A 198,498-nucleotide genomic window follows, 5' to 3' on the forward strand; every position below is an offset into this window, starting at 1 on the left:
TCTGGTAATGCAGGTGGGGATGACCTCAAGGGTGAGGATGGCAACGACGTTCTCAATGGTGGTAGTGACAACGATGAGCTTTACGGTGGTAACGGTAATGACTCCTTAATTGGAGTCGATATCGCTAACGTTAGCTCAAGTACAAGAGACTATCTCAATGGAGGAAGTGGAAGCGATCGCTTTATACTTGGTGATGCAACTTGGATTGGTTACGATGACGGCAATAGCACAACTAACGGTAACAGTGACTATGCTGACATTGCTGACTTTAACCCCACTGAAGGTGATGTTATTCAACTTCAAGGAACAAGCAGTAATTACCTTCTGACTATTTCCGGTGCAGACACTCAAATATTAATAAATAAACCAGGAACAGAACCAGATGAACTCATTGGAATAGTCCGAAATCAAACAGGCTTGAGTCTGACTGCTAATTACTTTGTCTACAATCAAAACCAACCACTGCCTAACATCACCCTAGCTGTATCTCCTGCCAGCGTCACCGAAGACGGAACAGGCAATCTAGTTTACACCTTCACCCGCACAGGTAGTACAACAAATGCCTTAACCGTTAACTACAGCATAGCTGGCACAGCAGTGAGTACCGACTATACTGGTGCAACACCTGGAACAGGAAAAACCATCACCTTTGCAGCTGGAAGTAGCACAGCAACCTTAACAATAGACCCCACCGCAGATACCACAGTTGAAGCTAATGAAACTGTGGCTTTAACTTTAGCCACAGGTACAGGTTACACCATTGGTACAACTACAGCGGTAACGGGAACTATTACTAATGATGATTTTCCCATCATTACTGTTGTTGCTACAGATGCCAGTGCAACCGAAACCGCAACAGGTGTAACAGCTAATCCGGGAGTATTTACCCTCACTAGAACAGGTGTCACAACTAATGCCCTGACTGTAACCTACACCACCGCAGGAACAGCCATCAAAGGTACAGACTACAGCAACCTAACTGGAACAGTTACTTTTGCCGCAGGTAGTAGCACTGCAACTGTGACAGTTAACCCTATTGACGACACCATCGTTGAAGGTACAGAAACAGCTATCCTCACCTTAGCCACTGGTACAGGATACACCCTTGGTACAGCTAAGACTGCCACTGTCAATATCGCTGATAATGACTCTTCAGGCATCACTATTAACCTTAGTGCTGACCAGACGATAGTTGAAGGTAACACAAACCCGCAAAACGCTACTTATACCGTTACTCTTTCCAACACCAGCACCCAAACCATTACCGTGAACTATGCAACTACTAACGGTACAGCGATAGCAGGTTCAGACTATACCAACACTACAGGAACATTAACCTTTAACCCAGGGGTAAAAACTCAATCCATCATTATCCCCATTGTTAATAATTCCATCAATGAAGCCAATGAAACCTTTACTCTAACGCTGACTTCTCCTACCAATGCTAGTTTGGGTACGAAAACCAGCGCCATTACAACCATAACCGATACCCTCGTTACCTCTGTTACCACTACCCTACCAACCAACGTAGAAAACCTGACTTTAACAGGAACAACGGCTATCAACGGTACAGGTAATGCCGGAGATAACGTCTTTAAGGGCAATAGTGCCAATAATACCCTGACAGGTCTGAATGGTAATGACACCTATGCTTTTGTCGCTAATACCGCTTTAGGAACTGACACCATTACCGAAACAGCAACGGGAGGAATTGATACTATTGACTTTGGTGGTACTACTGCCTCTGTGAAGGTGAATCTGGGTGTGATCACATCACAGACTGTTAATAGTAATCTTAAACTCATTCTTTCTGCTAATAACGTTATCGAAAATGCCACGGGTGGTACAGGAAATGACCGTCTCACGGGTAATGCACTGAATAATATCCTGAGTGGTGGTGATGGAAATGACCAACTGCAAGGGTTGGCGGGAAATGATACCCTCCAAGGAGGAGCAGGTAATGATATTCTCAACGGTGGAACCGGTAATGATAGCCTCTGGGGAGGACTCGGTGATGATATCCTCACGGGAGGAGTTGGTAATGATAAATATCTGTTCCAAGGGAGTGGAGTATTTAGTCCTAGCTTAGGTGTTGATTACATTAGCGAGTTTGAAGCGGGACTAGACCAGATTGTATTAAGTAAAACCACTTTCAACGCCATTACTAATACTGTGGGACAAGCGTTAACTGATTTTGCGGTTGTCACTGATGATCAATTTGTGGACGCTAGTAATGCTCGTGTTGTCTTTAGTCAAAGCAGTGGTAGTTTGTTCTATAACCAAAATGGCAATGTTTTGGCTGCAACCGCAGTGTTTGAATTTGCTTATTTAGGTAATTCTGATATCACTCTCAGTAGTAGTAATTTCAGTTTGGTTGCTTAGTAATCGTAGGGGTTTAGCATTGCGCTTTACCCTTACTAATCGTTGCTGATTCAAAATATGAATTTAAGCTCACGCAGAGGTGCAGAGAGGAAAAGTTTATTCTCGTTCCCAAGAGTCAGAGCCTCTACGATAGCATTCCCAGTCGGAGACTGGGAACGAGATAATTTATTCCCTGGATTCTGGATTCTGGATTCTGGATTCTGGATTCTGGATTCTATCTGCGGACGTAAATACCTCATTTTGAGGACGCAAGATACTTTATCAAAGCCAATAACCTGTACTATAGAAAAGCTAATAATTCTGTATATTTTGTTTCAAAATAGGAAATAAGCAGTGCTACCAAATAAGCCGCCGACTAGCAACCAAACTCAACGTTGGACAATTTCTCAACTTTTTGGCTTAACAAAGCGTCATCCTTTGATGATTTATCGCTGGGTTCTCTGCTGGGTTGCTGTAGGGACTGTAAGTGGTTTATTTGCTGGTTTGTATTGGAATATTCTCGAATTGATTACTCATCAACTGCGAAATTTTCAAGGTTTGAGTCTACTGTTCATTATGCCGCTGAGTGGTTTATTAATTGGCTTAGTGATTCATCTTCTGGGAAATCCAGGTGAAATCGCTGTAATTGTTGATAATATTCACTTTCGTGGTGGTAGGCTAGATACTCGAAAAAATCCGGCAATGATTCTCACTTCTCTTGCTAGTATCTCAGCAGGTGGTAGTGCAGGGCCAGAAGCACCATTAGTACAAGTAACTGGTTCTTTTGGTACTTGGGTAGGCGATCGCTTAAAACTCCAAGGAGAAGACCTCAGATCTATCAGTTTAGCAGCGATGGCGGCTGGCTTCACTGCTTTGTTTGGCTCACCACTGGGAGGTGCAATGTTCGCCCTAGAAATTTTGCATCATCAGCATATTGTGGAATATTACGAAGCACTAATGCCTGCAATTGTCGCTAGTTGTGCTAGTTATTTGGTGTTTGCAGCCATTACCCATTTAGGAATTGCGCCAACTTGGACTTTTCCCCAATACAACTTAAATAATATTGATGATTTTGCTGTAGCGATCGCCTTTGGTCTTTTAGGGACAGTAGCAGGCTGGATTTTTATGGCGATTTTTCGCAATTGCGATCGTCTATTTAACATTATCCCCGGCCCTATTTATATACGTACCACAATCGCCGGCTTAGGAATTGGCACTTTAGCATTTATTATGCCACTTACCCGTTATTTTGGGCATGAAGAACTAGAAACTGTCGTTAATAGCAACTTTCCAGCTATTTTCTTATTACTCCTAGCTTTGGGTAAAATGGCTGCCATTAGCATGACTGTTACAGGAGGCTGGCGTGGTGGATTTATTATTCCTCTATTTTTTACTGGTGCTTGTATAGGTAAAGCAGTAGCAATCTTAATTCCGGGAGTTAATCCAGCACTAGCGATGATTTGTACAATGGCGGCGATTAATGCAGCAGTAACCCGCACACCAATTAGCACCACTTTGCTGCTATCGAAATTAACTAACTTTAGTCCGTTCACACCCATACTCTTTGCTAGTTTGATGGGATTTTTTCTCGCGCCGAAAGTTCCCTTAATTGCATCTCAACTCAAGAACCAAACAGAGGTAGTTCATTAGCTTTAAGAAAACGGACTACCCTCCTAACCCACCCTACGATTTTTGGGTAATTTATTTTTTGGTGTTCCCTAAAAACTCTCCCAAACTCGGCACATTTACCCAACTTCCTAAATCATTTGATTGATGAGATAAATCCATTAATAATTGCGAATAAACTCCTTCTCGCAAAGATGGTGTAATTTCCTGCTGAGTTTCAATTCCTTTTACCCATTCATCTACGACACGAAGAAATGCACAAATCCGACCATCATTATAATGTTGGGGAAATAGTAATTGTTTAGGAATTTCTATTTCTGTTAAAGGTTCACCAGGTTGAAAACTCCAAACTCGGAAACCGTGAATATAATCTTTTTGATTATCATTACCTAAAATTATTGTACCTTTATCTCCATACACTTCTACTCGATGAGTTCTTTCTGCATGAACAACTGCACTAATAGCAACTTGACAAGGTGTACCATTTGCTAATTCCAGAGATAACATACAAGTATCATCTGTATTTACTGCTTTTAATTCTCCATTGGCTGGGTCAATTCTTTCGGTAATTGCTGTACTTAAATGGGCGTTTAATTTGTGAACTGTTCCAAATAGCCAATTAATATAATCAAAAGCATGGGAACCTAAAGATCCTAATGCACCACCACCTTGATCTTTTGCAGAATACCAATTCCAAGGACGGGAAACATCAGCGCGGGAAGCACCCAACCAATCAATTTTAATTAAGCGGATATTTCCTACATAATTTGAGGAAAGAAGTTGTGCAAAAAATTGCCATGCGGGGATAAAGCGAAATTCAAAATCTACAGTTGCAATTACACCTTTATTTTTTGCTAACTGATATAATTCTTTGGCTTCAGTTGCATTTAAAGTAACGGGTTTTTCTAGTAAGAGATGTTTACCAGCTTCTAAAACTTTTTTAGCCATTTCATAATGTAAAAATGGCGGTGTGGAAATGCTGACTGCGTGAACTTCTGATAAGGCGAGAATTTCTGTTAAGCTATCACTAGCATAGGGAATATTATTCGCTGTAGCAATAGATTGAGCTTTATTTATATCTCGATGATAAACAGCGACTATTTCAGTTTTGTGATGTGCTTGAAATGCGGGAATATGTACTTTTTGACCAAATCCAGTCCCGACAATTGCGACCCCAATCATAAGCAGTTAAAATTTTCAGTAAGAGTTCAAAAGATATATACAGCAGATTGCAGATGAATGAGGTACAGAATCTAAATTGAAACCTAGACACATTTGCCAGTTTTACTCCTGACTCCTGAATTCTGCTGTAATTAAAACCTGAGAATTTCCCGGTCATAGTTTTCTGGTAAGGGTTCAATTTCCCAAACTATACCTTCTCCTGGTTCTAATGCTACATCTACAAATATTGATTGTACCGCAGTTGTGGCTACAGCTTCATTATCAGGGAAAGGTTGTAAATCTTCGGTGAGAAGTCGGAGTTTAAAACCACCGGGTATGGTTGCAGCGATAGTGAGGTTACGCAATTCAAAGCGCCAAGTTTCTTCTGTTTGGGGTATGACTAGTAATTCGTATAGTTGTCCGGCAATTTCTAATTGTCGAAATAGGGTTTGCTGTGGTTGAGTTTCTGTTACACTTCTAGCACTAGCTGCACCCATTTCTAAATTCAATTTTCCCCAACCTATATTTTCCGCAATTTCAGATATACCAGTTTCTAACCATTGTAAAATAGACCATTGTTCTGGTAGTCCTAAACGCTTTTGATATAGGCTTTTTCGCCAACCACCATTTTCAATTAATGCACCCCATAAAGGAAAAGGAATTGCTAACCGAGGGGTGATTATTTCTGGATTTGCTAACCGAGTAATTAGGTTTTGAGCTTGTGTTTGTGGTAGATGTGGTAGTGGAGTAATAGCGGTGTGTGTGGTTTCATTTGGACAAAGCTGTAATGTTAATGTTAACACATTGATATCTGGGATAATATCACTTGCATCTAGGGAATAAGTGCGTTCACCTGCATCATAACTACCTTTTGTTTTAAGCTGTGCATGGGTACAATAACCCCAAATTTTCACATAACCATCTTCTGGTTCTACTTGTACAGCTAAATAATAATCTCCTACCCAGTTTGGTATATCCACCCATTCTTGAGGTACGCGGAATTCACTCAAATCAATTGTGTCTTGAGGAACCAAAATCAATTTTTTGGAGTCTACTATAACCGCAGTTCCATTTACAAATTCCCAAAAACTGGATAATGCTGTGGTATTTGGCCATATCTTTGCTTGTGGTGTCAAATCTTCTTGCAACCATTGCAAGACAGCACTCAGACAAAGTTCATTTATATAAGCTTGATAGCGTGAATATGAGTTAGAAAAAGATTTATTGGGAAGTATCGCTTGTTGTCGGGTGGTGTTAGGAATTTCTAAAATTAAATCTGTCGGGTTCGCAAAGGTTAGCATAGTTGTTGATTGGTGATTGGTGATTGGTGATTGGTGATTGGTGATTGGTAATTGGTAATTGGTAATTTTCCCCGCGTCCCCGCGTCCCCGTTTCCCCGCGTCTCCCTATTCCCTGCTGTAATAATTTTGTAGCCATTCTTCCATTACTATACTCATATTTTTGAGTAGGTCTGAAGTGATGGAAATATGCAGTGTGTCTCGACTCCAGTTCGCTAAGGATTTTAATAAACATTCTTGGGCTTTTTTCAGTCGTCGAGAGACGGTATATTGCTGCATTTCTAAGTGTTTGGCAATTTTGTCTTGGGTTAGCTGCTGACGGTAATATAATTGCAATATTTGCTGTAATTGTGGTTCTATTTCGGATATTGTTGTTATTAAGACTAGATTGATTTCGCTTTGCTGGCTATTTCTGGTTGCTGCTTCTTCTTGGGCGATAATTTCGTTAACTAAAGACTCTTGTTGTAAGCCGGGAAGATTATCTAACCACTCTAAAGAATCATCTCCACCTTTGGGAGTGTTGAGAGAATTGTGTGTGGGATAAAGATATTTGCGGATAGCTTTAGCAGTATTTAGCAGCCATTTTTCCAGGGTTTGGGGATTTACCTGTTGATTGCTTTGAGAATTATAACTTAAGAAGATCGCATTCCAAGTTGCTAAATCTGGGGGAGGAAGTTGACGAGACGTACCTGTGGGAGAGGGAACATAGCACGTTTTCAAGCATTCCCAAGCCAGTACATAAGCTGACACCTCACTGGGAGATAAACCAGCAGTTTCTAAAGACTCTAGCAACCGCTTTTTCGTAATTTTCCGCAATAATCCCCAATCTGTGCAGATATCAACTTCATGACGTTGACGCAAAGTCTCTCGAATAGAATTACTAAAAATCGTAGTTGCGTAATTTTTGAGAGTAAAGCTGTGATTTGGGTTAAAACCTTGGAAAATTTTCTCAACTTGGGAAATAGCAATTTGAAAGCAGTCGGAAAGTTGATACTGCGTACTAGCAAAACTTGTAACTGTTTTTTGGGATACCCAATAACAAGATTCCTGTAAGTAAGCGGTGAGATGTTCTTCCGCTAAAGGCTGAGTTTCTGTAACCTGCCAAAACTTATACCAATATAATGCCCAGAACGATTCCGAATCAACACTTTCTTGGGGTGTGCGGTTGAGACAATTTTGCATACTGCGCCTTAGTTTAGAGTCTATCGCCCAATTGCCAAAGCGATCGCTAGTAAATTGCACAAAAGTTGAAAAAATTTCAATGATGTCTTTTCGAGATTGCATAAAAAATAATTACTCTACCTATATAACCAGTGAAGGCGTTGATAAAGCTTTCACAAACAAACTTTACTACAACAAAAGATAACTATGTTTCGCCAAACAATAAAATCTTTAACAATTGGGATTATAACTGCCCTCACTGCTACAACTAGCACCTTAGCACAAGTACCAACATTGCAAAATTTGCACCTAGTTCAAAAATCCAGCTTTACCTGTGAACCTCATCTTCGTACTTACATTGTCAAACCATTAGATAACCGTCAAGGTTTTGGTATTCGCTGCGTTAAATTTAGTGGAGGTAAACCAAGTAACACTATTCCCCGATTAGCATGGTACGGAGAAGGTAATTGGGGTGGTGCAAAATATCGTCATCTCGGACAAGCAATTTACAGAGGTTCTAACCTTGTTGGTTTTGCCTCAGATATTCATGGTAATGGCGAAGATATCAACAATAATTTTCCCGGAAATCTCCAAATTCAAGTCCTAAGTTCATCGACAATTCGTGTTACTGGTGCATGGAATGAAGAATGGCAATTAGTCAAATCTACCAACTACAAACCCTTACCAAGGCCAAGAACTTGTGGTGGATATTTAGATGAATACAAAGTTTCTGACTTGAATGGAAATCGTCAAGGTGAAGGATTGCGTTGTGTTCTCCGCTTCGGACAAAAAAACACAACCTGGTTTGGTAATGGTAATTGGGGAGGAACAACTTATTCCCACATAGGAACCCGTTCATTGAATGGTTACGGTGCAAGTGATATTTGTGCTACTGGTTTTGGTCCAATTTGCAACACTTTTGGTTATGGTTCTTTGAAATTAACTCCTGTAAATGGTGGTTTTAATGTTACAGGTGCTTGGAGTGAAAAGTGGCGTTAATTAATTCATCCAATTTTGGATTGTGAAAAATTTACTGTTAATGGCTTTAGTCTTTTCATTTTTTCGCTGTAGATAAACACAAATAATCGAGAGTTACTAAAATGTTAAAACGTTCTTTCAATATTACGGCTGCTAGTTTAGCTTTAGCTACTGCTTTAGTTAATCCTGCTATTGCTGCACCAGGAGATTTTGTCGGTACTTGGGTAAACAAAGATGCCAATACTCGCGGCATTACTCGCTTAGTAATTACTTCTGCTGGTAACAATACATTAAATATTCAAGTATTCGGTCAATGTCATCCTACAGACTGTGACTGGGGAACTAAAAAATTAGTCACCTATGGACTCAATATCCAAGACACTAATCATACCTACGCAACAGCAAATTATAATCAAAGTTTTGCCAACTCGCTATTAACATTAGATCTTGCTGGTAAACAAATCATGTTGCAAGGTTACACCCAATTTTTAGATAATAGCGGACGGCAAAATTATTACTCACGCGATTACTTTCAAAGGCAAACTAAAGTAAAATTTCCTGTTGATATTCGCACATTTCCTATTAAGTAGGTCAATTTAATTAAACATCAAATATCTGTAGGGTGGGTTACGCTATCGCTAACCCACAATTATCCTAATTTTAAGGTACAAGTCTATATTCTTCTACATCACCCTTAAAAACAAACCAAGTTGAAATAGAATCACCACCCTCTTGAGGTTTCAACTTATCCTTAAAAGTAACTTTCCAATGATCACCGCCATAATAATTAGCACTTTTAGGATCACTAGAACCTCTATCAACAGTTGTGGCAAAATATGTCTGACCGGCTCGTGCTAAGAATGTAGGATCACTTTTTTTCAGGTCTTTAAATTGTTGTGTGCTTTGCTTAAAAGTAGTAGTACCAATATTATCCTTGATTCTTAAAATGCTAGGCATTGATGCATCTCCTACAATTGTTGGTTAAAGCTGGCATACTTTAGTAATTGATTTTTACAATCAACTAACTATATTATATAATACCAATAGTCAGATTACTTAAAAATTCCCTGACATTAAAAATGTTAATATGACAATTTTTTATCGCAATGGTAAAATTGATATATATTCATCTTCTGGTTTATATTCTGGAAATATCATTGTCTAACATTGCTCTTTAAAATTATTTTTCTTATCTGGTGAAAATCTTTGAATTGCTTCTATTAACTCTTGACTAGACTTTTGCCCATTAACCATTAATCTAGGAATTTTATAATTGTCTTTTAAACAACTATAGTTGAGTAATCTATCATTATATAGATATGCAGATAAATAATACTTATTCACATATCGAAGCACCTGCTTATTATAAGCACCATAGGGATAGGCAAGATGAGATGCTACTTTTTGTTCAGGATCTAAATCTTCTGTACATTTTCTTAATTTAATTCTAGCTAGTAATAGTTCTTTTACTATTTCCTGCTGAGAAATATCTGTCAAATTCTTATGATTATCGCCATGAGATTGAATATCAAAAAAACCTTTTTGCAAACCCGCTCTTAAATCTTCACATCCTAAGTGAGTTGAACTCATATTATCCTCATTTGCTAATGTACCTGGATTCACAAATAAAACTACCTTAACTTTTTTGCCATATTTCTTTTCCAGTTTAGATAAAATTGGTAATAAATTTGTGTATACTGTTTTATAGCTATCATCAAATGTCAGCATAATAGCATTCTTGTTACGATACTCATAGGGTACTTCTCTAGATTTAGTGAGAAAAAAATCATATAAATCTTGGCTAGTTAAAAACCAATAATCTTGAACTACTAAATACTCTAATAATTTTTCTAGCTCTTTTTGTTTATAGTCCATATCTAATTTTTTGAATTGACGAATATCGGTTTGAGAAACTATGCGATGAAAACCCAAAATAGGTATTGTCGGTGGATTATAACCGGGATTCAGTAAAGGAAACATCATGACTATGAGTAGGAACAAACCGATAGGAAAAGAGTTATTTTTTGGAGAAGTACTGTTTTGATCATGATTATCTTCAGTCATTTTAAAATTGTTACCTATTTGTAAAAATGTGTGGTAATTTTGAAACCAAAATATTACCATATATAATACAATATTAAACTTAAAAGTAAACTTCTATGTAGTAGGTTGGGTTGACGCAAGGAAACCCAACAGTATCAAGATTTTGTTGGGTGGCGCTGTCGCTTAACCCAACCTACAATTTTTATAAAATCCAAATTTAATATGTGTCCACGCGGTGTTGCTACCAGTCAATTAAATCAAGTTCAAAAAACAATCACTGCTAAACTGTGGTTGTTACTAGTGGGAGTGAACCAATATCAAGATCAACAACTTCCTTCTTTACGTTATTCTGCTGTTGATTGTCAGGGACTAGCTGAAGCTTTGACTAGTGCAACACAGCAGCAATTTTCCCAAACCGAAATGGTAATTTTACATGATTTTACTCAACAATTACCACTTTTAGCAACTGTTACCGCTATTCTACAAAAAATTACTACTACTGCTCAACCACTAGATACAATTCTCTGTTATTTTTCTGGTCATGGAATCATAAATCCTGAGACACAGGAAGCATTTTTATGTTTAGCAGATACCCAAAAAGACAACATTCAAAATACAGGTTTAGCCGTTAAAGAACTGTTACAAATATTAGGCAATAGCAAAGCACAAAATCAGTTAATTTGGCTTGATGCTTGTCATAGCGGTGGAATGACGCTGAGAGGAATAAATCCGACACCGCAATTAGTGGAAATATTACAACAACTTGCATCCAAAAGTAAAGGTTTTTATGCCTTACTTTCTTGTGATACCAATCAGCAATCTTGGGAATTTAGTGAACTAGGACATGGAGTATTTACTTATTATTTAATAGAAGCTTTAAAAGGCAAGTCTGCAAATGCACAAGGGCTGATTTCTGCTGATGGAATTTACAATTATGTTTTTCACAAAACCTTACAATATATAGATAAAATTAACCAGCAATTACGGTTAATTAATCAGCAAAAAAGAGGCAAAGGAGAAACTCAGCTTTTTAGTGAATATCCATTGCAAACGCCAAAGCGAATTGTGGAAAGTGTGGGAGAATTAATTCTAGGAAAAATTCCCGAAATTCCTGCTTCTTATCCTTCCAGAACTGCGTTAGTAATTGAGGGAAGTAGTAACTCACAAACTACATTAGATTTTAGTAAAATATTGGCTAGTGCTGGTAATTTTGATTTACAGTATTTACCGCTGACAGAAACTACAACATCCCAAGATGTACAAACAGAAATTCAAGAATTTTTAAATTCAACCAGTGAACAGCAGCGCACAGCTTTGTTATATTTGCGGGGACGATTAGAGGAAACTTCCACAGGTGAAGCAGCATTAATTTTATTAGAAGAAATATGCTTGAGTCGTTCTTGGTTACGTCAACAGTTACGTCATTCTCAAGTTACTCAACAAATCATTATTTTAGATTGTCCAGAAACTGCTATTTCTGCTATTCAAGAATGGGTAGAAGATTTGCAAATCGGCACTGCAAAAGGACAATGTATCATCGCTGCAAACTCTCCTAAAAATAATTCTGAACAATTTACCGAAGCGCTAATTACTACTTTAAAATCAGCATCTCAAGCAACTGGTTTATCGGTAGCTGGTTGGATTACTCAATTACAAGTATATCTGGCTGGTTTCTTAAATTTGCAAATTTGGCTTTCAGGTACACAGGGAGTAATAGAAATAATTCCTGGAATTAGTGGTACAAGCACTTACAAAGCAGGATTGGATTTAAAAATTTGTCCTTATCGAGGTTTACGCGCTTTTGGTGAAGAAGACGCACAATTTTTTTATGGTAGAAAATCCTTAACTCAACAATTAATTAATGAATTAGCACATAAATCATTTTTAGCAGTAGTTGGTGCTTCTGGTAGCGGTAAATCTTCTGTAGTTCAAGCAGGATTAATTGCTAAATTACGCTTGGGAAAACAACTACCAGGAACTGATACTTGGTTAATAAAAAGTTTGCGTCCTGGTTCACGTCCATTACAAACCTTATCCCAAAAAATTGCCAAGGTGGGGACTACAGAAAATGAAAGTTTTAATTCTTCTCATCTTTTATTAGAAGGAGTTTTATATCAAGGTGTAGAAGGGTTTGTTTATTGGTTACGCAATCGCATAGAATCAATTATAGTTTTAGTAATTGACCAATTTGAAGAATTATTTACTCTCGCACCAACGGAAGATAGAAACAAATTTTTAGAATTGATTTTAGGAGCGTTAAAATATGCCCCGGATAGATTTAAATTAGTAATTACCTTACGTGCTGATTTTATCGCCCCTTGTTTGGAAGTTCCAGAACTAGCTAATTTATTACAAAATTCTAGTGTTTTAGTCCCACCAAAATTGAGTGATGATGATTATCGTCGTGTGATTGTTAATCCAGCAGAACAAGTGGGTTTAAAAGTAGAAACGGGACTGGTAGAAATTCTGTTACAAGAGTTAAATCATTCAGCGGGAGATTTACCGTTATTAGAATTTGTTTTAGAACAGTTGTGGGAATTTCGCCAAGCAGGTGAGTTAACTTTAAATGCTTATCAGCAACAAGTAGGAGGAATTAAAGGTGCGTTGGAGAGGAAAGCACAAGCAGTTTATGAAGGTTTAGATAAGCAATCGCAAGAGTGTAGTCGGTGGATTTTTCTGTCATTAACGCAATTAGGAGAAGGGACAGAAGATACTAGACGCAGGGTTTTTAAGTCTGAGTTGGTAGTGAAAAAATATCCTCAAGCTTTGGTGGAAAAAACTCTGCAAGTTTTAATTGCAGCGAAATTAATCGTGGTGAATGTAGACGAAGAGACAGGAAATGGAAAAGGTGAGGAAATACAACCACTTTCCCCAACTGGTTTAGTGACAATAGAGGTAGCACATGAAATTTTGATTCGTCATTGGTCAACTTTACGCTGGTGGCTGGAGGAAAATCGTAGTAGACTGCGATCGCAACGTCAAATTGAACAAGCAGCTAGTTTATGGAAACATCACCACGAACAGGCTGATTTTTTGTTACAAGGTATCCGTTTAGCAGAAGCTGAAGAAATTTATGTGCAGTACACAGATGAATTATCTTTGGATGTGCAGAATTTCATTGCTGCTTGTTTAGATGCACGAAAGCAAGACCAACTCGAACAGAAAAAGCGCCTCAGACAAGCACAAACTGCGGTGGCTGTAATTAGTATTCTGGGCATTTCTGCCAGCATTTTAGGCGGTTTTGCCTATTTCCAAAAACAAGCAGCACAGTTGCGAGAAATTGCCGCTTTAAATTCTTCATCAGCAGCATTATTATTATCTAATCAACAATTAGAGTCTGTAATTGCTAGTGTGAAAGCTGGAAGAGAAGTTAAACAAGTTTTTGCCCCAAATCAAGATATTCAAATAGCAACTGTAGCAACTTTGCAACAAGCTATTCAACAAACTCAAGAAGTCAATCGTTTACAAGGTCACAATCAACAAGTCAATGCAATTAAGTTTAGTCCCAATGGTAAAATCTTGGCTTCTGCAAGTGATGATCAAACAGTAAAACTTTGGACTCCTGAAGGTAATTTAATTACAACTATTACAGGATTTGAAAACAGAATTACAGCTATTGATTTTCGTCCTGATGGTAAATTGCTGGCTGTTAGTACAGGTAAGAATATCAAAATCTACACGCTGGATAGCAATTTTAACTATAAATTAATTACTGATTTAGTTGGACACAATGATATTATTACTGATATTAACTTTAGTCATGATGGTAAATTAATTGTTTCTAGCAGTTTAGATAAAACGATCAAATTATGGCGAGTTGATGGTACTTTAATCAAGACATGGAATGCTGATAATGGCTGGGTAAATACCGTTAGCTTTAGACCTGATGATCAGATAATTGCTTCTGGTGGTGAAGATAATTTAGTAAAACTTTGGCAAACTAATGATGGTAAATTAATTAAAATATTAGCAGGACATCAATCACGTATTACTAAAGTTAAATTTAGCAATAATGGTAAATTTATTGCTTCTGCTAGTGGTGATAAAACTATTAAAATATGGAATACAGAAGGAAAATTATTACAAACTTTAGAAGGACACAGCGAACAAATCAACAGTATTAATTTTAGTCCGGATAATCAAATCATAGCTTCTGCATCTGCTGATAATAATATCAAACTTTGGCGTTTAGATGGTAGTTTGTTAAATACCTTCAAAGGTCATGGTGAACAAGTTAGAGATGTAAGTTTTAGCCCAGACGGTAAATTTGTCGCTTCTGTAAGTGCAGATAAAACTATTAGATTATGGCAAGTAACAGTTAATCAACCACAATTAGATGATATTAATAGCGTGAGTTTTAGTAAAGATAAAATATTTGCTGCTGGTTGGGATGGAAAAGTTAGCATTTTGCAAAAAAATCACCTTACTACATTTCAAGCACATAAAGATATTATCAATGCTGTAGCTTTTAGTCCCGATCATAAAATATTAGTAACAGCAAGTGCTGATAAAACTATTAAAATTTGGAATTCCCAAAATTATCAACTCCTGAAAACAATCACAGGACATCAAAACCGAGTTACAAATATTAGCATCAGTCCAGATAATCAAATGCTTGCTTCTGGTAGTGCTGATAAAACCATTAAACTTTGGCGTTTAACAGATGGTAAATTATTAAAAACTTTCACAGGACATACTGATGAAGTGACAAGTGTTGATTTTAGTCCTGAAAGTCAAATCATAGCTTCTGGAAGTTCCGATAATACAGTAAAACTTTGGCGAATAAATGGTACTTTAATTAGAAATATTACAGGACATGGTTTAGCTATTTCATCCGTAAAATTTAGTCCTGATGGAAAAATTCTTGCTTCTGCTAGTTGGGATAATAATATCAAAGTTTGGAATGTAAATACAGGGAAATTAATTCATACTCTCACAGGACATAATGACGGGGTAACTAGTCTCAGTTTCACTACTGACGGACAAATTTTAGCTTCTGGAAGTGCTGACAATACTATCAAATTATGGAATGTGGAAACGGGTACTTTAATCAACACATTATTAGGATATCCAAATCAAGTTAACAGCGTTAGTTTTAGCCCTTACAGCAAAATATTGATAAGTGGTGGTAAAAATGCTGGGGTGATGCTGTGGAATTTAGATTTAGATAATTTGTTGCAAAAAGGATGTACTAAAATATCAAACTATCTTCAAAATAATCCAAATGTGAGAGAAGATGAACGTCATATTTGCAATTAATTGTTCCGGTTAATTAATTCTGTAGCTGCGCTTTAGCTCCCCTCCCCGCTCTTTCGTGGAGGGGTTCTTTGATTATGGGTAATTTGGCGGACATGATATAACCCGGTTTTTTTATTGGAGAAATGAAAATATTACAGCAGTTTTCATGCTTGTTTCTCTATTTCTTTCTTTGCGCCTCTGCGTCTCTGCGTGAGATAAAAAAATGTAGTTTATTTACCTAAAAATGGCTGTAATGTTAAGCAATAAAATTCTAAAAATTAAAAGTTGTCCTCAACACACCGACGAAAATATCGTTATTTCTAGAAATATGTCCAGGGTCAGTAACAATAAAAAATCCAGGAGTAATTGCTATATTATCGTTAACTAAATAACGATAAAAAACCTCATAATGTGTAGAATTACCACTATCAACATTAGCAATTAAATAACCATTATTCAACTTCAACGGTTGACCATATATCAAACCCAATAAATCACCTTTTCTGCCAAAAGGATCATATAAACCTACAGCAGCTTGGTAAGTACTGCTAAGAGCAACTGCATCTGATTTAACGGAATCAGTAACTACTGCACCCCCCCATAAACTCAAAACCACATTATCACTTACTTGCCATTTCATACTTGCGTTGAGAGCATGAATTTGAGCAGGTTCATTTAATCCCCCAGAGGTATCTGCATTACCGCTACCTGTGCCAGTATCTAATTGACCGTCACTAGCATAAGCATTTACATAAGCTAAACCAGTAATTAAAGAAGCACTGGGTTTATATAAAAGTTGCACTCCTAAAGCACTATGATTTGCACCAAATACACCTTCGTTAGTGTTGTTGCTATTTCTGGTTCCGTAAGCAAATTGCAACCGCATTTTATCAGACATCAACCAATCAAAACCTACCCCAGCATCAAGACTACCAATTCTGAATAAAGAAGTTGAACCAGCGAAGGAAGAAATAGCACCTTGACCTGCATTAGCGTAGGGAGAATTAACGCTGAGAACACTACTTAAACTAAAACCCACAGGTTTAAAAGTGAAAACTACTTTATCCCCCAATCCTGCTATCCTATATTCTAAAGAATCTAATTTTACCTGATTATCATAATCTGCTTGCCAAGCCAACCTGGCCATATTCGTATTAAAAGCTTGAGGATTGCCAAAGCTATCACCAGTACTATTTCCTGAAGTTAACCCAATCCGAAAAACATCTTTACCATTAAAAGAAGAAACTAATTGTAATTGAGTTAATTGTGTGAAAATTGTGTTAGCTTCGCCCTTACCAGGAGGCGCACCACCAGCACCTGTGGCTAGTCCGAATACAACTTGTCCTGCTAATTTAGCAGTAGTAGAAAACTGTTGTGCTTCTATATTAGCATTTCGTGCTTCTAAACTATCAATTCTCTCTCTTAAAACAGATAATTCTCCAGCAAATTCTGCTCCTAATTTCTGGATTTTTTCTAAGTCTTCTTTCGTCACACCATTTGATAAACCCCCAGCAGATAATTCATCAATTTTCTGCATGACAGCTTGTAAACCTGCGGCAAATTCATAACGAGTTAGAGAACCATTACCTTTAAATGTGCCATCAGGATAACCAGCAATTACGCCATAACGCTCAACTAAAGATTTCAATGCTGTAAATGCCCAATCACTTGGTTGAACATCAGATAATTGTGAAACTGATGTTAAACGATTGCTACTCTCAGATGCTGCTGGTGTTTGAGATATATCGAAATTTTCAGGTTCTTCTATAAAAATTAATTGTGAGCTTTGTGAATTATTCGGCTGTTCAATATTATCTGCAAAAGCTGGTAAATTTAAAGAAATTAATACCACTCCAGATAGAAGCAATAAATTTTTTGCACCCATCATTACTCCTCACATCTATATATAAAAAGAGAAAATTAGCGATCGCGTGCTACCCCAGTTGTCAAACTTCCACTATAGGGAATTCCGTTTTGAGGTTCTTCACCATTCACCCCAAAAACATCAATTTGAGTTATTTGTCCATTAGAATTGATCACAGAACCACTAGCATTGTTACCACTTAAACCAGCCTGATTACTTACTCCTCTGTTCCCGTCAATATCAACAGTTCCTTTATCAAAATCTACAGTAATTTGCTTAACATCATTACGATTATTCTCAGGAATAAAAATCGCATTATTTCCTTCTGTACGGTAGAAAGTTCCTCTAGTTACTTGTGGGTTACTAATCCTCACCGAACCTCGAAACCGAGGATTTAAATCTCCTTCTGTCCCACCCAAAGCATCACTGAGAAAACTGCTAGTAAATCCTTGAATTCTTTTAGTTTGATTTCTCAAAGCTGCTAAAGTTTGAGTTCTCACAGCATTGATAGTTTCTTGAACTTTAGGCGCTTCTTGGGCAACTAAATTTTCTTGTCCTGGAGCCAAACCACTACTCAAGTTAGTTGATTTATAAAATCCCTGTAAATCAAATTCCTGTACTTTTCCCACCAACCCATTTCTTACAGCTACAGTTTGACCACCTTTGAGAGCAACCGTTTTTTTATCTTGTTGGTCAGATATTGTAATATCTCCATCTGTGAGCGCAAAAACTTGTGTGTGATTATTTTGAGCATCATGAATCACCATCACTGCACTAGGTTTAATAGCTGGTGAAAATAGAGATGTTGGAGATAAAGATGGTGTGCTATTTGGAGAATTTAGAGGATTTATTGCCAAAATACTAACTTTACTTTCTGGCGTTTCTACTTCTGTCCCCACGCTACCCGGTGGACTCAAAATTAAAGCTGTACCATTTTCCAGCTTGAAAATCATTTCATTCAAAGCAATTCGATTTGGCAATTGAAAACGGCGTACACCAGGTTCAAATCGAAAAATACTCCGTTGATCTACACGAATTAAAGATTTATCATTAAAGAATAATTGCGCCTCAGAACTAACGCCTGTTTTCACAGCATCACGGGGAACCATCACATCATTTAGTTCGGCTTTCCGTGGAGTTTTATTCTGTAGTAAAAGTTCAACTGTTTTAATCAATTTATAAAGTTCTGCACGGGTTAGCGGTTGGTCTTGGGTCGCCAGTACCGGAGTCATCCAAGACACTGCTAATAGACTGCTAACAACTAACTTCTGAGTTACTGATAACACCTTATTGCCCATTTGCCTCCACCTGTTATCACTAAACATAACAATAGAGTATTTATGGACAGTATTTGTTCCGTAATTAAGTATTGGCTAAATAACCCCAAAAGATGGAATTTGACGACTTGAATAAATCGCCAAATTTGAAACCCCTTCACACTACAACTAAGTCAGCTTGTGCATCTTCCTCTGGTTCATAACCAGCTGCCAGTTTTTCCATTGCTCTATCAATTAAATCCAAACCTTGCTGCACAGTTTCTACTAAACTTAACTGTCCGCGCAACTCTGCTGCACCCATAAAACCTTTCGCATACCAAGTCATATGTTTACGGGCTTGACGCACACCTCTGTCGCCCTTATATTCCCATAAAGCATATAAATGTTCTCTGGCACATTCCAACCGTTGAATTGCATTTGGTGCCGGTAATAATTCCCCAGTTTTCAGGAAATGATCAACTTCACCTACCAAAAACGGATAGCCTAAAGTTCCACGAGAACACATTACCCCATCTGCACCAGTTTCTTCTAAGCATCTCACTGCTGCTTCTACAGAGAAAATATCTCCATTACCAATTACTGGAATTGAAAGTACTTCCTTCACCCGTGCAATCCATTCCCAACGAGCATTACCATTGTAACCTTGGGCGCGGGTACGTCCATGCACCGTAATCATTTTTGCGCCTGCATCTTCCATTCTTTTCGCAAAATCCAGAATGGTAATTTCTTGATCATTCCAACCAATTCGGGTTTTGACAGTAACGGGAACATCAACAGCTTTCACAACTTCTCGCACAATTGCTTCTGCTATTTCTGGTTGTCGCAATAAAGAAGAACCACCACCATTTTTAGTAATTTTATTAACTGGACAACCCATATTAATATCAACAGTATCCGCACCTTCAGCAACGGCTTTTATTGCTGCTTCGGCGAGGAAATCTGGACGACAATCAAACAACTGAATGCTAATGGGGCGTTCGTTGGGGTCTACCTCCATAATTATGGGTAACTCCTTGACGTAATGCAATCCTGTTGCATTCACCATTTCGGTGTACATCATCGATTCTGGCGCATAACGACGCACTAAGCGACGAAATACCAAATCTGTCACCCCCGATAACGGCGATTGCAACACACGGCTTTTAACCTCAAATGAGCCAATTTTTAGAGGTTGGGATAGTCTAGCTTGGAGAGTGGGAGACAAGGAAAGCATAGCAATAAATTAAAATACGAAATTTATGGTAATCGAAGATAGTAGGAAGATTTGTTAATCTACCTTTGAAGCTGTGCAGCTTGTTTTACCTGTTCAATTGTTAAATCCAGCGCCAGTGAGATTTGTTCCACTGTCAAACCTAACCCTAGTAATCTAGGTACAGCTTCTAATTTTGCTTCCAAGCTACCTTCTTCTCTCCCTTCTTCTCTCCCTTCCTGATAAACCTTTGTTTGTTTCAAATCACTTAAACTAAACATACTTTCAATCTCCTTTCGACTCATTGTGGGAAACTTATAAACCAAAATAGTCTCTACTAATTCTAATAACTGTCGCTGTTGTAATTCACTACTGATTTCTTGCTGAGTTCTATTGATTAACTCCCTAGCAGTGATAATTGCCTTGTCTTCATCTTCGATGATTAATTTTATAGTAGCAATACCAATGGGCAGTGATGCAGTTTCACCTAATTCATCCAGATAAATACGGCTGATACGCTGACTAGTGAAAAATTCGCTGTAATTTTTAATATCTGCCGTATCTAAACTGCGAGTAGGATAAATGACTATTCCCCGCCAAGTATTTTTAGGTTGATTTTGCCTCAAGTATAAAAAGATTTCCGAAACTAGGCGGGAATAAATTTCTGTGTCAGGTTGAAACTGGACTTCAACAAAATAAATCGGGTTTTGTTCATCTTGTGTCGGCAAAAACACACCATCTATACGAAATGCAGTTTGCTTAATTTCGATAGAGGAGAATTGATAAATCTCTGCGGTTTGGGGTGGGTTGCCAATTAATTCAAAAAAGACACCTGGAAACTCTTGAAAAAGACGATAAAATATGCTGTCAGTTTTCACTCTGGATGGATTGCTGAGATTAGCTTTGTAGCTATATTACCGCGTTGCTGTTTACCCCGGTGATTTGGGTTCTCGAAAACGCTAGTTTACTAGGTTTGCAAGCAGATACACTGTGCCATTAGCTTGGTCATAACCTCGATTTGACGGCAAATACGACTTTGAGATTACGGTTCACCCCAATTCCTGAACGTATTAATTCTCCTACATTAGTCAGAGTGACAGCAAATTGATCCATGAACCAACTAAAAACAAACTTTAAAATTAACCGTCCTGTTCAAGGTTCGGGAAACCACCCTTCATGGACTGGCTACACAAGTTCAGTATATATATCAGCATAACTTGCGGTTTCAAGCTCAGAAAAGCTAAACCATGCTGAACGGACTGCTTTTTTGAATCAGTTAGTTCACAATTTAGTCCTTTATAATCCCATTCATTTGTAGTTATACGGAGTCAAAAAAATAAAATGGCAAAAGTAGTTGGAATTGACTTAGGTACGACAAACTCCTGCGTAGCAGTAATGGAAGGTGGTAAACCCACTGTAATCGCCAATGCAGAAGGCTTTCGGACAACACCATCAGTAGTGGCATTTGCCAAAAATGGCGATCGCTTGGTTGGTCAAATCGCTAAACGTCAAGCGGTGATGAACCCCGAAAATACCTTCTATTCGGTTAAACGTTTCATCGGTCGTCGTTATGACGAAGTTACCAAGGAAACTACAGAAGTATCTTACAAAGTCCTCAGCAGTGGCGGTAACGTTAAACTAGACTCTCCAGGCGCTGGCAAACAATTTTCTCCCGAAGAAATTTCCGCACAAGTCCTCCGCAAACTAGTAGAAGACGCTAGTAAATATCTGGGTGAAACCGTTACCCAAGCAGTAATCACCGTTCCTGCATATTTCAACGACTCCCAACGCCAAGCCACCAAAGACGCTGGTAAAATTGCCGGGATTGAAGTTCTGCGGATTATCAACGAACCCACAGCCGCTTCCTTGGCTTATGGCTTTGATAAAAAGAGCAACGAAACCATCCTCGTATTTGACCTTGGTGGTGGTACATTCGACGTATCTGTACTAGAAGTAGGTGATGGCGTATTTGAAGTACTAGCTACATCTGGAGATACTCACCTTGGTGGTGACGACTTCGATAAAAAAATAGTTGACTTCTTAGCTGAACAATTTAGAAAAGCTGAAGGTATTGACCTCAGAAAAGACAAACAAGCGTTACAACGTCTGACTGAAGCCGCAGAAAAAGCCAAAATAGAACTTTCTAGCGTTACCCAAGCAGAAATCAACCTACCATTTATCACCGCTACCCAGGACGGTCCCAAGCACTTAGACACAACTCTAACTCGCGCCACATTTGAAGAACTTTGCTCCGACTTAATTGACCGTTGCCGCATCCCCGTAGAAAATGCTCTTAGAGATGCCAAGTTAAACAAGAGCAATATTGATGAAGTTGTCTTAGTTGGTGGTTCCACCCGTATTCCCGCAGTCCAAGATGTAGTTAAGCGGGTTCTAGGTAAAGAACCAAACCAAACTGTTAACCCTGATGAAGTAGTAGCAGTTGGTGCCGCTATTCAAGCAGGTGTGTTGGCTGGTGACGTTACAGGTATCTTGCTGTTAGACGTATCACCTCTATCCTTGGGTGTAGAAACCTTGGGTGGTGTGATGACCAAGATTATTCCTCGCAACACCACAATTCCTACCAAAAAATCAGAAGTCTTCTCGACTGCTGTAGACGGTCAAACTAACGTAGAAATTCACGTCCTCCAAGGGGAACGGGAATTTTCCAACGATAACAAGAGTTTGGGAACCTTCCGTTTAGATGGTATTCCCCCCGCACCTCGTGGCGTACCTCAAATTGAAGTTACCTTTGATATTGACGCAAACGGTATCCTCAACGTCACCGCTAAGGATAAAGGCACTGGTAAAGAACAATCTATCAGCATTACTGGCGCTTCCACCTTGGATAAAAATGATGTTGACCGCATGGTGCGCGAAGCCGAACAAAACGCTTCTAGCGACAAAGAACGCCGTGAGAAAATTGAACGCAAGAACCAAGCCGATTCTCTAGCATACCAAGCTGAAAAACAGTTGCAAGAATTGGGTGATAAAGTTCCCGAAGCTGATAAAACCAAAATCGAAGGTTTGGTAAAAGAACTGCGGGAAGCAGTGGCTAAGGAAGATGATGAGCTAATTAAGAAGCTGACACCAGAATTGCAACAAGCACTATTTGCTGTTGGTAGTAACATCTATCAACAAGCTGGTGCTGGTGCTGGTGATGCTGCTGGTGCTGAACCTCCCTCCGGCGGTTCTACTCCTCCTTCTGGCAGTGGTGATGATGTGATTGATGCGGATTTCACTGAAAGCAAATAATTCAATTCTTGGGGGGTTTAATTGCTCCCTTTTTTATTACCCATTCAGATCTTTTTCTGGGTGGGTATTTTTTATAAGTAGTCATACAAAATAAATTTCACATTGATCAGAGGGAACAGGGAACAGGGAACAGGGAACAGATAAGAAATTCAGAGATTTCTGTTTTCCCCAAAAATATGCAATTAATTTTGCTCAGGTACTTATCAATTCACTTAATTAAAACCACAAATGAATCTCCGCGTCACCGCGTCCCCGTGTCTCCCTATCTCCCCATCTCCCCATCTCCCCATCTTTGCGTCTCCTAAGTCCCCAACATCTGCAAGTTATGCAATGTGGCGTAAAGTCCTCCTTGTTCTATCAATTGTTCATGGCTTCCCTGCTCGATTAATTCCCCACGCTTCAAAACAAAAATCCGGTCTACATTGCGAATTGTTGACAAACGGTGAGCAATAATAATCGCCGTCCGTTTTGTTAAAAGCTGATTTAATGCCTGTTGAACTAAGGCTTCTGTTCCTACATCTAAACTGGCTGTAGCTTCATCTAATACTAAAATTTGTGGGTTACGAATTGCCGCACGAGCAAAGGCTAAAAGTTGTTTTTGTCCACTAGAAATATTTGTCCCTCGTTCTCTTAATTGAGTATCATAGCCGTGAGGTAATTGATCAATAAATTCAGCAACATTAGTTTTTTCGGCAGCTTGTTGAATCTCGTCCAATGTGTAGCTATCTCCTAAAGTAATGTTACTTTTAACATCACCAGCAAACAAAAAGGCTTCTTGCAAAATCACTGCCATATAACGCCGCAGTTCGGCTTGGGGTATGTCACGGATATCTACGCCATCAATGAGAATGCGTCCTTGTGTGGGTTCATAAAGACGACACAAAAGCCGGATAATAGAACTTTTACCTGCACCTGTGGGACCGACTAAAGCTATTTTTTCCCCTGGATGAATGATAAAGTCTAAGTCTTTAATTACATAATCATCGTCTTTGTATGCAAACCAGACGTGTTCAAAACGAATTTCTCCAAGTTCATCTTTGGGAGTAAAGTTTTGAGATTCCAGACTATTAATTATTTCATCTATATAGCCGAGATTAACATTCAAAATTGAAGACTGAGGATGGAGAATATCGCTTATTTCTATGCGTTCATCTAAAATATCACTCACTCTTTCAACAGCAGTAAAACCAGATTGAATGACAGTGAATTTTTCGGCGAAATTCCGCAAAGGATCGAATAATTGTTGGGCATATAAAATAAATGCTGACAAAATGCCAAAAGTGATATTTTTATCCAATAGCAATAAACCACCAATCCACAATACCCCAGCAATGGCAATCAGACTAATCCATTCTAAGGTTGCTGAAACAGCAGAATCATACCAAATTGTATAATCCAATTCCTTGACATATTGATTATTCGTGGCACGAAACAATTCTGCATTAAATTTTTCCCTGCGGAATAACTGGACTACATTAATTCCCACAATGTTTTCTTGCAATTGGGAATTTAATTTTGACAGTTCTTCGCGGGCTTTGTAATTTGCTTTGCGATATTGCTGCTGAAAGTAAATAATTACCCAGGTGATTGGTAAGAGAATTAACAGCAGCAACCCAGCAAGTTGCCACTGGAGAGAAAACATCAAACCAATAATCACCAGCATAGAAAACAAATCGGAGACGATACCAATGGCTCCGGTAGCAAATACATCTCCTAAACTTTCTACATCGCTAGTAAGTCTAGTAATTAGTTTACCTACAGGTGTGCGATCAAAGAAGCGCACTGCCAGAGATGTTACATGATGAAATAAATCCTCACGGATTGCAGCAGTGATTTTTTGTCCTAGTTTCTGTACCAGATAACCTTGAATGCCTGTGAGTGACAATCTGATGATCATTGCTCCCAAAAAAAATCCTTGGAGGATTGCTAAACCTTGCCCTAGAGAGCGATTTTTGAGGAATTCATAGGTGCTGGGTTCTTGACGAATCAGAGATATTGCCTGTCCAATCAATAATGGTTGAATGGCGTTAGCTAAGGCAATGGGAATCAGCAGAGACATTGAAAGCGTCAGTAGTAGCCCACTGCGTCGGGCATAGGGTACTAGACGCAAAAACAACCGCCAGTCATTTTCACGCCGTCGGTATTGTTTGTTAGATTTTTGCGGGGATGGATAAATGCTCATAGTAAGAGCATTATATTAATTTTTTTACATAATTCCATGCCCCATTGACGTAGTTTTGATTTTATCTCATGGTGACAAATTCTTCGGCTGAACTGGGATGGATACCGACTGTAGCATCAAAGTTAGCTTTAGTTGCACCCATCTTCAGAGCGATCGCTATCCCTTGAATAATTTCTGCGGCATTTGTTCCCACCATGTGCGCTCCCAGTACCTTATCGGTATTTCCATCTACCACCAACTTCATCATCGTTTTTTCGTCTTTACCTGCTAAGGTGTAGTACATCGGGCGGAAGCGACTGCGATAAATTTTCACTGCTTCCCCATATTGTTCCCTCGCTTCTGCTTCAGTCAAACCCACAGTTGCCGCTTCTGGTGTGGTAAATATGGCTGTAGGTATATTTTCATAACTCATGGTGCGAGACTTGCCACCAAATACAGTATCAGCTAAAGCTCGTCCTTCATTAATCGCCACTGGAGTCAGGTTGATTTTGTTGCTACAATCGCCGACTGCATAGATATTTTCTTCATCTGTGCAACTGTATTTATCAACAATAATTGATCCATCATCATTCAATTGAACTTTGGTATTTTCCAAACCCAAATTTTGGGTGTTTGGTTTGCGACCGGTTGCAGCTAAACTGACAGCATCAGCAATTATCGTCTCCTCTGAACCCTCAGCCCCGCTCACAGTGACTTTAACGCCTTCTGCACTTTTCTCAATTGCTATATTTTGGAATTTAGTAATAAATTTAATTCCGTGGTTACTCATTCCTTGCTGAATTTCAGTCCGCAAATCTTCATCAAAACCACGCAAAATGTTTTCACCACGAATTATCTGGGTGACTTCGGTTCCGAGTCCATTGAGGATACAAGCAAATTCTGTTCCAATATAACCCCCACCCAAAATTACAATCCGCTTTGGCTGTTCTTTCAGGTTAAAAATATCATCGGAAGTAATAGCGTATTCGATGCCCTCAATGTCTGGCTTCACCGGATATCCACCCACAGCAATGAGAATTTTATCGGCGGTGATTTGCCGTTCTCCCACCATCACTGTGTGAGCATCAACCAACTTACCATGTCCCTGCAAAACTTCAATTTTGGACTTATCTAGCATTCCTTGATAAATCCCATTGAGGCGAATCACTTCATTATTGACTGCCGTAATCATCTTTTCCCAATTTACAGAACTCTCAACAGCACTCCAGCCGTATCCTTGAGCATCTGTAAACAACTCAGAAAAATGAGAAGCATAAACCATGAGTTTTTTGGGGACACAACCACGATTAACGCAAGTACCACCTAGTCTGTCAAACTCGGCAATTCCTACTTTAGCGCCATATTCGGCTGCACGTCTGGCTGTGGCAATTCCACCTGAACCAGCACCAATCACAAATAAGTCAAAATCGTAGGTCATATCAATTTTAGATTTTAGGTTTTGGATGAAAAATAATAATTTGTAATTCGTAATTAATAATTTCGCAATGCTTGCAGGTTTTAATAGCAATCCTAAATGATTGGGGAAAATCTATTTTTTATTGAACAGAATTCAGGAGTCAGAATTCAGAATTAATTCTGTGCGAGTGGCGGATGAATGACCGGGTTTAAGACCCCCACCAAATCTACGATTTGGTGGTCTTTAATTCAGTTGTGGGTAACCAATCACCGACTGATTGATTCTGACTCCTGGCTACTGGCTCCTGACTCCTTCTTCAATGGTAATGCCTACCTCAAAAATTTTCACGAATCAAATAGGATTACTATAGCCATAACCTATTAATTACGAATTAGCAATTACGAATTAAGCCGCCCCTTTTAGGTAAGCCAACATGGTATCTGCATCGGAAACTTCAAAGGGATCGGTGGGACAGTTATCATCAAAACCTGGTTCAATGAAAATCTTTTCAATTTTACCGTCATTCACCACCATTGAATAACGCCAAGAGCGTAATCCAAAGCCTAGATTAGACTTATCGACTAACATCCCCATTTTCCGGGTAAATTCGCCATTACCATCAGGAAGCAAAAATACATTTTCAGCGCCTTGTTGTTTGCCCCATTGGTACATCACAAAGGCATCATTGACAGATATACAAATTACTTGATCAACTCCTAAAGCTTTGAAGTCTTTGAAGAGTTCTTCATAACGGGGCAGGTGTGAGGTGGAACAGGTGGGAGTAAAAGCCCCAGGTAATGAAAACACAACTACGCGCTTACCAGCGAAAAGTTCTTGCGTGGTACGATCTTGCCAACGGAAAGGGTTTGGTCCACCAATGGACTCGTCACGGACACGGGTTTTGAATACAACGTTGGGAACTTTTTCAATAACAGCCATGTTGACCTCTTAATTATGTTGATGTGTGAATTTGCTTTTCGCTGACATATCTCAGAATAATTCTTATTTAGTAAAAATTCAATAGTTATAAATACTTAATTAACTTAAAAATACAAATTTGATATTGATTCAATAATGTGCTAGACTCTAATGTAGAAGTAATCCAACGCAGCTATAAGTATGCAGCAACAAGCAAACGCAATTATTCAAACCTTGAAGTCCAAGGGTTTGAGGGTAACTCCTCAGCGGTTTGCGGTATATGCAAATTTACTATCTCGCACCGATCACCCAACAGTTGAGCAAATCCTCACCCATTTGAATAAGGATTCTCCAGTCTCCTCTCAGGCGACGATTTATAGTTCTCTGCAAGCACTAAGAGAAGTGGGTTTGGTGCGGGAAGTACTGCTGGAAGAGGGGGTTTCTCGCTATGATGCTAATGTTCAACCCCATCATCATTTCTGCTGTCATCAATGTGGGGCAATTGAAGATATTGCCTGGGAAGCTTTTCAGTGTATAGAGATGAAGAGCCTACGTCCTGGGCTGCGTGGTGAAACCTATGAAGTGACAGTGCAGGGTTTGTGTGACGGCTGTAATGATATGATTTCTGACTAATAATGATTTCTGCATCTGTGCAATAATCTGCAACATGATTAACAAAGGGTGTATTTTCACTTAGGTGTGTGATTCGTATCACTAAATCATCCCTCGTGCTATCACCATGACAACTGATAATTCTCACAATTAATAGATTTCACAATCACTCCGTTGGTAGAGATTTCGGGGGATATTAAAGTTGTAGAGTTTAAAGCCATCCGCCATGTCTAACATTAGGCTCCTTCCAGGTGCTGTTTCGGAAATCATTGCTGCTTCTGCTGACACTGGAGTTCTGACCAAAGCAGATCGCTACGGATTAATGGCAGCTATTCTAGATGAGCGCCTAGAAGAAGAAGAAGAGGAAGCGCTGAATAGACTTTTGCGTCGCGTTATTAGAGGCCGTATCCAGGTGGTAGACAAAATCTCAAGCGATCGCTAATTCTTTGCTATTGTTGATTTGAAAAATCCACAAAAACCTGATTGACAAAATAACATATTCTCCTGATCTTCTCCTGGATTGAAGATGGCTCTACAGTTAACAGTTATACTAATTTTTTGTGCGTTTGCCTAGAATACTTAAGTTAAAAATCCTTATATAGAAAGAGTTTTAAGCCTAGTTATTCTATCCATCTTCACAGAAAGTTAGTATAACTGATTACTTTTAAACTCCCTCTCTTAGCTGTTCTACCAATTGGTGCAAATTACCCATATTCAGCCGATAACTGAGAGGATGAGCAATTAACCTGGCTGTACTTTCATACAAAGTCGCAATCTCCACCAAACCATTTTCGTTCAAAGTCCGTCCTGTAGAAACTATATCTACAATCGCCTCAGACATCCCCGTAATCGGACCTAGTTCAACTGAACCATATAAAGGAACTATTTCCACAGGTAAATCCAGACTTTGAAAATATTCCCGCGCACAATTCACATATTTAGAAGCAACTCGACCGTGAGCAGGTAAATCTACAGGTAATTTGTAAGGACTAGAGGCTTTTACCGCTACTGACATCCGACAATAACCAAATTGCAAATCTACTAATTGTGCAACTTGCGGCTTTTTTTCACTCAGTACATCATAACCCACAATACCCAGCTGTGCCTGACCATATTCTACATAGACAGGCACATCTTGCGCCCTTACTAGCAGAGCCTTCGCTTGTCCACTAGCATCAGGAATTTGCAGTTGACGGGTTCCGGAATCTAAAAAAGCACTAAAGTCTAATCCCACAGATTGCAGCAGGCGGATGCTATTTTTAAGTAATTCCCCTTTTGGTAGTGCAACAGTCAGCATTCTTTTTTTTGGTGTCTTTGTCTTTGCGGTTCATTATATGCTTAGTACAAGCAGCATGAGAATTTTATTAGTCGATGATGAAGTTGAATTAACTGATCCCTTGAGTCGCGTCTTAGCTCGTGAGGGTTATATTGTCGATGCTGCTTATGATGGAATAAACGGCAGACAACTTGCACAAGCAGGCAGTTATGATTTACTAATTTTAGATTGGATGTTACCTGGAAAAACAGGCTTAGAAATTTGTCAGGAATTACGAAACCAAGCTAAAACTACTCCGGTGCTGTTTCTCACTGCTAAAGATACTCTAGATGACCGTGTGCAAGGTTTAGATGCTGGTGCAGATGATTATTTAGTCAAACCCTTTGAATTGCGGGAGTTATTAGCAAGAGTCCGTGCTTTGTTGCGTCGTTCTGGTCTGGAGTCATACAGCACGACCACAGGACGTTTAGTAGTAGCTGATTTAGAACTTGATATAGAAAATCAAGTCGCTTATCGTCAAGGGCGAATTATTGAACTATCTCAAAAAGAAAGCCAACTGCTACAATATTTAATGGAAAATGTAGGACAATTATTGACTCATGCACAAATAATGCAACATTTGTGGCAAGATGAAGAGCAACCTGGTAGCAATGTTATCGCTGCATTAATTCGCCTATTGCGTCGCAAAGTTGAAGTAGATAATGAATCTACGCTGATCCATACAGTTTACGGTAAAGGCTATCGTTTCGGCTCTACAGTAGTTGAATAATATCAATCTCAATTAACAATTTTTACTTTTTGAAAAATCACAGCTTTTAAATATGCAGGTTTTTTAAATAGGGGAATTAGCAAACTATGGATGGAACATCTAAAGCTATGCTGAATAATGTGCTTGATGCCATCGCCTTGAACGAATTAAAAGATACTATTTGCAATAATATCGTCGAAGAATTTATTCAAATAATTGATTCTTATTTGGAAGATACACCTCAACGTTTGCGATCTCTTAGTAACGCGATTATTCAAGGGAATACAAAAACACTCCAATTAGAAGCTCATTCTCTTAAGTCCAGCAGTGCGATTGTGGGGGCAAAAAACTTATCTTTACTTTGTAAGCAATTAGAAAAATTGGGACGTGATGGCAATATAAATGATGCGGTGTTATTGGTATCTCAAGCTATGGCAGAATACGTGCAAGTAGAGGCAGCACTGCAATGGGAATGCAAGGTACAGCATTCGTAATTCGTAATTCGTAATTCGTAATAGTGCCTACAGTCCCGCTAGGGATACGTAATTAAGTTTTGTAAGAGAAACCTCGCCTAACATACTTGCTACTTATAGAAGCTCTTTACTTAAACCCCCTGAATAAGTTAAATTTCTCTATTCTGCACGCTGGGACGAAGGCTGATTAAATCGTCAATATTGAGTTTCATGGTGCGGCAAATCATATCTAGTGGCAAGTCATTAGCATCGTATCCAAAGGGATTTTCAATTTCTAAACCAATAGCTTCAATACCTAATAGAGTAAAGCTAACTACAGCAGAAATTAACCCAGTCCACCAAGTCAGACTTTGTACTATTTGAAAGGGTAGTAGTAAGCAATACAGCAATAATAATTGCTTAAGATGAATAGAATAAGCCAGAGGAATTGGTGTTTTTAAGATACGTTCACTAGCCCCTAAATTATCCACCAAAATGTTTAATAATTCTTGCATAGCTGCTAACTGGTAGCTATTGATGCAATTACGGTTATATTGCTGTTGTAAATAATCTCCAATCCAGAAAGCCACCTCTATGGGAGGATTATTCATAGTCTTTAATTTAATAAACTTATAATGTGCTATTAATTCTTCTAATTCACTATCTATGGTTTCTCCTCGTAAATGCAGTTTTGTCGCTACAGAAAAAGCAACAAGTAAATTTAAAGCATCAATTTTATGATCTTTATCTCCGGGTTCTATTTCATCAACAGATACCCAAATTTGTCTGGCTAAATTTCGGGTAGTATTTACTAGAGAACCCCAAATTTTTCTACCTTCCCAAAACCGTTCATAAGCTGTGTTTGTACGAAATACTAGTAATAAGCCTAATACGATACTGGGGATAATACTTCCTAAAATAGGTTGGGAAACCGGCCATTTAAAATAATAAAGTATCGAGACTGCTACACCAAAAGCTCCACACCAGAGAACATCTTTATAAATTGTGCCGATGACTGAGCCTTTAACCTGTAATGCTATTTGAAATCCTTGCAGCTTCTTAGTTTTCATGCTGTCACTCTCAACAATAACCCTAAATAATATATTTGGTGAATGGACGTAATTTACGTCCCAAACCCTAAATTCTGCACTAATTCAGTCAAAGTAATACCATGTAAAAGCGCTAAATTTGCCAAATATTCTAATCGGTGTGCTTGTAATTTATCTATCTGTTCACTGAGGTGTAATAATTCTCTATATTCCTCATCTGTAAGTCTTTCTTCTTCTCTTTTAGCTATTAATTTATTGTGATAATTTAGAAAGGTAGAAGGAATATCTAGATGAGTTTGGATCAACAATTCTCCTTCATTTTTTAGCAGGTTATCAGCTTTTTTGTGAGCGTGTAAAATAATAATTTGAGATACAAATTTCTCTAAATCTGGCTGTTTCAACTGCTCAACAGCCTTGAGCAAGTGTTGTAAAGATAATTGAACTTCAAGTTTCACTGTTGACATTTTTTACATCTCGTCAGCTAATTGGTAAATTTTCTATACACATAGACTGATGAAAATCAGTATACAGGATGATGCAAAATTAAAAATTAAAAATTAAAAACAGTTGGAGTAAGGGACTTAAACCCCCTGAATCAGTTCAAATGTGCCGCATCTAAAAAAATACTGATTAAATTAATTATATTCTTACTAAGAAATATTAAGTTCTTATCCCATGTCCGGCTAATCACTTATCAAAAAACATTCTCCGCGTCAGCCTAAATGATAAGTATATCTCTGACGAGACGCTACGCGAACAACCGGACATGATATTACCCCAAAGTAGCCATCATACACTGTTTACAGCAAGAAGCATGAAAATATTTCTCCATGTCTAATATGAAGTTAGATTAAATTCAACAGAACTGTAGAGACGTTGTAGATAACGTCTCTACACTGTGGTTTAATTAACCGAAACTTGGTGTGAGAAAATGTCAATACTTAACAAGTTATCCGCTGAGTGCTGACGATTCTTGTTAGAGGATGTCTGAGAAGTATCAGAATTGATCAAGATCCCCCCTCACCCCCCTTTCCAAGGGGGGATAAATTACTCAAAGTCCTCCTTTTTAAGGAGGATTTAGGAGGATCTACAAGTGTTAGATACCACACGAAAAAGTTTTCAGATATCCTCTTAGAGGTATTAACCAAACCAGTGAGAAGGTTGAGAACCGAGTTGAACAGTTTCACACAGTTGATGACTAATCGAATCTCCTTTTTCTTGGATAATCGAGAAAATGCCTTGGTGAATCAAATTTTGGAGGTGTAATTGTTGTTCTAAAGGATTACGAGATAACTTGTTATTTAAACAGCTATCTTTTTTATCATCAGCTAGGGTAGTTTGACTATCAGAAGTTTCGCTGTAAAATCCAGGAAGCCGATTGATAACAAAGGAAATTAGCTCTTGGCGTAAATCCGGTATGGCAAAAACTTGTTGATAGGGTTGGTATGGATATGTGTCTAAAACACTTTCAATTTCGCCAATGACTGATTTGTGTGTTAACTTGACTGCTGTTGTCATAATTTATGATCTCCTTTTTAATCGAGTCAATGATTGGTGCTACAAAAAAGTTATCTGAATGTAGATTTTGTAATGATAAGCAGTTAGAGGCAGTTTGGGGATCAGACTCCACACCCCTAATCAACTATTTGATCCTGACGAAATATGAGATTGTTAATCTTTGCTGAATTTTAGTTTTAATTTATACTAAAATGAGAGTATAAAATATCTAAAAAAACTCAAGAGACTAATCAATTGGTGACATTCTGTAGCTTTAAAACTAATTATTCCCAATTTACAATAATTTGGCAAAAATCTACATAAAACGCAGCATAAGCTATTGGGGATCAATTATTGATGTCAAATGCGGTTGATTAGTTATACTTGCGGAAGTGGATATTGGGTGACGACACGATTTGGTGATTTATCGATGAGCGTTATCAGTTATAGCAGGAGACGCTTCGCAGACCTTTGGTTCAGAATGCTTATGAAATGGAGAATAGAGAGAAGTGAGATTTTATTAAAATCATCAAAGTTGACTAAAAAAGCCTTTATTCTCCTGACTTGGACTATTCTCTATCCTGAATACTTACTAAAAAATTGACCAAAAACCATAGGATACAAGCCCCGCCCTTGCAGGGCGGCTTTACTTGTGTTAGTATAAATGCCGTAGAAGTTTTCCACGTCAATGATAGTTTTAGAGTTTAAAGTCAAAGGGAAAACAACTCAATATGCAGCCATAAAGAATCACCTTGCTTCTAGCGCGGTGAGTGTCAAATTCTCTAGGAGTAGATGATCTAGTTGATGATCAATTTCACCAGCAGCTGCAAGTCCAGAGAGCATTGCTCCTGCTACTAGATTCCCTCCACACCAATCACCACAGCAAACTAAAGGTGGGGAAGTATTGGCAGATAAACAAGTTACATCTAAAGGAAGACGAGGAAAGGCATAACGCCAGCGATGTATTTGTATCCATTCAGGATTTTTCAGCCAGGGAAGCCCTAAAGATTCAGCAGCTTTCTCTAACATATATTGTCCTACTGGTTGTAAATCTGGGGTTTCTAGATGAGTTTGGGCAAGTTTGGCACTACTTTGCAGTACAAAATGAGGTTGTTCTGATTGGAGACGCTTGCTACTATCGAATCCAATCCATCCTAAATCTGCATGATCAACAAAAGTTAAAGCTTTCCAGTTGGGAAGAGGTTGGGAATGGGCAGGATAACCCATCATCACACTAATAGAAGGGTCAAATTGGATAGAACCTAGGCGATCTAAAAATTCAACATCTAATATAGTTTTTTCTAAGGGTGCTAATAGATCCCAAGCTTGGGGTGAGGGGATAGCGACTACTACGGCTTTGGCGGTTAATTCGGCTTGGTTGGATTCTAGGGTGATACGCCATGTATTTTCCGGGGTGATGTTGAGAGCGATCGCACGCTGATGGAGTAAAATTTCTAAATCTGGAGTCAGCGCTTTCGCTATCGCACTCATTCCCGCTGGTGCAACATAATATAATCCAGCTTTTTGTGTCCTGACTCCTGAGTCTACGTGGAATTTATCAACAGTATCTGTCCAAAGTTCGATAATATGGCGATCGCGCAATATCTCCACAAACCTGCTGAACAATTCACCTTGAGGCTGAATATAACAAGCACCATGATCAGCACAAGTTCCCTGTAAACGTCGTGTAGCAACTCTTCCTCCCACACCACGAGACTTTTCGACAACTACCACGGAATAACCAGCTTGACGTAACTGCTGGGCGCAGACTAAACCGGATATCCCAGCACCAATTATGGCAATATCAGTCATACTATTTTTGGATTTTAGATTTTGAATGGGAAAGGCTAGATCATCCTGATTTTATGACTGCCGAAAGCTGATAGTAGAATAAAGTACAGACAATCTGCACAAAAAGGAGGATCAGAAATTGGATGAACTGAGGCCAGTACTAGAGTTAGCCACAGAAGAGGAACTACAGGACTTAACAGCTATTCTGTTTAGTCGTAAGTTCAATCCCCTCGATTATGTTCACACACCAGAACCCATCGTAGTGCAAAGTCAAAACCACGAAGCTTGGTTAGACACCATAGAAAACCGCTTTCGTTTTTTAGCAGCTGATGGGATGACGGTATTACGGGGACGTAGTTACCAAGTCACTTACCGACAAACATTAATTCAAGTCTGTAAGTATCTGAAAATAGCCTATTATCAAAATTTAACAACAGTCGATTTAGAAGCAGAAATATTTTTGCATCTGCTAGGAAAAGTTTGGAAAAAGTTACCAGAACAAGAACAGCAAAAATTAACCGCACAAGTGCAGCAACAGCTTTTAACATCAGAACTTAAAAAACCATTACCACTGTCATTACAAAAAGATCCTTTAGGATTAATTTTTAAAGGTGGTAGCGCCTTAGCTGTAACTTCTGTCATCCAACCATTTGTACTCAAACAAATTGCCAAACAATTTGCTCTCCATTTTGCTACTTATCAAGCGGCTAAACAAGCAGCAATTACAGGAACAGGAGTAGCCAGCAAACAGTTTCAAGGCTATGTAACGGCACAAATGGCGCGACGAAGTATGACTTTAAGTGCGGCTCGTTATGGTGCAGTTCGCAGCATTTTTGCGATTGTGGGGCCAATGATGTGGACTTGGTTTTTGGCTGATTTGGGGTGGAGAGCGATCGCAACTAACTACGGTCGAATTATCCCTACTATCTTTACCCTAGCGCAAATTCGTCTTACCCGTGCAGAATGTTGGGAGCCAGCTTGAACAAGGCTTTTTATCATCCCAACCCCCGTTTACAAATCCCTTGGAATTTTCTACAATTTGGACTACTATCTTTCCCAATTAGTCCATTTTTGGGCGGTATCTCTATAGTTGTGGCATCATTGCTCACTTGGCGCAAACAATACCATATCATTAGCGATCGCCCAATTCACAAGGGATTTGCTTTTTTGAGTATATTACTACTCATTACCACCGGATTTGCCTCTCACAAACTAGAGGCTTTTTTGGGTTTATTCAATTTAGTACCCTTCTTTTTGTTTTTTACGGGACTAACTCCCCTCATTCAAACACCTGCCCAATTACGACAAATCTCTTGGATCATGGTGTTTGGTTCTGTCCCGGTTTTAATACTAGGCTTTGGGCAATTATTTTTCAGTTGGAATTTCCAAGTTCAGTTTTTATGGATTGTTTTAGATTGGACAGTTGCACCAGGGGGATTACCACCAGGACGCATGGCTGCTAACTTCATGCACGCTAATACTTTAGCCGCATATTTAGTAACTATTTTCATTTTGGGTTTAGGTTTATGGCTAGAAAACTATCACCAACTTAAGCAAAAAAATCGTCGGATTATCTTCTTAACAATTACAGTATTAGCTAATTTTATCGCCTTAATTTTAACTAATTCTCGCAACGGCTGGGTTATCGCTATTAGTGCTTGTTTAGCCTATGCTTTATATAAAGGTTGGCGATTAATTGTTGCTACTGTTGTCAGTATTGCCAGTAGTTTTTTATTAGCAGCTTTTGCACCAGCACCGATTTCTCAATTTTTCCGTAGCTTCGTTCCCTACGTGATTTGGGCGCGGTTAAATGATGATATGTATCCTGATAGACCAGTAGCATTAATGCGAAAAACTCAATGGCAATTTGCTCTTAATTTAACTCAACAACATCCTTTAACTGGTTCAGGTTTACGCAGTTTTAGCGGACTCTATAAAGCAGCGATGCAAATTGATGTAAATCATCCCCACAATTTATTTTTAATGCTGTCTGCGGAAACTGGTTTGATTACTACTTTGCTATTTTGTGGTTTACTAGTTTGGATATTAATTGCCGCTAGTCAACTTTTGTGGAAATCTAAATCTATAGAACCAGAAAATAGATTAATCTTCTTTAGTTATTTGATCACCTTTATCGGCTGGATATTATTTAATACTGTTGATGTCACCACTTTTGATATTCGCTTGAATACTCTCTCTTGGGTATTTGTCGCTGCATTGTGCGGAGTTATTTATCAATATCAATCACGTCATAAATTGATAGATAATTAAAATTACAATCCTCGCACTATTCCCACTTTTTCAGTCAGCCCTAAATATAGAAATAGTATTTGAATTTTGAAAAAATCTAAGTATTTGTAGGGTGCGTTACGGCTTTGCCTAACGCACCTTAAACTTGATTAATGGTGCGTTACGCTACGTATCTTTTGAGGATTGTAAGAGTGTGGGGTGTAGGGGAGGGAAGCCCTTACCCTTAGTCTTCAGAAATTTAAACTAAGTGTAAATTATGAATAAATTTATCATCTGGCAGATAATGTGGACAATTATTTGCTTCTTTTGCATGAAATCTTTGTTTAAAAAATTGACAGTATATAGGTATATCTTTCTCTTTATGAACAATTATTCTATGATGGCGACAGAAAAAACAATTTTTATATAAAAATAATAGTAGAGAAGCATTATTGTCAATATTTTTATGAGAGTTTACTTTGCTTTTTAACTTATGAATACATATGCCATGACAGAAATCTTTTGTTTGTTCCCTTCTAAAATTCCAGAAGTCTATCTTATCATTTTCTGACAAAAGCCGATCATTAATAAGCTTAATATCATGTTCATTATTGATGTTTATTTCAATAATACGCTGTTCTGATTGCCTTTTTTCTAGCGTAGACTTATGGGTTACTGCTATTTCTACAAAAATTTTCTCTCCCTTTTCATTACTAAGTAGCAAGTCAGGAATAAACGAACCATCTTTGGGTTCTAACTTAATGTCTTTAAAGTATTGAGTTAAATCAAATTTATGTTTACCCTTACTGAAAATGCAGGGAACTAGAAATTCTTCCTCGTAAAAGCTACAGTATTTAGTAAAGCTGATTTCTATCCAAAAAGGTTGATGTTCTTGCAAACAAGTATTATAAATTTCGTAAAATTTGAGCTTTGCCAATTTGTGCAAGTAAGTTTCAGGAGAACATTCAATATCTGCCTTATGGCGAAAATGCTTTCTCCTTTTTTCTCCCAAGACAGGAACTAGGAGATTATCGCATGATATACACTTGAATTGTTCACGTCTGACTTCTGAACTAGCAATTAAGTTATCAACATTTATAGTTCTACCAGTTGAGTTGATAGCGTATTGGTATTTTACAGTTTCCATATCAACCAATAAGATTTATACCATCAATCCCAGTATACTAAAATTGGCTCAATAACCATAAAAGTAATTATTGCTTCCATTACTGAAATTATGCTCCTGATAGTTATTTTTTTCAATTTTCAATTTTTAATTTTTCATTCCCCTCCTGCGGTACTGGTGTAAACAGTAGGTAAAATGGGTATGTCCGTAATTAAAACCTTATGCCTAGTACAGCTGATTTTCTGCAATACACCCAATGGTCAGGTATTGCGACGATAGTATTCGCAGTCCTGACAATCTTGGCTTTCCTTCTCAAATGGGGCTTTCGCTTTCGACTGGTGGGAACAACAGGCTTTATGCTGGTACTAACAGCGGGGTTATTTTCACTTTCCCTCGTTCCTCTGAGTCGCACAGTTATTCCGGGTGCTGTGAAATACACCCTAGTTTATGACAACGGTTCTAACCAAACGGTAATTACAACCGCACCGGAAATTACCCCCACGCAATTAGAAGCAACTTTACGTCAAGCAGCTAGTAATCTCTATTCTCCTGGTCGTTTAGGTAGCGGCAATAACAAGCAACTGACAGTCCGCGCTCGCACCATTATCCACTCAGAACCAGGGTTGTCTGTACCCGTGTACTTGGGTCAAGTAAACCGCGCTTTAACCAGCCGTGAAGACCCAGAAATGGCAGTAGAAGTTTATTTAGACAAGTTTGCTTCATTACCAAAACCTACGGCTTCATAGGGAATAGGGAATAGGTGACAGGTGACAGGGAATAGGGAATAGGGAATAGGGAATCGGTGATAGGAAACAGTGAATCGGCAAGAGTTAGAAGGTTATTCTCCCCATCTCCCCATCTCCCTATCTCCCCATCTCCCCATCTCCCCATCTCCCCATCTCCCCATCTCCCTATCTCCCCATCTCCCCATCTCCCCATCTCCCTATCTCCCCATCTCCCCATCTCCGCGTCCCCTGCACCCTGCCTTCTGTTGTATATTTTTTCCTATTCCTTATTACACAATTTTTTTGTCACCTATAATACAATAAAGATTATTTTAAAATTTGATTAAGAAGTATCAATACTTTTGGCAAAATAGTGACCATGCCTAATCAACATTCTACTGAAACTTTGTCTACTCAAACCTCTAGTTCATTTTTGAGCCTGACTGTTTCCCCTGGGAAAGTAATTCGCGGTGCGGGTGTGTTGTCCACAGTTGCGTCTGAAGTCGCTCGTTTGGGAACTCGTCCGTTTATTGTGTCAGGAAACCATACTCTCCATATTAGCCAAGAGAGTTTACAACCTATTTTTCAATCCCAAGAATTACATACTGTCTCAGTTTCTTATGGTGTTGATTGTTGTGAAGCGAGTCTGAAAGCTTTACGCAAAGCCGCCAAGGAACATAAGGCTGATATCATTGTCGGTGTTGGCGGTGGTAAAGCTTTAGATACGGCTAAATTAGTTGCCCATCAATTGAAGTTACCAGTTGTGACAATTCCCACCTCTGCGGCTACCTGTGCGGCGTGGACTGCCCTTTCTAATGTATATTCGGCAACGGGGGCATTTTTGTATGATGTGGCTTTATCTCGCTGTCCAGATTTGCTGATTTTGGATTATGATTTGATTCAGACTGCACCCCAAAGAACTTTAGTGGCAGGAATTGGGGATGCGATCGCTAAATGGTATGAAGCATCAGTTAGTAGTGGACATTTACAAGAAACTCTAATTATTGCCGCAGTCCAGCAAGCACGGGTTTTACGAGATATTTTGTTCCAAAAATCCGCCGTTGCTTTACAATCGACCGGGAGCGAAGTTTGGCAAGAAGTGGTAGACGCAACAGTTTTACTCGCTGGTGTAATTGGTGGACTTGGTGGCGCACAATGTCGCACAGTTGCCGCCCATGCCGTCCATAATGGCTTAACTCACATTGCTGGACATGGTAGCATTCACGGGGAAAAAGTCGCCTATGGCATCTTGGTGCAATTGCGGTTAGAAGAAATGATCCAGGGAAATCAATTAGCAGCATCAGCAAGACAACAATTGTTGAAGTTCTATGCAGAGATTGGACTACCCCAAAAATTAGCAGATTTGGGATTAGGTAATATCACTCTGGGCGAATTACAAACAGCAGCAGAAACTAGTTTAGAACCGAATTCTGATATCCACCGTTTACCATTTAATGTGGCGTTAGAACAATTAATGGCCGCAATGGTTTCTACCACTGCACCAAACCAATTAAAAATTAAAAATTAAAAATTAAAAATTAAAAATGGGTAATAGGTAATTGGTAATTGGGGATTGGTGATAAGTGATTAAGTTATTCTTAATTTTCTCCGCGTCCCCGCGTCCCCGTGTCTCCCCTATTCCCTGCCCCCTGCCTCTTCCCTGTTCCCTATTTCTATTTCGAGGTGAATGAATGAATTTGAGTTGGATTACTCCCGCAGAACGGATACAAAAATTGCCACCTTATGTATTTGCCCGTTTGGACGAATTAAAGGCTAAGGCTAGAGAACAAGGGTTAGACTTGATTGATTTGGGTATGGGAAACCCGGATGGACCCACACCCCAACCTGTAATAGAAGCCGCAATGGCAGCTTTGCAAAATCCTGCTAATCACGGTTATCCACCGTTTGAAGGGACTGCGAGTTTCCGCAAGGCAATTACTAAATGGTACAATCGCCGTTATGGTGTGGTACTTGATCCTGATAGTGAGGCTTTACCACTGCTGGGTTCTAAGGAAGGGTTGGGACATTTAGCGATCGCTTACATCAACCCCGGTGATACTGTTTTAGTACCTTCACCATCCTATCCTGTTCACTTTCGTGGCCCCATCATTGCTGGGGGAGTTATCCACAATTTAATTCTTAAAGAAGAAAATAACTGGTTAATTGATTTAGCTGCTATTCCTGAGGAAGTTGCCAGAAAAGCCAAAATCCTCTATTTCAACTATCCCAGTAATCCTACCGCCGCCACCGCCCCTCGTGAATTCTTTGAAGAAATTGTTGCTTTTGCGCGGAAGTATGAAATCCTCTTAGTTCATGATTTATGTTATGCAGAATTAGCTTTTGATGGTTATCAACCCACTAGCTTGTTAGAAATTCCCGGTGCGAAAGATATCGGTGTCGAGTTTCACACCCTCTCTAAAACTTATAATATGGCAGGTTGGCGCGTTGGTTTTGTCGTCGGCAATCGTCATGTGATCCAAGGTTTACGGACTTTAAAAACCAATTTGGATTATGGCATTTTTTCCGCTTTACAAACAGCAGCAGAAACAGCTTTACAACTTCCTGATTCTTATTTACATGAAGTCCAACAACGTTACCGCACCCGTCGAGATTTTCTCATTGATGGTTTAGGAAAATTGGGTTGGAATATTCCCAAAACCGAAGCCACAATGTATCTATGGGTAAAATGTCCTGTAGGCATGAATTCCACAGACTTTGCTTTAAATATTTTGCAGCAAACTGGTGTGGTTGTCACTCCTGGTAATGCTTTTGGTGTTGGTGGTGAAGGCTATGTGAGAATTAGTTTAATTGCCGATTGCGATCGCTTGGGTGAAGCTTTACAAAGATTTAAAGAAGCTGGAATTCGCTATCAACCAGAAGCAGCGGTTTCTGCTTCATAAATTTGAATACAAGGGGTTAAAATTGAGTTAGAACTAAAATTTGAATGGGATGAAGATAAAGCTAAATTAAATCAGAAAAAACATGGTGTTTCTTTTGACGAAGCAGTTTCGATATTTAATGATCCTTTATCTATCAGCTTTGACGATCCTGAACATTCATTAGGAGAGAATCGCTATATTATAATAGGATTATCCAATCAAGGTAGATATTTATTTGTTTCCTATGCAGATCGTAATGATAAAATCCGGTTAATTAGTGCAAGATTAGTTACACCTAAAGAAAGGAAATATTATGAACGAGAAAATACAATATGAATTAGACGATGACTTAAAAGAAGAATATGATTTAAGTCAACTAAAAAATCCTATTCGGGGTAAATATTATCAACAGTATCAAGAAGGATATAGTGTTACTATTCACCATGAAGATAGGACAACAACAGTAGAAAATTTCCCTAAACAAAATGATATAATTGTTCTTGATCCTGACGTGAAACAATACTTTCCTGATTCAGAATCAGTTAATTCTACTTTAAGGAGTTTAATTAAATTAATTCCTAAGAGATAGTAAATTGCTACACCAATTTCAATCCACTTATTGCTGATAGCTTGGGTGAAGCTTTGCAAAGATTTAAAGAAGCAGGAATTTGTTATCAATCAGAAGCAGTAGTTTCTGCGTCATAATTGAGGAAACACGGGGACGCGGAGAAAATTAAGAATAACTTAATTACCAATCACCAATCACCAATTACCAATCACCAATCACCAATCACCAATCACCAATTACCAATCACCAATCACCAATCACCAATCACCAATCACCCAATTTTTAATTTTTAATTTCAAATAATGCCAATTGCTACTCACAATTCAATTTTAGCTGGTTTTCATGCCCTCTCTGACCCGATTAGAATCAGCGTCCTAGAATTGCTGCGTCAGCGTGAACTTTGTGTATGTGATTTATGTGATGCTTTAGAGATAAGTCAATCAAAACTGTCTTTTCATCTCAAAACACTCAAAGAAGCTGGCTTAGTTAATGCCCGTCATGAAGGACGCTGGATTTATTACAGTTTAAATTTGCCCCAATTTCAGGTTTTAGAACAACATTTAGCAGATTTTCGCCTCAACCATATCATGTCCACACCTCGTTCTTGCTGTGATTAACAAGCTGGATAATATCAAGACGGTGAGTCTCCTATCCAATACATCAAGTTTTTTTGATTAATTTTTATATATAATGCTATCCTTGTGCTTGACATATCAATTTTTTTTGAAATGATAGAGAAATACTGTTAGGATCAGCAATACAGGTCAGGTCAGTGAAAACAACAGCGACTAAATTGGCTTTAACGGTTGGGATGTTTACATTTGTGACTAGCTGTGCCAGTACATCCAACTCATCAATTCAAACTCAACAAGCAACACAAGTGACTGATTCAGCAAAGGTCACAATCATCAAAATAGATGGTTCTAGTACAGTTTATCCGATTACCCAAGCGATCGCTAAAGAGTTTCAAGCCGACTCCAAAAATAACGCCCAAGTAAAAGTCAGCATTTCCGGGACTAGCGGAGGTTTTGAAAAATTCTGCACTGGAAAAACAGACATCAGTAACGCCTCTCGGCCGATTACCGAGACAGAGATGGCAGCTTGTAAAAAAAATGGCGTTCCCTATATAGAATTACCCATTGCCTTTGATGCCCTAACCGTAGCTGTTAACCCCCAAAACAACTGGGCAAAAGACATTACAGTAGCCGAACTAAAAAAGATATGGGAACCAGAAGCTGAAGGAAAAATTACCCGTTGGAACCAAGTACGCGCTTCTTGGCCAGACCGCCCAATTAAATTATACGGTGCTGGCGATAAATCCGGAACCTTTGACTATTTTACCGAAGCAGTTGTTGGTAAAGCCAAAGTCAGCCGCAAAGATTACACAGCCAGCGAAGATGATGAAGTGTTAGTTGCAGGTATTAATAAAGACCCTGATGCATTGGGTTACTTTGGCTATGCTTACTACGAAGAAAACAAAGATAAATTAAAAGTCGTAGCAGTTAATAACGGCAAAGGGGCTGTTTTACCATCACGAGAAACAGTAGAAAAAGCCAAGTATCAACCACTTTCTCGACCCTTATTTATATATGTCAATCTTTGGTCTAGCAAAAACAAAAGTGTAGTCTACAAGTTTGCAGACTTCTACATTAAAAAAGCAGCAACTACAGCTATTTCTGTCGGCTATGTTCCTTTAGCAGAGGAAGCTTACAAACTTGATTACGTTCACTTATACAAAGGCAAAATAGGAACAGTATTTGCTGGAAAGTCGCAATTTGACTTGACACTGGGAGAATTATTGCGTAAACAAAAGGATTTTTAACATGGCAATTCGTGTAGGAATCAATGGATTTGGTCGCATAGGAAGGCTTAATCTCCGGGCTGCTTGGGGTTGGAAAGAACTAGAATTTGTACATATTAATGAAACTAAAGGTGGTGCAGAAGCAGCAGCGCACTTGCTCAAATTTGATTCTGTACATGGACGCTGGAAACCGGAAGTTGAAGCTGTAGAAAACCAAGTTTTGATTGATGGTAAATCCCTGAGTTTTAGTGAATATTCTCTACCAGGTGAAGTTCCTTGGGAAGACTTTGGTGTTGATATAGTTTTGGAATGTTCTGGTAAGTTTAGAACACCCGCTTCCCTAGAACATTATTTTAAAAGAGGTGTGCAGAAAGTCATTGTTGCTGCACCAGTAAAAGAAGAAGCTTTAAATATTGTCATCGGTGTAAATGATCACCTTTATCAACCTGAACAACATCATTTATTAACTGCTGCTTCTTGCACTACAAACTGTTTAGCCCCAGTGGTAAAAGTAATTCATGAAGGCTTAGGAATTAAGCATGGAATAATTACCACAATTCATGACAATACTAATACTCAAACTATAGTCGATGCACCTCATAAAGATTTGCGTCGCGCTAGGGCTACAAGTATGTCATTAATTCCTACTAGCACAGGTTCAGCTACAGCTATCGGGTTAATTTATCCAGAATTAAATGGTAAATTGAATGGTTTAGCAGTGCGTGTACCTTTGTTAAATGCTTCTTTAACAGATTGTGTATTTGAAGTTGTTCGCCAGACAACTGTAGCAGAAATTAATGGTTTGTTGAAAACAGCTTCTGAACAAGAACCATTAAAAGGAATTTTGGGTTATGAAGAACGTCCTTTAGTGTCAATTGATTATAAAGATGATCCTCGTTCTTCAATTATTGATGCCCTTTCCACAATGGTTGTAGATGAAACTCAAGTGAAAATTCTGGCTTGGTATGACAATGAATGGGGTTATGCTAATCGCATGGTGGAATTAGCACGAAAAGTGGCTTTAAGTTTGCAGAAATAATGGTTTGGAAGGGGTGGAATTTTGTTTCTACCCCACAAAGATTTTTTTTCACGCAGAGACGCGGAGAGTAAGAGTTTAAGATTTGGCATTGTAAATTTTTTAGTGAATTTTTAATCATGGCTTCTACTACCAGTTCTAGTGCTAATTTAAAGAACTACGCTTTAGTTACTTTAGCTTATTGGGGTTTCACTATTACTGATGGTGCTTTGCGAATGTTGGTGTTGCTTTATTTTAATAAAATTGGTTATACACCTCTGCAAATTGCCTCTCTGTTTCTGTTTTATGAAGTTTTTGGTATTGTTACAAATTTTTTAGGCGGTTGGATTGGTTCGCAATTTGGATTGAAAGTTACTCTTTACACAGGTATTGGTTTACAAATTTTCTCTTTGGTGATGTTGTCTTGGTTAAATCCTAATTGGGTACAGTGGGTTGCAGTTCTTTATGTGATGGTTGCACAGGCTTTTTCAGGAATTGCGAAAGACTTAACTAAGATGAGTACTAAAAGTGCTATTCGTTTGGTAGTTCCTCAAGATGCTCAATCTTCTTTGTTTAAATGGGTAGCAGTTTTAACGGGTTCTAAAAATGCTTTGAAGGGGGTTGGATTTTTTGTTGGTAGTGCAATTTTAGCTTTATTTGGGTTTGTGAATGCCCTGTTAATAATGGCTGGTGGACTATTTTTAATTATGTTCACTGGGTTGATGTTGCCAAAGGGAATGGGCAAAATCAAGAAGAAGGTTAAGTTTAGTCAACTGTTTTCTAAAAGCAAAGAAATTAATATTTTGTCTGCGGCTAGATTCTTTCTTTTTGGTTCGAGAGATGTGTGGTTTGTGGTGGCTTTACCGGTGTTTTTGCGTGAGAGTTTGGGTTGGTCTTTTTATCAGGTGGGAGGGTTTTTGGCTTGTTGGGTAATCGGTTACGGAATTATTCAATTTTTAGCACCAACTTTGATACAACGGTTTGGTTCCGGCCGTCCACCACAATCTCAGACTATTCAATTTTGGACTTTTACTTTAACTGCTGTTCCCTGTGCGATCGCACTTGCTCTCCAAATCGGTTTACCTGCTAATCTAGTAATTATTGGTGGACTCCTCATATTTGGCGTGGTATTTGCTTTCAATTCCGCAGTTCATTCCTATCTAGTATTAGCATTTACCGATGATGACAAGGTAGCCTTAAATGTTGGTTTTTATTATATGGCTAACTCTGGTGGTCGTCTCGCAGGTACAGTATTATCCGGTTTAGTTTATCAGTTCTCAGGTTTAGTCGGTTGTCTGTGGACATCAGCATTTTTTGTTTTAGCAGCAGCTTTAGTTTCTCTGAAATTACCAAATCCCAAACCGAGTCAAAATATTGCGTGGAAAGCCGGCGACGGTGATTAAAATAATTCGTAATGCCTCTTTCAGAGGAGCTATGCCTACGGCACGCTACGCGAACGCTAACGTAATTCGTAATTCATATGATAATCCAAATCCCATCTTCTTTAATTTCTCATAACCGCCTAATACCCATTTCCAAACCCTTACATACACCTGTTAAAAAATCTAAATCCAAAGTCGCAATAGTGTCACTCGGTTTGTGATAATGAGGATTCCGCATGAAAGCAGTATCCGTCACCATCATCGCTGGATAACCTCCGTCCCAAAAAGGTGCATGATCACTAAGTCGAGTTTGGGGAACCATTAAACCCCGGTTTGGTGTCGGTAGCCACTGACTAGATACTCCCACTTGACGAATACTCCTACTTAGACTGATTAAATCAGCCAAAGTCCGAAAATTGCCAATTAAAGCAATAAAATCACCAGAATTTGGATAAAAAAGTTCTAGAGGCGATGGGTATTTTTGAGAACCAGCAGTAAAGTCTCGATATCCCAACATTTCCAAAGATATCATCAGGCGTATACGTTGCTTTTGCTCGCGTAACAAAGCTGCATAATCAGCACTACCCAGTAAGCCATATTCTTCCATATCAAAAGCAACTAGTCGCAAAGGATATCTGGCTGGTTGCCCAGCAAAACTTCTGGCAAATTCTAATAAAACTGCCACACCTGTAGCGTTATCATCAGCTGCTACTGTACCAGGTACGCCATCATAGTGAGCGCCAATTAAAATAGGTGGTAAATCTGTCTTTTGCTTTTCGGCGGCAGCGGGTAAATTTAAAATCAAGTTTTCACACCTCTTACTTCCTACTTGAAAGGTGTGGATTTCCACACTTCCCCATTGTGCAAATTGTTGGCGAATGTATTCTTGAACAAAGAAATGACCCGCAGTCGCCATATATGGATCGCGTTCTCTCGCTATGTGCTGAAGGTGATTTTGTAACCGCAGTTTTAAATTCAAAGTAGTGATTAGTGATTAATAAAATTCTTACCTGTTAAGAGTTCCCTGTTCTCTCTCTTCAAATGCTATCCTAGTGCAAGCAAGTAGCGCCTCAAGCTAAAATTTATTTAATTCCTGATTGAATGATGATAATTATACCATTGGGCGGTTTTCATCATTTAGCACCAAGCTAGAGGTAGTCCAGCCATATAATAATAAATTTATAAAAGACGCTTAGGAGAAGAGTAACGCATGGGCAAGGTAGTCGGCATCGACTTGGGTACAACCAACTCAGTAGTCGCCGTGATGGAGGGTGGCAAGCCGGTGGTGATTGCCAATGCGGAAGGAATGCGAACCACCCCCTCCGTGGTTGGTTTTAGTAAAGAAGGTGAAAGGGTCGTTGGGCAAATGGCAAGACGACAAACCGTCCTCAATCCCCAAAATACCTTTTTTGCAGTTAAACGCTTTATTGGGCGCAAGTATGGCGAATTAAACCCAGATTCTAAGCGTGTACCCTATACCATCCGCAAAGATGAAATGGGCAGTATTAAAGTTGCCTGTCCTCGTCTGAATAAGGAATTTGCCCCAGAAGAAATTTCGGCGATGATCCTCAAGAAATTGGCAGATGATGCTAGTCGCTATTTGGGGGAACCTGTGACTGGGGCTGTGATTACTGTTCCTGCTTATTTTAATGATTCCCAGCGGCAAGCAACCCGTGATGCGGGCAGAATTGCTGGTTTAGAGGTACTGCGAATTCTCAATGAACCCACGGCGGCATCTTTGGCTTACGGATTAGATCGGGGTGACACAGAAACTATCCTAGTCTTTGACTTGGGTGGTGGTACTTTTGATGTATCGATTCTGGAAGTAGGTGACGGCATATTTGAAGTTAAATCCACTAGTGGAGATACTCAGCTAGGTGGTAATGATTTTGACAAAAAAATAGTTGATTGGTTAGCAGATGAGTTTTTAGAAGCAGAAGGTTTAGACTTAAGACGCGATCGCCAAGCCTTGCAACGTTTGATGGAAGCAGCAGAAAAAGCCAAAATAGAACTTTCTGCCGTCAGCGTCACCGATATTAACTTACCCTTCATCACCGCCACAGAGGACGGTCCCAAGCACCTAGAAACTCGCATGACGCGATCGCAATTTGAAGGCTTGTGCGGTGACTTAATCAGTCGAGTGCGAACCCCTGTAAAAAGGGCGCTCAAAGATGCCGGACTCTCTCCTGTAGATATTGAAGAAGTTGTACTAGTAGGCGGTTCCACAAGGATACCAATGGTGAAACAGCTAGTACGTGATTTAATTGGGACTGAACCCAACGAAAACGTTAACCCTGATGAAGTGGTGGCGGTGGGTGCAGCTATTCAGGCAGGGATTCTCGCAGGTGAACTCAAGGATGTACTGCTTTTAGATGTCACGCCTCTATCTATGGGCTTAGAAACCATCGGCGGTGTGATGAAAAAACTTATTCCCCGCAACACAACTATACCAGTACGGCGCTCTGACATTTTTTCCACTTCTGAAAATAACCAAAATAGCGTCGAAATCCACGTTGTCCAGGGTGAGCGGGAAATGGCAGCAAATAACAAGTCTTTAGGACGGTTCAAGCTGTATGGTATTCCGCCAGCACCAAGAGGTATCCCCCAAGTTCAAGTATCATTTGATATTGATGCTAACGGTATTTTACAGGTGACAGCCTTAGATCGCACCACTGGACGCGAACAGAGTATTACCATCCAAGGCGCTTCTACCTTGAGTGAGTCAGAAGTGAATCGCATGATTCAAGATGCTCAAAAATACTCCGAAGTTGACCGGGAACGCAAAGAACGGGTAGAAAAACGCACTCGTTCTGAAGCATTGATTTTACAAGCCGAACGGCAATTGCGAGAAGTAGCCTTAGAAATGGGGATGCAATTTGCCCGTAACCGTCGTCAACGCATTGATAATATTTCTCGTGAACTGCGGGAAAGTTTAAAAGAAAATGACGATCGCGGAATTGACCAAGCTTACGCAGATCTGCAAGATGCTCTGTATGAGCTAAATCGAGAAGTCCGTCAGTATTATGCTGAGGATGAAGACGAAGACTTGTTTGGTGCAATCCGTGACATTTTCACTGGTGACAAAGAACGAGAACGGGATTCTTCTAGAGAAACCTATCGAGAACGTGATTCTTATAGCCGGGACTATGGTAGGGATAATGGCAGAGACTATGGTAGGGACAATCGTTCTTCCTCCTATGATAGCCGTCCAGCACCCAAGAAGCGTCCCAGCTACCAGGATAACTGGGATGATGAGGATGACTGGCTGTAATTCAATTTTGGATTTTAGATTTTGCGGAAAGTTGCGTGGGCGGCTATGCCGACTTGAGCAAACTTTCCAAGACGGATTTTGGACTTCGCTAAAATCTAAAATCAACTATTGACCAACGCTACTGTTGAGGAAATAGGTGACAGGTAACAGACTGACAACTAAATAACTAATAACTAATAACTGATAACTGATTAACTGACTTATGCAAAATTTGCAGAATTTTCGAGATTATTACGAAATTTTGGGAGTAGATAAAGATGCCTCTAGCGAAGAAATTAAAAAGGTATATCGCAGGTTAGCAAGGCAATATCACCCTGATCTTAATCCCGGTAACAAGGAAGCAGAAGAAAAATTTAAGATTATCGGTGAGGCTTATGAAATCCTTTCCGACCCCAGCAGGCGATCGCAATACGACCAGTTTAGCCGCTACTGGAAACAAAAAGGCTTTGCTGGTGGTAAACAAACACCAAAACCAAAAGGCTGGGGAGATCGTTCTAACAGCCGCAGCAGCAATCAGGAAGTAGACCCCAGTGAATTTTCAGATTTTGAAAGTTTTATTAATCAAGTAATTGGTGTCAGCAGTCGCCAAGATACCAGAAATGGCTCAGGTTCTAGCACCTCTAGCACACCGAACGACCCGTTTCGGACTCCCAGAACCAAAGTCGCATACACAGTCAACACCCCACCCCGCACCACTCGCAGGGATATAGAAGCCCGCTTGACTTTACCCCTAGAAAAAGCTTATCAAGGTGGTAATGAACGTATTCGCTTAGAAGATGGGCGATCGCTCGAAGTAACTATGCCCCCAGGTATGGTAACAGGCCAAACCATCCGTCTGCGAAATCAAGGCATTGGTGGCGGCGATTTATACTTAAAAATTACCGTTGACCCCCATCCGTTATTTAAAATAGAAGGCTCTAATATATTCTGTCAAGTTCCCGTGACTCCCAGTGAAGCAGTTTTAGGTGGACAAGTGGAAGCACCCACTTTAGATGGTCCTGTAAAAATGACCATTCCCCCCGCAGTCAGATCCGGTCAAAGATTTAGATTAGCAAATAAAGGTTATCCCGCAGAAGGTGGTAAACGCGGTGATCAATTAGTAGAAATTCAAATAGTCACACCGAAAAATATTACAGATGAAGAAAGACAACTTTATGAAAAATTGCGGGAAATAGAAACCTTTAAACCTCGCGCTGATTTAATTTAATTGTCAGAATCAGGATGTCCAGGATTTAAGGAAGAACAGGATTAAGGGGTATTCTGTGTAATTAAAGGTTGTCCATTGTTCATCTAAAGTGTGCGTTTTTAGTTGTTTAATGGCGCGACTCAGAAAGAATTTGTCTTCCTCAATACTCTTATGACTTTTGCGCTACCTGAACAAATTAACAATATTTCGCATCTTATACAATCCGAGTTTGAGTTAGAAATTTCTCCTAGACTTCTTGAGGGTGTAAATAAATAATTGTGATGTAGATAAAATATAAACTACAGGAATTACGCAACTGGCACAGTGATCGCTGAAATTAAGTTCACTTTGGGAACAAAGAACCTCACAAGAAAGCAGGACTTACGCAACTGGCACAAGCGATCGCCTCTTATAATCTAGAGAAATTTTTGTATTATTTGTATGATAATGCAAATTGAAATGTAGTTCATTTACCTGAAAATATCTATACTTTTAGCCACCCTAACTAGATTTAGAAAAAATGTGTACACTATTATCTGTTACAGATAATTCTACCTTTGTACCTACTGCTAAGACTTGATTAGTCATGAGTCGTGCATGAATCTCTTTTCCAGAAAGGGTTTTTAAACAGTATTGATATTCCCGTCCTAAAAACCGCCGGGTAGTAATAACAACAGAAGCATCCGAAGCTGGTTTTAAAATTAAGTCTTCTTGACGGATCATAATTTCGCCAGAATCACAATTATGATCAGCTGGTATGGTAAAATTACCAACTTCGGTTTCCCATAAATTACCTTGACGACGAGCAGGAATAAAGTTAGCTTGAGTGACAAATTCGGCCACAAATCGGGATGATGGATGGGTATAAATTTCTTCTGGTGTGCCTAATTGTTCTAAATTTCCTTGCTGCATGACTCCAACTATATCCGATATAGCCAGTGCTTCTTCTTGATCATGGGTGACGAAAATAGCTGAAGTCCCTGCTAATTTGAGAATATCTCGAATTTCTTCCCGCAATCTTAATCTAACTTGAATATCTAGATTACTTAATGGTTCATCTAAAAGCATAATCTGGGGTTTTGGTGCTAAAGCCCTAGCTAAAGCTACTCGTTGCTGTTGTCCCCCAGAAAGTTCGTAGGGGTAGCGTTTTTCTAAACCTTGGAGTCTAACTAATTCTATAACTTCAGCGACTCGCTTTTGTTTTTGCTCTTTACTAAATTGTTTTAAGCCAAAAGCAACATTTTCTGAAATATTGAGATGGGGAAATAGGGCATAGTCTTGAAAGACAACGCCGATATCACGCTGTTCGGGTGGTATGCTAATTGAATTATTACTAACTACCTGTCCAGCGATTTCAACTGTTCCTACTTGCAGACGTTCAAAGCCAGCAATTAATCGCAACAGTGTAGTTTTACCACAACCAGATGGGCCAAGTAATGCCAGTATGTCTCCTTGTTGCAATGTTAAAGATACATTATTAACTGCGGGAGAAACACTTTGGGAAAATTGCTTGGTGACATTCTGTAAATTAAGAATTGCTTGTTGCATGGCTGAATTACAAAGGAAATACAGAGGACAGGAAATTAGAACTTGGTTTGAATTTCTGGTTTAATATTAATTTTCTCTTTTTTGATATTTTCTTGAGATAACACTAATAAAGTTGCACCTATAGAAACTAACAACATAGCTAATGAACCAGCAGCAGCATCGGCAAAGTCCACATTTTCTGTAGCTTGCCAAATTTGCACGGCTAAGGTAGTAAAACCGATGGGTGCTAATAGCATAGTTGCAGGTAGTTCTTTAATAGCTGTTAAAAACACCAAGACTGCACCACTTAATATTCCCGGTTGTACTAGAGGTAAGGTGACATCTTTTAAACTTTGCCAAGCTGTTCTCCCTAGACTTCGGGCTGATTCTTCTAGTTGGGGATTTACTTGTAAAAGTGAGGTGCGGACTGTTCCTACTGTTTGCGGTAAAAATAACACTAAATAGGCAAACACTAACATTGGTAATGTTTGGTATAAAAATGGCAGATAGTTAGCCCCAAAAAATACCAGAGATAAGGCGACAACAATTCCCGGTACACCAAAACCCAGGTAAGAACAGCGTTCAATCATGCCTGTAATTTTACTGGGGAAGCGAACTGATAAAATTGCCACGGGTAGGGCAAAAATAATGGTAGCTAAAGCCGCTAGTGCAGCAGCAGAAACCGAGTTAAGGGCAGATGGTAATAAGTTAGGAAAGTTGTAGCCGGTGTTGAATCCCCTGCTTAACCAAAATAAGGTGATACCTACTGGTAACACTACACCTAAGCTAGTAATGAGTAAACAAAAGGCCAAGGCTGGCCATTTCCAAATGCCTAATTTGCTAATTTTCGGTGGACGTAGGGAAGCTGAACCACGACTATAATAAGCTGCGCGCGATCGCACTCGATACTCTAACCATAAAATCCCCAGTACCAATATCACCAACATTAATGATAAAGCCGCTGCTGAATTCCGGTTAAAACTAGCTTTGTATTGCAGAAAAATTACCCTGGTAAAGGTATCAAACCGCATCAAAGAAGGTGTCCCAAAGTCTCGCAAAGCATACAAAGCTACCAACAACCCCCCGGCAATCATTGATGGTTTCAATTGGGGTAAAACCACCTTAAAGAAGGTTTCTCTCTTGCTATAACCCAAACTCTGGGCAGCTTCTTCCAAGGAAGGATCAATCCCTTGTAGTCCCGAACGGACACTTAATAGCAGATATGGATAGGTAAACAAAGTAATGGCTAAAACTGTCCCTGGAAAACCATAAATGGAAGGTAATTCTTCCACCCCCAAAGGTGCTAGTAACAACTGCAAAAAGCTACCCCGTGGCGCTAAAGTGGCAATTAAAGCAAAACTGCCCACATAACTAGGAACTGCTAAAGGTAATGTTGTCGTTATTAGCCAAAACCTACGTCCTGGTAAGTCTGTCCGCACCGTTAAAAATGCTAATGGCACAGCAATCAGTGCAGAAAATAAAGTCACTGTTGCTGCCATGGCCGCACTGTTAAAGAATACGGAGATATTGCGTGGGCGAGATATTAATTTCCATAATTCTTCCCCACCAATACCAATGGTACGGATGACTAAGTAAACTAACGGTAGAGCAATGGCTACTGCTACTACTCCAGCCGTTAAAGTTAGAAATAATGGAGGGCGAACCGATTTCAATTTCTACAAAACTCCCGCTTCCTGTAATAATTCCAAAGTTCCTGGCAAATCATTCAAGTTTGTCAGGTTAATATTTGGTCGATTAATCTGGCTGAGTGGTACTTGGTTCGCTGGGCCTGCTACTCCTTTAACCAAGGGATATTCGTTAGTTTCTTTGGCGAAGTATGTTTGTGAACTCGGTTTGAGCAGGTAGGCAATAAATCTTTCTGCTTCGGCTTTTTGCTTGCTAGAGTCCATAATTGCCACCCCAGCGATGTTAATCATCGCTCCTGCGTCTTTTTTGGTGTAGTGAGTAGCTACAGGAACGTTAGGATTAGTTTTTTTGAAGTTAGCCAGGTAATAGTTGTTTACTAAACCAATTTGAGTTTCGCCGCGTCCTAGTGCTTCGACAATTGCTGTATTATTGCGGTAATCCTTGACTCCGTTGGCTTTCATCCCTCGCAGCCATTGCAGAGTTCTTGGTTCTCCTTCTAGTACGCGCATTGCTGTCACAAATGACTGAAATGAGCCGTTAGTTGGGGCCCATGCCACTTTACCACGCCATTGTGGTTTGGTTAAGTCCAAAATTGAATTTGGCAGTTGGTTCTTTTTGACTAGCTTGGTGTTGTAGTTAAGGACACGGGCGCGTCCAGAAATACCCATCCAATGTCCCTTGGGTGAGCGGAAGCGAGAATCTACTTGGTTAAGTAAGTTGGGGGGAATGGTTTGTGTGCGCTTCTGTCTTTCTAAGGTTCCTAAGGCACCAGCATCCTGAGCAAAAAATATGTCTGCACGGCTATTTTTGCCTTCTTCCAAAAGTGCGATCGCTAACTCAGCTGTATCACCATAACGCACTTGAATATTCAAGTTTAAATCTTTTTGTGCCTGTTCAAGCAATGGCTTAATCAGTTTTTCTCCTCTACCAGAATAGATAGTCAGGGTTTTTGTCTGCGCGTTCACACTCAGTCCTATTCCCGAACTCAGCAGAAAAGCTAAAGCTCCAGCTGAAGCTTTCATCAATGTTGAATTTTTCAATGCTCTAGCCTCCAATTCACTTAACAGGTTTAACAGGAAAGTTTAGCAATAATTTCTCAGTCTTAACTAATACCATGAATTTGGACAATGAATCAATAAGAATTCTCAAAAACTTGGGATTTTTTCCCCATACTAAATGAAAAACTATCTTCCAATAAAGATATAGCAATTCCTATTCAGGTGCGGTACAAGCAGTAATAATTAAACGCAGATGGACGCAGATATAGCTTGCTTCCCGCAGGGTACGCAGATAATTGCGTACTTCATTAGACTAGGAAATGCTATAAACTTTTTTACGCAAGCTAGAACATCAGGAATCTAAACACTAATTCTAAGCGCCACAGCGCCTGTTATTTACGCCATGATTATTTTTTTATTTTCTATTTTTGATAAACTTTCTTAATTAAGCTCCAATAGATATTTGATAATACTTTTCATTAAACCAAATATATGGTTTAAATGCAACATTAAAAAAATGAAAACCATTATTATATAGTCCTTGGTGTGGGGTATCAAAATGTTTTCAAACAAAATTTCCTTATGGATGTTGACAGCTACAACTCTGACATCTCAAGCATTCTACGCACAAACAGCATAGCGATCGCTTACAAGTGCGGTGACAACTAAGTATCGGCCAACATTTGGATATATTGTATTTGCTTAAACAGAAAAAGACTGTTCTTAATGATGGCAGTAAAATTTAGGTCAGTTTGATTATTTCAGGAAATAGCCCAATTTCTGGTGCTTTCTGGACAAAAACCTCAGCTTTCCCATTCACAGTCAGCACGAATTGGGTATTTTGTGGACTTGATTTGTTCTAGGTAAGTAGAAAGGTGCAAAAAAACAGAAGTAAGTAGGAAGGCACAAAAAAACAGAAGTATGTAACGAAAAGTAAATTTAGCTCAAACTCTCTTCCCTTCTGCCTTCTGCCCTCTGCCTCCTGCCTTGTCATAACGATCCGCGAACAGCCAGCCTTATATAACCAAATGTAAACTTGCTTAAAAACCTCTTCCCTCCTACCTTGTCATAACGACAATTTTTAACGCCGACCTACTTAGTATTTGGCATGGCGCTGGAAAAAAGATTTAAAATATAAAAAAAACTGAATTTGAGCAAAGTGACTCAAACAACCGTAAATCAAAATGGGGAAGTCCCACAAAGCAGCGCAACTACCTATTACTCCCTGCTAGGACTGCATCCCGGAACATCCGTAATTGATATCCGTCGCGCTTATCGAGAATTGAGCAAACTCTATCATCCAGATACGACGGAATTGCCTGCTAATATTGCTACAGCTAAATTTCAGCAAATTAACGAAGCTTACGCTACCTTGTGTAGCCCAGAGCGCAGATTAAGCTATGATTTGAAAATTGGTTACTCTCGATTTGGGGTAATTCAAGCACCTGCGGATTTAAACCATCCTGCTTCTCGACCTCATGATTGGTCAAAATCAGCTTACCTGGATGCTAGCGACCGCCCACTTTCCTCTGGTGAAATTTTTGTGTTATTTGTCTTGGGGTTAACTTTTGTCGGTTGTTTGCTACTAGCGATCGCGATCGCTGTTATTCGTGGTGAAGCCACTTTACATACCCACCTTTCTCAACCTCTGAATACACAACAGCAAATCACCCAAATTTACCAACTAAATACACAGACAGCAAGTAAAATTAACAATCAATAATTGCTTAATCTAAAATCCCAAATCTAAAATCCAAAATAGTTATGTCTATTCTGCCCTCTGATACACCTCTATATAGCCATCCTTTGCCACAAATTGAACAGTGGCTAAAAAATCAAGGTTGTCAACAAGATGAAACCGAACTTCATTGTTGGCGATTGCAAAGACTTAGTTGGCAAGCAGAACTTTGGCTAGATATCGAGCAGATTACAGTCAGATATATCCAAGCCGGAGAAAACGGTCAAGACATCCAACGTTCTTTTAAATATTCTTTAAGTCGGGAAGATATAGAACAAGCTGTTTTTTCTGGGCCATAAATTGGGTAATTCGTAATTCGTAATAGTGCTTACAGTCCCGCTAGGGATACGTAATTCGTAATTAGGAAAAACTCTTACCTGTAACCTGTAACCTGTAACCTGTCCTCTAAACCTTCCCAAATCGGCGTTCCCGCTGTTGGTAGACAGACAAAGCACGGTGAAACTCAACGCGGTCAAAATCGGGCCAAAGAGTATCAGTGATATAAATTTCGCCATAGGCCATTTGCCAAAGTAAGAAATTTGACAACCGCATTTCTCCACTAGTACGAATGAGTAAATCAGGATCTGCTACTCCTGCGGTGTATAAATGACTTTCAAAAACCTCTTCAGAAATTTCTTCAGGTTGTAACAGACCTTGTTGCACCTTGAGTGCGATCGCTCGACAAGCTTGTACAATCTCCTGTCTACCCCCATAATTTGTAGCCACAGTAAACCGGATACTGCGATTATCCTTAGTTTCTGCCATGGAGCGAGAAATTTCTTCTTGGAGTGCTTTTGGTAAAGCTTGCAAATTCCCCACAAACTGAATCTGCACATTTTCCTCGACCATTTCCCGCAGTTCTTGACGCAAAACTCGCTGAAACAGAGTCATCAAAAACTCTACCTCCTCCTGGGGTCTTTTCCAGTTTTCCGTAGAAAAAGCATACACAGTCAGTGCCTTAATTCCCCAATCCTTACAACAGCGGAGCAAATCCTTAATAGCATCTACACCAGCTTTATGACCCATAATCCGGGGTAAACCTTGACGTTTAGCCCATCGACCATTGCCATCCATAATCACCGCAACGTGCTGGGGAAGTAGTTCTTTTTTTAAGTCAGGGGGTAAATATTGCAGTTCAGTATGTTTTGTTGTCATTTTTTACTTCGAGAAGCAGTCGATAATAAACGCAGTAATCGTGAAACCAATGCTAGAGTTTGTCCACCAATCTGACGAATTAAACTTAAAAGACCCGGAGCAACCGCTTCCCGATCTACAGTTGGCGAAAATCGCACCTCTAAAGATTCTTTCAGCTTCTTAATCGTCAGTGGCCTGTATAGAGTTCCCCGTTCCGCTAAAGAAATAGAACCCGTTTCTTCTGATACAACCACACAAATGCAATTTTCGACCCGCTCAGTAATTCCCATTGCTGCCCGATGGCGTGTACCCAACTGGCGCGAGGCTGTGCGTCCCGAAAGTGGTAAAATTACACCCGATGATACAATCCGTGAACCACGAATCAAAGTTGCCCCGTCGTGTAATAAAGTTTTTGGCTGAAAAATTGTCTGTATTAGTTCCTTAGAAACTTCTGCATTTAACTTGACTCCGGGTACAGAAAAATCTCGATCATCAATTGGTCCAGAAGTTTCCAAAATCAGCAAAGCGCCAATCCGGTTTTTTGACAGTTCTTTGACTGCATCAACAATTTCATCAATTACGCTATCAGATTTGGGGACTGCCAAACGGTCGGGTTGGAATAACTGCCGGAATTCACCCCGTCCCAGTTGTTCCAAAAATCGGCGAAATTCTGACTGGAGTGCTACCGCCATCGCTACAGCACAACCAATTACCAACTTTTCCAGAACGAAATTGAGTAGAGGTAGCCCTAAAGTGCCACTGAATGCTGAGGCAAGCATCAAGATTATAAATCCCCGCACCATCCACAGCGTCCGACGTTCACTAATAATTACGAGGATCATGTATGTCAGTGCCAGCACCAACACAATATCCAGAGTCCCAACTAGCAAGGACTGTGACCATCCTGGGTTTATCAGCCATTGCTTCCACCAATCTCTCATGACATCTGGATTCTAATAGTCATTAGTCATTAGTTATTAGTCATTAGTCATTAGTCATTGGTTCTTCGCTAATAGACATATCAGCTTTATTAAGCTTAAAGTCTTACAAATCAAGGGTCAAAACCTAATTTATAGCTATAGCTTGCGTGACGACGTAGAAGTCATACGCCACCTTGCGCTATCGGATAATTCTAATGACCTGTTTGACCAATGACTAAGGACTAATGACTATTTCAGTCTTTCTGGTAGGCAATCTTGTCGAATTATGTCTTGATAAGTTTCACGCTGCAAAATTAAATTTGCTTCGCCATTCGCCACTAAAACAGCTGCCGGTCGGGGCAGACGGTTGTAGTTAGATGCCATACTGTAATTGTACGCACCAGTTCCCATAACGACGAGAATATCGCCAGGTTCAGTTTTTGCCAGTTGAGCATTTTTAATCAGAATATCTCCTGATTCGCAATGTTTACCAGCCAATGTGACTGTTTCTGTTAAAGAAGCAGACATTTTATTAGCAACTACTGCCCGATAAACTGATTGGTAGGTGATGGGGCGGGGATTGTCTGACATTCCGCCATCGATCGCTACGTAGGTACGAATTTCTGGGATAATTTTGGATGAACCAATAGTATAAGCAGTGACGCAAGCTGTGGCAATTAGCGATCGCCCCGGTTCACATAATAATTTTGGTAAAGGCAGATTTTGGGCTGCACAAGCTTGTTGAACTACTTCACAAATTGCCTTTGACCATTCTTCAATGCTAGGGGGATCATCTGATTCTGTATACTTAATCCCTAAACCACCACCAACATTTAACTCTGTCAATTCCAAATCATACTTGGCCGCATCCCGCAACCACTGTACCATCACCACACCCAAATCTCGATGGGGTTGGCGTTCAAAAATCTGAGAACCAATATGAGCGTGTAATCCCACACAGTTTAAACTTGGTTGTTTGCTGACAAAGGCAAATACCTGATCTAAATCATTGGGATCAAAACCAAATTTACTATCTAAATGTCCGGTGCGAATATATTCGTGGGTATGGCATTCAATCCCCGGAGTTAACCGCAGCATGATCCGGATTTTTTGTAGAGACGTTTCATGAAACGTCTCTACAATGTCTACCAAAGTATGTAATTCGTGCCAATTGTCAGCAACAATGGTGCAACCGGATTCTATAGCTAAAACTAACTCATCACGAGATTTATTATTGCCGTGTAGGTAAATTTTATCTGGACTAACACCAGCTTTTAGCGCAGTGTAGAGTTCTCCACCAGATACTACATCTATTCCTAAACCTTCTGAGGCTGCGATCGCACAAACAGCTAGACAATTCCAGGCCTTGGAAGCGTACAATACTTGAGATTCACCTTTATAGTATTGTTTAAATGTATCCCGGTATTGTTGGCAAGCTGTCCGCAGAGTTTCTTCATCTAAAATATATAAAGGTGATCCAAACTGCTGAACCAGCGTTGTGACATCGCATCCACCGATTTCCAGAGAGTCATGACGATTAACTCTGGCACTCAAGGGTAAGAGTTCTTGATTAGGTGAGAGCGTTGTGTTGCTTTGCTTTTGAGGTAAATATTGATTACCAGAAGGTTGAACCCCGACGGGGTGAGTCGTTACCATAAATAATAAAAGTTGTCCTTGTGAAAATTACGGGCGTGACTTATTCTCCCGATTCCCAGTTTACAAGAAATGCTCACTGAAAGCCCTGAAGTGAAACCCTGGTTAGTGGTAAGTTGCCATTCTATTCACAAGGAGTAAGAAGTGAGGGAAAAAATTCCTATTTCCTTGCTGTTTAACCATTGCCTCTAATATCGGCCAATTATCAATCCTCAACCACCTACCTATTAACTAGAGCGATCGCTATCTTAAAACAAAGGAAGCTTTATGGAATTGCTGCATGAGTCAGGCTACATTATCGCTGAACGTTATCGCATCATTGAGACTTTAGGACAAGGTGGAATTGGGACTACATACCAAGCAGAGGATTTACAAAATAGCCAGCGAGTGGCACTGAAAGCCTTATCTCTCAAGGGTATGTCTGACTGGAAAATGACTGAGTTATTTGAACGGGAAGCCCGTGTATTGTCTGTTCTCAATCATCCAGGCATTCCTAAGTATATAGATTATTTTCAGGTAGACACAGAAAGCGATCACGGTTTTTACATAGCCCAACAACTTGCTCCCGGAAAATCCCTCGCTGTGTTGGTAGAAGCAGGTTGGCACGCTAATGAAGCCGAAGTTCGATACATAGCTATTCAGATTTTAGAAATTTTAGTCTATCTACACAAACAAACACCACCTGTTATTCACCGAGATATCAAGCCACAAAATATAATCCGCGATGACAAAGGGCAAGTCTTCTTAGTTGATTTTGGTGCAGTACAGGATACCTATCAAAGTACATTTGCCCGCAGCAGTACAGTAGTAGGAACCTTTGGCTATATGGCTCCTGAACAGTTTCGGGGACAAGCTGTTCCCACAACCGATCTTTATGGTTTGGGTGCTACCTTACTATTTCTACTCACACACCGTTCTCCTGCTGACTTACCTCAAGATAGACTCAAGATTGATTTTCGCTCACGAGTGCAAATTTCTGGAGATTTTGCTGACTTCTTAGAAAAGCTACTTGAACCGGATGTGGAAGATAGATTTGTCTCGGCAAAAGAAGCCTTAGATGTACTGCGTGGTAAGCGAAATTTAGCTGGTAAATCAGGTGCAGGTTTATCTTGGAAAACTTTATTAGGAGTGGGATTTGCTGGAATTGTTGGGTTTCTTGTACTCAATTCCTTCAAATATACCATCTTGAAATCTATAGGCATCAAACCAGAAATGTGTGAGCCAATCAGAAATAGCCAAACCGATTTTGTCAGGAGTTATCTCAACCAAGGTGGTGATGCCAACAATATTGATCCTCATTTTAATAATTCTTTGTTGAATTGCGCTTTAAAATATAATAAAAAAGACATAGTAGAACTACTGATTGCTAAGGGCGCTGATGTTAACGCCAAAACAAATTGGGGTCATCCTTTACACAATGTACACAGTAAGGAGATTGCTGAACTACTGATTGATAAAGGTGCTGATATTAACACTAAGAATAATCAAGGTCAAACCCCTTTACACAATGTACATAGTAGGGAGATTGCTGAACTACTGATTGCTAAGGGCGCTGATGTTAATGCTAAGGATCATCAAGGTCAAACCCCCCTAAGCTCGTTGTCACAACAGTACAACTCAAACAATAACAAAGAGATTGCTGAACTACTGATTGCTAAGGGCGCTGATGTTAACACTAAGAATAATCAAGGTCAAACCCCCCTACACCAGTTGTTACAATACAACTCAAACAACTCAAACAACAAAAAAGAGATTGCTGAACTACTGATTGCTAAGGGCGCTGATGTTAACACTAAGAATAATCAAGGTCAAACACCCCTACACTTGTGGTTACAACAGTACAACTCAAACAACAACAAAGAGATTGCTGAACTACTGATTGCCAAAGGTGCTGATATTAATGCTAAGAATAATCAAGGTCAAACACCCCTACACTTGTGGTTACAACAGTACAACTCAAACAACAACAAAGAGATTGCTGAACTACTGATTGCTAAAGGTGCTGATATTAATGCTAAAACCAATGGGAGTCAAACTCTGGTACAAAAAGCTTTTGAGAATCGAAACTTTAGCGCAGTTGTATATTTGATTGAGAAAGGAGCGCAGTTAAGCAATGAGGACATAAAAGCCAAGAACAACCAAGGTGATACACTGCTACACCAAGCAGGATTGGATGGCAGCAAGAAAGTAGTACAGTTACTGCTGGGTAAGGGGGCAGATGTTAATGCTAAAGATGACCGAGATGCTACACCGTTACACTGGGCTGCATGGTATGGCAGAAAGGAAGTAGTAGAGTTACTGCTGGGTAAGGGTGCAGATGTTAATGCTAAAGATAACAAAGGTTCAACTCCATTACAAATAGCAATCTCTTTGAAGGAAATTAAGCGTTACAACAATGAGTACAAACAAACAATAAAACTGCTAATTGCTAAGGGGGCAGAGATAAATATTAAGGATATATTGGGCTATGAAAGAACACCGTTACATTTAGCTGCAATGGCCAACTGGCCGGATGTAGCAGAGATGCTCATCTCTAAAAAAGCAAAAATTAATGTTAAGAATGTCTATGGTAGAACTCCTTTACATAATGCAGCCAGTAATAGCAGCAAAGATGTAGTAGAAGTATTGCTTGCCAAAGGCAAAGATTTACAGGTTAATTCTAGAGATAATAATGGGTTTACTCCTTTAGGATTGGCAGAGGCAAATAATCGCTTGGATATAGTCGAATTGCTCAAAAGCCACGGAGGAATAGAATAAAAACCTGATTTCTCCAATTTAAATTTTTAATTTCTTAAAAAGAGAGGCTTCTGCATGGAAATGCTACATCAGCCAGGGGAAATAATCGCTGAACGTTATTGCATTATCGGCACTTTAGGGCAAGGTGGTATTGGGATTACCTATCAAGCAGAAGATATCCAAAAGCATCAGCAAGTGGCACTTAAAGCTTTAGCACTTCGTCGCATGACAGAGTGGAAAGTTCTAGAATTATTTGAACGAGAAGCGAAAATTCTGGCTCAACTTAATCATCCTCGTATCCCTCAATATATAGATTATTTTCAGATAGATACAGAGAGTGACCGCGCTTTTTATATCGCTCAACAACTAGCTCCCGGAAAGTCTCTGGCTGTGTTGGTAGACAATAGTTGGAAACCTGATGAAAGTGAGGTAAAGCGTTTAGCTATTCAAGTCTTAGAAATTCTCGTTTATCTTCATAGTTTAACACCCTCCGTTATTCATCGGGATATCAAACCACAAAATATCCTCCGCGATGAAAAAGGGCAAATCTTTTTAGTAGATTTTGGTGCAGTTCAAGATACCTATCAAAATACCGTTACTGGAGGTAGTACAGTAGTTGGAACTTATGGTTATATGGCTCCTGAACAGTTTCGAGGACAAGCAGTATTATCTACTGATTTATATGGTTTAGGAACAACAATTCTTTTCCTGTTAATGCAAAAATCTCCGGCTGATTTACCACAACGAAAGCTGAAAATAGATTTTCGTTCCCATGTCCGTATTTCTCAAGATTTTGCCGACTGGTTGGAAAAGATGATAGAACCAGTGATAGAAGACCGATTTCCTGGATGTAATGAAGCTTTAGCGGTTTTGCGGGGTGAACAAGCGATTACCAATTACTTTTCACAAAAGCACCGCAGACCCAAAAATACTATCATTAGCTTGACTGAAACTGACCAAAATCTGGTAATAGAAATTCCCCCTATTTGGTTAACTACACCTCACAGCAGATTGTTTGCTCTTATACCCATAATTTGGAACGGTTTTTTCTTACTACTACTATGGATAATTGCTGCTTCTAATTTATCACTCAGTTTCTCTGGTATTTTATTCCTAATAGTATTTGGAAGTATTGGGATATCAATAATAGGCATTTTCTTATTTAGCGCAGCATTTCGCACAAGAATAGAGATTAATCAACAGCATTTCCAACTAAAGCGATGGTTTCTATCTATTTGTTATCAGCAAGTACAGGCGAATACATTAGATATCACAGAAATCAAGCTTAATCCTATTGGGTTGAAAATGAATAAACAGCCAATTACAGTTTGTTTGTTGAGAATAAAGTTATTTAAACATCGTTTTGGCACATTTTTAATGCAGTCGGAAAAAGAATGGCTCATGGGAGAGATCAGTCATTTTATTTCACATTCCGCAGGTTAAGCTAGATATAGCCTGTTGTAGGCATTGCTTAAACCAAGTACTGTTGGTATTTTTGTCATTTCTCGATCCTTTTGAACGTGATTTTCTTAGACTTGAAAATTCAATCCTTGACACTAGAGCATTTAAGTGCATTGCTGGAACTGGATAAAGCTTGTTTTGATGGCTTGTGGACAATGGATGGCTACCGACGTGAGTTAGAAAGTCCTAATAGTCATTTTCTGGGTTTATTTTCCCCATATTCTAGTTCTGAACTGTTGGGAATGGGTTGTTTTTGGTCAATTTTAGAAGAAGCACACATTACCATTTTGGCGGTTCATCCTCAATATCACCGTCAAGGTTTGGGACAGGTTTTGTTGTATTCTTTGCTGAAGAGGGCGAGCGATCGCGGTTTGGAGCGAGCTACTCTCGAAGTCCGCGCTTCTAACCAGGCAGCGATCGCTTTATATCAAAAATTTGGCTTCAAAACGGCTGGCAGAAGACCACATTATTACAAAGATAACGATGAAGACGCGCTGATTCTTTGGCTTTCTGACCTACAACAGCCAAAATTTCTCAAAACTTTAGATGATTGGCAGATCATGGTGAGCGATCGCCTCAGTTAACAAGATGACGCAGGGACGCGGTGATAGGAAAAACTTTACCGAACAGAATACAGGAAAGGTATTCTGTGCGAGTGGCGGATGAATAACCGGGTTTAAGACCCCCACTAAATCTACGATTTAGTTGTCTTTAATCAGTCGCAGGTTCCAATCCTCGACTGATTGATTCTGGCTACTGACTCCTGACTCCTGACTCCTGACTCCTTCTTCAATTTTTGATTTTTAATTGTTATCTCCCTAATGACAAAAAATGTAATTTCCATGCTACTGAATTTAAATCATAATTTTAAACTTCATTTAGCTTTTTCATAACCTAAGCTTATTAAAAAAGATTTTTCTTGACAAAAGGGGTCGCTATATGATACATAGTTTTCCTTGGGGCTAAATAAACAAAATCTCAACATAAAAGCTTTATATGTTTGTCATTAGTCCCAAAAAGCCTGATAAATTCAACCTCCTCAGTACACTAGCTACACAAAAAGTAATAAAAAGTTAGCAATTAACTCATCACCATGTCTGATGGCGATTGGATGTTCAAAATTTGTATACAAACATCCAAACTTTTAGCCTGTGCTAAAATCAGCATACCGGCACGACCGCAGGTGATGGGAAAAATGCCATGTTTGAACGCTTCACAGAAAAAGCCATTAAGGTAATCATGCTGGCCCAAGAAGAGGCCCGCCGTTTAGGTCACAACTTTGTTGGAACTGAGCAGATCCTCTTGGGTCTGATTGGTGAAGGCACAGGAGTAGCCGCCAAGGTGCTGAAATCGATGGGCGTTAATCTCAAAGATGCCCGAATTGAAGTTGAAAAAATTATAGGTCGAGGATCTGGCTTTGTAGCCGTGGAAATTCCGTTTACGCCACGGGCAAAGCGAGTTCTAGAACTATCCTTGGAAGAAGCACGCCAACTGGGGCATAACTACATAGGCACCGAGCATCTGCTGTTGGGCCTCATCCGCGAAGGGGAAGGTGTAGCAGCCAGGGTGCTAGAAAACCTCGGTGTAGATTTATCTAAGGTGAGAACTCAGGTAATCCGAATGCTGGGAGAAACTGCCGAAGTTTCACCAGGAGGCGGTCCATCTGGTCGCACAAAAACCCCGACTTTGGATGAATTTGGTTCCAACCTGACCCAAATGGCCACGGACAATAAACTTGATCCGGTGGTGGGACGCGCTAAAGAAATTGAGCGTGTGATTCAAATTTTGGGTCGCCGGACTAAAAACAATCCAGTGCTGATTGGTGAACCAGGGGTTGGTAAGACAGCGATCGCAGAAGGTTTAGCGAGCCGCATTGCTAACAAAGATGTCCCTGACATCCTGGAAGATAAGCGTGTTGTTACTCTCGATATTGGCTTGCTGGTAGCAGGAACCAAGTACCGGGGTGAATTTGAAGAACGTCTAAAAAAAATCATGGATGAAATCCGCTCGGCGGGTAATGTCATCCTGGTAATTGACGAGGTTCACACTTTAATTGGTGCAGGTGCGGCTGAAGGCGCGATTGATGCGGCGAATATCCTCAAACCAGCTTTGGCTAGAGGTGAATTGCAGTGTATCGGCGCGACAACTTTAGATGAGTACCGCAAGCACATTGAACGGGATGCGGCGTTGGAAAGACGTTTCCAGCCTGTGATGGTGGGTGAGCCTTCCGTTGATGAAACAATTGAAATTTTATATGGTTTGCGCGAACGCTACGAGCAACACCACAAACTGAAAATCTCCGATGAAGCTTTGGTAGCAGCAGCGAAATTGTCTGATAGATATATCAGCGATCGCTATTTGCCAGATAAAGCCATCGACTTGGTTGATGAAGCGGGTTCTCGCGTGCGTTTAATGAACTCCCAACTGCCACCGGCAGCGAAAGAGTTAGACAAGGAATTGCGGCAAATCTTAAAAGAAAAAGATGATGCAGTGCGTTCTCAGGATTTTGACCGAGCCGGGGAATTGCGCGATCGGGAAATGGAAATTAAAGCGGAAATTCGCGCGATCGCTCAAAGCAAAACCAATGCTACTGGTGGTGACGGTTTAGAACCAGTTGTCACCGAAGAAGACATTGCTCACATTGTCGCTTCTTGGACAGGTGTACCGGTGAACAAACTCACCGAGTCTGAGTCTGAGAAGTTGCTGCACATGGAAGATACCTTGCATCAGCGTCTCATCGGTCAAGATGACGCTGTCAAGGCTGTTTCCCGCGCTATTCGTCGCGCTCGTGTTGGTTTGAAAAATCCAAATCGACCGATTGCGAGTTTTGTCTTCTCTGGGCCTACTGGGGTTGGTAAAACTGAATTAGCGAAATCCTTGGCTTCCTACTTCTTCGGTTCTGAAGAAGCAATGATTCGCTTGGATATGTCCGAATACATGGAGCGTCATACCGTCAGTAAATTGATTGGTTCACCTCCTGGTTATGTCGGTTACAACGAAGGTGGTCAGTTAACAGAAGCTGTCCGTCGTCGTCCTTACACCGTGGTGCTGTTTGACGAAATCGAAAAAGCACACCCCGATGTGTTCAATATGCTATTGCAAATTTTGGAAGATGGTCGGTTAACTGACGCGAAAGGACGCACGGTGGACTTTAAGAACACCTTGCTAATTTTGACTTCCAACATTGGTTCTAAGGTCATTGAAAAAGGTGGTAGCGGTATCGGCTTTGAATTCTCTGAAGATGCGACTGAGACACAATACAACAGAATTCGCTCTTTGGTGAACGAGGAACTGAAGCAATACTTCCGTCCTGAGTTCCTGAACCGGTTAGATGAAATTATCGTCTTCCGTCAGTTGAATAAGGCTGAAGTTACCCAAATCGCCGAAATCATGCTCAAGGAAGTGTTTGGTCGGTTGACAGAAAAAGGCATTGTCTTGGAAGTCACAGACCGCTTCAAGGATCGCTTGATCACTGAGGGTTACAGTCCTAGCTACGGTGCAAGGCCATTACGTCGAGCAATTATGCGCTTGTTAGAAGATAGTTTGGCGGAAGAAATTCTGTCTGGACGCATCAAAGACGGCGATACTGCTCTTGTTGACGTTGATGAAAATGGCATTGTCCAAGTTAGTTCTCAACAAACACGGGAGTTGTTACCCCAGGGTGTTGAGTTGTAGTTTGGATTTTTTAATTGTTAATTAAGCGGTGGAGGATTTCGGTTCTCTACCGTTTTTTTTGTTTTTTTCTCACGCAGAGGCGCAGAGGCACAGAGAGAAGGGGGAGGTTTTAAGCACTGAAAATGAGCTATTTTTGTGTATTGGTATCAGGTAACATTATTATTGCCGACCACTATAATAAGTAGATAAGGTACAGTGGAAAGAAAACCCACGAACGAACAAACTCAAGCACTATACAGGATTTGTTATCGACTTACTAATGTTATTGAACCTGGATGGATATGCAAAAGTATAGAACTTGTGAGATTAGATGAACGTACTGGTAATTTATATGTGCTTGCTGGAGAAGATTTAGAGTTTGAGATTAAACCAAGTGGAGACTATAAACCATCGGAGGATGAACGATGACATTAGTTAATTATCAAGCAATGACTCTTAAAGAATTACGTCGTTATGTTCTCACTCACAGAGAAGATATTTCAGCTTTTCACGCCTATATAGATCGTTCTAAATCTGAAGGACGTATGATTACTATTAACCCCAATGATGAAAATTGGGAAGAACAAATTCAACAGGCCATAATTCAAGATGGAGATGAATGAAAGTGAAGAATAGTTGATAATTGACAAAAATAAGGTAGGGAAAATAATGACTAATACAAAATCTGTGCGTCGTCGTCAACAAGGTAGAATTTTTCCAGAGTTTACTATTCCACCAGAATAATTAGCTAAAAGAGACGCAGAAAGAAATGCTCGTGGACAAAAAGCGCGTGTTGTTTTTGAGCGAGTTTGTCCGCAATTAATCAATGATTATCACAATTGGTTTATGGTGATTGAACCAAATAGTGGTGATTATTTTATTGATGTTGATGAAAATGTTGCTGTTAAAAACGCAAGGGAAAAATATCCTCAAGGTTGGTTAGTGACTTTTAGAGTTAATGAAATAGGTGCTTGTGGTAGGATATGATATACTGATAGTGATTAATAGTAATCTGTAAAATGATAACATCAATTACTCTGAAATTTGATAATTAATAATAAGGAAGAATTACTATGATTGCAAATAGTCATTTAATTTTAGGTGAAACTTTTACTTTTCAAGATAATTTAGATACAAGTCATAAATCAGCTTCAAACGAAGAAATTAATGAAAAATATAAGAAGGGTGAAATTAGAATTGTTACAGAACAAGCTCGGTATCCATTAGATAGTATACCGACTATGCTTGATAGTAAGAAATATATACTTGATCCTGAATATCAACGTAGAAAAAGATGGGATAATGTTCGTAAATCTAGATTGATAGAATCATTTATTATGAATGTACCAATTCCACCTATTTTTTTATATGAAATAGAATATTCTATTTATGAAGTAATGGATGGACAACAAAGATTAACTGCTATTTATGATTTTTACAAAGGTAATTTTAAACTAGAAGGACTACAGTATTGGAGAGAACTAGATGGTAGAAACTATGCAAACTTACCAGAGCAAGTTAGAAGAGGTATAGATAGACGCTATTTATCATCTATTGTTTTACTACAAGAAACAGCTAAAAGTGAAGAAGAAGCAGAAGAACTGAAAAGAATAGTTTTTGAAAGACTCAACAGTGGTGGAGAAAAGTTAACTCCCCAAGAAACAAGAAATGCATTACAAAATGGAAAATTTAACCAATTGTGTATAAAACTTTCTAAAAATACATATTTTCGTAAAATGTGGAATTTCCCTTTAGAAAGTGAAGGAGAAGAAAAATTACTGGAAAATGAATCTTATAAAAAGATGGAAGATGTGGAATTAATCTTGCGCTTCTTTGCTTATCGTCATCTCGATAAACTGAAATCTTCTGGAGTTGATAAGTTTTTAGATGAATACTTAAAGCAAGCAAATAATTATTCTGATGAAACTAGGAGTGAACTTGAGAGACTCTTTAATGAAACTATTGATTTGATTTATGAAATATTAGGAGAATTAGCTTTTATTCCACCAATAAAAGAGCGTAATAAAAACCTTCCTTTAAAAATAGTTTATGATCCAATTATGCAGGTTTTTGCTGAAAAAATTCCATTCAAGCAAGAATTATTAAAACATAAAGAAGCGATAAAAAAAGAGAGATATTCTGATGAAGAAATGTTATATGTCGCAGAAGAAAATAATCGCTTCCTGTTTGAAGGTAGGTATACTACTAGAAAAGGTTTAGAAGCAAGAATTAGATATTTTCATAATTTTCTACAAAGGTATATTAAATAAAGTTTAGTAGAAATTTATGAATATAGAATCATTAGAAAGCTTCACAAGAGAAGTCAATCAAATTAGAGAATATTTAAAACATATTCAATATGTAAATGATGTAGCTGCTTATTCTGTTCTAGAAACCGATAATCAACAAATTAGAAAATTACTGAATACTTTGAAAGAGCATGATAGAAGTTTTAGAACAGATAAACGAATATTTGAATATAAAGCATCTATTATCTCACTTTATGGGCTGCTAGAAAAATATGTAGAAATATGGATTAAAGAATATCTTGATTCCCTATCTAATGTAGTACCGGAATATAACCAAATAGATGAGAAAATTAGAGATAATCATTTTGAACTTTCCTTAAAATTGATCAATACTATTACCAGTAGAGAAAGTTCTAAATATCAGCATCTTACAAAAGAGGAAGTTTTAAAGAAACTGAATGAGTGTATATTCAATCCTACCCAATATAAAATTAATACAGATGCTTTTGTTCTTTTATCAGGTAATTTAAAACATAATAAAATTGTAGAGCTATTCAATAAGTTAAACTTGGATTTAAACAATGAATTATTAAAGAATGAAGAACTTAATAATGAAATTGGTTTAAACCCAAATACTATTTCCAGAATAGAAAAGGATATTTTGTACAATAAGATAAATGAATTAGTTGAAAGGAGAAACCAAATTGCTCACGGTTCAGAAGAAGTAGATGATATCCTCAGTATCTCTGAACTAGATCCTTATATTCAATTTCTAGAAAAGTATTGTCAAGCTATTTTTCAGACGTTATTTGAACAAGTTATCAAAAATGAATCAATACATACTTTCCAAAAAATAGAAAATGTGATTAAAGTACATTATAGTAAAATATTAGCATTTGAACTTGAAAGTTATACTATAAAAGTTGGAGATATGTTAATTATCCAAACTAAAGATGGTAGATTTTATAAAAAACCTATTTTAACAATTGAATTAAATAATGAAAGATATCCAGAACTTACAATTACAGAAAAGACAAAGATTGCCGTAAGTGTTGAACCTAAAATCAAAGATAATCAAATATTTTACATAATCAACAAATAATGCTTTAGCGAAGCTTACCGAAGGTATCACCTTTATTGAGTTAATGGTGGAGATTGTGCGATCGCTCTTTTTTAATGTGGAAGAAATGCGTTAGCGAAGCTTACCGAAGGTATCGCTTTTACTCTTGAGAAATATTATTTAACTCTCCAGGTAAAATTACTGCAATTTCTGAACCTAAAAATCCAGACACATCACGAGTTACAATAACATCTACCATTGATTTCATAGCACAAGCATACTGCACAGCATCCTCAAAATCTTGAAAATTTAAAGATACTGCTGTTTCTAAAATATTTTTATCAACTGTGCAAATGTGTAAATCTGTGAGAATTTGAGAAATTGCATCTTGAGCAACTGTTACACCTGCGGCTTTACGAATAATATAATAAATATTAGTAATTGTAGTAGCAGCAATAAACCCTATAATCTCACCTGCATCAATTTTTGCAAATAACCTAACAGCATCTTCTACAAAAGGTTCTCGTTCAAGTAAAAAATCTAAAACGATATTCGTATCAATAAAAATTCGCTTCATTGGTATTTTTCAGTTAGATAAGTCGCATAATCTCCATTAATATTCTCATCACTAGAGATGTTTGCACCTTTAGCAATACCACGCAGTCGAGATAAATTACCTTTCTTTGAAACTAATTGAGTTTCTTGTTGTATTGATTCTAATACAGTTTGTACCAATTGCCAGCGTTCACTCATTGGTAATTGTAATACTTGTTTTTGCAATTCTTGTAATGTCATGAGAAGATATCAAAAATCATTCATTTTAATTATATATCAACTAAGCTTATAGTGAAGCAGTGCGTTAGCATAGCTTACCGGATACCTTACGGGAGACGAAAGCATAGGTATCGCTCTTAGTTAATGATGGGAGAAGTGCGATTACTTGATCAAGTATTATAAACATAATCACGAAAAAGGATGAAATAAAATGCAAGCCATTCTCCTCAGCAGCGAAGAAGTCGCCAAACGTGCCAAAGAATTATATGACAATGGCATTCGTCAGCAAGTAGAAACAGAAGACAACATCGGCAAAATGATCATTATTGATATAGAAACAGGTGAATATGCAATTGATAAAATAGGCATAGAATCAGCGCATTATTTACGGAATAAAAACAGATTTGCTAGAATTTTTGGTATTCGCATTGGTTATAAATTCGCTGTTTCTTTCTGTGGTGATATGGAGCGTGATTATCGGTGATAAATGGTATTATTAGTGGTAGAGAATTAATTTTTCTCTACCGTTTTTCATGTATGTTGAATGTGGCCTTCGCTTTCCTGTTAAGGTGAATTTTGACTATTTCTCCACAACAGCTAACTTTAAAGGATATAGTGGTTCAGATCCATTTAACTGCCAAATTCTCAACACCAATACAGCAGCTACAGTTAGCCACACACAGGAAAAAGATAAAATCATTCCCGCTAAAGGAACAGTTTGCCAATACATTGCTGTTACTATAATTGCAGATAACCAAGGTCCTAAAATTACCACAGGAACAGCCGCACCTAATCTGCGTTCTACAGTAAAAATCGTATTCCAAGTATCACCTAGAGCTAGATGTATCACAAATAGAATGAAAGGTAATACTAACAATTGGTGATTCATTTGCTGCCAAACTAACACAGAAGAAATTACCCGCAATAAAGCAATGAACATCCAAACAATGGGAAATACCAAAGGTGGAGGAGACCATCTTGGCCTGATTACTTGGTCATAGGTTGTTCGAGAACGGGTATTATCTAAAAGCGAAAAAATTCGGGAACGAATACTTAATAAAGCAAAAAATAATACAGTTATTAAAGTGCTAAACCAACTGGGAAACGCAGAATTCTTATCAATCAACATTACTAATTTTTCCACTCCCAGCAACACAAGAATCATGACTCCTATTTGGAGGATAGTTCCTAGTTTATAAACTAAAACTGCCTTGATATCTAGTTCTTGTGTAGTAGCTGCTGATGGATTTAGAGACTGTTGTTGATTCCCAGGTTTTACCCCCATTACTGTATTGACAAACTGTTCAAGTATTCCTACATTATTGGATTGATTCATAATTAAGAGATTGCGAGTAGTTTGTAGTTAGTAATAATAATTTATTATATGATATCGTGATGTTAAAGATATACGTTAGATAATTTTATTTAATTTATTAAATAATTATTTTGATATGATTAAAAACTTTAACTTCTAATCAGTCGGTAGTTTTGCTTAAATCGTTTTGAATCTATCAAGAGACGTTTCGTGAAACGTCTCTAAACTAGCTAATTAGACCCCGAACGACGTACAAAGGGTAACAGGTCTTGTAAAATCACTTCATGATAATGTTCTTGAGGATAATGTCCCACATTATTCAGTTTGATTATTTCAGCATCTGGGACAGATTTCACAAAAGTTTCGGCAATATCCACCGATAACCAAGGGTCAATCATCCCCCATTGTACTAAAATGGGTTGTTGCCATTCTTTAAACCCAGATTCAATTTCAATCATCGCTTTTTCAAGCTGCAAATTACGAATTGTTGACAGCAAACCACGACCAGATGAAGAACTTTTCAAATACGGTTTGCGATAAACATCCAAATCTTTATCTTCAATACGATAACGACTACCACTTTCTAAAGTTCTATCAACTAATAAAGGGTCTTGAGTCATCATTTCTCCTGCTAAAGGTAAACCCATTTGTTTGATTTTCCAAGGTAATTTAGCAGCAGTGGAAATGGGTGTATTTAAAATCGCTATGTTGGCAATTTTTTCGGGATGACGCAAGGCATATTGTAAGCCCACAGAACCTAAAAATCCTTGTACAACTAAGGAAAAACGTTCTAATTCTACAGCTTTCACAAATCCTTCTAAAGCTGTAATAAATGCGTCGGGAGTATAAGCAAAATCCTGTTTTTCAGGTTTAGCAGAAAATCCGTAACCAATCCAATCTGGTGCGATCGCTCTTGTTCCTTGTGCTGCCAAAGCTGGTAGAATGTTTCTCCAGCTATAACTTTGGGAAACTATACCGTGTAAACACAATACTGGTAATAAGTCACTTCTACCAATTGGTTCCGCTTCTCGATAAAACCATTCAAGGGAATCTACTGTAATCCGATGTTCTGTAATTAACACTTTATTTTCCTATTTGGGAATGCAACAGCCTGATAAAAAAGGCGTAAGTATAACAATACCTTCAGCAAAATACTCTCACTCTAAAAGAGTATAATTCTTATCACAAAGCTTGTGGAGTCAGGAGTCAGGAGTCAGGAGTCAGGAGTCAGGAGTCAGGAGTCAGGAGGTAGAAAGAATAAGAATTAAGGAATTAGGAGTTAGAATTATTGAGAATAGCTTTTGCATAACTATCTAATAATCTACTAACTTCTTGTAGTTTCAACATTAATTCTGATGTATTACCGTATCCTAAATCTTGTGTGAGAATAAGATAGTATCTACATTCTTATAGAGAAGCTTGTGCAATATTCATAAATCTTACTTTATCTAAATCTCCTTTTTTCTTAAATCCTTCTGCAATATTTGCCGGAATGGAAACTGATGCGCGTCTAAACTGAGAAGTCAGTCCATATATTTCTGATTTGGGAAAATCCGCAGTTAATTGATATACTCCTAACACAAATTGATGTGCTTTCTGCCAAACTATTAAATCTTCAAATGTTCTTGCAGGTTGCATTTATTCTGACTCCTGACTCCTTACGAATAGTTAACCATTGTTTTCCCAATCACCTATTATCAACTCATTCTTGATACTGCTTTTCAATTTGCAGATATTGGGGAACATCCATGAGTTCTTGAAAATCTCTAAAATTCATCAAACCAGGAAAATTAACTGTGTTTTCCTGTGCTTTCAGGTGACGGAAACAAGCATTCATGACTTCAGTTACAGCCATAAGTGCAGTTAGGGGGAAAAAGACAATTTTAAAACCTAATTTTTGTAATTCAGCTACGGAAATTTCTGGTGTTTTCCCACCTTCGACAATATTAGCTACCAACGGCACATCAGGAAAAGCTGCGGCTATGGTTTGCAATTCTCCCACAGATTGGGGTGCTTCCACAAACAAGACATCTGCACCGGCATTGATGTATGATTGTCCACGAGCGATAGCTTCCTCTAAGCCTAAAGGTGCGCGTGCATCTGTTCTCGCAATAATTACCAACCCACTATCACCCCTTGCTTCCACCGCAGCACGAATTTTTCCCGCGTGTTCTATCATGGGAATTACACGCTTCCCCTCAAAATGACCACACTTTTTTGGCCATTCTTGATCTTCCAAAATTACCCCAGCTAACCCCAACTGTACCGCATCCTTCACAGTTCGCATCACATTTAAAGCATTACCATAGCCCGTATCACAATCAGCAATTAAAGGTATATTAATTGACTGGGCAATTCGCCCCACACTGTACAGCATTTCTGTAGCAGTCAGAAACCCGTAATCAGGTAAACCCAACGTAGAAGCCGCAATCCCAAAACCGCTGGTAGCAGCAACATCAAACCCTGCTTTTTCTACCAGTTTTGCACTCAAACAGTCATAAACACCGGGAATAACGATAATTTCAGGACGTATAAGTAATTCCCGCAATTGTTGGCAATAAGACATACAAGCAATAATAAATGTATTATTTTGAGAATACCGTAAATAGTGTATTGACGTTTGAGAAAAGTTGTCTATATTTAAAATATTAATTAGCAACTGGGAATAAAGACATAAATATAAACAATGTTATTCAAAAATATCCAGCGGTGTTATTGACACTATTCCTGGAATTACTCGGTTTGTTGAAAATTACACTATTTTATCATCTCCCAAATGTTTCTATTTATATCGGGCAATATCAGCAGTTTAAGTGCGAATAAATTTGTGAAAATTAATATTCCCATATAGCAATGCTGTATCTGAAAAATTTTAAGTCTCGTAGGGTGGGCATTGCCCACCGCAGCAATGGTTTTGTGGGCAATGCTACGTATATTTCAAAAATCAAATATTTATTATTCCTATAGGAGTTTTATATATGACAATTAACATAAATTCTCTTGACTCATTCCGTGCTTTATCACTACAAGTTACCTGTTATGGAGTCAATCAATCAAGCCAGACTGAAGTCCGTTCTTTAATTAAAAAAACTATTAATAGCTTAGAAGAAAAAATCGCTGCAAGTATCGCCATGATTGGCTGCGACTGTCGTTTAATTGTTCTACCAGAACACTTTCTGACCGGATTTCCTATGGGAGAATCTATCTCAATGTGGGCAAAAAAAGCTTGTTTAGAAATGGCTGGGGCTGAATATGAAGCACTTGGTAAAATTGCTCAAAAGCATAAAATATTTTTAGCTGGTAATGCTTATGAACTAGATCCAAACTTTCCCAAATTATACTTTCAAACCTGCTTTGTTATTGACCCATCTGGTGCAATTATCTTACGCTATCGCCGATTAAATTCCATGTTCTCTCCCACACCCCATGATGTTTGGGATAAATATCTTGATTGCTACGGTTTAGAGGGAGTTTTCCCCGTTGCCAAAACCGAAATTGGCAACTTAGCAGCTTTAGCATCAGAAGAAATTTTATATCCAGAAGTTGCTAGGTGTCTGGCAATTAGAGGGGCAGAAATTTTTCTGCACTCCACATCAGAAGTATATAGCAAAAACCTGACATCCAAAAATGCAGCAAAAATCTCACGCGCTATAGAAAATATGGCATATATGATTTCTGCAAATACAGCTGGTATTAGTAATAGTCCCATTCCTCCCGCTTCAGTAGATGGTGGGTCTAAAATTATTGATTATCGTGGTCGAGTTTTAGCAGAAACAGCCACAGGTGAAAGCATGGCAGCCTTTGCTGAAATTAATTTAGCAGCATTACGACGCGATCGCAAACAACCAGGAATAAATAATTTACTCTCACGTCAGCGCTTTGAACTCTATGCCGAAACTTACCAGCAATCACACTTTTACCCCCCTAATACTATGCTTGAAGGAGAAGTAGACCGCAAACACTTTATCCAAACACAACAATCAACTATTGAATGTCTAGCTAAATTAGAGATAATTTGACCAATGACCAATGACCAATGACTAATCACCAATGACAAAACCAATAGAAGTCCGCAACCCTCGCACCGGGAAATTTGATTACGTCATTATCCCACCACCACCCAAGCTACTATCCCAGCAGTGTCACCGTCTTCGCAGAGGACAAATTCATTGGTACGAATTGGGAATTGATGGCAGAATTGAAGCCTTACAACAGTGGAAACAAGCCATATTATCTGAGCGCAAACAGCTAACAGACGCATTGGTAAATGATACGGGTAGATTATCAACTTCAGAATTAGAAATTAACTCTTTTATTTCTAGTATTGATAGATGGTGTAATTTAGCTCCACAATTATTACAAGAAACTGCTAAAAATACATCCATTTCATTTATAGCCTTACAACAAACTGCCGTTCCTTATTCCTTAGTAGGCGTAATTAGTCCTTGGAACTTTCCCCTTTTGTTGTCTACAATTGATACAATTCCCGCTTTACTAGCAGGTTGTGCTGTCATAGTCAAACCCAGCGAAATTACTCCTCGTTTTGTAGCACCATTAATAACTGCACTTAATACTGTTCCTCAATTACGCGATGTGTTAAACTTTGTCGAAGGAGCGGGACAAATAGGAGCAGCTTTAATTGAAGAGGTAGATTTGATCTGTTTTACAGGCAGCGTTGAAACTGGTCGTGTAGTTGCAGAAGCCGCAGCTAGAAACTTTATTCCTGCTTTCTTAGAATTAGGAGGAAAAGACCCAGCTATAGTTTTAGAATCAGCCAATTTAGATTTAGCAACTTCAGCAATTTTATGGAGTTCTGTTGTTAACTCTGGACAGTCCTGTTCATCAATAGAAAGGATTTATGTAGCTGAATCTATCTTTGAACAATTTTATCATCAACTAGTAGCTAAAGCTTCTCGCTTACAACTAGCATATCCAAAATTAGAAAATGGTGAAATTGGTCCCATTATTTCCGAAAACCAAGCTGCAATTATTAACGAACATCTACAAGATGCAATATCAAAAGGTGCAGTAATTCACTGCGGTGGTAAAGTTGAAGAATTAGGTGGTGGTTGGTGGTGTCGTCCCACAGTTATGACTGAGGTGAATCATTCCATGAAAATCATGACTGAAGAAACATTTAGTCCGATTATGCCAGTTATGTCTTTTTCTACAGTAGAAGAAGCAATAGATTTGGCAAATGATTCTATTTATGGATTGAGTGCATCTGTATTTTCTGAATCAGAAGAATTAGCATTAGCAGTTGCTAAACAAATAGATGTCGGTGCTATTAGTATTAATGATGCAGGTTTAACAGCTATGATGCACGAAGGAGAGAAAAACGCCTTTAAATTTTCTGGTTTAGGAGGTTCGCGCATGGGTGCAGCAGGATTAAAACGCTTCATGCGAAAAAAATCCTTTTTGATTAAAACCAACACCAGTAAAGACCCTTGGTGGTTTAATGATATAGAATAGGAACAATTAAAAATTAAAAATTAAAAATTAAAAATTAAAAAACTTCTACCTGAAGCCTTTTCTCAATGACCAATGACCAATGACCAATGACCAATGACCAATGACCAATGACCAATGACCAATGACCAATGACCAATGACCAATGACCAATGACCAATTATGTCTAATATTCGTTTAGAAATGCCTGTTTTAGCTCGTCATGAAGGTGAATGGGTGGGAACTTATACCCTAGTTGATCTGAATGGCAAAATTCTGGATAGTCACCAATCTCATTTAAGTTGTCAGTTTCCTGAAAATAGCGAGTATTGTTACTATCAAATCAATCGTTATACCTGGGAAAATGGTAAACAAGAAGAACATCAATTTCCAGGAAAATATCAAGATAAAAAACTTTGGTTTGATACCGAACGTATTCAAGGTAAAGCCTGGGAAGTTGATGATTCTACCGTTATTTTGTGGTTCGGTTATAAACAATTTCCAGCAGATATGTATTTATATGAAATGATTCAAATTAGTCCAGATAATAACTATCGCGCTCGCACTTGGCACTGGTTTAAAAATGACCAAATCTACCAACGCACTTTCATTCAAGAAGAAAGAGTGAAATCAATATATACTAAACACGGTTGAGATATGGACTTTTACGAAATTACGAAAAACCTAGATTTGTAGGGGTAAAGCGCATTGCTTAATGGTGTCAACTTAAGCTCAAATCCTGATGATATCTCGTTCCCAGTCTCCGACTCTTAATGCTATTACAGCGGCTCTGCCTCTGTTTTCGTAGAAGGCAGAGCCTTCTAGAATTCATTCCCATACAGAGTATGGGAACGAGAAAGGGTGAAACTGATAATGCAGGAGTATTGTTTTCTATCTTTACGCCTGAAACTTTTTTACAGCCATCTTTTTTTTCAGTTTATTCATACCGTAAAACATCCCACCGAATACTAGCAAACTCATATTTGTGGAAAATCCAAAGGGAACAGGTGTGCCAGGGGTGGAAAGGATAATGTTGTTGAAACCTGCTGCGGAACTTCTATTGGAGAAATCAGTATTTTCATTCAAAGAGATAAATATTTGATAATTTCCTGCTGATAAAGTGTTTGCGGCAATAAGAGTTCCTATGTCGTTAATTCCAAAACCATAACCAGGAATAGCGTCACTTGGATCTACAGTTCTCTCAAAAAGTTGTGCGCCATTTGAGTTGTCGGTTTTAATGATCGCGATATTGAAGCTATCCTTATCATTAAATCCTCCCGAAGAGTCACCATTAAATGCCCAATTAAAGGTCATTGTAATTGGTTGAGCAACATCAGCAACGGAAACGGCAAAAGGAATTGACCTAGCTACACTATTATTGTTTTTAAGCGAGTCATTAGGTATGTTCGCGTCGGTAGTATTTGCACCTAACAGCAAAAAAGTGCTTGTAAATACATTTCCGAATCCATTGGCAGGAGCAGATGTGTTGATTGCTATAGTTGAAGACGAATTATTATCACCTATACCTTGTATAATGCTAAAATCCCCAGGAGCGAGTGTAAAATTAAGTGCTTGGGCTGATTGGGCTGACAGAGTGATACCGGCAGCAGTCATAACCCCAGACAGAGTTATTGCCGTAGTAGCCAACTTTTGAAAAGCGGATTTAATCTTGTACTTCATTCGTTGTTATCCTCGTTGATTTGATATAAAAATTGATTTCTTATGTAAAGAAAACAATCACTTGATATAACTAACCAGATTTATGTGTGAAACTTTTATCTTTTAAGCACGTTTTCTTCCTTTAAAAACCTTCTTTCAGGTAATCCCGACAAAAGGAATTTTTCAAGAAATTCAACATTAACAGGTTTAGTTACTTTTTAGTATAGCTTTACTGGTGGATGTCAGTGTTAATAAGTAAGTATCAATTATTTCTACCTCTTTTGTCAAGATTCTACATACAAATTTTACAAACCCCGAAGATTGTATTGATAGTAAGCCACTAATGGTTTCGAGTGGTTGTTTACCCTTTCTATTGACGATGATGAATTGCGTGTTACAATAAAAACTCAGTAATCAAGCGCCCTTTCTTGTCTAACTTACCACCTCTTAACTGTGCTAATTCTTCCCGACGGGTAATTAAATTATACAAACTGGTCACTGTAACAACTGTCTGCTGTTCATCTGCTGATATTTTTTTAGTTCTGTGTCAAACTTAGAGTTTAAGTAACCTCGTTATATCAAGTTACACATTGTTTAATTTGCAACTAAATGCCTAAGTATAACTGCCAATGTAGAAAAATGACTGAAATAAACAATGACTTTACCCAAACTTTATAAATAAGTCGGGCATCTCCTGCTTTCTTTTTTCACAGTCAATCCCCAAGTTGTTTAATGTAGGATTGCAATATATCCAAAATTGCAACTTGACAAGGTATGGGCATGACAAAAAGCGAAAAAATAAACTTTTCTACTCCTAGCGGTTTTCCCGAATTTCTACCCAGTGAAAAGCGTCTAGAAGTATATTTACTAGATATAATCCGGCGTGTATTTGAAAGTTATGGTTTTACACCTATTGAAACCCCAGCAGTAGAACGGTTGGAAGTGCTGCAAGCTAAGGGAAATCAAGGTGATAACATAATATATGGAATTGAGCCTATTTTACCACCAAATCGCCAAGCCGAAAAAGATAAATCTGGCGAAACTGGTTCGGAAGCAAGAGCTTTAAAATTTGATCAAACTGTTCCCTTTGCGGCTTATATTGCGCGTCACTTAAATGAATTAACTTTTCCCTTTGCTCGTTATCAAATGGATATGGTTTTTCGGGGAGAACGGGCAAAAGATGGACGTTTTCGGCAATTCCGTCAATGTGATATTGATGTGGTGGCTCGTGGTAAACTCAGCTTGTTATATGATGCCCAAATGCCTGCAATTATCACCGAAATATTTGAAGCGATTAATATCGGTGATTTTGTCATTCGCATCAATAACAGAAAAATTCTGACTGGTTTTTTTCAGTCAGTAGGAGTTGCGGAAAATCAAATTAAAGCCTGTATTGGCATTATTGATAATTTAGAAAAAATTGGGGAAGCTAAAGTTAAGCAAGAATTAGAAAAAGCAGGTATTTTATCAGAGCAAACCGAAAAAATTATCGAGTTTGTTAAAATTGATGGTATGGTTGATGATGTTTTAGATAAACTCAAACATCTCACGGAGAATTTACCAGAAGCGGAAGAATTTAATCTAGGAGTTAGTGAATTAGAAACGGTAATTAATGGAGTTAGAAATTTAGGAGTTGCCGAAAAGCGTTTTTGTATTGATTTATCTATTGCGCGGGGTTTAAATTATTATACTGGCACGGTTTATGAAACTAGTCTTATAGGACATGAAGCTTTAGGTAGTATCTGTTCAGGTGGCAGATATGAAGAATTAGTGGGGATGTTTTTAGGTGAAAAAATGCCCGGAGTGGGTATTTCCATCGGCTTAACTCGGTTAATTAGTCGGTTGTTAAAAGCGGGGATTCTCAATACTTTATCTGCCACACCTACTCAAGTAGTGGTAGTGAATATGCAAGAAGATTTAATGCCTGTTTATTTAAAGGTATCACAACAATTGCGTCAAGCAGGAATTAATGTTGTTACCAACTTTGAAAAACGTCCTTTGGGTAAACAATTTCAAGCCGCAGATAAACAAGGAATTCAATTTTGTGTAATTATTGGTGCTGATGAAGCCGCATCTGAAAAATCATCCTTGAAGGATTTAAAATCAGGTGAACAAGTAGAAGTAGCTTTGGTAGATTTAGCCGCAGAAGTTAAACGTAGACTTGTTTAAGTTAAATTAGAGATAGATGTGGGGTGAGACACCTGATGGGATTAACACTGCACCCGAATATGGCAGTATGGGCGATATAATGGTTGTGATTGATTCCTTTGGCTAGGTATCAATTCATTAGAGCGATCGCACATCTATAACGGAACAGCGATCGCTTCTTTTATTTAATCAAAATTTATCTTGCTAAAAATCGGGTTAGGGACAGCAGATGACAACAGAAGCAGAAAACACTTTAAAAGTTGCTAAACAAGCATTTGCACATTTTACCCACGGACTAGCAACTGGTGAATGGCAAGAATTTTTAGATATGCTGACAGATGATTTTACCTTTTGGTTTCCAATGGGAAAATTTCACGGGTTAAATGAAGGTAAAGAAAGAGCAAAAGAATTTTTTGAATATGTTTCTGAAGCCTTTAAACCTGGATTAAAGTTGGCTTCTCTAGATAACATTACTAGCAACGAAAAAACAGTTATCTTTGAATTTCGGGATGAAGGTAACTTATTTGGACAACCTTACAAAAATCGGGTTGCAGTTGCCTTTGATGTGCGAGATAATAAAATTTGTAGCTATAGAGAATACTTTGGTAGTGATGGAAAATCTTATTAATAAATAATTCAGTAGTGGTAAATATGTAGTGATAATAAATTGAGGCGTTACAACAAGCTGCCCATATCCATATCTTCCTAAATATCAAAATGTAAAATACTCACAGCTTTAGGTGTAGACTCAGTTGGTCAAAATCTCATTTTTAGGGTAAAAGTTGTCAAATTTTTTTGAACCTCTGACTGGGTAGCGTTCTCAACCGTTATGTAGCTGCTCAATTAAGATGGAACTAAATCATACAAAGCACTTTTTTACTGAGAGTATGGTACGTCAAGATCGCGATCGCAGGAATCAAAATTAGTCAGGCGAGAAATAAGCCTGCACTCCTCAACTAAAGCGATCGCATACCACTACTACCAATAATTAGCAGACATTAAATGAATATCCCCTCAAGCACTTTTAAAATTAATTTTTCCCATTCTCTAAACCATTAATTTCTCGACACTTTATTTCAGCAGCTTGATAAGCTATCAAATATTCGTGATCACCTAACATGACATCACCATAATATTCATAAGGTGCTTCACCATAAATTGGCAAAGGATCATCTTCTGGATAATCTTCTTTTGATTCGTCAATTATTGCTTTTAGCTTTTTGACAGTCAGACTTTGCGCGGGAAAATACCAAAGGTCTTTATGGTTTTTTTGCAAATAAGGAAGGGTGGGATCAATAATCACATCACCTAACTCAATCCAACCATGTTCAACAGGTTTATATGGCTGACCACTAAATACCAAAAAACCTTGAACATACTTTGAACCCTCAGTTGCTAAAGCTGCTTTATAAGCATTTTCAAAAGGCTTTTTAGCTTTACTTTTGATGCTTTGTGCAACTTGGTGAGATAAGGCTTCATCTAATAATTTATTCATGGTTGAGATTTTCCTCTATGAAATACCTGCAATTATTTCCATAATCTCTTAATTTCTGCACTTAGCAAATAAATTTTATCATTTTATCACGAAGAGATGTCAATAGGGTCAATGCTAGGAAATTAGATAAAATGAATTGCGTATCCCTTACGGAACCGTAAGCAAAGAGGCAAAGGTAATAGATACAAACTATGGTTTCAATCCCTAATAGGGAGTAATGAGAATTGCAATAAGCGATCGCTTTACTTCTGACAAGGTAGGCGATCGCTAATGTTTCAATCCCTAATAGGGAGTAATGAGAATTGCAATTTGCTTCTTTTCACACATCCCCTAATATAGCTGCTGTTTCAATCCCTAATAGGGAGTAATGAGAATTGCAATAATATTGAATAGGGAAGTATCTTGGGTAAGTAAGAGTTTCAATCCCTAATAGGGAGTAATGAGAATTGCAATTTCAACCAACCACCAATGCAACCATCCAACCAGCAACCTCAAGTTTCAATCCCTAATAGGGAGTAATGAGAATTGCAATTTTCCTTCCATCTGAAATACGCCAAAAGTATCTCCAGTTTCAATCCCTAATAGGGAGTAATGAGAATTGCAATTATCGCAAAGTGGGGGATATGGGCTTAGGCCAAAGTTTCAATCCCTAATAGGGAGTAATGAGAATTGCAATTAAGCTTTACTTTTATTTCAAAGGGGCTGCATATGGTTTCAATCCCTAATAGGGAGTAATGAGAATTGCAATCAATACGAATATTCTTGTATTGATTGGAATGGTTCTCTCGATGGTTTCAATCCCTAATAGGGAGTAATGAGAATTGCAATTTGTATTTTAGAGTATAACCGTATACGTAGATAGTTTCAATCCCTAATAGGGAGTAATGAGAATTGCAATCTATTATTGGTAGCATCCTTTTATCAAAATTGATTGTTTCAATCCCTAATAGGGAGTAATGAGAATTGCAATAAGCCCCCGATGTAGAATGGTTTTGTCACAGTTTCAATCCCTAATAGGGAGTAATGAGAATTGCAATTTTATAATTACCTAGCTGTGAAGAGTTTTTGAATGAATTTTTGTTTCAATCCCTAATAGGGAGTAATGAGAATTGCAATAGCGGGAGGCTGAAAGCCTTTGTGTATTTGGTTTTCAAGGTTCGATTGCGCGAGCATGATCATCATAGTCCATTCCAGAAATTGTGTCAAGGACAAAAAACGCTGAAACCCAGTCTGTGTAAGGTGCGCGGATGGTTCATCAACATTAATAGCCGCAAAGCCAAGCCTATCAAGAGATACAGCTATTTTTTTGAACCATCTAAATTTTACACCCACCCATCCGCGCAAAAAAGCTGATGATTAACTGACCAAATCAGGAAAAACCTCTTGTACAGCCGGATGTACCAAACGACCATTCTGCACATTCAAACCCTTAGCCAAAGCAGGATTCACATCCAAAGCCTTAATTCCCAAATTAGCTAACTGCACAACATAAGGTAAAGTACTGTTGTTCAGCGCTTGGGTTGCTGTCCAAGGTACTGCCCCCGGCATATTAGGAACACCATAATGTACCACACCCTCATCAATATATACAGGATTAGTGTGGGATGTGGGGTGTAGTGTTTCTACACATCCACCTTGGTCAACAGCAACATCCACAATTACCGAACCGGGATGCATTTGTTTAACTAACTCGCGGGATACTAAAATTGGCGCTTTCCGACCCAAGACGAGAACTGCACCAATGAGTAAATCAGCTTCTTTAACTGCGGTTTCAATATGAGCAGAGTTGCTGTAAAGTAATTCAACTCTCGAACCAAAAAGAGTTTCTAAATAAGATAGGCGTTCAACACTGACATCGAGAATCTGCACAGCCGCACCCATACCCACTGCAATTCTAGCGGCTTCTGTGCCGACCACGCCACCGCCTAAAATCACCACTTTGCCCGGTTTAACACCAGGGACACCCCCCAACAGTACACCCTTGCCACCTTGCTGACGTTCTAAGAACCTGGCTCCAAATTGTACTGCTAACCGACCAGCAATGATACTCATGGGGGTAAGCAGAGGCAGTTTATTTGCACCAGGTTGTTCTACAGTTTCGTAAGCGATCGCACAAATGCCACAATCAATTAAATGTTCTGTTAATTTGCGATCTGCTGCTAAATGCAAATAAGTAAATAATAATTGTCCTTTTTGCAGAAATTTATACTCACTTACCAGAGGTTCTTTAACCTTAACAACTAGCTCCCGATTCCAAACAGATTCCTGTGTAGAGACAATTTCTGCCCCAGCCATACTATAGTCTTCATCTGTAAATCCAGCACCAGTACCAGCTTCAGTCTGAACAAAAACATGATGTCCATTTTCCCGCAGTACCCGGACACTAGAAGGACTTAAGCCGACACGAAACTCTTGATCTTTCGTTTCCTTGGGAACACCGATTTCCATTTACAGCCTCTGATATTTTTTTGTTTCACTTTAGCCTGCCAGTATCTATCACGCTACTTCCGTATTCACTAATTCAAAATTCCAAAATAAAAATAAAAAATTAGTAAAATTAGTAAAATTACCTCTCACACACCGTTAGTCGTTTTTTTCACAACATCTTGACTAATCCCCAAGTCTTCTTACAATAGATAAAGAATAATTACAAATTGTAAAGTAAGCATTTGCGTCGCGCTCTCCAAGAACTTGCAGTTGAAATTCTCAACCTACCTTGGCAATCAAGCTCTGCAATTAGCTGAAAAATAAATGTAAAGTTTCGTTTGCTGTCCAGAAGAGAGGAATTTTTGACAATGACACAACCCACAGTTACCCCTAAACTAGAAGAACCCAAATTTGGCTTTAATGAATATGCCGAGCGTTTGAATGGTCGGGCAGCCATGATTGGCTTCATCTTGATGATGCTGATTGAATATCTCACCAATCAAGGCGTACTATCTTGGCTCGGTTTAAAGTAGTTGCCGCCGCAACTCAAGAGTTGGCAGTAGTAAACTAGTCATTAGAAGAGTCCTAACCAGTTGGAACTTCCAGCTGGTTATATCTTGTCTAGTTGAATGGTTATGATTATGGAACCGCGCGTGACCCAGTGAAATTCTGACGCAGAATGACCAATAGCGTGAGATGAGAAAAGCAAATAGCGATCGCGGTATCGTAGAGAAAACTTACATAAAAATTTAACGGGAAACAAGCAACCTGTGATGAACGCTGTACTACCTCGTTTTTTGAAGTCAGCCTACCGGAAAGAACCTATAATCAGTGCCTTAACCACAATGGGTGTTGTGGACGCGCTGATTGGTGGCTTGGATGATAGCTGGTCGTTATTTGCTTTTGGCTTGGGAACAGCAGGAATAGCCCTGGCCTTTAAGTTATGGCGGATGCAGCAGCGTCCCCCTGTACCAGAAGAGCCTGTAGTGCAACATTATTTACCTTCTCGTTCCTCCAGTCCACCCTTACCAGTGCTGACGGTTTCCAAGAAAAAACCACCTAGGAAAGAATATTGATGGCGGAGTACTGAGTGTTGATGAGATTAAAGAAGTGAGGAAAACAGGTGACGAGTAAGGGAAGAAGCGGTGGGAGTGCTGTGATTCGCCCTCAGATGATTTTGGCATTGATGGCAGCTGTTGCCTTAGCAACTTCTATTGGGCAGGAATTTTATATTCATCCTGCTCAGGCGGCTAACGAAGTCATACCCAACTCTCCAGATAGCAAACCAGATAGCAAAAGCTTTGCCAATCCCCGACTGCTTCATACCTTAAGCGGACATACAGGAACTGTTAAATCTCTAGCTTTTAGTCCCAATAGTAAACTTCTGGTGAGTGGTGGCGGACAAAACGAGGGTATAATTCGCTTTTGGAATCCTCAAACTGGCAAAAAGCTGGGTACGATTAACCGAGCGCATCAAGGATCTGTAGATTCTATTTTGATTACTCCCGATGGTGCAACTCTGATTAGTTGCGGTAGTGACTACAGAATTAACCTCTGGAATCTCAAAAATCTGAAGTTTAGCCGTTCTTTCGTGGGACACACAAGTCCAATATTATCTTTAGCTGTTTCTGCTGATAGTAAAGTTCTTGCCAGTGGTGGTTTAGACGGGATTAAATTGTGGGATTTAAAACGACAGATACCACTAACCACCCTGGTACGCTTTGATAATGCAATTTATACCTTAGCCATTAACCCTGATGGGCAGACTTTAGCTAGTGGTGATAGTAAAGGTGTAGTGAAGCTGTGGGACTTAAATTCTGGTAAATTAATCAGGGAGTTAAAAGCACATTCTCAGATTGTGACAAAGTTAGCTTTTACACCCAATGGCGAAAGTTTAATTAGTTCCAGCCGGGATAAAACGATTAAAATTTGGGATGTTAATAAGGGTGTGCAAGTCCAAACCCTAACAGGACATGATAATTGGGTGAATGAGATCGCAATCAACCCCAATGGACACACTCTAGCCAGCGCTGGCAAAGATGGTATAAAATTATGGGATTTAACTACAGGTGAATTAAAAAATACACTTGATGGTCATAGTGACTGGGTGAGTGCGCTGGCGCAGCCTATCGAAGATATCGCTTTTAGTCCCGATGGAAAAATGCTGGCCAGTAGTGGATTTGATCAAAAAATTAATATTTGGCAGACTTGGTAATTTTACTACATCTCAAAAGTATTTTGTTGTGCTAGATACCGTGCCTTCAGAGCTAAAGCAATGGCGAAAAAAGCTATAGTCAGAGACATAGTTATATGATGTAGATGGGCTAGGGAATGTGACTGACTAAAAATCATCGCTATAGAGTTGATAGCAACGGCATAAAATAGCATCCAAAAGAAAATGCCAACAGGAGTCATCATTGCTAATAATCTAGCTGTTCTTGCTGCCCTGCGGTAGTGTAGCAACCTCAAGGCTAGCCAACATCCTAAAACTTCCCCAATCCACCAGCCAAAAATAAAACTGAGAAAAGGGGGTATCAATCCATCTAGAGTGGCATGGGGCATAAATATTTTTACATAACCCACACCTAAAAAATAACCTGGATACATCAGTAGGACAGCACCTATTAAACTACCTATAGCTGCTGCTAAATATCCGCCTTTTTTATACTGTGGTAAAGACATAATTAATTCAAGCTTGAATGTTTTTACACTATATTAATTCAAAATTAATCAACATATTTCCGCAAATGTGACTTAATTTTTATATACTTGACTAAGTAAATAAATTTTTATTAGTTGATTTCCTTAGCACTGTGGCGGTTTTTATAATTGCTTGGATTACAATAAATTTAAGATATAGTATCGCACGTATTAACTCAAATTCTCCCAAAAGCCATGAAAACTCAAGTAGTTAATATAACTTATGAAATTGAACTTAAACCAGGAGAAAAATTGACTCTACCGGAATCTTTAACGAACAATATAGGAGCAGGAAATTGGATAATTACTATCCAACCAAAACCAAATTTTTCTCCAGTTACCCGCAGTCATGACACATTTTTAAAAGGCTACACCTCAGAAGATGAAGGACTCTATGACGACTATACAACCGGGTGAATTCTGGGTAGCTGATATTCTCTTTACAAGTGGTGCAAGTTCTAAAAAACGCCCCATCCTTGTACTTTGGTTAGATGGTGATGATGTTGTAGCTGCTGTAGTTACTTCAGCACAACCACGCTCACAAACAGATGTATTTTTAAACGATTGGTCAATTGCAGGTCTGCGTGTTCCCTCAACTGTACGTTTATCTAGGCTGGATTGCTTAGAAAAGAGTTTATTAATAGCGAAAATCGGACTAATTTCTGAATCAGATGCAAACCAATTGAAAACTGTATGGGATGCGTTTATTAAACCTCAATTTTAATACCTAGGACTTACGCACTGTACAAATCAATCATGATATGCGTTCACCAAAATACCTTATTTCAGGTTGCAACTAATTCTATTTTTACCGATAAATTAAGCGTGGGGTAGGGGTTTAGCACTGCGCTTTACCCCTACGATAAATATGATTTTTACGGAAATACATATTCAATATTTTTTGTCAATGCGTAACTCCTAATACCAATAAAAAAACCCCCAAATGGAGGTTGATAAGTTATTCGCGTGGAGTGAACAACCAAATAATTAATACTTACAGTAGATATAGTAATCCGAACAAAATAATCCAAATTACGTCTACAAAGTGCCAGTACAGTTCGGCGGCTTCAATACCGAAGTGCTTTTCATTGCTGTAATGACCGGGAGTGCGCGATCGCCACAACACTGCCAAAATCGCTAAAACCCCAACAGTCACGTGTAAACCGTGAAAGCCAGTTAAAACATAAAACGTACTAGCAAACAAATTGGTAGTTAAACCAAATTCCAGATGGGTATATTCATAAACCTGCCCCATCAAGAAAATTGCACCCATAGCCGCAGTAATTGCCAACCAGGTACGCATTCCCTTGTTATCATTCTTTTTAATTGCCGTATCAGCATTGTGCATGACAAAACTGCTGGCAATCAAAATCACTGTATTCACACCAGGTAACAGCAGTTCTAACTCTGGTGTACCTGCGGGAGGCCATACAGGTAAGGTAGCGCGGAAAGCTAAATAAGCTCCGAACATTCCCATAAAAATCATCGCTTCGGCAATCAGGAAGACAACCAAACCAAACAAGCGATGGTCTGGATGTGCTTCATGATGAGCATCTGTTACTGCTACGTGGTGATGATTCTGTTCAATTTTCGCTGGGTCAATTATCTGACTTTGCATGAATTTTTAAATTGCTAATTGGTCATTGGTAATCGGTAATTGGTAATCGGTAATTCATAATTCATAATTTTCTTTCAATTACGAATTACGCTTTCAATTACGAATTACGAATTACGTATCCCTAGCGGGACCGTAGGCACTATTACGAATTACACACCAGACTCAATAGTTGGATATGGTTCGTCAGGTTTGGCGGTTAATACTGTATTAACATCTACCTTTTTCTCTTTCACGCCGTAGTCATAAGGGCCTGTAGCCAATACGGGCAGTTTTTCAAAATTCTCAATTGCTGGTGGTGAAGTAGTCATCCACTCTAGGGTAAGTGCGCGCCAAGGATTATTAGCCGCTTTCTCACCATATAACCAACTCCAAATGGCATTGATAATAAACGGTAAAGTCGAAATCGCTAAGATATAAGACCCGTAAGTACAGATTTCATTCAAAGAAGTGAATTTAGGGTCATATTGGGCAATGCGGCGATTCATACCCATCATCCCTAACTTGTGCATGGGCAAAAAAGTCATATTTAGACCAACAATGGTCAAAACAAAGTGAATCTTACCCCAAAATTCGTTCATCATTCGTCCCGTCATTTTCGGGAACCAGTGATAAATAGCGGCGAAAATACCTAAGACGCTACCACCGAAGAGGACATAGTGCAGGTGTGCAACTACAAAATAGGTATCGTGAACGTGAATATCAAAGGGGACTGCGGCTAACATCACACCACTTATACCACCAATGACAAACGTACCGACAAAACCCATAGCAAATAACATGGGGGTATTCAGTTGGATTTTGCCACCCCACATAGTTGCTAACCAGCTAAAAATTTTGATCCCTGTGGGGACAGCGATGATCATGGTAGTGATCATAAAGAACATCCGCAACCAGCCAGGAATACCACTGGTAAACATATGGTGCGCCCAAACGATCAGCCCCAAAAAGCTAATAGCGAGGGAAGAATAGGCGATCGCTTTATAACCAAAAATTGGTTTACGAGAATGAACAGGGATAACCTCAGAAATTGCCCCAAAGAAAGGCAAAATCATGATGTAAACTGCTGGGTGGGAGTAGAACCAGAACATATGCTGGTAAACTACCGGATCACCTCCACCGGTGGGGTTAAAAAATGTTGTCCCTGCTAACAAGTCAAAAGACAGCAGAATTAGCGCCCCAGCAAGTACAGGGGTAGATATCAGCACTAACGCCGAAGTTGCGAACATTGCCCAACAAAACAAGGGCATTTGATGGATTCCCATACTGGGAACACGCATTTTCAGGAGAGTAACGATAAAATTAATCGCCCCCAAAATCGAAGACGTACCCAACAATAGGACACTGACAATCCAAATGGCTTCTCCCACTTGACCTGTCATGAGGCTAAGAGGAGGGTAGGAAGTCCAACCCGCATCCGGGGCATCACCTACCACTAAACTAGCGATAAGTAACACACCAGCCGGCGGAATCATCCAAAAAGCCACGGCATTTAAGCGTGGAAAAGCCATATCCCTAGCCCCAATCATCAAGGGAATGAGATAGTTAGCAAAACCAGCCCCTGCTGGAACAATCCACAAGAAAATCATGATTGTGGCGTGGAGTGTAAACAGGCTGTTATAGACTTCTGGGGTGACAAAATCCACATCTGGGGTACGGAGTTCTGTCCGCACCAAGTCAGCCATCACGCCGCCAATGCAGTAGAAAATAAACGAGGTGACTAAGTATTGAATACCAATTACCTTATGGTCGGTACTAAAGCCAAAGAAGTCACGCCAATGTCTTTCCCCTTCTTCTTCTTCAATATGAGCAGGGATATTAGCCGTTTCTTGTAACTGTGCTTGTGTCATAGTCAATTAGTCATTAGTTATTAGTCATTGGTCATTAGCCGTTATCTTTGACTATCTAACCATTGACGAATGGTGAACTTGATGCAGCATTTCTGAGTGAATTCCCATGTCCTTAGTGTAAGGAGCGAGAAATTCATCTGGGGATACATCCGCTGAGTTAACGGCAACAGCTTGATTAAGAGTCTCTTTACTAGCAACTAGCTGTTCTTGCATCCAAGTGTCATAAGCCTCTTGGGACTCTACTACTACTTGGGTTTTCATAGCTCCGTGGTAGGGGCCACAAAGTTCAGCACAAATTAAGGAATACGCACCCACTTTATTGGGTGTGAAGCGAATCTCGCTTTGTCTACCGGGGATCACATCTTGCTTGAGGCGGAATTCTGGAACCCAGAAGGCATGGATGACATCGTTAGCAGTCATGTTCATTTCCACTTGTTGGCCGACGGGTACATGGAGTTCACCAGTTGTCACTCCTGTCTCTGGGTAAGTGAAAATCCAAGCATACTGGAGTGCAGAGACGTTAACGACTAATTGTGGTGGTTGTCCCTCTTTGTCACGACTTGTACCCAAGGTAGGAGCTACACTACCTATGCCAGGAGCATTACGTATTTGAGGAATTTCAGGATTGCGGACTGCTGCGGTGGCCGGGTCTTCCATAGCCTCGTCAGATTTTTCTTGGTTTAGGTTTGGCTCATTGCTGGGAGGCGTATCGGTTAAAGTAGCAGCGATCGCTGTTCCTGGCATTGACATTGATTCTTGCATCATCGATGCTTCTGGCGCTGCATGGACTGCATGAGGATCAAATCCACCGATTTCGTTGTAGACATCAAAGCTATAAACAGAAATACCGAGAACGATAATTGCTGGGATCGCCGTCCAGAGTATTTCTAGAGGCACATTACCCTCAATAGGTGGACCATCTTCATTGTCGCCTGCACGGCGACGGTATTTAAATGCAGCGTAAATTAAAACACTTTCGACTAATAAAAATATACCTGTAGAAACGATCATCATCGTGTTGAATAGACCATCTACTAAGACGGCTTCATCAGATGCGGCTGTAGGTAACAGACCGTGATTTTGACCGTACCAAAGGCTGGCTAGGGTTAGCACAATGCCAATTAGTAATGTCCAGATGGAACTTGGAATTTTCACGGCTTACTTAAATGGAATTTACGACGTTATCTCAAAGTCACTCACTTACTAAGGTAGTGCAGCTTATAGGATATGAACTCTCAATATCTGAAATCTTTATTAATTTTTTTGATTAGTTGATCAATCTTGAGTAAAACCGATTTATGTGATATCGCCCCAAAAAAATGACAATTACTAGAGAAATTTAAGGAAAACTTGAGAAAATTTTAACTAATTGCCACTCATCACTAATTCATATCTTAAAAAATACCTAAATCTTACAGCTAAAAGTACCTGAAGTGATTCAAAGTATAAGTGAAAGCCAATATTTAAACCCTAGCTCATAGGTTAGGGTGTAGATAGGTCTTTTCTGATCAAATAGATAATTTTAAGAATATCTACCTCAAGCGGGCAGAAGGTATCGTTGATGAACGAATTTGTCCTACAACAACAAAATGAAGCGGCAGCCCAACACAATAGCCCCAAGGAAGTAATTCGTCGCTTGGTGTGGAAAATTTGCATAGCCACCTTGATTTTGATGGCCATAGGCAGTGCCACCCGCGTGATGAATGCTGGACTTGCTTGCCCTGATTGGCCTTTGTGCTATGGGGAATTGGTGCCAGCCAAGCAAATGAATCTCCAGGTGTTCTTGGAGTGGTTTCACAGATTAGACGCAGCTTTGATTGGTTTTAGCGCGATCGCACTTGCCGGTTTATCCTGGTGGCATCGTCGTGTTTTACCCAACTGGCTACCTTGGGCTTCGACATTCGCCCTGTTCTTAATAGTCTTCCAAGGTGTTTTGGGTGGACTCACTGTCACCGAATTGTTGCGATTTGATATCGTTACCGCCCATTTGGGAACGGCGCTATTGTTTTTCACTACTCTCTTAGTCATCGGTACGGCACTTAGCCCATATCAGGGGACTGGAACTGTTGGTAAGCTGCCTTGGGTGGGTTTAGCAGCTTCGGTTTTGGTGTACCTACAAAGTTTACTAGGTGCTGTGGTGGGTTCTCGCTGGGCGCTACATCAATGCTTTGGTGATTCTCAACTTTGTGGAGTTATGTACAGCCATATTTTTGGCTTGATACCACCAACGGTGGCCACTTTGGCAATCGTTTTTATCTCGTGGCGCACTCCAGCCTTACACCCAGCTTTGCGCCGATTAGCAAATATGGCTGGGAGCTTATTGATTTTACAACTGCTGTTGGGAGTCGCCACTTTTCGCTTACATCTACAAGTTGAACCTCTGACTGTGACTCACCAAGCTGTAGGTGCTACTTTGCTGGGTACTTTAGTAGTGTTTACAGTTTTAGGGCTACGCGATAGAACACATGGAATCAGTCAACAGTAAACAGTCAGCAGTTATCAGTAATTATGTGAGGGATAAAAAGCGCCACGAAAGCCTCCCACCAGTCTTATAGGGAGATTTATACCCAAGGAATGAAATTGATAACTGATAACTGATAACTGATAACTGGTAACTGATACCTGATAACTGATAACTGAGAAAGGAAGTAGAGCCAACATGATTGAGACTAATGTCTCTCGCCACCACGATACATTTTTACAAGTAATTCAAAGCTACTACCAGCTAACTAAGCCACGCATTATTCCGTTGCTGTTAATTACCACTGCTGGGAGTATGTGGATTGCTGCAAAGGGACAAGTGGACCCTTTCCTATTGCTAGTAACCCTGATGGGTGGTACTTTGGCTGCTGCCAGCGCTCAGACTATTAACTGTATCTATGACCGAGATATAGATTATGATATGGAGCGGACGCGCCATCGTCCTATGCCTTCTGGTAGGGTACAGCCCCGCGATGCCTTGATTTTTGCGATCGCTCTGGCTGTTGCTTCTTTTACCCTACTCACAGTCTTTGCCAATTTATTAGCCGCACTTTTAGCATTTTCTGGAATTGTATTTTACGTTTTAGTTTATACCCACTGGCTAAAACGTCACAGCACTCAAAATATTGTCATTGGTGGTGCTGCGGGGGCGATTCCAGCCTTAGTTGGTTGGGCGGCTGTAACAGATACTTTAAGCTGGGCTGCTTGGCTAATTTTTGCCATTGTGTTTTTGTGGACTCCCCCTCATTTCTGGGCTTTGGCTTTGATGATTCGTGATGATTATGCCAAGGTGGGAATACCCATGTTACCTGTGGTAGCCGGTGATAAGGCTACTGTACGGCAGATTTGGTATTACACTGTAGTTACCGTAACGGCAACTGTGCTGCTGTTCTATCCTTTACACGCCAGTGGTGTTGTCTATGCCTTTGTCGCGTTGACACTGGGGGGAGTATTTGTTCACAAGGCTTGGCGCTTGTTGCAAAATCCAGAAGATCGAACTGTAGCTAGAGAGTTGTTCCTTTATTCGATTTCTTACATGATGCTGTTGTGTTTAGCGATGGTGGTTGATAGTTTACCGATTACTCACAGTTTGGTAAGTGCTGTGGTTAATCAGTTTAGTTAGTAGAAAGAGCGATGGTGCTTGGCGCTATCGCTTTTTTTTAACGCCGAGGTAAGCTGAGTTTGAAAATTTTGATTTGAGTTAAGGTTTTTGGAACAGGCAAGTCTTGACTGGGATTCTGAGATATGCTTTTTTAACGCAGAGGAACGCTGAGGTAAGCGCTGAGGTTCGCTGAGGTTGAAAATTTTGATTTGAGTTAAGGTTTTTGGAACAGGCAAATCTTGACTGGGATTCTGAGATATGCTTTTTTAACGCAGAGGAACGCAGAGGAACGCTGAGGTTCGCTGAGGTTGAAAATTTTGATTTGAGTTAAGGTTTTTGGAAAAGGCAAATCTCGACTGGGATTCTGAGATATCCTTAGATAGGATAGAGATTCGCCGAATAAAGTAGAATGAAGCTGGCAGCAAGAGTAAGTCAGGTGACACCCTCTATAACCTTAGCGATCGCAGCTAAAGCTAAGGCCATGAAAGCAGAGGGTATAGATGTTTGTAGTTTTAGCGCTGGAGAACCGGATTTTGACACCCCGGCTCATATTAAAGCCGCAGCAGTGAAAGCTTTGGATGAAGGCAAAACCAAGTATGGTGCAGCCGCTGGAGAACCAAAGTTAAGGGAAGCGATCGCCCAAAAGCTGAAGACAGATAACGGTCTTGATTATAAGTCAGAGAATGTGATTGTCACCAATGGTGGTAAGCATTCTTTGTACAATTTGATGATGGCGCTAATTGATCCGGGTGATGAGGTCATTATTCCTGCACCCTACTGGCTAAGTTATCCAGAAATGGTGATTTTAGCAGCTGGTAAACCAGTAATTGTGCAAACGGACGCTTCTACTGGCTATAAAATTACCCCGGAACAACTGCAAAAGGCAATTACCCCAAAAACTAAGTTATTTGTCCTCAACTCTCCATCTAACCCTACAGGGATGGTGTACACGCCAGAGGAAATTAAAGCTTTGGCGAAAGTAGTAGTTGATGCAGATATCTATGTTGTTTCTGATGAAATTTATGAAAAAATCCTCTATGACGGTGTAGAACACGTCAGCATCGGTTCTCTAGGTCAGGAGATTTTTTCCCGCACCTTGATTAGTAACGGGTTTGCTAAAGCTTACTCGATGACTGGGTGGCGACTTGGTTATTTAGCAGGGCCTGTGGAAATTATTAAAGCCGCCAGTACCATCCAAGGGCATAGTACATCAAATGTGTGTACCTTTGCTCAATATGGTGCGATCGCGGCTTTGGAAGGTTCCCAAGTCTGTGTGGAAGAAATGCGCCAAGCTTTCGCTAAACGTCGTCAGGTAATGTTAGATAGACTCAACGCTATCCCCGGTTTGAGTACCGCTAAACCAGACGGTGCTTTTTACCTGTTTCCTGATATCAGCAAAACCGGTTTAAAGTCTCTGGAATTTTGCAACGCTTTATTAGAAGCACATCAAGTTGCAGTTATTCCGGGCGTGGCTTTCGGCGCTGATAATAATATTCGCCTTTCCTACGCTACTGATATGGCGACTATTGAAAAGGGAATGGATAGATTAGAGAAATTTGTGCGTTCTCGAATTTAACAGCAATCATCTCATCACCCATTTTCCATAATGATGAGACAGACAAATTATATCTCCCCAACTCTCCTTAATCTGGTGAGTTAGGGAGATAAAAAGTAATGATAATTAACTCATTAATTTCTCCATTCATAGCGACCAGGAACGCGAACTCTCCGTCCACGTTGTTGCGTCCAATAAGGAGCAACCCAGACTCGACGACGTTGAATAACTTGTACAGGTCTGCGATTGACAACTCGACGTTGAATAACTTGTACAGGTCTACGGTTGACGACTCGACGTTGGACAACTTGTACAGGTCTTCTATATTGTGCTGATGCTGGTTCTGGTAAAACAGTCATGACTAAAGGAATAGCAAGCATAATACCAGTAATAAATTTTTTCATCAAAATTCTCCTGTTAACAAATTGTTTCAGGTTGAGTAAATCAAATTTTGTGATTGTTTGACTTCTCACACCAGCTATCCTAGGAGTTGAATTTTGAATTAGCTAGTTACTAAAGTCACTAATGTCACCATGACTTTAGTATGTATTTGAGGATGAAAAACGTCATGGGTTAGAGAATAAGGAACAGGGAACAGGGAACAGGGAACAGGGAATAGGGAATAGGGGAGAAAATTACGAATTACGAATTACGAATTACGAATTACGAATTACGAATTATTCCCATTTCTTGCAAACCTTGACGCAGACGTTGCGCTTCTTGAGGGTTTTGTAGCTCATGGAGAGCGATCGCACTTTCAAAAGCTGCTAAACTGGTTTTAACATCGCCCACCTTTAACAGCACTACTCCCAAATTTTGATAAGCTTCTGCATAGTCAGGATTTAACAGGATAGCTTGGTTATAGGCATCAATAGCTTCAGCAAATAAACCCATTGCTTTATTTACCATACCCAAATTGTAATGACCAAAAACAAACCCAGGGTCAATATTTAAAGCTGTTTCATAAGCATTTTTCGCACCTTGTAAATCTCCAGACCCTTTCAACAAATTACCCAGATTATTATATCCTCCTAACTTCAACAGAGGATAAATAGGCAATTTAACAGCAGATTGATAATGAGAAATAGCCTGATTTACATTTTTTAAATGTGTATTGGCAATTCCTAAGTGATAATGTAATTCATACAAAATATCATAATTTGTTTCATTGTCCGTCATGTTTTCATAAAAAATATTCCTACCTCGCTGAGATTGAAAATCTTTAAATCCGCGTGGGCGGTTTTTGCCTGTGTAATTTTGATTCCCAAGCGCCTGCTTTAAACCTCTAGTTAATAACTCCATCCCCTCCTTAATTTTCCCCATTTCCACATACAAAGCCCCCAATTTACTGCAAACATAAGCATCATCAGGATTAGCTGCAAAAAATTCTTCCATTGCTGCTGCGGCTTTAGTATACTTATTTTGTTGGTTAATTACAGCTTTTTGATATCCGGCGTGGAGAATTGCTACTCCTGGTAAATAACCAATTTGCCAATTAGGTTCTTGAGCTAAAATAGCGGTAATGCTATCATCAACCAACGCATGATAAGGGCGATCAAAACATATATCTGGATGGTTGCGAAACAGTCGAGAAACCAGAGAATAAGGTGATTGTGTTGCTCCAACTTCTTGACGCACAAGATTAATTAATAGATATTCTTCTATATCAATTGCTGCTTTCAATTGCGGCACAATTTCCGGTGTCAGGCTTTCATCAGCATCTAATACTAAAACCCAATCGCCTGTGACGTATTTCAAAGCTTCATTGCGAGCTTTACTAAAGTTATTGCACCATTCAAAATGATGTAACTTAGCCCCGAACTGTTGGGCAATTTGGGGTGTTTGGTCAGTTGATCCTGTATCTAAGACTACAATTTCATTGACAACATTTTTAACACTACTTAGGCACTTTGGCAAGGCAGTTTCTTCGTTTTTAACAATCATGCACAAGCTGAGTTTCATATAGCAGCAAGATAGTATTTACAGCTTTGGTCAATAATAGCTTATGTAATCAAAGATTAAAAATGTGTCAATATTAACAATATATGAGTAAAAATTACTTCCAGGGTTGGGGTAAAAAAAAAGACAAAACTAGACAAACATTGCGTTTTTGCGATTTTATGGTAAATTTTGGCAATAAATCGCTATTTTCAACTGCGAAAATGCACAATATTTTCTGTAGTGTAGAGAAAATTTTGGATAAAGTTGTCCTTTATAGAGCGTATTATGCCTAATGGTAGATTTAATTTGTCAAATCCCATTTGTGGCGATACGATTAGATCGGTTACGCAGATAACTGAGTTTTTACAGTACTTTAGACATTAGGTATAGCTAGGCTTACAGCAGACATTTCATTCACCGATATTAACTCACAAAGTTTATAGGGAAAAGCTTCTATGGTTGATTTTACAGTTGCTATCTGTACCTACAATGGGGAAAAACGTGTACTAGATGTCTTAGAAAAATTGCGATCGCAAATAGGAACAGAAAAAATTTATTGGGAAATTCTCATTATCGATAATAATAGCACCGATAAGACTGCTGAGGTAGTAAAAGACTATTTATCTAATTGGACTGAACCCTGTTCTCTGAAATATTATTTTGAAGCGGAAAAAGGACTCGCTTTTGCTCGGAGATGTGCTATTCGAGAAGCACAAAGTGATTTAATTGGATTTTTAGATGATGATAATTTACCCTATCCTAATTGGGTAGCAGCAGCTTACAGTTTTGGACAAACTCATGCAGATGCAGGTGCTTATGGGGGACAAATTCATGGAAAATTTGAAGTCGAACCTCCTCCAGGATTTGAAAGAATAGCTAGATTTTTTGCACTTATAGAAGGTAATAAAAATTATTGCTATAACGAAAAATATCCATCAAGTAAAAAAAGAATGTTTCCCCCTGGTGCGGGAATAGTTATTCGTAAAAAAGCATGGCTAGACAGTATTCCAGCAATTCCTTTATTGCCCCAAACAAGTGAAGATTTAGAGATGTTACATTATCTGTGGCAGAAAGGCTGGAAAATCTGGTTTAATGCCGAAATGGAATTAGATCATTTAATTCCTAAATCACGTTTTGAACAGGAGTATTTAAGAAAATTTTTCCGTCAAAATGGGTTATGTCGTTATTATTTCCGAATGCTAAATTATCAACCTTGGCAAAGACCTGTGATCAGTCTTATATACATGATTAATGATTTTAGGAAAGCAATTGTTTTTTATATAAAAAACCGAAATTCTTTAAAAACAGATGTTGTGATCAATGGAGAAATGAAACTGCTTATAAGTCTTTCTCTCAGTCCTTTTTATCATTGGAAAAACCGATTCTCAATTACTAATTGATTGATAATTAACTGAGGAAACTTTTACCTACAGCAGTGCAGTTGGCTGAATATTTTCAATGTGATACTGATAGTCATTCAGCCTTCAACTTCAAGAATTTATTCTAGCTCAAAATAGGTTTTAGACATTAAATTTTCCTGATTTACTTAATTCTAAAAGTTCTTGTACCGCAGATTCAATTAGTGTAGTATCTTTAACAAATCGACAAAATGGGATGTCTTTTGTCCATGCTTCATAAAAAGCTTCATTCTTGTAATAAGCATTAGGTAAAAAAACATGAGGAATGCCTAATAGAATACAAAGAATATGTCCATGCAAACGATTGGTAATAACTAGTTGATGTTGCTGAAATTGATAAATACCACTGTACATAAAACTCCATAAAAGTTTGTGCATAGAAGGATTATACATTTGATTAAATTTATCAGTATTAGAATAAATGGATTGCCATTTCTGCCGATATATCCACTCAACTGGAGTCATCAAACCGCGTTGCCAAACTTCTCTTACCATTTGGGTAACAAAACGTTTTATACCTCTGTGACGAACTCCTAGCACCCATTTACATGAAACCCAATCTTGTACCACTAAATTAGGAATTTTGACATTGTCTACTGAAAATCCCTGATTTAATTCTTTGTCTGTTCTACAGAGAAAGAGAATTGATTCCTTAGGGCTAAAACTATGGGATAAAGCTGGTAAATTTAGTAATTGAAAAGCCATGTCAGGTGATTTAATAATTCGGCATTTATCAAAAGATTCTGCGGCAATTTGATAGCTACGATCATCACGGACAAATATAGTTAAATTAGGATGGGAATTAAATATATCTGCGGTTTTTTTAAGATTATCTAAATTGCTAAAGAAAATACTTTGTGGGAGAATAATAATTGGGCGATCTTGATATTTAGCAATAATCTGCTCTCGAAACTGTTGATCAACAGGCCAAATATCTCCTAAATTACCTCCTCCGTGCAAAAATATGGGAGATTTACCAATTTTTTCTTCCATTACTGTTGCAGAAAAATCTGCAATACTAGAGGCGTATTTAATTTTTGTTTTTAAGACATCAGTTAGGTAAATTACAGTCCCCAGCCAGATTAAATGATCTCCTAAATTAAGATAATCTGGATAGTTCAGCAATGCACATGATTCAAATCTATCTAATTGCCCTAAAGCTTTGTGTAATTCTTCTTTGATTGTCTGAGCGATGATATTTTTCATAACTGTGTTGTTCCTGTAAATAAGGTATAAAAAATGGTTAATTGCTTAAATCCTTCGTTCAAATATCAATATTCGTCGATAAGATAACGATCCTCTGGCAATTTAAACCTACCTAACACTTAGTAGTCAATCATGCCATATTATATTATAATATCAAATAATCTACTTATTTGATTTTCAAAAATAAATCTGTTGAAGATGAACATGGGTTTTAGGAATATTTTTCCAAAATTGACTCATAGCAATACTTGCAGAAGTTGTGAACATCTTGTAGGTTGGGTTAGACGCGGTAATTAACTTATAACGCTCACAGATAAATCATCAAACTGCTTCGTAACCCAACATCCACTATACAATATGTGTTCATGACTCATTTAGTGTCGCTATATAGTAGGGGTTTAGCAATGCTAAACCCTGACTTTTGAATGAAGATTAATTCTTGTAATTTTGCAAATAGTCACCTAAATTTAAACCAATCACTCCGACAAGTATTAAAAGTATAGATATGAGTTTTACGAGTGTGAAAGACTCTCGAAACCAGACAATACCAATACTAGTAATGACGATAGTACCCAAACCAGACCAAACAGCATAAACGATACTAACTTCAAGTTTTCTGAGAGAAAGCGTCAAAAAAGTCAAACACAGTCCATAGAAGACAAAGATGAAAATTGAAGGAACTATTTTAGTGAATTCTTCAGACAATTTCATGCAAGTTGTGCCGAAGACTTCAAAAATAATTGCTATAATGAGGTAAACCCAACTAATTGGCATAATTATTATAAATGCTGAAGAGGATTGCCGGATTAAGGTTATTCAATTATCTCTATTTAACCTATAAAATTCTATAAGTAGAAAATTAAAGGTTTAAATACCTCACCCTACAGCACATACGTCTATACTTAGGTTGTTTTACCTGCTCTAAGTAAGCTAAAGCCTGGTTCCACATAATAGTCTATATCTCTTACCGGACTGTAAGCACTCTTACAAATTATTTTAATCAGTTTCTTTCTGTCTCAAATCTTCGGAAACAATGGGAATTTTAATTATAAACTCTGCACCTTGTCCCGGAGTAGATACACAGAAAAGTTGACCGCCATGTTTTTCAACTATAATTTGATAGCTGATTGATAATCCTAACCCAGTTCCCTGACCTACGGGTTTGGTAGTAAAGAAGGGGTCAAACAAGCGCTTTTGGATATTATCTGGTATTCCTAGTCCATTATCGGCGATACTAATCATTAGTTGATTGTCATCAGTTAGTTTAGTATGAATGTATATTGTCAGTTCTTTGTGCTTTGTGGCAGTTAAGTCATGACTAGAAAGTGATAATTTGTAACTCTCTGAAAGAGCATCAATAGCATTAGCAATTATATTCATAAATACCTGATTAAGTTGCCCTGCATAACATTCTATTAAAGGGAGATTTCCATACTCTTTGATTACCTTAATTTCAGGACGGTCAGGTTTAGCTTTGAGGTTATGTCTTAGAATAATTAATGTATTTTCTATGCCTTCATGAATATCAACTAATTTAATTTCTGCCTGATCTAGGCGAGAAAAATTGCGTAGCGATAAGACAATTTCGTTGATTCGGGTAGCACCAACCTTCATAGAAGATAATAATTTTGGCAAATCTTCGATAATAAAGTCGATTTCAATTCCCTTCAGTTTTGCTTGTGATACCACATCAGGGTATGAAGGCTCTTGTTGATAGGATTGTAGTAGATCTAGTAAGTCTTTAACATATTCAGTCGCATAGTTGAGATTGCCATAAATAAAATTCATGGGATTGTTGATTTCGTGTGCAATACCAGCCACAAGTTGTCCCAAGGCAATCATTTTTTCGTTTTGTAGCAATCGAGAGTAATTGTGTTGAAGATCTCGAAAATCAGCTTGCGCTACTCTGGTTCGTTCTTTTTCTTTTTGTAATCGAGTTACAGTTAAAACATGAATATGAGAGTAAGCTAAAAGTAATTGATGAAAATCCAGTAATCCATGCTGACAAGATGGATCTGTAATTAAAATTGGCTCATAGACAAGTTGTTGCGATCGCCCTAAAGCTATCTGAGTTGCTTCCACAATCGATATCTCTTCAGGTAAAATGCATATTTCTGGTCGCAGAAAATTATATAGATAATCAACAGGTCTACCAGCAAATAGTCCTAAACCATAAGGACGGCTCATTTGCTCAAAAAATAGCCGCCGTGAAATCATGCCTACACATTGCCGATTTCTAGTTAAGATAATTCCTGGAAGTAAAGGTTCTTCTTCAAAAAGTTCAGCTAATTCGTTTCCTGGATGATCTAGCTCGATTTGAACAGTCCAAACTGGTAATTCCTGCAAAGTTGACTCTAGTTTTAGGTTCAACTCATCAGCACTTCTTATGCTATGCATAGCCAGCATTTTTGCAATCCTTAATATTCAGGTAATATTGACGGTTACTAACAGCCGCATTATTGCTTAAGCTAGTATCAAAATATAATGTGTCAAATCTTCTTGCTACGCAATTTGTCTTGGGTCATTTACTGAATGTGCGGTTATTAATCAAATCAAGCGATGCCAACGCCGTAGGCAGCTATGGCCTTCTCAAGATTGCCGCACGAAATACTAGGGTTTGGGTGAAGCATATAGCAGAATCAATTTAGTTTCTAATAAGCGGATGCCATAAATCTTAGCACCCACCCTTTAACTCAAAGTTAAGGATTAAAGCTAAAATCAGCCAAAATGACCTAGAATATTTCCCTTAAGTAAATTTACTTAAGTGATATTTGAATTACTTAGACAATTGTGTAAATACTGTAGATATTACTTAAGAATTAATTTGTAAATTTTTAAGTACTTCAGCAAAATTAATTATACATTTTGCCAAAAAATAAAAATCTCTGTATTTGTTTACTGTTGCCTATTCCCTCGCCTAAATAGGCAATTTATTTATTTTGCACGACTACTTATATATTTTTCACGAAATTCTACCTCAAGGAAGTTAGACAAACACCCTTAGGAAGATGCGGCTATGAAGGAAATTAGTATCAAATATCTCAGGAGAAAAAGTATCTTTTGATAAGGAAACTGATGAAAATGAACTTTCGGTCAATTTGGAAGCTGTTGCAGGAAACATTTACAGAATGGAGTGAAGATAAAGCCTCACGGTTAGCGGCCTCATTGGCTTATTACACCATTTTTTCACTTGCACCCTTACTAATTATCGTTATTGCCATTACTGGAACTCTATTTGGTGAGGAGGCAGCTAGAGGTGAAATTGTCCAGCAAATTCAAGGTTTAGTCGGTAGAGAGGGAGCAGAATTTATAGAACTAGCGATTAAAAATGCCAGTAAACCAGAGGAGGGAAATATCGCTTCTATTATTAGTATTTTAGTGCTGCTACTGGGTGCAACAGGTTTATTTGCAGAGTTACAAGATTCCTTAAATACAATTTGGGAAGTAAAACCAAAACCTGGACGGAATATTTTTAATATTATTCACCAGCGTTTTTTGTCCTTTGCTATGGTGGTAGGAAGTGGATTTTTACTGCTAGTTTCTCTAGTAATTAGTGCAGCATTATCAGCGATAACTACATACTTTACTCATGTGCTACCAGGAGTGGATATAATCTGGCAGATTATCAATTTTATTTTGTCTTTTAGCATTACTACAGTGCTGTTTGGGTTAATTTTCAAAGTTCTACCTGATGTCAAAATTGCTTGGAGTGATGTGTTAATTGGTGCGGTGATCACATCAATTTTATTTTCCTTGGGCAAGTTTTTATTAGGACGTTATCTAGGTAACAGCAGTTTTTCTTCTACTTACGGTGCAGCTGGTTCATTGATGGTAATTCTCGCTTGGGTTTACTATGCCGCCCAAATTCTCTTTTTTGGTGCTGAGTTCACTCAAGTTTATGCCAGAAAATATGGTAATCGCATCATTCCTACAAAGAACGCTGTATCCATAAACCCTAAGGAAAAAAATAACCCAGAGTATCGTTGATATAGCAGGTGACTTTTAACAGGTGACAGTGCTAGAAGCATTTTATTGTCTAAGTTTTAGCATTGGTTCGTGAACTACCGCCTTGTCCTTTGCTATATCCAAAAGTATAGGAGGAAACAGGGGACAGTGTGAAAAGTCTTATTGATGAATTGAAAGAAAAAGTTTAGGAGTTCAGATATGGAAAAATTATTTTTCGTCGATTGGTATGGAATTTTTGTTCCCAGTATGAGTGTCCCAGAACTCATTATCCGTGGCTCGTTGGTTTATTTGGCACTATTTTCAGTATTACGCCTACTACCTAGCCGACAATTGGGAACTTTAGGAATTGCAGATTTGCTTGTAGTTGTGCTGTTTGCAGAAGCGGCGCAAAATGCAATGGCGGGTAGTTATACATCAATTACTGAAGGTGCTATTTTAGTAGGCACTGTAATTTTTTGGAGTTTCCTGGTGAACTGGTCAGGTTACAAATTTCCTGAATTTCAGCGAGTTATTAATCCTCCTCCATTGCTACTGATCAAAAATGGACGCTTGATTAAGCGACACTTAAAACGGGAATTAATTACAGAAGATGAGTTGATGAGCAAGTTACGTCAGCATGGTGTGGAATTCGTGGATGAAGTGAAGTTTGCATATTTGGAAGGTGACGGTAGCATTAGTATCATCTCCACAGAATCTCAAACTAATTCTACTATTGAGTAAAAAGCGAAAGGAACAAATTAGAAACCCTAATTAAAATGTAAAATATGACGGTTGTATTAGATGCCTGAATGTGATTGAGCGTTATACTTTGCCCGAAATGGGCAATCTGTGGAATGAAAACTATAAGCTACAAACCTGGCTGCAAGTAGAAATTGCTGTTTGCGAAGCACAGGCAGAATTGGGTTACATTCCATCAGAGGCGGTTGCAGAAATTAAGTCTAAGGCGAATTTTGACCCTCAGCGGGTGCTAGAAATTGAGGCTGAAGTCCGCCATGATATGATCGCTTTCTTGACAAATGTCAATGAATATGTAGGTGATGCGGGACGCTATATTCACCTGGGTTTAACAAGTTCGGATGTGTTGGATACGGCGTTAGCGCTGCAATTGGTTGCGAGTTTGGATGTGCTGTTGCTACGCCTAGAAGATTTAATCCAGGCAATTCGCCATAAAGCCAGAGAACACCGTTATACTGTGATGATTGGGCGATCGCATGGAATTCACGCTGAACCAATAACTTTTGGTTTTAAGTTAGCTGGATGGTTAGCAGAAGTGTTACGACACCAAGAACGCTTGCAAATTCTCCGCAAAACCATAGCTGTAGGTAAAATCTCTGGGGCAGTCGGAACTTATGCTAATATCGAACCTCGTGTAGAAGCGATCGCTTGTCAAAAACTCGGACTCAAACCCGATACCGCCTCTACACAAGTTATTTCCCGCGATATCCATGCTGATTATGTACAGCAATTAGCCCTTGTTGCTGCATCCATTGAACGCTTTGCGGTAGAAATTCGCAATCTCCAAAAAACCGACGTTTTGGAAGTTGAGGAATTCTTCGCCAAAGGCCAAAAAGGCTCCAGTGCTATGCCCCACAAGCGTAACCCCATTCGTTCAGAACGACTCACTGGGATGGCGCGATTAGTGAGAAGTCATGCAGGTGCAGTCTTAGAAAACGTAGCTTTATGGCACGAACGAGATATTTCTCACAGTTCTGTAGAACGGGTAGTTTTACCAGATGCTTGCATTTTAACCCACTTTATGCTGCATGAAATCACCGACTTAGTGACAAATCTGCTGGTTTATCCCCAGAATATGGAACGGAATCTTAACTGCTATGGTGGTGTAGTTTTCAGTCAAAGAGTCTTACTGACTTTGATCGACAAAGGACTCAACCGCGAAGAAGCTTATGCGATCGTTCAACAAAACGCACACACAGCTTGGAATCAACCAGAAGGTAATTTCCGCGATTTGATTAGCAAAGATCCCCGTGTTACTCAAAAGTTGTCATCAGCAGAAATAGAAACCTGCTTTGATCCACAGCAGCATCTCAAGCATTTAGACCAAGTTTATCAAAGGCTGGGTATTTAATTCCTGCTCTCATTAAGGAGGAGAGACGCGGAGAGGGGGAGACGCGGTGACGCGGTGATGTGGGGATAAATAACCGAATTACGAATTACGAATTACGAATTACGAATTATTTCCCCCTCTTTGCTCTGCGTTAAAAAAATACACCCACCAGCCACCAAAAACGCCACCGCACCCCCAAATCCACTGACTACAAGTGTCATCCCTGGGGGAAAAACTACACTAAATAGACTCATTGCCAAGGAAAATCCCCCAAAATACGTCCCAATTCCTAACCCAGCCCAGCGTTGAGGCATTAACTCCAAAGCAAAGGGAATTACCCCATTGACAATTAAACTAAATCCAGTTATGATAAAAAATATGATGGGAATCTGTGCGCGCATATATACCATTGCCAAAATTGAGCAAACAGTTATACCGACACCTGCGAGCATGACTCGACGATTTCCTAGCTTGACTGCACAGAAACCTGCGGGTAAAGCAGCAACAGCCAGAGCTAATCCAAACCAAACCATGATTGCAGTTATATCATTAGTATTAAGTTGAGTTTTCAGGGTTTTGCTTAAAGTATCCATCAGTAAACGGGAACCCCAACCGACAGTAAAACCGGTAACTAAGATTAAACCTAAGTTTTTGAGAGGTATTTTGGGTGTTTCTAGATTTTGTTGTGCTGTTGGTATTGCTGGGGGTTGGACAAAGCGTAACGCAAATGCAGCAGCAAGAAGAACAAAGGAAGCGATCGCAAACGCCAAAATTGCACCTAAACTAAGAATAAACTGATTAGCAATTCCTCTAAAAGCAGCAACGACTCCTCCCGCTAAAGTCACAAAACTGACTGCTAAAGGTAACTCAGCCGGCATTGCATATATTGTTAATAAGCACATTGCTGGAGAACGAAAAATAGTCATTGCTAAAGCCCAAGCTACCAAAGCTAATGGTAAAATTCCCCGTATCACCTCAGTTGGGGGAATGAAAGTCACAATACAGGGGATAGCAATTAACAAAGTTGCAGCGAGAATTACACCTGCCAAGATAAAAGGAATGCGACTTCCTAATTTTAGTCTAGCTTGATCTGAAAGTCCCCCCATCAGTGGTTCCATCACCACAGCCAAGGCATTTTCTACAACTAATATACCAACTGCTAAAGATGCGGGAAAACCAAATTGAGTTAAAAGTTGGGGTAAATAAGTATTATAAACCAACCAAGTCAAGGTAATTGCTGCCTGTAAACCTGCTAAAACCCAAACTTGTACCCATAAAATACTTGGTTGAGATTTCGAGGTAGTCATATTGATATGGGAAGAAAAGTTTCCGTCTTTTATCAATATAAATGGTGGGTTACGGCGCAATGGTAAAAAATAGCAATCTTCACTATGATTATCTTACCCGTCTAACCCACCATAAGGTGTAACTAGGTACTCGGTACTCAGAACTCGGTACTCGGTACTCTGATTTAATACTGGGGAACAGAAGAATCTACTTCCTGACTCCAAGCATTAATTCCACCTTTGACATTAGTTCCCACAATTCCGGCTTCCTTGAGAATACCAAGGGCTTTGGCAGAACGTCCACCCATTTTACAATGAGCAATTAAGCGGTGTCCGTTGAGTATTTCCTTCACCTTAGCAACACCATCACCGGTTTCAATATCAGGTAAAGGTACTAATACTGAACCAGGAATTTTGGCAATTTCATACTCATGGGGGTTACGGACATCGACCAATACAAAGTCTTTCGCACCACTGTCTATTAATGCCTTCAAATCCGTGACAGTCATTTCTTGAATTTCCATTTGCTGTTTCGCTTCTTCTGCTTGCGCTTGAGGTATACCGCAGAATATTTCGTAGTCTATTAACTTTTCAATGACTGGACGAATCGGATTAGGACGCAGTTTCAATTCTCGGAATTTCATTTCTAAGGCATTGTACAACAGCAAGCGTCCGCTGAGGGTATTACCATTACCAAGAATAATTTTGACTGTTTCGGTGGCTTGAATGATACCAATCATGCCTGGTAAAATCCCTAATACACCACCTTCTGCACAGGAGGGAACCATTCCTGGTGGTGGTGGTTCTGGATACAAATCACGATAGTTGGGACCACCTTCGTAGTTAAATACGGTTGCTTGTCCTTCAAAGCGGAAAATGGAACCGTAAACGTTAGGTTTGTCTAACAATACGCAAGCGTCGTTAACTAAATATCTGGTGGGGAAGTTATCAGTACCATCAACTACGATATCGTAAGGACGAATGATATCGAGGGCGTTTTCGGAACTTAAGCGAGTTTCGTATAAATCAACTTGACAATGGGGGTTGATTTCGTGAATACGGTTTTTCGCGGATTCGATTTTGGGTTTACCTACCCAAGATGTGCCGTGAATAACTTGACGTTGCAGATTGGAGGTATCAACGATATCAAAATCTACAATACCAATGCGTCCAATACCAGCTGCGGCTAAATATAACAGCAATGGTGATCCTAGTCCACCTGTACCGATACACAATACACTGGCAGCTTTGAGGCGTTTTTGCCCCTCCAGTCCCACTTCTGGCAAGATTAAGTGACGGGAGTAGCGTTCGTAGTCGTCTTTAGTCAACTGGATTTCATCCAGATTGGGATTTAGCATAGCAGTTGAATGGGAAAGCGCGGAGTATTAATGTTAACTTAAAATTGTTAAGTTTATATCTTCGATTGTTTCGGCTTGAAACTGGTGGTTTTCGTCAAGACTCCAACTTTGCAGTTCACAAGCTTTACCATTTTGGACGGAAACTATTATATATGAGTATTCTGGCCAAGCATAGAGTCTATCCCATTCTGAAGGGATAGCGGGGTAATCAGGATGGGAATGATAGATACCAATTATACTCAAGTTGCGGTTTCTGGCTTCCCTTTGCATTTGTAACATGAAAGCGGGTGCGATCGCATATCTTCTCTTGGTACTCTGGGCTTCTGCTGTAAAATTCACCGCTTCTTGATTCCAGGCGTTTTCTGTGGGTATGACTGTAATCAGGGTTTTGCTATCTTCAGCCATATGGCCTAGCATGATCCCACAGCATTCTTCAGGATAGGTGTTTTCGGCGTGATTGTTGATAATTTGTAAATGTTCTGGGTGGAGTTTGAGGTTCATTTTTGATTTTCAACCGCAGATAAACGCAGATTAAGAGGATATGTTTTTAGAGGTTGTGTGTACTACTCGTTCTATTTTTATTTTAGAATTGCCCAATTCGAGAAGACACCCGTAGGTTGTCTACATCTGCGGTTAAAAATTACTATTTACTATTAGGGTGAACAATGCTCACCCTACTTGTGTCATTAAGAAAAAAGCATCGCTATAATTATGTTACTATCGTAACTTTTCCTGTAGCTAGGTCATAACGTCCGCCCACAATTTTCAGTTTACCTTCTTTAATCAAACCGCTTAAAATTGTCGAACTTTCTGCCAAATTTTGCGCCTGATATTGAACATTGGCAATAATAGAATTTTCTTCTAAATTACCAGTTTTATTTCTAACGCTTTCTACAGCTGGTTTGATTTCTTCGACAAAAGTACCAATTCTTCCTGGTAAGGGATCACCTTTGATTGCTGCTGCTACTGCACCACATTTGGCATGACCCAGAACTACAATTAACTGAGCGCCTAATACTGCTGTGGAAAATTCTAAACTACCAATTGCTGTTGGACTAACAACATTACCAGCAACACGAACTACAAATAAATCTCCTAGTCCTTGATCAAAGACAATTTCCGCAGGTACTCTAGAATCAGCGCAACCTAGTATAGCTGCAAATGGATATTGGGCTAGAGCGGTTTCTTGCAAACGCGATTTTGATTGGTGAGGATTAAGACGTTTTCCTTCTACAAATCGCTGATTTCCTGCTACCAAACTTTTTAAGGCTGCGTCTGGACTAATTGGTTGTGGTTTGACAGATGTAGGTGGGTTGTCTGCTATAGCCGGCTCTCCTTTTAAGAGTATAGTACTAGCAGCAGTTACTCCAATGCCAAGACTACCTACCCCTGCTAATTTTAAAAAGTTACGGCGACCTACAAATCCGTTAATTTTACTCATTCCTTAATTACCTGAAAACAGATAATTTGGTTATACCATTTATATACAACTCATAAAGCTGCTGTTTTGGCATTTTTTGCTTTTTCTCAGATGAGTAATTTTTTGTAAAGTTTTTCTTATTAAGATTGATTTAATGCTTCTTCCCTGCACCTAAATATAATTCTCCCACTTTGGGATCAGTTAACAATTCTCTACCAGTTCCAGAAATAGCATCTCGTCCTGATTCTAATACACAACCACGATCAGCCATTTCCAAGGCTTTACGCGCGTTTTGTTCTACTAAGACAATGGCTGTACCCGATTGGTTAATTTGTTTAATTTGCTCAAATACTTGCGTTACCAAGATGGGAGATAAAGCCGCAGAAGGTTCATCTAAAAGTAGTAAACTGGGTTCTAACATCAAAGCTTTACCCATCGCTAACATCTGTCTTTCCCCACCAGATAAGGTTCCTGCACGTTGACGACGGCGATCGCTTAATCTGGGAAACATGGTGTATATTTTATCTTTTAGGGGTTTAATGGGAATATTTCGCACAAAGGCTCCCATTTCCAGGTTTTCTTCAATCGTCAGGGAAGGGAAAACGTTGGCTATTTGTGGGACATAACACATTCCCCGTTGGACGATTTGATTGGACTTTAACCCGGCAATATTGTCCCCTTTGAAGGTAATTGTGCCTGTGTGGGGTGTTAAAAGTCCAAATATGGTTTTTGCTAAGGTGGATTTACCAGCACCATTAGGACCAATAACGGTGACTAATTCGCCAGGTAATACTCGAAAATTTACACCTTGTAATATATCTACATCTTTGATATATCCAGCGTAGACATTTTCCACTTCTAATAAATAATCATTAGTCATTAGTCGTTAGTCATTAGTCATTAGTTATTAGTCAGTAGGAACAAGGAACTAGAAATTGGTAATTGGGTTATTTATTTCCCTAGTCCCCAGTCCCCAGTCCCCAGTCCCCAGTCCCCAGTCACCTAAGAGGGTGTTTTTTGCAATTCAGGGCGTTCTTCTGCCAGAATTGCATTTTCTACAGGGCAAACTTGTAAACAGATGCCACAGTCGATACAGGTAGCAAAGTCAATCCAGTACCAATCGGTGCCTTTGACGTTTTTACCTGGGCCCTCATGAATGCAAGCTACAGGACAAGCTACTACGCAGTCAGCCACGCCTTCACAAACTTCAGTCACAATTGTATGTGGCATTTTATCGATTCCCTCTCTTTAATGAATCAGTAGTTTTTAGCGTAACAATTTGTAATGTTATCTGTTAACCTACTGCTTCAATTGTCGTTGTACCATCCGCTTTAATCCAGGCGATTTGGGCGATAGAGCGATCGCTTGCATATTGACGGATAGCCTCTGTATCTCTTCCCCCCAAGTCAATTTCTACTCGCACTAACTCAGGAGTATCTCGTAACTTCTGGGCGTAAGCAAAAGCCGCCGCTTCAGCCGTTTTGCTTTCTGGTACTACTAACCAATTACTTGCGGGTATATTCTGAGGTAATTGCTGAGTTGATACAAGAGTTTGGTATAAATCATCAATGCTCAATTCAAAACCAATACCGGGAATGTTTTCCCCTTGGGGATGATATAGCCCCAAAAGTTGATCATAACGACCACCACGCCCTAAAACCTTGGCTTGACCATCTGTATCACTGACTACTTCAAACACAATACCTGTGTAATAATCAATAGTTTGAATCAAACTCAAGTCGAGAATTAAGGGAAATTTGCGGGCTGATTCTAGTAAATCTACTAGAGATTTGAGATTATTTACCGCCTGTTGCTGCTCGGAGTCTAGATCTAAGCTGCTGACTTTGGCCAAGACATCTGCACTATTACCGCGCAAATCCAGCATGATTCTGGCACGTTCGCGGAGTTCGTCATCGAGAGGTAGAGTATCTATTGTAATGCGATCAAGATGTGCGATCGCACTCCTCACCTTACTTTGCAAATTGCCAGGAAAAGCATTGAGTAGGGAGCGAGTAATTCCTGCTTCACCTAAGATTAAATGCCAGCCCTGCAAATCTAAAGCTGCTAAACAATTGGCTACCAACAATAACACTTCAGCATTTGCCAGTAACCCACCTGATCCTAGCAATTCCACCCCAGCTTGATAATATTCTTGCTGACGATTATGGCGCTTTTCCCAGTTGCGGCGAAATACGTTGGCATTGTAATACAGCCGTTGGGGATAAGTCGCCCCAGCCATGCGAGTAACCACTGTACGGGCAATAGAAGCTGTGAGTTCTGGACGTAAGCCCAATTCTTCATTTTGCCCACTTTGCAGTTCAATGACCATCTGGCGCTGAATTGCTTCACCCGCCATCAAAGTATCCATGCGTTCCAAAGTTGAGGTAATAATCCTGTGATATCCCCAACGATGAAATACTTGTTGTAACCTATCTTCAATCCAGCGTTTTTGAGCCACATCTAAAGGGAGTAAATCCCTAGCTCCCGCTGCTGGTTGATACACCATTATTTTTTCCCACCAAACAAACCACCAAACAAACCGCCACTTCCAGACTTATCTGGTTGCTTATCTCCGCTATTAGGAGATGAATTCACCTGAGTAGCACTGGGTTTAATGCCTAAAGCCTTGTCTACTTTGGGTTTCCATTCCAAAGCCAATTTGTCTTGAGGATTTAATTTCAGTGCATTGTCAAAGTGAATTTTTGCCATTCGCAGCTGATTTTCCCCTAAATATGCCATTGCGATCAAGCTATGGCAACGACTATTTCTCGGCTCTAGCCTCAAGGCATCTTGCAATTCTACTTTGGCTAGGGCAAATTGGTTTTTTTGAAGTAAAGTTTGAGCGCGACGGACGTACTGTTCCACAGCTGAGTCTTCTTTAGGCGGTGGTGGTGGCGGTGTTGGTGGCGCTAGATTTGTCCTGGGGGGACTGGCGTTAGGTAATTGGGGCTGGATGATTAACTGCCCTGATTTCCGCATCAGGTAGACTAAATTTAATTCACTAATTTGGCCAATTATTCGGCTTGCTTGCTGCAATTCATCAAATTGAGTTGTGGCAATTTTAGTGATCTGATTTTTGTACAATAGGTCTATATTCGGTGCGATCGCTAATTCCTTGGCTACATCTGTGTTGAGATCTACTGATCCTGATCCTTGTCCCAGACGCTTACCTATTTGCGATAAAACTAAGGTATATTCTGCCCGATTGCGTTCTACAGATAGTTTTTCATATGCTGGATTAACCAGCTTAGATAACAATTCATGGGCTATTTGTTTGTCTGTTTCACCGACCACAGTAGAACTATCTGGGTGCAAGCGCCGAGCAATTTTGAGATAGCGTTTGCGAACTTCTTTGGCATCCGCATCAATTGGCACACACAAAATTGCATGGTAATCTATGAAATCATATTTAAATAGTCCGCAATCTAATTTTAAAGGCATAATAATACAAGTGTTGCGTGTTGCACCCAAACAGCAATTTTTCTTAGTTTACCCTACCTATAAGGTTTAGCTATCAGTTCTTGATCATTGTCTTTGATTACCAAGCTGCAAGAGGGCTAACTTTTATTAATTCCTGACTCAGGCTGTTATGAATATAACCATTAGTTGCCAGTATTCTACCGGAATCGATTTGGAAAGGACTGTTGTCGTAGGCAGTAACTTTACCCCCTGCTTCTTCTAATAAAATTATACCAGCAGCAATATCCCAAGGTGCAATTCCTCTTTCCCAATAACCATCAACACGGCCACAGGCAACATAAGCCAAATCTAAAGATGCTGAACCGCCACGTCTCACGCCTTGGGTAAGATGGGTGAGATGACAGAATTCTGCGTAGTTGTTGTCTGATGTTTCTCGACGGTCATAAGCAAATCCCGTAGTCAACAGGCTTTTGCTCAATTCAGTAGTTTGAGAAACCCTTATAGGACGGCGGTTGCGCGTTGCACCTAAGCCGGCAGCCGCTCGGAAAAGTTCGTTATGGAAAGGGTCATAAATTACACCTACTTGCGATACACCATTAATAAACAAGCCAATGGAAACTGCGAAACAAGGATATTGATGGGCGTAGTTGGTTGTACCATCTAAAGGATCAATTGCCCACAGGTATTCATTATTTTGGTTTCCGAGTTTCCCGGATTCTTCTGCGAGGATAGAATGTTGGGGAAAATGGCGATGCAAAATTTCTAAAATCACCTTTTCGGAAGCTTTATCAGCTGCGGTAACTAAATCACCTGGTCGTCCTTTTTCGGTAATTGCGTCTTCTACTTTACCTAAATAATCCTGTAAGATCACACCAGCACTTAAAGCCGCTTCAGTAGCAATATCTAGAAAATTTTGTAAGTTAGTCATTGGTTATTGGTCATTGGTCATTGGTCATTGGTCATTGGTCATTGGTCATTGGTCATTGGTCATTGGTCATTGGTCATTGGTCATTGGTCATTGGTCATTAGTCATTGGTCATTGGTCATTGGGCATTGGTCATTGGTCATTGGTCATTGGTCATTGGTCATTGGTCATTGGTCATTAGTCATTTTCTCCGCGTCCCCGTGTCCCCGTGTCCCTGCGTCTCTCCCTCCCCCTGTTCACTATTCAACGATAAAGACGGCGAAATTCACCAGGAGTCAGACGCATGGGTTTGTCTGGGTTCCAGATTCCTTTGCCCATGAGTCTAGCCCATTGTTGGGCGCGTTCTAGGCGCTCGTCGTATTTGTGATTGGGCGATCGCGCTACAAATAGAGCATACCCTTGTTTCAGTACTTCTTCATTTAACAACACCTGATCTTTCCACACATAGGCTAAAGTTCGCCCAAATTGATCTTTGGCTTCTAAGTCCAACTCCAGCTTAACTGGTTTATCTGCACCACCAATCAAACTACCTAGAACTTCTTTAGCGTCTTCTCCCCAAGGACGCTGACGTAAATCTGGCGCTTCTAAACCAATTAACCGCAGAGGAGAAATTAAATTGGGTTGTTCTGCCATACCTAGTACTTCCAAGGTTTGTCCACTGACAACCCGCGCTACTTTCACTTCAGCCGGAATGTTGGTAGGTTGATTTTTGCCTTGGCAACTTACCAACAACCACAAGCAAGATAATATTGCTATTTTTTGCGCCAAGATGCTAAAACCCCTCTTTAAAGCCGCCATTCTACTCAGTAAGTATCTGCACCCTGCCACAATCTTCATCTTTTGCCTCTAGTCTTCATCTAAGGGTAAACCCGCTTTGATTTTGCCTTTGCCAAAAAAGCGCCCAAACTGGAGTTCATACACTTCATCTTCGTCTTGTGTTTCTACTTCCAAGTCAGAACGGGCATAACTGACGCATAGCAAAGCGTAACCTTTGCGGCGTAAGTCGGGGGATAGTCCAATGGCTTCTGGTTGGTAAATGTCTCCAGAGATGACTCTGACAGCGCAAGTGGTGCAAGCCCCGTTGCGGCAAGAGAAGGGTAATTCTACGCCATTGTGTTCGGCTGTGTGGAGAATATAGCGGTCTTCTGGGACTTGCAGGGTGTATGATGTGCCGGTTGCGCGATCGTGTACTCTAATTGTGTGGGTCTGAACCTTCTTCATTTTTGGGTGGGAATGGGGGATTTTAGATTTATTGTAAAAATATCTTGTTTAATATTTGCATTTTTTGGGTTTTTGTTTTATTATTGGAATTCATGGCACCTGGAGAGGTGGCCGAGTGGTTGAAGGCGCAGACCTGGAAAGTCTGTTATGCAGAAATGTATACGAGGGTTCGAATCCCTCCCTCTCCGTTTCTGAAACAGGTTTAAATATTTTCAGTTGACCCGGATTGATACAAACATTCTGGGTCAATTTTTTATACGGTAAATAATCAGCAAGTACAGAAACTTTAATTACGGCTTTTTGTAAAATGTTATTTACGCTAAGGTCATATGATGACAACAAACATCAAAACAGCAATGATAGCTGAACAATATCCTTTTGCTCAAGAATTGATTACTGATATTGGACAAATTAATACTAAAAAATACCTAAAACACTTGATACAACTAGGTTTTGCTAAAATAGCATCAAAGATTTAATAAAAATATGCTTTCTGATTCTTGAATCCCCTACTATGTAAGGACTTAACCTGATTAGGACTTACGCAAAAGTTTAGTTAAGAAAGCGAATATAAGTTTTGATAACAACAAAATAATAGTTGATATAGGACTAATATTTGATTTTTGAAATATACGTAGGGTGGGCATTGCCCACCCTACAAATACTTATATCTATTCAAGAATCAAATCGGATGCCTATATTAACATGAGATTAGTAGCTACATCTCCTTCCGAGACTCTAGTTATACAAGAATTGAATAACAATGGAAAGAGTGTATAAAATATCAAACATTGGGTAGATTTTCACCCAAATAGAATAAGTTTGTAGGGTGGGTTAGGCGCAACAAATAATCATGGGAGGATATGAGATAATTATTATTGTGCGCTGTAACCCACCATGAATATTGATGCTTAATGGTGGGTTACGCTGTCGCTCTAGCAAAGCCATGCCCGCAAGGGCTTTACCCACCCTACAATTTCACTTTTCAAACATCCTCTAAGACGGCTTGGTAGATAGAGCGAATTCGCCAACAGATGACTCAGCATAGTAGTCTGTTCCTACGGCAGTGGCAAACAAGTCGGCAATGCCGCAACATACATATAAGCTAAGTATCGGCATTCTACAGCAATTACTCAACACATCAGCTGTACCGAACTCAAAAATATGGGAAAATCCGCTAAAATTGCACAGTGTCATTAAAAACCCATTATCCAAATATAACTATAATTTTACCCAGTCATCCCCATTCTGAACACTAACGCACCGGCTGAAATGTTTAAACAGAGGGGATATACAGTTAAAAACAAGTAGGCTAAAAAAACGGGGAGACTAACGTGAGTTCTGAGTTTGATTACGATTTAGTGATTATTGGCGCAGGTGTAGGTGGACATGGCGCAGCCCTACACGCTGTTAACTACGGTCTGAAAACGGCGATTATCGAAGCAGCAGACATGGGTGGAACTTGTGTCAACCGGGGCTGTATTCCCTCTAAGGCGCTGCTGGCGGCTTCGGGAAGGGTGCGGGAGTTACGCAACGCCCACCACCTGAAATCTTTGGGAATTCAAGTTGGTAATGTAGAATTTGATCGGCAAGCGATCGCTAATCATGCCGATAATCTTGTTTCTAAAATTCAAGGGGATTTAACCAACAGTCTCAAACGTTTGGGAGTCGATATCATTCGCGGTTGGGGAAAAGTCGCAGGGACACAAAAAGTCTCTGTCACTACAGATAACGGTGAAAAAACCATCACGGCTCAAGATATCATTCTTTGTCCCGGTTCTGTTCCTTTCGTTCCTCCCGGAATTGAAGTAGACGGTAAAACTGTCTTTACCAGTGACCAAGGGGTAAAATTAGAATCCTTACCCCAGTGGATAGCAATTATTGGTAGTGGTTATATCGGTTTGGAATTTTCTGATATTTACACCGCTTTGGGCTGTGAAGTGACGATGATTGAAGCCCTAGATGTGTTAATGCCAGGATTTGACCGCGACATTGCTAAACTGGCAGAACGGGTTTTAATCGCTCCCCGCGACATTGAAACCAAAGTGGGAATATACGCCAAAAGAATCATTCCCGGTTCTCCCGTGGTGATTGAGTTAGCAGATTTCCAAACTAAAGAAGATATAGAGGTTTTGGAAGTTGATGCTTGCTTGGTAGCTACAGGACGCATTCCCGCCACCAAAAATCTTGGTTTAGATTCTGTGGGTGTGGAACTGGATAAACGGAATTTTATCCCCGTTAACGACAGTATGGCGGTACTCTCAGATGGTGAAGTTGTCCCCCACCTCTGGGCTATTGGCGACGCAAATGGGAAGATGATGCTGGCACACGCGGCTTCTGGTCAAGGTATTGTGGCTGTAGACAATATCCTGGGTAAAGGCAAAAAAGTAGACTATCGCAGCATTCCCGCAGCCGCTTTTACTCATCCCGAAGTTAGTTATGTGGGTTTAACGGAAACAGCAGCCCAAGAATTGGGTTTAGCTGAAGGTTTTGAAATTGCTACTAGTAAGAGTTATTTCAAGGGTAATTCTAAAGCTTTGGCAGAAAACGAAGCTGATGGGATTGCTAAGGTGATTTACCGTCAAGATACGGGTGAAGTTTTAGGTGTGCATATTTTCGGATTACACGCTTCAGATTTGATTCACGAAGCCTCAGCCGCAGTTGCTAATCGTCAATCTGTGCAGAAGCTTGCTCATTTGGTTCACGCCCATCCTACACTATCAGAAGTGCTGGATGAAGCTTATAAAAGAGCGATCGCAAGCTAGAAGAAGGCAGGAGGCAGGAGGCAGAAGGCAAGAGGTAAAAGTTCAATATTCTTCCCCTGCTTCCCCTGCTTCTCTTCCCAGTCCCCAGTCCCCAGTCCCCAGTCCCCAGTCCCCAGTCCCCAGTCCCCAGTCCCCAAAATGCAAATCCGTCGTCGTTCACCTAGTCAGGCTATTGATGTTTCTATTTTGCGCTATCAGATAGCTATTCCAGATTCCACACCAAATAATATTTTGGAGGAAATTGTTTGGCAAAAAGAGATAGAAGTTGAGCAAATGCGGGAAAGGCAGCCTTTGGCAGAATTGCAAAAAAAGCTGGTTTCTGCACCCCCAAGTCGTGATTTTATCGCTGCACTCCGTCAAGGTAAAACCAAACCTGCACTGATTGCTGAAGTGAAAAAAGCTTCTCCTAGTAAAGGAGTTTTACGTGCAGATTTTGACCCAGTAGCGATCGCCCAATCTTATCAAGCAGGTGGTGCTAGTTGTCTTTCTGTACTCACAGATACTAAGTTTTTTCAAGGTAGTTTTGAGAACTTATCTTTAGTTCGTGCTGCCGTAGATTTGCCTTTGCTATGTAAGGAATTTATCATTTATCCTTATCAAATGTATCTGGCTCGAATTTATGGTGCAGATGCGATTTTATTAATAGCCGCAATTCTCAGTGATCAACATTTACAATACTTTGTCAAAATTGCTAACAAGCTAAAAATGGCAGCTTTGATAGAAGTTCATAGTTTAGAAGAACTTGACCGAGTTTTAGCCTTAGATGGTGTTTCTTTAGTTGGTATAAATAATCGCAATCTAGAAGATTTTTCTGTTGACTTGCAAACTACCTGTCAACTACTGAAAGAAAGGGGTAGCCAATTGCAGGAAAAAAATATTCTCGTAGTTAGTGAATCAGGACTTCATCACCCAGATGATTTAATTGTAGTGGAAACAGCAGGCGCTTCAGCAGTGCTGATTGGTGAGTCTTTAGTAAAACAACCAGATCCGAAATTGGCAATTACTAATCTTTTTGGTAAATAACAGGAGTCAGGAAACAGGAGTCAGGAGTCAGGAGTCAGGAGTCAGGAGTCAGGAGTCAGGAGTCAGGAGTCAGGAGTCAGGAGTCAGAAGGAAGAAAGATAAAATATTCCCAATGACCAATGACCAATGACCAATGACCAATCTTTGTTTCCTATGTAACAATTTAGGGGACAAGAGATACACTCTGAGTAAGATGAAATCTCAAAAAAAGCACTCTCAAACTAACTTCATGGAGCAACTTCCTCTACCTGCACCTATCCATTATGAACTGATACTTCAACTTTTAGAGAAGCAAACCATGAGCGCAGTAAATCAAAACCAAGATTTACGGCATCAGGTCAGTCAGCTAATTATTACCATGCGAAAAGCTGCGGCGCAACAGAAGCGATTAGAGGAAATTTGTCAAGCTTCTGCTGTCGCAGTTGATCATCGTTGGTCACTTAATCATCTTGGAGAAAAAGTCATTACTCCTGATTGATACCTACTGAATATGTCGAAGTAATTCTTAGTTGCAATCATTGGGAGCTTGTACCCTCCACTGATTTTAGACCACCACATAGTAGATTTGGGTGAGGGCTTGTACCCTCTTAATTACGAATTACTAATTACGAATTAGTAATTATTCTGTCACTCTCTCAGCTACCATAAACTGATGACTGGTTTGGTTTCAAACTCACTCAAGTGGGTGAGAGCAAGTGTAGCGGTGATTTTCGACTGGAGCAAGATGTGAGTAGATGAATATCTAAAATTTGCCATCAGATTTAACCATCCCCACACAAATTTGACTTTTATTTGACTTTTAGGATAGAGATAATGGACGACAAGTTGATGTTGATGATTCCTGGTCCCACTCCGGTTCCAGAAGCGGCTTTACTGGCTTTAGCCAAGCATCCTATTGGTCATCGTACCAGTGAATTTAGCAACATGATGGGTGAGGTGACAGAAAACCTCAAATGGCTGCATCAAACTGCAAGTGATGTGCTAATGCTGAATGTTAGCGGTACTGGTGCAGTGGAAGCTGGGATAATTAATTTCCTTTCAAGCGGCGATCGCATTTTAGTTGGTTCTAATGGTAAATTTGGTGAACGTTGGGTAGAAGTTGGTCAAGCTTTTGGATTAAATGTGGAAGCTGTCACCGCAGAATGGGGACAACCCCTAGACCCAGACAAATTTGCCGAAAAGTTGCAAGCAGACACCAACAAGGAAATCAAAGCTGTAATTATCACCCACAGCGAAACCTCAACGGGTGTAATTAACGACCTAGAAGCCATCAACCGCCACGTCAAAGAACATGGTCAAGCCTTAATTATTGTTGATGCTGTCACCAGTTTAGGTGCTTACAATGTACCTGTAGATGCTTGGGGTTTAGATGTAGTCGCTTCTGGTTCCCAAAAAGGCTACATGATTCCTCCCGGTTTAGGATTTGTTTCTGTCAGTCCTAAAGCTTGGGAAGCTTACAAAACTGCGAAGTTGCCAAAATATTATTTAGATTTAGGTAAATATCGCAAAGCTACTGCTAAAAATACAACTCCTTTTACTCCCCCAGTTAACTTAATGGTGGCATTACACACCACTTTGGGGATGATGAAAAAAGAAGGTTTGGAATCAATCTTTACTCGCCATGAACGGCAGAAAAATGCTACCCGTGCAGCAATGAAAGCCTTAAATTTACCATTGTTTGCAGCTGATGAATGTGCGAGTCCAGCAATTACAGCCGTAGCAACCCCAGGAATTGAAGCGGATAAAATTCGGTCATTGATGAAAAAACGGTTTGATATTGCTTTAGCTGGTGGTCAAGACCATCTGAGTAATAAGATTTTCCGAATTGGTCACTTGGGTTTTGTGAGCGATCGCGATATCCTCAGTTGTATAGCCTCACTGGAAGTAGTTCTCTTAGAACTTGGCCGTGAAAACTTCAATTCTGGTGCAGGTGTAGCCGCTGCGGCAAGAGTTTTTGGACAATAGTGTTTGATTGAGCATTGGGCATTGGGAAGATTTTACTTTTCTTCCTTCTGACTCCTGACTCCTGACTCCTGACTCCTGAACCGATAGCGCAGCGTGGCGTAAGCCATAGGTCTGCGAAGCGTCTCCTAACTCCTAATAATAAAAGGGCGAGTTATTTGTTTAACTCGCCCTTTTATTTTGGATGTCAATAAGTAAAAACGCTCAAAGTAAATTTTTCCATCTATCAAACTTTGCACTGGGCAGAGTCGATTTGACATACCTCAATTCTCCTGAAGTAGCTCAACCGTTCCACATTTAATTTGCATACAGTCATACCATTTTAGATTTTGGATTTTAGATTTTGGATTGGAATTCCTTTCTATATCTGAATTCTGTAGATCCATCTGTCGCCATCATTCTTATTTTTTGGTATTACTAACAATGGATTTTTTAAATTTGAATTCCTTACTTATGCCGTTTCCAGCCAATCATAAATTTGGTCTAACTGCTCTAGAGTAATAAACCCATATTGCCAAAGAATCATAGTTAAAGAACCTGGGTCTTGCTCACGGTGACGCAGCGCTACAGCGAGAGAAGCTGTGGAAATTGCCAAATCTTCTTGGAGAAAATTAATCAATCGAGAATATCTTGATGGTGCCATTTTTATCTCACCTCCTTGAGTAGAGTGTATTATCATCTATCTGTTCCTTATTTCTGAGTATTATGTAGCCAGTATTTTATGTGTCACTATGCTGTTAATTGATAAATACCTCAGCACAGGTGATTTATTATTCTCCTAGGAGCAATTTTTCCCAGAGTTTTGGAGAAATAAAAACCCTCTTTTCCCCTGGTTTACCCCAATCTGAATCTTGTGTACTTTTCTGTGCTTTATGTGATCACACATGGAGTTAAAAAGATTTCATAGCCTATACTCCTCTATTGACGACTAGTTACACTTACGTCAAAGGGAGGATTTTTGCATGAACTCTGGGATTGGTATTCTAACTAGGACGCAAAGATGAGGATTGTATCTGGGAAACAAAAAAGTTTGATGTTATTAGCGCCACTGGTAAATATTAACCTCTTAACTGTAAATTTAACTATTCTACGTAATATTTTTTTTACAAAAATATCTTCATTAAAACTTTATAGTTCCTTCACAAAGTAAGCAACCACGTTCTGGCTACTGAGAAGTACCAGGATTTAAAAACTCAATTTTAACTTTATCATCTACTTTCAAGCCTAATTCTTTAGCTCGTTCTGCTCGAAGTTCAATCACTTGGTTTATAGGTACCTTAGGCCCAGGCCCATAGGTGGGACAAGGCTCACGATTACAGGAAGGTGCAGCGGTTTGTATATACTTGACTTTCCCATTTTCCATAAAGACCATATCCAAGGCCACAGGTACATTCTTCATCCAGAAACTTACAGGTTGCGCTGAGGGAAAAACAAACAGCATACCCTGGTCGTCTGGTAAAGCAGGTCGATACATCAGCCCCATCATTTGCTCTTCTGGCGTTCGCGCTACTTCTAACTTAATTTTTGTTCCTTGAGGAAGAGTGGCTTGGGCTGAAATTGGCAGATTTTGACCGGGAGACGCTGGTCTTTGCACTTGCGAATGTGGTGTATTAGTAGGAGTGTTAGCTGCGGTTGGTGGAGAACACCCTATCAGCAAAACACTCAGGAATATAGAAAACAAACTTAGCCAACGAAACATAAGCTATTCATATTTCAAATTTTAATTTGCGGTTTTTGTAATTTAGACTTCGATTTTACAGAAATTTTCGCAAAATAGAGAGCTATTTTGAGTTATTTTTTGGTGATCAACATCATATGAAAAATCCCACCCTTATAAGAGAATGGGAAATTTTACATCTTCGGTGTCAAAAGAGGCAAGGGAGCAGGGAGCAGAGGGAAAGAGGGTTTTAGTCTACTTAATTGCTGATCAAACAAACTCTCCGCGTCCCACCGTCCCCGTGTCTCCTACTCACCGCGTCCCACCGTCACCGCGTCTCCCAATCGCCGTGTCCCCGACTTAATTGGCGGCTGACTGAGCTTCTTGATAAATTATTTCTTGAAACTGAATCATATCTTTCTGCGGATCTGCCAGACTAACTTTAACTAACAATTGTTCACCCAAATTCACAGAACGCTTGAAGACCATTGGCAGCTGTAAGCCTAAATCTTCTAGTAAGATTAATGCCAAGTTGCTATCTTCGCGCAGCCACATCAAGACTGTGATTTGCCATACTTGCTGAGGATGACGGCGTAAATACTCTAGGGCATAATACCTATTAGTCTGCCGCTCCACCATTGTTAGTTCTTGGGTGGTACTGGTGACAGTCATCATCACTTCTTTGAGTTGTTCAGCGGAGAAGGGTAAAACTTCGCCTCGCAAGTGAGCTTTGAGTTGGAAGTGGGTGAGTAAGTCACTGTAACGACGAATAGGGGAAGTTGCTTGGGTGTAGGTATCTAAACCCAAACCAGCATGGCGCACAGGTGTAATGCTCATTTCACTTTTGGGCATACAACGACGCATAGCACAGGAACGAACAAACCCGGCAGGAAGTTGCAGTAATTCTTGTTCTGGGGGTAATTCTGGTTGGGGTTGTCCGCGAAATGGTAAAGGTATATTATGTGTTTGACCGTAACGCGCCGCTACTTCTCCGGCGAGAATCATCATTTCTGCTACCAACTGCCGCGATAAGGAATCATCTAAAATGTCAATGCTGATATCATCGTCTTTGACTTTGATCATCGCTTCTGGCATATTGATGCTGATGGCTCCTTGATTATACCGCCAAGCTTTCCGCCGTTGTGCAGAATTAGCGATCGCAGCAATTTCTGGTTCTGCTTCTACTCCCAATTCCAACATCTCGTCTACATCTTCATAGGTGAGGCGATAAGTTGGCTTCATCAAGCTAGGATGAATGCGGTAATCTTCTACAGATCCACTTTGATCTAAAACAATCCCAAAGCTGAGAGCGCAACAAATTTTCCCCTGTACCAAACTCATGGGGCCAGTGGCTAATACCTCCGGAAACATGGGAATCATCCCCGTTGGTAAATAAACTGTACTCCCCCGCTTTCTGGCTTCTAAATCTAAATCATCTTCTGGCATTAACCACCTAGTGGGGTCAGCAATATGTACCCACAGCCGCTCCCGACCATCTGGTAGTAATTCCCAACTCAATCCATCATCTATCTCGGTAGTACTTTCATCATCGATTGTGTATACCTTCAGATGAGTCAGATCCAAACGATTTACATCTAAGTCAGTTGGGGGAAAATCTAAGCGTTGTTGCGCCACTTCTAATACCTTGTTGGGAAACTGAACGGGAATTGAAGAACGACGCAGGAACAGGTTTTCATGGGTATTCCACCAACCTATGTCTATCAACAGTTGAAAGGCTGCTTGGGGTGTAGCAGACCGTCCCAGCATATTCATAGTTTCTAAAACTGGTACACCGGGGGGATACGCACGAGCTAAAGAGTCGAAGTTTACCCCTGTTCGCACTATGTCTGCCAGTAACACCGCGTATTTTTCCAGTGCTTCTAAGCGCTGGCGGTCATGGCGTTGCCATTCTACGGGTTCACCCTTGAGTGCCTGTTCTACACGCGCTAAAAATTCCTGCTGTCCCTTAGCTTTTTGGGTTTCTACTTCAATCTGGTGTTTGCGTTCTGCTACTTGTGTAGCGGTACGCGGTTCGTAAGCATCGCCTTTTTGCTTGAAATAGAGTTTGTCCTCTGATAACAAACAATGAGCGGCATAACACTGAGGTGCATCTGATTCTGAAAAAAGCAGATTTGCCATTTGGCTGGGGGTGACTGTTTCTCCATCTTCCACCAGCAATTCCCAAGCTACTTCCAAGCTAGATGGATCTAAGTAAGGCTTGACTTGTTCTAAAAAGTTGGCAATTTCCGAGGGCTTGTAAGTTTGTCCGTTAACTGTATGAGTTATTTGTCGAGGCGCGAGGCTGTGGGATTGTCCTCGTTCATCTACTACAAACCAACGGGTCTTGCCGTCAGGACGATCTACTACTCCTAGACGGCTATCGCCTTGAACCCTAAATTCAACTAGCGTCCCCTTGTCCACAACTCTCGCACTTTAATAATTTTAGATTTTAGATTTTAGATTTTGGATTAAATAATTACTATCTAATCCCCAATCTGACGATTTGAAATTGGGAATGCTATTATACATTCCTTTACTTTTAATCAAATTTTAGATTTTGGACTCAAAGAAACGTTTAATAAATATTGCCAACGTTACTTTTTCTGGATTATTCCTCAAATCCAAAATCCAAAATCCAAAATCTTCTTAGCCTTCTGCGTTAATGAATGGCAACAAGGCCACAATTCGAGAGCGTTTAATCGCCAATGTCAGGTGGCGCTGTTGCTGAGATGTCAACCCAGTAATCCGCCGAGGTAGAATTTTACCACGCTCGGTGATAAATTTACGCAATAAATCAACATCTTTATAATCGATGGGTTCTCCTGGCTTAATGGGCGACAGGCGACGACGATAATAACTCATCTTTACTTAATTTCCTTGTGAACAGTGTGTTTGTTACAGTGGGTACAGAACTTTTTCAGTTCTAAGCGGCCAGTGGTGTTCCGACGGTTCTTGGTGCTGGTATAGCGAGAAACGCCTGGAGAACGCTTGTCTGGGTTAGTACGACACTCGGTGCATTCTAGTGTCACTATTATGCGGGCACCTTTACTCTTAGCCATAATCTTACAAACAGTAAAGCCTGGAGAGATTTAACACAAATGACTATCTTCTCACATTTCGCTGCACTTTTTCAACTATTCGCTTAATTTTTAAATCCAGCGAATAGCCACGCCGCGAGGAAACGATTATAGTTTTAGCATAGCGGTCATGGAAAGCCTGCCGCATTTGAGTATCAGACAAGGCGGCGCCACAGTCAATTGCTAGAGGAAGCACTAGCAGTATAGCAGTGGGATTAGCCATTATATTGCTCAACCCAATGGAGAGTAGCAAGGCACAAGGGCAAATTATTCCTTCTCGCTGCAATAATGCCTGCAATTGGGGGATTCTGCCGACTATTTGCCCGTTTTGAATTTCTAAAATTTTTAAATCAAACGCCCAACGCCCTAAACTTTGTCCCTGATTGTTGTACACCACTAGCACTCGTAAAACTAGCCAAGTGAAGATAAAAACAAAGATTTGGACAAATTGTATCCCGATATTACCATTTCCCAGTAAAGAACTGACTAACCAGACACCAAGAAAATCTATCCCCAGTGCCATACCCCGGCGAATAATTTCTGCCTTGGGGTAGTGTTTTTGCGGGACTTTAACTATAGTCATACACAATAAGTGTTTATGTTTAGGTGTAGGGAATTATTTATTGCCCTTCTTTTTAATATTAAAGCGATAATTTAAGTACTTGTTGCATGAGTCTGTTTGGAAGTTGCCACAAGCAAAGATCAGCGGTTGGTTAACATCATCAATACTGAACAGGTGTCTCTACCATTTATTTGTATTTTTGAGGATTACCCACAATGACATCTATAGGCATAGCTGCTACTCAAATTTCAATCAGCACAATTATTCCTCTGCTGATTGCTATTAATGATCGTGATTATCTACAATTTAAGGAATTGGAAAGAACCTTTGTTGCCCAGAATAACATTGAAGTTTGGCAGGATGTTTTTAATTTCCGCATTTTACCAGCACTTGATCAGCAATCTAAAAAATGGCTATTAGAAGCGTGGTGTGCTGAGGGAATTGTTAGTGTGAAGGATTTAGTTTGATAGTATTCGTTTCTCGTTTCTCGTTCCCATACGGAGTATGGGAATGAATTCTAGAAGGCTCTGCCTTCCTCCTAACAGTAGAGTCAGAGCCTCTATGATAGCATTAAGAGTCAGAGACTGGGAACGAGATAAATCTTAAAGTTGGGTGGGTTAGCGACAGCGTAACCCACCATAATCCCTACAAAAAACTAAGCAATCAAACTAAAATCGCTACTAGTAAGGGTAATATCAAGATTCCCGATACGTGCAAACTCAAACACTGCTGCTGCACCCAGAACATTACCATCCTGGTTATAGAATAAACTACCAGTGCTTTGACTATAAACAATCCGAGCAGCATTTGCATTCACCAACTCATCATCAGTGACAACTGCAAAATTAGTTAAAGCTTGTCCGACAGTATTAGTAATGGCATTGAAGGTCGTTTTACTTAGAACAATTTTGTCTTGTCCTTGATCAAATTGGGTAATATAATCAACGCCTAAACTAGTGCTAAATACTCCATTGCCTTGGAAGCGGTATTGATCATTACCAACTCCACCATTGAGAATATCATCGCCTAGTCCTCCCCAGAGAATATCATTTCCTGCTAATCCTTGCAGTTGATCATTGCCTTCACCACCAACAAGCACGTTATCGAGACTATTACCCGTCAGACGGTCATTACCTGCACCACCTGTTGCATTTTCAATCACATTATTAGCAGAAAGAACAAGTTTGAGATTACTATTAACCGTCTGGGAAGTAACAACACCTAAATTTACATTCACAGCAGCATTTGTGCCAGTAAAGTCAATAGTATCCGTTCCCTCGGTTGTTGTTTCTGTAATCGTATCCGTTCCTAAAGCAGAATTGGCAACAAAAGCATAAGTGTCATTACCACCCAACCCAGTCAGAGTGTTATTAGCACTATTGCCTGTAAGGACGTTATTACCTACGTTACCTGTACCGTTGATAGTTGCAGTACCTATTAAAGTCAGGTTTTCCACACCAGCAGGTAGGATAGTAGTGTCGGCAGCAATTAGGGTATCAGTTATAGTCGTAGTTGCAGTTTTTACAGTACCAAGAGTAGCATTAGTCGAACTAGTCAGGGTGAGAGTGAAGGTTTCATCCGCTTCATTGAGAGAATCATTGAGAATGGGAATATTGATCTCTTGGCTAGTAGTAGCACCAGCCGCAAAAGTCAATGTTCCGGTAGTGCTGGTATAGTCTGAACCTGCTATAGCTGTACCATTGGCAGTCGCATAATTGACCGTAATAGATTTACTGCTGGGGTTGGAGAGAGTAACGGTATAGGTGACATTTTGAGGACTGGTGTTACCTTCAACGATGGTTTGGTTGGCACTGAGGTTAATGATAGGTTGAGTATCATTATCCGTAATATTCACCGTTCCTGCTTTGTTAGTAGTGCCAAAAGTGTACCCTGTACCTGTCGCTAAAGTGAGGATGACAGTTTCTGTTCCTTCAAAAATGTTGTCATCAATGGGATTAACCGTAACATTTGCTGTGCTGCTACCTGCAGCAAAGTTCACGCTAGTGAGTAAACTGGAATAGTCTGTACCGTTTGTAGCAGTTCCAGTCAGGGTAAATTTGACATTATTTAAAGCTACACTTATGTCTCCTGTCCGTGTCAGGGTAAAGACTCCTGGGTTTGCTGTCACCCCTGTAGCTGTTTCCCCAGCAGTAGCATCACTAGCAACAACGGTAATAACGGGTAAATCATCATTGGTAATAGTTCCCGTTACAGCAGTGGTAGTGCCAACAGTGTAGCCTGTACCTGTGGCTAAAATGACTTCTACAGTTTCATTAGCTTCAACGGTGGTATCTGCGGTGGGGTCAACGGTTAAATTTGCTGTACTGCTACCTGCGGCAAAGGTAATAGTTCCTGTTGTGGTTGTGAAACTTGCTGCACCTGTTTGGGTATAGTCTGTGTTGAAAGTGGCAGTTCCACCCACACCATAGTTAACGGTTAAGGCATTGGTAGTGTCACCTGTTCTGGTAAAGGTGTAAACCAGATTGGCAGTTCCATCTTCTGTCACACTGGCAGGAGATACAGCTAGGGTAATAGTGGGAAGACTAACAACATCATCATTAGTAATAGTACCCACCACCCCTGTAGTTGTACCAACGGTGTAACCTGTACCTGAAACTAAAGTTAACGCTACGGTTTCATCAGATTCAACGGTGGTGTCTGCTGTCGGGTCAACGTTTAAAGTTGCTATGCTGCTACCGACTGCAAAGGTAATAGTTCCGGCTGTAGTAGTAAAGGTAGCTGCACCTGTTTGAGCATAGTCTGTGTTAAAAGTGGCAGTTCCACCGACAGTAAAATTGACAGTGCGGGCAGCCGCTGTGCTGCCTGTTCTGGTAAAGGTATAAACCAGATTGGTGCTGCCATCTTCAGTCACACTACCAGGAGATACGGCTAGAGTAATGATGGGGAGGTCATTATCGGCAATGTTGACAGTGGCACTCTTAGCTGTACCAAGGGTGTACCCCGTACCAGTGGCTAAGGAAAGAATGGCGCTTTCTGTACCTTCAAAGATGCTGTCATCTATAGGTGTTACTGTGACGGGGGTAGTGCTACTTCCGGCGGCAAAGGTAACAGTTCCGGCAAGATTGCTGTAGTCAGTACCGTTAGTTGCTGTTCCTCCTAGAGTGTAGTTCACCGTTAACCCTTGACTTGTATCTCCTGTCCTGGTTAGGGTGAAGACTCCTGGGTTAGCTGTCGCCCCTGTAGCTGTTTCAGCAGCACTAGCATCGGTAGCAGCAACGGTAATTGTAGGAAGAGCCGCAACAGCATCATCATTGGTAATAGTTCCTGTTACCGCAGTGGTTGTACCAATGGTGTAACCTGTACCTGTGGCTAAAGTTAAAGCCACGGTTTCATCAGTTTCAACGGTGGTATCTGCGGTGGGGTCAACGGTTAAATTTGCTGTACTGCTACCTGCGGCAAAGGTAATAGTTCCTGTTGTGGTTGTGAAACTTGCTGCACCTGTTTGGGTATAGTCTGTGTTGAAAGTGGCAGTTCCACCCACACCATAGTTAACGGTTAAGGCATTGGTAGTGTCACCTGTTCTGGTAAAGGTGTAAACCAGATTGGCAGTTCCATCTTCGGTAACACTGGCAGGAGATACAGCTAGGGTAATACTAGGGAGAACAACTGTTGAGGTGATGGGAACTGATAACTGATTACCATTGGTATCGAATAAGGCTATATAACCATCACTGCCACCCTGATTAGTGTAGGTGGGGAAACTGCCATAAGTACGTCCACTAACGTATATATTGCCCTGATTATCAAGACTTAGACCTACGGCTTCATCAGTGGAAGTTGTGCCAAACTGTTTTACCCAGAGTTGAGTACCACTGCTGTTGTATTTAGCAATGAAGTTATCCCAACCACCCACACTGGTATTACCTGTAAAAGTACCACTGGTGTTACCAACTACATAGATATTACCTGCGCTATCGGTTTTAACTTCCTGGGAAAAATCTTGACCTGTTGTACCAAACTGTTTCACCCATGCTAAAGTTCCAGTAGAACTGTATTTTGCTAAGAAGCCATCCTCAGCACCTTTATTGGTATTACCAGCAAAAGCACCATAGGAGGTATATCCAGTTACATAAATGTTACCTGTGCTATCGCTGGCAACGCCAGTGGAATAGTCGTAGTTGTTTGTACCAAGTTGTTTCACCCAGGTTTGTGTACCATTGGTGTCATATTTGCTAACAAATATATCTGTACCTCCCAAGTTGGTACTGCCAGCAAAACTACCAGAGGTATCGCCTGTAACTAAGATGGTGTTGGTGCTGCCATCAAGAATGACGCTGGTTGCTTCTTCGTCAGAACTTGTACCAAACTGTTTTACCCAAGTTTGTGTACCATTGGTGTCGTATTTGGCGATAAAAGCATCATAGGCTCCCTGAGTGGTATTACCAGTAAAAGTACCCCAGGTTTTGCCGACAATATAACTATTGCCATTACCATCAACACTTGTACTATAGGCATAATCATCAGCGGCTGTACCAAATTGTTTGACCCAAGCTTGTGTACCATTGGTATTGTATTTGGTAATAAAGACATCAGAAGATCCCTGAAGGGTACTACCTGCAAAACTACCGTCTGTGTAACCAGTGGCGTAAACGTTACCTGCACTATCGTTACCTACGCCAAAGGCATAATCATTGCCGGTTGAGGTGAATTGTTGAAACCAGGTTTGAGTGCCATCAGGGTTATATTTAACAATACCTGCGTCAATGTTACCGTGGTCAAAATCGTAGCCGTAACCAGTTCCGTAAACATTGCCTGTACTATCGTTGCTGACACTATTTACGTAATCATCATAAACTCCACCATTCTGTACTGGCCAGGGATTGGTTGAGGCAGCAACTTGTAAAGTGTAGTTGGCATTATTCCCAGCAGCAGGTCGGAAAACTTTGACGTAATAGGTTCCTGCATCAACGAAGGAACTTACAACTTCATCAGCAGTTCCGGCTTTAATACCTTGGGCAAGAGTACGACCTAATCCATCAACTAACCAAACATTGGCATTAGATGTCAAATTGGTAAGTTTAAGTTGGACATTGCCGGTTGTGGTGACATTAAAGCGATAAAAATCAAATAGGTCTGTATCACCTACAAAGTCGGTGACTGATTGAGGACTGGAGAAGATTATCGCCCCTAAATCCTTAACTTGGTCTACTACTTCTAAGATTAAGTTCTTACCTGTGGAAGTTGGCGCAAAGGCGAGACTACTGCTAATGTCTATGCCTTGAATGGTATTAAAGCTCTTGGTTGTGGCAGAACCATAGGTTAAAACTGTGAATTTAGTACCAATGGTGGGTGTATAGCCACCGGTTAAATTCAGTTTGAGGATACCACCTACATCTGCTGCACCGGTAATGTTGAATTTATCAAAACTGGCAGCACTTCCTAATTCTAGGTTGAGTGTTCCTGTACCACTTTGGCTGTAATCACCAGTGATGTTGAGTGTACCGATGGTATTACCAGGATTAACTTGACCGCCGCTATTGTTAACATTACCTGTGATAGTTCCGATTCCTGTGAGGTTTCCACCTTGCAGGTTAAGAGGGCTGTTGTAATCAAAGGTGAGATTACCTCCACTAAGGCTAGTCGTTCCGGCTGTCTGAGTATAACCTCCTATAAATCTTAATGTCCCTTTCTTAACTTGGACTGTACCAGTGTTGTTGAAGATGCCACCAATGTAGGATTCATCTGTGGTTGTGCCGTTAGATTTGGTAAATGTACCAGCATTATTGAAAGTGGATAGAGTGCCAGTGAAGGGGGAAAAATCCGCATCACTTTGGAGGTCAATGGTTCCGGTGCTGGTATTATTCCAAATTGCGCCATTTATAGCATACAAATAGCTATTGCCAGTCCAGATAGTTGCACCTGTGGTTTCTAGGGTGGTTCCGTCTAGGGTTTGATTATTACTGAGGTTTAATGTACCACTGATGGTCTTTTTCCCTGTGCCAGTTAATGTACCACCACTCCAGTTTAGTTTGTTAGTGACATTGAAAATTCCTGTGACTGTTCCACCTTCAATGTTGAAGTTTCCTGCACCATTAATGCTATTGCCTGTATCAAAGTTGTAGGTGTTATTAGTAATTTTTAAAGTGGCTCCGGTATCAATATTGAAACTACCACTATTATTTCCTCCTCCATTCAGATTTAATGTTCCCTTCTTAACTTGGACTGTGCCTGTGTTGTTAAAGAGTCCACTAATATAGGATTCATCTGTGGTTGTGCCATTGGATTTGGTGAAAGTTCCGGCATTATTGAAAGTGGGTTGAGTGCCATTGTATTGGAAAAAATCTGCATCTCCCTGTAAGTCAATGGTTCCAGTGCTGGTATTGTTCCAAATTGCAGCGTTGGAAGCATAGAATGCACCATTCCCTGTCCAAACGGTTGCACCTTTGGTTTCTAAAGTTGTTCCGTCTAACTCTTGATAGCTACTCAGATTCAATGTGCCACTGACGGTCTTTTTGCCTGTGCCGGTTAATTTTCCACCACTCCAGTTGAGTTTGCTGGCAATTGTTAAAGCACCTGCTCCTGTCAGGGTTCCTCCAATTACCGTGACTGCTGGGGTTGACCAAGTAGAAGCAACGGCAACTGTAGTTGTTCCACTTTCAATGTTGAAATTACCTGCACCAGTGAGAGTATTACCTGTATTAAAGTTGTAGTCAGAATTCAGCTTTAAAGTAGCTCCGGCATCAATACTGAAACTACCAGTATTAGTTCCTCCTCCACCCAGCCTTAAAGTCCCTTGCTTAACTTGGACTGTACCAGTGTTGTTGAAGATACCACTGATATAGGATTCTTCTGTGGTTGTGCCGTTGGATTTAGTCAGTGTACCAGCGTTGTTGAAGGTAGATTGATTGCCACCGTTTTGATAAAAATCCGCATCTCCCTGTAAGTCAATGGTTCCAGTGCTGGTATTGTTCCAAATTGCAGCGTTGGAAGCATAGAATGCACCATTCCCTGTCCAAACGGTTGCACCTTTGGTTTCTAAAGTTGTTCCGTCTAACTCTTGATAGCTACTCAGATTCAATGTGCCACTGACGGTCTTTTTGCCTGTGCCGGTTAATTTTCCACCACTCCAGTTGAGTTTGCTGGCAATTGTTAAAGTACCTGTGCCATTTACGGTTCCGTTTGCCAGATTTAAAACACCATTGTTACTAACGGTACTCGCACCATTCAAGGTTAAGGTATTACCATTGATGAGATCGAGGGTTTGGGTTCCTGTGGTTGTACCGAGAGTTAAACCTGCTAGAGTTCTGTCGATATCTAAGAGAACGCTGTAAGTGCCACCAATGGTGATTTGAGCTATATCTGCCGAACCTGGGATGATACCTGTATTCCAGTTAGTACCAGTACTCCAGTTGCCGTTAGCTGCGGTTTTCCAGGAAATAGTAGCCATTGAGTGAAGTCTCCTAAATGATTAAATCAGTATATTTACGCTTAATGTTGGGATTAATTAATTATTAATCTAGTCTAGATACTTAAGAAATAAATAGAGTAGACTCGTTTCGAGTGACTTACTGTTGCAGCAAATCTCATTAATAAAAAGCATACTACTTTTATACGAAGAAGATATTGGCTTTAGATAAAAAACATAGTATTTTTACATAAATTTATTTATGCGATATAAAACACATTAAACTATTAAAAATTCAAAATGCCTATTTTAGAGAAGCAATACCATCGAGGGGAAGATCGAGGGCGGGGAAACCCCGCCCCTACGGGTTTGGCGATGAAAAACTGTACCTCAGTGATCTGAAAACCACTATAATATGGTGCGTTAGGCTAAAGCCATAACACACCCTACTTAAGATTTACTTTATACAAAACGGTAATTATTCACTATGCTGTCAGTCAGAGATGCAGAAGCTACTATTTTAAATGCTGTGCAACCGTTGGATAACCAGCGGGATATAGAATTTGTCGATTTATTGATGGCAAATAATCGCATTTTGGCAACTCCAATAATTAGTGCTTTGGATTTTCCCCATTGGGATAATTCGGCAATGGATGGTTATGCTGTACGTTATGCAGATGTGCAGCAAGCTAGGGCTGAAAAACCAATTATTTTGGAAGTTGTGGCAGAAATTCCCGCAGGATATAAACCCCAAGTTACTATTAACTCAGGACAAGCTGCACGAATTTTCACAGGTGCGGTGATGCCAGCTGGTGCAGATACAGTAATTATGCAGGAAAAGACTCATCGGCAAGAAAACCGCGTTTCTATCTTTGCTGCACCTCAACCGCAAGAGTTTGTCAGACATAAGGGAGATTTTTACAAAGCAGGAAGCGAACTTTTACCAGCAGGTATTAGTTTAACTGCGTCGGAGATTGCAGTTCTAGCGGCTGCACAGCGTGATCAAGTCAGTGTTTTCCGTCGTCCGCGTGTGGCGATTTTCTCTAGCGGTAATGAGTTGGTGATGCCGGAAGAACCGTTGCAATCAGGGCAAATTGTTGATTCTAATCAGTTTGCTTTGGCAACTTTAGTGCGTGAACTTGGGGCAGAAGTGTTACTTTTAGGAATTGTTAAGGATGATCCTACGGCTTTAAAAGAAATTATAGAGTATGCGATCGCTAATTCTGATATTGTTCTTTCTTCTGGTGGCGTGTCTGTAGGTGATTATGACTACATAGAAAAGATTTTAGAATCACTGGGTGCAAAAATCCATTTTCGGGCTGTGCAAATGCGTCCGGGAAAACCTCTGACTTTTGCAACTTTCCCCAATTCACTATATTTTGGTTTACCGGGAAATCCTGTGGCTGCTTTGGTGACTTGCTGGAGATTTGTGCAACCGACGATTAAAAAGCTGGCGGGACTTGCTAAAGGTTGGGAAGGGAAATCTTTAAAGGTGCGATCGCACTCCGAACTACAATCTCATGGCAAGATGGAAACTTATATTTGGGGTAAGTTACATCTGGTAAATGGTGTTTATCAATTTCACAAAGCCCAGGGTAATGATAGTTCTGGTAATTTAATTAATTTAGCTCAAACTAATGCTTTGGCGATCTTACCTGTGGGTAAGTCTTTGGTTTCTGCTGGGGAGGAAGTTTTCGTTTTGCAATTATAAATAGGAGTCAGGAGTCAGGAGTCAGGAGTCAGGAGAAAGAATTAATTTTTTGCTCTATTCCCTATTCCCTTTTTACTGTCACCTGTCACCTGTCACCCCTTCGGGGTGATGCCTCCGGCACACCTTTGGTGAACGCCACTTGCTCTATGCCGGGAAACCCGTCCACCGCAGTGGCTCACCTGTCACCTAATTAAGCTACTGCTTCGGCTTTTTCCTCTACTTTTGCTTTGACTGGTACATAGGGTTTTTCTGCACCTTGGGCTAAATATGCGGCTAGTTGACTTTCGATTTCATCGCGGACAATTTGCCGATATTCCATAAAATGCTCGATGTGAGCGCAGGTAGAAACGTATTGTTCCAGTACTTTCGGGTTATGCTTGAGAATGCTAAAGAAGTGATGCCAGAATTTCCAGCGGGTTTCCCGTTTAAAACCTTGTCGCCAAATCACAATTAGCAATGCTTTGATCACTATCCATTCTGGTGTTTTTGCTGGTGCTGTCCATTGGGGTGAACCTAACATTAGGAAACAGCGATAGGTGCGATCTAAATAGGCTACTGGGTCATATAAAGCACAGAAGGCTTCCACATATTCCCTGGCAAGTTCTTCTAATGGACGGGTGGGAATGAAATTCATCAATGTGGTTTGATTGATGTTTCCATCTTTGTTTTCCCGCAGTCTACCTTCTTTTTTCAGCCGATGCCATAGGGCTGTGTTGGGTAATGCTTGTAACATGGCAAAGGTAGTGGAAGGGATGGCTGCAAGTTCTGCAAATCTGACAATGCGATCGCCTGCACCAGCTTTTTCACCATCAAAACCAATAATAAACCCAGCCATTGGCCGCAGTCCAGCTTTAATGATAGTTTCTACAGATTCAGTTAAAGAACTGCGAGTATTTTGAAATTTCTTCGTTAGTTGTAAGCTATCTTCATCTGGTGTTTCAATCCCCAAAAATACCGCTTTAAAACCACAGTCAACCATCAACTCCATCATCTCTTGATCTTGCGCCAAATCAATAGAAGCTTCTGTGTCAAAATTGAAAGGATATTGATGTTCTGCCATCCAGACTTTTAACTCTTTTAGCAACAATTTTACATTGCGTTTGTTACCAATAAAGTTATCATCAACCATGAACACACCACGTCGCCAACCCAACTCATACAGATAATCTAATTCTGCTAAAAGTTGTGCAGGTGTTTTGGTTCTGGGTTTGCGTCCATATAATACAATGATGTCGCAAAATTCGCACTGAAAAGGACAACCCCGCGAAAACTGCACAGACATCATATCGTATGCATTAAATTCTAATAAATCAAACCGGGGAATTGGTGTAGTTGTCACATCTGGTTTTTCAGTTGCGCGGAAAACCCCTGATTTTTCACCTTTCTGCACTGCTTCCACAAACATGGGTAAGGTGATTTCCCCTTCATCTAAAATCAGGTAATCTGCCCCTGCTGCTTCGACTTCATGGGGTGTAGAGGTAGGATAGGGACCACCCAAAGCTACCAACTTACCACGTCTTTTCGCTTCCCGGACTTGCTCTAATAAATCTTGTTTTTGGACAATCATAGCCGAGAATATGACTATATCTGCCCATGCCCATTCTTCTTCAGTAGCAGCGCGGATGTTACGATCTACTAGCTTAAACTCCCATTCTTGGGGTAGGATAGCCGCCACTGTGACTAAACCCAATGGTGGTAATAGAACTTTTCTATCTACGAGTGCTAGGATTTTTTCATAAGACCAGAAGGTTTTGGGAAATATTGGATAAACTAGCAAGACACGCATAGTATCACCCCTCACGATTTATTTGTTATCTAACTGTAACTAAATTTAGGACTGATTGACGTTTTTACTCAATTTGCCGTTAGGACTATATTTTTTCTCTCAAAATAAATGTTTTCCGCTATACATCATCCATCTTGACATGAGTTTAGCAAAAGCTATAGGATGCAAATATTATCTCTTTTAATATTTTTCTCAACCCCGCAAAATTAATGGAACAGACTACTAGTTAGTTGCTCTGGGTATTTCCTACGTCTAACTAATACGCTTACTACTGCAAATATGCGCTCCCTAATTTACCAACATGAGAGTAAGATAGATTACTCAATCCTTACATTGAGTTGGATGAAATTAATCTTCTTCGACGATATGTTCCTAAATATGCAAGGAATGAATATTGGTTTGGCAGATTCTGTAATTACTCAATATGAATATCAGTTACTTGAAAAGTATTTTGAACTGGAAAAAACACCATCAAAAACCGCACTAACAGTAGGGGCATTGTCTCAAATGTGGGTATTTGCACTTTATGAGATATTGCGTCAATGGCGTGACCGAAAATACCAATTTAAGAAGTGGTTTGACAATGGTGCTATTGATGACAAAATTCAGCAATTGTCAAAGGGCGATGATTTAAACTTAGCCCAAAATATTCGCTCTCATCAATTAGAGGATTATAGAAATAGTCAGGAATTGAGACAAACATTAGATAAACAATGGTATCTCTTGGAACCCATTTATAGGAAGGTTGAGTTATACAGAATGAATCTGGCAAAACATTGCGCTCCTGGCAAAGACAATCTTTTACCCAGTTCTCCAGGGTACGGCAGAATAAATATGTTATGTGGAGCTATGGATTATGAGTTAATTAATAAGGATGGCTCGTATGACGTTCTTAATAGAAGGGATATTGCAGATGGATTAAGGGAAGTTTTTTCGCAGGTATAGTCATTGCTTGAGTATCTTGTATGAGTCCGCTAATCAATTAAATGCTTTGGAAGCTTGTAAGCTGCTGATGCTGGGTGAAAGGTTATTGCCGCCACTGATTGGAGTGAAATCGCTCTTATTGTAAATTTACATTATTAGAAATTACGCAAAATACCTCTGAAACTCTCTTCCTTTCGTGTCCTTCGTGTCTTCGTGGTTCATTCCTTCATAACTTCTGCCTTTTTGATTTGCATCAGGGCGATACCTGTGACGAGGGAAGCGATCACCTGAAATAACCCTGAAATAAAATAGAGAAAAGCGATCGCAATTTTATTTTAAATAGTCAGCAATAAACTACAATCCCATTAAAATTTTCAGCCTGTCTTCGACTTCTGCTAGTGTCTCTGAAGATACATTTCCCCAACACTTATCCAGACGTTCCACAGATATTGATCTAACGTCCTCACATTTAATAAAACTTTGGGTTTTCATCCCTCCCTCTGGAGAGTTAATTTTTACGTGAAAGGGGATTCCTTTATCTTTTGATGTAATCGGTAACACAACTACTAAACCAGATGCACCTTGATTAAATAGATCCACCGAAATAATTAAACAAGGGCGTTTACCAGCTTGTTCATGTCCTCGCACAGGATTAAGGTCTACTAGCCATATCTCTCCTCTAGCGATTTTTGCCACTAACCTTCAACCCCGTCCGCTATAGTTTGCTCCCATAATTGTCTCTCAGACATCTCCTCTTCCCACAGAGTTTCATTCTGTCTTAAAACAGTGAAAGCTTCATTGGCTCGTGTGAGAAACAAATACCTGCGATAATTTTCAATAGCTCGATCTAAAACTGATTGAATTGTCTCACCAGAGTCCTCTACCATCGTTAGCAGAGTTTTGTGTGTAGTTTCACTGATGCTAACTTTTAGTTCAGGCATGACTTTTTCTTGTTGCTCACTGACATCATTATAGCAGTTGCGAGGGCGATCGCATGAGATAAACTAGAGTAAACATCAGACTATCTGAGCAACTTTTCTTATGTTTGCTGAAACCTCCTCACGCTACGTTACGCGCAATCCTGAAATTTTAGGTGGAGAGCCAATTATTATAGGAACTCGTACATCTATCCGTGCTATTGTTGGTCTATGGCGATTGGGAATTATGCCAGAAGAAATCCCTAATCATTTACCGCATTTAACACTAGCACAAGTATTTGATGCCTTGAGTTTTTATTTAGATCATCAGGCAGAAATTAATGATTATATTGAACGAAATCAAGTGCCTCATGAATTGGTACATCCTTCTGTAAAAGCTGCACAAAAAGATCATTCCTTGGCTAAATTTGCAGGAATTTTAAGTGATGCAGAAGCCGCAGAGATAGAACATTCAATTGCTGAATGTCGGCGGGCAAATGCAAATGAGTGATAAAACTGCTTTTAATACTTCCCGATTTCAAATATTCATAAAAATGAATATGAACCTTCAGCCTATTCTAACTCGCCTCAAACAAGAACTCACTGACCTGTATGGCGATCGCTTGCAAAACCTCACCCTCTTTGGTTCTCAAGCTCGTGGTGATGCAGAACCCGGATCAGATATAGATGTGCTGGTGGTGCTAAAACCCCCCGTTAACCCAGGTGAAGAAATTAAACGCACAGGTAAATCGATCGCTGATCTTTCCCTAGAATATGATGTTGTCATTAGCTGTCTTTTCATGGATGAAACCCACTATCAAACCCGTAACGGTTCATTACTCAGGAATATCCGTAAAGAAGGCGTTTTGCTATGACCGATGAACAAAGAGAACTCCTATTGAAAGCTCAACAGAGTTGAGAAGCTGCAAAACTCCTACTTAACAACAACTTCCCAGACTACGCAACTTCTCGCGCCTACTACACCATGTTCTACATTGCAGAAGCATTTCTAGAAGGTAAGGGACTTTCATTTTCTAAACATTCAGCCGTTATTGCCGCCTTTGGGCGAGAATTTGCCAAAACTCAACAAGTGCTAACGGATTTTCACCGATTTTTGATTGAAGCACAGGAACTGCGAACCACTGGCGACTACGGACAATTAAACGCTGTCACAACCGACCAAGCGACAGAACAGATTGACCGCGCAGAACAATTTTTGTCCCTAGCAATTCAGATGATGGGTACAATATAAACATATTCATATATTTATTCCCTGAGCAACAATGGATTGGCAAACTCGAATTATCATTGCTCCAAATATCTTAGTCGGTAAACCTATCATCAAAGGCACACGACTAGCAGTAGAATTTATCATTGATCTTCTTGCTCAAGGCTGGAGTAATGACGAAATTTTGCGTAATTATCCAGGTGTTACTATTGCAGATATCCAAGCCTGTCTTGCCTATGCTAGTGCTTCTCTAAAATCTGAAAAAGTCTATGCTATTCCTGCCTAAATCATGCGGTTTCTAGCTAATGAAAATTTCCCCCTGGATGCGGTTGAAGCTTTGAGAAAAAACGGACATGATGTAGCTTGGATTAGAATAGACTCACCAGGTATTTCTGATCCTCAAGTATTAAGTCGCGCCAAGCAGAAAACCGTATTCTCTTAACCTTTGACAAAGATTTTGGAGAACTGGCTTTTCGCTCACAATTACCTGCTACAACTGGTATCATCTTATTTAGAATAAAAGCACCGTCTGGGGCAGTAGTAGCTGAAAAAGTCATAAAAGCAATCGCTCTGCGCGATGATTGGTATGGGCATTTTAGCGTTGTTGAAGATGACAAGGTGAGAATGAGGATTCTTGAAAAATAAGGGGATGTAGAAAAATTTTCCCTGATTTGAGATTTTTCAAGTCACCTTAAAAGGCTATTTCTACAACATTCATTTCCCACCTTTGACACCGCTAATTTTTAAAATATCACTCATAGTTGCACAGTAATTTGGCAAGTCGAAACTAGCGGGATTAATAGGATGAGCGTAGGTAAAATGGCGATATTTCATGCAAAACCTATCCCATGCAGCCATTTGAATCCGAAACAAAACAATAATCACATTAGCTAATGACAAAGATAGAGGAATGCGGAAGTAAATCTTTTTGCCCAAGTAAGCGCAGACTTCCTTTACGGCTTGATTAACGCTTAATCCAGATTGACCTAAAACAAATCGCCGTGGTTCTTCTTTTTGGGGAGGATAATCAATTAAATATTGAACGACAGTGGCAATATCGCGTCCATGAATAAAGTGAAAACTGCCATCTGCTTGTAAGAAGCGAATTATATCAATATATTTGGTAACTTCGGGAATGCCTGTTGTGACAGCGGAATAAGGTTTGTTGTCATCACCACCTAAAACAATGGTGGGGAAAACGGTGGTAATTTTAGGATAAATGGCTAATTTTTCGATTTTGTGCAAACAATCATACTTAGACCGAATATAATCTGTACCGATTTCTCCGGCTTCCTTGAGTGGTTGGTTGTTGTAATTTAATACACTGGCAGTGGAAAAATATATTACCTGTTGACATCTTTCTGGATTTAACAGGTTCATCAACTCCAGAGTTTTAAAGACATTAATATCAAATATGCCTTCTCCACCCCAAGAGGTCGCTGTTAGTACTGCCGTATCAATGGTTTTTAGTAAATTAGAAAACTTACTAATTTCTTGCATATCACCCTGCAAAATAGTGATACCTGAACGGGCTGTAGTATCAACTTGCAGTTTATTTGGGTTTCTAACGAGTAAGTATAATTCGTGATTGGTGTTTTGAATTAAGGCTTCGCTGATATAGTGACCGATACAGCCACTTGCGCCGGTGACTAAAATGCGTTTTTTGGTCATGAAATTTTCAGGTTTGGTTGTTAATGTCAAATTTAGCCAAGTTCTAGACTTGTTACCCCAAATATACGGTTAATGGGCAAGTCTGGAGTTTCTTTAGTGTACATCCGGGCGGCTTCAAATACTGGCTGCATTTCGTGGCGTTGTACTAAAGCGATCGCTTGTGAGTTAATATCTGGAATATCTATAAACACGGAAGAATCAATACTTTTAGTTAGCAAGGCTTGAAATATTTCCTCAGCAATCTCTTCATTGTTGGCAAATAGCGGACCAATTCTGTAACCTAATTCGCTGGGTCGAATGACTCCGTAACCCGCCAGATGTCCATCTTTGAGAACACCCCAGGCAGCACTATCTGGTAAAGAGAGCCAATTTTCTAGAAATTGCGATCGCAAAGAGGGGAAAAATTGACGATCATAAGCTACTAATTCCTGAAAAGGAACTGTTTTGAGTGGGACAATATCAGAAGATACCACACCACTGCCCATCCCTTGGTAGCGAAGATGTTTATAGGCGATGTGAAAACCGGACTTTTTGTAGTTCTCTTGTTGGGCAATTACCCCATCTAAGCCGATGTTTCGGTTATTACCAAGATAGTCCATTGCTGCTTGCCAGAGTTTGATCCCAAAACCCTGCCCTCGATACTCTGGTTTGACAATATAAAAACCTAGAAAGCCGAAGTTTTGATCGTAAGCAACAGCGGAAATACAGCCAATTGGTTCACCGTTTAACTCGCCCAATAAAAAGCCCTGCGGGTCAGTCTGATAAAAAGACTCAGCATCATAAATACCTGGATTCCAGCCTTCAATTTTTGCCCATGTAATGGCTAAATCTACTTCTAGCCTGCTCATTGGGCGAATTTTTAAGGTGTCTGTATTCATAATAAGTACCTGGGCAAAATTAATTTAACATTTTTGGAACAAACGAAAATCTCTGTATTCCTTATCTGTTCCCTGTTCCCTGTTCCCTGTTCCCTATCCCAAATATAAAATTTATTTTGCACGACTACTTATTTTGCTAATTCTATGAATCAGTAGATTAACTTTTTTTCAATAGGGTGAGGATACCTCATCCCTACTGAATTGGAGAGAACAACAGTATCCAGCTATACCAAAGCGTTGAGGTTTTTTGCGGTTTCAAAGAAGAATGCGACGTTTTCCTCTGGTGTTTCTGGAAGTACACCATGTCCAAGGTTGAGGATGTGTCCCCAGTTGCCGGCTTTGCGAACGGTGTCCAAAATGCGATCGCGGATGAACTCTTTAGAACCAAATAACACACCCGGATCAAGATTACCTTGTACTTTGACGTGCTTACCCAATCTAGCTCTAGCATCTGCCATATCTACTGCCCAGTCTACAGTAATGATATCTGCACCAGAGGCAGGCATTCTTTCCAAAAGTCCTGCACTACCTGTCACCAACAAAATTAATGGTGTGTCAGGATGAGTTTGTTTGACTTTCTCAAACACCATTTTTTGATAAGGTAAAGCAAAGGTATCATAATCTTGGGGGCTTAATTGTCCTGCCCAAGAATCAAACATCTGCACTACTTGAGCGCCGCAGTCAATTTGATAGCGCACATAATCTGCAATCGACTCAGCCAACTTAGTTAATAGCTGATGCAGAATAGTCGGATCTGAGAAGGCCATGTTTTTGATGATGGAATAGGTTTTAGAACCTTTACCTTCTACTGCATAAGCCGCTAATGTCCAAGGTGCGCCAACAAAGCCTAACACCGTTGATTGATTGCCTACTTCTTGTCGTAACGACTGCAAAATCGTTTTGATAAACGGCAGTGCTGATTCTGGATCTAGGGGACGCAGTTGTTCGATTTGTGATTGAGTGCGTATGGGCGAATAAATAATTGGTCCCTTCCCTTCCGCAATATCCATGTCAATCCCCATTCCTGGTAGAGGAGTGACAATATCGGAAAACAAAATTACTCCGTCGGGTTGGAAAGCTCTCCAGGGTTGGAGGGAAACTTCTATCGCTACTTCAGGAATTTCTGAGCGATCGCGGAATGAAGGATATTTATCCCGCAAATCCCGATATGCTTTCATATATCGTCCCGCTTGTCGCATCATCCATACAGGGGGACGATCTACTTGTTCACCACGAGCAGCCCGAAGAAGGAGAGGAGCCGTTGAGGAAACACCCATTTAACACTTCATCCTAAGTCACTTTTATATTTCACTGTTTAGCTTATCATCCTCAGATTACGCTTTATCAACACAGATCAAAAGCTCTTAGGATTGCTTTACTTTACTTCATAAAACGTTATATATTTCAGATTCCCTGTCTTTGAGTTCTTCGACTCAGTTATTCTATCAGTAGATAAATGGAATCAAAACAAATGACTAATGACACTATTGCTTATACTTCAGATTATTTCCAGAGCGTAGCTTTTGATACTGACTACCAGGCTTTAGCTTTATATATTGTGGAGATTTATGATCCGAAAACATTAGTAGAATTTGGTTGTGGGCCTGGACATCTCAGTAGAGAACTAGCAAAACTAGGGGTACAGGTTACATCTGTTGATGGTTATTCTCAGCCGGATTTTGCTGGATTACCAGTAGAATTTTATCCTCTCAACTTAAATGATCCGATAGCGATCGCTAACTTTTTCCACGACAAGCATTTTGATCTAGCCGTGTCATTAGAGGTAGCTGAACACTTACAACCAGAAAGTTCACCTATTTTGGTGAATTGGCTAACTAAAGTTGCACCAGTGGTCGTATTTTCCGCAGCCGTTCCTAGTCAAGGTGGACATGGGCATATTAATTTGCATTCCCGTGATTACTGGCACAACTTATTTACTCAATCTAATTTCGTGATAAGCGATCGCATCCGTGAGAAATTACGCACTCATTCTACCGTTGCACCTTGGTATCGCTACAATGTCTTAGATTATGTTCACGCTAACCATCCGCAAGTTCCCCAACTAACCGAAGTTATTCAACGCTTAATTGCCTCTGAATCTGCCGCAGCTACTGCTTATTACGAAGAATCAACAAAGCTTTATCTTCTAGAACAAAAAACCGGAATTTGTAACTAATTAATTACTCTTCCAAATTAGTTCTAAACGCTCTTGAGCCTCTTTGAGTGCTTGTTCAGCAGAAGATTTCCCTAGTAACGTGGACTCAATTGCTCGACCAAGACTATCAGATAAACGATTGTATCCAGCAATAATTGGTCGAGCGCGTGCCACAGACATTTGTTCTACAAAAACTTTTAACCAAGGTTTAGAATTGAGGTATTGTTGATATTCTTGACTTTGAGTAGATTTAATATTCACAGGTAAAAAACCAGTACCCACAGCCCATTCTGTTTGAAATTCTTCACTTACCACAAATTCTAAAAACTTCATTGCCGCCTTCTCTCTTTCCGGCTTAGTCTTCATCACATAAAGATTTCCACCACCAATCACCGTGGCTTTCTCAACATTAGTAGGTATAGGAAATAGTTGATAATCAACTTGAGATTTAGTAATATAAGTCCAGGGTCCCGTTATTTGCATTGCTACACGACCGGCAAGAAAATCATCCTCTTCATAACCCCGTTCTGGACCAGAAAGAATTGCTGAACCATCTTTAATTAAATCTTCCCAGAATTTTAAAGCTGTAATAGCTCCAGCATTAGTTAAATTTGGATGGCCATCAATTACTATTTCACCTCCAGCACTTAATAAAAACGGAAACCAACTAAAAATAGTCCATTCTTCCTTTCCTAAAGGTAGTAATATGCCATGCTGGTCTGGTCGCTTGTCGCCATTTTTATCTATAGTCAATTTTTTGGCAACTTCCCGCAGTTCTTCCCAAGTTTTGGGCGGTGATTTTATTCCCGCAGCTTCAAAAAGTTGAGGACGATAAAAAATAGCCATATTACTTGTATATAGAGGAATTGACCACAAGTGACCATTTAATTTTAATTCCTCCATTGTGTTGGGAATAACTTCCGACTTAAATGGTAATTGGTCAAACCATTCTTCTACAGGAACAATTGCTCCCAGTTCTACAAACTGACCCGTAAGTTGAGGATAAAATGACAGAATATCTGGAGAGGCATTACCAACAACAGCCGTTAATATTTTTGGTAATCCTTCTGCGTAGACAGACTCTACTTGAATATCACTATGTTGGTGATTAAATTTTTCCACCAGTTTTTCAAAAACATCCCGGTTTGTCGGGGGATTAATTGATTGCCATAAAGTCAGATGAATGACGTTATTATTTTTGTGTAATGTAGTCTGACAACCCGATACAAATATCAGAACTAAACTGATAACAATTCCAAAAATTACGTAAAAATAACTTCTGATTGGGAAGAAAGAAATCTTCATTTTTATACCAATTACTTAATCTGAGGAAGAAATCTTCTCTAAAACACTCTTAGTAATACTTGTTTCTGCCCTTGTGTAAATATATGTTTCTGGGTTTGTAATGTTTTGAGTTTTGAATATTTTTTCTGCTCGTTCCCAGAAATCTGTATCTTCACCATAAGCTATATTATCAAATCCTTTTAATTCAAAAAATACTCGTCTTTTACCAAAAAATGTGGGACCTAAAACACATTCTCGTAAGTTAATAGTTTTGCCTGGTTGAAAATAATCGGCAACAAAAATTTCTTCTTCGGAAAAGAATCCACCTTGTAGTAAATCAATTTCAGGATGAGATTTTAGATATGTAATACGTGATTCTAAATGATTAGGTTTATAGCTATCATCACTATCTAAAAATGTGATATATGGACTAAATGAGGCTTGGATACCAACATTTTTAGAATATGCTAATTTGCGGTTTTTATGTTTCAAATAACGGATGTTTTGAGTTTTTTGTAAATAAGGATTGACAAGTTCAAAAGTATGATCATCACTGCCATCATCAACTACTAACAATTCCCAATTTTGAAAAGTTTGATCAATAACACTATCAATACATTGATTTAAATATTTGGCGCGATTGTATGTACATAAGATGATACTAACTTCTGGTTGGATATCAAAATTAATAGGACTCATGGCAATTTATATTTATAGATTGTGAATTTTATTTCTCAGCAACGATACAGGTAGCGACGGGATAATCTGGATGAAACGCATCTAGTTCTTCAGATGTTAGTTCTTCTACAGCAATGCCATGATAACTAGCTATGACAGTGGTAGGATTACCATAGACATACAACTTTTGCTGAGAGAAGTTTCTAAACATCCATGCAAAGGCATCAGGTAAAGGTCGCCAATAGTCCATTGGTGTAGCATGAAGTCTAATAGCACTGGGAACCATTGCAAAACACTTTCCACCAGGTTTTAGCCAAGTGTAGATATTTTCTACTATTTGCCAAGGTGCATAACAATGTTCGAGAACGTTAAAAATTACAATTGAATCAAAGGATTCAGGTTGAATTAAAGATGTATCATGGGCATCACCAACTATATCTATTCCTGGACCTGGTTCTATATTCATAATTTGATAGGATGTACCTTCTTTAACTTCATAGAAGTCTTTATCTTTTGGTATTCCTCCTATTTCTAGAATATTTCCAGAAATTTGCGTTTGAATTTCTTCTAGATATTTGCTGAGATAGTATCTATCTACGGGTGTACCTCTGGTTAAGCCAAACGCCTGACAAATAGGAACAGTCTTTTTTAAATCACCCCAATCTATAGAACCTGTTGCCGGGGATAGCAAACCAAGTTTTTCTAGATGTTCTACTAAATTGCGGAATGCTTCTATATTTGCAATAGATTCTAAATCATCTTTTAATTGATTATTAAAAAATAATTCTGGCAAGACTTGGTAAGTTTCTTGGCTAAGTTCACAAAGTTCAAATAACATTTCTTTTTCGATAAAGCTCCGAAACCCTTTACCAAAAATTGTGATTTTGCCATCTGCTAAGAACACTATGGCATTGGGAATTAAATATTGATATTGGTCTAGAGCCTCAATTAATCTTTCTGGAACCGAAGCTGATTTAATTTGTTGAAATATTTGGTAGGCTTTTTCTAAACAATGTTCGTGAACGAATATTTCTAGTATTGTTAACCACGATTTGGAATTAATAATTTCTGCTGGGCGCTGACTCCAAGCAAAAATTGCATACAGATGAGAATCTTCGATTTTTAAGAAAGCATTGCTTACATAAGTCTTAATCATAGGGTTTTTTATGATTTTTATTATAAACTGCGATTAATCTACAATCCAAGCTGAAGTTATCATGCTAAGGTAATGGTGTCAAGTTGATCAAGAATATTGCTATCTACATCCATATCGAACTTGCGGGCGAAATGACATGAAGATGCAAGAATATTGGGCAAGTCTTCCATAATCAATGTTTTAGGATGAGCGCCTCTTGTTGACCAGTCTACATAGCGGTAATCATCGTTTTTTAAGTTAAGGTGCGGTGCATTAGCCAGTATAGTTTGAAAATATGATTCGTCGGCAAACATTCGATGACGATAGTGTGATGTTAAGGCAGTTTTTTGACTGTGGAAGTTAATAATATACTCTGCTGCTCGCTGATTGGCTGAAAACCATTGACCTCCAGCAAAGCAGCGAAGTTCCTCAGAAAAGGGAAGAAAGGGTTTAGTTAATAATGGATGTTCCAGACGAATTTTGAGATTTTTTATAAAAGGAACTGAAAATAATTCGTAACTACAGTATCGTTGATAGGCTAATATCTGCCATATCAGACTCATTTTGACATTTTGCTGATAAACTTTATATATAATTTGTTGATGGTGGATGTGAGCATCATAGCGACTTGTGGTTAAATCGCCTAATATTTCCTTGGCAGTTTTTATGGGATAATCTGATCCACTAAGCAATATAAACCAGTCTGGGCAATTTGCAGACTCATACATGAGTTTAATTGCCTGTACCGTGGCTTCTACTATGGAAAAATCACCCCATTGGGTTTGTATATGAGGATGTACAAAGGAGATATTTTTCGATATAGTATCCACAGAGAAATCACATTTGGAAAAATCATGATGACAGACAATTGGCGGATAATTGAACATTTTGTTCAAATGAGCTATTAGTCTGTGAATTTGCTGGGGTTTCCTGTGGGTAAGTAAAACGAAGCCTACGGATATGGTCATTTCGACTAAATAAATATGCGCGATGGTTTATGAAGATGTCTCTATGGACTGTGATCCAATATTCCTTGTTCGGCATCTAAAGTTACTTGTACTCCAACTGGTAAAGCAGCATTAGGGCTATCATGACCAAAGGGTAAATCGGAAACTATGGGAATTCCTAAATCAGCCAAGCGTTCCCACAAAACTTCTTCTATACTCAAACTAGGTATATGAGGTGGTGCTTCACACTTGGTAAACCCTCCTAAAGCAATACCACGAATTTTAGATAAAACTCCACTTAATCGCCATTGAGTTAACATCCTATCAATACGATAGGGTGCTTCTGTGACATCTTCAAAGGCTAAAATTACACCATCAAGGTTAGGTAAAATCGGTGTTCCTAAAAGATGGGTAGCGACTGTTAAATTACCAGGAAGCAGAATTCCTGTACTTACACCTCCACCCCAACCTTTGCCTTTTAAAGGTGCGATCGCACGACCTTCTACTAGATCAAATAACCGCTGTATTGACCATTCTGGCTCATCTAACAGGGTAGTGAGTACGGGTCCATGTACACTGCAAATCCCGGCGTTATAGAGACTCCAAAGCAGGGCTGTGATATCAGAAAACCCGATCAACCATTTAGGATCTGCCGTTTTTTGTTCCCAGTTCCAATCTTCTAAAATGCGGGTACTACCAAAACCACCTCTAGCGCAGATAATACCACGACATTCTGGGTCTTGCCATGCTGAAGCCAACTGTTGACGACGGTGGGCATCTGTACCGGCAAGATAACCAAATTTATCATCTATGCGATCGCTAATTTTGACGCGGTAGCCGTGGGATTTGCAAATTTCTACACTTTTATTAAAAGCCTCAAATTCTCGCAATGCACCGCTAGGGGCAATGACGCGCAATAAATCACCAGGTTGAAGGGGTGGGGGAATGAACATTCAGAATCTTTGTAATTATATAGACTTAAGGTTGCGGTTCTGGGTGTGAATCTTCCAGATGTTCATCTAGAGTCGGTAAAACACGCACTCGATTCATATGATTTAAAGCATATTGTGCTGTAGCTTGTACTTCTGGATCTTCGTCTTCCATCGCATGGCGCAACATCTGACTCATTTGACTCATCATGTCATAAATGCGCGATAAATCACGAATGGCATTTTGTCGGACTTGAGGATTTTCATCTTGGATAGAAATAGCTAAAGCCCGGTTCATTGGTTTGAGTGTGCGAATGCCGATTTCTGCTAACGCTGACAAAATTAAACTATGTTGTCGAGAATCAGCACTGAGCATCAAGTCTACTAGTGGTTTAATAGCACGGGAGTCTCCTTGCTGACCTAAATGCCAAATAGCCTTGCGTCGTTTTGTAGCATCATTGCTGTGTAAGTCTTTCATCAATTCATCGGCAATACTCAATGCGGAAATTACAGTAGTGTGTTGAGATGTTAATAATTCTGTTGATCTTGGTGAGGGAATAGTGGGTGCAGGGTTTAAAAAAAATTGTGGACTTTTTTGTTGAGCAGATGGATTTAAAAGTAGTTGTTCTGAGTCTGTCCCTTCTATAAGTAGTTTACTTTCAGATAACTTTTGTGCCAGGTAAAACAATACACCCAGAGTTCCTAAAACTCCAAAACTTATTAATCTCCACCAAATGGAATCTTCTTGTTGGGGTTGTATGTTAGGATTTTTTGCTTCAGTGACAGGAGCAGCAGGATTACATTTTATTTTCCCTGATAAAACTGATTTAAGATGCTGTCTGGTAGTCCAATCAGCAACACCATCTGCTCTTTTCAAACCTTGTTCTTGCTGAAATTTAGCTAAAGCATTTTGGGTGCTGAGACTGTAATCTCCATCTATGGAGCCGCTATAGTAACCTAAAGCTTTGAGTTGGACTTGGATGACTTGTACTTCTGCACTTTTAGCCCCTGGACTAAGAACTGTTGCTGGATTTGGTGTTGATGCCACTGTCGCCGTGATAGCGCGGCTGGGGTACAAACTGAGTCCAATACAAGAAGTTAATATGAAAATGGAATAGGGAATTACTGATTGGTAATTGGTAATTGATAGTTGCGGTTTAACCCTCATCTTCCTCATCTCCCACTGACTTGGTTAGGGTAAAATTTCTAGTTGATATTCTCTTAAATCTAAGGTGATTGTATGCTATTTTTTAGTGATGGATGCTTCTAATATAGGTTGCTGTTGATTAGTGTTTTCATTGATAATAACTTTGCGATTTTTTTCTGCTAAAGTTTCGCGTTGGTTGATTAAATAAATACTAATTAAAGTTAGGAATACTCCTACCCACTGAATGGGGGTGAGGACTTCTGAGAGAAAAAGATGACCAAATATCAACGCAAAAACGGGTGTGAGAAAAGTAAGAGAACTTAGACTAGTCAGATTGCCACTAGAAGCAAAGTAGAAAAATAAGCCGTAAGCGATCGCACTTCCGAATATGGTGGCGTAACTTAAAGCTAACCAATCAGATATTACAAGATTTTGCCACTGTTGTACTTCCACCACTGAGGAGATGCCCCACAAAGGCAACCCAGCCAAAATCATATGCCATCCTGTAGCCGTTACAGGATCAGCATATTTACATACATAGCGGATGAGTACGGTTCCCACAGCCATTGATAAAGCTGCTAGTAACATCAACCATTCACCACTGGCAAATAATTGTTGCCAATTGTCGGTTGTGATGTTTACCCCTGAGTCGAGAAGATGATAAATCCACTCTTGGGGTAAGCCAATTAAACTGATACCCATAACTCCCAATCCTAACCCCAGCCATCCCCATAAACCAATATGTTCTTGAAATAGCCATAAGGACAACAAAGCCACAGCCAAAGGTTGAGAGTCAATCATTACAGAACCTAAGCCTGCACTGGTTCTGACTAACCCCTCTGCCAAAAAACCTTGAAACAGCGTACCATCCACAAGGGCAAATAGGATAATCCACAGCCATGCTAACCACCCTTGAGGTTGGGGTTTACCCATGAATGCGGCAGCTATCAAAATTAACACACCCGCTGGTAATAACCGCACCCCTGCCATGAATAGTGGTGTGGTGTGAGGGATTACCCCTTTCATTGCTACCATTGCCGTACCCCAAAGGAAAAAGGGGGCAATTAATAGTAGGGAAGCTAGGGTAGATTTAGATCCACTGAGTTGCAATTGCATGAGTTAGCTATGGTCTTTGGTGAATTACGTTAAAAATGTAGTTTACCTAATTTTACAGAATCATGTCTTTTTGCGATACCTTCTCTATGTTTGCGGAGCGTATCGTAGACAGAGGCTGAGTTCTACAGACTATCACTGCGATCGCGTAGCATCTTAGAAAGAAGGAATTAATATTCAACAGTAGCTGAATTTTCGCTTCAGAGAGATTGATCAAATTTCGCTGTTATGGGTATTGATTACGTAATAATACTACTGTTAAACTATGTATTAACAAGTAAAATCCAATTTATACATTTTACATCTAATTTTGTTTAACCAGGAGTATCTAAATGGCTGTAGGTTTGCCTGAATTCGTGGAAAACCCGGAAAATCGTTGTCCAGTAATTCTCTTGCTTGATACTTCTGGATCAATGTCAGGACAACCTATACAGGAGTTAAATCGAGGTTTAGCGGCTTTCAAAGAAGATGTGATGAAAGATGCTCAAGCTTCTTTAAGTGTGGAAGTTGCTATTGTCACCTTTGGCCCTGTGCGACTAACGCAAGATTTTGTCACCATTGATAATTTTACAGCGCCTAAGCTAGAAACAGAGGGTGTGACACCAATGGGTGAGGCCATAGAATACGCTTTGGATTTATTGGAAACCCGCAAACAGACTTATAAGGATAACGGTGTACCTTATTATCGTCCTTGGGTATTTTTGATTACCGACGGTGCGCCTACAGACTATTGGGAAGGTGCAGCGCAAAGAGTAAGAGAAGAAGAAGCACAGCGCCGAATGTTGTTTTTTACTGTTGGTGTTCAGGGTGCAGATATGAACAAACTTAAACAAATTGCCCCTCCTGAACGTCCTCCAGTGACCCTGAATGGCTTAGATTTTCGCGCTTTATTTGTTTGGCTTTCCACTTCCATGAAACGGGTTTCTAGTGGCAAAGTAGGGGAAGCTGTAGCATTACCGCCGGTGGGATGGGGGCAAATTACTACTTAGAGGGTGTATAAGCTAGAAGAACCTCTCCCTAACCCTCTCCTCTTAGGAGAGGGAACATGAAAAAATGAGTTTTCATAAAGGGAGTTTTAAAGCCTCTCACCTTGTAGGGGAGAGGTTTGGAGAGGGGTTATAAAGTCTAATAAAATATAAAGGATTTATTTATTGTGGGTTGGAAAGCTATAGCGCGTTCTGCTGTGGGAACGAGTCATCAAGAGCAAAAAATACCTTGTCAAGATTGCGGACATTATCGCATTTTTAATGATGTCATTGTCGGTGCAGTTGCTGATGGTGCTGGAAGTGCTAAATATTCTCATTTCGGTTCTGAATTGGCGGTAGAAACTGTAATTAAATGCTTTGCTGATATTAATGAACTTCCTGATAGACAAGGTTTTACTCAACCACTTTCGGAAATAGAAGCTAAGGAAGTTTTTACTAAGTTTGTCAAGGAAGTTATTACTGCATTAAACAAACAAGCAACTAATAAAGGTTATTCTGTTCATGATTTAGCTTGTACACTTTTAGTTTTTATAGCGACTCCTGAATGGGTTGCAGCTATGCAAATTGGGGATGGATTTATGGTGGTGCGTTGCCAAGATGCAGAATATCAATTGTTGTTTGAACCAGATAAGGGGGAATTTTTCAACGAGACAACTTTTGTGACTTCAGCTAATGCGCTGGAGGAAATGCAAGTACAGGTAATTTCAGGAAAGCAAGAGTTTATTTGTGCTTCTACTGATGGATTAGAAAAAGTGGCAATTCGTTTGAGTGACTGGAAACCTTTTCCGCCATTTTTTAAGCCTTTTGAAGAATATTTGCGAGAAACAGATAAACCAGGAGGAAATGATGATCAATATGTGATTGATTTTCTCAATTCAGAAAGGTTAAATTCTCGCACTGATGATGATAAAACTTTGCTTTTGTGTTGTTTTGAAAATTAACCTATCACTCTGAAAACCTCTCCCTAACCCTCTCCTACGAGGAAAGGAAACATGAAAAGATAAGTGGTGAAAGGGGACATTTTAAAGCCTCTCCCCTTGTAGGGGTATTTTCCAAGAACCTCTCCCTAACCCTCTCCTAAGAGGAGAGGGAACATGAAAAAATGAGTTTTTATACAGGGGTTTTAAAGCCTCTTCCCTTGTAGGGGAGAGGTTTGGAGAGAGGTCAAAAATTGATTTGGCAACTTTTAAAATACCATTTAATATTTATTTCAACCTATCTAATTAAAATTATATGACAGTTCTTACCTGTGCCAGTACGGGGAAATCTATTATTCTCTTGAGTGAAATAGTTAATAGTGGTGAAGCGAAAATTTGGCGAACTAATCAAAATGGCTATTTAGCTAAAATTTACCATTCTCCAACACCTGAACGGGTGCAGAAGTTAGCGGTAATGATAGCACATCCACCCACAGAACCAAATTCCCATCTTCATCATGTTTCTTTTGCTTGGCCTAAGTCGGCGTTGAAAAATGCTCAGGGTGATTGTGTGGGCTTTTTGATGCCAGAAATTAAGGATGGAAAAGAACTTCTTGATGTTTATAATCCCCGTCGTCGTAAAGCTTTGAAACTTGAGATTGATTGGCGGTTTCTGCACACAACGGCGCTGAATATTGTTTCAATTATTGAAGCACTGCACGCTGCTGGTTATGTTTTGGGAGATATTAAACCACAAAATATTTTAGTTAATAATCGGGCTTTACCTTCAATTATTGATACAGATTCTTTTCAGGTGAAAAATCCGAAAAATGGTAAGGTTTATTATTGTTTAGTTGGTTCTGAGGGATATACTCCACCGGAACTGATTGGCAAAGATTTTGATAGTATTGAGCAAACAGAAATACATGATAGATTCCGGTTAGGAGTAATTATCTATCAATTATTATTTGGTGGTAATAATCCTTTTCAGGGAAAATGGACAGGTGCGGGGGAAACTCCAGACATAAATGAACTTATCTGTCAGGGTTTATGGGTTAATGGGTCAACTAATTTGATTGCAGCAGTAGCAAGAACAATTCCCCTGGAGATTGTTCATCCAGAGGTTCAGCAATGTTTTCTGAAATGCTTTAATGATGGTCATAAAAATCCTAATTTCCGCCCTACGGCTAGGAAGTGGTTGGAGGCGTTAAAGGTAGGGAATGATAGGCTAACTATATGTGGCAGGGTAGATAGTCATTATTATAGTAGAACTTATGGTAAATGCTATTGGTGCGATCGCTCTACAAATCTTGGTGTTGATATTTTTCCTGGTGTTGTTAAAGCAAAACCATCTGCTGTGGTTGAATCAACATCAAAGCCGCAAGTCGTTAATAAAGTCTCAAAACCAGGAGACATCCCAATCTTTTCAGGGCATTCTGGCTGGGTTAAATCCGTAGCATTCAGCCCAGATGGTCAAACCCTGGCTAGTGGAAGTGGTGACAACACTATCAAACTGTGGAATGTGAATACAGGAAAGCTACTCCAAACCCTACCAGGACATTCTAGTGCGGTTTCTTCCTTAGCATACAGCCCAGATGGTCAAACCCTTGCTAGTGGGAGTTATGATCACACTATCAAACTGTGGAATGTGACTACAGGAAAGCTACTCCAAACCCTACCAGGACATTCCCAGTCAATTCGTTCCGTAGCATTTAGCCCAGATGGTCAAACCCTTGCCAGTGGGAGTGCGGACGAGACTATCAAATTGTGGGATGTCACTACAGGAAAGCTACTTCAAACCTTTCCTGGACATTCTGACTCTGTTAATTCTGTAGTATTTAGCCCAGATGGTCAAACCCTTGCTAGTGGAAGTGGTGACAACACTATCAAACTGTGGGATGTAGCCACAGAAAGAAACATCTGCACCTTTCAAGCTTTCAACGCTGTTAATTCCGTAGTATTCAGCCCAGATGGCAAAACCCTTGCCACTGGGAATGATGACAAGAATATCAAACTGTGGGATATGTCAATAAGAACGCAAATCCACACCTTCCAAGGGCATTCTGACTGGGTTTATTCCGTTGCATTTAGTCCTGATGGTCAAACCCTTGCTAGTGGGAGTGCGGACAACACTATCAAATTGTGGGATGTCACTAAAGGAAAGCTACTCCAAACCCTCACAGGTCATTCTGAGTGGGTTTATTCTGTTGCATACAGCCCAGATGGACAAACCCTTGCTAGTGGAAGTGGTGACAACACTATTATGATTTGGCCGATTGCAGCAACTATTAATCAAGCACCAGTCCAGCAACCTCAATCTCAGGTTTCACCACCACCAGTTTCTAAACTTCCGAGTCAACCTGTCACAATTCCAGCGCATCAAACAACGATTCCTGTCAAAAATACGAAACTGAGAAAACTATTAATAGCTGCGATATTAGGATTTATAGGAACTCAAATCTATGGATATCTACGTTATGACGTGTTTCCAGTCAATCCCATATCTATAATTGCAAGTTTACCTAGTGGTATTTTTCTAGAAAGAACCCTCAGTGGTCATTCTCGCTGGGTTGGGTCAGTAGCATACAGCCCCGATGGTCAAACCCTTGCTAGTGGGAGTAGGGACACCACTATCAAACTGTGGGATGTGAAAACGGGAAACCTACTGCAAACCCTCACTGGTCATTCTTACACAGTTTGGTCAGTAGCATACAGCCCCAATGGTCAAACCCTGGCTAGTGGGAGTAGTGACAAAACTATCAAACTGTGGAATGTAAACACGGGAAAGCTACTGCAAACCCTTACTGGTCATTCTGACGAGGTTTATTCAGTAGCATACAGCCCCGATGGTCAAACTCTGGCTACTGGGAGTAATGACAACACTATCAAACTGTGGGATGTGAAAACGGGAAACCTACTGCAAACCCTCACTGGTCATTCTTACACGGTTTATTCAGTAGCATACAGCCCCGATGGTCAAACCCTTGCCAGTGGGAGTAGGGATAAGACTATCAAACTGTGGGATGTAAAAACGGGAAACCTACTGCAAACCCTCACTGGTCATTCTAACACGGTTTATTCAGTAGAATACAGCCCCGATGGTCAAACTCTGGCTACTGGGAGTTATGATCACACTATCAAACTGTGGAATGTGAAAACGGGAAACCTCCTGCAAACCCTCGCTGGTCATTCTAACTCGGTTTGGTCAGTAGAATACAGCCCCGATGGTCAAACTCTAGCTAGTGGTAGTCAAGACGGAACTATCAAACTGTGGAATGTAAAAACGGGAAACCTACTGCAAACCCTCACTGGTCATTCTAGCTCGGTTTGGTCAGTAGCATTAGCATACAGCCCAGATGGTAAAACCCTTGCTAGTGGGAGTTGGGACAGGACTATCAAGATTTGGCGGTTAAAGTAGTTAGCATAAAAATTGACATAAATTGAAATTTACAATACTTTATCCTGTTTATTGACTAATATCGACATTCATCTTCAATTGGGTGAAAAATTTGTTACCTATAAACCTATAATATATATCAATCAAATTAATTGCACAATTTTAATACCAAACAATAGAAATAGCCAAACAGGAGTAAATAGATTATTAATAATCAACCTCAACTACTTCCAGGAGAAGGAATTGTAGGCACTTATGGAGACTTAATCAAACAGGGACGTAGAGGCGATAACCTCACACCTCATCATATACCTGCGGATGCTTTTATGAAAGCCAAAGTCCCATTTAATTATACAACATATGAAGGATATGCCATCATGATGGAACATTTATCACCAGGAAAAGGAGGTCGTCATCGGCAAACAATGTCTTACGGTAAACGCCCTAATTTAAACCTATCACCCAGAGACGCATTAGCACAAGAAATTTGGGATGTACGTTGTATTTATCTTCGTCAAGGTTTGTATAATAGAGAAATCAGGGAAAGTTTGCAAACATTAATCAGACAGAATAAATCTACTTGGCCATGGATTTTTGAGAAATAAGGGACAAAACAATGAATCAAAATAATTTATTGGCAACCTTGCAAGAAAATCGCTTAATGCAAACTGAAGAACAAGTTACAAATTTTGAAAATGCTTTAGCTGAAATAGCTGAAAATCCTGATGAAAATAAATTATCTGCCTATCATCTAATTTTAGATGATCAATGTCAAGAGCCAGAAGTGATGTTTAGCTTAATTCATTTTCTGGAATCTTTTGATATGGAAAAACAAATTACAGCATTTATTCATGTTGTTCCTCAATTAATGATAACTGCACCAGAATGGACAAAAATTATTCACAATCGGATTTTAAATGATGTATCAGCGTGTGGAGTTTATTATCGCGGTCTAGAATTAATAAATCGTAAAAACCCTCATCATTTTATCTATGATCTGTTAGAAGAAAGTGTTATTAATCAAATAAATTATCATACAGAAGGACCTCGTGGTATTTTAGTAGGAGAACGTCCTTCTTTGAAAAGACTACAAGTAAATGAGGTCAAGAAATAAAATGCTCAAAATATTGTGGTTTGGGCATCTTCTCCGTCTTTGTGTACATAGATTCAAGGAAAATATATATGATTATGCTGATATCTTTGCTAAAGCAGAAGCGACACAGTACCAAATAGCATTGGATATTTTAAATTCAGCCAAAGAATACTGGGAAGCTAATAATATTCCTCTCAAGTTTTTAGTTATTAACAAATAGGTAAAGTTACTTTTTCACTATTTGGAGATTGTTTGTTGTGGTTGTCAGAATCAGGATGTACGGTTACTGAGCGAAGTCGAAGTACAGGATTTAAGGATGTACAGGATTTGATTGACTTTTTACCTAATGAAGATAAATGTAATATTCCATCATTCCCAATAGTTGGTTTAAACCGACTTTAGCTTTTAGCCAGGGAATTAATTCCCTGGCTTCCTATTTGGAGATTGTTTGTTGTGGTTGTTAGAATCAGGATATCCAGGATTTTAGGATGTACAGGATTGCAGTTTGTAGATTTTCTGTGAATATTGAATGCTCATGAATATTAATTCAGATAAAAAATATATTTCCTATCATTCACAAAAACTTATATTTACTAAAAAAACATCCTGTTAATCCTTTAATCCTGGATATCCTGATTCTGACAAATAATAAAATTTATTCCCTGACTTCCTCAATTTATGGTATTTTTACCCTGATTATAGATAGTCTTCTATATTTTTTCTAATCCGGCTAAAAATAGCCTACCTCATGACTAATAATGATATTGTCCGTCAACTAAATGATATAGCCGAACAATTTCATATTTTTGAATGTGTTCCTTGTGCTATAGCTTTGCGTCAATTCCTGATTAATCAGAAAATACCTGGTAGAGAAATTAACTTGTTTACAGGCAGTACAGAAGACCCATTCTGTAATATCTACCATGAAGTTTTACAACAAAACATCTCCATTAACGGTAGACATTATGCTATTGCAATAGAAATTAATGGACAAGAACTAATTTTTGACAACATTCACCCTGAAGGAATTTCTAGGGTAAACTGGATAAATAACTTATATTGCGTTATACAAGATTTAGGTGGAGAATTTCAAATTACTGAAACAGAATTTTAACCAGAGGAATATCATGTTAGATTTATACGATTTAATCCACAATATCCAAAAACGTCCAGCTATGTATTTAGGAAAAGCAACCATTGCTAACCTTCGCACTTTTATCGCTGGTTACAGTTTTGCACGTCGTCAAATGCAAATACCTCAAACTTCTCAAGAACAAGAATTTTCAAATTTTCAAACTTGGATACAACAAAAATATAATGTTGCTTATAATCAAACGTGGGATCAGATAATTTTATTTTTCTCTAAAGATGAAAATACTGCTTTTGAGGAATTTTTTAAATTATTTGATGAATTTACACAAACAAATTCTATTTCTAAACAGCAAGAGAATATAAAAGTAAGTTCAGCCAGTATAGTGTAATCGTTATACTTTTGAGAAATAAGGGACAAAACAATGAATCAAAATAATTTATAAACAATAGAAATAGCAAAATAGGAGTAAATACATTATTAATAATCCTCCTCCAATTATTCATTCCCTAATAATGAAATTGCCTAGATGTTTATATTGATAAAAACATTTTACCCTGATATTTGTATAGGTGCGTTAACTGATTCCAACGCACCCTACAAATTAGTTAGGAAAACCTAGCGTTGCCAGGATTGACTAAATTCGCTACTAATTTCACTCCAAATTCTTCCTCAAACACTCCTTTCTTATAATCTAAATTCCACAGTTCTAAGGCACAATCATCACCTAAACTAGAAGCAAAAATTAACATCTTAAATTCATGTAGATGGGGAAAGTATTCACACTGCACGCGAGAAATAGCCCCAATTTGTCTTCTATCCAAAGCAACGGCTAATCTTAAAATTGCACTCAATTGACTCACCATTTGTCGATGTTCTTTGTGCAATAGATTGCGGTAATTATCATGCTTTTTTTTGGGTGCAGATTTGCGGTGATAACGGGCTAAATTAGCAATGATTTCGATCTCCGTTTCGTTATAACCAAGTAATTCACCATTTCTAATTAAATAGTATGAATGCTTGTGGTGTGAAGAATGACTGACGTAGTGACCGCAATTATGTAAAATGGCAGCAGCCCAGAGTAATTGTCTTTCGTCTTTTCCCCAATTATGTAGTTTAGTTTGAGTTTGATCAAATAAACTTAGGGCAAATGCAGCTACACGATCGCTATGTTCTAAGTTAATCTGGTATTTCTTGGCAGTTTTCAGGACATGACGCTGGCGAATTGAACTTTGGTAGCGCAGTTTATCTTCAATTAAACCATGTGTCAGCATCCAGTCTACAATCACACCTTCCCGCAAAGAACGTTCACAAAGTGTGACTGAGTCCACACCCAACAGGGTCATAGCTTCATGTAAAATTACTGCCCCAGCTAGTATCACTTCTGACCGCTTATCTGGCATTCCTGGAATCGTCGCCCGTTCGACGTTGTTCATGCGCCGTAAGCGATTTACCCAGGTTCGCAAGTCTTGCAGACTAAATTGATAACCACTGAGAGTAGAAGGAACAACACCCAATTTTTCCCTAGCATGAATCGTGGCTAAGGTTTCAATTGTTCCAGATGTTCCTACTAACTTAGGAGATTCACCGGGCTTAAGTTTTCCTAGTACCTCTTCTACCGAACGTTCTAACATTCCCCGCGCATAGGCTTGCAGATATTTAAACTCAATATCGTTGATGGGATCAGAGGTGATTAATTCTCCAGTCAGTCGTACTGCACCGACTTTAGTACTGGTGAGACTGCGCGGTTCTTGAGAGTCACCCAAAATTAATTCTGTGGAACCACCACCAATGTCAACGATGATGTGCGGTTGGTTGTTAAATTCCATCCCCGACAACACACCCAAGTAGATGCGTCGCGCTTCTTCTTGACCAGAAATCAAGTCAACGCTTACACCTACTTCTGTTTCTACCTTCTGCAAAAAATCTTGACCATTGGGAGCTTCGCGGACGGCGCTAGTTGCTACGGCGATAATGCTTTCTGCTTCTAAGGTTTTGGCAAGTTCTTTAAAACGCCCCAAACAAGCGATCGCTTTTTTGATCACTTCTGGTTTCAATTCTCCAGTTTCCAAATTGCGATCGCCTAATCTCACCGTTTCCTTTTCTTTGGCAATCATCGTAAAAGCTGGTAGCATCGGTTCAATCCGCACTATTACCATGTGTAAGGAATTAGTGCCGATATCAATGGCCGCAATAATCCGGTTGTGCTTGACTGGTTGAGTTGGCATACTCCCCCAATTAGCTGAAACATTCAGCATCTAGGTTTCTCTCTGTTAACAATAAATGGTCAATCAATAATTGCTGGTCAGTGCTGGTGTGTCAATTGAAGCCGCACTCAATACTTATTACTGCAATCTATAGACTTGTCAGGTTAATTGTCTAGTCACATCACTCACAATTTAAGTAGTGAATTTGTATGCAAGGCTGCAACTTGAGTTGCTGTGTTTACAATTATCAAATAACGATATTCTAGAAACGTGAAGATATGTGAATTGATCAAATATGCTAAATACACCAGAAAGCAACCAAGAACCATTATTACTCGTAATTATCCGGCTATTGCGGTGGCATAAACCAGAAGGCAGGTTAATTTTGATGATTCCTGCATTATGGGCTGTGTTTTTGGCAGCTGCTGGTAAACCACCTTTACCCCTAGTTGGGGTGATTATATTAGGTACTCTTGCCACCAGTGCCGCAGGATGTGTAGTTAATGATTTATGGGATCGGGATATAGATCCGCAAGTAGAGAGAACACGCGATCGCCCTCTTGCCTCTCGCGCCCTTTCTGTCAAAGTTGGTATAGCAGTTGGTATCGTTGCCCTAGCCTGTGCAGCAGTTATCGCCTTCTATCTTAACCCCTTGAGCTTCTGGTTGTCGGTGGCCGCAGTACCTGTAATTTTACTTTATCCAGGTGCAAAGCGGGTGTTTCCTGTACCGCAACTGGTACTTTCCATCGCTTGGGGTTTTGCGGTTTTGATTAGCTGGAGTGCCGTCACTCAAAGCGTTTCCACACCGACTTGGTTACTTTGGGGTGCAACTATTCTCTGGACATTGGGATTTGATACTATTTATGCGATGAGCGATCGCGAAGATGATCAACGGATTGGTATCAATTCTAGCGCCCTCTTCTTTGGTAAATACGCCCCTACAGCTATTGGGATTTTCTTCGTCGGAACTATTATTCTCCTCGCTGGAGTTGGTGTCTTAGTTCATCTCCACACTGCCTTCTGGATTACCTTAATAATTGCTACTCTGGCTTGGATTTGGCAATCTCTGCGCTTGCGAAACCCAGAACTACCCAATCCTGTTTATGGTGAAATGTTTCGTCAAAATGTCTGGATTGGTTTCTTAATCCTAGCAGGTATGATTGTTGGTTCTTTGTGAAGTAACCATTAGCAATTAAGTATTACCAATTTCAGTGTTTTATCGGCAAAGTAATTACAAACTCTGTCCCTTGGGCAACTGCCGAAACAACTTCTATTTTACCCTGGTGTTTTTCAATGATTTGATAACAAATGCTCAACCCTAAGCCAGTACCTTTACCTACTGGTTTAGTAGTGAAAAAAGGATCAAATAGTTTATTGATAATTTCTGGTAAAATTCCTGGACCATTATCTCTAATTACTACTTTGATATAATTATTATCTAGCTTTAATGTATCTATAAATATTTGCTTATTATCTTTATTTTCATATTCTAGTAATGCATCTATTCCATTACTTATAATATTCATAAATACCTGATTCAGTTGGGCTGGATAACAATCAATTAAAGGTAAATCTCCATAGTTTTTAATAACCTGAATTTGTTTATTAAGTCGATGATTTAAAATTAATAAAGTATTATCAATTCCTTCATGAATATTCACATCCTTCATTTCAGATTCATCTAATCGGGAGAAATTACGCAATGACAACACAATTTCCCGAATACGTTGAGCGCCTATTTTCATCGAAAAAAACATTTTCGACACATCTTCAGTGAGAAATTCTAAATCAATATCGGCAATTTTTTCATCAATTATCAAATTTTCATGAGGGTACTGTTCTTGATATAAATTTAATAAATCAACTAAATCATCTAGATAATTTTCAGCACATTGAATATTGCCATAAATAAAGTTAATAGGGTTATTAATTTCATGAGCTATCCCTGCTACCATTTCCCCAAGAGAAGACATTTTTTCTGTTTGAATTAATTGCCCTTGAGTCTCTTTTAATTCTTGCAGTGTTTGTTGAAGTTGCTGCGTTCGTTCTTCTACCCTTTGTTCTAAAGTTCGTTGTGCTTCTTGAAGTTGCTGCGTTCGTTCTTCTACCCTTTGTTCTAAATTTTTTCGAGATAATTCTATTTGCTGAGTATAATCTCCCACCCATTCAACTAATCTATTTAAAGATGTTGCTAATGTCCCAACTTCATCATTGCTATTAACATTAGCCCTAAGTTTAAAATTAGATTCTTCTGTGATTTTTCTGGCGGTTTGAGTAACTTCTTTTAGAGGACGGGTAATTAACATAGTAGTATAAAATGCCAGTGCTGCTGCCATTATTGAAGAAAGCAATATACTTCCTAAAATAATTTTTGCTCGCAGGTTTTGAGCATTCTGAAAACTAAGATTGGCCTGATCTCTTTGACTATCGGCACGTCTGATAATTAAAATTAGCTCATCCGATAGTCTCTCAAATTTAACATTGAGATCAATATATTCCTTTTGATTAAGTAATGAAATTAGCTTTTCCTGGGAAGAATTAGCATTTTCTATTAATACATTATTTGATGATATTTGCAGCCAAAAACCTTTAATTATCTGAGTGTATAACTCTGTATTTTTTCTATATTTATTTACTAAATTTGTTAACTCTTGGTTATCTACTGCCAAATTATCGGGATTAGACTGAATGAATTTTGGTAGGTCTAATAATTGCTGATTAACATGAGTAACATCTTCCAGAAATTTGTTTTTTTCAAATTCCAACCAAATAGAATTATTTAATACGGTAGCTAATCGTTGTGGATGTAATCTTACCGTGACTACTGCATTTTCTAAATCTTTTAAAAGAGATTGTTGTTGATAAGATAAGAATAATTGATTTTGGGCTGATGCTTCATAGTGATTTGCAATTACCAAACCGGTGATTGTCCCAATAGCAGCAATGCCTATTGTAACAGTGTAACCATAACTAATTTTTTTGGCTATATTCAAGTTATTGCTTAAGTAACCTAACCACAGAAAAATAAGTTTAATTCTTATCTTGGCAAGATTTATCATTCATTGAGTGACTATTGTAGGAAATTTTCCTGTCCAAGTTTTCGATAAACCTCACGGATTATATCATAGTCAGAATCTTTTGCTGTAATTAGTTGTCCTCCTTTATATTTCTGGTTAGCTGGAGCAACTACTATACTTTCGATGAGTTTATCCTGATTTTGAATCATACGCGATCGCAAATCTTCCACAAAACTAGCTGCCATTTGGTTGCTAACCATAAATACATCATTAGGTAGCAATGGTCCCTTAACGAGTATAGAAAAATCTTTTTCAGATAAACCTTCACGCGCTATAACGTTTTGGTATCTATCAAATGCCGTTGCCCAAGCATCCACTTCTCCCTTCTTTAAAGCCACCACACCCTTATCATTTAATAGCACAATTTTGAAATCTGTATTCGGATCTAATCCCGCATCCATCAGCATCCTAGTGGGAGAAAGATGGCCAGAAGTTGAACCAATCTCTCGCATAGCAATTGTTTTGCCTTTCAATTGAGTTAATGATTTAATATTACTATCTGCACGTACCAAAATAACCGAATAGTAATTTCTGCGCTGAAGCGCAATTAGAGGAATAGCTTTTGATCTGGCATTTAAAATCAAGTATTCTGAAGGGCCAGCAAACACCATGTCTACCTGTCCCGAAAGTAAAGCAGGTGCTGCTGCTATGGGATTATCAACAGGAAAAAATTCAATAGGTATACCTAATACTTCCGCTAAAGCAATACGGAATGCACCAAAATCACGCTGTAAATCTTCAATTCCAGTTACATCTGTAACTGCAAGTCTTAATTTTTTGGGTGCAGTGATTGCTAACTGATCTGCGGTATTCACTTCAGATGCACAACCAACAACGAATAGTAGAGAGTACCACAGCAATTTACGGCGTTTCATACATTAACTCAAATAAGTAATCGTGCAAAATAAATTATCTAGTTAGGGGAGGGAATAGGGAACACTTCTCTTCTCCTGTCGGAGACACTGCGTGAACAAGACGCTCCGCGTTGGCGCAGCCTGTCCGTAGGACTTACGGCAAGCAAGAGTGCATCGCAGGCAACAGTAAAAGAATACAGAGAGTTTTATTCTTCGGCAAAATGTATAATTAATTTTGCCGAGGTAATTAATGCTTGTTAATGGTAAGCTTTTGAGTTATTTTCAGCCAAATTTTTCTTGATTAAGACTGATATTTTGTTTTTTGCTCAGGAATGCTGTTATTTCGTATAATTACATTTACATCATAACTTATTTTACCAATAGACAAGGTTAAAATAAGGTTATTATTACGAATTAATTTAATATCTCTGGGTAATATCTCTGGGGCTAGATTCAAAATTATCAGGACTATAGTTTTATTAGTTGGAATATTAATCTACAAGCTAGATTCACCCAACTAAATGCAGCAATCTCTTCTTGCTAAAATCGCCACAATAGGTTTGTTTTCCGTTGGTAGTGTGAGTGTAGTTGCCAGCAGTTTTCTCCTCACAAAAGCTGCCAGTAATACAGGAACAGGGCAGATAGTGACTGATACATCACGCTATCAAGAAATTCGCAATCAAACCTGGTCTGATCTTGAGCTAATCAAACACTTTCCTACAGAGATACCGACTGATCCTAAAACTGTGCGGATGGTTTACTCTCCCGGCTCTGTACAAGGAAGTAGTTTTTTGCAAGTTCGTTTCCAACAACCTTCTGAAAAGATTCAAAAATTGCTTTCGCAATACAGTAAAAGTGCTGTGCGCGAATATCGGGGAGGTGATACAAACGATCACAGCAATCAACCCAATGGCTTACCAACAACTTTTTTTTATACTAGTGATTCCCCAACTGAAGCCTTTCCCCAGACTTATAAAATATTTGTCTTAAAGGCACAAGATCAAGGTAAACCAGGTTTCAAATGGAATCATGGTAATAGTTACGGGGTAGCAATTGATAGTTCTACCTCGGAAATTGTCTACTGGGCAGAGAAGTGGTAATCCCATTCCTAATTCTAAGTAATGAGTACTGAGTACCGAGTTCTGAGTTATGAATTTTTAGCTTCGAGTTTTGAGTTATCAGTTAGTAAATTCACAACTGTCTTCAACTCCTCTGTTCTGACTTCTTACTTCTGACACGGTACTCGCTACTCGCTACTCGCTACTCGGTACTCGCTACTCGGTACTCGCTACTCATAAACACCCTAACTGCTGGACTACTGTAAACAACCGTTACACTTCATTGCAAATTAACAAGCAAGACGTAACAACATGATAACTTTTGATCATGTTATGAATTTGTACAAGATTTATCAAAGGAGAACATAGTGGCAATGGAATCAAACTTACTAACGGGCGCAGTTGTAGAAAACCAAGATATTAGCGAATACGTAGCTCATCTACAGATGCACATGACTCTTCAAGCTCGCAACCTGGTTCCAACCCTAAAACAGACCATAGAAGATAGTCGCCAGCAACTACTCCATCAAACCCAAGCCAACTTTGAGAAGATAGTTTCTCGGCAAGGGCTATAGAAAGAGTACAGACAATACAGAATTTTAACCGAAATTACCATAAAATAAAGGCAGATGTTGTTGTGTCCACACCAAAGGTGTACTCAAAATATCTGCTTTTTATGCTTTTTTTAAGTATTGAGTTAAGAAAATCACTCTTTTGGAGCAATAGCTAGGAGCGGAAAGCCGTTAAGATTATTGCAGCATTACCTCACCAATCGCAATCAGTAAAGGCTAAATGGCGGCTTGAATCAAAATGAATTCACTACTTTCTCGAAACCTCAGCGTTGTAATTCGACCAGTCCAATACCGGGATCTGGACGGCATTGAGCGCTTAACTCAAGATTCATTTGCAGCCCACTCTCCCAAGGGAGCATTTTTTACCATGCAGTGGCTGCGTCACTGGTTTGGGTTACTCAAGTTTTTGAGTTGGTTTCCCAACCCATTCCAGTACCGCTTCTGTGGCTATGTGGCAGAACAAGGGCGGATGCTTCTGGGGATGATTCAAGTCTCACCGTTTAACCGTACCCGCAGCACTTGGCGAATTGATAGGGTAATGTTAGACCGTGCTGTTGACAAGCAAGGCGTAGGCTCCCAACTTTTGCGCCACTGCTTTGAATCAATTTTAGAAGCTCGTACTTGGTTATTGGAAGTCAATGTTAATGATATAGAAGCTCTAGCGCTCTATCGGCAAAATGGATTTCAGCGACTAGCGGAAATGACATACTGGGAAATTAGCCCAGAGTTGTTGGTTGAATTGGCACAAGCCGAACCAGACCTACCGAACCTATTACCAGTCAGTAATGCTGATGCCCCATTGCTATATCAATTAGATACAGCATCAATGCCTCCTTTGGTACGTCAGGTATTTGACCGCCACACCCATGACTTCAAAACCAGTTTATTCGGCGTTCTCTCAGATGCTGTCAAACAGTGGCTGACTAAAACCGAAGTCGTTAGCGGCTATGTATTTGAACCCCAGCGCAAAGCAGCCATTGGTCATTTTCAGGTACAACTTGACCGGAAAGGGGAAAATCCCCATGTCGCAACTCTGACTGTTCACCCGGCTTATACTTGGTTGTATCCAGAATTGTTGTCTCAATTATCCCGCATTACCCAAGATTTTCCTGAGCAAGGTCTGCAACTAGCTTCCTCTGATTATCAGCCAGAGCGTGAGGAATATTTAGAGCGCATTGGGGCTAAACGCATAGAACATACCCTGATTATGTCGCGCTCAGTTTGGCATAAGCTACGGGAATCAAAATTTGTCTCCTTGGAAGGTATTCAGTGGCCGGAAGTGTTGCAAGGACTGCAACCTGCACGCAAACCTATACCAGGAGGAATGTCATGGATACCAAAACAGCCACAGCCTAAGTCAGACAGACCGGTGCCAACTAAGTCAGAAATTGTTTCTTTTGGTAGCCACAATTTTAATATTGATGCATCTGGCCAATCTGAGCCAACAGATGCACAGCAGGAGACGAATTAGCGTGATAGTTCAGCAGCAATCAAAGTCTTTAATCTCAGCTTTGGGCGTGGATGTCGGTAGCAAGCGTATTGGGCTGGCGGGGTGCGATGGTACGGGTTTAATTGCCACAGGTATCACCACCATTGAGCGCAGGTCTTTTAAGGAGGATGTAGAGCAAATACAACAAATAGTGAATGAGCGCCAAGTGCAAGTTCTGGTTGTGGGTCTACCATATTCAATGGATGGCTCTTTGGGTTTTCAGGCTCGTCATGTCCAAAAATTTGCTACTAGACTAGCTCAAGCCCTAAATTTGCCTGTGGAATACATGGATGAGCGATTAACTTCTTATCAAGCCGAACAAATGCTGATAGCAGAAAATCGCTCGCCTTCGCGTCATAAGGGTCTAATTGACCGCAAAGCTGCTGCTCTGATTCTGCAACAATGGCTAGATAACAGACGAAGCACTTCCCCTAGATCAGTAGCATTTACTGAGGATTGATACCTTTTAACATGGTATTCTGAAAACTATTACTCAACTGTATATCCAGCTTTTTGGTTGACATTGGCTATCATGAAGATATTTCAATGATCTCCACAGTTGCGGGTATTGATAAATTTACATAATGCGGCTATGTCTTCCTCTCAATTTTCTGACGAAAATGACCAGTCTAACGTTGGTTCTATCACTCTGACAGATGACGACGGGCGATCGCTCGAATGTTATATTGAGCATTCGCTATCTGTAGATGAGCAAGAATATGTTTTACTTTTGCCAGTAGACTCACCCATAGAAATCTTCGCTTGGCAAGATGAAGGTGAAGAAGAAGAGGCTATCTTGGTAGAAGATGATGCTACGATTAACAAAGTTTTTCCCACCGCTCAAGCAGTTCTATCTGAGCAGAATCTGATCGTCAAAAATACTGCTTATGCTTTGACGGTGGCTGGTGAGCTACCACCAGTCGAAGAATCAGAACTCTTTACTTTAGAAATTGAAGATGACGAAGCAAATTTAGAACCAGAGCAACTACAATTACTGGCCAGTTTCTACCATGAAGATCAGGAATATGCAATTTATACACCCCTCGATCCCCTGCTATTTTTTGCCAGGATAACGGATACAGGTAAGCCTGAATTGCTATCTCCTGAAGAGTTTCGGAAAGTTCAACCTTTATTAGAAGAGCATCTTTTTAATCAGGTTGAATAATCCTAATTGATAATTAAACACTAATAATTAGAAATACCATTTCTCAATTGTGAAGTTGAAATTTTTCCATTGCCCATCTGAGTCGATTCCGTTGATTGGCAGTGGAAATTTATTAATCAAAAAATTATTGCCTCATTTGGAACTCGTAATTACAGAATAGAGTGACTTGATTTGTTAATAATGGAAGAAGAAAAATCAAGCAGGTTTTAGCTTTGTTGATCTTTTTTTACCTAGTTAGTAGGTTGCACCATTTTCAATTAGTTGACTAACCCATCTGGTAATGATTTCTCCGGCGCACTGTAGGTACTAGTGTAAGATGTCAGCATAGTTATGTTTATTTACGTTTTTCTACTTAATTACGAACTAAGAATTACGAATTATTATGACTTGGAACAATCTCTTACAGCCTGACTTGATTTTACAAGGTTCAGTTTTGAACCTGACACCAAAGACTATCCAAAAATATGGGCTGAAAGGGCTGGTGTTGGATGTGGATGACACTTTAGTCCCGATTAAAGTTAGGGAGGCTTCCCCAGAACTGCAACAGTGGGTAGAAGAAGTCCGTACTTGCACTGCACTGTACTTAGTCAGCAATAACCTGAGCGAAGGGCGAATTGGTAGTATTGCTCGCTCCCTTAACTTACCTTACTACCTGGGTGCAGCTAAACCCTCACGGCGCAAAATCAGGGCTGCATTGCAAGGGATGAGTTTACCTGTACATGAAGTGGGTATGGTAGGCGATCGCTTGTTTACTGATGTGATCGCAGGTAATCGTCTGGGTATGTTTACCATATTAGTTGAACCGATTGTCCATGCTGATACCGCTCTCCGTTCTCATCCCATCCGTAACTTTGAAGTCTGGGTATCAGAAATATTAGGAGCCTCCATTACACCTAAACACACAAAAATTCACAAAGATTGATAAATCGTCAGCAAACTGAATCTAAAGAAATCATTAAGCTTTCTTGCTTTTTCTCAAAAATCAGAGAATATATATTGCAATAGCATCAGGGTCAGCCAAAAAAGACCCTAGGAAATAACAGATAAATATAAACCCGTACAGCGTCAGCCTTCACTATAGAGGGATTGGCGCTGTACAATTTTTTAGGTATTTACCCAAGTTGCAAGTCATCTAGTTGAGGCTGGTAATGGGTAATTGGTGATTGGTGAGTAACCGACTAATGACTAATGACTAATGACTAATGACCAATGACCAATGACCAATGACTAATGACCAATGACTAATGACCAATGACTAATGACTAATGACCAATGACTAAAACAATAGTTGTTAAAATCGGTACTTCTAGCCTAACTCAACCAGAAACAGGACAATTAGCCCTTTCCACTATTGCAACTTTGACGGAAACTCTGTGCAATTTAAGACACCAAGGGCATCGCGTAATTTTAGTTTCCTCTGGTGCTGTGGGGGTGGGTTGTGCGCGTCTGGGTTTAACAGAACGTCCGAAAGCCATAGCCCTCAAACAAGCTGTAGCAGCAGTTGGGCAAGGTCGCCTCATGCGTATTTATGATGATTTATTTAGTACATTAAATCAACCTATAGCTCAAGTATTATTAACAAGAGCAGATTTAGTACAACGTAGTCGCTATCTCAATGCCTATAATACTTTTCAGGAATTATTAGGACTGGGAGTGATTCCGGTGGTGAATGAAAATGATACAGTAGCTGTTGAGGAATTGAAATTTGGTGATAACGACACCCTTTCCGCTTTAGTTGCCAGTTTAGTTGAAGCGGATTGGTTATTTTTACTGACTGATGTGGATAGATTGTATTCAGCAGATCCTCGTACAGTGCCAGATGCCCGTCCTATTTCTTTAATTAGTAATATGAAAGAATTGGCAGAATTACAAATCCAAACCGGCGGACAGGGTTCACAGTGGGGTACTGGGGGGATGGTGACAAAGATTTCGGCTGCTAGAATTGCGATCACAGCTGGTGTGAGAACTGTCATTACTCAAGGTCGTTTTCCCCGCAATATTGAAAAAATTATCCAAGGGGAAGCTATAGGAACGCATTTTGAACCGCAACCAGAACCAACTTCAGCGAGAAAACGCTGGATAGCTTATGGTTTAGTGCCGACGGGTAAATTATATTTAGATGATGGGGCAATAAATGCCATTTTGCAAGCGGGAAAATCTTTGTTAGCGGCGGGAATTAAGGCTGTAGAAGGGGAGTTTGAGAATCAGGAAGCAGTGCAGTTGTGCGATCGTAATGGTAACGAAATTGCCAGAGGATTAGTTAACTATAACAGCGAAGATTTGGAAAAAATTTGTGGTTGTCATTCACGGGATATTGCGGGCATTTTGGGTTATGCGGGTGCAGAAACTGTGATTCACCGCGATAATTTGGTTTTGATTTAGGAGTGTTTTTAACGCAGAGGAACGCGGAGGTTCACGCGGAGGTTCGCGGAGTTTTTATGGAGGAGAGGTTATGGTTCAAGCTTTGGAAGGTTCTTTGGGTTTACCGGAGGAGGAACAACGTTTCTACCGTCGTGGGGTTAGTTGGGAAAGATTTCAAGCAATTCAAAAGGGTTTTGAACATCTCCCTGGGGTGCGTTTATTTTATTGTGAGGGAGTTTTAGAAATTGTGGGTGTCGGTAAAGCGCATGAGTTGATTAGTGGTTTGATTGCTGGACTGCTAATCATCTACTTTGAGATTAAGGAAATTGAATTTTTCCCCAGTGGTAGTTATTCTCAAATAATTCCTGGTGTAGTTGAGTATCAAGCAGACTTATCTTATTGTTTGGGAACAGATAAAGATAGACCAGATTTATGTATTGAAGTAGTGATTACTAGTGGTAGTCCCATCAAACTGAAAAAATATAAATTAATGAAAGTCCCAGAAATTTGGTTTTGGGAAGATGGAACGCTTGAGGTTTATTGTTTGCGAGAACAAGAATATGAGAAAGTTGTTAAAAGCGAGTTATTGCCAGAATTAAATTTATCTTTGTTGAGTCGTTGTCTTTTGTTATCTTCTCCTTTGGAAGCGATCAGAGAATTTCGTCGAGGTATTTGAATAATTGAGATATAGCCTAACTATTTTCAACATTTTCTACTTGAGATTTAGCCAACCTAATTAATAATCTTAACGCTTCGTTGACTGCTTCTGCTGTGGGGAAAGCTTGAGCAACATCAGGTGCTAATAAAACTAAATTAGTTCCTTGTTGGTAAAGTTCCACATATTTACCTCTTACACCTCCCTCTAGCTGAGTAAAGTTATATTCAGAACGCAGTTCATCATTTTCTGGTTTAAAGTCCTGATTCATAAAATCTCCTTTCTCTGCGTGTTGCTTCTCTTGCATTAATAATTCTGATATGAATACAACATTCAACAATACTTAAACATTAAGCTTATGAACTTTTTTGATATGTTTTTCTAAATTTTTAACTGAAACGGTTGATTTGCAATGAGGGCAAACAGTAGTTTGTTTCTTTTTTCTTTCGTTGCTATGGTTAGGTATGCTAACAGGATATATGGGCGTATGTTCTAATCTGATTTGTGTTATTCCATTTTCCCTATATAAGTTGTAATGATGTTTATATTCCTGTCTAAATAATGCTATGGTTATTCCCATTTTACTTGCTACATTTTCTTCAGTAGCCAATTCATACTTAATATTTATCTGGTTAATTATTCCAGCAAGAATAAGATGTTTTTGCTGGATGTAATTGAAATCTTCAAAAGCTGTTATTCCCTTATTTTCCTTTTTAAATAAGATATGGCTCTGAATTTTAAAATTTCTCACATTTTTTTCTTTCTGTCCTTGCCAATATTCTCTCCAACATTTATGTATTTGCCAAGGATATCCTAAACTATCAAATAAGACATGATCTCCATATCCGTTAGTATGATAATAAACTAATTCTCCACACCACCAACATTCAGTTTGATAAGTCTTAGAACCAGTGATTTGAGCAACTGATAAACCAGTAGACAGGGAATTAGTAGATTTAGAAAGGTTAATGCTTTGTAACCTATTACCATTGCTTCCACCACCAATACACCAACCACATGAGCATGACGGGAAATGGTTATAACCTGGCATAGTTAAGATCAAATAAATATATAGGACTTCTATTCTCTCGCTCCTCGTTCCCAGGTTCTACCTGGGAATGCAATCAAGAAGGCTCTGCCTTCTGCTAACATTAAATATGAGTCAGAGACTCAAAAACTGTATTCCCTGTCAGAGACAGGGAACAAGTAGTTAAACTTCAGCTTTTGACTGATTCAAATTAACAACATCTTGCAACCTCGAAATCACAAATGACTTCTCTAAATAAGACAACAAACCACCGGCTTTGGGACCACGTTCTTTATTTAGAAACGATAGATACAAAGCCTTAAAAGCATTGGCTTGTTGAATTTGCAATTCCTTAGTAGTCGAGAAAATCAAAGTTTGCAATTCTTCAGCTTCCCAGTTAGAAATATTCTGCAAATTCTCTACCAGTTTCTGCAAATAAGCAACTTGTTCTTCAGTCAACTCATTCGCTTTTTCTGGGACTTGTTCCAAATAGAGAACTAACTTTTCTTCCTCATCTGCATAATCTTGTAACCACAATTGAGCAGCAGCAATTCTTTGATTAACAATTTGCTGATCATACTCAGTTAAAGGCTGTTGACTACGTTGTTTAACCTCTTCTTGAATATTCAAACGCGGAACTTGCAAAAGTGAAATCAGCGTACTAAAATCAAAAGGTTGGAAAGTTTTAACTTCATCACCTAATTGCGCGTAAAATAACGGCATTAATTCTTCAGTTAATTCAGGAGAATTTGAATACTTATTTATTAAAGTATCGTAGTCTCTGAATAAACGAGTAATTGTTTCATAATTTGGCGCAAAATTGATTACTGATCTTGGCTGAGTTCGCAACATCAAAAAGCGCAGTAATTCAGGAGGAAGTAAAGCAGCAATTTCCTTTGCACTCGAACCAACTCCTTTAGAAGAACTCATTTTCGTGCCATTCACAAGAATAAATTCATAGGGAGAATGGAAAGGAGGTTGCTTTTGTAAAACCTTGCGAGTTATAGAATTAGCAACATCTCTAGAACCACCTTTTTGAGAGTGGTCTTTACCTGCCATTTCGATAGTTACACCCAAGACATCCCACTTAGCAACCCATTCCACTTTCCAAGGTAATTTACCATTACCATCAAAAGGAGAAACCCAGCCAGAATGACCGCAACCTTTTGTATAGTCAGTTGCATCTGGTTTACAAGTGTAAAAAACTTCTGAACCGTTGTAATCGGTAGTTACAGTTGTGGCGATTTTGCCACAGTTTTCACAAATAACTTGAAAAGGATACCAATTATTAGGTCGGTCTGCTTTACTTACCTCTTTATATGCTTCTCTAACCAAGTGAGCATTTTTGAGGAAAGTATCGATGTAAGAATTGAGTTTTCCAGTGCGATATAAATCACGCAAAAAATAAGTTTCTGGTTTAATTCCTAGATACTCAAAAACTTGAAAAAATTCACCAATGAAATATTTAGCGTAATCACTAGCTGTATCTTCTGGAGAAGGAACATTACACAGAGGAAAACCCAGATAAGGAGCAAATTTTTCCTGATCTAAATATTTAGGAACCGTATCCAGCGCGTCATAATCATCCACACCGTACAAGAACTTCACGGGCTTACCTGCGTGTTTCAAGGCACGGTAAATAACGTCATGGATAACCACACCCCGTAATGAACCTACGTGTACCCTACCGGAGGGAGTTTTGGAATCATTAACTACCTGGTAGCCTTGTGCATCAGCAGCGATTTTATCAGCCCAGAACATTTGACATCTATATTTTTGACGATGCCTTATATTCTAACTCTTACAAGGTTTTCATCAACTCTAAACACTTGTGCATTTGTTGGTGCATTGTTTGGGTGTCAGCATGAAAGCGTCTACCATGTCCTGGTAACACCCACTCAAAGGAGTAATTAGCCAATTTAGCCATTGATTTTATCTGTTCTGGCCAGGAATACCAGCAAACATGACGGAATGCTATCAACTGATGTAAGTCATCTGACCATGCGAGATGGTCACCAGAAAAGAGAAATTTGTTTTTATAGAGTAAAACGGTGTGTCCTTTGGTGTGACCGGGAACGGGGATGATTAATAAATCTGAAGTTAATGGAAATGGTTCTGAACCAGTAAGCTTAATTTCCACATTCTCTGTATCTGAAGAAATCTCATCTTCATGGAGGATACGTTGACAGTGAAAATGGTCAGCAAATTTTTGATGGTCTGCAACATCATCTCTATGAGTCAGGTACATATAACTAATCTTACCGAACTCTTCGAGACGCTTAACTAAAGGTGGGGTGAAGCGAGGAGAATCTACTAAAATGTTACCTTCGGGAAGTTGAATTAAATAACTAGCAGCACCATAAGAGTTTTCTGAATGATAGCCACAATGGTAAATATTTTCAGCAACTAAAATGGGGAAACTTTGTTGAGCAAGTTTAATATCTTTGGGTTTTTCAACTGTACCAATGGAACTGGTAGGACAAGCTAAAAGTGCTTGAAGTGCGGCTAATCTTTCGGTTTCGTTTGTTGGTTGATGGTAAACTGCTGATTGTTCATCTACACGATGAAATATTTCGGGGGTCATCCAACGACAGGTATCACAATCAATGCAGGTGGTATCAACGTAAAACTCGCCGTTGATATTTTGAGGACGACGTTGGTTTAAATGAGCCATATTCAAACCTCTGCTGAGAGAGAAATTTTATATCTCTAATTTAGCAAAGTTTAACCAAATACCGTGGGTTTAAGTCCCCCGGTTTTATAACCGGTAAGTTTTGTGTTGGGGTTAAATCCCCATTACAAAACTTAATTACGAATTACGAATTACGAATTATTTAACTATTAATTTGATTGACAAAAATATCATAAGTCTAAATTCAGAATTGGCGATGTATTTACTGCTTTCAAAGCCGCTTTAGACCTGATTTAGGTTTAATGGTTGTTTAAGTCTCACTATTGATTATTGGAACCTAATGATCAAGAGCCATTAAAATATCCTTTAATTGAACGGTGGAATAAGCGACAAGGCCAGCAAAAAGATCCACAAATACTTACTGAGGCTATAGCGGCAATAACTCGCCAACTGTGATTACGTGGAGTACCAGATTCTGAGGTATTGTCTTCTGTATCTTGATTTAGCTCTGGCACTGAATTAGAAAGCTGACTGACTGTACTAACCCCTTCAATTGCCGCTCCCATTAGATAAGCTACCAGGGCAATACTTAGCCAGTGATTTATCATTTTGTACTGATTTAATTTTGAGAACCTATTCGGCTATGAGTATTCATTCAATTTATCATGCTACTGATGACCTTGCCCAAGAGATAGTCGCCCTTCAGCAGTATCACGAATTAGGGGCAGCTTGGATTCAATATAAGTATTAATACTATTATCTGTCTGTATATCCAGACCTTGCTTGGCTGTTAATTGCTGGAGGAGCAATTGTACTAATGCGGCATCGTCAAACTGGAGTAAGGTGCTGACTTGGGTTGATTCGATTACAGCCCAGAGTTGTCGCATCAATTTAGTAGTTATCATGAGGTTAAAATTATTTAATATTTTCTTTATATTCTCATACTTTTACAATTCTGGCTGAGTTTTTGTTTCAGGCTTGATAAATCGACACAAATCCAGTGATTGGAAGCTTCCCTGGCCACAAGCAGAACCAATGCTTATGAGTATTTTCGTAATCAATATGTATTAATTCGCATCAATAAACTAGATTTATCTAGCCCCTGACTTTTAGTCAGAGGGCAATTTACTACTGACTAAGAATCGCCTCTAGCCGCTTTATTCCGAGCCAGCTAATGTTCAATTTCACTTCGTTCATAATCTTGCGCACCGAAACTCCTTTTAAGTGGTTCATTACCTAATTTTTCACCAGCCCCTTTTAGCATATTGATCGGATTTTTCTACCTGCTTCCAGTTCCCAAATTTTTAGGAATTACTTCACCTGCTCCTTTACGACTTTCGATATAGTCTTCTTCAGTTGTTGGTGTTATGTAGACTTTTTGTTTATGTCGCTCTTGAGTCGAGTAGTAAGGTTTAAAAGGCTCATTTATTGCTATTCTCCGCTGTTTTATAGAATAAAACGGCTTAGTCATTTCTATTTTATGAGTTTTTTCTGAATAAAAACCATCCGCATGAACTGATAGCATAGGTAAACCCATCAGCCAGATTAAACCAGCCAGCATGAAGAGGGAAATTGTTCGGGATATTTGATTCAACACTCTTTTAATTGCCAACATTGGAGAAATTTCCTCGTAGGTATTTCACAAATATCTAAACCTTAAAAAAAAATTGTTCATGTAACTTCTTCCTTTGGTTTAGTTAAGTGTCTATAAAAAGTAAGGTTGACAACTCTACATTTTACTTTGATGAGATTAGCTATTTTCAATTATGCAGAGAACAGGTTGATTCTATGAGTAAAACAATAGTTCTTGGTATCAATTTAATCACATATCTCTGAGGCAAAAATTTATAACTAAGTTTAAAAGAAATAATGTTAGTATCATAAAATACTATTTTTTGATTGACTATTAACAATAACCATGAATTCCACAGCAGTTTATCACCGTATTCTCACACCCCTCACCTTTATTGAACGCAACGCCAAAGTCTACCGTGACAAAGTAGCTATTATCTATGGACAGCAACATTTCACCTATAGTCAATTTGCAGCCCGTATCAATTGTCTAGCCTCAGCTTTACGTCATGCGGGAATGGAAACAGGGGAACGTGTAGCATTTTTTTCCTTCAACACTCCTCAAATGCTAGAAGCCCATTTTGCTGTACCTCTAGCGGGAGGTGTTTTAGTGTCTATTAATACTCGTTTAGCACCTGAAGAAGTCGCTTACATCCTTAATGATAGCGGAGCAAAATTCTTATTTGTCGATACAGAATTAGCAGATATAATTCGCCCTGTTCAAAATATATTAAAAACAGTCAAACATATTATTAATATTAGTGATATAGAAGGCTTTACACCCTTAGGAGGAGAAGATTATGAAGCATTTTTACAAACTGGGGATTCTGAATCTTTGCCTTGGGTAATTAGGGATGAGATGGAGACAATTTCCATTAATTACACAAGTGGAACTTCCGGCTATCCCAAAGGTGTAATGTATTCCCATAGAGGTGCATATCTTAGTACATTAGGAGAAATAATTGAGACAAACTTAACTCCTAACTCAGTTTATCTTTGGACTTTACCAATGTTTCATTGTAACGGCTGGTGTTTCCCTTGGGCGGTGACAGCTATTGGTGGAACGCATATTTGTTTACGGAAATTCCACCCTGGAAAAGTTTGGCAGATAATTGCACAAGAAAAAGTAACTCACTTTAATGCAGCACCAGTTGTGTTAATTTCTCTCCTCAACTATCGAGAACGTCCGCCAAGTTTAGAACAACCTATCACTATTACCACCGCAGGCGCACCACCATCACCTACATTAATAGAAAAGTTCACTTCTATTGGTGCAAAAATTATTCACGTTTATGGTTTAACGGAAGTTTATGGCCCTTATACAGTCTGTGCATACCAATCAGATTGGGATAATTTAAACAACGAAGCAAAAGGAAAATTATTAGCTCGTCAAGGTGTACCTTATATTAGTGGAGATGGGTTGCGGGTAGTAGATAAAAATATGAATGATATCCCGGCTGACGGAAAAACAATGGGGGAAGTGATTATGCAAGGAAATATGGTAATGACAGGTTATTATGACGACCCTGATAGTACAGGACGGGCTTTTCGTGGGGGATGGTTTCACAGTGGTGATTTAGCAGTAATGCACCCTGATGGTTATATTGAAATCCGCGACAGAATGAAAGATATCATTATCACTAATGGCGAAAATGTATCTAGTATTGAAGTAGAACAATGTCTTTATCGTCATGAAGCAGTATTAGAATGTGCTGTAATTTCTGTACCTCATAAAAAACGAGGTGAAGCGCCTAAAGCTTTTGTCACTCTTAAAGAAGATATGCAAGTCACTGAACAAGAATTAATCCAATTTTGTCGTAGTCAGATAGCTGCTTTTAAATGTCCAACAGCTATCGAATTTACTACTCTTCCTAAAACTAGTACGGGTAAAATTCAAAAATATATTTTGCGAGATAAAGAATGGGTAGGCTATGACAGAAAAATTTAAGGTGCTTAATGATAAGTGGCAGTTTTATCACAGCATAAAGTAAAATTTCTTTGATAGATGTGTTGGTCTATAACGCCGTTATCAGTTTAGAAAAGCTGGCTGATTAAATATAATATAATAGCTTGGAGGTAAGTATGTTAGGTGCAATTGCAGGCGATATCATTGGTTCTGTTTATGAGTTTCATAACATTCAAACTAAGGATTTCCAACTTTTTAACGATCAATGTCATTTCACAGATGACACAGTATTAACTGTTGCGGTTGCAGAAGTAATTCTCAATGCAGATACATTTCCCGACAATACTAAATATATTGACAAATTTCAATATATTGAAACCTTCCAATCTTACTACCATGAATATCCTTATGCTGGTTATGGCGGTAATTTTATGCTGTGGGCAAATTCTAGTAGCACCGAACCCTACAATAGTTGGGGTAATGGTTCTGCCATGCGCGTTAGTCCTGTAGCATCTGCGTTTGATAACCTTGATATCGTGATAGAAGAAGCCAGACACAGTGCGGAAGTCACTCATAACCATTCTGAAGGAATCAAAGGCGCACAAGCAACAGCAGCATCTATATTTTTAGCTCGTACAGAGAAGAATAAAACTGTCATCAAATCCTATATCCAAGATACTTTTGGCTATAATTTAGAGCCAACTATAGACGAAATTAGACCAAATTATAAATTTGATGTTTCTTGTCAAGGTTCTGTTCCCCAAGCAATTATTGCTTTTTTAGAATCAACTGATTTTGAAGATGCTATTCGTAATGCTATTTCTATTGGTGGGGACAGTGACACTATTGCTTGTATTACAGGTGGTATTGCCGAGGCATTTTATGGCGGTGTTCCAGAAGATATTGCCGAATGGATATTTACTAAATTAGATGATAATCTTTGGAATGTTACTGACAAATTCATGTCTCAATACTATGCTTAAGATAGCAGAATTAATACGGTTGTAGTAATCTGTAAATTCTGCCATGACACTAAAATTGTATTATCCAAAACCTTGCTGCTATGTCCATCTCCCAAGATTTTGAACTACCAAAAGATGTAATATTTCCAACTGGAGATTTATATAATGATGAACCACCATTGGATTTTGAACTGCCAAAAGATGTAATATTTCCGACTGGAGATTTATATAGTGATGAACCACCATTGGAAAGCGATTCACATTTGCGCCAGATCATTCTACTCATCCAATGTTTAGAATTGTGGTGGGGAAACCGCAATGATTTTTACGCTTCTGGTAATTCGACTATTTACTACAGTCCACGTCAATATAAATCAGAAGACTTTCGTGGCCCTGATTTTTTTGTGGTGCGAAATGCTGAACGACGACCTCGCAAAAGTTGGGTTGTTTGGCAAGAAGATGGTAGATATCCCCATATTATTGTAGAACTGATTTCCGATTTAACAGCATCAGTGGATAAGGGTTTCAAAAAACAAATTTACCAAGATATATTTCGCACTCCTGAATATTTTTGGTTTGACCCCAGTAATTTAGAATTTGCTGGGTTTATTTTAGTTGGTGGTACTTATCAACCTATAGAAATTAACTCCCAAGGTTGGTTATGGAGTCAGCAGCTAAGTTTATATTTAGGTATTCATGAAAATAAATTGCGTTATTTTACAGATGAAGGATTGATAATCCTTACACCTGAAGAATTTGCGGAACAAGAAAAACAAAAATCTGAACGTCTAGGAGCCAAACTGCGAGAATTAGGAATCGACCCAGATACGATTTAAAATAATTCGTAATAGTGCCTACGGCAGGCTACCGCCAACGTAATTCGTAATTCGTAATTACAGCAGATTGCAGATCAATGAGGTACAGAATCAAAATTGAAACCTAGACACCAAGCCAGTTTTACTCCTGACTCCTGAACCGGAGGTCTGCGAAGCGTCTCCTGACTCCTGAATTCTGCTGTAAGTTTTGCAACGGGGATTTAGACCCCGACACAAAACTTGCTGCCTGTAGAGGCAGGGGAATTAAACCCCCAGCATTGGTTAATTAGGAAAGAGTGGGTGGGAAAATCCTGCCCCTAAAAATTAAATACCTCAGCATTAAATACCTCAGCCAAATTAATTATACATTTTGCCAAAAAATAAGAATCTCTGTATTGCTTTACTATTCCCTATTCCCTATACCCTCTCCTAAATATGCAATATACTCACGCACTTGTCACCATTGGAACGGTTAATTTTGATAACTTAGTGAATTTCTATACCCAGTTACTAGAACAAAAACCAAAAAACATCATTTCCAGTGTCTATGCTGAGTTTGAAATTTGTAGCCTCAGCTTAGGTATTTTTAAACCCCACAAAAATTATGAATCAGAATTTGCCATTAATGCCAAAAGTCCGCTAAGTTTGTGTTTAGAAGTGAGTAATTTAGAAAATGCTATAACTCACTTACAATCTTTAGGCTATTATCCACCAGGAGAGATTTCTACAACTTCCCACGGACGAGAAATTTACGCCTACGACCCTGACGGGAACCGCTTAATTTTACATCAATCCCATTAGTCATGAGTCATTAGTAAAAAATAACTGACAACTGACAACCAACAACAAAAGAATTACCAATGTCAATAACTCAAAATTACAAATTAAATCTCATTCAATGGTATCCCGGTCACATTGCCAAAGCTGAAAAAAATCTCAAGGAACAGCTAAAGCGGGTAGATGTGATTTTAGAAGTTAGAGATGCGCGTATTCCTTTAGCAACAAATCATCCCCAAATGAATGAATGGGTGGGAACTAAACCACGGGTGTTGGTGATTAACCGATTGGATATGATTTTGCCACAAGTGCGATCGCACTGGATAGACTGGTTTAAAAGCCAGGAACAAGTCCCCTATTTTACCAATGCTCAACACGGTCAAGGTATTACAGCCATAACCAAAGCCGCACAAGCAGCAGGAATAGAACTTAATCAACGCCGAAAAGATCGCGGAATGTTACCCCGTCCTGTCCGTGCTGTAGTTATTGGTTTTCCCAATGTCGGTAAATCAGCATTAATCAACCGACTGATAGGAAAGCGAGTCGTCGAAAGTGCAGCGCGTCCCGGTGTTACTCGTCAACTGCGTTGGGTGCGAATTTCCGATCAGTTACAATTGCTAGATGCTCCTGGTGTCATTCCCTCAAGAATGGAAAATCAACTCGCAGCAGTCAAATTAGCCATTTGTGACGATATTGGTGAAGCTTCTTATGATAATCAACTCATAGCCGCAGCGTTTGTAGATATAGTCAATCAACTCCAAGAAACCCATCCTTATTTATTACCACCACACCCCTTACTTTCACGCTACGAAGTTGACTCCATCATCCATACAGGTGAAGCATATTTGCAAGTCTTAGCAGAACATCGCTATCAAGGAGATGTGGAACGCGCTGCTAGAACACTCATCACCGATTTTCGTAAAGGTCTTCTAGGTAATATCCCTTTGGAAATTCCACCTCATGTTTAACTTCTAATTTTTAAGTAAGCAACTCTCATTCTAAAAATCAACATTGTCCCTGCTATAAATAATATTCCTAGTAAGAGGTTTTTCCAACTCAGGCTTTTATCACTTTCACTAATCAAAATAGCTTCTAATATGATAGAAGGTAATAAAATGCCACTAGGAACTAATAGCTTAGACAATATCATCCTATTTTTTGCCAAAAGACTAAGGAGAGCTAAACCTGCACCCAAAGGAATAAAAGTCAGCGCATAATAAAATACTTTTTGATTAAAGGGAATTAATTCCAGTAAATTAAAAGAGTAATAACGTTGTACTTTGTCTATAAAGACTCGAATCGTTGATTTATAATATGTGATGATAATTTGGTGAAATTTATTGTCTGTAAAAACATTGGGGATCATCAGTTGTACATCTGAGCCATTTTCTCCAGTAATTGGTGTTCTTAACCTCAAATCTAGAGAATGTCCCTGCTGTGAAAGTGTTAAATTACGCTGCAAAGAATTACCGGAAATTGAGATAATCCGCGCTGGCCCAGTCTGTTGAGGATTGTCAGTGGCAATAGTAGTACTCAGTGTAAACTCAGATTTTTTGCTGATTCTTTGACTGAGATTTTTCACTGGTTTGGCTGTTTGTAACCATTGGCTAGAACTCAAAAAAACACTTTTACCTTCTTCTATATTGGTTGGCTTTCCTTGCCATAATAGTTGTGGTAAATTTACCGTTTCTTTTTGATCACAACATTTACCCTTTAATTGATAACTAGCTAGGAGAGAATTACCAAAACTTTTAAAATAATTAGGATCATTTAAGCCTTGTTGGGCTTGATAAGTTGTGATAGCTCTATCAGTAATATAAACTTCAGAAATATATCCTTGCCAAGGTCTATTACCTGTAGTTTCATTACCAAGTAAAAGTGGATAATTTAAATCCCAATTACTTAATTTTGTCGTGCTTTGCCAAAAAAGAGAAGTAATTAAAATGACAGATACATAAGCCAAAATAAATCCTGTAATTTTTTGATTTGAGGGTTTTAAACGACTTGCATCAATTTGTGCAAGTATGTTATTTAAGCTTTGAATATTCCAGAAATAAAAGCCTAAACAACCTAAACATCCCCCAAAAGTATTATTAAAAATATCGGCTGGAGTCGGAGTTCTTGAAGGTAGAAATATTTGCAAAATTTCAACTGTCGAAGATAAGCCAGAACTAACCAGGAAAACAATAATAATTTGTAATCCTATTTTGATTTTAAGTTTCTGCAATAAATTTGCTAAATAGAAACCCACAGGCATAAATAATAAAACATTGTTTACCTGATCCTGAAAAGGACTGGCATTGTTAAAACTAGAAAAAAAATCAGATTTAGAAAAACTATTAGGCAATGAAAAATCGAATGGATAAAGCGTAGCTATGGCTACTATCAGAATAGTAAGCAATACAAATACCACATTCACCAGATATAATTTTATTCCTGTAGTTTTTAGAAAAAAATGTTGGTGTCGATTCATAAATTCCTAATGATTAAAAAATACAGACTTAATCAGTATTTCCCAGTTTGGATATATCAAACTTTACAGAGAATTACCAATTCAAAATTACAATTCAAAATTACCAATTTAAATTTATAATTTCCATAAATAAATTCAGATGCTTGTTTATGATGCTTTTTCGATAACATTCTTTTAATGACTTAGTATTAATTAAGCCGAGTATAATAATTATATAATCTCAAATTAAGTTTTACTGTCGCTCGATATACAACAGCTTTTGCATAATTAAAAATCAAAAAAGTTGATGAGGAAGGTTTTTCAGAAATTTTGTAGCTTGCTTCCCCCTAGGGGTATAGTTGTTATACTTACGCCGCGCTGTACTAGTACCGCTTTCTCGGAATTAAAAATTAACAATTAAAAATTAAAAATTAACAAAGTAGATACAGGCTTTTTCATTATTTTTAATGGTTGCTTAACTTACGCCGTGTTGTACTAGTAATGATTTTGTCTATCTAAAGGTAATTTTTTAGTAATATTTACTACAGATGAAGTTGTCATAATGCCGTTAACAGTATCATAAAGAAAAGGTAAGGTGAGGAATTACGCAAACAAACCTGGTTTATCCCCAAAACTGGTGTTTAGGAGCCGAATGTTTGGTATCTAATGCGTAAATCCTGAGAAAGATTAGCCTTGATGCTTACCAACTTCCAGTATAAATGTATTACACTTATGACTGAACTCACATTACTCCTCACTCAGGGGGATACCAAAACTTCGGTTTTAGTAGCTCAAGAAGTATTTACTATCGGTCGTTTGTCAGAATGTGACTTGTGTTTACCTTTTGGAGGAGTTTCTCGCCAACACGCCCGAATTAGAAAAACCTCTAATGGTGTGTGGATAATTGAGGATATGGGTAGCAAAAACGGAACCCAAGTAAATGGAATTCCTGTTATGTCTGCTCAGGAGTTGTATAACCGCGACGTTATTTATTTGGGAAATGTCAGTTTGGCAGTAATTTTATCAAATACATTGGGAAATTTACCACCTCAGTATGTACCAGATGAAGAACCGAATAGTCAGCAAATAACAATTCTTAGAGATGTCGAAAAACTGCAACAACAATGGATAGAAGGTAGTGAACTTAATGGTAGTAATAATAAAGATAAAACTATTGCTCGCCTCAAAGATTTGGTAGATATAGCTAAAAATCTCTGTGCGGCGGCATCTATTGAAGAAATTTTCTCTCAGGTACAAGAACTAGTTTTTCGTTATATTGATGGCATTGAAAGATTGGCCTTATTAGTTGATATTGATAGTACTGGTACTTTGAAGTTAGTTAATTCTGCGACTAAAACCATTTTTCAACAAAAATATTTGCCTACTGATGGGAGTTGGATTAGTCGTAGTATTTGTCAAAAGGCATTTGCAGATAAGGTAGCTATTCAAAGTGCTGATACCCATTCTGATGAAAGGTTTTCTAGTGAACAGAGTATTTTAATGAAAGGTATTCGTAGTGCAATGGCAGTACCTTTATGGGATGAAAACAAAGTTGTCGGTGTTCTGTATGGTGATGCTCATTTTTCTTCTTCCCAATGCCCAAGCGAAGGTGAGGAAGAACTTAGCTTTTTTTCAGCTTTAGCAAATCTTGTTGCTTCTAGCGTTCAACGTTGGTTATTAATAGAAAAACTGAGAACTGAAGAGGTAATTCGTCACCGATTAGAACGTTATCATTCTCCGGCAGTTGTCCAGCAGTTAATCGCAGCGAGAGAATCTTCAGATGGGCGTTTGGCTCCTACCGAAAGTGAAATCAGTATTTTATTTGCTGATTTGGTGGGATTTACAGAAATTTCCGAACGGCTTACACCTAAAGAAATTGCTGAATTATTAAACATTTTATTTGAAGAAATGTTACAAGAAGTATTTGCTTATGGTGGCACTTTAGATAAGTATATTGGCGATTGTATAATGGCATTTTTTGGCGCTCCAGAACCACAACCAAGTCATGCAGATAGCGCTGTTAGTGCTGCTAAGGGAATGCTTTCTCGTCTCCAACGTCTCAATGCTAATCAATTTTGGCAGCAACCTTTACAATTACGCATTGCTATTAACAGTGGTAAAGCTGTTGTGGGTGATGTTGGCAGTTCTCAAAGAGTAGACTATACGGCATTAGGAGCAACAATTAATCTGGCGGCTCGGATGGAACCAATATGTTCTCCCGGTGAATGTGTAATTAGTGAAGTTACTTATCAACAACTTTCACAACGCTCAGAGTTTAGAGACATGGGAGACTATCGTTTTAAAGGTATTGATAGATTTATTAAGATTTATCAGACCAAAATGAATTAATTGTTGGTTAGTTGTCATTTTTTAGATATTAATTAATGAATTATTAATAGTGCAGCACAGGAGAAATCACCGACCATTGAAAATTACTCAACAGCTTATTTAAGCTGCTTTTTAAAGCTTTTAAAATTTTAAATTTAAAATTTTTTAATTCCGCCCTACGGCATCAGCTTATTTCAGTGTCTAAATTTAATTAGATGTATAGTTTGTTTTAAGTTTAGTTGCCAGGTTGTAATATTCAGCAACTATTCCTAAATTGAAAAGACTAAAATTTGGTGGTAGCTTCTGTGATTAATCTGTGTAACACTAGGAAGCTACCTCAAGCTATTTTTTAAGGGGAGGTCAGGTCATGGCTATCGCCACCATTAATCCCGCCAATGGGGAAACGATCAAAACCTTTGAAGCACTTCAGGATGCAGAAATTGCTGCCAAATTAGATTTGGCACAACAGGCATTTGAGAAGTACCGTAAGACTAGTTTCTCAGAGCGATCGCAGTGGTTACAACAAGCAGCAACAATTTTAGAACAAGAAAAGGCAGATTTTGCTCAATTGATGACTTTAGAAATGGGCAAACCCTTCAAAGCTGCTATAGCTGAAGTGGAAAAATGCGCCCTCGTCTGTCGCTATTATGCCGAATATGCACCAGGTTTCCTAGCTGATGTCACCATCAAAACCGATGCTAATCATAGTTTTGTCCGTTATCAGCCCTTGGGTGCAATTCTCGCCATCATGCCTTGGAATTTCCCCTTCTGGCAAGTTTTCCGCTTTGTGGCACCGACATTGATGGCAGGAAATGTTGGTTTACTCAAACACGCCTCCAATGTGCCGCAGTGTGCTTTGGCAATCGAAAACATTCTCAGTCGCGCGGGTTTTCCAGTAGGTGTATTTCAAACTCTGTTAATTGGTGCTGCCAAAGTTGCTGATTTAATGGCTGATGAACGGGTGAAAGCTGCTACATTAACAGGCAGTGAACCCGCAGGTGCTTCTCTTGCCTCTGCTGCTGGTAAACAAATTAAAAAAACTGTCTTAGAATTGGGGGGCAGTGACCCATTTATTGTCTTAGCAAGTGCAGATTTAGAAGCAGCAGTTACCAACGCAGTAACAGCACGAATGTTAAACAATGGACAATCTTGTATTGCCGCTAAACGCTTTATTGTAGAGGAAACAATTGCGGATAAATTTGAAAAACTGCTGTTAGATAAATTCCAATCTCTAAAAGTTGGCGATCCTATGGAACCAGATACAGATTTAGGTCCCCTAGCAACTCCTGATATTCTCCAGGATTTACACCAACAGGTAAACACTGCCGTAAAAAGTGGTGGAAAAATCCTCACAGGTGGATCTCCTTTAACACATAGTCCGGGGAACTTTTATCCGCCCACAATTATCATAGATATTCCTGTAGACTCACAAATTGCCAAGGAAGAATTCTTTGGCCCTGTAGCTTTATTATTCCGGGTTCGGGATATTGATGCTGCAATTAAATTAGCTAATGACATACCCTTTGGTTTGGGTGCAAGTGCTTGGACTACAAATGAAGAAGAAAAAAATCGCCTAATTCAAGAACTTGAAGCTGGTGCAGTATTTATTAATAGCATGGTTAAATCTGATCCTCGATTACCATTTGGAGGAATTAAGCGTTCTGGATATGGCCGAGAATTAAGCATTCAAGGCATACATGAATTTGTGAATGTTAAGACAGTTTGGGTTAGGTGATTGGTGATTGGTGATTGGTGATTGGTGATTGGTGATTGGTGATTGGTGATTGGTAAATTTCCTACTTGTTCCCTATTCCCTATTCCCTATTCCCTATTCCCTATTCCCTATTCCCTATTCCCTATTCCCTATTCCCTATTCCCTATTCCCTATTCCCTATTCCCTATTCCCCATTCCCTATTCCCTATTAATTATTAGTTTTGAGGAAATCAAATGAATACCGCAGAATTGTTAGTACAGTGCTTAGAAAACGAAGGAGTGCAATATGTTTTTGGACTCCCAGGTGAAGAAAATTTACACGTTCTAGAAGCATTAAAAAATTCATCGATTCAATTTATTACTACTCGTCATGAACAGGGTGCAGCTTTCATGGCCGATGTTTATGGTAGGTTAACTGGAAAAGCGGGAGTATGTCTTTCTACTCTGGGTCCAGGGGCAACTAATTTAATGACAGGAGTGGCAGATGCCAACCTAGATGGTGCGCCTTTAGTGGCAATTACAGGGCAGGTGGGAACAGATAGAATGCACATTGAATCCCATCAATATTTAGATTTGGTGGCAATGTTTGCGCCTGTAACTAAGTGGAATAAGCAGATTGTGCGACCGAGTATTACACCAGAAGTTGTGCGAAAGGCATTCAAGCGAGCGCAAACCGAAAAACCCGGTGCAGTTCATATTGATTTACCTGAAAATATTGCGGCTATGTCTGTAGAAGGCAAACCCTTACATAAAGATAATAGCGAAAAAACCTATGCTTCTTTTGCGAGTATTCGCGCTGCTGCTGCCGCAATTTCCCAGGCAGTTAATCCCATCATTTTAGTTGGCAATGGAGCAATTCGCGCCCAAGCTAGTGATGCTGTCACGCAATTTGCTACCCAAATGAATATTCCCGTTGCTAATACTTTTATGGGTAAAGGAGTGATTCCCTATACTCATCCCTTAGCTTTGTGGTCAGTGGGATTACAACAACGAGATTTTATTACCTGCGGCTTTGATAATACAGATTTAGTCATAGCTATTGGCTATGATTTAATTGAATTTTCTCCCAAAAAATGGAATCCTACTGGAAATATTCCGATTGTACATATTGCGGCCACTTCTTCAGAAATTGACAGTAGTTATATTCCCACAGTAGAAGTAGTGGGAGATATTTCTGATTCATTGAATGAACTCTTAAAATTAGCAGACAGACATAGTAAACCTAACCCCTACGCTATCAGCTTACGTTCTAATATTCGCGCTGATTACGAAGAATATGCCCAGGATGATAGCTTTCCTATTAAACCGCAAAAATTAATTTATGATTTACGGCAAGTAATGGGGCCTGATGATATTGTTATTTCTGATGTAGGCGCACATAAAATGTGGATTGCGAGACATTATCATTGCCATAGTCCTAATACTTGTATTATTTCTAATGGTTTTGCCGCGATGGGAATCGCAATTCCTGGCGCTTTAGCTGCAAAACTTGTAAATCCTGAACGGAAAGTTGTTGCGGCCACTGGTGATGGTGGTTTTATGATGAATTGCCAGGAATTAGAAACAGCTTTACGTGTAGGTACACCCTTTGTCACATTAATTTTTAATGATGGTGGCTATGGTTTAATTGAGTGGAAACAAGAAAATCAATTTGGTAAAGGTAACTCTTCTTTTGTGCATTTTGGTAATCCTGATTTTGTCAAATTTGCTGAAAGTATGGGTTTAAAAGGTTATCGAGTGGAATCGGCTACTGATTTAATTCCTGTACTCAAAGAAGCCTTAATTCAAGATGTGCCTGCGGTGATAGATTGTCGGGTAGATTATCGGGAAAATCGTCGCTTTACCCAAAAAGCTGGTGACTTACATTGTGAACTTTGATCCCACATTCCGCACTTCAAATATGGGGATTCTGGGGTCTAACAGTGATTGTTAGGATACACTGTCTGATATCACCTAGCCCAATGGGTAAAAATTTTTAGAGACTATAGCAATGCTAATTTCTGCCAGTTTTGTGGGCAACCTATTTTTAGGAAGAGTAAATATTAATCCAGCCCCTTGACTGAGTTATTAATGCTAGGGATATACAGATGATTGAAATCCTTGCCACACTGTCTGCTTCAGCATCTGCCGGAATGAGAGTAGGTACGCCCTTGCTAATCATTGGCTTATTACAGGGCAGTACCCTCTGGACTCAAGTACCAATTTTATCAAACATTTCACCCCATCTTTTGATCGGGCTACTCAGCAGTTGGTCATGTTTTGAGTTATTTGCTTCCAAAAAGCTAATAGGGCAAAGAATAGTACAACAGGTTCAGTTATTGTTGTCTCCTTTTGTAGGAGCAATTATGGGGTTAGCAGTGGCTTCGGCTACGGAAACTCCCAGCTGGTTAATTGCCTTAATCGGGGGTTTATTAGCTTTGGTACTGCAACTAGTTCTATCCGGTTGGTTTTATCGCTTGCGTGGCTTACCACTGTGGGCAGTTTTTCTTCAAGATAGCTTGTGTGTTGTACTGGTGGTTTTTGCCGTTGATGATCCCCGAAAAGGAGGATTAATTGCTCTAATCCTCCTCTGGCTGGCAATTCGTAGTTCTAAACACTGGTATCAGTGGTATTGGCAGAAGCGTAGTTTATGAGTGATACAGCAGAATTCAGGAAAAGGAGACGTGGGGAGGCGGAGACACGGGGACGCGGAGACGCGGAGAAAGAGGGAGGAAAATAAAACTTTCCTCTGAGATCAAATCACAAAAGTCCGATGAGATGCAGCAAGCCTTGACCGGTAATTAACTCGATAATCAAGGCGATGAAACCTAGCATGGCAATTCGTCCATTCCAGACTTCGGCGCTAGTAGTCAGTCCCCACTCCCAACGCTCTTGGGGATACATTTTCACCTTTTTTTTCATTTGGGTGACTTGCGAGAGCTTGAGGTTAGGCTTTGTGAGCGAATCAATCACTAAGTCTGCTAGTGCTTGAATAAATACTGGATGGGTATTGGGAGCAGCGGCACGACGGAAGTTGTGAATTCCTGCTTCTTCAGCTATTTCTCGATATTCAATATCAATTTCTTGTAGTGTCTCGATATGTTCGGAAACAAAACTAATCGGTACAACTACCAAATCCTTCACTCCTTGTGCGCCTAGTTCTTTGAGTGCGTCTTCAGTATATGGTTGTAGCCATTCTACGGGACCGACGCGACTTTGGTAAGCTAAGACATGAGGATTGGGACGATTGAGTGTTTGCATAATCAGCTGAGTGCATTCCTCAATTTCTTGCTGATAGGGATCGCCGGCTTCTTGGACGTAACTTTTAGGCACTCCATGAGCGCTAAAAAAGATATGCACCCCATCAGGATTAGGAAACTGATTGAGTTGCTCCTTGATTAGTTCCGCCATTGCTTGCAGGTAGCCCGGTTGTTTGTACCAGGAGGGAATGACGGTGTATTCAAGGCGCTGAAGTTTGGGGTTTTGTTGCCAAAGTTGTTCTAATAGTCGAAAGCTAGAACCGCTAGTACTGATAGAGAATTGGGGATAAAGTGGCAGAATCACCAGCTTGTCGATGTTGTCTTGGGTTAGTTGTGCGATCGCTTCTTCTGTGTAAGGATGCCAATATCGCATTCCTACATAAATATTGGCTTCTTTTCCCAAATTACCTAGTTGCGCTTTCAGTGCTTCCCCTTGTTCTTCGGTAATCCGCCGCAATGGTGAACCACCACCGATGTACTTATAATTAGCCTGAGATGTCTTAGTTCTCCTGGTAGCAATCAGCCAAGCTAGAGGCTTTTGCATCCAGCGAAAGGGTAAGCGAATAATTTCGGGATCAGAAAACAGGTTATATAAAAAGGGACCGACATCTTCTAATTTATCGGGTCCACCGAGATTGAGTAATAATACGCCTACACGACCCATAGCAGTTACTTTCCCCCAATCCTTACAATTTTTTTACTAATGTTAACAATATATCTTTATTAAATATAAAGCTTTATCAGCAGGAAAGATGCAATGGCAACTATTTTAAGAGACTGGAGTTATCGTTATCAGTGGCTATACGATGGAATATCGCGTTTAGCAGCCTTGAGTGTGGGTGGTGAAGCGCGTTTCCGGCAATTACCGTTGCAAGGCTTAACACTTGACTCAGATACTCAAATCCTCGATTTATGCTGTGGAAGTGGTCAAGCTACGCAATTTTTGGTGAATTCATCACAAAATGTTACAGGGCTGGATGCTTCTCCGTTATCTTTACAACGTGCGCGTAAGAATGTGCCTAACGCTACTTATGTAGAAGCTTTTGCGGAAGATATGCCTTTTGCAGATAATTTATTTGATGTCGTACATACCAGCGCGGCGTTACATGAGATGCACCCTGAACAATTAAGAAAAATCATTCAACAGGTTTATCGGGTATTAAAACCAGGGGGAGTATTCACGTTGGTAGATTTTCACCCTCCCACAAATCCTCTATTTTGGCCTGGTTTGTCGGTGTTTTTCTGGTTGTTTGAAACTCAAACGGCTTGGGAGTTATTAAAGACTGATTTACCTGGTTTGTTAAGAGAGTATGGTTTTGATGTCGGTGAACCAATTTTATATGCGGGTGGCAGTTTACAGGTGATACAGGGAAGTAAGTGAGCAGGGGAAGTAGGGAAAGAAAATTTTACTAATTACAGCAGATTGCAGATCAATAAGGTACAGAATCTAAATTGAAACCTAGACACATTCGCCAGTTTTACTTCTGAACCGGAGGTCTGCGAAGCGACTCCTGAACCGGAGGTCTGCGAAGCGTCTCCTGACTCCTGCTGTAATTACCAATGATTCTATAATTAGAATTAGAAAGTTTTTAGGTTGAGGTTAATTAAGATGACTCAAGAATTAGTAGACCTGAGAACAAGCATCATAGAAAAACGCTATGCAGATGCTTTGGCAATTGTGGATGAGTTAGAGGGGATGAGTAAAAAGGCAACTTTACGACAAATTAAATCTTTTTTAAAGATTTTGCTGATACATTTGCTCAAAAATAACTTAGAGCAGCGATTAACTAATTCTTGGGTTGCTTCTATTCGTAATGCGGTGGTAGAAATTAAAGACATTAATCTCAAGGAAAATAAAAAATCCTATTATGTCAATTTTGATGAATGGGAAACTTTGATTTTAGAAGAAGTAATTGAAGATGCGATTGCTGATGCTAGTGAAGAAGTTTTTAATGGTGCATACAGTCAATTTAAACTTTCGGAAATTGTCGATAGATCAGAGTTAATTCAAACTCAGGGGAAACGCATCTAATTTATTTTGACAAAATGTAACTTATATGAGTACAAAAAAAGGATGGTATTATTAACTTAATATCAAGCTAATAAACACATATA

General features: G+C 39.3%; 182 protein-coding genes, 1 tRNA gene, 4 pseudogenes and 1 CRISPR repeat array. Of the genes and pseudogenes, 97 read left to right on the forward strand and 90 right to left on the reverse strand.

Annotation, left to right across the window (positions count from 1 at the left end; translation table 11 throughout):
- A partial coding sequence (locus H6G59_RS11425; RefSeq protein ID WP_190714481.1) for a beta strand repeat-containing protein occupies nt 1–2,382 on the forward strand: 2,382 nt, incomplete at its 5' end.
- Between the two features lie 333 nt (nt 2,383–2,715).
- Nucleotides 2,716–4,011, forward strand: a complete 1,296-nt coding sequence (locus tag H6G59_RS11430) for a chloride channel protein (RefSeq protein ID WP_190714483.1) — start codon at nt 2,716–2,718, stop codon at nt 4,009–4,011.
- A 51-nt stretch (nt 4,012–4,062) separates the two neighbouring features.
- Here the strand turns inward: H6G59_RS11430 and H6G59_RS11435 are convergent, their stop codons facing one another.
- From H6G59_RS11435 to H6G59_RS11450, 4 genes are all read right to left on the reverse strand, one after another.
- Nucleotides 4,063–5,169 (reverse strand): Gfo/Idh/MocA family protein, encoded by a 1,107-nt coding sequence (locus H6G59_RS11435; protein ID WP_190714485.1) that lies wholly within the window; start codon nt 5,167–5,169, stop codon nt 4,063–4,065.
- Between the two features lie 131 nt (nt 5,170–5,300).
- Nucleotides 5,301–6,449, reverse strand: a complete 1,149-nt coding sequence (locus H6G59_RS11440) for a DUF1822 family protein (protein WP_190714487.1) — start codon at nt 6,447–6,449, stop codon at nt 5,301–5,303.
- Complete coding sequence (locus tag H6G59_RS11445; RefSeq protein ID WP_190714489.1) at nt 6,403–6,585, reverse strand: hypothetical protein; 183 nt, start codon at nt 6,583–6,585, stop codon at nt 6,403–6,405. Before H6G59_RS11445 ends, H6G59_RS11440 begins: the two co-directional genes overlap by 47 nt.
- The gene (locus H6G59_RS11450) at nt 6,555–7,730 is read right to left on the reverse strand and encodes a sigma-70 family RNA polymerase sigma factor (protein ID WP_190714491.1); all 1,176 of its coding nucleotides are present in this window, start codon (nt 7,728–7,730) and stop codon (nt 6,555–6,557) included. The genes H6G59_RS11445 and H6G59_RS11450 overlap by 31 nt, the downstream gene beginning before the upstream one ends.
- A gap of 84 nt (nt 7,731–7,814) precedes the next feature.
- On the opposite strand from H6G59_RS11450, the gene H6G59_RS11455 reads away from it, so the two are divergent.
- Both H6G59_RS11455 and H6G59_RS11460 read left to right on the forward strand, forming a co-directional pair.
- A complete protein-coding gene (locus tag H6G59_RS11455; RefSeq protein ID WP_190714493.1) occupies nt 7,815–8,606 on the forward strand; it encodes a hypothetical protein in 792 nt (263 codons plus the stop codon).
- Between the two features lie 101 nt (nt 8,607–8,707).
- Nucleotides 8,708–9,175 (forward strand): hypothetical protein, encoded by a 468-nt coding sequence (locus tag H6G59_RS11460; RefSeq protein WP_190714495.1) that lies wholly within the window; start codon nt 8,708–8,710, stop codon nt 9,173–9,175.
- 70 nt (nt 9,176–9,245) lie between these two features.
- Here the strand turns inward: H6G59_RS11460 and H6G59_RS11465 are convergent, their stop codons facing one another.
- Both H6G59_RS11465 and H6G59_RS11470 read right to left on the reverse strand, forming a co-directional pair.
- Nucleotides 9,246–9,542 (reverse strand): hypothetical protein, encoded by a 297-nt coding sequence (locus H6G59_RS11465; RefSeq protein WP_190714496.1) that lies wholly within the window; start codon nt 9,540–9,542, stop codon nt 9,246–9,248.
- 204 nt (nt 9,543–9,746) lie between these two features.
- Entirely contained in the window at nt 9,747–10,649 is a 903-nt protein-coding gene (locus tag H6G59_RS11470) for a polysaccharide deacetylase family protein (RefSeq protein ID WP_190714504.1), read from the reverse strand.
- Between the two features lie 201 nt (nt 10,650–10,850).
- Between H6G59_RS11470 and H6G59_RS11475 the strand changes: the two genes are divergently transcribed.
- The gene (locus H6G59_RS11475; protein ID WP_190714506.1) at nt 10,851–15,887 is read left to right on the forward strand and encodes an nSTAND1 domain-containing NTPase; all 5,037 of its coding nucleotides are present in this window, start codon (nt 10,851–10,853) and stop codon (nt 15,885–15,887) included.
- A 250-nt stretch (nt 15,888–16,137) separates the two neighbouring features.
- On the opposite strand, the gene H6G59_RS11480 is transcribed toward H6G59_RS11475, so the two are convergent.
- The 4 genes from H6G59_RS11480 to H6G59_RS11495 form a co-directional block, all read right to left on the reverse strand.
- Nucleotides 16,138–17,754: an iron uptake porin gene (locus H6G59_RS11480; RefSeq protein ID WP_339327951.1), complete on the reverse strand. Its 1,617-nt coding sequence runs from the start codon at nt 17,752–17,754 to the stop codon at nt 16,138–16,140.
- 32 nt (nt 17,755–17,786) lie between these two features.
- Entirely contained in the window at nt 17,787–19,028 is a 1,242-nt protein-coding gene (locus H6G59_RS11485) for a FecR family protein (protein ID WP_190714508.1), read from the reverse strand.
- 136 nt (nt 19,029–19,164) lie between these two features.
- Nucleotides 19,165–20,220 carry a tRNA dihydrouridine synthase DusB gene (gene dusB, locus H6G59_RS11490; RefSeq protein ID WP_190714510.1) on the reverse strand — a complete coding sequence of 352 codons (1,056 nt, stop codon included), beginning with the start codon at nt 20,218–20,220 and terminating at the stop codon, nt 19,165–19,167.
- A 59-nt stretch (nt 20,221–20,279) separates the two neighbouring features.
- Nucleotides 20,280–21,074 (reverse strand): Rpn family recombination-promoting nuclease/putative transposase, encoded by a 795-nt coding sequence (locus H6G59_RS11495; protein ID WP_190714512.1) that lies wholly within the window; start codon nt 21,072–21,074, stop codon nt 20,280–20,282.
- Between the two features lie 463 nt (nt 21,075–21,537).
- On the opposite strand from H6G59_RS11495, the gene dnaK (H6G59_RS11500) reads away from it, so the two are divergent.
- On the forward strand, nt 21,538–23,448 hold the full coding sequence (dnaK, locus tag H6G59_RS11500) for a molecular chaperone DnaK (RefSeq protein ID WP_190714520.1): 1,911 nt from the start codon (nt 21,538–21,540) through the stop codon (nt 23,446–23,448).
- A 301-nt stretch (nt 23,449–23,749) separates the two neighbouring features.
- Here the strand turns inward: dnaK (H6G59_RS11500) and H6G59_RS11505 are convergent, their stop codons facing one another.
- From H6G59_RS11505 to H6G59_RS11515, 3 genes are all read right to left on the reverse strand, one after another.
- On the reverse strand, nt 23,750–25,630 hold the full coding sequence (locus H6G59_RS11505) for an ABC transporter ATP-binding protein (RefSeq protein ID WP_190714521.1): 1,881 nt from the start codon (nt 25,628–25,630) through the stop codon (nt 23,750–23,752).
- Nucleotides 25,631–25,691: 61 nt separating this feature from the next.
- Nucleotides 25,692–27,047 carry a glutathione-disulfide reductase gene (gene gor / locus H6G59_RS11510; RefSeq protein ID WP_190714523.1) on the reverse strand — a complete coding sequence of 452 codons (1,356 nt, stop codon included), beginning with the start codon at nt 27,045–27,047 and terminating at the stop codon, nt 25,692–25,694.
- Nucleotides 27,048–27,431: 384 nt separating this feature from the next.
- The gene (locus tag H6G59_RS11515) at nt 27,432–27,965 is read right to left on the reverse strand and encodes a peroxiredoxin (protein ID WP_190714525.1); all 534 of its coding nucleotides are present in this window, start codon (nt 27,963–27,965) and stop codon (nt 27,432–27,434) included.
- Between the two features lie 180 nt (nt 27,966–28,145).
- Between H6G59_RS11515 and H6G59_RS11520 the strand changes: the two genes are divergently transcribed.
- Both H6G59_RS11520 and H6G59_RS11525 read left to right on the forward strand, forming a co-directional pair.
- Nucleotides 28,146–28,577 carry a Fur family transcriptional regulator gene (locus H6G59_RS11520; RefSeq protein ID WP_190714527.1) on the forward strand — a complete coding sequence of 144 codons (432 nt, stop codon included), beginning with the start codon at nt 28,146–28,148 and terminating at the stop codon, nt 28,575–28,577.
- 205 nt (nt 28,578–28,782) lie between these two features.
- Nucleotides 28,783–28,998 (forward strand): hypothetical protein, encoded by a 216-nt coding sequence (locus tag H6G59_RS11525; RefSeq protein ID WP_127056752.1) that lies wholly within the window; start codon nt 28,783–28,785, stop codon nt 28,996–28,998.
- Between the two features lie 222 nt (nt 28,999–29,220).
- On the opposite strand, the gene hisG is transcribed toward H6G59_RS11525, so the two are convergent.
- Nucleotides 29,221–29,853 (reverse strand): ATP phosphoribosyltransferase, encoded by a 633-nt coding sequence (gene hisG, locus H6G59_RS11530; protein ID WP_127056753.1) that lies wholly within the window; start codon nt 29,851–29,853, stop codon nt 29,221–29,223.
- Nucleotides 29,854–29,908: 55 nt separating this feature from the next.
- Between hisG and rppA the strand changes: the two genes are divergently transcribed.
- Together rppA and H6G59_RS11540 are read left to right on the forward strand one after the other, a co-directional pair.
- Complete coding sequence (rppA, locus tag H6G59_RS11535) at nt 29,909–30,601, forward strand: two-component system response regulator RppA (protein WP_190714529.1); 693 nt, start codon at nt 29,909–29,911, stop codon at nt 30,599–30,601.
- 86 nt (nt 30,602–30,687) lie between these two features.
- A complete protein-coding gene (locus tag H6G59_RS11540) occupies nt 30,688–31,074 on the forward strand; it encodes an Hpt domain-containing protein (protein WP_190714531.1) in 387 nt (128 codons plus the stop codon).
- A gap of 128 nt (nt 31,075–31,202) precedes the next feature.
- Here the strand turns inward: H6G59_RS11540 and H6G59_RS11545 are convergent, their stop codons facing one another.
- The 4 genes from H6G59_RS11545 to H6G59_RS11560 all read right to left on the reverse strand — a co-directional run bounded on the left by H6G59_RS11545 (nt 31,203) and on the right by H6G59_RS11560 (nt 35,390).
- The gene (locus tag H6G59_RS11545; RefSeq protein WP_190714533.1) at nt 31,203–32,102 is read right to left on the reverse strand and encodes a bestrophin family protein; all 900 of its coding nucleotides are present in this window, start codon (nt 32,100–32,102) and stop codon (nt 31,203–31,205) included.
- A gap of 53 nt (nt 32,103–32,155) precedes the next feature.
- Nucleotides 32,156–32,545, reverse strand: a complete 390-nt coding sequence (locus H6G59_RS11550; RefSeq protein WP_190714535.1) for an STAS/SEC14 domain-containing protein — start codon at nt 32,543–32,545, stop codon at nt 32,156–32,158.
- Nucleotides 32,546–33,221: 676 nt separating this feature from the next.
- Nucleotides 33,222–33,599: a hypothetical protein gene (locus tag H6G59_RS11555; protein WP_190714537.1), complete on the reverse strand. Its 378-nt coding sequence runs from the start codon at nt 33,597–33,599 to the stop codon at nt 33,222–33,224.
- Between the two features lie 726 nt (nt 33,600–34,325).
- Nucleotides 34,326–35,390 (reverse strand): NAD(P)/FAD-dependent oxidoreductase, encoded by a 1,065-nt coding sequence (locus H6G59_RS11560; RefSeq protein WP_190714539.1) that lies wholly within the window; start codon nt 35,388–35,390, stop codon nt 34,326–34,328.
- 118 nt (nt 35,391–35,508) lie between these two features.
- Between H6G59_RS11560 and H6G59_RS11565 the strand changes: the two genes are divergently transcribed.
- A complete protein-coding gene (locus H6G59_RS11565; RefSeq protein WP_190714541.1) occupies nt 35,509–36,351 on the forward strand; it encodes a YaaW family protein in 843 nt (280 codons plus the stop codon).
- The gene (locus H6G59_RS11570) at nt 36,333–37,640 is read left to right on the forward strand and encodes an O-antigen ligase family protein (RefSeq protein WP_190714542.1); all 1,308 of its coding nucleotides are present in this window, start codon (nt 36,333–36,335) and stop codon (nt 37,638–37,640) included. The genes H6G59_RS11565 and H6G59_RS11570 overlap by 19 nt, the downstream gene beginning before the upstream one ends.
- A gap of 217 nt (nt 37,641–37,857) precedes the next feature.
- Here the strand turns inward: H6G59_RS11570 and H6G59_RS11575 are convergent, their stop codons facing one another.
- Entirely contained in the window at nt 37,858–38,745 is an 888-nt protein-coding gene (locus H6G59_RS11575) for a competence protein CoiA family protein (protein WP_190714544.1), read from the reverse strand.
- Between the two features lie 200 nt (nt 38,746–38,945).
- On the opposite strand from H6G59_RS11575, the gene H6G59_RS11580 reads away from it, so the two are divergent.
- Nucleotides 38,946–39,470 carry a Ycf51 family protein gene (locus H6G59_RS11580; protein ID WP_190714547.1) on the forward strand — a complete coding sequence of 175 codons (525 nt, stop codon included), beginning with the start codon at nt 38,946–38,948 and terminating at the stop codon, nt 39,468–39,470.
- Here the strand turns inward: H6G59_RS11580 and H6G59_RS11585 are convergent.
- The gene (locus H6G59_RS11585) at nt 39,457–39,687 is read right to left on the reverse strand and encodes a hypothetical protein (RefSeq protein ID WP_190714829.1); all 231 of its coding nucleotides are present in this window, start codon (nt 39,685–39,687) and stop codon (nt 39,457–39,459) included. The genes H6G59_RS11580 and H6G59_RS11585 overlap by 14 nt on opposite strands.
- Before the next feature lie 141 nt (nt 39,688–39,828).
- Here H6G59_RS11585 and H6G59_RS11590 point away from each other — a divergent pair, with 141 nt between their 5' ends.
- From H6G59_RS11590 to arsJ, 8 genes are all read left to right on the forward strand, one after another.
- Nucleotides 39,829–40,977: an iron-containing alcohol dehydrogenase family protein gene (locus H6G59_RS11590; RefSeq protein WP_190714549.1), complete on the forward strand. Its 1,149-nt coding sequence runs from the start codon at nt 39,829–39,831 to the stop codon at nt 40,975–40,977.
- Between the two features lie 163 nt (nt 40,978–41,140).
- Nucleotides 41,141–42,349, forward strand: a complete 1,209-nt coding sequence (locus H6G59_RS11595; protein ID WP_190714550.1) for an aspartate aminotransferase — start codon at nt 41,141–41,143, stop codon at nt 42,347–42,349.
- 21 nt (nt 42,350–42,370) lie between these two features.
- Nucleotides 42,371–42,664 carry a BrnT family toxin gene (locus H6G59_RS11600; protein ID WP_190714818.1) on the forward strand — a complete coding sequence of 98 codons (294 nt, stop codon included), beginning with the start codon at nt 42,371–42,373 and terminating at the stop codon, nt 42,662–42,664.
- Nucleotides 42,642–42,917, forward strand: coding sequence for a hypothetical protein (locus H6G59_RS11605; protein WP_190714552.1), 276 nt, complete (start codon nt 42,642–42,644; stop codon nt 42,915–42,917). The genes H6G59_RS11600 and H6G59_RS11605 overlap by 23 nt, the downstream gene beginning before the upstream one ends.
- A gap of 281 nt (nt 42,918–43,198) precedes the next feature.
- Nucleotides 43,199–43,513 carry an ArsR/SmtB family transcription factor gene (locus tag H6G59_RS11610; RefSeq protein WP_190714554.1) on the forward strand — a complete coding sequence of 105 codons (315 nt, stop codon included), beginning with the start codon at nt 43,199–43,201 and terminating at the stop codon, nt 43,511–43,513.
- A gap of 155 nt (nt 43,514–43,668) precedes the next feature.
- Nucleotides 43,669–44,718: a phosphate ABC transporter substrate-binding protein PstS family protein gene (locus tag H6G59_RS11615; protein WP_190714556.1), complete on the forward strand. Its 1,050-nt coding sequence runs from the start codon at nt 43,669–43,671 to the stop codon at nt 44,716–44,718.
- 1 nt (nt 44,719) lies between these two features.
- Entirely contained in the window at nt 44,720–45,736 is a 1,017-nt protein-coding gene (locus H6G59_RS11620) for an ArsJ-associated glyceraldehyde-3-phosphate dehydrogenase (protein WP_190714558.1), read from the forward strand.
- A 116-nt stretch (nt 45,737–45,852) separates the two neighbouring features.
- The gene (arsJ, locus tag H6G59_RS11625) at nt 45,853–47,115 is read left to right on the forward strand and encodes an organoarsenical effux MFS transporter ArsJ (protein ID WP_190714560.1); all 1,263 of its coding nucleotides are present in this window, start codon (nt 45,853–45,855) and stop codon (nt 47,113–47,115) included.
- Between the two features lie 109 nt (nt 47,116–47,224).
- Here the strand turns inward: arsJ and H6G59_RS11630 are convergent, their stop codons facing one another.
- Nucleotides 47,225–48,073, reverse strand: a complete 849-nt coding sequence (locus tag H6G59_RS11630; RefSeq protein WP_190714562.1) for a M28 family peptidase — start codon at nt 48,071–48,073, stop codon at nt 47,225–47,227.
- 231 nt (nt 48,074–48,304) lie between these two features.
- Here H6G59_RS11630 and dnaK (H6G59_RS11635) point away from each other — a divergent pair, with 231 nt between their 5' ends.
- Both dnaK (H6G59_RS11635) and H6G59_RS11640 read left to right on the forward strand, forming a co-directional pair.
- Entirely contained in the window at nt 48,305–50,365 is a 2,061-nt protein-coding gene (gene dnaK, locus H6G59_RS11635; protein WP_190714569.1) for a molecular chaperone DnaK, read from the forward strand.
- 202 nt (nt 50,366–50,567) lie between these two features.
- Nucleotides 50,568–51,572 carry a DnaJ C-terminal domain-containing protein gene (locus H6G59_RS11640; RefSeq protein ID WP_190714571.1) on the forward strand — a complete coding sequence of 335 codons (1,005 nt, stop codon included), beginning with the start codon at nt 50,568–50,570 and terminating at the stop codon, nt 51,570–51,572.
- A gap of 480 nt (nt 51,573–52,052) precedes the next feature.
- Here the strand turns inward: H6G59_RS11640 and H6G59_RS11645 are convergent, their stop codons facing one another.
- Genes H6G59_RS11645 through H6G59_RS11655 form a run of 3 tightly spaced genes read right to left on the reverse strand, consistent with a single transcriptional unit; the run spans nt 52,053 to nt 55,765 of the window.
- A complete protein-coding gene (locus H6G59_RS11645; RefSeq protein WP_190714573.1) occupies nt 52,053–53,099 on the reverse strand; it encodes an ABC transporter ATP-binding protein in 1,047 nt (348 codons plus the stop codon).
- A gap of 35 nt (nt 53,100–53,134) precedes the next feature.
- On the reverse strand, nt 53,135–54,751 hold the full coding sequence (locus tag H6G59_RS11650; protein WP_190714575.1) for an ABC transporter permease: 1,617 nt from the start codon (nt 54,749–54,751) through the stop codon (nt 53,135–53,137).
- 3 nt (nt 54,752–54,754) lie between these two features.
- On the reverse strand, nt 54,755–55,765 hold the full coding sequence (locus tag H6G59_RS11655) for an iron ABC transporter substrate-binding protein (RefSeq protein ID WP_339327953.1): 1,011 nt from the start codon (nt 55,763–55,765) through the stop codon (nt 54,755–54,757).
- Between the two features lie 1,117 nt (nt 55,766–56,882).
- Between H6G59_RS11655 and H6G59_RS11660 the strand changes: the two genes are divergently transcribed.
- Both H6G59_RS11660 and H6G59_RS11665 read left to right on the forward strand, forming a co-directional pair.
- Nucleotides 56,883–57,446, forward strand: coding sequence for a DnaJ domain-containing protein (locus tag H6G59_RS11660; protein WP_190714577.1), 564 nt, complete (start codon nt 56,883–56,885; stop codon nt 57,444–57,446).
- A 41-nt stretch (nt 57,447–57,487) separates the two neighbouring features.
- Nucleotides 57,488–57,760, forward strand: coding sequence for a DUF3143 domain-containing protein (locus H6G59_RS11665; protein ID WP_127056292.1), 273 nt, complete (start codon nt 57,488–57,490; stop codon nt 57,758–57,760).
- Nucleotides 57,761–57,866: 106 nt separating this feature from the next.
- Here the strand turns inward: H6G59_RS11665 and H6G59_RS11670 are convergent, their stop codons facing one another.
- From H6G59_RS11670 to lysA, 3 genes are all read right to left on the reverse strand, one after another.
- Entirely contained in the window at nt 57,867–58,616 is a 750-nt protein-coding gene (locus H6G59_RS11670; RefSeq protein ID WP_190714580.1) for an isoprenyl transferase, read from the reverse strand.
- A complete protein-coding gene (gene cdaA, locus H6G59_RS11675) occupies nt 58,613–59,536 on the reverse strand; it encodes a diadenylate cyclase CdaA (protein ID WP_190714582.1) in 924 nt (307 codons plus the stop codon). The genes H6G59_RS11670 and cdaA overlap by 4 nt, the downstream gene beginning before the upstream one ends.
- A 228-nt stretch (nt 59,537–59,764) precedes the next feature.
- Nucleotides 59,765–61,171 (reverse strand): diaminopimelate decarboxylase, encoded by a 1,407-nt coding sequence (lysA, locus tag H6G59_RS11680; protein WP_190714585.1) that lies wholly within the window; start codon nt 61,169–61,171, stop codon nt 59,765–59,767.
- Between the two features lie 264 nt (nt 61,172–61,435).
- Between lysA and H6G59_RS11685 the strand changes: the two genes are divergently transcribed.
- The 9 genes from H6G59_RS11685 to H6G59_RS11725 all read left to right on the forward strand — a co-directional run bounded on the left by H6G59_RS11685 (nt 61,436) and on the right by H6G59_RS11725 (nt 72,370).
- Complete coding sequence (locus H6G59_RS11685; RefSeq protein WP_190714587.1) at nt 61,436–63,925, forward strand: ankyrin repeat domain-containing protein; 2,490 nt, start codon at nt 61,436–61,438, stop codon at nt 63,923–63,925.
- A gap of 54 nt (nt 63,926–63,979) precedes the next feature.
- Nucleotides 63,980–65,347 carry a serine/threonine protein kinase gene (locus tag H6G59_RS11690; RefSeq protein WP_190714589.1) on the forward strand — a complete coding sequence of 456 codons (1,368 nt, stop codon included), beginning with the start codon at nt 63,980–63,982 and terminating at the stop codon, nt 65,345–65,347.
- A gap of 77 nt (nt 65,348–65,424) precedes the next feature.
- Nucleotides 65,425–65,949 carry a ribosomal protein S18-alanine N-acetyltransferase gene (gene rimI, locus H6G59_RS11695; protein WP_190714591.1) on the forward strand — a complete coding sequence of 175 codons (525 nt, stop codon included), beginning with the start codon at nt 65,425–65,427 and terminating at the stop codon, nt 65,947–65,949.
- 616 nt (nt 65,950–66,565) lie between these two features.
- Nucleotides 66,566–69,040 (forward strand): ATP-dependent Clp protease ATP-binding subunit, encoded by a 2,475-nt coding sequence (locus H6G59_RS11700; RefSeq protein ID WP_190714594.1) that lies wholly within the window; start codon nt 66,566–66,568, stop codon nt 69,038–69,040.
- A gap of 195 nt (nt 69,041–69,235) precedes the next feature.
- Nucleotides 69,236–69,448 carry a DUF6888 family protein gene (locus H6G59_RS27830; RefSeq protein WP_027404745.1) on the forward strand — a complete coding sequence of 71 codons (213 nt, stop codon included), beginning with the start codon at nt 69,236–69,238 and terminating at the stop codon, nt 69,446–69,448.
- On the forward strand, nt 69,445–69,642 hold the full coding sequence (locus H6G59_RS11710; RefSeq protein WP_190714596.1) for a DUF6887 family protein: 198 nt from the start codon (nt 69,445–69,447) through the stop codon (nt 69,640–69,642). The genes H6G59_RS27830 and H6G59_RS11710 overlap by 4 nt, the downstream gene beginning before the upstream one ends.
- 223 nt (nt 69,643–69,865) lie before the next feature.
- Nucleotides 69,866–70,006: a hypothetical protein gene (locus H6G59_RS27730; protein WP_339327954.1), complete on the forward strand. Its 141-nt coding sequence runs from the start codon at nt 69,866–69,868 to the stop codon at nt 70,004–70,006.
- Between the two features lie 86 nt (nt 70,007–70,092).
- Nucleotides 70,093–71,289, forward strand: a complete 1,197-nt coding sequence (locus tag H6G59_RS11720; protein WP_190714598.1) for a DUF262 domain-containing protein — start codon at nt 70,093–70,095, stop codon at nt 71,287–71,289.
- Nucleotides 71,290–71,305: 16 nt separating this feature from the next.
- A complete protein-coding gene (locus H6G59_RS11725; protein ID WP_190714600.1) occupies nt 71,306–72,370 on the forward strand; it encodes an MAE_28990/MAE_18760 family HEPN-like nuclease in 1,065 nt (354 codons plus the stop codon).
- Nucleotides 72,371–72,488: 118 nt separating this feature from the next.
- Here the strand turns inward: H6G59_RS11725 and H6G59_RS11730 are convergent, their stop codons facing one another.
- Nucleotides 72,489–72,905 (reverse strand): type II toxin-antitoxin system VapC family toxin, encoded by a 417-nt coding sequence (locus H6G59_RS11730; RefSeq protein ID WP_190714602.1) that lies wholly within the window; start codon nt 72,903–72,905, stop codon nt 72,489–72,491.
- Nucleotides 72,902–73,123, reverse strand: a complete 222-nt coding sequence (locus H6G59_RS11735; protein ID WP_190714604.1) for a hypothetical protein — start codon at nt 73,121–73,123, stop codon at nt 72,902–72,904. Before H6G59_RS11735 ends, H6G59_RS11730 begins: the two co-directional genes overlap by 4 nt.
- A 190-nt stretch (nt 73,124–73,313) precedes the next feature.
- On the opposite strand from H6G59_RS11735, the gene H6G59_RS11740 reads away from it, so the two are divergent.
- Nucleotides 73,314–73,586, forward strand: coding sequence for a hypothetical protein (locus H6G59_RS11740; protein WP_190714606.1), 273 nt, complete (start codon nt 73,314–73,316; stop codon nt 73,584–73,586).
- Between the two features lie 96 nt (nt 73,587–73,682).
- Here the strand turns inward: H6G59_RS11740 and H6G59_RS11745 are convergent, their stop codons facing one another.
- The 4 genes and pseudogenes from H6G59_RS11745 to H6G59_RS11760 form a co-directional block, all read right to left on the reverse strand.
- The gene (locus H6G59_RS11745; RefSeq protein ID WP_190714608.1) at nt 73,683–74,438 is read right to left on the reverse strand and encodes a TspO/MBR family protein; all 756 of its coding nucleotides are present in this window, start codon (nt 74,436–74,438) and stop codon (nt 73,683–73,685) included.
- A 209-nt stretch (nt 74,439–74,647) separates the two neighbouring features.
- Entirely contained in the window at nt 74,648–75,499 is an 852-nt protein-coding gene (locus tag H6G59_RS11750; protein ID WP_190714609.1) for an alpha/beta fold hydrolase, read from the reverse strand.
- 190 nt (nt 75,500–75,689) lie between these two features.
- Nucleotides 75,690–76,055: pseudogene (locus H6G59_RS11755) on the reverse strand (four helix bundle protein).
- Between the two features lie 64 nt (nt 76,056–76,119).
- Complete coding sequence (locus H6G59_RS11760) at nt 76,120–76,983, reverse strand: isocitrate lyase/PEP mutase family protein (protein ID WP_190714611.1); 864 nt, start codon at nt 76,981–76,983, stop codon at nt 76,120–76,122.
- 412 nt (nt 76,984–77,395) lie between these two features.
- On the opposite strand from H6G59_RS11760, the gene H6G59_RS11765 reads away from it, so the two are divergent.
- Together H6G59_RS11765 and H6G59_RS11770 are read left to right on the forward strand one after the other, a co-directional pair.
- Nucleotides 77,396–78,436 carry a nitrilase-related carbon-nitrogen hydrolase gene (locus H6G59_RS11765; RefSeq protein ID WP_190714613.1) on the forward strand — a complete coding sequence of 347 codons (1,041 nt, stop codon included), beginning with the start codon at nt 77,396–77,398 and terminating at the stop codon, nt 78,434–78,436.
- Between the two features lie 31 nt (nt 78,437–78,467).
- Entirely contained in the window at nt 78,468–79,889 is a 1,422-nt protein-coding gene (locus H6G59_RS11770; RefSeq protein ID WP_190714615.1) for an aldehyde dehydrogenase family protein, read from the forward strand.
- Nucleotides 79,890–79,923: 34 nt separating this feature from the next.
- Here H6G59_RS11770 and H6G59_RS27590 read toward each other — a convergent pair whose 3' ends face one another.
- Nucleotides 79,924–80,046 (reverse strand): hypothetical protein, encoded by a 123-nt coding sequence (locus tag H6G59_RS27590; protein ID WP_277924628.1) that lies wholly within the window; start codon nt 80,044–80,046, stop codon nt 79,924–79,926.
- A gap of 2 nt (nt 80,047–80,048) precedes the next feature.
- On the opposite strand from H6G59_RS27590, the gene H6G59_RS11775 reads away from it, so the two are divergent.
- On the forward strand, nt 80,049–80,519 hold the full coding sequence (locus H6G59_RS11775) for a DUF3598 family protein (RefSeq protein ID WP_190714617.1): 471 nt from the start codon (nt 80,049–80,051) through the stop codon (nt 80,517–80,519).
- Between the two features lie 243 nt (nt 80,520–80,762).
- Here the strand turns inward: H6G59_RS11775 and H6G59_RS11780 are convergent, their stop codons facing one another.
- Entirely contained in the window at nt 80,763–81,545 is a 783-nt protein-coding gene (locus H6G59_RS11780) for a PFE-CTERM domain-containing protein (RefSeq protein ID WP_190714619.1), read from the reverse strand.
- Between the two features lie 759 nt (nt 81,546–82,304).
- Here H6G59_RS11780 and hisS point away from each other — a divergent pair.
- Together hisS and H6G59_RS11790 are read left to right on the forward strand one after the other, a co-directional pair.
- On the forward strand, nt 82,305–83,693 hold the full coding sequence (gene hisS, locus H6G59_RS11785) for a histidine--tRNA ligase (RefSeq protein ID WP_190714621.1): 1,389 nt from the start codon (nt 82,305–82,307) through the stop codon (nt 83,691–83,693).
- A gap of 208 nt (nt 83,694–83,901) precedes the next feature.
- Complete coding sequence (locus tag H6G59_RS11790) at nt 83,902–84,300, forward strand: nuclear transport factor 2 family protein (RefSeq protein WP_190714622.1); 399 nt, start codon at nt 83,902–83,904, stop codon at nt 84,298–84,300.
- 402 nt (nt 84,301–84,702) lie between these two features.
- Here the strand turns inward: H6G59_RS11790 and H6G59_RS11795 are convergent, their stop codons facing one another.
- Both H6G59_RS11795 and ald read right to left on the reverse strand, forming a co-directional pair.
- A complete protein-coding gene (locus tag H6G59_RS11795; RefSeq protein WP_190714624.1) occupies nt 84,703–85,167 on the reverse strand; it encodes a hypothetical protein in 465 nt (154 codons plus the stop codon).
- A 194-nt stretch (nt 85,168–85,361) separates the two neighbouring features.
- Nucleotides 85,362–86,283: direct repeats of the CRISPR family, unit length 37 nt; unit sequence GTTTCAATCCCTAATAGGGAGTAATGAGAATTGCAAT.
- 240 nt (nt 86,284–86,523) lie between these two features.
- The gene (gene ald, locus H6G59_RS11800; protein WP_190714627.1) at nt 86,524–87,615 is read right to left on the reverse strand and encodes an alanine dehydrogenase; all 1,092 of its coding nucleotides are present in this window, start codon (nt 87,613–87,615) and stop codon (nt 86,524–86,526) included.
- A gap of 347 nt (nt 87,616–87,962) precedes the next feature.
- Between ald and H6G59_RS11805 the strand changes: the two genes are divergently transcribed.
- The 3 genes from H6G59_RS11805 (at nt 87,963) to H6G59_RS11815 (ending at nt 89,809) form a co-directional block, all read left to right on the forward strand.
- The gene (locus tag H6G59_RS11805) at nt 87,963–88,127 is read left to right on the forward strand and encodes a hypothetical protein (RefSeq protein ID WP_190648489.1); all 165 of its coding nucleotides are present in this window, start codon (nt 87,963–87,965) and stop codon (nt 88,125–88,127) included.
- Between the two features lie 240 nt (nt 88,128–88,367).
- Nucleotides 88,368–88,670, forward strand: a complete 303-nt coding sequence (locus tag H6G59_RS11810; protein ID WP_190714629.1) for a hypothetical protein — start codon at nt 88,368–88,370, stop codon at nt 88,668–88,670.
- Nucleotides 88,671–88,780: 110 nt separating this feature from the next.
- A complete protein-coding gene (locus H6G59_RS11815; protein WP_190714822.1) occupies nt 88,781–89,809 on the forward strand; it encodes a WD40 repeat domain-containing protein in 1,029 nt (342 codons plus the stop codon).
- Nucleotides 89,810–89,814: 5 nt separating this feature from the next.
- On the opposite strand, the gene H6G59_RS11820 is transcribed toward H6G59_RS11815, so the two are convergent.
- On the reverse strand, nt 89,815–90,276 hold the full coding sequence (locus tag H6G59_RS11820; protein ID WP_190714630.1) for a hypothetical protein: 462 nt from the start codon (nt 90,274–90,276) through the stop codon (nt 89,815–89,817).
- A gap of 213 nt (nt 90,277–90,489) precedes the next feature.
- On the opposite strand from H6G59_RS11820, the gene H6G59_RS11825 reads away from it, so the two are divergent.
- Nucleotides 90,490–90,711 (forward strand): hypothetical protein, encoded by a 222-nt coding sequence (locus tag H6G59_RS11825; protein WP_190714632.1) that lies wholly within the window; start codon nt 90,490–90,492, stop codon nt 90,709–90,711.
- Complete coding sequence (locus H6G59_RS11830; RefSeq protein WP_190714634.1) at nt 90,689–91,018, forward strand: type II toxin-antitoxin system PemK/MazF family toxin; 330 nt, start codon at nt 90,689–90,691, stop codon at nt 91,016–91,018. The genes H6G59_RS11825 and H6G59_RS11830 overlap by 23 nt, the downstream gene beginning before the upstream one ends.
- A 270-nt stretch (nt 91,019–91,288) precedes the next feature.
- On the opposite strand, the gene H6G59_RS11835 is transcribed toward H6G59_RS11830, so the two are convergent.
- The 3 genes from H6G59_RS11835 to H6G59_RS11845 form a co-directional block, all read right to left on the reverse strand.
- Nucleotides 91,289–91,912, reverse strand: coding sequence for a cytochrome c oxidase subunit 3 (locus tag H6G59_RS11835; RefSeq protein WP_190714636.1), 624 nt, complete (start codon nt 91,910–91,912; stop codon nt 91,289–91,291).
- 149 nt (nt 91,913–92,061) lie between these two features.
- Entirely contained in the window at nt 92,062–93,759 is a 1,698-nt protein-coding gene (gene ctaD / locus H6G59_RS11840) for a cytochrome c oxidase subunit I (RefSeq protein WP_190714639.1), read from the reverse strand.
- Nucleotides 93,760–93,810: 51 nt separating this feature from the next.
- Nucleotides 93,811–94,914, reverse strand: a complete 1,104-nt coding sequence (locus H6G59_RS11845) for a cytochrome c oxidase subunit II (RefSeq protein WP_190714641.1) — start codon at nt 94,912–94,914, stop codon at nt 93,811–93,813.
- A gap of 406 nt (nt 94,915–95,320) precedes the next feature.
- Here H6G59_RS11845 and H6G59_RS11850 point away from each other — a divergent pair, with 406 nt between their 5' ends.
- From H6G59_RS11850 to H6G59_RS11860, 3 genes are all read left to right on the forward strand, one after another.
- Entirely contained in the window at nt 95,321–96,244 is a 924-nt protein-coding gene (locus H6G59_RS11850; RefSeq protein WP_190714643.1) for a COX15/CtaA family protein, read from the forward strand.
- A 174-nt stretch (nt 96,245–96,418) separates the two neighbouring features.
- Complete coding sequence (locus H6G59_RS11855) at nt 96,419–97,363, forward strand: heme o synthase (RefSeq protein ID WP_190714646.1); 945 nt, start codon at nt 96,419–96,421, stop codon at nt 97,361–97,363.
- A 388-nt stretch (nt 97,364–97,751) separates the two neighbouring features.
- A complete protein-coding gene (locus H6G59_RS11860) occupies nt 97,752–98,918 on the forward strand; it encodes a pyridoxal phosphate-dependent aminotransferase (RefSeq protein ID WP_190714648.1) in 1,167 nt (388 codons plus the stop codon).
- 113 nt (nt 98,919–99,031) lie between these two features.
- Here H6G59_RS11860 and H6G59_RS11865 read toward each other — a convergent pair whose 3' ends face one another.
- Complete coding sequence (locus H6G59_RS11865) at nt 99,032–99,301, reverse strand: hypothetical protein (protein WP_190714650.1); 270 nt, start codon at nt 99,299–99,301, stop codon at nt 99,032–99,034.
- A gap of 259 nt (nt 99,302–99,560) precedes the next feature.
- The gene (locus tag H6G59_RS11870; protein ID WP_242038853.1) at nt 99,561–100,841 is read right to left on the reverse strand and encodes a glycosyltransferase family 2 protein; all 1,281 of its coding nucleotides are present in this window, start codon (nt 100,839–100,841) and stop codon (nt 99,561–99,563) included.
- A gap of 452 nt (nt 100,842–101,293) precedes the next feature.
- Between H6G59_RS11870 and hpsE the strand changes: the two genes are divergently transcribed.
- Nucleotides 101,294–102,238, forward strand: coding sequence for a hormogonium polysaccharide biosynthesis glycosyltransferase HpsE (gene hpsE / locus H6G59_RS11875; protein WP_190714654.1), 945 nt, complete (start codon nt 101,294–101,296; stop codon nt 102,236–102,238).
- Between the two features lie 120 nt (nt 102,239–102,358).
- Here the strand turns inward: hpsE and H6G59_RS11880 are convergent, their stop codons facing one another.
- From H6G59_RS11880 to H6G59_RS11890, 3 genes are all read right to left on the reverse strand, one after another.
- A complete protein-coding gene (locus H6G59_RS11880) occupies nt 102,359–103,462 on the reverse strand; it encodes a polysaccharide pyruvyl transferase family protein (RefSeq protein ID WP_190714657.1) in 1,104 nt (367 codons plus the stop codon).
- Between the two features lie 432 nt (nt 103,463–103,894).
- Nucleotides 103,895–104,236: a DMT family transporter gene (locus tag H6G59_RS11885; protein ID WP_190714659.1), complete on the reverse strand. Its 342-nt coding sequence runs from the start codon at nt 104,234–104,236 to the stop codon at nt 103,895–103,897.
- A gap of 222 nt (nt 104,237–104,458) precedes the next feature.
- Nucleotides 104,459–105,868 carry a sensor histidine kinase gene (locus H6G59_RS11890; RefSeq protein ID WP_190714661.1) on the reverse strand — a complete coding sequence of 470 codons (1,410 nt, stop codon included), beginning with the start codon at nt 105,866–105,868 and terminating at the stop codon, nt 104,459–104,461.
- 80 nt (nt 105,869–105,948) lie between these two features.
- On the opposite strand from H6G59_RS11890, the gene H6G59_RS11895 reads away from it, so the two are divergent.
- The 4 genes from H6G59_RS11895 (at nt 105,949) to purB (ending at nt 109,514) form a co-directional block, all read left to right on the forward strand.
- Nucleotides 105,949–106,110: a hypothetical protein gene (locus H6G59_RS11895; protein WP_190714662.1), complete on the forward strand. Its 162-nt coding sequence runs from the start codon at nt 105,949–105,951 to the stop codon at nt 106,108–106,110.
- Between the two features lie 433 nt (nt 106,111–106,543).
- Nucleotides 106,544–107,449 carry a YihY/virulence factor BrkB family protein gene (locus H6G59_RS11900; protein WP_190714663.1) on the forward strand — a complete coding sequence of 302 codons (906 nt, stop codon included), beginning with the start codon at nt 106,544–106,546 and terminating at the stop codon, nt 107,447–107,449.
- Nucleotides 107,450–107,626: 177 nt separating this feature from the next.
- Nucleotides 107,627–108,148 carry a DUF421 domain-containing protein gene (locus H6G59_RS11905; RefSeq protein ID WP_190714664.1) on the forward strand — a complete coding sequence of 174 codons (522 nt, stop codon included), beginning with the start codon at nt 107,627–107,629 and terminating at the stop codon, nt 108,146–108,148.
- A 70-nt stretch (nt 108,149–108,218) separates the two neighbouring features.
- Nucleotides 108,219–109,514 (forward strand): adenylosuccinate lyase, encoded by a 1,296-nt coding sequence (gene purB / locus H6G59_RS11910; protein WP_190714665.1) that lies wholly within the window; start codon nt 108,219–108,221, stop codon nt 109,512–109,514.
- Nucleotides 109,515–109,606: 92 nt separating this feature from the next.
- Here the strand turns inward: purB and H6G59_RS11915 are convergent, their stop codons facing one another.
- The 9 genes from H6G59_RS11915 to H6G59_RS11955 all read right to left on the reverse strand — a co-directional run bounded on the left by H6G59_RS11915 (nt 109,607) and on the right by H6G59_RS11955 (nt 117,905).
- Nucleotides 109,607–110,800, reverse strand: a complete 1,194-nt coding sequence (locus H6G59_RS11915; RefSeq protein ID WP_190714666.1) for an MFS transporter — start codon at nt 110,798–110,800, stop codon at nt 109,607–109,609.
- 164 nt (nt 110,801–110,964) lie between these two features.
- Nucleotides 110,965–112,137, reverse strand: a complete 1,173-nt coding sequence (moeB, locus tag H6G59_RS11920; protein WP_190714668.1) for a molybdopterin-synthase adenylyltransferase MoeB — start codon at nt 112,135–112,137, stop codon at nt 110,965–110,967.
- A gap of 33 nt (nt 112,138–112,170) precedes the next feature.
- Nucleotides 112,171–112,638, reverse strand: a complete 468-nt coding sequence (locus H6G59_RS11925; RefSeq protein ID WP_190714670.1) for a M67 family metallopeptidase — start codon at nt 112,636–112,638, stop codon at nt 112,171–112,173.
- Nucleotides 112,639–112,846: 208 nt separating this feature from the next.
- The gene (locus H6G59_RS11930) at nt 112,847–113,578 is read right to left on the reverse strand and encodes a carbonic anhydrase (protein ID WP_190714672.1); all 732 of its coding nucleotides are present in this window, start codon (nt 113,576–113,578) and stop codon (nt 112,847–112,849) included.
- A gap of 130 nt (nt 113,579–113,708) precedes the next feature.
- Entirely contained in the window at nt 113,709–114,437 is a 729-nt protein-coding gene (locus H6G59_RS11935) for an ABC transporter ATP-binding protein (RefSeq protein WP_190714674.1), read from the reverse strand.
- 122 nt (nt 114,438–114,559) lie between these two features.
- A complete protein-coding gene (locus tag H6G59_RS11940) occupies nt 114,560–114,787 on the reverse strand; it encodes an indolepyruvate ferredoxin oxidoreductase subunit alpha (protein ID WP_190714676.1) in 228 nt (75 codons plus the stop codon).
- Between the two features lie 64 nt (nt 114,788–114,851).
- Nucleotides 114,852–116,063 (reverse strand): ATP phosphoribosyltransferase regulatory subunit, encoded by a 1,212-nt coding sequence (locus H6G59_RS11945; protein WP_190714678.1) that lies wholly within the window; start codon nt 116,061–116,063, stop codon nt 114,852–114,854.
- Nucleotides 116,063–116,998: a J domain-containing protein gene (locus H6G59_RS11950; protein WP_190714680.1), complete on the reverse strand. Its 936-nt coding sequence runs from the start codon at nt 116,996–116,998 to the stop codon at nt 116,063–116,065. Before H6G59_RS11950 ends, H6G59_RS11945 begins: the two co-directional genes overlap by 1 nt.
- Before the next feature lie 97 nt (nt 116,999–117,095).
- Nucleotides 117,096–117,905 carry an inositol monophosphatase family protein gene (locus H6G59_RS11955; RefSeq protein WP_190714682.1) on the reverse strand — a complete coding sequence of 270 codons (810 nt, stop codon included), beginning with the start codon at nt 117,903–117,905 and terminating at the stop codon, nt 117,096–117,098.
- A 13-nt stretch (nt 117,906–117,918) separates the two neighbouring features.
- On the opposite strand from H6G59_RS11955, the gene H6G59_RS11960 reads away from it, so the two are divergent.
- Nucleotides 117,919–118,083, forward strand: coding sequence for a hypothetical protein (locus tag H6G59_RS11960; protein ID WP_190714684.1), 165 nt, complete (start codon nt 117,919–117,921; stop codon nt 118,081–118,083).
- A 62-nt stretch (nt 118,084–118,145) separates the two neighbouring features.
- Here the strand turns inward: H6G59_RS11960 and H6G59_RS11965 are convergent, their stop codons facing one another.
- Together H6G59_RS11965 and H6G59_RS11970 are read right to left on the reverse strand one after the other, a co-directional pair.
- A complete protein-coding gene (locus H6G59_RS11965; protein ID WP_190714686.1) occupies nt 118,146–118,700 on the reverse strand; it encodes a thermonuclease family protein in 555 nt (184 codons plus the stop codon).
- 48 nt (nt 118,701–118,748) lie between these two features.
- Nucleotides 118,749–119,123 carry a 2Fe-2S iron-sulfur cluster-binding protein gene (locus H6G59_RS11970; protein ID WP_127056358.1) on the reverse strand — a complete coding sequence of 125 codons (375 nt, stop codon included), beginning with the start codon at nt 119,121–119,123 and terminating at the stop codon, nt 118,749–118,751.
- Nucleotides 119,124–119,224: 101 nt separating this feature from the next.
- Between H6G59_RS11970 and H6G59_RS11975 the strand changes: the two genes are divergently transcribed.
- Both H6G59_RS11975 and H6G59_RS11980 read left to right on the forward strand, forming a co-directional pair.
- Nucleotides 119,225–119,311: transfer RNA gene (locus H6G59_RS11975), tRNA-Ser, on the forward strand.
- Between the two features lie 141 nt (nt 119,312–119,452).
- Nucleotides 119,453–119,602, forward strand: a complete 150-nt coding sequence (locus H6G59_RS11980) for a hypothetical protein (RefSeq protein WP_190714688.1) — start codon at nt 119,453–119,455, stop codon at nt 119,600–119,602.
- 517 nt (nt 119,603–120,119) lie between these two features.
- Here H6G59_RS11980 and H6G59_RS27595 read toward each other — a convergent pair.
- Nucleotides 120,120–120,242 carry a hypothetical protein gene (locus tag H6G59_RS27595; protein WP_277924629.1) on the reverse strand — a complete coding sequence of 41 codons (123 nt, stop codon included), beginning with the start codon at nt 120,240–120,242 and terminating at the stop codon, nt 120,120–120,122.
- Nucleotides 120,243–120,457: 215 nt separating this feature from the next.
- Between H6G59_RS27595 and lpdA the strand changes: the two genes are divergently transcribed.
- From lpdA to H6G59_RS12000, 4 genes are all read left to right on the forward strand, one after another.
- Nucleotides 120,458–121,888 carry a dihydrolipoyl dehydrogenase gene (lpdA, locus tag H6G59_RS11985; RefSeq protein ID WP_190714690.1) on the forward strand — a complete coding sequence of 477 codons (1,431 nt, stop codon included), beginning with the start codon at nt 120,458–120,460 and terminating at the stop codon, nt 121,886–121,888.
- A gap of 138 nt (nt 121,889–122,026) precedes the next feature.
- Nucleotides 122,027–122,911: an indole-3-glycerol phosphate synthase TrpC gene (trpC, locus tag H6G59_RS11990; protein ID WP_190714692.1), complete on the forward strand. Its 885-nt coding sequence runs from the start codon at nt 122,027–122,029 to the stop codon at nt 122,909–122,911.
- A gap of 229 nt (nt 122,912–123,140) precedes the next feature.
- On the forward strand, nt 123,141–123,389 hold the full coding sequence (locus tag H6G59_RS11995; RefSeq protein WP_190714824.1) for a DUF5340 domain-containing protein: 249 nt from the start codon (nt 123,141–123,143) through the stop codon (nt 123,387–123,389).
- Nucleotides 123,390–123,724: 335 nt separating this feature from the next.
- Nucleotides 123,725–124,876 carry a pyridoxal-phosphate-dependent aminotransferase family protein gene (locus H6G59_RS12000; RefSeq protein ID WP_190714694.1) on the forward strand — a complete coding sequence of 384 codons (1,152 nt, stop codon included), beginning with the start codon at nt 123,725–123,727 and terminating at the stop codon, nt 124,874–124,876.
- A gap of 448 nt (nt 124,877–125,324) precedes the next feature.
- Here the strand turns inward: H6G59_RS12000 and H6G59_RS12005 are convergent, their stop codons facing one another.
- The 6 genes from H6G59_RS12005 to H6G59_RS12030 all read right to left on the reverse strand — a co-directional run bounded on the left by H6G59_RS12005 (nt 125,325) and on the right by H6G59_RS12030 (nt 130,190).
- Entirely contained in the window at nt 125,325–125,552 is a 228-nt protein-coding gene (locus H6G59_RS12005; protein WP_190714696.1) for a DUF2949 domain-containing protein, read from the reverse strand.
- Nucleotides 125,553–126,038: 486 nt separating this feature from the next.
- Nucleotides 126,039–126,572, reverse strand: coding sequence for a DUF192 domain-containing protein (locus tag H6G59_RS12010; protein WP_190714697.1), 534 nt, complete (start codon nt 126,570–126,572; stop codon nt 126,039–126,041).
- A 318-nt stretch (nt 126,573–126,890) separates the two neighbouring features.
- Nucleotides 126,891–128,951 carry an RNB domain-containing ribonuclease gene (locus H6G59_RS12015; RefSeq protein ID WP_190714699.1) on the reverse strand — a complete coding sequence of 687 codons (2,061 nt, stop codon included), beginning with the start codon at nt 128,949–128,951 and terminating at the stop codon, nt 126,891–126,893.
- A 225-nt stretch (nt 128,952–129,176) separates the two neighbouring features.
- Nucleotides 129,177–129,392 carry a 30S ribosomal protein S18 gene (rpsR, locus tag H6G59_RS12020; RefSeq protein WP_016952137.1) on the reverse strand — a complete coding sequence of 72 codons (216 nt, stop codon included), beginning with the start codon at nt 129,390–129,392 and terminating at the stop codon, nt 129,177–129,179.
- Between the two features lie 2 nt (nt 129,393–129,394).
- Nucleotides 129,395–129,589 (reverse strand): 50S ribosomal protein L33, encoded by a 195-nt coding sequence (gene rpmG, locus H6G59_RS12025; RefSeq protein ID WP_013193232.1) that lies wholly within the window; start codon nt 129,587–129,589, stop codon nt 129,395–129,397.
- 43 nt (nt 129,590–129,632) lie between these two features.
- Entirely contained in the window at nt 129,633–130,190 is a 558-nt protein-coding gene (locus H6G59_RS12030) for an RDD family protein (protein WP_190714701.1), read from the reverse strand.
- A 194-nt stretch (nt 130,191–130,384) separates the two neighbouring features.
- Between H6G59_RS12030 and H6G59_RS12035 the strand changes: the two genes are divergently transcribed.
- The gene (locus tag H6G59_RS12035; RefSeq protein WP_190714704.1) at nt 130,385–130,636 is read left to right on the forward strand and encodes a hypothetical protein; all 252 of its coding nucleotides are present in this window, start codon (nt 130,385–130,387) and stop codon (nt 130,634–130,636) included.
- 188 nt (nt 130,637–130,824) lie between these two features.
- Here H6G59_RS12035 and H6G59_RS12040 read toward each other — a convergent pair whose 3' ends face one another.
- On the reverse strand, nt 130,825–137,577 hold the full coding sequence (locus tag H6G59_RS12040; RefSeq protein WP_190714706.1) for a Calx-beta domain-containing protein: 6,753 nt from the start codon (nt 137,575–137,577) through the stop codon (nt 130,825–130,827).
- Between the two features lie 445 nt (nt 137,578–138,022).
- Here H6G59_RS12040 and H6G59_RS12045 point away from each other — a divergent pair, with 445 nt between their 5' ends.
- Complete coding sequence (locus tag H6G59_RS12045) at nt 138,023–139,246, forward strand: molybdopterin molybdotransferase MoeA (RefSeq protein ID WP_190714708.1); 1,224 nt, start codon at nt 138,023–138,025, stop codon at nt 139,244–139,246.
- A 190-nt stretch (nt 139,247–139,436) separates the two neighbouring features.
- Here the strand turns inward: H6G59_RS12045 and H6G59_RS12050 are convergent, their stop codons facing one another.
- Nucleotides 139,437–141,032 (reverse strand): B12-binding domain-containing radical SAM protein, encoded by a 1,596-nt coding sequence (locus H6G59_RS12050; protein ID WP_190714710.1) that lies wholly within the window; start codon nt 141,030–141,032, stop codon nt 139,437–139,439.
- 378 nt (nt 141,033–141,410) lie between these two features.
- Between H6G59_RS12050 and H6G59_RS12055 the strand changes: the two genes are divergently transcribed.
- Entirely contained in the window at nt 141,411–141,977 is a 567-nt protein-coding gene (locus H6G59_RS12055; protein WP_190714712.1) for a hypothetical protein, read from the forward strand.
- Nucleotides 141,978–142,310: 333 nt separating this feature from the next.
- Here the strand turns inward: H6G59_RS12055 and H6G59_RS12060 are convergent, their stop codons facing one another.
- Nucleotides 142,311–142,652, reverse strand: a complete 342-nt coding sequence (locus tag H6G59_RS12060) for a type II toxin-antitoxin system PemK/MazF family toxin (RefSeq protein WP_190714714.1) — start codon at nt 142,650–142,652, stop codon at nt 142,311–142,313.
- A complete protein-coding gene (locus H6G59_RS12065; protein ID WP_190714716.1) occupies nt 142,652–142,897 on the reverse strand; it encodes a toxin-antitoxin system protein in 246 nt (81 codons plus the stop codon). The genes H6G59_RS12060 and H6G59_RS12065 overlap by 1 nt, the downstream gene beginning before the upstream one ends.
- Nucleotides 142,898–142,997: 100 nt before the next feature.
- On the opposite strand from H6G59_RS12065, the gene H6G59_RS12070 reads away from it, so the two are divergent.
- The 5 genes and pseudogenes from H6G59_RS12070 to H6G59_RS27345 all read left to right on the forward strand — a co-directional run bounded on the left by H6G59_RS12070 (nt 142,998) and on the right by H6G59_RS27345 (nt 144,746).
- Nucleotides 142,998–143,384, forward strand: a complete 387-nt coding sequence (locus H6G59_RS12070) for a DUF433 domain-containing protein (RefSeq protein WP_190714718.1) — start codon at nt 142,998–143,000, stop codon at nt 143,382–143,384.
- A 43-nt stretch (nt 143,385–143,427) separates the two neighbouring features.
- On the forward strand, nt 143,428–143,748 hold the full coding sequence (locus H6G59_RS12075) for a nucleotidyltransferase domain-containing protein (RefSeq protein ID WP_190714721.1): 321 nt from the start codon (nt 143,428–143,430) through the stop codon (nt 143,746–143,748).
- A 56-nt stretch (nt 143,749–143,804) separates the two neighbouring features.
- Nucleotides 143,805–144,125 (forward strand): annotated as a pseudogene (locus H6G59_RS12080) (HEPN domain-containing protein); the annotation flags it as partial.
- A 31-nt stretch (nt 144,126–144,156) separates the two neighbouring features.
- Nucleotides 144,157–144,387 carry a DUF433 domain-containing protein gene (locus tag H6G59_RS12085; protein WP_190714724.1) on the forward strand — a complete coding sequence of 77 codons (231 nt, stop codon included), beginning with the start codon at nt 144,157–144,159 and terminating at the stop codon, nt 144,385–144,387.
- A 3-nt stretch (nt 144,388–144,390) separates the two neighbouring features.
- Nucleotides 144,391–144,746: pseudogene (locus H6G59_RS27345) on the forward strand (DUF5615 family PIN-like protein).
- A 69-nt stretch (nt 144,747–144,815) separates the two neighbouring features.
- On the opposite strand, the gene H6G59_RS12095 reads toward H6G59_RS27345, so the two are convergent.
- From H6G59_RS12095 to hemE, 3 genes are all read right to left on the reverse strand, one after another.
- Nucleotides 144,816–145,772, reverse strand: coding sequence for an NAD-dependent epimerase/dehydratase family protein (locus H6G59_RS12095; RefSeq protein ID WP_190714725.1), 957 nt, complete (start codon nt 145,770–145,772; stop codon nt 144,816–144,818).
- 32 nt (nt 145,773–145,804) lie between these two features.
- Nucleotides 145,805–146,650: a GNAT family N-acetyltransferase gene (locus H6G59_RS12100; protein WP_190714727.1), complete on the reverse strand. Its 846-nt coding sequence runs from the start codon at nt 146,648–146,650 to the stop codon at nt 145,805–145,807.
- A 224-nt stretch (nt 146,651–146,874) separates the two neighbouring features.
- Nucleotides 146,875–147,927, reverse strand: coding sequence for a uroporphyrinogen decarboxylase (gene hemE, locus H6G59_RS12105; protein WP_190714729.1), 1,053 nt, complete (start codon nt 147,925–147,927; stop codon nt 146,875–146,877).
- Nucleotides 147,928–148,121: 194 nt separating this feature from the next.
- Between hemE and H6G59_RS12110 the strand changes: the two genes are divergently transcribed.
- On the forward strand, nt 148,122–148,826 hold the full coding sequence (locus H6G59_RS12110) for a class I SAM-dependent methyltransferase (RefSeq protein ID WP_190714730.1): 705 nt from the start codon (nt 148,122–148,124) through the stop codon (nt 148,824–148,826).
- On the opposite strand, the gene H6G59_RS12115 is transcribed toward H6G59_RS12110, so the two are convergent.
- From H6G59_RS12115 to H6G59_RS12145, 7 genes are all read right to left on the reverse strand, one after another.
- Entirely contained in the window at nt 148,827–150,110 is a 1,284-nt protein-coding gene (locus tag H6G59_RS12115; protein WP_199332023.1) for an ABC transporter substrate-binding protein, read from the reverse strand.
- Nucleotides 150,111–150,125: 15 nt separating this feature from the next.
- Nucleotides 150,126–150,788, reverse strand: coding sequence for a glycosyltransferase family 2 protein (locus H6G59_RS12120; RefSeq protein ID WP_190714731.1), 663 nt, complete (start codon nt 150,786–150,788; stop codon nt 150,126–150,128).
- Between the two features lie 28 nt (nt 150,789–150,816).
- Complete coding sequence (locus H6G59_RS12125; RefSeq protein WP_190714732.1) at nt 150,817–151,923, reverse strand: class I SAM-dependent methyltransferase; 1,107 nt, start codon at nt 151,921–151,923, stop codon at nt 150,817–150,819.
- A gap of 59 nt (nt 151,924–151,982) precedes the next feature.
- Nucleotides 151,983–152,732, reverse strand: a complete 750-nt coding sequence (locus H6G59_RS12130; protein WP_190714733.1) for a beta-1,6-N-acetylglucosaminyltransferase — start codon at nt 152,730–152,732, stop codon at nt 151,983–151,985.
- A 179-nt stretch (nt 152,733–152,911) separates the two neighbouring features.
- Entirely contained in the window at nt 152,912–153,802 is an 891-nt protein-coding gene (locus tag H6G59_RS12135) for a S66 peptidase family protein (RefSeq protein ID WP_190714734.1), read from the reverse strand.
- A 25-nt stretch (nt 153,803–153,827) separates the two neighbouring features.
- Nucleotides 153,828–154,946 carry a HEAT repeat domain-containing protein gene (locus tag H6G59_RS12140; protein ID WP_190714735.1) on the reverse strand — a complete coding sequence of 373 codons (1,119 nt, stop codon included), beginning with the start codon at nt 154,944–154,946 and terminating at the stop codon, nt 153,828–153,830.
- A 75-nt stretch (nt 154,947–155,021) separates the two neighbouring features.
- Nucleotides 155,022–156,041, reverse strand: a complete 1,020-nt coding sequence (locus H6G59_RS12145; RefSeq protein WP_190714736.1) for a DMT family transporter — start codon at nt 156,039–156,041, stop codon at nt 155,022–155,024.
- A gap of 329 nt (nt 156,042–156,370) precedes the next feature.
- Here H6G59_RS12145 and H6G59_RS12150 point away from each other — a divergent pair, with 329 nt between their 5' ends.
- The 8 genes from H6G59_RS12150 to H6G59_RS12185 all read left to right on the forward strand — a co-directional run bounded on the left by H6G59_RS12150 (nt 156,371) and on the right by H6G59_RS12185 (nt 163,912).
- Nucleotides 156,371–157,027, forward strand: a complete 657-nt coding sequence (locus H6G59_RS12150) for a vWA domain-containing protein (RefSeq protein WP_190714737.1) — start codon at nt 156,371–156,373, stop codon at nt 157,025–157,027.
- A gap of 164 nt (nt 157,028–157,191) precedes the next feature.
- Entirely contained in the window at nt 157,192–157,965 is a 774-nt protein-coding gene (locus tag H6G59_RS12155) for a protein phosphatase 2C domain-containing protein (protein WP_190714738.1), read from the forward strand.
- Nucleotides 157,966–158,257: 292 nt separating this feature from the next.
- The gene (locus H6G59_RS12160) at nt 158,258–161,359 is read left to right on the forward strand and encodes a WD40 domain-containing protein (RefSeq protein ID WP_190714740.1); all 3,102 of its coding nucleotides are present in this window, start codon (nt 158,258–158,260) and stop codon (nt 161,357–161,359) included.
- A gap of 305 nt (nt 161,360–161,664) precedes the next feature.
- Nucleotides 161,665–161,943 (forward strand): hypothetical protein, encoded by a 279-nt coding sequence (locus tag H6G59_RS12165; RefSeq protein ID WP_190714742.1) that lies wholly within the window; start codon nt 161,665–161,667, stop codon nt 161,941–161,943.
- Between the two features lie 11 nt (nt 161,944–161,954).
- Nucleotides 161,955–162,452, forward strand: a complete 498-nt coding sequence (locus H6G59_RS12170) for an Imm30 family immunity protein (protein ID WP_190714744.1) — start codon at nt 161,955–161,957, stop codon at nt 162,450–162,452.
- Between the two features lies 1 nt (nt 162,453).
- The gene (locus H6G59_RS12175) at nt 162,454–162,651 is read left to right on the forward strand and encodes a hypothetical protein (RefSeq protein WP_190714746.1); all 198 of its coding nucleotides are present in this window, start codon (nt 162,454–162,456) and stop codon (nt 162,649–162,651) included.
- Between the two features lie 528 nt (nt 162,652–163,179).
- Complete coding sequence (locus H6G59_RS12180; RefSeq protein WP_190714748.1) at nt 163,180–163,545, forward strand: papain fold toxin domain-containing protein; 366 nt, start codon at nt 163,180–163,182, stop codon at nt 163,543–163,545.
- A gap of 13 nt (nt 163,546–163,558) precedes the next feature.
- Nucleotides 163,559–163,912 carry a hypothetical protein gene (locus H6G59_RS12185; protein ID WP_190714750.1) on the forward strand — a complete coding sequence of 118 codons (354 nt, stop codon included), beginning with the start codon at nt 163,559–163,561 and terminating at the stop codon, nt 163,910–163,912.
- 217 nt (nt 163,913–164,129) lie between these two features.
- On the opposite strand, the gene H6G59_RS12190 is transcribed toward H6G59_RS12185, so the two are convergent.
- Nucleotides 164,130–165,779 (reverse strand): Ppx/GppA phosphatase family protein, encoded by a 1,650-nt coding sequence (locus H6G59_RS12190; RefSeq protein ID WP_190714752.1) that lies wholly within the window; start codon nt 165,777–165,779, stop codon nt 164,130–164,132.
- 244 nt (nt 165,780–166,023) lie between these two features.
- Here H6G59_RS12190 and H6G59_RS12195 point away from each other — a divergent pair, with 244 nt between their 5' ends.
- Nucleotides 166,024–166,905: a 4-hydroxybenzoate solanesyltransferase gene (locus H6G59_RS12195; RefSeq protein WP_190714754.1), complete on the forward strand. Its 882-nt coding sequence runs from the start codon at nt 166,024–166,026 to the stop codon at nt 166,903–166,905.
- Between the two features lie 31 nt (nt 166,906–166,936).
- Here the strand turns inward: H6G59_RS12195 and H6G59_RS12200 are convergent, their stop codons facing one another.
- Complete coding sequence (locus H6G59_RS12200; protein ID WP_190714756.1) at nt 166,937–168,787, reverse strand: sensor histidine kinase; 1,851 nt, start codon at nt 168,785–168,787, stop codon at nt 166,937–166,939.
- Between the two features lie 11 nt (nt 168,788–168,798).
- Nucleotides 168,799–169,680, reverse strand: coding sequence for a phosphate/phosphite/phosphonate ABC transporter substrate-binding protein (phnD, locus tag H6G59_RS12205; protein WP_190714759.1), 882 nt, complete (start codon nt 169,678–169,680; stop codon nt 168,799–168,801).
- A 500-nt stretch (nt 169,681–170,180) separates the two neighbouring features.
- On the opposite strand from phnD, the gene H6G59_RS12210 reads away from it, so the two are divergent.
- From H6G59_RS12210 to H6G59_RS12245, 8 genes are all read left to right on the forward strand, one after another.
- Nucleotides 170,181–170,759 (forward strand): hypothetical protein, encoded by a 579-nt coding sequence (locus tag H6G59_RS12210; protein WP_190714761.1) that lies wholly within the window; start codon nt 170,181–170,183, stop codon nt 170,757–170,759.
- A 332-nt stretch (nt 170,760–171,091) separates the two neighbouring features.
- Nucleotides 171,092–171,292, forward strand: a complete 201-nt coding sequence (locus H6G59_RS12215; RefSeq protein WP_127053373.1) for a hypothetical protein — start codon at nt 171,092–171,094, stop codon at nt 171,290–171,292.
- A gap of 235 nt (nt 171,293–171,527) precedes the next feature.
- Entirely contained in the window at nt 171,528–172,760 is a 1,233-nt protein-coding gene (locus H6G59_RS12220) for a GNAT family N-acetyltransferase (RefSeq protein ID WP_190714763.1), read from the forward strand.
- Entirely contained in the window at nt 172,738–173,238 is a 501-nt protein-coding gene (gene ruvX, locus H6G59_RS12225) for a Holliday junction resolvase RuvX (protein ID WP_190714765.1), read from the forward strand. The genes H6G59_RS12220 and ruvX overlap by 23 nt, the downstream gene beginning before the upstream one ends.
- 132 nt (nt 173,239–173,370) lie before the next feature.
- Complete coding sequence (locus H6G59_RS12230) at nt 173,371–173,943, forward strand: DUF3727 domain-containing protein (protein WP_190714767.1); 573 nt, start codon at nt 173,371–173,373, stop codon at nt 173,941–173,943.
- A gap of 382 nt (nt 173,944–174,325) precedes the next feature.
- Nucleotides 174,326–174,865, forward strand: coding sequence for a YqeG family HAD IIIA-type phosphatase (locus H6G59_RS12235; protein WP_190714769.1), 540 nt, complete (start codon nt 174,326–174,328; stop codon nt 174,863–174,865).
- 350 nt (nt 174,866–175,215) lie between these two features.
- Nucleotides 175,216–176,325, forward strand: coding sequence for a glutamate 5-kinase (gene proB / locus H6G59_RS12240; RefSeq protein WP_190714772.1), 1,110 nt, complete (start codon nt 175,216–175,218; stop codon nt 176,323–176,325).
- 70 nt (nt 176,326–176,395) lie between these two features.
- Nucleotides 176,396–176,980, forward strand: a complete 585-nt coding sequence (locus H6G59_RS12245) for a Uma2 family endonuclease (protein ID WP_190714774.1) — start codon at nt 176,396–176,398, stop codon at nt 176,978–176,980.
- Between the two features lie 16 nt (nt 176,981–176,996).
- On the opposite strand, the gene H6G59_RS12250 is transcribed toward H6G59_RS12245, so the two are convergent.
- The 7 genes from H6G59_RS12250 to H6G59_RS12280 form a co-directional block, all read right to left on the reverse strand.
- The gene (locus H6G59_RS12250) at nt 176,997–177,230 is read right to left on the reverse strand and encodes a hypothetical protein (RefSeq protein WP_190714776.1); all 234 of its coding nucleotides are present in this window, start codon (nt 177,228–177,230) and stop codon (nt 176,997–176,999) included.
- A gap of 72 nt (nt 177,231–177,302) precedes the next feature.
- On the reverse strand, nt 177,303–178,010 hold the full coding sequence (locus H6G59_RS12255) for a hypothetical protein (protein WP_190714778.1): 708 nt from the start codon (nt 178,008–178,010) through the stop codon (nt 177,303–177,305).
- 159 nt (nt 178,011–178,169) lie between these two features.
- Nucleotides 178,170–179,747 (reverse strand): lysine--tRNA ligase, encoded by a 1,578-nt coding sequence (gene lysS, locus H6G59_RS12260; RefSeq protein ID WP_190714780.1) that lies wholly within the window; start codon nt 179,745–179,747, stop codon nt 178,170–178,172.
- Nucleotides 179,748–179,787: 40 nt separating this feature from the next.
- Entirely contained in the window at nt 179,788–180,660 is an 873-nt protein-coding gene (locus H6G59_RS12265) for an MBL fold metallo-hydrolase (protein ID WP_190714783.1), read from the reverse strand.
- 302 nt (nt 180,661–180,962) lie between these two features.
- On the reverse strand, nt 180,963–181,226 hold the full coding sequence (locus H6G59_RS12270; RefSeq protein ID WP_190714785.1) for a hypothetical protein: 264 nt from the start codon (nt 181,224–181,226) through the stop codon (nt 180,963–180,965).
- 60 nt (nt 181,227–181,286) lie between these two features.
- On the reverse strand, nt 181,287–181,523 hold the full coding sequence (locus H6G59_RS12275; protein ID WP_190714787.1) for a hypothetical protein: 237 nt from the start codon (nt 181,521–181,523) through the stop codon (nt 181,287–181,289).
- Nucleotides 181,524–181,897: 374 nt separating this feature from the next.
- Entirely contained in the window at nt 181,898–182,233 is a 336-nt protein-coding gene (locus H6G59_RS12280; RefSeq protein ID WP_242038855.1) for a hypothetical protein, read from the reverse strand.
- Nucleotides 182,234–182,536: 303 nt separating this feature from the next.
- Here H6G59_RS12280 and H6G59_RS12285 point away from each other — a divergent pair, with 303 nt between their 5' ends.
- From H6G59_RS12285 to ylqF, 5 genes are all read left to right on the forward strand, one after another.
- Nucleotides 182,537–184,138, forward strand: coding sequence for a long-chain-fatty-acid--CoA ligase (locus tag H6G59_RS12285; RefSeq protein ID WP_190714790.1), 1,602 nt, complete (start codon nt 182,537–182,539; stop codon nt 184,136–184,138).
- A 134-nt stretch (nt 184,139–184,272) separates the two neighbouring features.
- On the forward strand, nt 184,273–185,079 hold the full coding sequence (locus H6G59_RS12290) for an ADP-ribosylglycohydrolase family protein (protein WP_190714792.1): 807 nt from the start codon (nt 184,273–184,275) through the stop codon (nt 185,077–185,079).
- Between the two features lie 80 nt (nt 185,080–185,159).
- Nucleotides 185,160–185,894: a Uma2 family endonuclease gene (locus H6G59_RS12295; protein WP_190714794.1), complete on the forward strand. Its 735-nt coding sequence runs from the start codon at nt 185,160–185,162 to the stop codon at nt 185,892–185,894.
- Nucleotides 185,895–186,308: 414 nt separating this feature from the next.
- Entirely contained in the window at nt 186,309–186,674 is a 366-nt protein-coding gene (locus tag H6G59_RS12300; protein ID WP_190714796.1) for a VOC family protein, read from the forward strand.
- A 59-nt stretch (nt 186,675–186,733) separates the two neighbouring features.
- Nucleotides 186,734–187,618: a ribosome biogenesis GTPase YlqF gene (gene ylqF / locus H6G59_RS12305; RefSeq protein ID WP_190714798.1), complete on the forward strand. Its 885-nt coding sequence runs from the start codon at nt 186,734–186,736 to the stop codon at nt 187,616–187,618.
- Here the strand turns inward: ylqF and H6G59_RS12310 are convergent.
- Nucleotides 187,615–189,123, reverse strand: coding sequence for a VanZ family protein (locus H6G59_RS12310; protein WP_190714800.1), 1,509 nt, complete (start codon nt 189,121–189,123; stop codon nt 187,615–187,617). The two genes, ylqF and H6G59_RS12310, sit on opposite strands and share 4 nt — an antisense overlap.
- A gap of 711 nt (nt 189,124–189,834) precedes the next feature.
- Here H6G59_RS12310 and H6G59_RS12315 point away from each other — a divergent pair.
- From H6G59_RS12315 to H6G59_RS12330, 4 genes are all read left to right on the forward strand, one after another.
- Nucleotides 189,835–191,451, forward strand: coding sequence for an adenylate/guanylate cyclase domain-containing protein (locus H6G59_RS12315; protein WP_190714802.1), 1,617 nt, complete (start codon nt 189,835–189,837; stop codon nt 191,449–191,451).
- Nucleotides 191,452–191,797: 346 nt separating this feature from the next.
- Nucleotides 191,798–193,165 carry an NAD-dependent succinate-semialdehyde dehydrogenase gene (locus H6G59_RS12320; RefSeq protein WP_190714804.1) on the forward strand — a complete coding sequence of 456 codons (1,368 nt, stop codon included), beginning with the start codon at nt 191,798–191,800 and terminating at the stop codon, nt 193,163–193,165.
- Nucleotides 193,166–193,378: 213 nt separating this feature from the next.
- On the forward strand, nt 193,379–195,022 hold the full coding sequence (locus tag H6G59_RS12325) for an acetolactate synthase large subunit (RefSeq protein WP_190714806.1): 1,644 nt from the start codon (nt 193,379–193,381) through the stop codon (nt 195,020–195,022).
- 209 nt (nt 195,023–195,231) lie between these two features.
- Nucleotides 195,232–195,777: a DUF4126 domain-containing protein gene (locus H6G59_RS12330; protein WP_190714808.1), complete on the forward strand. Its 546-nt coding sequence runs from the start codon at nt 195,232–195,234 to the stop codon at nt 195,775–195,777.
- A gap of 106 nt (nt 195,778–195,883) precedes the next feature.
- Here the strand turns inward: H6G59_RS12330 and hemH are convergent, their stop codons facing one another.
- A complete protein-coding gene (hemH, locus tag H6G59_RS12335) occupies nt 195,884–197,047 on the reverse strand; it encodes a ferrochelatase (RefSeq protein ID WP_190714810.1) in 1,164 nt (387 codons plus the stop codon).
- A gap of 93 nt (nt 197,048–197,140) precedes the next feature.
- On the opposite strand from hemH, the gene H6G59_RS12340 reads away from it, so the two are divergent.
- Together H6G59_RS12340 and H6G59_RS12345 are read left to right on the forward strand one after the other, a co-directional pair.
- A complete protein-coding gene (locus H6G59_RS12340; protein WP_190714812.1) occupies nt 197,141–197,764 on the forward strand; it encodes a class I SAM-dependent methyltransferase in 624 nt (207 codons plus the stop codon).
- Nucleotides 197,765–197,992: 228 nt separating this feature from the next.
- Nucleotides 197,993–198,394: pseudogene (locus H6G59_RS12345) on the forward strand (DUF29 family protein); the annotation flags it as partial.
- Nucleotides 198,395–198,498 lie beyond the last annotated feature (104 nt).

Origin of the sequence: Anabaena lutea FACHB-196, from assembly GCF_014698305.1 — a bacterium.
Lineage (GTDB): Bacteria > Cyanobacteriota > Cyanobacteriia > Cyanobacteriales > Nostocaceae > Anabaena > Anabaena lutea.

Bases quoted from the DNA above. Each gene is read 5' to 3' on its own strand.
- H6G59_RS11885 (WP_190714659.1), bottom strand. From the start codon at position 104,236: ATGCCAATTAGTTGGGTTTACCTCATTATAGCAATTATTTTTGAAGTC.
- H6G59_RS12010 (WP_190714697.1), bottom strand. From the start codon at position 126,572: ATGTTTCGTTGGCTAAGTTTGTTTTCTATATTCCTGAGTGTTTTGCTG.
- lysS (WP_190714780.1), bottom strand. From the start codon at position 179,747: ATGTTCTGGGCTGATAAAATCGCTGCTGATGCACAAGGCTACCAGGTA.
- H6G59_RS11700 (WP_190714594.1), top strand. From the start codon at position 66,566: ATGTTTGAACGCTTCACAGAAAAAGCCATTAAGGTAATCATGCTGGCC.
- H6G59_RS11745 (WP_190714608.1), bottom strand. From the start codon at position 74,438: ATGAATCAATCCAATAATGTAGGAATACTTGAACAGTTTGTCAATACA.
- H6G59_RS12275 (WP_190714787.1), bottom strand. From the start codon at position 181,523: ATGATAACTACTAAATTGATGCGACAACTCTGGGCTGTAATCGAATCA.
- H6G59_RS12140 (WP_190714735.1), bottom strand. From the start codon at position 154,946: ATGAGGGTTAAACCGCAACTATCAATTACCAATTACCAATCAGTAATT.
- H6G59_RS12050 (WP_190714710.1), bottom strand. From the start codon at position 141,032: ATGCGTGTCTTGCTAGTTTATCCAATATTTCCCAAAACCTTCTGGTCT.
- H6G59_RS12315 (WP_190714802.1), top strand. From the start codon at position 189,835: ATGACTGAACTCACATTACTCCTCACTCAGGGGGATACCAAAACTTCG.
- H6G59_RS12170 (WP_190714744.1), top strand. From the start codon at position 161,955: ATGAATCAAAATAATTTATTGGCAACCTTGCAAGAAAATCGCTTAATG.
- ald (WP_190714627.1), bottom strand. From the start codon at position 87,615: ATGGAAATCGGTGTTCCCAAGGAAACGAAAGATCAAGAGTTTCGTGTC.
- H6G59_RS11585 (WP_190714829.1), bottom strand. From the start codon at position 39,687: ATGGGGAGATGGGGAGATAGGGAGATGGGGAGATGGGGAGATGGGGAG.
- H6G59_RS12075 (WP_190714721.1), top strand. From the start codon at position 143,428: ATGAATATGAACCTTCAGCCTATTCTAACTCGCCTCAAACAAGAACTC.
- H6G59_RS11815 (WP_190714822.1), top strand. From the start codon at position 88,781: ATGGCAGCTGTTGCCTTAGCAACTTCTATTGGGCAGGAATTTTATATT.
- H6G59_RS11980 (WP_190714688.1), top strand. From the start codon at position 119,453: ATGATGACAACAAACATCAAAACAGCAATGATAGCTGAACAATATCCT.
- H6G59_RS11870 (WP_242038853.1), bottom strand. From the start codon at position 100,841: ATGATTGTTAAAAACGAAGAAACTGCCTTGCCAAAGTGCCTAAGTAGT.
- H6G59_RS11970 (WP_127056358.1), bottom strand. From the start codon at position 119,123: ATGAAGAAGGTTCAGACCCACACAATTAGAGTACACGATCGCGCAACC.
- H6G59_RS12295 (WP_190714794.1), top strand. From the start codon at position 185,160: ATGTCCATCTCCCAAGATTTTGAACTACCAAAAGATGTAATATTTCCA.
- H6G59_RS12265 (WP_190714783.1), bottom strand. From the start codon at position 180,660: ATGGCTCATTTAAACCAACGTCGTCCTCAAAATATCAACGGCGAGTTT.
- moeB (WP_190714668.1), bottom strand. From the start codon at position 112,137: ATGCTAAATCCCAATCTGGATGAAATCCAGTTGACTAAAGACGACTAC.
- H6G59_RS11520 (WP_190714527.1), top strand. From the start codon at position 28,146: ATGCAGCAACAAGCAAACGCAATTATTCAAACCTTGAAGTCCAAGGGT.
- H6G59_RS11620 (WP_190714558.1), top strand. From the start codon at position 44,720: ATGGCAATTCGTGTAGGAATCAATGGATTTGGTCGCATAGGAAGGCTT.
- H6G59_RS12285 (WP_190714790.1), top strand. From the start codon at position 182,537: ATGAATTCCACAGCAGTTTATCACCGTATTCTCACACCCCTCACCTTT.
- H6G59_RS12195 (WP_190714754.1), top strand. From the start codon at position 166,024: ATGCTAAATACACCAGAAAGCAACCAAGAACCATTATTACTCGTAATT.
- H6G59_RS11665 (WP_127056292.1), top strand. From the start codon at position 57,488: ATGTCTATTCTGCCCTCTGATACACCTCTATATAGCCATCCTTTGCCA.
- H6G59_RS11925 (WP_190714670.1), bottom strand. From the start codon at position 112,638: ATGAACCTCAAACTCCACCCAGAACATTTACAAATTATCAACAATCAC.
- H6G59_RS12150 (WP_190714737.1), top strand. From the start codon at position 156,371: ATGGCTGTAGGTTTGCCTGAATTCGTGGAAAACCCGGAAAATCGTTGT.
- H6G59_RS11590 (WP_190714549.1), top strand. From the start codon at position 39,829: ATGCCTAATCAACATTCTACTGAAACTTTGTCTACTCAAACCTCTAGT.
- H6G59_RS11435 (WP_190714485.1), bottom strand. From the start codon at position 5,169: ATGATTGGGGTCGCAATTGTCGGGACTGGATTTGGTCAAAAAGTACAT.
- H6G59_RS11730 (WP_190714602.1), bottom strand. From the start codon at position 72,905: ATGAAGCGAATTTTTATTGATACGAATATCGTTTTAGATTTTTTACTT.
- H6G59_RS11710 (WP_190714596.1), top strand. From the start codon at position 69,445: ATGACATTAGTTAATTATCAAGCAATGACTCTTAAAGAATTACGTCGT.
- H6G59_RS11725 (WP_190714600.1), top strand. From the start codon at position 71,306: ATGAATATAGAATCATTAGAAAGCTTCACAAGAGAAGTCAATCAAATT.
- H6G59_RS11765 (WP_190714613.1), top strand. From the start codon at position 77,396: ATGACAATTAACATAAATTCTCTTGACTCATTCCGTGCTTTATCACTA.
- H6G59_RS12300 (WP_190714796.1), top strand. From the start codon at position 186,309: ATGCAATATACTCACGCACTTGTCACCATTGGAACGGTTAATTTTGAT.
- rpsR (WP_016952137.1), bottom strand. From the start codon at position 129,392: ATGAGTTATTATCGTCGTCGCCTGTCGCCCATTAAGCCAGGAGAACCC.
- H6G59_RS12320 (WP_190714804.1), top strand. From the start codon at position 191,798: ATGGCTATCGCCACCATTAATCCCGCCAATGGGGAAACGATCAAAACC.
- H6G59_RS12290 (WP_190714792.1), top strand. From the start codon at position 184,273: ATGTTAGGTGCAATTGCAGGCGATATCATTGGTTCTGTTTATGAGTTT.
- H6G59_RS12235 (WP_190714769.1), top strand. From the start codon at position 174,326: ATGACTTGGAACAATCTCTTACAGCCTGACTTGATTTTACAAGGTTCA.
- cdaA (WP_190714582.1), bottom strand. From the start codon at position 59,536: ATGAGAGATTGGTGGAAGCAATGGCTGATAAACCCAGGATGGTCACAG.
- hisG (WP_127056753.1), bottom strand. From the start codon at position 29,853: ATGCTGACTGTTGCACTACCAAAAGGGGAATTACTTAAAAATAGCATC.
- H6G59_RS12005 (WP_190714696.1), bottom strand. From the start codon at position 125,552: ATGATAATACACTCTACTCAAGGAGGTGAGATAAAAATGGCACCATCA.
- H6G59_RS11790 (WP_190714622.1), top strand. From the start codon at position 83,902: ATGACAACAGAAGCAGAAAACACTTTAAAAGTTGCTAAACAAGCATTT.
- H6G59_RS11645 (WP_190714573.1), bottom strand. From the start codon at position 53,099: ATGCAACAAGCAATTCTTAATTTACAGAATGTCACCAAGCAATTTTCC.
- H6G59_RS11560 (WP_190714539.1), bottom strand. From the start codon at position 35,390: ATGACTGATATTGCCATAATTGGTGCTGGGATATCCGGTTTAGTCTGC.
- H6G59_RS11555 (WP_190714537.1), bottom strand. From the start codon at position 33,599: ATGACAACAGCAGTCAAGTTAACACACAAATCAGTCATTGGCGAAATT.
- H6G59_RS11575 (WP_190714544.1), bottom strand. From the start codon at position 38,745: ATGGAAACTGTAAAATACCAATACGCTATCAACTCAACTGGTAGAACT.
- dnaK (WP_190714569.1), top strand. From the start codon at position 48,305: ATGGGCAAGGTAGTCGGCATCGACTTGGGTACAACCAACTCAGTAGTC.
- H6G59_RS11460 (WP_190714495.1), top strand. From the start codon at position 8,708: ATGTTAAAACGTTCTTTCAATATTACGGCTGCTAGTTTAGCTTTAGCT.
- H6G59_RS11760 (WP_190714611.1), bottom strand. From the start codon at position 76,983: ATGTCTTATTGCCAACAATTGCGGGAATTACTTATACGTCCTGAAATT.
- H6G59_RS12270 (WP_190714785.1), bottom strand. From the start codon at position 181,226: ATGATAAATCACTGGCTAAGTATTGCCCTGGTAGCTTATCTAATGGGA.
- H6G59_RS11865 (WP_190714650.1), bottom strand. From the start codon at position 99,301: ATGAAAAAATTTATTACTGGTATTATGCTTGCTATTCCTTTAGTCATG.
- H6G59_RS12160 (WP_190714740.1), top strand. From the start codon at position 158,258: ATGACAGTTCTTACCTGTGCCAGTACGGGGAAATCTATTATTCTCTTG.
- H6G59_RS12220 (WP_190714763.1), top strand. From the start codon at position 171,528: ATGAATTCACTACTTTCTCGAAACCTCAGCGTTGTAATTCGACCAGTC.
- H6G59_RS12325 (WP_190714806.1), top strand. From the start codon at position 193,379: ATGAATACCGCAGAATTGTTAGTACAGTGCTTAGAAAACGAAGGAGTG.
- H6G59_RS11640 (WP_190714571.1), top strand. From the start codon at position 50,568: ATGCAAAATTTGCAGAATTTTCGAGATTATTACGAAATTTTGGGAGTA.
- H6G59_RS11455 (WP_190714493.1), top strand. From the start codon at position 7,815: ATGTTTCGCCAAACAATAAAATCTTTAACAATTGGGATTATAACTGCC.
- H6G59_RS11890 (WP_190714661.1), bottom strand. From the start codon at position 105,868: ATGCTGGCTATGCATAGCATAAGAAGTGCTGATGAGTTGAACCTAAAA.
- H6G59_RS11545 (WP_190714533.1), bottom strand. From the start codon at position 32,102: ATGAAAACTAAGAAGCTGCAAGGATTTCAAATAGCATTACAGGTTAAA.
- H6G59_RS12095 (WP_190714725.1), bottom strand. From the start codon at position 145,772: ATGACCAAAAAACGCATTTTAGTCACCGGCGCAAGTGGCTGTATCGGT.
- H6G59_RS12030 (WP_190714701.1), bottom strand. From the start codon at position 130,190: ATGACTATAGTTAAAGTCCCGCAAAAACACTACCCCAAGGCAGAAATT.
- H6G59_RS11465 (WP_190714496.1), bottom strand. From the start codon at position 9,542: ATGCCTAGCATTTTAAGAATCAAGGATAATATTGGTACTACTACTTTT.
- H6G59_RS12200 (WP_190714756.1), bottom strand. From the start codon at position 168,787: ATGATAAATCTTGCCAAGATAAGAATTAAACTTATTTTTCTGTGGTTA.
- H6G59_RS11900 (WP_190714663.1), top strand. From the start codon at position 106,544: ATGAACTTTCGGTCAATTTGGAAGCTGTTGCAGGAAACATTTACAGAA.
- H6G59_RS11825 (WP_190714632.1), top strand. From the start codon at position 90,490: ATGAAAACTCAAGTAGTTAATATAACTTATGAAATTGAACTTAAACCA.
- H6G59_RS27730 (WP_339327954.1), top strand. From the start codon at position 69,866: ATGGTGATTGAACCAAATAGTGGTGATTATTTTATTGATGTTGATGAA.
- H6G59_RS11780 (WP_190714619.1), bottom strand. From the start codon at position 81,545: ATGAAGTACAAGATTAAATCCGCTTTTCAAAAGTTGGCTACTACGGCA.
- phnD (WP_190714759.1), bottom strand. From the start codon at position 169,680: ATGAAACGCCGTAAATTGCTGTGGTACTCTCTACTATTCGTTGTTGGT.
- H6G59_RS11740 (WP_190714606.1), top strand. From the start codon at position 73,314: ATGCAAGCCATTCTCCTCAGCAGCGAAGAAGTCGCCAAACGTGCCAAA.
- H6G59_RS12110 (WP_190714730.1), top strand. From the start codon at position 148,122: ATGACTAATGACACTATTGCTTATACTTCAGATTATTTCCAGAGCGTA.
- H6G59_RS11450 (WP_190714491.1), bottom strand. From the start codon at position 7,730: ATGCAATCTCGAAAAGACATCATTGAAATTTTTTCAACTTTTGTGCAA.
- H6G59_RS11580 (WP_190714547.1), top strand. From the start codon at position 38,946: ATGCCTAGTACAGCTGATTTTCTGCAATACACCCAATGGTCAGGTATT.
- H6G59_RS11930 (WP_190714672.1), bottom strand. From the start codon at position 113,578: ATGAGTAAAATTAACGGATTTGTAGGTCGCCGTAACTTTTTAAAATTA.
- H6G59_RS11945 (WP_190714678.1), bottom strand. From the start codon at position 116,063: ATGGTGTATCAACCAGCAGCGGGAGCTAGGGATTTACTCCCTTTAGAT.
- H6G59_RS11995 (WP_190714824.1), top strand. From the start codon at position 123,141: ATGGAGCAACTTCCTCTACCTGCACCTATCCATTATGAACTGATACTT.
- H6G59_RS12250 (WP_190714776.1), bottom strand. From the start codon at position 177,230: ATGAATCAGGACTTTAAACCAGAAAATGATGAACTGCGTTCTGAATAT.
- H6G59_RS11860 (WP_190714648.1), top strand. From the start codon at position 97,752: ATGAAGCTGGCAGCAAGAGTAAGTCAGGTGACACCCTCTATAACCTTA.
- rpmG (WP_013193232.1), bottom strand. From the start codon at position 129,589: ATGGCTAAGAGTAAAGGTGCCCGCATAATAGTGACACTAGAATGCACC.
- H6G59_RS12245 (WP_190714774.1), top strand. From the start codon at position 176,396: ATGGTTCAAGCTTTGGAAGGTTCTTTGGGTTTACCGGAGGAGGAACAA.
- H6G59_RS11770 (WP_190714615.1), top strand. From the start codon at position 78,468: ATGACAAAACCAATAGAAGTCCGCAACCCTCGCACCGGGAAATTTGAT.
- H6G59_RS12190 (WP_190714752.1), bottom strand. From the start codon at position 165,779: ATGCTGAATGTTTCAGCTAATTGGGGGAGTATGCCAACTCAACCAGTC.
- hisS (WP_190714621.1), top strand. From the start codon at position 82,305: ATGACAAAAAGCGAAAAAATAAACTTTTCTACTCCTAGCGGTTTTCCC.
- H6G59_RS12330 (WP_190714808.1), top strand. From the start codon at position 195,232: ATGATTGAAATCCTTGCCACACTGTCTGCTTCAGCATCTGCCGGAATG.
- H6G59_RS11950 (WP_190714680.1), bottom strand. From the start codon at position 116,998: ATGCCTTTAAAATTAGATTGCGGACTATTTAAATATGATTTCATAGAT.
- H6G59_RS12085 (WP_190714724.1), top strand. From the start codon at position 144,157: ATGGATTGGCAAACTCGAATTATCATTGCTCCAAATATCTTAGTCGGT.
- hpsE (WP_190714654.1), top strand. From the start codon at position 101,294: ATGGTTGATTTTACAGTTGCTATCTGTACCTACAATGGGGAAAAACGT.
- H6G59_RS12115 (WP_199332023.1), bottom strand. From the start codon at position 150,110: ATGAAGATTTCTTTCTTCCCAATCAGAAGTTATTTTTACGTAATTTTT.
- H6G59_RS12280 (WP_242038855.1), bottom strand. From the start codon at position 182,233: ATGTTGGCAATTAAAAGAGTGTTGAATCAAATATCCCGAACAATTTCC.
- H6G59_RS12210 (WP_190714761.1), top strand. From the start codon at position 170,181: ATGCAGCAATCTCTTCTTGCTAAAATCGCCACAATAGGTTTGTTTTCC.
- H6G59_RS11835 (WP_190714636.1), bottom strand. From the start codon at position 91,912: ATGCAAAGTCAGATAATTGACCCAGCGAAAATTGAACAGAATCATCAC.
- H6G59_RS11940 (WP_190714676.1), bottom strand. From the start codon at position 114,787: ATGCCACATACAATTGTGACTGAAGTTTGTGAAGGCGTGGCTGACTGC.
- H6G59_RS12040 (WP_190714706.1), bottom strand. From the start codon at position 137,577: ATGGCTACTATTTCCTGGAAAACCGCAGCTAACGGCAACTGGAGTACT.
- H6G59_RS12070 (WP_190714718.1), top strand. From the start codon at position 142,998: ATGTTTGCTGAAACCTCCTCACGCTACGTTACGCGCAATCCTGAAATT.
- H6G59_RS12215 (WP_127053373.1), top strand. From the start codon at position 171,092: ATGGAATCAAACTTACTAACGGGCGCAGTTGTAGAAAACCAAGATATT.
- H6G59_RS11610 (WP_190714554.1), top strand. From the start codon at position 43,199: ATGCCAATTGCTACTCACAATTCAATTTTAGCTGGTTTTCATGCCCTC.
- H6G59_RS12125 (WP_190714732.1), bottom strand. From the start codon at position 151,923: ATGATTAAGACTTATGTAAGCAATGCTTTCTTAAAAATCGAAGATTCT.
- H6G59_RS11720 (WP_190714598.1), top strand. From the start codon at position 70,093: ATGATTGCAAATAGTCATTTAATTTTAGGTGAAACTTTTACTTTTCAA.
- H6G59_RS12000 (WP_190714694.1), top strand. From the start codon at position 123,725: ATGGACGACAAGTTGATGTTGATGATTCCTGGTCCCACTCCGGTTCCA.
- H6G59_RS11525 (WP_127056752.1), top strand. From the start codon at position 28,783: ATGTCTAACATTAGGCTCCTTCCAGGTGCTGTTTCGGAAATCATTGCT.
- H6G59_RS11595 (WP_190714550.1), top strand. From the start codon at position 41,141: ATGAATTTGAGTTGGATTACTCCCGCAGAACGGATACAAAAATTGCCA.
- H6G59_RS11540 (WP_190714531.1), top strand. From the start codon at position 30,688: ATGGATGGAACATCTAAAGCTATGCTGAATAATGTGCTTGATGCCATC.
- H6G59_RS11475 (WP_190714506.1), top strand. From the start codon at position 10,851: ATGTGTCCACGCGGTGTTGCTACCAGTCAATTAAATCAAGTTCAAAAA.
- H6G59_RS12135 (WP_190714734.1), bottom strand. From the start codon at position 153,802: ATGTTCATTCCCCCACCCCTTCAACCTGGTGATTTATTGCGCGTCATT.
- H6G59_RS12340 (WP_190714812.1), top strand. From the start codon at position 197,141: ATGGCAACTATTTTAAGAGACTGGAGTTATCGTTATCAGTGGCTATAC.
- H6G59_RS11905 (WP_190714664.1), top strand. From the start codon at position 107,627: ATGGAAAAATTATTTTTCGTCGATTGGTATGGAATTTTTGTTCCCAGT.
- H6G59_RS11690 (WP_190714589.1), top strand. From the start codon at position 63,980: ATGGAAATGCTACATCAGCCAGGGGAAATAATCGCTGAACGTTATTGC.
- H6G59_RS11935 (WP_190714674.1), bottom strand. From the start codon at position 114,437: ATGACTAATGATTATTTATTAGAAGTGGAAAATGTCTACGCTGGATAT.
- hemE (WP_190714729.1), bottom strand. From the start codon at position 147,927: ATGGGTGTTTCCTCAACGGCTCCTCTCCTTCTTCGGGCTGCTCGTGGT.
- H6G59_RS12180 (WP_190714748.1), top strand. From the start codon at position 163,180: ATGACTAATAATGATATTGTCCGTCAACTAAATGATATAGCCGAACAA.
- lysA (WP_190714585.1), bottom strand. From the start codon at position 61,171: ATGGTAACGACTCACCCCGTCGGGGTTCAACCTTCTGGTAATCAATAT.
- trpC (WP_190714692.1), top strand. From the start codon at position 122,027: ATGCAAATCCGTCGTCGTTCACCTAGTCAGGCTATTGATGTTTCTATT.
- H6G59_RS11805 (WP_190648489.1), top strand. From the start codon at position 87,963: ATGACACAACCCACAGTTACCCCTAAACTAGAAGAACCCAAATTTGGC.
- H6G59_RS11480 (WP_339327951.1), bottom strand. From the start codon at position 17,754: ATGATGGGTGCAAAAAATTTATTGCTTCTATCTGGAGTGGTATTAATT.
- dnaK (WP_190714520.1), top strand. From the start codon at position 21,538: ATGGCAAAAGTAGTTGGAATTGACTTAGGTACGACAAACTCCTGCGTA.
- ctaD (WP_190714639.1), bottom strand. From the start codon at position 93,759: ATGACACAAGCACAGTTACAAGAAACGGCTAATATCCCTGCTCATATT.
- H6G59_RS11685 (WP_190714587.1), top strand. From the start codon at position 61,436: ATGGAATTGCTGCATGAGTCAGGCTACATTATCGCTGAACGTTATCGC.
- H6G59_RS11810 (WP_190714629.1), top strand. From the start codon at position 88,368: ATGAACGCTGTACTACCTCGTTTTTTGAAGTCAGCCTACCGGAAAGAA.
- rppA (WP_190714529.1), top strand. From the start codon at position 29,909: ATGAGAATTTTATTAGTCGATGATGAAGTTGAATTAACTGATCCCTTG.
- H6G59_RS12230 (WP_190714767.1), top strand. From the start codon at position 173,371: ATGTCTTCCTCTCAATTTTCTGACGAAAATGACCAGTCTAACGTTGGT.
- H6G59_RS12055 (WP_190714712.1), top strand. From the start codon at position 141,411: ATGCAAGGAATGAATATTGGTTTGGCAGATTCTGTAATTACTCAATAT.
- H6G59_RS11470 (WP_190714504.1), bottom strand. From the start codon at position 10,649: ATGACTGAAGATAATCATGATCAAAACAGTACTTCTCCAAAAAATAAC.
- dusB (WP_190714510.1), bottom strand. From the start codon at position 20,220: ATGCTTTCCTTGTCTCCCACTCTCCAAGCTAGACTATCCCAACCTCTA.
- H6G59_RS11820 (WP_190714630.1), bottom strand. From the start codon at position 90,276: ATGTCTTTACCACAGTATAAAAAAGGCGGATATTTAGCAGCAGCTATA.
- H6G59_RS11795 (WP_190714624.1), bottom strand. From the start codon at position 85,167: ATGAATAAATTATTAGATGAAGCCTTATCTCACCAAGTTGCACAAAGC.
- ylqF (WP_190714798.1), top strand. From the start codon at position 186,734: ATGTCAATAACTCAAAATTACAAATTAAATCTCATTCAATGGTATCCC.
- H6G59_RS12255 (WP_190714778.1), bottom strand. From the start codon at position 178,010: ATGCCAGGTTATAACCATTTCCCGTCATGCTCATGTGGTTGGTGTATT.
- H6G59_RS12165 (WP_190714742.1), top strand. From the start codon at position 161,665: ATGAAAGCCAAAGTCCCATTTAATTATACAACATATGAAGGATATGCC.
- H6G59_RS11485 (WP_190714508.1), bottom strand. From the start codon at position 19,028: ATGGGCAATAAGGTGTTATCAGTAACTCAGAAGTTAGTTGTTAGCAGT.
- H6G59_RS11440 (WP_190714487.1), bottom strand. From the start codon at position 6,449: ATGCTAACCTTTGCGAACCCGACAGATTTAATTTTAGAAATTCCTAAC.
- H6G59_RS11880 (WP_190714657.1), bottom strand. From the start codon at position 103,462: ATGAAAAATATCATCGCTCAGACAATCAAAGAAGAATTACACAAAGCT.
- H6G59_RS11445 (WP_190714489.1), bottom strand. From the start codon at position 6,585: ATGGCTACAAAATTATTACAGCAGGGAATAGGGAGACGCGGGGAAACG.
- H6G59_RS11850 (WP_190714643.1), top strand. From the start codon at position 95,321: ATGAACGAATTTGTCCTACAACAACAAAATGAAGCGGCAGCCCAACAC.
- H6G59_RS12065 (WP_190714716.1), bottom strand. From the start codon at position 142,897: ATGCCTGAACTAAAAGTTAGCATCAGTGAAACTACACACAAAACTCTG.
- H6G59_RS11570 (WP_190714542.1), top strand. From the start codon at position 36,333: ATGTTGGGAGCCAGCTTGAACAAGGCTTTTTATCATCCCAACCCCCGT.
- H6G59_RS12185 (WP_190714750.1), top strand. From the start codon at position 163,559: ATGTTAGATTTATACGATTTAATCCACAATATCCAAAAACGTCCAGCT.
- H6G59_RS11515 (WP_190714525.1), bottom strand. From the start codon at position 27,965: ATGGCTGTTATTGAAAAAGTTCCCAACGTTGTATTCAAAACCCGTGTC.
- H6G59_RS12045 (WP_190714708.1), top strand. From the start codon at position 138,023: ATGCTGTCAGTCAGAGATGCAGAAGCTACTATTTTAAATGCTGTGCAA.
- H6G59_RS11830 (WP_190714634.1), top strand. From the start codon at position 90,689: ATGACGACTATACAACCGGGTGAATTCTGGGTAGCTGATATTCTCTTT.
- H6G59_RS12120 (WP_190714731.1), bottom strand. From the start codon at position 150,788: ATGAGTCCTATTAATTTTGATATCCAACCAGAAGTTAGTATCATCTTA.
- H6G59_RS12145 (WP_190714736.1), bottom strand. From the start codon at position 156,041: ATGCAATTGCAACTCAGTGGATCTAAATCTACCCTAGCTTCCCTACTA.
- H6G59_RS12175 (WP_190714746.1), top strand. From the start codon at position 162,454: ATGCTCAAAATATTGTGGTTTGGGCATCTTCTCCGTCTTTGTGTACAT.
- H6G59_RS11605 (WP_190714552.1), top strand. From the start codon at position 42,642: ATGAACGAGAAAATACAATATGAATTAGACGATGACTTAAAAGAAGAA.
- H6G59_RS11670 (WP_190714580.1), bottom strand. From the start codon at position 58,616: ATGACAACAAAACATACTGAACTGCAATATTTACCCCCTGACTTAAAA.
- hemH (WP_190714810.1), bottom strand. From the start codon at position 197,047: ATGGGTCGTGTAGGCGTATTATTACTCAATCTCGGTGGACCCGATAAA.
- H6G59_RS11915 (WP_190714666.1), bottom strand. From the start codon at position 110,800: ATGACTACCTCGAAATCTCAACCAAGTATTTTATGGGTACAAGTTTGG.
- H6G59_RS11855 (WP_190714646.1), top strand. From the start codon at position 96,419: ATGATTGAGACTAATGTCTCTCGCCACCACGATACATTTTTACAAGTA.
- H6G59_RS11735 (WP_190714604.1), bottom strand. From the start codon at position 73,123: ATGACATTACAAGAATTGCAAAAACAAGTATTACAATTACCAATGAGT.
- ruvX (WP_190714765.1), top strand. From the start codon at position 172,738: ATGCACAGCAGGAGACGAATTAGCGTGATAGTTCAGCAGCAATCAAAG.
- H6G59_RS12100 (WP_190714727.1), bottom strand. From the start codon at position 146,650: ATGAATACAGACACCTTAAAAATTCGCCCAATGAGCAGGCTAGAAGTA.
- H6G59_RS11505 (WP_190714521.1), bottom strand. From the start codon at position 25,630: ATGAGCATTTATCCATCCCCGCAAAAATCTAACAAACAATACCGACGG.
- gor (WP_190714523.1), bottom strand. From the start codon at position 27,047: ATGACCTACGATTTTGACTTATTTGTGATTGGTGCTGGTTCAGGTGGA.
- proB (WP_190714772.1), top strand. From the start codon at position 175,216: ATGACTAAAACAATAGTTGTTAAAATCGGTACTTCTAGCCTAACTCAA.
- H6G59_RS11955 (WP_190714682.1), bottom strand. From the start codon at position 117,905: ATGACTAACTTACAAAATTTTCTAGATATTGCTACTGAAGCGGCTTTA.
- H6G59_RS11965 (WP_190714686.1), bottom strand. From the start codon at position 118,700: ATGGCGGCTTTAAAGAGGGGTTTTAGCATCTTGGCGCAAAAAATAGCA.
- H6G59_RS27595 (WP_277924629.1), bottom strand. From the start codon at position 120,242: ATGCCGATACTTAGCTTATATGTATGTTGCGGCATTGCCGACTTGTTT.
- H6G59_RS11550 (WP_190714535.1), bottom strand. From the start codon at position 32,545: ATGTCAACAGTGAAACTTGAAGTTCAATTATCTTTACAACACTTGCTC.
- arsJ (WP_190714560.1), top strand. From the start codon at position 45,853: ATGGCTTCTACTACCAGTTCTAGTGCTAATTTAAAGAACTACGCTTTA.
- H6G59_RS12310 (WP_190714800.1), bottom strand. From the start codon at position 189,123: ATGAATCGACACCAACATTTTTTTCTAAAAACTACAGGAATAAAATTA.
- H6G59_RS12035 (WP_190714704.1), top strand. From the start codon at position 130,385: ATGACATCTATAGGCATAGCTGCTACTCAAATTTCAATCAGCACAATT.
- H6G59_RS11775 (WP_190714617.1), top strand. From the start codon at position 80,049: ATGTCTAATATTCGTTTAGAAATGCCTGTTTTAGCTCGTCATGAAGGT.